This window comes from Tolypothrix tenuis PCC 7101 (assembly GCF_963874875.1).
Taxonomy (GTDB): Bacteria; Cyanobacteriota; Cyanobacteriia; order Cyanobacteriales; family Nostocaceae; genus Aulosira; species Aulosira tenue.
Genome location: NZ_CAWNJS010000001.1, coordinates 5,842,979 through 6,073,664 on the forward strand (window position 1 = coordinate 5,842,979; position 230,686 = coordinate 6,073,664).

Here is a 230,686-nt window from a genome sequence, read left to right on the forward strand (position 1 = left end):
AGCTAATATTGAAAGTTCATCAGTTGGCGAATTGAATATTCAACGCAGGTTAGATAGTGTTTCAGCATCTAGCTTAAGTTTACCTGTGGTCAAAGCTAATTCGGAAACATTACCTCAGAATACATCCTTAACCGCAAATCAAGAAATTCCCTTATTACCTCAGAACACATCCTTAAATATAAATTCGGAACTTCCTTTAGTTTCGCCAAGCTACCAACCAAGCATATCAGCAAAAATTCAAGAAATACCTTTAGTTAATAATCTATCTGCTGCTGCTGAGACATTAGCGCATCATGTTAATAATGAAACTTATATTGATAATTATATCAAACCCATTAACCAAAAATTAGAAAGTAAAAATATAGCAGGATTTGAGTCTGTAAACAAAAGCCATAACTTAGATGCAAATAAGCAGCATTTATTATTAAGACGGTTTTCAAAAAACAATTTTTCAAACATCAATGAGCAGATAGAAAATTTTAGGCAAAATCCTACTGATAACGAGAGATTATATCTACCAATTGTACAAGTTGATCGTGAGTCAGATTCACTTGATTTTGAGCCTTTAATATTAGCGAATTTACCTGCTATCACACAAAATAAAGATTTAATTAGTAGCAAGTTAAATCATCAGTCAAATTTGAGTAAGACAGGTGATGAAAAGGTAAGCTCATTCACTCATCAAGCAACTGCTATAGCTCATAATAATGCTTCAACGCCAACCACAATTGCAGCGAATTCATCAATTAATTCTCATCCTCCTCCTGTTAACTTAATTAACCAAAACTCTGTGTCGGGAGCAAATACGCCACCGCAGATTAATATTGATGCTTTAGTAGAAAAAGTAGAACGCAGAATTATGCGGAGATTAGTTATAGAAAGTGAAAGGAGAGGTAAGCAAAAATGGCGCTAGAAAAACTAAAAATTAAAGCAGAGAAAAGTAGTGAAGGAGATTTTGCTGATGAATTTGAAGTATTATTTAATCCTAACCAAGTACAAATTAGTAAAACTGGTTGGAAATTAACCACAGTCAGCGACAATAATGGAGTAAGTGGGGAAAAGGTTACTCCTGCTAATGATTTAGCAACTTTAACAATACAATTATTTTTTGATACAACTCTCACTGGTTCACCACCAGATAATGTCCAGCAATATACTAAGAAAATTTTTAACTTAACTAAACCGAGAATTGGTCAAAGTAAAAAAAGACCACCTCGATGTAAGCTGGTTTGGGGAACAATTGGCGGAAAAGATAGTGTGTTATTACCCGATGGTGTTTTAGAAAGTGTCACTAAAACTCTGACACAGTTTTTAGAAGATGGTACACCCGTACGAGCCACACTTAATTGCACATTTAGAGAGTGGACTGAACCAGAGAAACAGCAAAAAGAAGAGAATTTAATTGACGATCCAGTTCGCATTGTCAAACGCGGAGAAACGCTTAGTACTATTGCTAATGAAGAATATGGAGATTCAGCTTTATGGCGCATTATTGCTGAAGAAAATCGCTTAGATAATCCCCGTCAAATCCAGCCAGGATTAGTGCTGACAATTCCTCCTTTACGGATTGCTAGTCAAACTTAAAGGAGCAGAAATATGTCTAATTACAGTGGTGTCAAAACCCTTTCTCCTAATATTAGAGTCCTGATCCAAGGACAAAAGCTTTCTGCTGATGCTAGTGCTGATTTAATTTCCGCGAAAGTATCTGAAGATATAGATGTACCAAGTATGTTTACCTTGGAATTTAGCAGTTGGGATTTAGCTAAGTGTAAATTAACTTGGGTGGATGATGATTTGTTTGAAATTGGCAATGAAGTAGAAATTCAAATGGGTTATGACAATAACTTAAAAACAGTAATTGTCGGAGAAATTACAGGATTAGAACCAGAATTTTCTATCAACTCTCCACCCATATTAGTGGTAAGGGGACATGATATGCGTCACCGATTGTTGCGAGGTTCGCAAACCAAATCATATACCAAAATGAAGGATAGCGATATTGCTAGCCAAATTGCGAGAGCTAGAGGATTAACACCAAAAGTTAAGGATAGCGAGGTAAAGCATGAATATGTTTTGCAGCATAATCAAACTGATTGGGATTTTCTCCAAAGCCGTGCAGAACGTATTGGTTATGAAGTAGTTATTGATAATAAAACATTATATTTTCAACCTCCACAAAACGACAGTCAAAAAGTTTTAACGTTAAAATTTGAAGAAAATTTAAGTGAGTTTTTACCCCGTTTGAGCAGTATGGGACAAGTCCAAGAAGTTGAAGTTCGTGGGTGGATACCAAAAGATAAAGAAGAAGTAATGGGTAAAGCGGCTGCGGGTAAAGAGGGAAGTAAAATGGGTGGGAAAACTACTGGCCCTAAGGCTGTAGAAAGCTTTGGTAAATCTGTTTCTACAGTAGTTAGTCAACCTGTAGCCAGTAAAGCCGAAGCCGATCAAATAGCTTTAGGACAGTTTAAAGATATGGCGATCGCTTATATTACTGCTGAAGGTGCTTGTGCAGGTAATCCTACTTTAAGCATAGCTAAAGTTATTGAGGTGACTGGTGTAGGTAAGCGATTTAGTGGACTTTATTATGTTACCTCAACCGAACATAAGTATTCAGAAGGACAAGGTTATAATACTTCATTTACTGCTAGGAGAACTGCCGCATGATTGGACTAGATTTATTAATACCCGATGACCGGAATGTGCACTTTTATGGTGTAACTATTGCTGTAGTTACTAACATTAAAGACCCGGATGGAGTCGGCAGAATTAAGGTAAAATTTCCCTGGCTATCAGGTGAAGATGAAAGTGCATGGGCGAGGGTAATGACTCCAATGGCGGGAGAAGATAGGGGCTTTTATTTTTTACCGGAAGTAGATGATGAAGTTTTAGTGGCTTTTGAACATGGAGATATTGCTTATCCTTATATTTTAGGTAGTTTATGGAATGGCAAAGATAAACCACCGTTAAAAAATGATGATGGGAAAAATAATAAACGCATGATTAAATCCCGTAGCGGACATCAAATTGTTTTTGATGATACTAAAGATAAAGAACAAATTATTATTCAAGATAAAAGTGGTAAAAACAAAATTACCATTGATTGTGAAAAAAATTCCATGAGTATTCAGGTAGAGGAAGACCTAAACATTGAAGCTAAGGGAAAAATTACCATCAAAAGCACCGATAAAGATATGTCAATTGAGTGTAAAAACTTAGAAATTAAAACTCAACAAGAATGCAAAATTGAAGCTGGATCTAATTGTAGTATTCAAGCTAAATCTAAAGGTGAATTTGCTGCTAAATCTGGTATGGAAATTAATTGTGCTGCGGGGGTAAAAGTCAATAACGGAGCCTTAGAGGTGATGTAATGGATATTGATTTTTTAGGCGTAGGTTGGACTTACCCTGTGAATTTTAATCAGCAGGGAAAAATGGAGATGGCGAAGTATGAAGATTGCGTTCGTCAATCAATTTGGGCGATTCTCAGCACCGCTAGAGGGGAACGTGTGATGCGTCCTAATTTTGGCTGTCGGATTCACGATCGCGTTTTTGCACCCAACAACGCGGGAACAGTGGGTGAAATTATTAGCGATGTGCGATCGGCTTTGGTGGAATGGGAAGCCCGCATCGATGTTTTAGATATTGATGTGCTGTCTCGTCCCTCTCAACCTAATGTGCTGCATATTTCCATTAATTACCAAGTTCGTACCACTAATAATGCCTTTAATCTCGTCTATCCGTTCTATTTACAATAGGTAATCATGTCTATTCCTCCACCCAAAATTGATCGCCGCAGCTATCAAGACTTGGTTGAACAAACCCAAGCTTTAGCCGAGAAATATACACTCAAAGATTTCCATCAGCAAGATGCAGGTTTAGCCTTAATTCGCATATTCAGCCGCATGGCTAAAGTGGTAAGCGATCGCCTAAATCGTGTCCCCGATCGCAACTTGCTGGCTTTTCTGAATCTCATCGGTACTCAACAGACTCCACCCCAGCCAGCTAGAGTCCCTCTCACCTTTAGTTTAGCTGAGGGTAGCCCTGTAGATGCCCTAGTGCCGGCGCATACGCAAATCTCTGCACCACCTTTAGAAGGTGAAAAAGAAGAGGTAATTTTTGAGACTGAGGAAGATTTGCTGGTAAGTGGGACAAAGCTACAAGCGATGTTTGTCGTCGAAGACAGAGATTATTATAGCGATCGCACTCCACATAGTATTGCTGCTACCGCTAACCTCAACGAACCATTTTTAGCCTTCCGTGGTTCTCAACCAGTCGAGCATTATCTTTATCTATGTTGTGCAGAAATTTTTAGCATCCCGAAATTAACCACTGCTACTATTACCATTGATACTGATAGCCCTGAAAGTGCGATCAAACTTAAAGAATTACTACATATTTGGTCTTATTGGGATAAAAAACAATGGCAACCTTTAACTAATGTGCAAACCCAAGAAAACCAAGCACAATTAATTATTACTTTTAATCAATTACCTAAATTAATGCCTGTAGAAATTAACGGGCAAAAAGCTCAATGGCTACAAGCTACTTTAACTCCTCACAGACGGGAGAATTTACCAGAAATTATCCAAATTAATATCAGTGTTAGCCTGAATCAGACTGAAACACCTAAAATATGTTTATTTAATAATATTTCTTTAGATTTAAGTAAAGATTTTTATCCTTTTGGCATTGCACCTATACATAATGATACTTTTTTAATTCCTCTCAACGATGAATTTATTAAACCTGGTGTATCTATATTAATTAATACTAATTTAAGTCGGCAACCAAGTTACACAGAAGATTTAGAAATTACTTGGGAAATAGGTAATAATCAAAATTGGGAAACTATTGAAAAAACCACTAGTAAAAATAAATTTAGATGGAATCGTAATTCATCACCCATAAAGTTTGTCGAAAATAGTACATCAGCTACATTTTCTTTTCCCCAAACTTTACCTGAACTAAGTTTAGATAATCAATCAGAAAATCATTATTGGCTACGTGCCAGAATTACTAGCGGTCTTTATGGTAGAAAAGGCAGAGAGAGAAAATATGTTGTTTACAACGATGTTACTCTCGTTGCTCAAAATATTGCTACTGGGCAGTTAGAAATCTATGTTGACAGTGTAGATGAATTGGCAATTGATGATATTATTCGGCTGCAATCATCTGGTACGCAAACTCTGCAAGAAGAAATAAAAATTATTGGCAAAGTCGAGGCAGAGAAAAAATTAATTTTAGAGAATAAAACGCGGAATGCATATCCAGCCGGAAGTCGGGTTTTAAGCAAATTTATTATGGCGGAAAATACCCCTGATACCTTTGAACCGCCTGCCCTACAATCAGTAACTATAACTTATAAAGTTCTCTTAGAAAAACCTGCTATTTATTATGCTTACAATGATTTTATTTATTGTGAAGGCAGTCCTTTATATGTGAGATTATGGCAAACTGCTCAACCAGGGGAGAATATTGTTCATGTTGATGATGTTAGCCAATTCAAAATCGGTGAGTTTGTCAAATTTGACGATCAAAATCCAGAGAAACTGCAAATTGAGCTCATCGATAGCGATCGCAATTTGCTCATCTTCACCAAACCAGTCAATTTTGAGCATCAACGCGGAAACAAAGTCAGCCGTTGTTTTCATCCCTTAACGCCGCAACTGCATCGCCACTCTGCCCTTTATTTAGGATTTAATCAAGCCTTTCCGAATCGTCCCAATAGTCTTTATTTCCAAGTAGAACCACCAAAACAAGAAGAAGTTACTCCCAATACTTACCGGGGACAAACTGATATTAATTTGCAAAGAATAGCTTGGGAATATGCTAGTCCAAATGGTTGGCAACCTTTAGTTGTTAAAGATGAAACCCAAGCCTTTGCAGAGAAAGGGTTAATTCAATTTATCGGCCCGACAGACTTGATTGCATCACCATACTTTGGTCAAAAAAATTATTGGATTAGGGCGAGAAAACAGCCAAATGATTGGGAAAGCTTGCCCTTTGCTTTGCTTTATTTTTTTACATGGGCATTGGGATTTCAACAGTTCAGACTATACAGCTTTATGCGCTATTTTGGTGCTAAATTAGCCGCTTCTGCTGATTTTCCTGTACCGCCAAGACTGCGTTCTGTTCGGACTAATACGATTTGGGCTAGTCAAACTATTACTTTAGAACAAGAAATTTTAGGTTCTAGTAATAACGAGCCAAAACAAGTATTTACTACCACCCAGTCCCCGATTCTTTTAGGACAACAATTAGAAGTTCAAGAAGGGCGATTTCCTCCAGAAGAAGAGCGCAAAATTATTGCACAAGCATCGGGAATTATTACATCTATTGAAGATGAAACAGGTAGGTTATTAGAAGTTTGGGTACCTTGGCAAGAAGTACCAGATTTTTACAGTTCTCAAGCACAAGACCGTCACTATGTGGTCGATCGCCAAGCCGGGAAAATTTATTTTGGTGATGGACAAGCGGGGATGATTCCGCCACGGGGACGTAACAATATTCGGCTGAGTAAGTATTGTACTGGAGGCGGTATTAGAGGTAATCGTCATGCCCAAACGATTGTAGAACTCAAAACCACTATCCCCTATATTGACAGCGTCATTAACTGGGAAGCCGCTACAGGGGGAAACGAGCAGGAATCTTTAGACAAGCTCAAAGAGCGATCGCCCCAACGTCTGCGTCACCGCAACCGTGCTGTCACAGCCCAGGATTTTGAGGATTTGGTCTATGAATCATCTATAGATATCGCTAGGGTGAAAATCATCACCCCAGAAATGATGTTTCCTGATTACAACCCCTTGCTAGAAGAATTATGGCTGCAGCCTGATGGTACACCAGAGAAAGTCATTGAGGGTAATGATATCCGAGTGTTTCAGCATGAAATTCGCGGTGGTCGAGTATTAGCGATTATCGTTCCCCACGGTCAAGAACGCCAGCCGACACCTACATTAGCTTTGCTTAATCGTGTCGAGACCTATTTGCGAGCTAGGTTTGTTCCCACAATGAAACTGCTGGTATCTGGCCCTAAATGGCAGGAAATTACAGTAATTACCGAAATTGTGCCTGTTGCTGTCGAAAATGCCGATGCTGTGAGAGTCGCAGTCAGCGATCGCCTAAATAGTTTTCTCCATCCTCTGACGGGAGGCGATCGCCAACAAGGATGGAGTTTTGGACGCAAACCGCATCATTCTGACCTCTATGCTGTGATTGAAAAAGTCCCAGGGGTGAGTTATGTCCGCGCTTTAGATATTCAACCCGCCGATGCAGTCATTGATATCCAAACCCTGATTTATTCAGGTCAGCACATCGTCACTTTAAAATTACCTACGGATGCAGATTAAGCTATGCCTTTACCTTTACCTAATTTAGACGATCGCACCTATGCAGATTTGGTCGCAGACGCGATCGCTCTCATTCCCAGCGAAGCCCCAGAATGGACAGACCACAACGCCTCAGATACGGGGATTATCTTAATTGAATTGTTGGCTTGGTTAACGGAAATGGTGCTGTATCGCACTAATCAAATTCCTGATCGCAACCAAGCTGCTTTTTTAACTCTGCTCAAAGGAAAACCTTGGACATTATCAGATAGCAAATCTTTGCAAGCAGAAATTCAAACAACATTAGCACAGATACGGCAACGCTACCGAGCTGTGACGGCGAACGATTTTGAGCAACTCATATTATTTGATTGGTTGCAAACTAGAACCGCTCAAGCTTTGGGAGAGGCGGCGATTATGGCGCGGGTAAATTGTTTACCAGAACGCGATTTAGAAAACTCAGATATTAATCAAGTAGTAGAAGCACATATTAGCTTAGTGGTATTGCCAAAAATCAATAGTCCTGATAGTGAAAATATCAGAAAAACTCTCAAGAGATTTCTCAATCAAAGACGACTTTTGAGTACTCGCCTGCACATTGTGGAACCGAACTATGTGCATATTAAAGTTTCTGCCATCTTATATTTAAGAGATAGTGGGGATTTCCGGGCAGTTAAAGCCGAAGCCACTCAACGGATTGCAGGCTTTTTTAATCCTTTTCCTAGCCCAGATTATTGGCGAAATCAAGGCTATCCTTTTGGCAGAGATATTTATATTTCTGAACTATATCAATTATTAGATGATATGGCAGGCGTTGATTATGTGGAAGCAATTCAAGTGACTGATTTTGCAGAATATCGTCAGAGAGTCAATGACCAAAATCAACTCATTGCGATCGCCTTACAACCACATGAATTAGTCACAGTAGAAATTGGTCAAATTACCACTATGCAACGTTTAGGAGACAAATGGCAAAGCCACAATTAAGTAGTTATTTAGAATATCTCCCTGCTTATTTGGAAACAGATCCATTTTTAGGCAGGTTTTTACTGGCATTTGAAGGTATTCTCTCAGGTCTTCCGGAAGCAGAAACCCAATTTCATCCCCAAATTGTTGATCACAATACACCAACTTCCTGGGGTTTAGAAACGCTGATTTCGCAAATTCATACATATTTTGACCCCCAACAAACCCCAACCGAATTTTTACCTTGGCTGGCTGGTTGGGTGGCTTTGAGTTTGCGAGATGATTGGGATGAGAAAACCAAACGTCAGTTTATTAGCCAAATAGTTCCCCTATATCAAATTCGGGGAACTGTTCCTGGTATGAAAAAAATGCTGGAAATTTATTTAGAAAGTTCCGGTTTGAGCTATCCAGAACGGACAATTTCTATTTTTGAATTTGATCAAAAACCTCATTATTTTCAAGTCCAACTGGCTTTACCCAGCAACCAAGTTATTCACCCAGAAAGGTATTGGCGCGAATTCCGCATTGCTAAAGGAATTATCGACCAAGAAAAACCTGCCCATACTTATTATGCGCTCCGAATTTTAACACTCACCATGCAAATTACCCAAGCATGGGGAGGTTGTTATCCATTTATTTTATTTGACGCTCCGCCTCAACAGAAAATGCAGATTGAGGCGAGGATTCAATTAGATGATTACCCAGAAGGAGATAGCCTAGAACAGCAAATATTAATTCGTATTCAGGGCAAGAATTTGCCATTAGAACCTAATGGTAGTCAACTAGGGCCAGTTGTCAAGCAAACGGTATTTTATCACCAATTTACTGGTAACCCTGATGGCTTTTTTATTGCCCTATCAAATTTGAGCGATCGCCAACTCACTGGCAAAATTACTGTTCAACTTAATTTTAATCTGAATCACCAACAATATTCTCTGAATATATTTGATTCTCTACCCTTTAATTTAGAACCTAATTTAAGAATTTATCGCCCTTTTAATCAATTGGAGTTAATGCCAGGAAATACTCGTCTTGACTCCGATCCAGAGCAAACAGTCCGCCTGCAAGCAGAACCACCATTGAATATTTATCAACAACAAATCAAATGGATAGATGGTAATACTCGCCTTGGTTCTAAAGTCGGTCAAACCATGCGCTTAGTTCATGATGCAAGACTGCGAATTTACAAACCTAGACCGTTATTAGAGCGAATGCAGGGGAATACTCGTTTAGGTAACCAAGTCGGAGAATCACTACAAATTCCCACAGGTACAGATGATTCCCAATTGAAAATTTACCGTCACCATCAAGAATGCAAAATAGGTAATACTCGTTTGGGTACGGAAGTAGGTGCAACCATGCGGTTAATTCCAAATTCCCAATGGTTAGAGAGAATTTACCGATTTCAATTATTTGATTCCCCTGCTAAAAAGAAAATAGAAATAGAAGCAATTGTTGAACTCAGAGGTATAGCTGAACATGAAGGCGAAAAAATAGCCAGGCTATTAGTATTAAGAATTCAATCCTGTACTTCATCCTTTAGACCATTCATGCCCAATTTGGAATTTTCTGCTCAAGGAATTAGAGCTACACACCAAGTAAGCTATCAACGATTTCTCGATAATCCCCAAGGGTTTTATGTAGTTTTATCCAATATTAATGATTGTCAAGTAGCAGGAAACATTACTATCAAACTTAACTTTAATCTTAATCGACATCCTGTGTCTCAAGTAATTCTCCAAGCAGACTTTAATCTCAGCCCCAGAGCAAATGTACTAGAAATGTGTTACTTGAATAATCAGGGTGAAGTTGCAGGTAATACCATCATTGGTAGAGTCACTCCCCAAATGCTGCGAAATTCCACAATTCAAGAAGAAGCTTGGGTAGATTAATAATATTTTTCAGGTCAAATTTTATGTCTGATTTTATTTTAACTACAGGCGATATAGCTATGTTTAACCCACCATTTGGACAAGCAATTGTCACTGTAATTCCGGGTAATATAGTGGGTTCTAGTAAAGACATGATTAATAAAAAAATGGTGTGTGTTGATGGTGATGAAAAAACCGTTATTGTTCCTGGTTGTCCTTATATGACTCCATCACATCCTATCCCTGGTGTGGGTATCCTTTCGATAGATTCTCTTGCTCCCAATCAAAAAGCCCAAAGAACTAAATCGAATGGGAAACCTGTTTTACTCAAAGGAGGTACATTTAAAGCGAAATTTCAAGTTGTTGTTCCCGCACAACAACCGACACCAGGGGGGCCAGTTCCCGATGCGACTCCCCAATATTCTGGTACTGGTAGTTTTGTCACTACTAACTTTCGAGTTAAAGGCACATGAAACTAGATATTAAACATTATTAATTAATATTAGATAAATTAATTAAATTTCTTTAAATCTAATCTGCATCAATCCTTCCCAAAATCAATATTTTGTTCGCCAGTATTCACACCCACATTTCTAATTAGAAAAATCGAGGTTAATTTTATGGGTACTTTACGAAATAAGCAAACCAAAAAAGCTAAATCTGCTGTTGAAAAAACTACTGCATCTAGTAGTCAGCGCAATATCCATCCAGCAGAAGAACTACAAGATATGTTTGGTAATAGGGCGCTTAGTAACCTGATTGAGTCGCAAAATCTCCCGAATCAACCAACAGATACTTCCGCAAATTTACTTCGCCAGGAAATTTCCCCAGCTAATAATTCTGCAATCCAACGTCGTCCTTTATTTCGTGGTTTATCTCATGAGTTAGCAGGTAATGAACAGGGTAATCTAGTACAAACAAAACTAACTGTTAATCAACCAGGAGATAAATACGAGCAAGAAGCTGATCAGGTAGCGGCACAAGTAGTTAAGCAAATTAATCACCCTATTTCCCAAAATTCAAATAACTCAGATACCGAAGCTATTCACAGCCAACAATTAATGCGAAAGGCTGCACCTAACCCTACACAGAGAATAGTACAGTCTGATGTAGAAGCATCTCTTCAAAAAGCAAGTGGTAAAGGACAATCTCTTCCTGATAATTTACAACAACCCTTAGAACAAGCATTTAATGCTGACTTTAAGCAGGTTCGTATTCACACAAACAAGCAAGCCGATCAACTAAGTCAATCCCTACAAGCTAAAGCATTTACTCGCGGAAAAGATATATTCTTTCGTCAGGGAGAATATAACCCTAACAACCAGCAAGGACAGGAATTAATTGCTCACGAATTAACCCACGTGGTGCAGCAAAATAATGGATTAGTGCAGAGAAATGCAATTGTTCAGAAAAAAACTGAAACAGACAAAAGCAAAGTCATCACAGAAAGAGAGGGAACCACTAAGACTGTAGAGAGAGAAGATAAAATTACTAAAGGAATTGAAACAGAAATTAAAAAAATTAATAAAGCATCGCCAGAACAGATAGAAAAGTCTGTAAAACTGATGCAGCAAATAGGGTTTTTTGGTGAATCTACCAAGAAAACTCAATTAGAATCAGATATTTTAAATTATACTTCTGAAACTTCTATTAAGAAAAGTTTAGGAATAGAGAATGAAGCCGAATTTAAAGTTGTCATGGACATCGTGAATGGCTTTTCGGCGATAGCTGCAGTATCTAGCAGTATTGGGCTCAGTGCTGAACTTTCTACAGAGCATCAAGCAATAATTGGCAGGTTCACGGGAGATTTTAAAGCCAAGCTCAATACCTTTATGGGTATTAAAGGATCTGCAAAAGGTGAGGCTAAATTAGGAGCTTTGACTGGCTTAGAGCTATCTGGTGAAGCAGAAGCTAAAGCAGGGGTTGAAGGTACTATAGAAATAGATTTAAGTGGTGAAATAGGTAATTTAAAAGCTGATGTTAAGTTATCAGGTGAGGCTTTTGCTGGTGCAGAAGCAAAAGCTGAAGGCAATTTAAGCGTTAGTAAAAAAGGAATAAGTGCATCAGGAAAAGCTGAATTTTTTGCTGGAGCCAAGGCTTCTGCTAAAGGTAGTACCTCTCTAACATACAAAGGTAAGGTATTAGTTAAGCTCTCAGGTGAGGTAGAAGCACAAGCAGGTATCGGTGGTAAGGTAGAGGGTACATTTGAATTTAAGGATGGCAAGCTAAAATTAAGCGGTGCTGTCAGCTCAACTCTTGGTATTGGTGGTGGTGTAGATGGAGATATTGAAGTAGATGTAAAAGGAATTGGTAAGGCTATTGGTAGCAAAGTCAAAGATAAAGTTAAGCAAAAAATATTAGCACGTCTTTCAGCAAGAGGACAAAGATTTGTTAACAAAGCTTTTAAAGGCGCTGCCAAAGTACACAAAATTTATAAATCCTTGAAGAATAGCGAATCAGAATCTGAAGAATAAAGCACAAATAAATCCTACTGATTGGTTAAACAAGCATCCAATTTAGGCATTGATTGCCTTGTTTATCTATCTGTAAAAGGGTAAATTATCAGGTTAATAAAGTACAGATATTAGGGTAGGCATAAAAGCTTATCCTTGCGTACTTTAAAACTGTGATGATATCTGCAGCTTAACTTCGATAAAATTCTTTTATTCTCTAACTATCGAGCCGAAAGAGCGAAAAATTATGACTGAATTACCCTCAATGGTTACTTATATAAATCAAGAAATTGGCATATCTATTTCTGTTCCTAAAAATTGGAATGTAGAGATTGTTAATGAATTTCAATTTAGAATTTTTGGAGAAATAGAAACAGGTTTTGAAGAGTATTTTGATGAGTATCGTTGCACAATGAGTTATACATTAGCAGAACCTGATAACAATAGACCTGATTGGTTTGAAACCTTGATTAGAGAATCTCTAGAAGAGATGGCACAGGAATATAATGAATATCAACTTATTAGCGAAGAAAATTGCCAAATAGCTGACCGCCCTGCCTACGTTAGATATTACGAATGGACAGAGGAAAATACGGGATTGCGAGTATCACAGTTACAATCTTTGATCCAGGTAGATAATTCTGATTTTTATTTAATCAATGCGGCAACATTGAAAACCTTAGAAGAGAAGTATTTACCCATATTTAATACTATTCTCCACTCCACAAAAATTACAGGTCAAGTTAAATAAATTGAGATTTCATGGAGTGTGGAAGATATTACATCTTCTACACCCCATGCTTTTGCCTTTGCTATTATTAAATAATGGTCTAATGTTTTTTAAAACTTCTGACTGCACTGAAATCCTACTGTTATTAGAGAAATTGGATCGATTGTTAGAAAAAGCGATCGCCGCCGCCGAAGTTGCCTATGGTGTAGAAGCAGCAAACAATCCCTATCGTGGCGTACATATCAATGCAGAGGAGGTAGAAACTTTACTCGACCAAGAACCGGGAATACCAAGACTGAGGATTAAAGAACCTACATTTTCAGAATTCTCTGTAGATATTTTTCCAGAAAATTCTCGGTTTTTGTGGCTTCAGGAAAATTTTGGTTTATCCAATTTTGATATAGCGATTATTGCGATCGCACTCGCCCCAGAACTTGACCGTCGTTATGAACGACTCTATGCTTATCTCCAAGATGATGTACGTTGCAAACGACCTACTGTAGACTTAGCTCTCAATTTACTCTGCACATCAGCAATCGAAAAACTCACACGACGAGTTCATTTTAGTACTGATGCACCACTGATTCGTCATCGGCTGCTGCATCTGATTCCCGAATCTAATCACACAGATCCTTCTCTACTTGCCCATAATATTAAACTCGATCAGCAAGTCATTCAACTTTTATTAGGAGAAACAGGGATAGATGGCAGACTTGTTGATTTCTGCCAATTAATTACACCTCAAATCAGTTTTGATAACTTGCCTTTAAATCCAGAAATCAAGCAAAATTTACTATCTTTAGTCACAGCCAATTTGACAACATTTAAACCTTTTAATTTATATTTTAAAGGTGAGGATATCCCTGGTAAACGGCAGACTGCTGAAGCTATAGCTAAATCATTGGGACTACCTTTTTTAGTGGCAGACTTGGCAAAGATTGTCGAGGCTAAAGCCGAATTTGAATCCACAATCAAATTATTATTCCGTGAAGCTAGGTTTAAAAATGCCTTACTTTATATAGAATCTTTAGACACTTTGCAAGCTCCAGAAAATAATATTTTATATCAAGGTTTTATCAATCAGTTAATTGAATCTTCTCTATTTACTATCCTATCTGCTATCCAACCTTGGGTAAATATCACAAATCAAGTAATAGAACTAATCGCAATTCCTTTTGCAATGCCAAATTTTGCACAGCGTCGTTTTTATTGGCAGAAATACTTGCAAGCAGCAGATATTATCCTAGATAGCCAAGAGTTAGATAGTTTGAGCGATCGCTTTCGTCTCACATCTGAACAAATTGCTGATGCTGTGGTAAATGCTACCAATCAAGTTCGCTGGAAAAATCAAGCTGCAGAGGTTACTAATACTCAAGTTGACTGGCAAAAATCTATAACATTAATTGATTTATCTACCGCCGCTAGAGGATTATCAGCACATGATTTAGCCACCTTAGCGCGGCACATTCAACCTAAATATAGTTGGGACGATATTATATTACCAGCTAACCAAAAGCATCTATTGCGAGAAATCTGCAACCAAGTCAAGCACCAACATTTAGTTTGGGAAAAATGGGGTTTTGAAAGTAAATTGTCACTGGGGAAAGGGTTAAATGTCATGTTTTCTGGAACCCCTGGTACAGGCAAAACAATGGCAGCAGAAATCATTGCTCAAGAATTACAACTCGACTTGTATAAAATTGATTTATCCCAAATAGTTAGTAAATATATTGGTGAAACAGAAAAGAATTTACATCGAATTTTTACTGCTGCTACTAATGCCAATGCTATTCTTTTATTTGATGAAGCGGATTCTCTATTTGGCAAGCGCAGTGAAGTTAAAGATGCTCACGATCGCTATGCTAATTTGGAAATTAGTTACCTATTACAAAAAATGGAAGAGTATGAAGGAATTACAATTCTTACTACCAATCTCCGCATGAACATGGATGATGCTTTTGTCAGGAGACTGCGTTTTATTATTGAATTTCCTTTCCCTAATGAAAAGCAAAGGTACGAAATTTGGCAGAAAATATTTCCTAAAAGTACACCTTGTAGTTCTGAGATAGACTTAAATTTTCTGGCGCATAATTTTGAACTTACAGGGGCAAATATTCGTAATATTGCCTTAACGGCTGCCTTTTTAGCTGCCGAGGATAGCAATCAAATTGAAATGCCCCATTTGATTCAAGCAGTACGTCGTGAATATCAAAAAATGGGCAAAATCCTCAAAGATAAAGAATTTAACTGACATCAGTTTGATTAATTTCGGACTTACGGAAATCTGCGCTATGCAGGGTTTAGCACTGCTAAACCCTACAAAAGATGTGTTTTTTCCCTTAAAAATCAGACACCATGCTGTTTAAACCATGCTTGGAGTTTTTTCCAGCCTTCTTTTGCTTCCTTTTCCCGGTAGGAGGGGCGATAATCGGCATAAAAGGCGTGGGGTGCATCGGGATAAACGATGATTTCCGATTTGCTGCTGCTAGACTTGAGGCGATCGCGCATTTTTTCTACTGTATCTAATGGAATCCCTGTATCTTTACCGCCGTACAGTCCCAGTACGGGAACTGTTAGCGTTGAGGCAATATCAATGGGATACTTGGGTTGCAGTTCTGTCGCATCACCAACTAATCTGCCATACCACGCTACACCTGCTTTAACTTCAGGATTATGTGCTGCATATAACCAGACAATCCGACCACCCCAGCAGAAACCCGTAATTCCTAACCTGTTAGCATTTCCCTTTGCAGATTTGACAGCCCAAGCTACAGTAGCATCAAGGTCAGATAGTACCTGAGCATCGGGAACTTTTGCTACTATGGGGCGAATTTCATCAATATTGCTTAATTTTGAGACATCACCCTGACGGATAAATAATTCGGGTGCGATCGCTAAATATCCCAACTTGGCAAAACGACGGGTAACATCTTGAATATGCTCGTGTACGCCAAAAATTTCTTGAATCACCAGCACAATCGGAAAATTACTACCTGTTGCTGGCTGCGCCCTATAAGCTGGAATTTCACCATCTTTTACAGGTATTTTCACCGCACCCGCGACTAATCCTTTGGTATCGGTGGTAATGACTTTCGCACTCACAGGTTGTACTGCTAAAGCAAAGCCTGTAGCCAGGGTAGCAGTTGCGATAAAGTTGCGGCGTGTTATCTCTTGATTCATCTTGATGCCTTCAGCTATCCGGGTTTAAATTTATTGTGTTAGGGAGTAAGAATTAGGTATTCAGGGCTTGGTGTTTTGGAGTTCTACTTGCTGAACTTGATATAAGCCGAATTCACTTAGCAAAACTAATTATTAGTTTTACATAAATTTATAAAATTAGATATTTTAACTGCGGATCGCGTGGAGCAAGGCATAGCAGCTATACCCAATCAACATGATACAAAAAACATATCCGTGAAGCAGGGCAATAGAAGAGATTGCTTAAACTCGTCAAACGTTAGAATTGACAAGGGTCAGAGAGACGCGATTCATCGCGTCTGTACAAGAGTTAATTCTTTCCCTTACCCATTACCTAATCCCCAGTCCCTAATCCCCAATCCCCAATATGAGCAAAATACGTGCCGTTGTTGTTGATCCCAATGTATCAGGGCGTTTAGTACTGCGTGATGTCGATGCACCTACCCCAGCTGCTAATGAAGCAGTGATTCGAGTAGCAGCAATTTCTCTCAACCGAGGAGAAGTTAGACGTTCTACCACCGCGGCTGCTGGTTGGCGGCCTGGCTGGGATTTAGCTGGTGTCGTAGAAACTCCTGCAGCTGATGGTTCAGGGCCAGCTGCGGGAACCAGAGTTGTTGGTTTACTCCGTTCTGGTGCTTGGGGGGAATTGGTATCAGTACCCACCCACTCAATAGCAGAATTACCTGCTTCAGTATCTTTTGAACAAGCCGCCACATTACCAGTAGCAGGCCTAACTGCCTATCATGCTCTACTCAAAGGCGGTTCACTTTTAGGACGCTCAGTATTAATTACAGGAGCATCGGGTGGTGTAGGCTACTTTGCCATTCAATTAGCAAAACTTAGCGGCGCGCAAGTAGTTGCACATATTCGCCGTCCAGAATACGAATCTTTTGTCAAAAGCGCTGGTGCCCATGCTGTAATTATTGGGGAAAAGTTGCCACCACAGAGCGAATATGGTTCCTATCACTTAATTCTTGAGTCTGTTGGTAGCGACATTTTGGGAACATCTCTTGGTTGGTTAGCTCCAAATGGTACAGTTGTGCTATTTGGTACATCTGGAGGTACAGAAGTCACATTTAATGCCCAAAGTTTTTATGGCACAGGTGGCGCAAGTTTGTACGGTTTCATATTATTTCATGAATTACAACGGGAATCTGCTGCATTGGGATTGCAAAGACTTTTAGGTTTAGTAGAAGCTGGGCAATTGCGTCCTCATATTAATATTGAAGCCGATTGGACACAAATTGCGGAGGTAGCGCAAAAGCTACTTGATAGACAATATCTAGGTAAAGCTGTATTAAGCATTTCCAATTGAATTTGAATAGATTATCTTAATCAATACCTCTGCCAATTTACGGGGTTACAGCTAATGATTTAGCCGCGATAAAAATTTGTTGAATTTCTGGATGCTATTGGCGAATTTTGGCTTCTATCAGAATCTAATTGTATTGAAAGAATTGCAGTATGTGTAGGGTGAAATAGCACTTACTTAAGCAAACATTGCTGCCCAGATACCCGACTTTTTGAAAAAGTCAGGTATCTAAATCTCGCTAAATTGAGTGACATTCATTGGAAGTCGGCGGGAAACTCCATCCCCTTGTGGGTGGAGAGGGATAGCCGCCCGCCGACTTGGGGCATTGGGCATTGGGCATTGGGAACTCTTACCCATGCCCTAAAACTCCATCCCCTTGTGGGTGGAGTTTTTCATGTGTAGGGTGCCTTACGCTTCGTGATAACGCACCGCATTTTAGACCTTGGTGCGACGCTTGGCAACAACACACCCTTGTATATTGAAAATCAAATTTACTTTATCAATCATTGGTGAATCGTTCTCTGCTTTACCGCCCATAGATTACAACTTCTCTACAGAGGCTATTGATTTAGTAAGCTCTGCGGGTAAAAGTGTAGTAAAGCCATAGACCAATAATGGCACCAATGATGGAGACGATAATACCGCCAATACTCAATCCGGCTGAAGTCAAGGCTAACGTTCCTGTGGTTAACAAGGTGTATATGCTCCCACCAATGAGCGCACCAATGATTCCTAGGAGGATTGTGCCTAAAATGTTACCCCCTTGATGTCCGGGATAAATCATTTTTGCGATCGCACCTGCAATCAGTCCTAAAACGATCCAAGCTAGAATATTCATAATTTTTCTCCCTTAACAACATATTTCGTTAAACACGCTGAACATTTAATCATTTACTCTGCCTATTTGTGGAATCAAAGAAAAATTACTATTTCTCTGTGAGCAATCAATTAAGCGTGTTCTTTTAACTATGTATAGAATATGATTTCTTTCAAGACTATTTCCACTATCTGAAGTAAGAAAATCTATCTAAATAGCATCTACTTTAAAATTCATAGTTGTTGAGCATCGGCTTGTATTCGTTCAATCTGTTACTATTCCCTATTTCCTGTTCTCTGGAGAAAACTCCCGTTCCCAACTTGGAGAAGGTTGAAAATATTAAGTTTCTTCAAGTATTAGTCACAGATTTTGGTTCTGATTTTGCATGATATCTTTATTTAGCTACTATCAAAAGTAGCATCTATCAGGACTTACGCAACTGGTACACCAAACTTCTGGTTTAAGAGTCAACAGTCAAGGGTCAAAAATTCAGGTTTTTTGGACTTTTGACTCTTGACAGCCTAAACGAGAAAAATGTGACACTTGTGTAAGTCCTACATAAATTAAAATCACAATTGGCCAATTCAAGCAAATTAAATATCCAAGGTCAAACAACTGACTTTAGGAGGATGATTATTCATGCCAATAAATGTATATGTAAATGCAATCAGCTGCAAGCAAGTCGCTCTCTCAAAAATCCCGACTACTTTCACAAGTATGATTAATCACAATTAGCGATGATCAAAAATGGCAGATTCTAGGGATACAGACAATGGATACTCTGGGTTAACTAGTGGCGCACCTTTAGCAGTCATACTTGCAGCAGCACTCTATATCCTTTACCAGCTTTTACCAGTATTAGAACTAATAGCTATTGCGGCATTAATTGCTTTAGTTTTGCGAACAATGCTGCGGTTTTTGCAAAAGCTGGTTAAATCACAAGATGCTGCTGTTGTACTATTAATTGGATTGATTCTGGGCTTTGGGCTATTGCTTGCTACTGTAGTTATACCTAACGCTACATCTGAGGTACAAAATTTACTAATTACATTGCCAACTTATCTCAATACATTGACGGGAGATGTTGAGCAACTGCGACAAAAATTTACTTTTATTCCTGATATTTCTCTATCACTAATACAACTACGAAATTTTATCAATCAGTTACTAGGTGGAGTACCAGTTTTTTTGGGTCAAGCCTTCAACTTTACACTGGAGTTAGTAGCGACAGTGATTTTAGCGCTGTATATGGCTTACGATCCTGAATCTTTAGTAAATGGTATTTTAAAGTTAATACCCCGCCGACATCACCAAAGGTTTACAAGAGTTCTCAAAGCTTGCCGAGCAAGACTACGAGGCTGGATTTTTGGTACAGGAATTGCCATGATATTTCTCGGTGCAGGGGCTGCTCTGGGATTGTGGATTTTGGGTATTCCATCAGCGTTTGCCTTTGGTATTATTGCAGGTATCTTCGAGATTATTCCTTATTTTGGTTCTATTGTTGGTACTTTTTTACCTGCATTAGTAGCGTTGAGTATTTCACCAATTAAATTAGTATTTGTTCTCATACTATTTTTATTTTTAAATCAGATAGATGCTCATATTGTGCAACCATTAGTAATGGGACAGCAAGTTAATATACATCCTGTAATGGTAATTGTGACGTTTCTGGTTATGGGTAAGCTATTTGGTTTAATTGGGGTATTGCTTGCAGTTCCAGCAGCGGCCGTGATTGTGACGCTCATTGATGAATTCACACGTAAGGAACCACAAACAGAATTGCCCCCAGCAGGAGAATAATTTCCTAATTAAACTTGGTTCTTCAGTTGCAGTTAGTCATAGTAAATTAGCATTCATGAAAGTGCTTACCTTCACGGTGTTATGTCCGCAATTACAAAGAATATTCTGATTGCGATTTGATATTAGTTGTGATTGATTTTTGATTAATTACCGACCACAAATTAGAGAATCGAGGGTCTTTATTTAATTTTTGGATAAAGCTAACTACCAAATACAACTTCGATAATAAAGATAAAAAATGAAATTTAAATGGATTTCTTCCCTATCTCTAGGTAGAAAAAATAGTAATTCCCAAGATGGAAGTATTATCTTTGCTAAAGTTTTAATGTATGTATAGGAATCTATCTTGAGAAACATACCATCTTTAAGGAATACAGTTGGGTTGGGATTAGGAGCCGATGACAAACCAATTGCATTACCCCGTCATTATAGTTGGGAGGAATTACAAGCACTATCAAAACCGCAAGGTGCAGAAATTCAACTTATACCAATTCGTAATTAATGCTTACAAAAACCTGAGATAGTCTAGGTGTGTCGGTTTGAATATTAGAGAAGAGGTTCAGCGTTTGGTAAAAGCGATCGCGATTCATCATCACAAACTACAAACTGATTTTCCACAAGCGCTTTTCTATCTGCTTCCTGGCTTTCTCCTAGATGGAGGTCGCCTATTCTGTACCCTTGTTTGGCTGTCTCATCATTTATATGCCAGAAGGAGGAAATGTGTCTAACCGACAAGCACAATCACTAGAAGAGAAAATTACTAAGCTTGTAAAATGTGCTCAACGTCGAAATATCCGTAAGACAGTGGTTGCAGGCGCTCTCATTGCGCTCTTTGCTTTGATTATGGCTTACGATATTTATCAACAACCAAAAGATACTCTCGCAATCATTGGGAGCGGAGTGATAATCTTGGCGCTGTTGCTGGATATCACCGTCATCTGGTGGAAACTGCACATCCCCAAATCAGAACTGTCTGCGTTCCCCCCTACTCAGTTTCCAGACAAGTGGAAGCAGCGTCTGACCCATCAGGCTCGTATGCTCAGGCTCGTTTGGCTATGGTATCTTCTGCCTTTATTCTTGGGACTTTTTATCTATTTGTTGAGCGTTTACGACGCATCTTCCGGTGCTGTAATCATACCACTTTTGATTCAAGCCGTTGCCTGTATCGGAATCTGGCAGTTCAACTTCAAAGTAGCCAAACAGATTGAACGGGATCGTGACGCTTGGTTTGGCAATTTGCGTACTGTCTAACAAGATGCATAATGCTCACATTAGCACTTGGGCTAAAGGCTATCCAGAGGCGATCGCTACATCTGAAGTAGCATAGAAATTTCACAGTTATTTCATTTTTCTACGCCAGCGTAATTAAAGAAGGCTTTTAGCAATGAGTTGAGTATGCGGCTGATATTAGTTGAGGATGAAGCAGATTTAGGCGCAGCAATCAAAGAAGTTCTATCTCATGAGGCCTATGTAGTTGATTGGTTTCTTGATGGGACTCAGGCGTGGCAATATCTGGAAACTGGATGGACTGAGTACACGCTAGGGATTTTTGATTGGATGCTACCAGGAATTTCGGGGATAGAGTTGTGTAGATGGTTGCGATCGCGCCAATTAATTCTGCCTGTTTTGATGTTAACGGCAAAAGACCGCATGGAGGAAAAAATCATTGGTCTAGATAGCGGTGCTGATGACTATTTGGTGAAACCATTTGATATGGCAGAACTGCTAGCAAGATTAAGGGCATTACAACGCCGTGCTTCTTATGTAGGCACAACATTTACACCCCAAATTCAACCCCGACGCTTACAAGTAGGTTGTCTAACTCTCAATTACATCACTCATGAACTGACTCGACATTATCCAAATGGGGAAAAGCAATTATTATCTTTAACTGCCAAAGAATTCCAATTATTAGAATATTTCATGCGGCATCCTCACCAAATTATCAGTCGCGACCAAATTATTAATCAACTGTGGGAAATTGGTGCAGAACCATGTAGCAATGTAGTAGCTGCTCAAATTCGCTTATTAAGACGCAAATTAGGAGAAGAAGATAGCGAATCTTTGATAGAAACTATCTATGGTGTAGGTTATCGCCTCAACATTCATACCGAAAAACAAGCTGCACTGTAAAGTTACATAAATATGGAACATAATCCCATTTTCCGCCAGACTCGTTTACGTCTAGCAGCTTGGTACACGCTCGTGATGGGTAGTATTTTAGGCTTATCTGGACTCGGGGTTTATAGCGTAGTTGCCCATGCTTACCAGGAAACCATAGATCAGGGTTTAGAATCAGTAGCAAAGGCAATACATAAAAGTATTGAACCAGCTTGGCAACAACCTGGACATTTAGAAGAATTGGCTAAAGAAGTTTCCTTAAAATTATGTTTAACTCCCACAAATTGTTTGCCGAAAACAACTATTATTAAGCAACCAATAGCAGAGGCAGCTAATCAAGTTAATTACTATATACGCTTATTAGATAGTTCAGAAAAACTGTTTGCTATTGCAGGTATATCATTTAATAATTTACCGATGACTGCATCAGTAAAACAATGGCAAATCCTCACAGATTCTTCTGGTACTAGATACCGTCAAATCACTTTACCTTTATATACTCAAAACCAAATTTCGGGTTATCTTCAGGTGGCACGCAGCCTTACAGATTTAGACCAACATCTTACTTATTTAAGATTAACTTTAATTCTAGGATTGCCAATTTCTATGATTTTTGTTGGTTTATCAAGTTGGTGGTTAGCAGGGAGAGCAATGCAACCTGTATATCATTCCTATCAACAAATGCAGCAATTTACTGCTGATGCTGCTCATGAGTTTCGCACACCTTTAGCCGCGATGTATTCTACTATTGAAGCTGCTATTAAGTTACAGCAAGAACCAAAATCAAATAGTAGCATTTTAGATGTTCTTAAACGCCAAAACCGTCGCCTATCGCAATTGGTCGGAGATTTATTATTATTGACCAGGATAGACCAAAAACAACTTATAGGAGAATATAAATATTGCTGTTTAAATGATTTAATTAGCGACTTAATAGAGGAATTAGCATTTCTAGCTGTTGAGGCTCAGGTAAATCTTTCTCAGCAGGTGCTAGTTGCCAAAAAAATCTATGTGATGGGCAATGAAGAACAGCTTTATCGGTTAATTTCTAACTTAATTATCAATGCCATTCAAGCAACGCCTAGTGGTGGCAAAGTTACAGTTTTTTTAGAAAATAGTGAGCATTACGCCATGATCAAAATTCAAGATACAGGAATTGGCATTGCTGTTGAACATCAAGGGCGAATTTTTGATCGCTTCTATCGAGTCGATCGCAATCGCTCTCGCACCTCTGGTGGTTCGGGATTGGGTTTAGCCATAGCATTAGCGATCGCTCTTGCACACAAAGGTACTATTCATCTTCAAAGTCAACCTGGACTAGGTAGTACATTTACAGTCCGGCTTCCTCTATAACTAGCTGTCATTTGTTAAGCACCCTGCGGGAAGCCGCTGCGCTTGCACCAAAAACAATCCAAAATCCAAAATTTAAAATCTAAAGCTCGGAGAGTCAACAGTCAACGGCTTAAACGGAATAATTTATTTTTTGGAGTACCCTAATTAGTTAGAGGATGTTTGAAAAGTCTGTAGTAGTGTATCAAATATTTTTTACCCCACCCTAGCCCTCCCCTTTCAAAGGGGAGGGAACTGGATTTTCCGGTCTCCCCCCTTGACAAGGGGGGATTAAGGGGGGTAACAGTGCAATTAAAATCACAGGGAAAAACTTTTCAAACAACCTCTTAGACAGTCCCCGAATTATATCTTTGGGGATTTTTAGGCATCACGTATTTTTAGCTGAATATTCTTAAGAATTAGCTATAAAACTTTGTAGCATGAGCATAGATAAAATAATGCTCTGTAAATTTTACATCAGCCTTAAAACCAACTTGTGATAGATGTTGATGTAGTGCATCTGGTTGATAAAAAACTTTCACAATCTGAAATTCTTGCCCATCATTTAATTTACGGCTTTTGTAAATCTTGCCGTCATCATTAAGAATATGGTTATTAGCTGTAGAGGTGGGTTCAAAGCGGGAATCAATAATAAATACTTTTCCGCCAGTACGCACAGATTTATATACTTTTACTAGAAATGATTCCAATAATTCTGGTGGTATATGGGATAACCAAAAAGAGAAAAATACTAAATCATATTCAGCATTAGGTTCCCATGTAAATAAATCTATTTGCCGATATTCTATATTCTGTGCATTTAACTTGCTACGATTAATCGCAATTACTTCTTGTGAAGCATCAATTGCAGTAATTTTCTTGCCAATTGTTAAAAGTTCTTGCGTCCAAATTCCTGTTCCGCAGGCTAACTCTAAAATTTCCTCGGTTTCTCCAATTTGATGTAAAGCCTGTTTGACAATATCAATCTCTTGAAACCAACGCTGGTTGATTTCCTCACCGCGATCGTAACGACCAAGGCGATAGAACCATTCATCATATTCATTTGCTCTAGCACTATAATAGGCAATTTGTTGTTCTAAAATTTGCTTGATCATTGCTAGGCTTTGCATCTCCTGACAAATTTTACCGCAAATTACTGTATTTTGGTAAATATACAGTAGTATTATTCTGAAATAATTATATTGCTGACAAAAGTAAGCAATATTTCCCCCATTTCTCGGCTATGCCTGAGAGATAAATTTTTGTTTGGTGATATTTTTATCACCTGAATCTACGGTTATTAAATCCGTTTACTGTAGATTTGCTGTTATGGCTTAGGTGTTTACCATTAGAAGCAAAGTATTTATGTTATCCCAGCGCTTTCAATCTCGAATATTAAACATTTTTCTCCGCTTTTTCCAGAACTTTCAGCAGCGAAAAATCCGGATTTTTTCTTTACTGTTTGCGGTGGGTATTGGCTTAGTTTTATTTGTTTCCGCTTGTTCTTCCGGCACAAACCAGCAAGCAACAACAACACCTACAGAACAGGCAACATCAACACCTAATCAGAGTCCAGCAGTTAGCAGTAATACCGTTAGAATCGGATTTCAGAAAGCGGGAACTATTTTAAGTGCATTGAAAACCAGAGGCGATTTAGAAAAAGCTTTGGCGGCTTCCGGTGCTTCTGTTACCTGGAGTGAATTTCCCTCAGGCCCGCCAATGTTAGAAGCTATCAACTCCGGTAGTATAGACTTTGGCTATACAGGAGAAGCACCACCAATATTTGCCCAAGCCGCAGGTACGCCATTAGTTTATGTAGCTTACGATCCTTGGAGTACAAAGGCTGAAGCCATCCTAGTTCACAAAGATTCGCCAATTAAAACAGTGGCGGATCTCAAAGGTAAAAAAGTGGCTTTCGCTAAAGGTTCCAACACGAACTACCTAGTAGTGAAAGCCCTAGAAAAAGCAGGACTCCAATATACTGACATCCAAGCAGTTACCCTCCAACCTGCTGATGGACGTGCTGCGTTTGAAGGTAAAAACGTTGATGCTTGGGCGATTTGGGACCCTTATTTAGCTTTAGCAGAAAAAGCCACAGGCGCACGCGCCCTCACTGACGCAACCGGATTAGCGCCGAATCGTGGTTATTATTTGGCTGCTAAATCTTTTGTAGATGCTCATGCTGATACTTTGAAAATAGTTTTAGATGAAGTGAAAAAGACTAGCGACTGGGCCAAGAATAATCCTAGTGAAGTGGCTAAATTTCTCGCGCCAGCACTAGGTATTGATGCAGCTGTTTTAGAGGTAGCAGAAAAGCGGCGTGATTATGGTGTGCTGACAATTACCGATGAAGTAATTGCAAAACAGCAAGAGATTGCTGATGCATTCTACAAAATCAAACTTATACCGAAGCAAATTAATGTGAAGGACATAGTTTGGCGTAATTAGAAAATGGGTAATTGGTAATGGGTAATAGGTAATAGGTAATGGAAATTTATCTCTTTGTCCCCTACCCAATCCCCATTACCCCAATCCCCAATCCCTAATCCCCAGTCCCCAGTCCCCAATCCCCAATCCCCATTACCCCTTATCCCCAGTCCCCAATCCCCATTCTCAACTCAGGTGATTATATGGAAATAACTACACAATTGATAAAAACCGATGTACTAGTGATTGGCGGTGGTACGGCGGGGACAATGGCGGGAATTAAGGCGAAACAGGCTAATCCATCGGCTGATGTCCTGATTTTGGAGAAGGCTAATATTCGTCGAAGTGGTGCGATCGCAATGGGAATGGATGGTGTAAATACAGCCGTCATCCCTGGATACTCAACGCCAGAACAGTATGTCCGCGAAGTCACTATTGCTAATGATGGCATTCTCCATCAAAAAGCCGTCTATAAAACCGCCTTGCTAGGCTATGAAACTATTCAAGAACTAGAAAGTTGGGGCGTGAAGTTCCAAAAAGACCCCCAAGGCAATTACGATGTTAAGCAAGTGCATCGGGTAGGCAAATATGTATTGCCAATGCCCGAAGGTAAAGATTTAAAAACGATTCTGACGCGACAGGTTAAGCGACATAAAGTCAATGTTACCAATCGCGTCATGGCAACGAGGGTTTTGGTAAGAGAAGGAAGGGCGATCGGTGCGGTTGGGTTTGATGTACGTGGTGGCGATTTTGTTGTCATCCAAGCTAAAGCCGTCATTCTTTGCACTGGTGCTTGCGGAAGGTTGGGATTACCTGCATCAGGCTACCTCTACGGAACTTATGAAAATCCCACTAATGCGGGTGATGGTTACTCAATGGCTTACCACGCAGGTGCAGAACTGAGTAATATTGAATGCTTCCAAATTAATCCCTTAATTAAAGACTACAACGGCCCGGCTTGCGCTTATGTTGCTGGGCCTTTTGGTGCATATACTGCTAACGCTGAAGGACACCGCTTCATTAATTGTGATTATTGGAGCGGGCAAATGATGTTAGAAATTTGGAAAGAATTGAACTCTGGTAAAGGGCCAATTCAGTTAAAAATGACGCATTTAGATGAAGACACCATTTCTGAAATAGAGTCTATTTTATGGTCAAATGAAAGACCAAGTCGCGGAAGGTTTCATGAAGGTAGAGGCGAGAACTACCGCACCCACGGTATTGAGATGAATATCTCGGAAATTGGCTTGTGTAGCGGACATAGTGCTTCTGGTGTTTGGGTGAATGAAAAAGCTGAAACCACAGTACCAGGATTGTATGCAGCTGGAGATATGGCGAGTGTTCCTCATAATTATATGATTGGGGCTTTTGTATATGGTCGTTTGGCAGGAACTCATGCAATTGATTACATCAAAGATTTGGAGCATTTAGAACCGGATGCTAAATTTTTAGATGCAGAAAAAGCGAGGATTTATGCCCCATTAAATCAGCCTAATGGTATTCCCCATACTCAGGTTGAATATAAGCTACGGCGACTAGTAAACGATTATTTACAACCGCCAAAATCAAATTACAAAATGGAGATTGGGCTGAATAGTTTTGTTCGGTATCATGATACTTTAGCGCAAATGGGAGCGCGCGATCCCCATGAACTGATGCGCTGTATGGAAGTGCATTTTATTAGAGATTGTGCAGAGATGGCAGCAAGAGCATCAATATATCGTCGCGAAAGTCGTTGGGGACTTTATCACTATCACTTAGATTTTCCTGAGAAGAATAATCAAGAGTGGTTTTGCCATGTGAATTTGAAGAAGAATGAAGCGAGGGAAATGGTGTTATTTAAGCGTGCTGTTGAACCTTATATTGTGGATGTGGATTTAGGAAGAGAGGTTTATGATGTAGCAGTGAAATAAGTTAATGAATAATTAACTGTAGATAAACATCCATCTCAAAAAAATCGGTGTGCAAATGCCTCTTTATGATTCCATTGGCAAACAATATACAACAACTCGCATCCCTGACTATCGCATTGTCCAAAAGATAATCGACTTACTCAATTTACCACCAGGTAGCCTGATTGCTGATATTGGTGCGGGAACTGGTGGTTATTCACAAGCGCTAGCTAATCGAGGATTTTCTGTTTATGCTGTTGAACCATCATCGGTAATGCGTCAACAAGCATCAGAACATCCACAAGTGCAATGGTTTAATGGCTATGCAGAAGCTTTACCTTTAGCCGATAAATCTGTTAATGCAGTAATCAGTATTTTGACAATTCATCATTTTTCGGATTTAGAGCAAGCCTTCCGAGAAATGCACCGGATTATTCAGGATGGGCCAATTATATTGCTAACTTTTGATATTAGATTCGCTCAAAAAATTTGGTTGTATGATTATTTTCCTTGGATGTGGGAAGATGCATTAAAATTCCTCCCACTGCATGAAATTACCAGTTTAATTGAGCAGAATACTCAAAGGAAAATTGAAGTCATTCCTTTGATGTTACCTGACGATTTATCTGATTTATTTGCTGCAGCAGCTTGGAGAAGACCTGAATTGTATCTTCAACCAGAAGTGCGCGCAGGAATATCTTCTTTTGCTTTAGGTAATCCTGATTTGATTGCATCTGGGGTTACATCTCTAGCAGCAGATTTAAGTAGTGGTAAATGGGATGCAAAATATGGAGATATTCGCCAGGTAACAGAAATTGATGCTGGTTATCGTTTTTTAAAGGCAACGATTGTCAACTAAAAATATCATACTAAATTCTTCGGAAAATATTAATCGTTCTGTAGGGTGGGCATTGCTGATATGACTAAGATACTAACAATTACAGAGGTACCAGATGGCTTTAACTAATCAAAGAGTAGATGTTCCCGTGATTGTGGACGAGTCTAAATGTTTAGAAAAATGTCGGGTTTGTATTGAAGTTTGTCCGCTTGACGTACTAGCCAAAAATCCGGAGACTGGCAAAGCATATATGAAATATGACGAATGCTGGTTTTGTCTTCCTTGTGAAAGGGAATGTCCAACAAATGCTATTAAGGTGCAAATTCCTTTCTTGCTAAGGTAAGGAGATATTTTCACAATAATTGGGATATCATGCCCAATTGTTAATAGTAATGCCTACCCTTCAGTATGATTAGTGCTTCACTCAACTTCAACTATAATCAAATTACGCAATTATAGGAGTTTTATATTAAAAATGTCCTTAACTCCATCTTTAACTCCGCAAGGATTTCAGACTTTTATTACTAACTTAGGTATCAAAGACTCCACCGATGATTTTGTCTTGATTAAATCTGATGTTCCCTGTGTTGCTGATGGAGTATTTACACAAAGTCTTTTTGCGGGGACAAGTGTAACTATTAGCCGCCGCAACTTGAAAGATAATCAAGCACAGGGAATTGTTGTGATCTCTAAAAATGCCAATGTAGCTAATGGCGCTATTGGTACGACTGATGCAGAAGAAGTTATTCAAATTGTCGCCACTGAAACTGGCATTTCTCCAGATAATATTGTCATAGCTTCTACAGGCGTAATTGGTAGACGTTACCCTATAGAAAAAATTCGTGCTGGATTGTTAGGAATTGGCAACAAATTAACTACGGCTAATTTTAATTTGGCAGCACGCGGTATTATGACAACCGATACTGTACCAAAGCTAGCAGCGCGACAAGTTGGAAATGCCAAACTTGTAGGAATTGCCAAAGGCGTAGGGATGATTGAGCCGAATATGGCAACAATGCTAGCTTTCTTTTTCACAGATGCAGCGATTTCTGCTGATGTGTTGCGTTCAATTTTTCGTTCTATAGTAGATAAAACATTTAACTGTTTAAGTGTTGATACAGATACTTCTACTAGTGACACTGCCATTATTTTAGCTAATGGTTTAGCAGGTGCAGTTTCTGAGTCAGAATTTGCTATTGCACTACAAGAAATAGCCAATGAATTAGTTTTGAAAATAGCGCGAGATGGCGAAGGGGCTACTAAGGTAATTGAGGTAACTGTAGATTCAGCTTTGAATTATGTACAAGCTAAAAAAGTTGCTAAAGCAATCGTCAATTCCCCTTTGGTGAAGACTGCTGTTTATGGTGCAGATCCGAATTGGGGAAGAGTAGCAATGGCTATAGGTAAATGTGAAGATGAATTGTCAATAAATCCAGAAAATATCGTGATTCGGTTTGATAATATTCAAGTCTATCCGAATATTTTAAATGAGGATAATTTAGATGAATTGCGACAAGTGATGTCCCAAGATAAAGTAAATATTCATGTGAGCTTGAATATTGGCGAAGCTATTGCAACTGTCTGGGGTTGTGATTTGTCAGAAGGTTATGTAGAAATTAATGGTAAATACTCAACTTAATTAAGTCTTACTACTTTAGCTTGCAACTTTTTCTAAAAACCTATTGAAAGTATTCGTGTTGATTAAACCGTTTTCTAGCAATACTCGGCGTACGGCTACTAAATGCACAGACTGAACATAATCTTGCTGTTCGTAAGCTGGTAAAATTATTAATGCTCCTGAAGGTGAAGATTGATAAACTTGTTGATTCCCAGTTGTTGGTACTTTGGCAAAACCTATATTTAAAAGTAATTTTTCTAATTCATTAAATTGAATATCTCTAATCATGATGACGAATTACTCCTTTTATTTGCTTAAGAACATCATTCCGATAGTCTGCGAATTTTTTGATTGCCTCTTGATTTAGTATATTTGTTTTAGGCAAGCGAACAGTCAAACTTTCACCAACTTTCGATATGTCAAACCCCGGCAAATTTTCAAAATAGGCTTGTAAATATAACCAATAAGCTATATCCAACTGAGCATCATATACAATCAGAATACATGGCATAGGCTCAAACAACCACAATTCCAGGTCTGCTCTGGCTATCGTAAAAGCAATAGTTTTTTGGTCTGCAAGTGTCCTCAGAGAATCTCTAGCCTTTAACTGTATATATATCTGACAGTTTTCAATTTCACTATTAACATCATATGTAAATATAATTAAATCAAAACCATAGTCATATTCAACTCTTTCTACTGAATAACCGCATAAAAATACATATTTTTCAACATGATTTACACTTAAATCTGCTATGATATGTTCTTTAGGTCGTTTCTTTTTTGCCATTAATTAAATTATATTAAAACTTTGTAAATAATACAAAAAAATTAATCGTTTGAGAACACTAATAATAGAAGACATTGGTCAAAGAATTAACCAGTTTGCTCAGGATTCAAAATGTCAACAAATATAGATTCTGAATTAAATGAATGGTTGGAAATGTTGCGATCGCCTGAAGTCAGCGATCGCTTAGTTGCGGTGAAAACCCTACAACATTTGGGAGATGAGGCGGCGATTGATGCGCTAATTGTAGCGCTGCAAGATGAAAGCACCGCCGTACAAAAAATTGCTGTCACCGCACTATGGGAAATTGCCAATCCTGTGGCTGTTCCGTCTTTATTACCTTGTTTGGCTTCACCAGATGCCGAAATTCGCAGCGAGGCGCTGTCAGCTTTGGGTGAGTTGATATCTTCAGAAGATTTGCTGCTGTTGCTAGATGCGTTACAGCAGCCAGATATAAACCTACAACTGAATGTGTTAATTCTGTTGCGAAAGATACATGATGCTCAGTCACTCCCGGCGGTGCTATCCTTCTTTAACTCGGAACATCCCCAACTTAGGGAAGCGGCTGTGACTACTCTTAGCTATCTCAATCAAGTGCAGATATGTCCACCAGCTTTATCTTTAATCCGCGATCGCGATGAATATGTGCGTCGTGCGGCGGCGCTGACTTTAGGGCATTTGGCAGATGCAGAGATAGTAGATTTACTGGGTAATGCATTAAATAATGATACCGATTGGCAAGTACGCCGCAATGCTGCCAAATCTCTAGCGCTTCATGCTGATGCTAAAATTATTCCTAATGTATTAATTGCAGTGAAAGATGAACATTGGCAAGTGAGAAAATTTGCCATTCAAGTATTGCAGAAAATACCTGATATACAGTCTTTACCTGCACTTATTGAAGCGCTAACAGATGAGTATTCAGATGTGAGAAAAGACGCTGCGATCGCTCTTGGTAATTTGGGTAAAACTGAAGCCTTAAATGCCCTCAAACAAGCGCTAGATGATCCTGATCGGGAAGTTAGTATTTACGCACAAAAGGCAATTCAAAAAATTGGAGAGGGAACGAGAACATAAATTGAGAATTCATAATTAAATCGAGGTAGGGTGTGTTATACCGTTCGCTTTTAGCGTTCCCGCAGGGTAGGCTAGCACCTTGAGTTTTTGGAGGTGTGGTGCTTGTCAGAAATGCGGAATTCCTCTCCAGAATTTTTGGTAGTGTATTGTTACATTTTTAAGCTAAAGGTGTTAATAAATCAATTGTACTCGCTGGCTGATTTGGTGTTTGTGATTTTCGTAATGTGACAAATGCAAGGATAGCAACTACTGTCAAGTAAATACGTTGTAACCAGACATTGCTTAATTTAAGAGTTAAACGTCCACCAATTATGCCACCTATAAACATTGTAGTGCCAAGAATTATTCCTAAGTCGTAATCGACTATTCCTTGCTGCAAAAAAATTATAGTGGCGATTAAGGAAGAAAATATATTTATAAATTTAGTAGTTGCGATCGCTTCTACAAATGTCATGCGAAATAGCATCACATAAGCTGCAGTCAGGAGAGTGACATAACCACCACTGAAAAAACCTCCATAAATACCAAGAATAAACGTCACTACATAGCCAGCAAGTTCTGCAATGCGTGGGGGTATGAGTTGAGATGGGCTGACTCCAGCATGACGATTAATCACTGATAATATAGCTACTATTATCATGGAAATAGAAATTATCAATGGCATTGATTTAGAAGGCAAAATCAGTACCAATAATGCGCCTAAAAATGAACCAACTATAGTTAATACAGTGAGTAATGGTAAGCGTTTAGGGTTAATAACTTTCTTACCAATAAATGGTAATGTCCCGCCTATACTCATTAAAGTTAATGCAAACATATTGGTAGCGATCGCAGTTCGGGGTTCTATGCCAAATTCCAGCATTACAGGCACTGTAATCAGCGATGTGCTACCAGCAATCACGCTAACAATGCTGGCTGAAAAAAATATTCCAGCCAGCAGAATTATCTGCAAAATATCCACAATTTAATTTTTAAAAGACTGATATTTAGTATTTTATGGGTTAATTTATTAATTATTTTTCTACTTATTAATTCTTAAAAACAGCAACATTTTATACCAATATTTTTAGTAAATTTTAGATAACGTTGGTAACAAATAAGTTGGTAATAGATATGTCTATATCCCGGATTTCTTTGAGAAGTTGGGGATATAATTTTGCAAATCATACCATTTTGAAAAAAAGAATGCGACAGATGGGTAGGGGCAAGGCAATGCCTTGACCTCTAGAATATATTGATGTGTCGCAAACATTATTTGAATTGGTATCAGTTGGTAAAAAAGCTGAGAATAAAGTAGTGTTAAATGCAGAGTTTGTTGAATTTAATTTTTTCTAAAAATTTAAAACAATCTATTAATTTAAAATTCGATGGCTTGCTATTGGGCAACTATCTTTTGAATGATTTTTCGGCGTGTATCTTGGCGATTTTGACTAGCAGCTTTGACGCTGTTAATCACAGCCTCCGGCGCAGTTTGGGGAGAACCACTATTAAAGGGAGGCTGGGGATTGTATTCTATTCCTAGTTGAATTGATTGGGCTATTGCGTCACCGAATAATTCCCCTGCTATCACTAATGCAAAGTCAATTCCTGAGGTGACACCGCCGCCTGTAATGCGATCGCGATCAATGACAACTCGCTGTGGTACTACCTCAACGCCAAACAACCTCAATAAATCGAGGGATAGCCAGTGAGTAGTGGCGCGATAGCCTTGGAGTAACCCAGCCGCACCTAGCAGCAGAGAACCAGTGCAAACAGATGTTATGTAGCGGGCTGTTTGTGCTTGAGTTTTCAGGAAATCGAGAAAATTCTTATCTTCTAGTTTGGCATCAATACCTGGCCCTCCGGGGACAAACAACACATCTAAAGGTGGAGATTGAGCAAAGGAGGTGTCAGGTAAAAACGTCAAACCGCGATCGCTCTTGATGGGTTCTAGAGTTTCCGCAAGCAGATATAATCTTGTATTAGGTAATTTGGCAAAAACTTCGTATGGCCCTGTAAAATCTAACTGTGTCACATTAGGGAACAATACAATTCCTATTGAGATAGGAGGATTTATTTCAATAGCACTCATGACTTATATAAGCTTTAAAATAGATAAAATATCAGCGCTAATATCTTAATTTTTAATCATCAGAGGTGGGCATTGCCCACCCTACAAATATCACTGATTTAATTTAAGCCCAATTACGTACTACAACAATCTTAAATTGACGTTCTTCGGGCAAAATATAATCAAATGAACCATAGCGTTCTAAAGCCCAGTTTCGCAAATCCTGAATAGCATGAAGAAAGATATCATCTGGGATACTCCAAGCTGCACTTTGGATTTTATTTTCTTGATTTTCTATTAATTGACCTACAGTATTTTCAACTCGCCATTGTGCTGCAATTTCAGTTTCTAAAGTTGCACCTTGTGTTTCTAACTCTGCTAAGACCTCTTCTTCCGTCGCACCGTAACGCGGAAAAGGATGACCATAATCCTGTAAAATAGCTTTCCAACGCTCCGTAAATTCTTCTCTCAATGCATTCACTTCTAAAGCAGGACTAGCAGAGTTAGTCTGACCATGAGTATAAAGCAAAATACCACCTGGTTTCAGCACGCGACGAATTTCTGCTAGCGCTTGTTTCCAAGCAGCAATTAGATGAAAAACATGAACAACCAAAGCTACATCAAAAGAGTCACTATCAAAAGGTAAAGCTGTAGCATCTCCTTTAATTGCTGTTAGTTTATGAGATACACCCTCTAATTTTTGGTGCAGTTCAGCCAACATCTTTTCTGAGACATCTATACCAGTGTAAGAATATCCTCTTTTAGCAATTGGGACAGCAATTCTCCCAGTACCAATACCAGTTTCATAAAATTTGGTGTCTGCGGTTGGGGAAACCAAATTGAGGATAAAATCTGTGACTTGTTCAGAGATTCCGGGGGGAAATCCTCTGGTAGCATCGTAAATATTAGAAACTCGATCAAATGAAACAGTTTTAGTCATATATTCTTCCTTTGTTAGAGACGCGATTAATCGCGTCTGTACAATTTTCATTTGTCTTTGCTCAATACAAATGACTGATGAGTGTTAGAGGGAATATAGGTAATGTCATCACGGATTAAGTCCCCAAATTAAAATGCGCTTGTAGGGGAAGAAAAATGGACGGTCATCGGGTAAAATGCTGAATAATTTTTGTTGATATCTGGCTACAAATTGCTCATAAGTTTGGCTATCTAACTGCGTTTCATAGGCGGTGAGTAACGTTCCCCGATACCATTCCACTACAGCCTCTCGCGATGGTAACAAATGCCCGTAAATTTGTAACTTTACTTGTTGCTTAACAAAGCCTAATTTATAAAGTAGTTTAGCATAAGCTACTGGAGAAAGTACTTCTAAGCGTCGCACATATCCCTTTAATTCTTGATTAAATTCTTGTGCTGTCTCTACAGCTAACTGATGCACTGGCTCATCATCCATTGCAGGAATTTGTATCGCTAATTGTCCGTCTGGTTGCAATTTATCTCGTAATTTAGCAAATAATGTTTCGTGTTCTGTTAACCACTGTAAAGCAGCGTTAGAAAATATAACATCAAATTCACCGTCTCCTGGGTTATCTTCAATTCTTCCTTGCTCAAACCGTAATCCATTACCTGCAAATTGACTCGCTACAGATAACATTTTTTCAGAAGCATCTATTCCCAAAGTTTCTTTAGCTGCTAATTTTTCATGGAGATACTTGGTTAATTTTCCTGTTCCACATCCTAAATCTAAAACTCGTAAATTTTCTTGGGGATTTACCAAATCTACTAAATCGTAAAAAGGGCTACTTCTTTCTGCTTGAAATCGTTCGTATTGTTCTGGATTCCATTTATCTGGCATTTTGATACCTTATGAAAATAATTCGTAATTATATTTTTATCGTTTGTAGATAAATTGATTTCATACTGGTAAAAATGAAACATGAGCCGAAACTATCTTCCATCCTTGAGGAAATCTATACCAAGTTTGGCTTTGTCTGCCAAACATCTCTACATTATTGATAATGCGGCGAAATTCTAAAGTTACAGTTGCTGTATATTTACCAAAAGTCACAACTTTAAGATGAGAAATTTCGCGCTCAATTTTTGGGTTTGGTCGAGAGGCGCGAAAATTGCGAATCTCTTCACTACCGTAGAGATTTTCTGTTACACCAAAACGTACTACTTCTGCTGCATCCCAAAATAAACTATCCATTACCTCTAAATTGTTATTAGCCAAAGCTTCTTCGTATTTAAGGTATAAATCAGTTACTTCAGCTACAACAGCAGGGTCATTTACTGTAGTCATTGTTGTTAATAATTTACGAACTCTGAATTATTTTGTCACAAAATGACCTATGTAGAACTGGCGAAAATTTATAGCATAAAAAACACGAATGAATCATGGATTTTTTGATGTCTGTCGCCATACATCACTGCTAGCCGTGAACAAAAAAGTAGATAGTCATACTGAAGGCAATAAATATGACAAATTTACGGATTAATTGGGGTTTAAGTTTACGTGCATAATGGGCGCTTAAATATCCACCCAAAGAACCAGCCACAGCCATTAAAATCGCCTGTTGCCAAACAATTACGCCAGCAAAAATAAACGGGATAATTGCAATTCCATTAATACAACTTCCTAAAAATGCTTTAAAGGCATTGATTGTATGAATATTTTTGATACCTAAAAATGATAGGGTTGCTAACATTAAAATTCCTAAACCTGCGCCGAAGAAACCACCGTAGATAGCTATAGCTAATTGTGCCAAGGCTAGGTTAAATATCGGTATAGACTCCGGCGTTGACTTCTCACTTTGAAGCTGCAACCATCCTCTGAGAGCGTCGCCAAAGGTAAATACTAGGGTTGCTGATAGTAATAGATAGGGTATGAGCTTTGTAAACACATCTGACGATGTATATAACAAAGCTAAAGAGCCAATAATTCCACCGAGTAGGCTTATGCCACATAACAGCAAAAAAACTTGCCGCTTAATGCCTAAATCTTTACGGTAGGCTCCAGCACTGGCCACAGCACCTACCCAAAGAGCGGTATTATTTGTAGCATTCGCAATAATTGGCGGTACGCCTGTAAAAATCAGTGCGGGAAACGTGATGAAACTTCCACCACCTGCAACAGCATTCAGTCCGCCTGCAATGAAAGCGGTGCTGAATAAAAGTAAGCTATGGAGAATAGTTAAAGATGGTGGCATGATTTTGAGTCACAAATTAGGAATTATCAATTTGGGAATATCTTCTGGAGAATGAGCAATCCAATCAGCACCGTGAGTTTTCAATTCTTCCTCGCTTCCGTAGCCATAGGTAACGCCGATGGTTGCAACTTGATGCAGCTTGGCTCCGATCATGTCGTGTTTGCGATCGCCTACCATTACAACAGTAGAGGGTGCTAAATTTTCCTTCAGTAAAATATGCCCAATTAAGTCGCCTTTAACACTACGGGTTCCATCCAGTTCGCTACCGTAAATCCCATCAAATAGAGGCGATAAGCCAAAATGTTCAATAATACGGATGGTATAAATATAGGGTTTAGAAGTAGCGATAAAGGTTTTATAACCATAGGCGCGCAGAGTTTTGAGGGTTTCGGGAATTTGCGGATAAAGAATATTTTCAAATAATCCAATCGTGGAAAAGCGATCGCGGTACAGTGAAATAGCCTGTGTCAATAACTTTTCATCTGTAGTTTTCAATAACAGCGAAAAAGTCTCCTGAATTGGCGGGCCGATATACCAACCTAATTCATCAACATCTGGTGGAGTGTAACCCAGTTCCGAAAGAGCATACTGAATGCTACGAGTAATACCAGGCTTGGCATCGGTTAAAGTTCCATCTAAATCAAATAGGATGTTGGGCATAGGGCATGGGGCATTGGTAGTTGCTATTCTCGCATTATCTTCCTCATCTCCCTCATCCTCCTCATCTCCCTCATCCTCCTCATTGGCGCAGAAACTTCTCTCGGCTCAACAAAGCGATTCCCAAGGTGACGATACCAATTCCCACACATTGAATGAGGTTTAAAGTTTCGCTAATTGTTGCCCATGCAACTAAAGCTGTCATGGCTGGGCTACTAGCGCCAATAATAGAGGCGGTAGTTGCGCCAATTGAGCGAATTCCTAAATTATTGAGAGTATGACCGAGAAAACTGACTAAACCTGAAAAAATACTGCCAATCCACATAGGTGTCCAGTCAAGCTGGGCGCTGGGAAGGGGAAATAAGAGTAAGCTCAATCCAGAAAGCACTAGAGTTGAGGCAAAACTAATCCAGGTAAAGGGAACTGGATGGAATTTCTGCAAACATTTTTGGGCGAGGACGTTATAGAAGGCGTTAAAAATTCCCGCAATCAGGCTGGCGCAAATGCCGATCGCAATGGTATTACTGCTGTTGGTAGCAGAAGATTGGGGAACTGTGAGAACGCTGCCTACAAGAATAATACCCATAACTAGCCAACTAAAGGATGTGGGGCGATCGCCAAAAAATTTCCAAGACAGCAGTGCTGTAAACACCGGATAGGTAAAAAATATGGTGAGTGCAATTCCTGTGGGTATCAAGCCAATGCCAATGTACAGCGAGGTAATGTACAAAAACATGAGTACTCCACAGCCCAAAGCTTGCAGCATCACATCACGGCGTTCCCGTCTGAATAAGCTGAGGAATTCTTGAGGAGCAGATGGATATAGCTTGAATGATACAGATGCCATTAGTGGAACCACTAGCAGCATCCGCATAAACATTAGTAAGAATGAACTTTGTAAATCTGGCTTAACGTAACCACCGAGTAAAAATAAACTCAGTACGAGATGTTCTGAAAATAAAACTCGGACGGTAACGTTGTGAAATGACAAAAAAAAGGAGGATAGAAGAACTATCAGAATGCCCAACAAGGTAAAAAGTTTCCTTAGCAGCTACTCTTGTGCTTTAACACAGCCAAAGATATTAAGTCAAAACACTGACTAATTCTCGAGTAGCTGCATTTGCGGTGAACTGATTTACCGGACGGGGTAAACCAAGATGCTCACGCAGAGTTTGCCCTTCGTATTCAGTGCGGAATAAACCTCGGCGTTGCAATTCGGGGATGACAAAATCAACAAATTCATCTAAACCGCCAGGTAACCAAGGCGGCATAATATTGAAGCCATCAGCGCCATCATTTAAAAACCATTCTTCTAATTGGTCAGCAATTTGCTCTGGTGTTCCTAAAATTGTCCGGTGTCCCCTTGCGCCCGCAATCCATAAATATAGTTGGCGGATGGTTAAATTTTCTCGCTGCGCCAAGTCTTTAATTAGCTGCAAGCGGCTTTTACCGCCGTTAGTATCTGCTAAATCTGGTAACGGCCCATCTAGGGGATATGACGATAAATCATGTCCAGTTAGTCCGGAAAGTAGACCTACTCCCACAGAGGGATGAATTAAATCTTGTAGTTGTTGATATTTCTCCTTCGCTTCTTGCTCAGTGCTACCAATTATTGGAAATACACCAGGCATAATCTTGAGATTTTCGGGAGAACGTCCGTATTTTGCCAATCTTCCCTTGACGCTTGCATAGAAAGCTTGTGCTTCTTTGAGAGTTTGCTGGGCAGTAAATATTACTTCTGCGGTGCGTGCAGCCAGTTCTTGCCCAGCTTCCGAAGAACCAGCTTGCACAATTACTGGATATCCTTGGACAGGGCGGGCGACATTCAACGGGCCACGCACTGAAAAATGTTTACCTTTATGGTTGGGGATGTGTAGTTTATCAGGATGGAAATAAAGGCCTGATTCTTTATCACGAATTAAAGCATCATCTTCCCAACTATCCCACAGCTTAGTGACAACCTCTAAAAATTCTGTGGCTCTTTCATAGCGCAGTGCGTGTTGTAAATGTTCTTCCTGGCTAAAGTTCTTGGCTGCAGCTTCGGCGGCGGAGGTAACGACATTCCAGCCAGCACGCCCACCACTGAGATAATCTAGCGAGGCAAACTTACGGGCGAGGTGAAAAGGCTCTTCGTATGTAGTTGATGCTGTTGCTACTAACCCAATTTTCTTTGTCACCACAGACAAAGCCGACAATAAAGTTAGCGGTTCAAAGTGGACGCTAAATTGTCCCGAACGACTAAAAGCTTCTTTTCCCTGTCCTCTATCCCAGACAGCTAAACCATCTGCGAGGAATACCATATCAAATTTACCCCGTTCTGCTGTCTGTGCTAGCTGGGTGTAATGCTGAATATTCAGCCCTCCGTCTGCTTGGGCTTGGGGATGTCGCCAAGCTGCGACGTGATGGCCTGCGTCTGGTAAGAATGCACCTAGTCTCAGTTGTTTTTTCTGACTCATATTCTTCTCTATACAGATACACCTGCTAATTCAGCAGAGTTAGCAATATTGTTAAACTGGTTGGCTGGCCTTGGTAGTCCCAAATTCTCCCGTAGGGTTTGCCCTTCGTATTCTGTGCGGAACAAACCCCGGCGTTGTAATTCAGGAATCACCAAATCGACAAACTCTTCTAAACCACCAGGTAAATAAGGCGGCATAATATTGAAACCATCAGCCCCATCATTGACAAACCACTCTTCCAACTGGTCAGCAATTTGTTGTGGTGTACCCCAGATAGTTCTATGACCTCTTGCACCTGCGATCGCCAAGTATAATTCTTTGAGTGTCAAGTTCTCGCGATTTGCTAAATCAGATACCAGCTTCAAGCGGCTTTTACTACCGTTAGTATCATCAGGAAATTCTGGTGCTGGGCCATCTAAAGGATATCCGGATAAATCTTTGCCACCGTACACCCATCCCAGTAATCCCAATCCGACTAACGGATGGACTAATTCCTGAAGTTGGTCGTATTTTTCTTTGGCTTCTTGCTCAGTACTACCAATTACCGGGAATATCCCTGGCATAATTTTGAGATGCTCAGGGGAACGTCCATATTTAGCCAATCTGCCCTTGACGCTGGCATAAAATTCCTGTGCTTCTTTGAGAGTTTGCTGGGCGGTGAATATCACCTCTGCGGTTTGGGCGGCGAGTTCTTGACCAGCTTCCGAAGAACCAGCTTGCACTATTACCGGATATCCTTGCACTGGACGGGCTACATTCAACGGGCCGCGTACAGAGAAATGTTTACCTTTGTGGTGCGGAATGTGCAGTTTATCAGCTTCAAAGTAAACCCCTGATTCTTGATCACGGATAAAAGCATCATCTTCCCAACTGTCCCACAGTTTGGTAACTAATTCGACAAACTCTTGGGCGCGTTCGTAGCGTGTGGCGTGTTCTAAATGCTTTTCTCTGTTAAAGTTCTTCGCTTCAGCTTCCGTTCCAGAAGTAACCACATTCCAGCCAGCCCGACCATCACTAAGATAATCTAAGGAAGCAAACTTGCGGGCGATGTGAAAAGGTTCGTTGTAAGTTGTGGAGGCTGTCGCGACTAAGCCAATATTGTCCGTCACCGCAGACAAAGCCGACAGCAGCGTCAGAGGTTCAAAATGTACAAGCTTCCCGTTACGGCTCCAACCCTCTACATCAGAACTGTGATCCCGCACAGCTACGCCATCTGCAAGGAAAATCATGTCAAATTTCCCCCGTTCGGCTGTCTGTGCCAACCGCTTGTAATGCTTAAAATTCAGAGGATTAGCCTGTGCTTGGGGATGTCGCCAAGCTGCAATATGATGTCCAGTCGGATGTAAAAATGCACCCAGTCTCAGTTGTTTCTTTTTCGTATTCATTATTATCTATTGAAATGCGTTTCCCCTGATTGGGGACTGGGAACACAGAGGGGGAATTCCCATGCCCAATGCCCAATGCCCCATGCCCAATGCCCCACACTCTATGCCAGTACTGGTTCGCGGCGGTTATATACAGAAGAATCACCTTTGATGGCTTCGCTTTGTTTACCATCAATACCAACTGGGATATCGCCAACGATGGTGATTCGCTGAACGTGGCGGGGTTGATCACCGTAATCTGCGATCGCATAATGTTGAGTAGCGCGATTGTCCCAGAAGGCTACATCACCAACTTTCCAACGCCAACGCACTGTATTTTCTGGGCGAGTCACATAAGCTTGCAATAATTTGATGATTTCGTCGGATTCGTTTTGTGATAAACCCCGAAGGCGGCGCACAAAACCACCAATAAATAATCCCCTTTCACCTGATTCCGGATGGACGCGTACAACTGGGTGCAAGGTTTCGTATACAGTTGAGGTGAACACATCGCGATAGGCTCTGACTGCTTCTGGAAGATCCACTACGGCTGCTGCATAGTCGTAGGCGTTGCTATGTACTGCCCAAAGTTGATCTGCAAGGTCACGCAATGGAGTTGGTAAATCTTGGTAAGCTGTGACAGAATTTGCCCAAATCGTATCACCACCCGATGGCGGAATAACCAGCGCCCGCAATACAGAACCAAGCGGGGGACGGTCTACAAATGTCACATCTGTATGCCAGTTATTCGCACGTGCTACAGTTTTGCCATAGTTCAGGTCAAGAATTTCTGGGTTATCTGGAAGTGAGGGTACAGTTGGATGAGCTGTAGTCAATTCACCAAACCGACGAGCAAAAGCTATTTGCTGGTTAGCATCAATATTCTGTTCCCGGAAAAAGATAACTTTGTATTTAACTAGAGCTTTGCGAATATCGCTGATAATTTCATCACTGAGGTTAGTACTCAGGTCTACACCGATAATTTTTGCACCGATACGTCCGGCGATTGGTTTGATATCAAAGTATTGTGAAGTCATTGTTTTTATCTCCGATTGTTATTAGGGATTGGGGACTGGGGACTGGGGATTAGGGAGATAAGGAGGTAGGAGAGAAATTCCTATTACCAATTACCAATTACCCATTTACACCCCTGGCGTACTTCCACCATCAACAATAATCTCTGCGCCTGTAATTGAAGCAGCAAGGTCAGATAGTAAAAATAGTGTCAATGAAGCAATTTCTTCTGGTTGGGCGATTCTCTTGAGGGGAATTGCTTGTAGAGCTTCGGCTTTTGCTTGCTCAACTGTAATCCCTCGCGCTTGGGCGTTTTGTTCTGCCAAGCGTTCAGCGCGTTCGGTAGCAGTAGCACCAGGGGAAATGGCGTTAATCCGAATGTTGTACTCGGCTAATTCTTTAGAAATTCCCTTTGTGAAGTTGAGCAAGGCGGCGTTGGTTGTACCACCAGGAAGGAAGCTGGGGCGAGGTGTGCGTCCTGCACCGCCGATGATATTGACGATTCGTCCATCCCCTCGGCTCTTTTGATGGGGAACAACGGCTTTAACTAGGCGAATGTAGCCCAACAATTTTAAATTCCAAGCATCTAGAAATACATCATCGCTGAGGTCGAGGAATGACCCAGCACGGGCTGACCCAGCATTATTGACTAAGATATCAATCTGACCAAACTGTGCCAGTGTGGTGGAGACAACTTTATCGACGCTTTCCGCCTGAGTCAAATCTGCACTGATAGAGATGACTTTCGCCCCTGGTGTAGGTAGAGACTGGATTGCACTCACAGCATTCTCTAATCGTTCGGGGTTACGAGCTGCAATAACTACATTCACACCTTCACTATAAAGGGCTTTGGCGATCGCTAATCCAATACCCGCACTACCACCTGTGACAATTGCTGTTTTACCTGCTAGCTTGAGTTCTAAGCTCATGAGATGAATTCCTAGATTTGTTGGTCTGGCTATGTACTGTCTGCAACAGATAACCTAGTTATTCTCAACTCCACATAGCTGTGGCTAGGTTAATGATTTACTCAAATACGGTAAATCAGTAGACTTAATGTATTTTGTGACTGTAGAAGAAATTATCATAGACAATCTGAATAATCAAGCACCGTGTAAACATAGCCAACTAAGCATAATTTTACACATTTAGCTTTTCTAAATATTTGCGAATTTTCTGAAAAATATTTAAATTTACTATTTAAATGTGGGTATTTTTTATTAAAATCAAAAATTATTTATAAGTATTCTATGTATATTTCTGACAAAAATATACAGATTAATATCTATATTTCAATTAGTACTATTCAAAAAATAATTAATAAATTTGTGAGAAAATTATACCTAAAATATTAACTTGATTAACTATACTTACACAATATGAATAATTTAAAGTGCATTGTAATAGTAGACAAAGCAGCACCGCAATATGAAGATGTATTTGCAGCTAATCATCCCAGCAAGATAACTTGTTGAGATGTAGAAGAAGCAAAGACAAACCACTAGGAGATTAAACAAGCGATCGCTCCAGTGCTTAGTCCAATATTTACTGCTTCTATAATGGATTCAATTTAGTAATACTCCGCTAATAGTTACACTAATTCCTTGTCTTCAATCAAGTTATGAGTGATGAAAAACATCGCTCAGAATTATTTATTATTTCGCAAAAATTACGAATCCTGTTACGGTTTCAAACTCTTTAGTAGATATTTTTCCAGAAAATGATTCACTTCCTCGGCACATAACCCGACATGAACTATTTTCCCTGCTGCTTTGAGAATATCTAATCCTTTACCTTGATTACGCGGATCTGGATCGACTATCGAGACATATATTTCTTGAATGCGTGGATCTTTTGCGATCGCTAAAGCACAAGAGGGTGTGCGTCCTTGAAAAGAACAAGGTTCAAGAGTGACGTACATTTGCAAAAACGGTAAATCTTGACCTTGAATGTAGGTAAGTGCATCAGCCTCAGCGTGATGGTTTCCTGGTGAATGGGTGTATCCTAGCGCTACTATCTCGCCAGAATGGACTATGACGCAACCTACTGGTGGGTTCGGTAAGCATTTTGGTAAAGCTTTTCTGCTGTGAGCTAAAGCAGCCAACATAAATTTATCGTTCATATTGTTAAATCTCTGTATGAAAAACTAGCCAGCAAATAACTTTTTTGAATATCTGCACTACGAACGATGGTTTCTCTGCGACACGCTATGCGATCGCCTTATATATAAGGATATCCAAAAAACGCGATCGCTCTAGCACCAGCAAGAGTTTTGATGCTATCTAGATATTTTTCACATTACTAAGGTTTTATTTGCAACTGTTTCCTATTCTCTGTTCCCGTCTCATACTAGTTACGAACTAATAACAGTGAAACTTGTTTAATTTCCTGATGAGGATTGCTCACAATTGCAGCTAACAAAGTTTGAAAATGTTCACTCATACGGATAATGGTTTCGCAGTCAAATAAGTCGTTATTATACTCCCAAATGCCTTTAATTCCACTGGCTGTTTCCGTCATTAATAGACTTAAATCTAACTTAGCAGTCATTTTTTCTATTTCAAGGGGAGTTACAGTCAAACCGGGAATTTCCCAACTGAAGGAACTCGATTCTAACTTGTATAGCACTTGTACTAAGGGATTTTGATGGAAAGAACTTTCTGGTTGTAAAATTTTGATAATTTGCTCAAAGGGAACATCTTGATGAGCATAGGCGGCTAATGTTACTTGCTGTACATGAGTTAAAAGTTCACTAAATGTAGGATTTTCTCTAATATGTATCCGCAGTACTAAGAGATTGCCAAAAAAGCCAATGATAGATTCAGTATCTTGGTGGCGGTTAGCAATAGGAGTACCAATTAAAATATCTTTTTGCTCGCTGTAGCGAAATAATAAGACAGACAAAACTGTTAACAAAGTTGTAGATAGGGTAACACCTGATTGCTGACTGAGGATTTTTAATTGTCGGCTCAGTTGATGATCGATTTCAATCTTGAGACTGCTACCTTTGATTTTTTGTAAGGGTTTTCTTGGTCTATCTGTAGGTAATTCTAGTACTGGTTTTACACCGGATAATTGCCGATTCCAGTAGTTAATTTGTTGTTGTAAAATTTTGGTGCTTAGAGATTTCCACTGCCAAAGAGTATAGTCTACATATTGAAAGGGTAAATCTGGGAGGGACGAAGGCTGACCTGCAGAGAAAGCTGGATATAAAATAGCCAATTCCTGCTGGAGGATTCTGATTGACCAGCGATCGCACACAATAGTATGAGTAGTCAATAATAATACGTATTCTTCAGGAGATAATTGCAACAGTTTGACACGAATTAGGGAATCGCTAGCTAAGTTAAAAGGTATATGAGCTTCTATCTTGGCTAGTCGGTAAATTTCGTTCTCTGGTTCTGGCGAACTCTGCAAGTTGACGACGGGTAAGGTGAGAGTGGCTTTAGGATTAATTACCTGTACGCTCAAACCTTTGACCACCTGAAAGTTAGTTCGCAAGCTGGTGTGACGCTGCACAATTTCGCACAGGCTGCGCTCTAAGGCATTAATATCTAAATTGCCGACAATTCTGGTAGCAAAAGAGACATTATAAGTAGCGCTTTTGCCGATCATTTGGTCGAGTAACCACAGCCTTGCTTGAGCAAAGGAGAGGGGAAACTCGGTTTGATGTTGCGAAGTTAGGTCTATAGTCGGTACTATTTCTCCTAACTCTGTTTGACGATAATTAGTAATAAAATTTTCCAGTTCTGCTACTGTGGGTGCTGCAAATAAACACCGCAGAGGTAAGTCTAACTGATAAGCTTGTCGCAACCGATAAATTACCTGAATTGCTAATAAAGAATTTCCACCTAAAGCAAAGAAGTTATCGTTAATGCCAATCTCTTCTAAATTCAGAACTGTGGCGATGATATCTGCAATCACAGCTTCTGTAGGCGTACGTGGGGGGACAAATTTATTTTCTAATTCCACTAAATAAAGATGTGGTTCGGGTAACGCCTGACGGTTGACTTTACCCTCGCTTGTCAAAGGAATCTGCTTGAGAATTACATAGGTTGTTGGCACCATGTACTCTGGTAGTTGTTGCTGTAAAAATCTACGCAGTGCTGTAGATTTTAAATTAGAGGTTGTTGCTTTCTTGGGATGTGGCTCTGGAACAATATAAGCAACTAAATAGGGATTACCTGATTCGTTGTTGTTAATTGTGACTACTGCTTGCTGTACCTTAGGATGCTGACTCAATGCAGTTTCGATTTCTTCTAATTCAATCCGTAAACCACGAATTTTCACTTGCTGTTCAATTTTTCCCATAAACTCAATGTTCCCATCTGAAAGATAACGGGCGAGGTCGCCTGTTTTGTACAAGCGTGTTTCTGGCTGAAAGGGATTAGCGATAAAAGCCTTTGCAGTCAAATCTGGTTGCTGGAAGTAATCCTGCGCTAATCCATCGCCACCAATATAGAGTTCGCCTGGTATCCCCACAGGTAAAGGCTGTAATTCTTTATCAAGGACATAAACTTGTGTATTAGCAATAGGGCGACCGATGGGAATAGCTTTATCAATATGAGATATTTCTGTTATGTGGTAACAGCAGGTAAAGGTGGTATTTTCTGTTGGGCCATAAGCATTAATTAGCTTTAACTCTGGAGCTGCTTGCAGCAGTTTTTTTACATGGTAAACAGATAAAAAATCACCTCCTGTTAATAGTTGCTTTAACTGTTTTACATCTGCTATTTGCTCATCCACCATTGAGTCAAATAGACCTGCTGATAGCCATAAAGTTGTTACCTGATGCTCTTTAATTGCTTGTGCTAAATCTGATAATTTAGATTTTTGAGGAGGGAGAATAATTAAAGCTGCTCCATTGAGTAAACTACCCCAAATTTCTAGTGTGGCTGCATCAAAAGAGATAGGAGCTAATTGTACAAAAACATCTTCTGAACTGAAGTTGGCATAGTTATTATTTTTGACCAAACGTACTACGCCACGATGGATGATGCTGACACCTTTATATTCCTCGTCAGTAAAGGTGTACATCAAATAAGCTAAGTTTGCCGATGTAACTGGTACTGAGGGGTTATCTTGGCTATGTTCAGCAATGAGATTCCAGTCTCCATCCAAACAAATTGGATGTATTGCATTAACAGGTAGTGATTCTCGTAAGTGTGTTTGCGTTAACAATATTGATATTTGTGTTTCTGCAAAGATATACTCTATATGCTCTTGGGTGGAGGTGGAATCTAGAGGTACGTAAACGCCACCAGCTTTGAGAATTCCTAACAGTCCGATAATCATTTCTAGGGAACGTTCTACACAAATTCCCACCAATACTTCTGTCCCTACACCTAGAGATTGCAAGTAGTGGGCTAGTTGATTAGCTTTTTGATTTAATTCTCGATAGGTGAGTTTTTGTTCTGCAAATACCAACGCCACTGCATCTGGTGTCAGTTCTACTTGTTCTGTGAATAGCTGATGAATGCTCTTTTGGGGATATTCTGTAGATGTGTTGTTCCACTCTATTAATAGCTGATGGCGTTCTGCTGTTGTTAACAGAGGTAATTCCCCTACAGTTTGGTCTGGATTGCTAACAATTCCCGCGAGTAAAGTTTGGTAATGACTTTGCATTTTGGCGATCGCTTCCGCATCAAACAAGTCACTGCTATATTCCCAAACTAGATAATATTCGTGATTTACTTGCGTTAGCTTGCAGTTAATGTCAAATATACTCCCCCGTTGTGAACCTATTGGCAAAATCTCCATTTCTAATGCTGGCGTACTTTTGAGGCGATGTTTGTGCCAACTAAAACAAGCAGAAACTACAGGAAAGCGACTGCGATCGCGTTTAATTTTTAACTTTTCCACCAACAAAGAAAAAGGAACGTCTTGATGTCTCAGCGCTCCTAAGAATATCTGATTTAATTGACTGAGTAATTCCCTAAAGGTGAGTTGTGGCGCAAGATAACCTCGCAAGACGGCTATATTACTTAAATAACCGATAATTTGATGAAACTCTCTGCTGGCGGATCTACCTGTCATTGTAGTTCCTAGCAAAATTTCTTCTTGACCTGTATAACGGTAAAGCAGCACAAAAAATGCTGCTTGCATAATTATATAAAGTGGAACTTTTTGGGATTTTTGCAGTTGCTTCAGTTGTGCAATCAATTCTATATCTAGCTTGAAGATAGCCGTATTTCCCTGATAACTTTGCACTGGCGGACGAGGTTTATCAGTATGTAAATCTAAAATCGGCAATTCTCCCTCTAGTTGTGTTTGCCAATATTCCCAAAGTTTTTCTTGGCGAGTTTCTAACTTCTGGGAATGGCTACTGACATAGTCTGTATATTGGTAGCTAAGAGCAGGAACACTATTAGAAAATTTGCCTTCAGTGTTAATTTCCGCAGCGTAAAAAACTTGAAATTCTTGTAACAATAAGTCTAAAGACCACATATCACCTGCAATCTGGTGCATAACAATTAATTGCACATTTCCCTGTGATGTATTGGTAAATAGCCTTACCCGCAACACCGGGCCAGATTGCAACTGAAAAGGACAATCTGTTTGTTGATAAATTTGGGTATTTAAATCTTCTTGACTCCAACCAAAAGCATCTATTACTTCTAGATCAACCTTTTTCTGCTCGTGGATTTGTTGGACTGGTTGACCGTTGCGAATAGTATAAGTAGTGCGGAGAATAGCATAGCGATCGCTAATTTTTTGCCATGCTCTTTGCCATGCTTCTATATCTAAATCAGACTTAATCCGTACCGTCTGAAATATATTGTAAGCAACGCTTTCTGGTGCCATTTGGTAAAGGAACCACAAAGCTTGCTGACCGTGAGATAAGGCACTATATGATGTAGAGCCTTCTGACGAACGCACAAGATAGCTAAAAGATGGGTTGAGGACTGCTAGGATTTCTGCTTCTTGCGATCGCAGTTGCGCTAACAGATTAGGGCTGAGAATCTCCTTATCGCTATAGCGTAGGCTGTTGCCCTCAGTCCACAGCTTTACGTTCAGACTCCACAGCTCTGACAACAACTCATCAACTGTCTTCATTTGTAAAATTTTCCTTTGAGCAATCCATAGGGTTTAAAAAATACTCAGCTATTACGCATATAAGTTGTACATAAACTCATGAGATTTGTCACTGTTCTGTGTGTTTCTTAATGGGAATTTACACTCATAATTAATGACTCTCTTGGCGAGAGAATACTCTATATATGGGCATTAGCTGATTAATGAATCACAAATATACAAGTTTTTAATGATACAAAAATTATTATATATATCCGAAAAACTGCTTAGGCAACAATATAAAAATCAATTTCCAGAAAATCTACAGTACAAGTACTAGTATTTTGCTGCAAATGGGGATATTTTAAGTGATATTACTTAAGGTGCTTCTAGACAAACAAATTTTCTCCGTTTTGGGAGTTGTCATTAGTTACAGACAGAATAATTGTGGGTACGCTAAAAATAGGTAAAGTCAGAAAAATTTTATATTATTTTTATTTTCTGCCCAATGGATAACAACAATCAAACATTCAGCCAACCAGAGGTAATTCAACCATTGCAGGTAGAAATGCCTTACCAATCAAAAGCCGTCAGCTTATATGTTCAGCAAGCCTACAATCATTTTTACCAGGGAGATGTAGAAGGAGCGATCGCGGATTTTAATATAGCCCTTTGCATTCATCCCAACAGCGCCGAATTATATACAGCCAGAGGTAATTTTCGCAAACAGAAATTAGGCGATCGCCTGGGTGCAATTGAAGATTACACACAAGCTATATTTATTAATCCAGATAACGCTTTCTTTTATTTTTGCCGCAGTCAAACCTATCAAGAATTAGGTAATCAAGAAAAAGCAATTGAAGATTACAATATAGGGTTAACACTTGCTCCAGAAGGGACGATGTGTTGTTTAATTTAGGGCATTGGGCATGGGGCATTGGGCATTGGTAATGGGTAATTGGGTGTTTGGTGTCTGATGTTTATTCTTTCCCTTTGTCGCCTCATCTACCTTATCCCCAGTCCCCAGTCCCCAATCCCCAATCCCTATTATTTAATTTTTCGTAATCGCTGGGTGTATCAATATCAATATTGCCTAAGTTAAAAGGAATCGAGAATACTTGATTAAGGTTATTCTGAATCACTTTTTTTGCACCGGAATTACCAGGTAAATTAGCGAGTTCTGCAAAAAATTGGTGACTAAATAAAGCAGGTACACCTAATGTTTCTGCATATTCGCAAGCAATGATTGATTTTTGTGTAGTATGGTATGCATCAACCAGTTGATTAATAATTTCTGGAGAGAGAAATGGTTGATCGCAAAGTACAATCACTACTGCTGTAATTTTTTGATTCAGACTATACAAGAAATCCATCCCAGTCTTAATAGAACTACCCATACCAAAAGCCCAATCCAAATTCTCAACAATAGTAACGGGGAGTTCATGAATTTGAGGGCGAATTTGTTCTGCATTAGCCCCAAGCACTACAACTACAGGTTCACAAACTGAAGCGATCGCAATTTCTGTAATGTATTGCACCAAGCTACGTCCTTGATACAATAAAAGCTGTTTTGGTGTCCCCATCCGCGTAGATGCACCCGCAGCCAAAATCATAATTGCTATCCTTGATTTTTCTGTTTCTATTTTCTGAGTCATATATTATGCAAAATTAAGGAAATTGGCAGAGCGAGAAAATTCAAAGTATATAAATAAATATAAATTTACGGTCGTGGACTGACACGCCTAAAATGTGGCAATATAATTTTCTTGTGGGGTGGACATCTTGTCCGCCCAGGACGGGCAAGATGCCTATCCCACAAGAGTTTGAGCAATGCACTATTTTAGTCTAGACACGCCAGTAGGGTGTGTTACGCCGTAGGTTAACGCACCTTGAGCCGTTGATAGTCGATCGGTGCGTTGCGCTGCGCGACAACACACCCTACATTTACTATTTGCTGATTCATATCTTTTATAAGAGTACAATAATTACGAATTACGAATTACGAATTACGAATTAAAACGGCGTTTCAGTCTTTAAATGCAGAGTTTCTTTTAACTGTGGATGTTGAAAGTAAATTTCTCGCGCATGGAGATATAACCGACTAAAATCTGCACTTAATCCATAAAGCGGATCTCCTAAAATTGGCGTATCAAGTCCTTGAATATCAGCAGCATGAACCCTTAATTGATGGGTGCGTCCTGTTAGTGGTTTAAATTCCACACGCGTATAGTTTCCCTCTCTAGCTATTACTTGAAAATGGGTAATGCTGGGTTTACCATATTCCCAATTAACTTGTTGATAAGGGCGATGATTGGGATTTCCCCACAGGGGTAATTCAATTACACCTGCGTCAACATTCACAATTCCTGAGAGTAAGGCTTCATAAATCTTGTGAACTTGCTGCTGCTGAAATTGGATACTGAGTTGACGATAAATTTGGCGATCGCGTGCTAACAACAAAATACCAGATGTGTCTCGATCTAGGCGATGTACGGCGTTGAGTGACATTCCATCAGGTAATACATTTCGCAAGCGGCTGAGAACGCTGTCTTGGGTATCAAGATAACGTCCGGGAACTGATAGTAATCCGGGGGGTTTATTTACAGCAATTAACCATTCATCTTCGTAAATAATCGCTAGCTTTTCCCCTATTTCCGAAAATCCTGACAGCAAAAACCCCATCAAAGGTTGACAGCGTTCTACACAAGCAGGGTAAAATTTGCCAGGAATTTTTTCGCCATCAGTTGACGCAGAACCCCACCAAAATTCTGCCATTGCTAGGGGTTTAAGACGATGTATAGCTGCATATTGCAGTAACTTAGGCGCGCAACAGTCACCTGTACCGGTGGGTAATCCTGTGGGCATTAATTGTTGTAGCGATCGCGATTTTCCATAAAAATTGATTAAGGTGTAAGCTGCGTGCATCTGTGCTTGCAATTGGCGGGAAAGTTGCTGACGCTGTTGTTTTAATTCTTGTATCCGCGTATCTGCGGCTACAATTAACTGCTTTAGCGGCTGTAAAACTTCATTTTGCTGGCGTTTGAGTAATTTTCGCTCAATTCCCTGCTGACGGCTTTCTTCGTCCAGTTCTTCCAAGGCGATAGTCAGTGCTTCGCCTGTCAGCGTTTTGTAGATTAACTGACGTTTTTCCTGGCGTTGATGTTTGCGATCGCGGTGGCGATCGTTCATGGCTTGTAACTGCTGTACAAACTCGTGAGATAAACTTTCATATTGCTGTCTTTGGGGAATTTGCTGCAAAGTAATCAGTTCTTGCTTAATAGCTTCCAATTGCGCCAAAGTTCTAGCTTCATCTACAGCTACTTCTTCTCTTCCTGGTATTGGCGGAACCCAACCCTCAACTACACTGCAACTATGCAGCAGCCCAGAGAAAGCCTTAATTACTCGCTGTTCGCCAGTTGGGAGTTCAACCAGCAACACACCATACATTTTTCCTTCTAGAGAATAGCGCTCATCGCTGGCTAATTGTTGCATTAAACCCTGGGCGATCGCTTCTATTAAAGGGGTGCGAGGTAGTCTCAGCAAATTTCCACTTTGCGGACAATACCCTTCATAGTAATATTCGGCTGATGCGTTACTGGCTGCACAATTAGAATGAATAAAATCTGTAAGCGGATGTAGAAATACCATAAAAGGTATTATAAGAAATTGCACTGATCAGCTGATGCTTGTATAGATTAAATATTCTTGCTTATAGAGCAAGCAAAAGTTATTTTTTAATCTCTAGAATTCCTTGTAACTTCTTTGATTACTGCTTCAATGTCTATCACCTGTGCAACTCTTCCATAGATAGCTATGATTACTTCTGCCACACTTTGAGGTTCATCAGAAAAATCTTTAATAACTTGTGATAGGATGATTTCCAATGCTTCTATCGCCGGAAACCCTCCTGCTCCAGTACCAAGTAAAGGAAAAGCAATACTTCGATATTTCTCATCATTAGCTTTCTCTATACAAGTGTGTATTACTTGCTCAATTACTTTTTTGGAAGGCAGCCTATTATCATTATAATCTATCACTATTCCATGAAATATTTTTTGTGCTGATAATGCACCGGCTGTAGTAATTAAAACATCACCAATAGATGCTGGAACTAGTTTTTGTGCTTCTGAATAGATTTCTCCGCCACCTACAGAGCGGATTCTATAAGATACACCACCTCCCATAGTTAAATAATTATCATCTGAACTGACAATGACATCAGCTACAAGATTTGTAATATCACCTTGATAAATTTTTACTAGCCTGTTATTTACAGCTAGTTCACCTATAAATAAACCTCCAGATTCATACTGATTTATTTGTTTAAAAGTAATTCTTTTCGTAAATTCTTCTTGGCTAATACTTTGATTTCTAAAATTATGAATCAATTCCCGTAATTCTCTGATCTCATCTTCTTGATGACGTAGTTGCTTTGTATACTCATCAACAATCTTCTGTATCTTTTCATGACCTTGGCTGTAACGACTACGAGCTAGCTCAAGTTCGCTTTGAAGTGTTTGAATTAAATTCTGCTTATCTTTTATCAAATTTTCTGCTTCTTGCTCCGGCTCATAATCTGCACGTTCAATTGCAGTTTTTAGACTTTCTAAATTTTCTTTCTGAGCTTTCAAATCTTGCTGTTGAGTTTTTATAAGTTGCTCTTCAAATGCAACATAAGCTTTGGGATTTTCCTCTCTAAGTTTTTGCCTAATCTCCACAAGCTTGTTTTTAGCTAATTGACTTTCGATTTCTTTTTGTTGTCGAATAGGATCAACATTGATACCTCCATATATTATTTCTATAAAGGAATAACAAATTTGCCCAAATCTATAGTACTTTTCATTTGGTGATAAATCTTTAGTATTTTTCCAAAAAACATATAGTAGAGTTACACTAGTGAACAATACTAGCCATCCAATCACTACTCCAAATAGATATCCTTTGAAAAAATCGTACTTATCTGTCTCCAATAGAAATCTATCTATAATGGGACTAATCACACCACCTCCAATCACTACGAGAAGACCTCTATAGCGGTATGATTTGGAAAAGGTTTGATTTTCAGATGAAACTCTCCAACCATCAAGATAGAAAGACATTCCTGCAATTATGCCAATAAACAGAGAAATGGTTGATATTTCGGGAATCATGTTGATATAAAAGTAATGAATTTTATAGTATAAATAAGTAAGTTTGGTTATGAACCTACAGTGTTTAACTTAGATAAGCAACACCCTTCTGTAAGTTACTACAGAAGATGTAGAGAAAGCAGAGAGGTAAAGTTAACAAATCAATTGAGATTACTGTAAGTAATCAAAATTACCTTGAGAGATGTTATCACATTAGTGCTTAAACAACTGCCAATTGGTAACAATTTTTTCTTTTCTAAGCGCTGACAATACAATCCACTGCAACAGCTATATCGGGAAATGCTATTGGATAAATCGTCCCACTTGTTAATGTGGACTTGGAAGCGTACTCTCCATCTTGAGGATCTCGAAAGACTATAAGCTGTCTTTTTCTGAGGTTAACTACCCAGTATTCGGGAATTTCAGCTTCGGCGTAGACTTTGCTTTTAATTTCCAAATCTTTTTCTAAAGTGGAATCGGAGTATTCAATCAACCAAAAAATATTTTCTGGGTAAGGATGATGATTGAGATATTCTCGTCCTAAACGTTGCACGATCGCAATATCTGGTTCAGGTTCAGAGTTATTCGCAAGGGTAATTGGTTTAGCTGGACGAATTGTAGCGCGATCGCCCAATATCCGAGAGAGATATTCCCCAGCTTCGGTACTGAAATAAGCGTGGGGTTCGCCTTCCGGTGACATCTCTATAATCTCTCCCTTTAATAGTTCCACACGCCGATCATCTAAGATACCGGCTGCAATCATGCGATGGTATTCATTTATTGTCCACTTCGCTGTTGTGACAACCATAGCGATCGCTTTTTTATCGCGCTTATAATTTCACATCGTACACTCAAAATTTAAATTGATTGCGGTTTTTTGCCAATCAACAGAGCGAGTTCTAGCCACTTCCAGTAACAATCCACATCCGTGAAACCAATATTTCGCAGCCAATTTAGTTGAGTTTCTACGTCTAAAAGTTTATTTGATGGGTCTTCAGTTTCTACCGTAAAACCAATAGAGTGTAAAAAATGTGCGTGCAATGCTTGCGTGGGTGAGGCAATATGTTCTAAATTGCAGAAAATCCCGCCAGGTTCCAATATCTGAAAAATTTCTGTATATAGGGAAAGTTTGCGATCATGAGTGACATGGTGGATAGCAAAGCTAGAAACTACCGCATCAAAATAACCTAATTCTGGCAAGGGATAATCTAAGTTATGGGATATTACCTGTACTGTTGTATCCCCAGCAAACCGATTTTTGACCGCTTCTAACATAGTTGCAGAAAAATCAACTGCGATACTTTCAGCTTGAGGACGGTCGATTTTCAGTAATGCTAATAAGCGACCATCTCCAGTCCCTAAATCCAGAATGCGCTTCACAGTCTTAGGAACTTGTTCCAGCAAAACTGCTTCACCCTCTGTACGATGGGGTATTGCATCTGCTTGAGATAGATATCTCAAAGCATGGTCAGCAGAAGTCCACAGGTTAATTTGATTCATCACAGAACACTGCTCTTAGCGATCGCATTTTGTAATTGACAGTCAGAGCAATTCTACATCTTTTACACTCTACTCTTTGCGTCTCTGCGTCTCTGCGTGAAAAAATCATATTTCACTTTTTCACCGCACAGCTAGAAGAATTTAACCAAGAAGCCGCAGTTTTTGGTGTCTGAGAAACTAGGGTGACATCACCTTTATCATTAAATACCCATCCAGTAGCCGGCATAATTAATACAGCTTTTTGCTGTGGTGGCTTGGCGGTTCTACTATAGCTGGAATTGATTGTATGTAATGAATTTGCAGTCATACGAATATCTTCCCAGACAGTATTAGCACTAAGTAATTCGTCAGGTTTTGGGGGTAAACCACCACGTCCGACATCAGTAAATTGACCCGATGTTTTTTCATCTCCCGCACCACAATTTTGAGCAATTTGCTGGGAAGGATCGCTGGCGTTGGTGGGTAGAGAGACAATTCCTTTACTGGGGTCAATATCTGGAGAACTGATACTGATGACACCGTTTAACTGTGGGTCAGTTTGGGAAATCGCTGTAATATCGTTAGTTTGCAGATATTGTGAGTCAAGTTTTGCTGGGTCTGTGGTTCCTAACTTCTGTTCAAGTTCTTGTCGGGTGAGGGTTGCTAAACCAATCACGCCTTTAGCGTCGATTTCGATAGTACCGCCACTACCAGAGAAAGCATTTGCCGCGATATCATTATTTTCCGAGGCAGGAGAGACAATAAAGCCGTTATTAGAATTGAGTTTAATTGCGATCGCACCACCATCACCACCCGCACCTTGACGACCTGCGGTAGTTGAAATAAAACTTTGACGACGAAATAGCAATAAATCTTGCAAGTTGAGTGTAATGCTACCGCCTTGACCGCTATTTGTATCAGCCGTAATCTCTGCTTTTGTATCAAGAGTTAAGCGATCGGCTGTAATGCTAATACTACCCGCTACTCCTGAACCTTGACTATCTACAGAAATTCTCGCACTATCTTTAATTGTCACTTGCTCAGGGTCAATATTGATCGTACCGCCTTGACCAGTAGAATTAGATTCAGTATTGGCAAATAGTCCACTATATTGATTAATTGAACCAAGAATGCCTTTAGCTTCTTGCTCATTCTTGGGTTTCACAAAATCATAAATATCTTTAATGCTATCCAGTGATGCTATCAGTTCATTCAGTCTTTCTTGGTATGTAAAGTCTTGTCCAGAAATGGTAATATTATCAGTGGCATTAATTTTAATATTACCTGCTGCCCCACTTCTATAGCCATTGGTGAGAATTTGTCCACCACCTTTAATTTCGAGATTATTGACATTAACGCTAATATCTCCCCCGTTACCGCTACTTTTAGAGGGAGCGCTTAAAACTCCGCCATCGCTAATACTTAATGTACCAGTACGAATATTAATATTTCCTCCAGCACCAGCATTAGTTTCTGTACTTTCAGTATTGACAAATAATCCACTAGAAAATTTATTGAGCAGTGCATATCCTGATATATCGACAGAAGCTGCCGCCTGGTTTTGCTCATTCCAAGGATTAATATTAATGTTGCCACCTTTACCACTAGAACGCGTGTCAGCATTAATTCTTGAACCCTCAGTTAAGGAAAGAGACTGAGTTTTAATATTAATATTCCCGGCATTACCACTACCAAAAGTTTGAGCATCAATTCTGGATGTATTACTAAAAGATAATAACTGAGCAGTTATATCTAAATTACTTGCATTACCACTACCAAAAGTCTCCGCCTGAATTAGCGATTCATCATTAAAATTAAAAGATTGAGTTTTAATGTTGATATTACCACCATGTCCTGTGCCATAAGTTCTAGCATTTAAGATAGAACTATTAGTAAAAGAAATATTTTTATCAACTACAATCGAGAAATTACCACTGTTACCTGCCCCAAAAGTACTAGCATTTAAATAAGCTTTTTTTGTTAGCAATAAATTAGCAGCACTAATATTGATATCACCACCACCACCCTCTCCTTCTTGACTTGTATGAGAGTCATCTAAACTTAAATCGTTGCTACCAGTGTTAATACTACTTTCAGAAAGTGAGAGGGAACCACCTGCTGCTGTGACAGTGACACTTCCTGCTTTTCCTGTGCCTAAAGTATTAGCTAATAGAGAACTTTGATCAGACAGAGATATCGATTTAGCATCTATATAGATGCTACCACCTGCACCAGAACCATTAGTTACAGTTTCTAAATTACTGCTAGTAAACACTAAATCCCCAAGAGACTGAATCCTGATATCACCTGTATTTTTAGCAAAGATTGCTGCTTGATTATCACCATCTACTTGGTTACTAGTACTCAAAAAAGATTGGTCTATAGTTACTTTTTTTGGAATCAGTGAGCTATTTGGTACCCAACCAATATAAATATTTCCTAAATTACCATTACTAAATATGCCTCTATAGTGGCTATCTTCTTGGCTTCCAGAAGAACTTTTGAAAATAGAAATATCATCACGAGCATTAATACTCACATCTCCTGCATAACCTAAACTAAAATTGGTGGTACTTATCTTAGACTGGTTCAAAAATACTGACCCTTGTGTTGCTTCTATATTAATATTAGAGTATAAGTCAGCGTCGCCATTGTAATTACTTTCGCTAGTAATAGTACTATTATCAATAGCAACATTGTTAGCAGCAATCAGTTTAATATATCCTGCTACTCCAGACCCATAATTATTAGTGAATAGTTTAGCGGAATTCAAAGATATAGATTCACTCCCATGAATATCTATATCTCCAGATTTTCCAGAGCCGTTGTTACCAGATTGCACATTAGTTTTATCCAGAGATATTACTCCTGAATCAATGCTGAACTTCCCTGAATTTCCTGTACCACCTGTGATTACATCATTATATACTTCACTTTTACTGAAAAAAACCGAACCAATACTTTTAATTGAAATATTGCCAGCATTAGCTGTACTATCTAGGCCAGTAGTGCCACTTACTATTTTGCTATTTGTAATCAAAATATTATTAAGAGACTCAATACTTATCTCTCCAGACTGACCTTGTGAATTGCCATTATCACTATTTATTTGAGAGTTATTAATTATAATATTCTGAGGATAAAAATTAGCATATTCTGATTTACCAATATAGATAATACCAGAATCACCAACACTAGAAATATTGCTATTATTTTCAATTTTAACTTCCTGACTGGCACTAATTGCTACATCTCCTGCATAGCCATTGCCATTGTTGCTAGTATCTAAGCTAGATTGATTTAAATAGACAGATCCACCATTAGATTTAATGATGATGCTACTAAATTCTGTATCATTATCAGAATTACTAGAAGCCATTATGTTACCAAGGTAGATATTGCCTAATGCTTGAATATTTACATCTCCAGCCAATCCATTATGAGTTTCAGATATGATATTTGCTAATGTTGTATCAATATCACCATGTTTACTAATCAGGCTAATATTACCGCCATTGCCATCGACTTCCTCAAATAAATCAGAAAGTAAATCTCCATGAGTAATAATGTTGCCATTGCTAATCAGATTAATATTATTGCCACTATCCAAGCCTAAAGAAATATCAATTGTGCCATTAGTTGTAATATTACCTCGTGAATCAAGAGTAACATCACCAAAAGTATGAATTGAACCTGTGGTAATATTTCCTGGTAGATTATTAGGTGAATACTGATTAGTTAACAGAATTTGACCTTTTATCGGTTCATCTGCTTCTGTTTTATTGACATTAATAATACTCCCGATATTGATATCTGCACTCGTACTAGGTACATGAGTTTTAACTTGACCAATTAGCCCTATAATCGGCTCTGGTATCATTCCAGGAAAACCAAAAGCTGTAGTTCCAGCACGAATATCTAATGTTGGTTCAGAAGCGCCTTGAATATAGACATAATTTGTATCATCTGGTAAGGTCTCGGACAGTGGCACATCTTCTGTAATAGAGTTTTTTGGAGCAGTTGTGTCTGCACCTGTAATAAAAATACTGCCAATATTGACGGAACCTCCTGCGAAAATATGCAAAGATGCTCCTTCATAGCTATCAAAACTCACATCTCCACTAGCCCGGATAATAGGATCATGAGGACTGGAAAGCTTACCTAGACTACTATCTAGTTTCTCAATGCGAAAATTCCCCCCACTCCAATAATGAGCATCTCCTCCCACAGTATTTGCACTCCGCAGCAATAAATCACCGCCAGCAAATAAGCCACTATCAGGGTGATTCAAGGCAAAAATATCAATATTCTGATTACCTTGTACTAGTAAATTCCCACTTGCAGCCACAATTAAAGGATTAATCGCTGTATCTCGCAGTTTGACAGTATCTTGTGCTTGCAGTGTTAAATCTTTGCCTGCTTGTAGCCTACCTTGTAAGTCCAGACTACCAGCGATCAAGCTTAAATCTTGCCCTGTAGTTAAATTACCAGTGTTGCTAATACTTGCAGGGTGATTCGCGCCAAATTGCAATCCCGGACGAATGCTTACAGTCAGCAGTGGCGCGGCTTCTGGATTGATAGCGCTGAATTTCAAGCCATTTTCAAAGATAAAGCTATTGGCTGTTGTCGCCAGAAACGAACCTGCGACATCCAAGCGAGCATTCGGCCCAAAAATAATACCATTGGGATTGAGTAAAAATAGATTTGCTCTACCATCTATGCCCAAAGTACCAAATATGTTGGAGCGATCGCTACCTGTGACGCGAGTCCAAATGTTCTCAATACCTGCTGGATTGGCAAAGTATATTCTTTGACTATCGCCAACATTAAATTGCAAAAAACTCTGGAATAAATTTACACCTCTAGTCGCTCCACCTTCAATCAAGGTTGCAGGTAAACCCTGAACTTGGGTATTTGGTTTGAGGGTTGCACTTTCTGCACCTAATGTCCCATCCGGGATAATTTGAGCGCGTGCAGAATCAATCCATGCGATAAATACACCACAGATTGCTAATAAATTTAGCAACCTCAATAGCCATAATTGTTGGCGAGGAGCTGGAACCATATCAGTATTGCCCTGGGAGTTTCCCCTGATTAATACAAATCTCTGCGGAAATTTAAGTATTTTTTTGGATAAAAATTATCCAATATTTTACTCATCTCCCAAGGCAAATGGCGAGGTTATGGTTTAGGGGATGGGTAATGGGTAATGGGGGATGGGTAATAGAGATTTCTCCTTATCCCCCTCATCCCCCTTATCTCCCTTATCCCCCTCATCTCCCTCATCCCCAATCCCCAATCCCCAATCCCTCATCCCCAATCCCCAGTCCCCAATCCCCAGTCCCCTTCTCACCTTGTCCCCCCTGCTCTCTCTGCTGCACCATTACCCATTGTTCCCTGCTGAGTAGTGCAGCAAGGTGGTAATAAAGGCTGATCTGCTACTGCGTCGAGCTTCACGGATTTCAATAAATCTGACCAATATTGCTTTATTTTCGGGTCATTTGGACTCTGGCGGCGTAAATCAGCCAAAATGCTGAGGGCGTTCTCCCAAAATCCAGCTGTTGCATAGAGAACTGCGCGATCTAAAGGTGTTGGTGTCTCTTTTACCTGTGCAGCAATGTTTTCATCTTGCATAACTTGGATTTTACCTTCTAGATAAAAATCGCGATCGCGGCTATTGGGATCGCAAACCATCGAAAAGGCCCAAGTATATTCTTTGCCAGGTTTCAAAGGCGGTTGATTAGCTTTGAGGGTAATCCCCACAATTCCAGCTTGATCAAAAGCTTTGAAATTCTCCTTATATAACGGATCGAGATTCTCGTCCTCCCGCAGTACAAATTCTAGTTCTGTAACTGTTCTGGAAGCTTGAGGAATAGAGAAGAAGAATGTGGGACGCTCTTCTGTGGTGTATTGAGTGTCTCTATTGCTGGGGATTAAAGGAATCACCACTTCTCCACGCTGAAAGCAAGCTCCCCGTGATGCTGCTGAACCGACTCTATTTGGTTTTCCTGGAACGAAGCTAATCAAAGTCTTGCGACCTTGAATATATCCCGTGACATTTCTAATTGCTGTGGTAGCATATATATCTCCGGGACGTAGTTGCGCTGCTTGCTGAAAATATCCTAAAGCTCTGCGATAGTTTCTGCGCTTAGTTTCTGTGTAGCCCAACCTCATATATTGGTTGTAACTATTTGTTACTTGCGCTACTTGAAAAACTGGCTCTAATGCGAAAATTTTGCTCGTGCTGACAGCCCCAAAAGGTAAGCAGACTAAAAGAGCAAACAGATAACTTTTCCACAATTTACGTTTCATAATCTTCATTCTGTTACTACCACTCTTCTAAGGTGGGCATCCAGCCAAAGCCTTGTTTTATAGTAATTTCCTGAACAGCAATCTTAATAAATTAAAAAAAATTAGCCTCAACACGCTTGTGTATTTATATTGGCTGCGAGATAGATACTTGTCTCAGACAAGATATGGTAATTACTAGTTCCCATTTTTGATATTGAAATGTTTTGTCTAGTCAGTCATTAACTTTTGAGCATTTGTAGTTTCTCACAAATGATTTACTACTGCTATACAAGTAAACCATACAAACACAACAAAATACCTGAGGCGAGCTTTGAAAAATACTAATGTTGAATGCCCAATACGCTCATCCCCTCTCTAGACATTTATTAGTCAACACTATTTTTCAGGCAGAGCGTTCACTACTAAATTAAAAAATATTATATTCCTTTAAATCCCATGTGAGTTTCTACTTCTTGTTCTGCTGGAGTAGAACTCAACTTCCTAGATGCAAATTTGCGAGAACTATGACGTAAATTAGCAATTTGGCTCAAAAATATGCCTATTAAAATCAAGCCACCACCAATATACTGAGCCATTGTAGGGGCTTCATTTAATATCAAAAAAGCGGCAACGATACCGACAATTGGTGTAAATGAGCCGATTAAGGATGCTGTAGACACTGTAGAATCTCTTAAGCCTTTAAGCCAAAATGACTGGCCTAGCACTACAATAACGGCACCATAAACTAACATCCATTGCCACAGAAATGGTGAGAACACATCGATAAAATGCTCTTTACCATAAAGTGTTAAAGCTATGAGGAAAAAGATGACAGTTCCTAAAGCAGTGCGAAAGATACTATAAATTCCTAAGGGTATTTGCGAGAGATATTTTTTACCAATAATTGTAGAAACGGCTACAGCGATAGATCCAATTGCTGCCAATACTTCCCCTAGTCCTAAATTCAAAACCCCCATGCTCATCATGGGGACGCTGGGAGGCTGCAGGAGAATTGTCAGGCTAACGCCAACAAATGCTGCGATCGCACCGATAATTTCCCACCTATTTACCCGTTCTCGCAACAACCACACTGATAAAGCTAATGTTAATGGGGGTTCCAAGCGTCCAATCAAAATTACATTGTTAACTCCTGTAATTGCTAGAGCTTGGAAAATTAAACCAGGGGCCAGCGCTCCTGATAAAATCGCCACAACAGTAAGACTGAACCAATCTCTTTTTGATAGCTGCTGCAAAGTCGTTTTATTCCACTGTCGCCAGTAGATAGCGATCAAGACGATCAAAGCGCAAAGGTTACCGACAAATAAAACATTACACAGCGAAATAGGATTGCGATCGCCTATCAAATTATGGGCACCAATTTCTGTAAGCTTACGAGTAATTGCACTAGATGCACCAAAAATGAGGATTGCTAACCAGAGATATATTTGCCCTGGAATTCTTTGGTGCCAACGATTTCGTCTTTTTACTCTAGTCACAATAACACCACTGTATACAATCAGCCTTTGCTTAAAAATACTGTAAGCCACTTGTGAATTTAACATCCCATAACTCTCTGAAAAAATGCTGAGAATTCACTGAAATTTCTCAAGGGATAAATTCATCAAAATTATGGTTGAGTTTCAGTTCAGCTTCAGCCCTAACAGCGATAGTTTAGTTGTTCCAGACAATTCCAGGTTTAGGAGTCAAAAATGAAACTCGCTACCATGCTCACAAGTGTTGCCTTAATCGGTTGTTTTACAGTTTGGGATGCTCCCCTCAAAGCTATTAATCCCTCACTAGTTCAAGCTTCAGCCGCAGAAGCAAAGGATGCTACAGGATTAACTGCTCAACAAAAAATAGAATTCCTCGCCAAAAATAAAGGTCAGTTTGGTAGTGGTGACGCTTTGCGACGTTACTTTTTTGGCGACTTAGAGCCAATTGCTGTACAACCTGGTGGTGCAGGTATGGTAGTTAACTTATACAACAAAGCCAATAATGTCACCATCGCTTACTGTGCAACCTACGATGTGGTTGTTGCAATCAAGAAAGGCAAGATTACCAAGTTTGAAGCCAGCGAAGTTAAATAAACAGTGCTGAGTTCTGAGTAGTAAAGTTGCTTCCTGCCTCTTTATACCAATTTGAAACAAGAATGCGACAGATTGTAGAGGCATGGTACTGCCATGCCCTCCAGAATATATTGATGTGTCTCAGCAATACCAAATCCCGATTCTGCTTGGTGTCTTGAGTTTGTTCCCACCTTGAAGCCTAACGACAAAAATCTTGTTCCTTTCTATGACAGGCGTAGCTGCAATACTACAAGGGATAGCGTTTTGAACTCAAAATTGGTTAAGGGGAAAAGGTTAAAGGTTTTTTCTTTCCCTTTTCCCATTCCCCTTTTTCCCCTTAACCAACAAGTATTGGGCGTAGCTACGCCTGTCATTGCCTGATTGATAAGCTGGTTTTATGGATAGTATCTACAATTATTTGTCAAGCAGTGTTGACTATTTGTAACAAACTTGTTAAATTTATTTACATAAGTTAACAACTACGAGAAACAACTATGTACACAACTGTTAATGAAGACGGCGTTCTCAATAACTACGCAACTGAACCCCAGATGTACTACGCTGAGTACCCTGCAATTTGGGAACAGCGCAAATATGTTATACAAGGCGTGTTCGCTACATTGATTGTTACTACTCTGGTGTTGGTAGGCTTAAGTGTTAGCTAAGATTTTTTGAATTCGGTACCAGTTAGTTATTTGGACTTCTCATTTTCACCCCGGTTAGTGCCACCGGGGTTTTTTGTCGCTTAGTAATTATCTCTACATAATCAAAAACCCAGCCTCAGTGACTGGGTTCTGGTTGGGGTATATCCCCATATTTTCGGTATAAAGTTTACATATAAGTTGCTTGTCTGAGAATTACTACAGCATGAGATTTACCGATTCCAGAAAAGTTGTCACTGGGTTTTTGATGACTCAGCAATAACAATAGATAATCAAAAACCCAGCCTTGATGACTGGGTTCTTGTTGGGGTATATCCCCATATTGTCGGTATAAAGTTTACATATAAGTTGCTTGTCTGAGAATTACTACAGCATCAGATTTACTAATTCCGGAGAAGTTGCCACAAGGTTTTTTATAACTCAGCAATAACAATAGATAATCAAAAACCCAGCCTTGATGACTGGGTTTTGGTTGGGGTATATCCCCATGCTTTAGGTATAAAGTTTACATATAAGTTGCTTGTCTGAGAATTACTACAGCTTGAGATTTCCCGATTCCAGAAAAAGTAAAACCAGTTTGAAAAACAATCCAACAAAGAGAAATAGGTGTGGACACAATACCGTTCGGATAGACAGATTGAGTTTAAATTCTGTAGAGACGCGATTTATCGCGTCTCCAATCCACATATTAATCGCGTCTTTACAACCCCAAAATCATGACGAACAATTTTTAACCGAACCATTATTGGGTGTATATAGCTTTACAACCCTAAAAATTATGGATGTGTTATCAATATTTTTCTTAATTTGTATAAATTAATTAGTCTTAAATTTTAGTGAGTAATCAATCAATACTCAATCAAGAATTGTATTGATTTGATCTCTGTTACCTCTGTATGTTCATATACTGAGAGTGTTCCCCATTAGCGTGCAGAATGCACATTTGGAGGTTCCAAAATGGATCACACATACGAGGTATTGGTAGATATCAAAGAATTTGCTGATCTAGCAAACAATACCTTTCAACGCGGAACGACAAGGTACGAAATCGACGCTACTTCAAAAGCACAAGCTGACGGTATGGCATTCCAAAGGGCTAAAAGCGAGCATCCCAGAGGCACTGAATACGATATTAGGGTAACCAGGCTACTCAGGTAAAGCGAACATTAGGCTATACTTCCCAGAATCGGCATTCCTTTACCTAGAGGTTGAAGTAATTTATATAGATATCAATAGCGGTGTCGAGTGCTATCTGTTTAGCTCGACACCGCTCAATTTTGATTAGACTTGATCAAAGTGGAGAACTGGAATTTGTCACAAGGGAGCAGCCCTGAAACTCCAAATCTTAAAAATATATAATTAAATCCATATTTGTCCCATAGAGTTTACCAGCTACAGAAACTCACGCTTCATAAGGTAGAGTACACATATCAGTTGGTAATCTCTAAGGCTGAAAGCAGCCATAGAAAACTTACTCGATAAAGTTTTAAGGTTGCCGGATGGTTTTTGCAAGGAGAATCTCTTGAGAATATTTTTATTTATCCTGCTGTTGGCGATCGCTTTATTTAGATTTACATTCATTCTGCCAGCATTAGCTGCCGAAACATCCGATGGCGCGAAAATCTTTGATGCTAATTGTTCTTCTTGCCATATCGGTGGCGGTAATATCCTAATTAGCCATAAAACCTTGAAAAAAGAAGCATTATCAAGTTATCTGGAGAATTACGACCAAGACCCCATTCAAGCCATTATCCACCAGGTACAGAACGGCAAAAATGCCATGCCTCCCTTTAAAAACAAGTTAAGCACTCAAGAAATTTTAGAGGTAGCTGCTTATGTTTTCCAGAAAGCGGAAACGGGTTGGCAAAGTACTTCATCTACATCTGCTGTGACACCTTGAGATTGGTTAATGGGGAAAGGGTAGATTCAAATATTTTCCTCTTTTACAACCCAAATAAATGTGGATTCTCAAGACACTGTATCTAGCATCTTCACAATCCACATTCATTGGAAGTCGGCGGGAAACTCCATCCCCTTGTGGGTGGAGAGGGATAGCAGCCCGCCGACTTGGGGCATTGGGCATTGGGCATTGGGAACTCTTACCCATGCCCCATTACCCCTTATCCCCAGAGGGGGCCCCGAGTTCCCCATGCCCTAAAACTCCATCCCCTTGTGGGTGGAGTTTTTCATTTTTGGCTTTTGTCTCTAATCTCAGAAAGCTGGCGATAGTAATCGGTTTCTAGATTGGGGGAAAAGGTGAAAGGGTAAGGGTTAAAGGTTTTTTCCTTTTCCCATTCTCCTTTACCCCTTTACCTTTTATTTACCTTGATCAGAGGTTTCTCTTTCTTGTCTCAGTTCACGCAACTGTTGTACTAGCTTTTTGCCAGATTCCACAGTAGCAGTAGGCTGATTGTTGTTAGTAGCAGGTGCTGCTAAGGGTTGAGTCGTAGCTGCTGGTGTGGGTACTGGTGCTGCTAAGGGTTTAATATTAGTTGCAGGTGTAGGTACTGGTGCTGCTAATGGTTTAACAGTAGCGCCTGGTGCTGACTGAAGTTTATTAATTAAGGAATTAGATGATGGCTTAACATTGGTTGCAGGTGCAGGTGTCTGCTGGTTGTTGTTAACCCTTGGCAGTGTTAAGGGTTTGGTATTGGTGACTGGTATGGGCTTGAGCTGATTGCTATTAACATCTGGCAAGTTTAATGGTTTAACTGTAGTAGCTGAACCAGGTGCAGATGTGGGTTGGTTATTATTAACAGCTGGCAGGTTTAATGGTTGAACTGTAGTGCCTGTTGCTGGTGTGGGTTGACTATTATTAACTAATGGCAGATTTAAAGGTTTAACAGTAGCTGCCGATCCAGTTGCAGGCTTTTGATTATCTCCTGCAGCAGTGTTGCTATTATTTTTAAACTCTAAGCTAAAGGGGTAATGAGCAATTTGCCTATCTCCCTTGGGTGGATTGGTCTTAAAATACTCCATTGCTTCGACGCGCAAAGCAGGGGTGACTGACTGGCCTTCAAATTGAATGTCTAAGACTTTACCATCAGGGTCTACTACTAATCGCCCTAAGATAATACCTTGAACGTCAGCTTTATCTGTAGTAACTGTGTCACGAATCACAGTTTTTTCTACAGCATTTGGGTATTGTTTCTGAACTGCGGCTCTGAGACTTTCGTAGGATTTAATCTGCGCGATCGCTAGTTCTGTTCCGGGTGTAGGTGCTTGATTAGATAGATTGGGTGTAGATCCCAATTGCCCTTGGGGTATGCCTTGTTCAGATATTTGTAAATTATCACCAGCTTTTGGTGTGTTACCAATTGCAGCTATTAGCTGTTGGTTATCGCCAGATTGGGATGGATTACTGCTAGGCTGAGGATTTGCTGCCACATCAGCTATAGGAGTTGGGTTAGCATCCACAGGTAGGGGTGCTGGTGAGTTTGGCAATCCATCAGGTAGTCTACCTTCTGGTAATACTGGCAACCTGCTCACAGGTAAAGGCTTGGCTTCACCTAAGGTAATATCTCTGTTATTAAAGCGTGGAACTGAAGCGAATTTGTTATTGCCATTAAAACCAGAAGTATCAAAGCGGAAATTGCTTTGAGAATAATTGCGTAAAGGCTGCCTTTTTGGTAGCGCCGCAATTGAGTAATTACCAGCCGATGACGGGATCGGTGGCATGACAAACTGGCTAGGTGATGGTGGTGGTGGTAAAGGTGGTAAACTCGATTGGGAATCCAGATTTAGTGGCGTAACTGGAGATTGTGATAGTAAAACTGGAGATTGGGGGTTAATGGGTGTTTGCCCTGGAATTTGTGGTAACCGACTTTGATCGGCTTGGCTCAATTCCATGACTCCAACAGTCTTTGATGATGCTGTTTCTTTCGGTTTATTGGAGTCTACAGGTACTAATGGCACAATCAAGGCGATCGCACCGTGGATGCCAACAGAAGCTATTGCTGCTATTCCAGTTGGTTGGCCTAAGATTTCCGGTAGATTTTTTAACAGGGAGACGTAAGACATGGCTATTCTCGTTCACTCAGCTCAATTGCAGTTGCAGATCAATAAATTATTTTTCAGGCTCTAAATTTTTCTTCCGGCTCTATAGCAAAATATTTAAATGTGTCCCTTTTAAAATCATAGCTTTCTAACCTGGGACTAAAATAGCCAGATTGGCATTTTTTTCAGCAAAGTTTAATTTTTGTGCAATCACGTAACATTTTACTAGAAAGTGGCACTTGCTGACGCGACCATGAAAAAATCCTGATGTTGCTCGCTAAGATCTGGTAACTGTTGCAATCATTACTCATGGCTTTACCTACAGTTATTTTACCTGGCTATCTAGAAAGTGCGACTGCTTACCGCCAACTAGAACAATCTCTACAGCAGTTGGGTTTTCCTACAGTGACAGTCCCTTTACGGCGGCGAGACTGGATTGCCATGTTTGGTGGTAGATCAGTGACACCAATTCTGAAAATATTGGATCGCACGGTAAAGCAGACATTACAGCAATATCAAGCTTCTCAAGTCAATTTAATTGGTCATTCAGCAGGCGGTTGGCTATCTCGAATTTATTTAGGAGACAAGCCTTATTTGGGACGTGGTGAAGTCCAATCTTCAGTCTGGAATGCTCACCCACTCACTGCTACGCTCATTACTTTGGGTACACCTCATATTAGCCAAGAGCGTTGGACACGCTGGAATTTAGATTTTGTCAAAAATAATTACCCTGGAGCTTTTTACCAAAATGTTCGTTACGTTTGTGTAGCTGGTAAAACTATTTTTGGAGAAAGGCGGCCTGGTAGTTGGTTAGCTTACAGCAGTTATCAATTAACTTGTGGCACAGGTAACACTTGGGGAGATGGGATCACACCGATAGTAGCTGCCCATCTTGATGGTGCTGAAAATCTTGTGATTGCAGGCGTGAGGCATTCTCCGAGAAGCCCTGGTATTTGGTATGGCTCACCAGAAATCTTACAAACTTGGGCACAGTATTTGGCTTAAATATCTCTAGAGAGACAAATAAATTAATTTTTCTTAGTTAAACTGTAATAAAAATACACATTTTTTATTACATAAGAGATGTCAGCTATGCAAATCACCTTGTCCGATAGAATTTTGCGGCGACTGGCGACCATATTATCGGTCGCGATGCTTACACTGTGCGTGATGCATCTCTCAACTGGAGTTTTACTATCTTTCTATTACGAACCTACAGCAGGTGGTGCTTATCGGTCATTGAAAATGATTGATACCGTAGTGTCTTACGGTTGGTTATTCCACAAAACCCACGACCTCTCTGGTAATGCCATGATTGGAGTTGGCTTAATTCAAATGGTTGTGATGTTTTTAGGGCGACAATTCCGCAAGAGTTGGCTAACTGCCTGGATTAGCGGTATTTTGTTTACCTTAAGTGCGATCGCCCTCGATTGGACTGCCATGCTTCTAGACTGGACTCAAGAAGGATACTGGCGTTTTAGTATTGAGCTAGGCACCATCGAAGCCATTCCCTTCATTGGTGGGGAGTTGCGAGATATTCTGACTGGTGGCGGTGCAATTAGTACCATCACTGTGCAACATCTTTACGCCTTAAACAGCTATATTATTTCCCCCATCGCTCTACTGCTGGCTATAGTGCATTTAGCTGCTTTATTGTGGCAAGAGCGAGAAATCTCTGCTGATAAAACTGCTGAGGATGCTTTTCAAGCACTAGACGCTTCACTAGTAGAAAGTTGAGCTAATTTTGCCAGGGGAACCTCTTCCACCTCCGGTAACTTCTCCAATGCTAGAGGAGTAGATTGACTTGCACCAGATAAGCGTTTTAAAAGATTTGGTCTGGGGTCATGTAAAAGGTAGATAATGCGATCGCCTACTTCCCATTCTTGGTTAACGGGCATTACCTGTAAGCGTTGCTCTCGTTCTACCAACAATGGTATCAATACTCCAGTCCGAATCTTTTCTTGGATGTGATCCTGTTGACTAGCAAATTCCAATTCATTGAGTGTAGTTGTTCCCAACTTCACCTGTCCCTTATTCAAGTATTCATTCCAAGTTTTAATTGCCAAGTCAGACACAAAAGCTTGATGCACTTTACTACTGGCAGAATTACTAGCTTGCGGATCGCGGGGAAATACTGCTAACACACGCGGCGGATTAAACTCTTCAGCAGCCCGTTGTGCCAAGACAAAATTTACCTCACCATTACTTGTCATTGCTAAAAAAGTACCCATAGAAGCTAATCCTGCCTCTTCTAAAACCGCAGTATCTAGGGCACTGCTAGCAATCAACCTCAAATTTTGCGCTTCCGCTTGGGCAAAGCAATCTGGGTCTGTATCAATCATCACCACTTTTTCACCCCGTTCTTGGAAGAAGCGGGCAATTAACAGACTCAAAGGATTACAACCCACAATTACAGCACCAGTGGCTTCTTTTGAGGTAATTTGCAGCCATTTAGCAATCTGTCCGGCTGTCAGTCCTTGGCAGACAACCGTCATGATAATTGTCAAGAAAACCAGAGCTTTAATTGCATCACCACCGTTGATCCCTTTCTGTGTCAAAGAAATGGCAAATAAAGAAGCAACTGAAGCCGCCACAATTCCTCTCGGTGCTACCCAGCTTAAAAACAATTTCTGCCGCCAATTCAGGTCACTATTCCAGGTACACAAGAGAATATTAATTGGTCTGACAACAAACATCAGTACCAAAACTGTGAATAAACTACCCCAACCTAAAGCAAACACACTGGCAATAGACAAGTCAGCCGCGAGTAAGATAAACAGCACAGAAACACTGAGAATTGTCAGTTGACCTTTAAAATGTCGCAAAAACCTTTCTTCTGGTACTGATGAATTAGCAAATACAGCACCTGCCACCACCGTAGTCATGACTCCTGACTCACTGCGGATGGTTTGCGCTAAGGTAAATAGCCCCCAAAGTATTGCCAGTACCACCAAATTTTTCAGTTCAAAGGAAAGAAAATTGGCGCGTTTGAAAATCAAGCTCATCAAATAACCACCAGCCGCACCAATCGCTCCCCCAATACTCAGACGCATCAGCAACCCGGTAATGGCATGAATGGGGTCTACATCGCCATTTAAAATCGTATCCAACACCACGAAAGCCAAAATAGCCCCTACGGGGTCAATTAATACCCCTTCGCCTTCTAGAAGCGTTGCGACTTGGCGATCGACATTAATTTGTTTCAGCAGGGGATTAATCACCGTTGGGCCTGTCACCACGATAATCGAAGCGTAGAGAAAGGCAATACTCCAAGGAAACTCACCCAACCAGTGAGCTGCCATACTACCACCCAGCAGCGTGACCAGCGTTCCCAAGGTGACGAGCAATTGGAGGCTAACTGAAACTCTCCCCAACTCGCGCAAATCTAAGTTGAGTCCCCCTTCAAACAGAATTATTGCCGTTGCTAGAGCCACAATCACTTCCAACCCAGTGCCTAGCAAATGGGGATGCAACAGCCCAATACCATCAGACCCCAGAAAAATGCCCAACAACAGCAACAAAACAATGCTAGGTACCCGAAGATAGGCAGCCAGCACTTGGGCGCTAATACCTGCAAAAACCGCAGTCACCATCTGTAAGGTGATGTCAAAAGATGCTTCCATGTTGTAGATTTTGAGGGATATATATCAAAATCTTTTGTAAAGAAGAGTAAATATTACCTCTAAAGGGTACAACATCGCACCATTTTCCCCTTGAGAAATTCCATTTTTTTTTCATACTTAGTTTTTTATATTACTCCATTTCTGATTGGTTGCCAAAAAGGGACATTGGGAATGGGGGATTGGGCATTGGGAATGGGTAATGGGTAATGGGTAATGGGTAATGGGTAATGGGTAATGATATTCTCTCCTGCTCGCTCTGCCTCCTCTGCCTCCTCTGCTCCCCAGTCCCCAATCCCCAGTCCCCAATCCCCAATCCCCAGTCCCCAATCCCCAACTTAACTAAAAGAAATTTTTTTGCCAAAACTGTTGACAGCATCTGAAAAATTAGTTAATTTATAAAAGGTCTGAGTCCGAAGCGCTCACAGCGCCTAATGCGCCCCCATCGTCTAGAGGCCTAGGACACCTCCCTTTCACGGAGGTAACGGGGATTCGAATTCCCCTGGGGGTATTGAAAAGAAAATTCAACTAGAAAAAGTTGATTTTCACTCATCCGCTAAAATAAAAAACCTATCTTGTGATGATGTGAATCAAGATAGGTTTTTTATTTGTAAGTATATTTAATGGCTTAACTGTTGTACGCGTTGGTAAACAGCTAAAAGATTTAATTGCAAATCCTTGCTGAGGCGATTCTCAATGATTGTCACTGGCATTGTGAGTTTGGGCCAAACTTGAATGGTGTAACAGAGATTGGTACCCATCGCATCACCACAAGGACAAGGCTCTAAGCGCCAGCTACCAGAAAAGCCTTTAAAATCTCCTTCGATCATGCGGAAGTTGATTTCTTTGGGGAAATATTCTTCCAAGTCCAGAACGACACGCGCACAAAAATTGAAGTTGAGTAAGCGCTGTGAACCTACTTGTTCTAGGCGAATCCCTCCATCCGGGTGCTCCAATCTTCGGCTTTTCGCCAAGTTGGGAATGAAGTCAACTAAGGCTTCATAATCTGTAAGCACTGTCCAGATTTTTTCTATTGGTTGGGGTATCTGGATTTTGGCAGTGATTTGTCGTTGTCGTTCTGCGATTTTTTCAATTTGGATATCTACAGATGGTTCAACACCCGTACTCACAGCCAAATCGGGTTCTTGGTTGGTTTCGTCACTAGCGGCGTTAAAGTTAACGCCGACTGTCGTGTTAGGTTGTTCAGTCACTTTCCGAATATGTTTTGCTTTCGTCAGAAAACTGGGGCAACGTAAAGGTAAAGCAAATTTTACTCAGATCGGAATCTGCTATTTGCGTACTCTCAACACTAATTGTCCCATTTAAATGCTGCACTAGGGACTTGGCGAGAGCCAAACCCAAACCAGTCCCAGGAGTCCAGCGTCCTTTACCGCGACGGAATTTGTCGAAGATATAAGTCGCTTCTTGCTGAGAAATCCCGCGGCCGATATTAGTCACCTTAATGATAACTTGATCCACCGATTGATTAACTTGGTGAGCGGCTTCTAAATCAACAATGGTTTCAGACTCTGAATATTTACAAGCATTAGTTAATAACTCTTGTAAGATGCGGTCAAAACTTTCAATTTCAGTTTGTAGTTTTAATGACTTCTCTGGTAAATCCAGGTTAATGCTTAATCCTTTATCTGCCAGTTTGGTGGCAAAGGAGGCGGCTAAATCTTGAATACGTCTATTTAAATCAATACTTTCAAATTGCGGCGTTGCTTGTTGCGACTCTAGCTTTTGCAGTGTCAGTAAGTCATTAATGAGATTAATTTCTTTAGTACATTCCTGCTCTAAAATATCGAAATATCTATTTTGACGCTCTGGTGTAATGCTTGGCAGACGTAAATTGCGAATAGACATCAGCATATTTGTCAGCGGATAGCGTAAGCGATCGCTCATGTTGCTCAAAAATTCATCTTTGAGTTCATTGAGTTCTCGCAACTGCTCTACATATTGCCTAGTTCTTTCGTGCAATTTGGCTTGTAGTTCTAAGCTACTTTGGAGTTTGGCTGTGCGCTCATCTACCAAATTTTGCACTTGTCGCAATGTCTGTGACTGAATAATGGCGTTGCTGACTTGGGCACATACCATTTCTACCAGATTTAATTCTGCTGATTGCCAATTGCGAGCTACTGTTTGTTGTAGAACTAAAAAGCCTAAGATTTTGCCTTGGCTTTCTAATGGCATTAATAGCACTGCGGGAAACTGCTCTACAGCAAACAATGGCGCGACTGCCAAAATTTCTGTTTGTTCTGTATAGTCATCAATTACTACTGGTTTACCAAAGTCGATGAACACCCGCTGGCATAAACCACAGTCGGAAATAGCAAAAGATTGGTCTTGTAAGGTATCTAATGCACTACTAGAACCATTTTGGCTATCTCGAGTCCATTGTCTGATTACAGTAGCTTTGGCGTTAGGAATTTGCTTTTTAGACCGAGTTCTAAATAAAGGATCTGTATATTTTAATGTAATAAACAAACCCCTATCTGCTTGGAGAGATTCAGCAGTAGAAGCGATCGCCAACTGGAGCATTTGATTTAACTCCAAGTTGCTGCGACTGAGTATAGTTAATTGCTTGATTAAGTTTTGGTGTTGGTGACTCTGTTGTAAATGCTGCTGTTGAGTCGCTATTAGTTGTGCTTGGGCTACTTGTGAAAAAGCGATCGCGCAAACAGACTCTATACTCTTGAGTAACTGCTGTTCTGACTTAGTCCAATCATGTGATTGAAACTTAATCAAGCTAATTATCCCGTTGTTTTTTCCTTGAAAGCGGGTAGGAATTGCCAAAACAGCTTTAATTGGGAGTGGCAAAGACTGGCAACCAAGTTCAAGACTTTGTTGAATTGTCGAAATATCCTCAATATTTAATGGTTCGGCTGCACATTGAACTACATTGAGTTCCATGAGCAATTGTTCCATCGAAAATACTTCGTTTGATTGCGGCAAACCTAAATATTCCTCATGGCACCAATTACTACTAGTTACTTCACTGGATGCCTCGCTCATCACTGTAATCAAGCAACAGTCTACCTGAAAAGCTACTCCAAGCAACTTGGACAATTCTTGCAGCATTAAAACCGTCGCTGGTGTGGTAGCGACAATTTGATTAATTTGTTCTGACAACTGGTAGGTTGTTTCTTGCGGATGCTGCATCAGCTTGACTGGGTATGATTGTAGTCGATCTACGTCATCTGGGCACTGTGGCGGCGATGATAAACGCTTTTTCATTCCTGGCACGCTCTTGGATAACGACCCCATGTTTTGCACCCAACCTCTTGGCTTAATTCTTCACCCTTAGTTTTTTAGTGCACCCTGACGAATTGCAAATCTTTTGTAAAGACTTTCTCTCACCTGTTATAGCCCTTTTCTATTTCAGATGACCAAGTTTTTGGTATATTAAACGAATTTTTACACAAGTAATGAAAGTACCTAGGATATACTAAAATCCCTTTGCTAGAGAAGCTCTAACGACTTGGGGTTAAGTTGATTTACTAACTTTGAGATAGGATATCCTGTCTGTAACTATACATAAACCGTAATTTCTCTGGAATTGAGGCAAAAAGTCAACCTTGTACTCAGTGGTATTACTGAGTACAATTAGGGGAAAAAATTATATTTTTTTCTCAAACTCATGACTCAGCGAGCTAACCAATTGATTCAGTCTAGCTCTAAGTATAATTACGATTTAGGAAAAGCCTGAGCAATAATTTTGATAGCTTCTGCATAACAGCAGTGTGCTGTATCTACGTATTGTTGCTTAACTCCTATGGTCGATAATCCTATATTTAATATGCTGATGATTTGTATCTGTCAAGTGATGTGAAACCCCCTGTGACTCAAGTGTTGCTTATCTTGAATTGCACTCAGAGCGTACATATATGAATGTCGATGAAACTATTGTAGAATCAGCCTTTTGGCTTTGCTGTTCCTGAATTTATCACCATTAGCAGTGGCTGTGTCTGCTGGCGAAATCAATATAAGTTCAACAGGGAAAGCTGTATCAATATAGATGAATTTTTCTATGAAAATTGATAACTATATAATTAATTTAAAATAATTATTTATAGAATGATAGCGCTTGTATCATTTTAGATTCCGCTTCACAATGAATGCAGCCTAGTTGCCCGGATGAGTAACTAGGCTGCATTCCGGTAATAAAAAGCTATCCGGCCAAACTCTCGATACTCAGAGGTACCATATCGCCATTTCTGGTGAATCCTAAAAGCATCGGTTGTTGTGGCTGAATTATTTGACCTGTTAGTACACAACGTTCTTCTTGTTGAGCTGTGGCTGCTATGCTCGCTCGAATATCAGTCTTTGAAAATCGCGGTTTCCACTCACCTGATTTTTGCTGCACATAATTCCAGAGGATATCGCGAATGAGAGCTTGATATCCTTGATTGCCAGCAATATCTTTCAGTTTATCTTTAAGTTCCCGTTCTAAACGGATGCTGGTAACTTCCATATCGGTGGTTGGGGTGCGAGCGATTGTATGCATGACTTTTTCTCCTTCAAGGTATAGACAGGATAGTAATACAAGTGTAGTATGTTTAAAGGAATGTTCAATAGGTGAAATTTTTCTGTGAAATCCATTTTCCCCATCTCTACTTCTTTAGGTGCTACCAACTGCCGAGCCAGTCTGGAATCAGCATCTTTGGGAGTGGAGTATCTTTTTATGGGTAATGGTGGCCAACATCAGCAAATCACAGAGAGTATTTATGATTTTAGAAATATCAGCATTGATGTGCTGAATACAAAACCACAAATAGGCGTAAGAAGCGGGAGGTACAGGTAGAGCAATACTGTACCGATAAAGACCAGAAGATTTAGAGGTCAATTTCCCACCCCCGCTTCAGCTAAAGAAGAAGCGGGGGTTTTTTAATAAGGAGTCAAGCTGTGACAAGCGTGATGCTAGTGTTAGAGCCATCAAGAGTGGTGTTTTCTCCAAATTACTTGCCACAATTTTGGATGAAGAGTGTTAATTTACAAAACCGCCCATCAGGTGCATTGTTGCGGCGAGGCTATCATAGTTGCCAAGATGACGTTAGGAACAAACTTTTCACATTAGAACCTGTAATTTGGCGATCGCACGGCGGTCATCACAAATGGAATAACCTAGTCATAGCTTGTAAAAAATTTCACCCTTATAAAGGGAATCGCACCCCGAGGATGCATCTGCGTAATCAACCGAAGCCACCAGTCTATGCGGCGATTTCTATTGCCCAAGAGTTCTGGATAAATATGCCAGCCAACCTGGAATAGCAGGAGAGCAGAAGGAATGTTGAAATTAACTTACACTGAAAGGAGTTTTTACTTAGAGTGCCTCAGCTTATCGCTGGAGGAGTGGGTAGCACAGCGAGTAGTATTGGCAATGCGAGTTGGTCAATCTCTCCATGTTGAACCCAGCACTGCTTCCTTTTTGCTACCTGCGGATTTACCAGGTTTAGAAATGCTGGAGGCGGCGATCAAACGCCATGACACCGAAATTATGGCTTTATCTCGCTGTGATGCGGAATATATGGAAGTAACATTGCGGGGTTCTTGGTTGTCAGATGGTACACAAGAAGCCGTAGGTGTATTTGTCACTACCATGAGCGATCGCACTGAGTTCTTCCTGCATAAAATTTGGCAAGAAGCCCAAGCTTGTGCGTCGGCGTTGAGTGAGTAGGGATGAGAGGACAAGGGGAAAGGGGTAAGGGGTAAAAGGGGAAGGGGAACCAATGCCCAATGCCCAATGCCCAATGCCCCATGCCCATTACTTTTGCATTTCTAAGAGTTCGGGAACTGTGACAAATCGGTAGCCTTGCTTTTTGAGTCCGTTGATGATTTCGGGCAAGGCTTCTACAGTTCTTTTGCGATCGCCTCCGCCGTCGTGCATCAATACTATAGATCCTGGTTTGGCATCTCTTAAGACGTTTTTGATGAATACTTCATATTTAGCACGCGGATCGGTATCGGCGGAAGTTTGCGACCACATGACTACTGCGGATTTTTGGCTTTTGGCGTAAGCTGCTAGTCCGTTGTTTAACACGCCTCCGGGGGGACGGAACAGACTAGTTTTTACTCCTGTGGTTTTGTAGATGAGTTCATTTGTGCGCTCAATTTCACTTTTGGCTGTGGCTGCATCCATGCGGCGATACCAATGATGCCAAGTATGATTACCAATGGCGTGTCCTTGGGCTACTACTTGTTTCGCAATTTCAGGATTTGCTTGTAAAGCTTGTCCTACCCAAAAGAATGTGGCTTTGACATTATTTTGCTTGAGAATATCCAGCATTTGTAATGTAGTTTTGGGCCAAGGGCCATCATCAATGCTCAAGGCGATAACTTTCTCGTTATTGTGAGGTTGAACATGATACACAGTTTGTCCCTGAAATTTTTCTGGAACGCTAAAAGAGAGGTTTTCTACTTTAGCTGGTGACTGCGATTGTGGTTTATCTTGGCTGGTTGTCTTTTGTTGCGGAACTTGTACAGCGTGAAGTTGACTTGTTAACTGCTTGGTGTTGGATTGTGGAGAAATACTTGCTGGGGTGAAACTGCAAGCTGTTAGTGAAAAAGCGATTGTTACTCCACTAATGATCTTTTGTCGCTGGTATTGATTGTGTGTCACATCAGGGTGCCAAAAACTCACACCATCATAAGCGGCAAGTTTTACTTTTTAATGAAGTTGATGAGCTAATAGTTTGTAGAGACTGTTCATCATTGTTAGCTAATTTGTCAAGCAGCTAGCTGTATGGATTCCAGAACTATGAGGAGTAGTGACTGGTGAATGTGCTGTTAACAATATCTCTCCTTCAGGAGTAATTACAAGTCCCTGAGCTTCTATAATCTCATTGGAGGTCTCCAATGGTAAATTTCCAGAATTGGCGGTTACCAAAGAGCGATCGCTGTTAGTCGGAATTGGAATTGTTTGGATATCTTCTAAAATTGTGTCACTTTCCAATGCTATTTCTGGATTTTGGGGTAAACCGCCTCTTCCAGTCACAATGAAGCGGTTAGATTGATTCTGTCCACAACCTTGAGTAATTAGTGATGAAACATCTTTTGGTTGAACAGGTAATGCCACAATTCCTTTGCTAGGATCGACTGCCAGAGTTTTAATTTCTACACCACCATTTAGTCCAAATATAGAACTAGCTGTAATATCGCTTTTAGAAGTCGGCTGCGGACGTAATTCGAGACCAAATATACCTTGAGTTGTAATTTGAATGTTTCCACCTTGACCTTGAAATGCATTGGCGATAATGTCGCTGTTTTCTGACCCAACAATCACTGATGCATTAATTAATAAGTTACCACCATTACCTTTGCCCCCAGCAGTGGCTGTGATCAGGCTGTTGTGACGCATTAACAAATCATCTTGTAGGTTTAATCTGATATTTCCTCCATTTGCAGAGATGGTTGATGCGCTGATCATGCCTTGCTGATCTAGAAAAATAGAGTTGGCATTAATTTGTAAATCTCCTGCATTACCCGGGCCATCAGTTTTGACATTTACCTGTGCCCCATTCGTAACACTTAATAATGGAGTATTAATTGTCAAAGCACTCGCATCTCCCGTGGGAATGAGTGGTACTCCATAAATGGCTCGAAAAACTGGGTCAGTCATCTCAGATCCAGAAGCTATCCGACTAGATGAGATCGATCCAGCTGCCCGACCATTGACTTTGATGAAATCTAAAGCATTAACCGTCACCTTCCCTGATGAACCCTGATTCATGGTGGCAGATCCTAAAGTGCCGCCATCTCGAATCACTAATTTGGATGTTGTAACTACGACATCAGCAGCATTACCACTACTAAAGGTAGTCGAACTAATTGTGCTAGGTGTGAACGTTATCGGGTTATTACCAGCAATTTCAATTGAGTCTTTAACATTGATCTGTATCCTTGCAGCCTGTCCAGAACTTACAGTCAGAGAACTAAGAACACCCCCATTGCGAATTCTTAAGTTTGCCGAGGAAACGTTAATATCGCCTGCATTAGCAGAGTCACGTGTCAGCGTTAAAATTGAGGAAGGAATAGAAGGATTGCTAGAGACAAAACCATTGATGTCAATCAATTTAGCATTGATTATGATATTGCCACTGGGTGCTGGAGTGAAAGCCCCAGTTTCAATTACTGCGCCATCTTGCAGGGTAAGTTGATTGGCCCAAACTACAATATCGCCTATGCGCCCTAATCCCAGATTTTCCAGTTTGATTATACTGCCCAGCTTTTTGTCAGAGGTATTGCCTGTCAAATTTAAAGACTCTGTAGCATAGATGGTAATTCCTTGTGATTGTGTCCCCAGGTTTTGGATCGCCACATTAGATCCGTCACTCAAGTTGATATTTTGCCCCTGTAGTTGAATTGAGCCATTAGTACCACTAGCATTTAGCAGGGATTGTTGTGCTAGATGGATATTATTAAATTGCTGCACTTTTGAATAGTTTCCCTCCCATCCAGTCAGTGTGGGATTGATACTAACTTCCCCCTCTCGAACACTTCCTAATTCTAGATGTCCACCACCATCAACTTCCACAATGCCACCAGAAAAATTTACTTTGTTGCCAATCAATGCCAAGGTATTGTTGGCTTGAATTTGTAACCCAGTATCATTGTTGATGAGTTGCGGATATCCAAAAATTTCACTTTTACTTGTAATTTGATGACCTGCTCCTTCAACAGTAATTAACCCCGAATTATGTCCCATTTGCAAGCCTATTGGTAAACTTACTGTCAACAAGGGCGAAGCAGTAGAATTAGTAGCACTAAATTCTACACCATCAGCAAACTTAATACTATTTGCTGTGGTTCCTACAAAAGACCCGCCAATATTCAATGAGGCATTTTCCCGAAATACAATTCCGGCAGGGTTCATCAAGAACAAACTTACAGGATGATTACTGTTGAGAGTTTGAATTAACCCATTAATATCGGAAATATTTCCACCTGTAACTCGACTAAATATAGTTTTAATATTTGGCGTATTAATTAAATCAAAAGTTGCTGAACCATGCTGAGGAATTGAAAAGTTACTGAAACTGTGAAATAAATTATTACCTTTTTCAATACCATTTAAGATAGTGAAATCATTGCCATTTTGCTGAACTAATGTGTTATGAGTAGCATCATCTGTTACCTGGGCGATTGCCACTCTGATCGTGCCTGGAGTAAATAACACACTTGTTAATATCAATAGAAAAGGTACTACTTTCATCACCGATCACTTGCTTTACCGGACTGAAGTTATTGTTCCCATTCTATGATTCAATATCTCTATCTTGAGAAACTAATCATCAATCAATTATCCTCTTCCTGTTGCAGCAGAGAAAGCAGCGTAATAAGTATTAAAATTTGATAATTTAATTTCTGCAATTCCTGCAGCTAATATCATTTAATTTTAAAATTATATAGATACTCAAGCATAAACTGTAGAGGAAGTGATTAGTAGCAGTAATTTCATTATTTTGTATAAAATAAATATTCATCGCATTATTATTTCTGATATTTGTTGGCTGTTAACTGTTAACAGCCAACACCATTAAATGTGGAGTTATCTTTCCACTTCATCCACTTCTTTGGGAACTCCAGCCGTTAACACCTCATGTCCGGTGCTGGTAACTAACACATCATCTTCAATGCGAATTCCAATCCCCACCCAACGCGGATCGGTTGGGGGTTGGTCTTCTGCGAGTTTGGTATCTGGCACAATATATAATCCTGGTTCTACTGTGAGAACTTGTCCAGGTTGTAAAATCTGCGGGTTTTCACCATGCTGATATACACCGACATCATGCACATCCAAGCCTAACCAATGGCTAGTACGGTGCATATAGTATGGTTTATATTTTTCTTCTTCAATTAATTTGTCAACTTCACCTTTCAAGATTCCTACTTCTACTAAGCCTTCTGTGAGGACGCGCACTGCTGTATCGTGGACTAAGTTGAAGGGGTTACCTGGTTGTACTTGGGCGATCGCTTTTTTTTGTGCTTCTAAAACAATTTCATATAATATCTTTTGTTCTGGGGTAAATTTCCCACCTACCGGAAATGTCCTGGTAATATCAGAGTTGTAATAGCCATAGGCGCAACCTGCATCAATTAGTAGTAATTCCCCATCCTGCATTTGACGATCATTCTCAATGTAGTGCAACACGCAAGCGTTAACACCAGAGGCGACAATAGAAGGATAAGCAGGCCCCATTGCACCCCGTAAGCGGAAAATATGTTCAATTTCAGCCTGGATTTCATACTCATAACGTCCAGGTGTAGTAACTTTCAGTGCATGAGTATGTGCTTCAGTGGCGATCGCAGCTGCTTGGCGCATCAAGTCTAATTCGGCTGCGCTTTTATGCAATCTCATAGCGCTGAGAATTGCGCCTGTATCTTCAATCGCAATTGGCCCGGTACCGCGTTTGGGGTAGGTGCGGAGTAAACTTTGATAATGTTTGAGAACTGTATCATTAAAAGTGCGATCGCGTCCTAAATGATAGTAAATGCGATCGGCTTTTTCTAAATATTGGGGTAATTTCTCATCCAGTTCGTGGATGGGGTAAGCTTCATCAGCGCCATACAACTCTTTAGCTGCATCAATTCCACAGAGATAACCAGTCCAAACTTCCTTTTCCCGATCCTTTGGTTGGACAAACAATACAAACTTATGTTCTGGGTGATTAGGTGCTAACACAGCTACCGCTTGCGGTTCGTTAAAACCAGTCAGATAGAAGAAATCACTGTCTTGGCGATAAGTGTATTCAACATCGTTGTGCATCACAGCCATTGGCGCACTCCGAAAAATGGCAGTTCCATTGCCAAGTTTTGACATCAATTGCTGACGACGCTTTTGATATTCTGCTTGCATAGCTACTTTATATCTCCAATTATCTTGATATCTTAACCTTTACACACTACAGATTGCATATATTACATCTGTGATAGTTGTGACTAATTTTTGGGAATTTAGTCAATATTTTTTGATTTTGCTAGCAGCTATGCTTTTCTCAAATCAAAAAGTTATCATTCGCTAATATTAAAAAATACAAAGCATTAATTATATATCAGTTTAGTAAAAAAGATATTTTGATTATTTACTTATACTGTTCAAGCCGAACATCAATAAAGTCTACTGTATCCAGCATTAGCAACTTATCTGTTTGCTAATTCATATAGTTTTTTGTAGTTCATTGTCCTCAAATACAAAACTGCAATCTCTGTCATTGCTGGCTTGAAACACCTTATGAATATTGTGTTTCAGTTTTAAATACAAAGCATTACACGAACAAGAATATTTATTTAATTGTTTATCATGAACTTTAAAAATAAATCAAATTTATTATTTAAGACAAATTAATGTTATTGAATATTGATATTTAAAGTTAACTTGGTTAAAAAATATTTAATGCTATTCAAATGTTATTTAAGAACAGAATTTTATTAACCAAAGAAGTTAAAACTTTAATCACAACCAGTCATAAGAACCCACCATGCCTGATAAATCTTTGGATACCAGTTTGCAATCAGCAAATTACCAAACATTAAATATATCATCACCTTTTGATGAAAAATCTACTGCTATTAATAGCCAAAGTAGCGCTTCTTCTGTATCATCACAATCCTTATTTGGTTCTGCTAACCCCAACCCTAATCCTTATATAACAAGTCCGGCGCTCGTACCTGACTTCAACGGCGATGGTAAAACAGATAAAATCTGGGTTGATTCTCAAACCGGCGAAACTCAAGTTTGGTTGATGGATGGGACAAACGTTGCAGCTAAGGGTTCTTTAGGCCAAATTGATTTAGCTTCAACAGTTTACAAAATTGGTGATTTTAACGGCGATGGTAAGACTGACTTCTTGTTACGTAATCAGGTAACAGGCCAGAACAGCTTGGTGCTAATGGATGGAGTAAACGTTGCTGGTTTGATTGGTCTAGATACTCTAGATTCATCTTGGACACCACTGATTGGCGATTTTGATGGCGATCGCAAGACTGACATCTTCTGGCGTAATAATCAAACAGGTCAAAACGCTATTTGGTTGGTAGATGGTAGCAACCCCAGCCAAGTCATTAAAAGCGGAACCTTACTAGACAGTCTCGACCCTACTTGGACTCCTACTATGGTCGATTTCGATGGTAATGGTAAAACTGACATCTTCTGGCGTAGTGCTACTGGTGAAAACAGCGCTTGGTTCATCGATGGTACCCAAGCTAGTAAGACTTCTCTACAAGCACAAGATCCTAGTTGGACTTTCACCCTTGGCGATTTCAACGGTGATTTCCGTTCTGACATCCTCTGGCGGAATACTACAACCGGCGAAAACAAAATTTGGACTACAGATTCTGTATTAAATAACGTCTTCTTCACCGAAGGTTCTTTGACAACTCTAGATGCAAACTGGACATCTAGCATTGCTGATTTCAACGGTGATGGTAAGACTGATATCTTCTGGCGCAATAATGCTACAGGTGAAAACACCACCTGGTTGATGGATGGTACCACAATTGTGACTGAAACCTTCCTCGCACCCAGTTCTACAACCGCCCAAGCAACATTTGGCGATTTCAACAACGATGGTAGAACTGATATCTACTTCCGCGATTATGCTACAGGTGCGGACGAAATTTGGACAACCAATGCAGATGGTACAACAGTTACCAGAACTCCAATTGCAGAGACCGAAAAACTCGCTCCAATCCAAGTAGACGAAAATGGTCAGCCTATACTAGGCGCAGATGGTAACCCACTGAAAAAATGGGTTACTTTCTAGAAAATATTCAGTTTCTCGGTTGTCGCACAAAGATTAGCAATGCCGTAGATAGTGCAATCTCAGCAATTACAGAAAATTAAGTGGAGTAGAGTTTAGCTATATTGCTTTCTCTACTCCTACTAAAGGCTTTGAAGTGAAAGTTTCATTCTGAATGGGAACACAGCACGAAGATCGAGGGAATTCTACCGTTATACCAATTCGTAATACCCTACGGGAAGCGCAAAGCGCTACGTAATTCGTAATTAATCAAGCCAGATATAGTCTGAATTCAGAGTTTGAATGTATCGCACAATTGTAGAGAATTGGTATTAATAAATATTTATTGGTAGGATGCGTTAGCGTTAGCGTTAGCGTAACGCATCGGCAATATAACAAGAAGGTGCGTTACACTTCGTTAACGCACCCTACCTGATTTCAAGATTTACAGAATCATCAATTAAAACTTGTAACTCAAGGTTTGAATAACGCTAGTTTCTGTTAAATTACCAGGGCTAATTGTAATAGAATCGCTGTTGCTACGGCGTACAGTTGTACCTTGCATCAAGTTCAGAAATTCATCTAGCCCAGCAATTTCGCACTTAGCAGCATCAGCCGCTTGTGTCCGATAATGGGTAGGAATTACTAGCTTGGGATTTAAAATTTGAATGGCTTGCTTGGCTTCTTGAGCATTATAAGCCTTGGCACTACCACCCACAGGCACAAATGCCACATCGGGTCGCCCCATGAGAATTTTTTGCTCGGCGCTAATGGGAGCAGCTGCCCCACCTAAGTGTAAGATATTAATTCCGCCTTGCTTCCAAGCCCAAGCAGTATTCACACCAAATTGCTTACCACCTTTGCGATCGTGATCTGTGGCAATACCTTGGAATTTAATGCCTTGGAACTCGTAAACTCCTGGTTCATAGATCAGCTTGGGTTTACCTGGGAGTCCGTCTACTGCACCTTCATCCAGCAATTGACTGCTAATCATTACTAAATCAGCTGCAACTTTGGGTGGACGATACCCAGCTGTACAACCAACAGACCGAAAGGGATTGACGAGAATTTTTACACCGCCACCCGTTAATAGAAAGCACGTATGACCCAACCACTGAACTGATAAACCGCTAGATTGCGCGCCAGCTGGAAATTCAGAACTCAAGGTAGTCAGAAAAGCTGTTGCCAAACCCGCCCCAGCATAGCCCATCAACTGTCGTCGTTTCATCTAACACCCCCAGGAGACTCCCGCCACAGCGTCAGCTTCTCTACGAGACGCTCCGCGAAGGCGGTGAGGATGCCAGTCGCCCGCGGAGGGAAACCCTCCCGCAGCGCTGGCGCAGGAATGGGGAGTCCGCTTGAGATTCACAATGAAGTCGAGTTGTTGCGGAGCAGCAACAGACGACGGGGTGAGCGACGAGTGAGTAAATAAACTTTGGTACATAGGGGGTTTTATGTATTTCACAGATTTAATGGTAAAATGTGAAGCATGGAAAAAGCCTACCGCTACCGTTTTTACCCAACCACCGAGCAAGAACAGATATTGCGCCGGACAATTGGGTGTGTGCGGTTGGTATTCAACAAAGCTTTGGCGGCAAGAACCGAAGCTTGGTATGAGAGTCAACAGAAGGTTGATTACGTTCAGTCTTCTGCTATGTTGACGCAGTGGAAAAAGCTTGATGACCTCAAGTTTTTGAATGAGGTTAGCTGTGTGCCACTGCAACAAGGCTTGAGACATCTGCAAACTGCTTTCACTAATTTCTTTGCAGGTAGGGCTAAATATCCCAACTTTAAAAAGAAACGTAGCGGTGGTAGTGCAGAGTTTACCAAGTCTGCTTTCCGGTGGAAGGATGGACAAGTCTATTTGGCTAAGTGTTCTGAACCATTGCCTATTAAATGGTCTAGACAACTGCCAAAGGGGTGTGAACCTAGTACTATCACAGTTAGGCTTGAACCTTCTGGGCGCTGGTTTGTCAGTTTGCGGATTAATGATCCGACTGACGAAACTTTGCAACCAGTTGATAGTGCTGTAGGGTTGGATGTTGGGGTGAGCAGTCTTGTTACTTTGAGTACGGGTGAGAAGATTGCTAACCCCAAGGCGTTTGACAAGCACTATCAAAAGCTCCAGGTAGCCCAAAAGTCTTTGAGTCGCAAACAGAAAGCTTCTCGTAATCGAGACAAAGCAAGACTCAAAGTTGCCCGCCTTCAAGCCAAAATCTCTGACTCCAGAAAAGACCATCTGCACAAACTGACAACTCGACTGATTCGTGAAAACCAAACGATAGTGGTGGAGGATTTGGCAGTTAAGAATATGGTCAAGAATCACAAACTTGCCCGTGCCATTAGTGATGCTGCATGGGGAGAATTGGTGAGTCAACTGGAATACAAAGCCAAATGGTATGGTCGAACAGTAGTAAAAATTGACCGATGGTTTCCTAGTTCTAAACGCTGTGGCAACTGCGGACATATTGTTGATAAACTGCCGTTGAATGTTAGGGAGTGGGACTGTCCCAATTGTGGAACACACCACGACCGAGACATCAACGCCAGTCGAAATATTTTGGCGGTGGGACACACCGTTAAGGGAGCGCGTTGCGGGGGTTCCCCCCGTTGTAGCGACTCCCGTACAGTCTGTGGAGCGAACATAAGACCTGATGGGCATAAGTCTAAAGGGCAGTTGCAAAAAAACCGTAAGGGAAGGAAACAGAAACCCGAATCGTGAGGTTTGGGAATCCCCCGCTACACCCGTTCGCGGAGCGTTCCGCAGGAAAGGGTTAGCGGTGGGAGGATGTCAATAATTACTCTCTCGACTGTAATTGTTCCAGAAAGTTTCGCAGCAATTGCTTGCCTGACGATGTCAAAACACTCTCTGGGTGAAACTGGACTCCTTGAATATGAGGATAGTTCCGGTGTCGGACTCCCATGATAGTACCATCCTCAACCCAAGCGGTGATTTCCAAGACATCGGGGCAAGTTTCGCGATCGATTACCAGACTGTGATATCTAGTCGCAGTGAGAGGATTTTCTAATCCCCGGAAAACACCCACCCCGGTGTGAGACACCTGAGAAGTTTTGCCATGCATCAACTCTGGAGCCGAAACGATTTTACCACCGAATACTTGACCAATGCTTTGATGGCCTAAACATACGCCCAAAATGGGCAAATTAGCACCTAACTCTTCAATTAACTTTAAGCTGATACCCGCATCTTCCGGACGACCAGGGCCAGGAGAAATTACTACAAGCGCTGGATTTAAAGCCCGAATCTCATCTACAGATATTTTGTCGTTACGAAACACTTTAATATCTGTAGCTACGGGGAACTCTGCTGCTAGTTCTCCTAAATATTGAACTATATTATAAGTAAAACTATCGTAATTATCGATGACTATAATCACAGCTTATGACTCCTGGTTAGATTATTTATATGACTTTGTTTAATTGTCGCCAGATTAAATTGCTGCAAACGTCATCAATTATGGAATGAAAAGGTAACACCTATAAAGAGGACATAATTAAAGTTGCCAAACGTGGCAGCAACAGCATCCCAGCTACTAAAACAGCCACTAAAGCCGAAACTAGTACCGCACCAGCCGCACAGTCTTTGGCGATTTTCGCCAATTCATGATAAGTCTGCTTAACTGTTAAATCCACCAAGGACTCAATAGCAGTATTTAATAATTCCAGAGCTAAAACTAAACCGCTAGTTATACCAATTACAGCTATTTCTACAGCAGATAGATGTAAAACGAGGCTTAAGGCGATCGCGATCGCACACACACCTACATGAATCCGAAAATTACGTTGAGTCTGAAAACTATAGCTGATTCCAGCCCAAGCATATTTAAAACTAATAAATAAATTAGTAGCTACTAGCCAAGATTGCCGCCGTTCTGGAGCCGCAAGTGTTGGTAGGCGGTTAGAATTTGGGGGAACCGAAAGTTTTTGGGACATAGGCTGAAGCATCCTCACATCAAGTCAGTAAAGTTGGATCTGGGCCGATTTTAATGGCGTAATTTGATTTTCGCCAATTTTATATAGAAGTTTTTGGGAACTGAGATAAATAATAGTAGTTACTCAATGTCAATCGCAATACCTACTTTTCTCAGCAATATTACCTGCTGTTTTAACATTCTGACTAAACTCTCTTCATCAGGATGATCCCAGCCTAATAAATGCAGTAAGCCGTGAGCGACTAACCAAGCTAATTCAGTCTGCAAACTATGCTCCTGCTGTTGAGCTTGGCGCTTGGCTGTGTCAACGGATACTACAATATCACCTAAATATAGAGGCATAGAGGCAAACATTTCCGCATTTTGGGGAATGTCTACCTCTAAAGCCGCAAAAGATAAAACATCTGTTGGTTTGTATTGTTGACGATACTGGGCATTTAGGGTCTGAATTTCCGCATCATCCGTCAATCGCAGACTGATTTCGTAACCTGGTGCAGGCGGTAGATCGGATTGCAGTATTTCTAACCAACAAGCAAACCAGTGTTCCCATGTTTCATCAGCTATCCATTCATCAGCCCCAAAATTGGCAATTTTTTCTGGGGATGATTCGTAAAAATAATCTTGTACATCTAGTTCAACTTGCACTAGCTACAAATTCTCCAACTAACTCAGGGTTTTGGTTGATTTTCAGCGAGTCAAGTAAGCAAGACCTACAAAGACAGCTAATAGCCCTATAGTAGTCAGGAAAAAATGTTTGAGAGAAGTACCGCCTTTCCGCACCATGTTTCGCATGGCGAGTTTAACGTAGCTAGGTTGAGTTTCCTTTGAAGGAGAGTTGCTCATGATGATTTAATCACAAACTCTTTTATATATAAATGTAACAGTTTACCGGAAGTAAATATGGGATTTATTATTGGGCATGGGGAATGGGGAATGGGTAATGGGTAATGGGGAATGGGTAATTGGTAATAGGAATAATTTGTTCTTTTTCCCCCTGCTCCCTGCTCCCTGCCCCCTGCCTTTTCCCAATCCCCAGTCCCCAGTCCCCAATCCCTAATCCCCAATCCCTAATACCCAGTCCCTAACACCGACCGATAGCGACCAAGGGCAATCAAGGGGAAGTATTGTTGATAGAGGTGGTATTTGAGGTAAAAATGGCAGGGGAAGCCTGTTCCTGTGAAATAGGACTCGTACCATGTACCATCTGGTTTTTGGGTGGTTAACAGGTAGTTAATCCCTTGCTCAATGGCGTTATGAGCAAATTTACCAGTGGCTTCACCTGCGGCGATGAGTCCAATTAAAGCCCAGGCTGTTTGGGATGCTGTACTGCTTCCTTGTCCTTTGAGGCTGGGGTCGTTATAGGTACGGCAAGTTTCACCCCAACCACCATCAGGGTTTTGACAGCCTACTAACCAAGCTGCGCCTCGTTCGATGCTTTGTTGCTGAGTTTTTGGTGCAACTAAAGCTAGGGCTGAGAGAACGCCACTTGTACCATATATGTAATTTACTCCCCAACGACCAAACCAACAGCCTTCTTGTTCCTGTTCGCGTAGAAGATAGGCGATCGCTCTTTCAAAGTTGTGCTGATTTATTGATAAGTTACAAGCACCGAGCATTTCTAATACCCTAGCTGTGACATCAGCAGTGTTAGGGTCAATCATGGCTTTTAAGTCGCCATAGGGTATGGAGTTGAGCCAATCTTGATCGTTGTCGATATCAAAAGCTGCCCAACCGCCTGGCTTACACTGCATAGAAGCAATCCAATTTAAAGCGCGGGCGATCGCAGCTTGTTTTAATTTCTCGTTGGGTAGTTTCGCTTGATGTAGCGCCATGACTACAACAGCAGAATCATCGACATCTGGGTAAAAGCGATTGTCAAATTCAAACGCCCAAGCCCCTGGTTTACCTTGACGGTTTTTAATAGTCCAATCACCGTAGTCAAGAATTTGCTTATCTATTAACCATTCTCCCGCTTTGACAATTGCGGCATCATTGGGGGCGTAACCAGAATCTATTAAAGCTCGAATTGCCCAGGCTGTATCCCAAACCGGGGAAACACAAGGCTGAACGCAGTAACTATCTGCGGTTTCAATGGCAAAGTTATCAACTGCTTTCAGTCCCCGTTCCACAATAGGGTCGGCTGGGTGGTAATCTAAACAGCGCAAGGCTAACAGTGAGTTCAGCATGGCGGGAATAATTCCACCCCAATCACCTGTAGCTTCTTGGCGTTCTAAAACCCATTTTTCCGCAGCTTTGATGCCTTCTTTGCGAAAAGGAACCAAATTCAAGCTTTCTGCGAATTTAAATCCTTGATCCAGGGTGATGAATATATCAGTCCAATCCCCAGTTCTAGGTAATTCCCACTGCACGCGATCGCGTCCTTCTACATAGAGTTCATCGACGCTGATTGCTGGGTCAATTTGAAAAATCGGTTTGCGATCGCAGACAATCAACAACGGTACAGTACTGGATCTCGCCCAACTTGACATTTCGTAGATATTGACCGGGAAGCTATTGGGTAAAAGCATAATCCAGGGCGGTAGGGAAGGAATACCGCGCCAGTCGTAACAGCCAATTAGGGCTAGGTGTAGTTTAGTAAAGATGCGAGTTTTACTGATGCCACCCCGTTGGAGAATAAAAGCTTTCGCCTTGAGCATGGCGGGGTCGGTAGCTGGTACACCCAGGAGTTTCAAAGCCATGTAGGCTTCCACCGTCGTACTCAGTTCTCCGCCATCCCCAAAATAAAGTTCCCAACCCCCATGTTCTCGTTGTTGAGAACGAAGGTAATTTTCCACCTTGTGCAAGGGTCTGGTGCTATCTGTTCCCCAAATTTTATGCAGCAGAACAGCTTCAGCAGTAATCGTCACATTCGATTCTAACTCTGCCCACCAATACCCTGCCGGATTTTGAATTGACAGCAGATATTGTTGGCTTTTAGCGATCGCCTCTGCAACTTGATTGGTCGTTGCTCTCTCTTGAGTTTGCATCAAATACTCTTGAACCTCTACACCAAAACAATTCAAAATTCAAAATTCAAAATTAAAGACTTAGTCTTGCAATCCGGTGAAAAATATTCTCCCACAATCCCAAGACATACAGCATGGGGCATGGGGCATTGGGCATTGGGCATTGGGTAATGGGTAATTGGTATTTGTCATTAATTATTTCTCCCCTGCTCCCTGCCCCCTTGCTTTTTCAAGTCTCCCTCTGCTCCCTACTCCCTGCCCCCTTGCTTTTTCAAGTCTCCCTCTGCCCCCCTGCTTCTTCCATTACGGGTTTTCGCCACATACTTCATGTACCTGAAATATGCTGTAGTATTCTGTCTGAGACATTGAGGAGGGGCAAAAGGTCATGGCGGCATTTGTATTATTGTTAACAGGTTTATCTTTATTGATTTGGATAGGATTACTGATCTTTCGCGGGCAGTTTTGGCGTTGCGACCAGCAATTAGAAGCAAAAGAAATCCCTTTGCCATCTTTACCGAGAATTTGTGCAGTTATACCTGCCCGTAACGAAGCAGATTTACTACCTATCACTTTGCGATCGCTGCTACTTCAAGACTACCCAGGTGATTTTAACGTTTTTTTAGTAGACGATCGCAGCACAGATGGCACAGCCGACTTTGCCCAAGGGGTTGCTTACGCCTTAAATAAAGCCGATAAATTTCATATTATTTCTGGCAAATCCCTGGCTCCCGGTTGGAGTGGTAAACTTTGGGCAGTCGAACAAGGGATTCAAATTGCGACTGAGTTTGCACCAGACTATTTTTTACTCACAGATGCAGATATTGAGCATGATTCGGGTAGTCTCCGCCGATTAGTGGCGAAAGCTGAACAGGAAGATTTAGATTTAGTTTCGGTGATGGTGCGGCTCAGATGTGAAAGCTTTTGGGAACAAATTCTCATTCCGGCTTTTGTGTTTTTCTTTCAAAAACTTTATCCTTTTCGCTGGGTGAATAACCCCAAAAATTCCACAGCTGCGGCGGCTGGGGGGTCGATTTTGATTCGCAAAACAGCGTTAGATAAGATTGGCGGAATCGCTACAATTCGCCAAGCTTTAATTGACGATTGCGCTTTAGCAAAAGCTGTTAAGGGAAATAAGGAATGGAGACAAGGACGGATTTGGTTAGGATTGAGTGCTTTAACTGAGAGTTTGCGTCCCTATCCTGATTTGGATACAGTGTGGCAGATGGTGGCGCGTACTGCTTACACGCAACTAAATTATTCGCCGCTGCTGTTAGCTGGAACAGTAGTAGCTATGACCTTAATTTATTTAATTCCACCTTTAGCAACCATCTTAGGAGCAGTAACGCTAAATTGGGCGATCGCACTTCTTGGTTTATCAGCCTGGTTCTTGATGAGTTTTGCTTACTACCCAACCATCCGCTTTTATAAATGTCCAGCTTGGTTAGCCTGTTGTTTACCTGCGATCGCATTTCTCTATACTCTGATGACTATAGATTCCGCCATCCGTCACTGGCAAGGGCGCGGCGGTGCTTGGAAAGGACGCGTTTACCCTAGTTGAGCAGAAGAGGCAAGGGGAAAAGGAGCAGGGAGCAGGGAGCAGGGGGAGCAAGCCTTTTCCCCCAACGTGAGGCGGAGCGGAACATGGGTACAAGCCCCGTCCTTCCAGGACGCATGGTTGGGGCGGAGTAAAAACTCTGTCTCAATTTCTCCTAATTGTCATTTAAATTGCACTATTTTTGTGGTTATAGAAACTGTAAACCCTCTCCCTTACCCCCTGCTCCCTGCCCCCCTGCAGTCTCAATGTGCTTTCTTATATGCTTAACAGCTTAGAGACCTCTGCCCGATTGCAATTTGGTTACAAGCCGCCGAATTTATTCGTGGAAGATACCAAGCTAAGTCATGTATAAATGTCAAGTAAAAATTTCCGGACTGCTACACATTCAATTTGTAGCTAGATGTGTCAAGCAAAAACAATTTGATTGACAAGAGAACTTAATAATTACTAAGTAAGCGCATAAATTTAAATCACCAAACGTATCAATTAATAGGCATAAAAGCCTAAACCAGTACATCTAAATTATCAGGATAAATATTATGACATCCTTTACACAAATTTTGCTAAATCGTGACCTACTCTACCCAATTCGCCAATGGTTAGAAGGCGTAGAAATTCATAACCGTGAACTAGCTCATTTCTTGTGCAAAGCCATTCCTAGCCAATGTCCTTTTGAGAGAGATATTAAACTATTTGGTCGCAAACTATTTCACATCCCACCAATGTGTAAGTTAAATCCACTTTATGAGCAAGTCGTGACATTACGGTTTAAAGCTTTGTGTTACCTTGCTGATGAATGTAAAGAAGATGTAGCTGCTTACTGCTAAATATTGATGTTCTGGTAATCAAGCAGTCATAGCTAACCGCAGATTTACGGTTGTTACGTAATCAGAACTATACTAAGCTGACGTAGTACTGATTAGATGGCTAACTATTTAGTAGTTAATACCTATTAAAATTTCTCCAATCTGTATCTCTGCTAACTATATCCTGCTGAAATTATTAATATCCTCTATGAGGCACATCTTACTGGTCGAAGATGAAGTCAAACTAGCTCGATTTATCGAATTAGAACTAAATTATGAAGGCTATCAAGTGAGTATTGCTTACGATGGCTTAACTGCAATTACCGCATTACAAAAGTTGCATCTAGATTTAGTAATTTTAGACTTAATTTTACCAGGTGTATCGGGGTGGGAAATTTGCCGTCGGTTGCGAAGTACTGATGAGCAAGTACCGATAATTGTATTAACTCCTCAAGATGAAGCAAGCGATCGCATAGAAGTTTTAGATGCTGGCGCAAATGATTATGTAGTTAAGCCATTTAGCCGCGAAGAATTATTATTTAAAGTTAATACACAACTGTGCAAAATCAAGAAGCCAGAAGTCACAGAAATCTTAAAATTTGAAGACATCAGTTTAAATCGCCGCACGCGGGAAGTTTATCGCGGTCAACGTTTGCTGGATTTAACCGATCCAGAATTTAATTTACTAGAATATTTACTCATCCATCCCCGACAGATTATTACACGCGATCGCATTATTGAAGATGTTTGGGGCAAATATTTTAGTGGTGATGCCAATATCATTGAACTTTATATTCGCTATTTACGCCTGAAGCTAGAAGCCAATAACGAAAAGCGGGTTCTACAAACTGTGCATGGTATCGGCTACGTATTACATGATTAAAATCCAACGAACCCTGAAACCCTAAACCCCCAGAAAATAAAGGAGTTTAGGGTTTCTCGTTTTCTCACCTAAAACTCATGCAATTCTGAGTCACTTGTATTACGATGCAGAAAGTTGACTCTACAGAACAGCCTACAATATTGAGTTCGCAATGACCTATTTAGAAACAGCGGCGCAATTCTACCGCGAAGTTGCAGAAACACCACAAGTTGGACTTTGTTGTGTGCAAAGTACACCCCTGCAACTACCAGGACTGAAAATTCCTCTGCCAATGCAGGAAATGAACTATGGTTGTGGTACTACTGTTCATCCTACGGAACTCGCTAATCAACCTACCGTACTGTATGTTGGCGTTGGTGGTGGCTTAGAAGCTTTACAATTCGCTTATTTTTCTCGTCGTGCGGGTGCAGTAATTGCGGTTGAACCCGTTGCAGCTATGCGCGAAGCCGCTACACGCAACTTAGAAACTGCGGCTCAAGAAAATCCTTGGTTTGATACCAGCTTTGTAGAAATCCGTGAAGGTGATGCCTTTAACTTACCAGTTGCCGATGCTTCTGTAGATGTAGTAGCACAAAACTGTCTGTTTAATATATTTGAACCAGAAGATTTAACCCGGGCGTTAAAAGAAGCTTTTCGGGTTTTAAAACCAGGCGGACGCTTGCAAATGAGCGATCCCATTGCTACTTCTCCCATACCTGCACATTTGCAACAAGATGAACGACTACGCGCCATGTGCTTATCCGGCGCACTCACCTATGAAGAGTATACTCAACTAATTATTAATGCTGGCTTTGGTCAAGTAGAAATTCGCGCCCGTCGTCCTTATCGCCTCTTAGATTCGCTAACTTATAACTTAGAAGAAAATTTACTCTTAGAAAGTCTCGATTCTGTATCTTTTAAAGTTGCCATTCCCGAAGATGGAGCCTGTATTTTTACAGGAAAAACCGCAATTTATGCTGGTGCAGAACCCTTCTTTGATGACTCCGCCGGACATTTATTACAACGTGGTATTCCCGCAGCCGTGTGTGATAAAACTGCTGCCAAACTAGCAGCGTTAAAGCCAACAGAAATTATTGTGACTGACTCTACTTGGCACTATGACGGCGGTGGTTGCTGTTAAGGTTTGAATATAGATACAGCAGATTGTAAGTTGAGGTACAGATAATTGTAAGGGCATGGCATTGGTGTCAACTTAACGTGAAACCCGCTTAGTTGCCAGGTTTTGCCCTCACCCCCAGCCCCTCTCCCTCAGGGAGAGGGGAGCAAGAGATTCAATTCCCCTTCTCCCTGAGGGAGAAGGGGTTAGGGGATGAGGGCGCGAGGTATTTGTACAACGCCCGCCCTATATAGCTTTTAGCTTAATTTGACACATATAGGCAGTGCCATGCCCCTACCTGCGTACACAATAAAAATCTTGTGGGGTGGGCATCTTGCCCGCCCTAATTATCAGTTTTTAGGAAAACTAAACAATGCAAACTCAAACAATAAATTCAGTAGATGTCAAATTAACACCATTTAAACAAAAACTCAGTCAACCTTTAACAAAAAAGACTATATCAGTCTTACAAATCAATCTCGGTAAACGATGCAACCTCGCCTGTACACACTGTCACGTTGAAGCTGGGCCAAAACGCACAGAAGAACTATCAAAAGAAATCTGTGAACAGCTAATTGAGTTAATTGATAAATTCCCTGAAATTAAAATTGTCGATTTAACTGGCGGCGCACCAGAAATGAATTATGGTTTTAAGCCATTGGTGGAAGCTGCAAGACAAGCAGGAAAACAGGTAATTGTTCGTTCTAACTTAACTATTTATTTTGTAGATGGGTTTGGTGATTTACCAGAATACTTTGCTAAACATCAAGTGAGAGTAGTTGCTTCTCTGCCATGTTACCTTGCAGATAATGTTGATAAAATGCGCGGTAGTGGTGTTTTTGATAGCTCAATTAAAGCTTTGCAGTTGCTTAATGAAGTCGGCTATGGCAAAAACCAAGATTTAATTTTGGATTTAGTCTATAATCCGCAGTTACCTACAGGCGAGAAATTTTCTTTAGCACCGGAACAAACAAAGCTAGAAAAAGATTACAAGATTTTTTTACAAGAAAATTTTGATATTCTCTTTAACAACCTCTTCACTATTACCAATCTGCCAGTTGGTAGAACTAAAATGCATTTAGAGCGTAAAAAACTTTATAGCAGCTATCTACAATTTCTAGAATCAAATTTTAATGCCACTACAGTTGAACATTTAATGTGTCGTGATGAATTATCAATTGATTACCTTGGCAACGTTTACGATTGCGACTTTAATCAAATGATGAATTTACCAGCAAAAACTCCTCATGGTGAAGCCTTAACAATAGGTAAATTGCTAGAGGCTGGTAGTTTAGATTTAATAAATGAAATCCAAACAGCCGCCTATTGCTATGGCTGTACCGCTGGGTGTGGTTCGAGTTGCGGCGGTGCTTTAGTTTAAAATTGAGTGCGATCGCATCCAAATGTCATCAAATGACAATTTTGTGAAAAAAACCCTTTCCCCTGGATCGCTAAGGCTGAAATCGGTTTATGATGGCATTAGTTAAGTCTCCTCACACCACACCAAAAAGCCGTGGACTTTGATAAGTCTCCACGGTTTTTATTTGTACGTGACATATTATTTGTCGTCGGTGACAGATTAGCGATCGCAGTAGACATAGCCATAATATCATTTGCGTAGGCGTAGCCAGACGCAAGCATCGCTCTGTTACAGTCGCGATTTGTAATTGCAATAGCTCTACTTTAAATGTAATTTACTACATTAACAATGTATCGCCCTGCATTAACAATGTATCGCCCTGCATTAACAATGTATCGCCTTACATTAACAATGTATCGCCCTGCATTAACAATGTATCGCCCTACATTAACAATGTACCGCCTTACATTAACAATGTTGACCCCTATAGAAAAATGATGTATGTAAGGTTAAGAGCAGCGCAAGAAGATATAGAAACTTAAAGGTTATTTATAAAGTAAAAATGAAATTACTGTAGGGTGTGTTAGGCGCATATTTTCGATATGATTTGCCACGAAATAACTATCCTCGCGCCTAACGCACCACCCACGCGGCGGTGCGTTACGGCTAAATTTCATTGTTTCTTTGTCCCAAATCCTTTCATAGCCGTAACACACCCTACTTAAGATTTACTTTATAAATGGTCTCTTACGGACAATTTTTACGAGAAATACTACGAGCAACAGCAGAAAGCAACGGCGATGCAGAAGTAATTTACCCATTGCTGGCAGCAAATACAGATAAACTCAATGATATTTTTGCTAAATTATTGCGCCATTGGGCAACAAATACCCTAGTAAAAGCGGAAGCAGATACAGCAACATCCATCGCACGAGTGATTGGTAATTTTAGTAATCTTATTCAGCAGTTCCCCTTGGGTAACAAAGCCAACAACATCGAAATTGCGATCGCTGGCTACGAAATAATTGCCCTAACTGTTTACACTCGCAGTAACTTTCCCCAAAAGTGGGCAGCAACACACAATAATCTGGGGGGTGCTTATAGTCAGAGAATATTGGGTAATAAAGCAAAGAACTTAGAACGAGCGGTCACTGCTTATTCTGCCACACTGGAAGTTTACACGCGCAGTGCCTTTCCGCAAGAGTGGGCAATGACACAAAATAATCTGGCGATTGCTTACAGCAACAGAATATTAGGAGAACGAGCCAAGAATATTGAATTGGCGGTAGCTGCTTTATGTGTGGCGCTAGAAGTTTATACCCACACTGCCTTTCCTCAAGAATGGGCAATGACACAATATCATTTAGGCAATGTTTATCTTGAAAAAATATTAGGCGATAGAACTGATAATTTAGAGCGAGCGATTATTGCTTTCACTGCGGCGCTGGAAGTTTATACTCACACTGCTTTTCCCCAACAATGGGCAATGACGCAAAATAATCTGGGGATTGTTTACTTTTCCAGAATGCTAGGTAATAAAGCAGAGAATATAGAGCAGGCAATCGCAGCTTATAGTGCTGCATTAAAAGTATATACCCGTAGCGCCTTTCCCAACAAATGGGCAATGACGCAAAATAATCTGGGAAATGCTTACCTTTATAGAATATTAGGTGAAAGAACAGAGAATGTAGAACAGGCAATCGCTGCTTTTTCTGCGGCACTGTCAGTTTACACCAGCAGTGTCTTTCCTTATGATTGGGCAAAAGCGCAAAATAATCTGGGGAATGCTTACAAAGAAAGAATACTAAACAATAAAGCAGAAAATATAGAAAGGGCGATCGCAGCTTATACTGCCGCACTAGAAGTTTGTACTTACAGCGACTTTCCTCATGATTGGGTAACGATGCAAAACAATCTGGGAAATGCTTACCGTAACAGAATATTAGGAGAGAGAGCCGAGAATATTGAATTGGCGATCGCGGCTTATTCTACTGCTCTAGAAGTTATAACCCGCAGCGCCTTTCCCCAAAACAATCCAGAAACCCCTCCAGAAACTTTATTCAATCTCGGTAGCTTATACCAAGAAAACAAACAATTTGACTCAGCTTACAATACTTTTGTTGTGGCAATAGAAACAGTGGAAGCTTTGCGGGGTGAAATTATTTCTGGTGAAGAATCCAAGCGTAAACAAGCAGAAGAATGGAATCAACTTTATAGAAGAATGGTAGAAGTTTGCTGCCAATTAAATAAGACTACCGAAGCAATAGAATATGCTGAACGCAGTAAAACCCGCAATTTAGTTGAGCAAATCCTGGAACGTGACGCTAAAACCATCTTCTCCGCAGATGTTGTGACTCAGCTAGAAACTTACAGAGATGAAATAGCCGTAGGACAATATCAAATCCAAAATGCTAAAGCTGAGAATCCCCAAGACTTAGCAAAACATCTCCAAGAATTACGACGACAGCGTAACGAATTACAAAACCGCTATTTACCCGTTGCTTATGGGTTTGATTTTAATTCATTCCAAGCTACGTTGAATGAGAATACAGTCGTCATTGAGTGGTATATTCTGAGTGATAAAATCCTGGCGTTTATTGTCACCAAAACAGGAGAAGTAACAGTTTGGCAATCTCAACCAGAAGATAGAGAAGCTTTGTATATTTGGAAAAATCAATATTTAGAAAATTACTCTAATCAAAAAGACCAATGGCGTAATAGCTTAGAGTCGGAACTAAAGCAATTAGCCGCAATTCTGCACATTGATGAAATAATTGCCATCATAAATCAGCTATCAAAGCACTGCAATCAACTTATTTTAATTCCCCATCAATTCCTACATTTATTTCCTCTTCATGCACTCCCAGTAAATCAAAACTCTGAAAATTCGTCTTGTCTTCTAGATTTATTTGCTGGTGGTGTCAGCTATGCACCCAGTTGTCAACTACTGCAACAGGTACAACAGCGCAAACGTCCTAATTTTCAATCTCTATTTGCAATTCAAAACCCCACAGAAGATCTGAATTACACAGATTTAGAAGTACAAGTTATTCAACGCTACTTTAATACTTCTAACATCCTGAAAAAAACAGCAGCAACACTGACAGCAATTAATAATTCTGACTTAAATACTTATCACTGCGCCCACTTTAGCTGTCACGGATATTTTAACTTCATAAATCCCAGTCAATCAGCCCTAATTTTGGCAAATGCACCCGTAGCTGAAACAGTTCCACAAACAAATACAGAACGTTATCTGAATTTACGGGCAGGGGAAACCCACGATTTAGACAAATGTCTTACTCTAGATAAAATCTTCAGTCTCAAATTAGAAAAATGTCGCCTCGTCACCCTTTCCGCTTGCGAAACTGGATTGATTGATTTTCAAAATACCAGTGACGAATATATTGGTTTACCTAGCGGTTTTCTGTTAGCTGGGAGTAAAGCTGTAGTTAGTAGTTTGTGGACTGTTAGCGATTTATCTACAGCATTTTTGATGATAAAATTTTATGAAACCCTGCAAACAATAAATAGTGTTTCCTTAGCACTCAATCAAGCACAGCAGTGGTTACGCAATTTAACCACAGAAGAATTTGAAGCACTGTTAGTTAAATATCATCCACAAATTGAAGAAATTTTTGCTCAACTACCCCAAGGAAAGCGTCGATTTGCAAGGGCGATATTAGACAATACCCGCAAGCGTAAACCTAACCCTTTTGCAGCCCCATTTTACTGGGCAGGATTTACAGCTACAGGGCTTTAAGGTTCAGGTTTAGCAGTTTCACAAAACTGCTTCTTCCCAATTTTGGCAACATAAATTACCACTGAAGTTGCTAAAGCTACGGGAATATTACCACTGGTTGCGAGGCTGGCGATCGCAGTTGTCAATACTCCTGTCATCAACTCGTCAAATTCTTCCTGACAAATGATATTGCTGAGTTTTTCGGCTAATTTCTCTAAAAAATTTGAATCTCCTCTCAAACTAACTTCTGCATCGGTTGTCTCCACAGCAATTAACTGTGTAGCTGCTTCCAGATTTCCCTCGCACTCTTCTATAGCATCTAAAGCGGCTAAAGCCTCTGGGCTATCTGCCAACTGAGTGCGAAACTGACTAATTTCCTCTGGTGTAAGGGTAAGCATTTATATAGTTTTAACCAGTAAATACACGAATAACTAGATAATTATACATTTCATGCTTAATTTAGAGATATGGAAATTGCGCTAACACAACATCAACAGTAGAAACAATATTGCTTGTATTGCTTCTAGCTCGTTTTGGCTCAGACTCGGTTTAAAATGAAACCTTTCCCACCTTGCTACCACTGCACCAAATCCTTTTGAATGACAAAAAAACGGAGGTGGTAAACAACCACCTCCTTGGCAAATTACAGCTTGGATAATTAGAAATGCTCTGCGAACAGGCTAACTGTTGCTCACAAATATCGTCAAGACTACTCCCAAAATAATTACCCCGCCACCTAGTATAAATGACCAGAAACGATGGTAACTATTAACAACCGTGCCATTCTCACTTTGAAGCTGAATTAAATCCATCCAAGGCGCAACGCCGCGACGGAACCAACCCACAGCCTCAACTTGTTCGCCTAGTAAGCTTTGAACTCGCTTCATCCCAAACAAGAAATTACCAATAGGGCCGAAGCGTGAGGCGTAGTGCAGATATAACATTCCACTACGGTCTTGAATTTTTAAATCAGAACCAAATTTATAACCTGCGTCACCACGCCCAATCAGTTGTCCTTCTAGTTTTGCAGGTTGTCCGCGCAAAGGACTGGCGTAGGGGTCTGACATGAGAGTCAGAATATCGGTATCTGCTGCTTGTTTGTAGTCGGGGAACATCACCAAGGCTTTGATCAAAATTCCTACGCCTAAGCCGATGAGTGGTGCGCCAAATATCAAACCAGAATGGGAAGAACTAGACAACACTATCACGCCTAAAACTAAGCCAGCTAAAAAGCCGATAGTTTCCGCACCATACAGCACCACATCTAAGAAGAAATTACCGTAAAGCCTACTTCTATTAAGACTCTTACCTTCCCCAATAACTCGCCCCATATCAAACTCAGTGGGTAAACCCAACTGTTCTGCATAGGTACTCAGGGCGCGGACTCGTTTACCAGTTAGCGGGTGAGTAGAATTTAACTCCATCCACCAACCCCAGGGGTTAAACATATCCCACAAAAAGACGCGACCAATTTTTTGTGGATCAGAAGCAATGCGGTAGGCGGTTCCTGTGGAAGCGGCGGCTTTGGGGTCATAAATACCCAAGGCGCGGGTTCCTTCAATCAAACGACTTGGTTCTTTTGTCCTTTGACCTTCTTCTAGTATCCCGTAAGCAATTTTGACCAAAGCACGAGATAATCCATTGGGGTTACCCGTGGTTTCCGCTGCAAAGTGGTCAGCAAAGTATTCTCTGGTACGGGAGAGATAGAGTAGCAAGTAAGTACCAACAATATAGAAAATATAGGCAACAAGGGCAGCAGTCTGCATCGCGTCTTTGATTTTACTATCGCCGCCGCCACGACCAAACCTACTGGCTGTGCTGTAAATTAAGTAGCAAATTTGCACTAAGGTAGAAGCTACTGTCATCACTGCAAAGTCCCAGTGAACAATATGCCCTAATTCATGGGCGTAAACAGTAGCAACTTCATCATCATCTAAATATGTGAACAGCCCCTGACTGACGACTAACCGGGCGCTGTTAGGCAATGAGCCATAAGTAAAAGCCGTAGGGTTTTGGTCGTTGATAATACCCAGTCGTGGAGTTTTGAGGTTCTTCTGTTGACAGACTTGCTGAATCACTCTCGCTGTTTCTGGACTGAGACTTTCTACTTCCGCCAACTCTACCCAGCGAGTTTGGTAAAGCCAACTTTGGGTTAAGTCCATCAAATAAGGCGACAGGAAAAAAGCAGCCAGATTAAAAACTAAAGTGATGGTAATAGCGATCGCTAATCCTTGTACTGGATTATCGCTACCTAAAATAAATACTAAGCTCAAGCCTAAAGCTAACACCATCCCAAACAACAAGGTGATGGTGACACCAGAAGCTAAAGCTAGACTTCCACCCACACCACCCATTGCTAATTTCACACCAGCCGCCGCCGCACGTCCGGCTGGTGGTGCAGTTCTGGGTTGTGTAACTGGTGCTTGCGGGAGAGTTTGACGCGCTTGTTCAGCCCAACTCCGCACCTGAGGATTATCACTCATCATTAGCCGTTGACACAGGATTGATGCTTTTTCAATCTGTCCTGTGCCTTGATAGGCTTTCATCAGCCACATCTGTGCTGAAAGATAATCTGAAGAATTTTGGTCTACAGCATTCCGGCTGACTTGTTCTAAGATTTCAACAGCTTCGGAATAACGTCCTTGGTTAAAGGCATCTAATCCTGATTGCAATGACATAGTATCTCCTTAGTAAAGGAGTAGTAATTGATCGATCAATACTCATATATTCAGGATTCGTCATTGCCATTTCGTAAAACTTAAAAAGGGGACTGTACCAATTCAAAATTCAAAATTCAAAATTCAAAATTAAGAAACTTCTACAGAATATAGGTTTTGGGTGTTGAATCTGTTGAGTTGTGAGTGTTGCTGGTTGTGGGTTGGTGATGTGATGCGATCGCCTAATGTGCAGGACAAGTAATAATGCATCCTTGGGGCCATATCGATAGCAAGTCTTCTCTTACCCAACCACTCGCATTATTTGGGAACTTGACACGATACCAACGATATTCACCTGCATTTTGGTAGGAATCTTCAACTGTCACCAAATCACCTGACAGGGCAGTGTGCAGCACTTTGCTGTTTAAGCTATGAGAGGAACGCACGTTAATTTTATATCCACGCTCCCCAACTATAGTTGCATAACGCTTCTTGCTTGCCTGAAACTTAACTAAATCTCCTCGTATCCAACCGTTTGCTGTTCCTTCCACTGTTGGCTGCACATAGTACCAATAATCGCCATCATCGCCATAGGTAATGTTTAAAACCTCTACATTACTGCCCAATGGTAAGACTTCCTCTACAGAAGCTGTTAAAGATGCACTAGTTCGCAAATTGCTGTCAGTCGTCAAGGTTGCCGGACGAGCCATTGCAGGCAATACTGTATTCATTAATGCGCCAACAGTTAAAAATCCCACCGTTAGCTTTTTGATTAAACTCATAAATTCCCCACAAGATATTCAATAACCAAAGAATAAAATCGAACCCGCAAGCCAAGTTCACTAAATATAAATACAGAGAAAATCAGAACTTTTCCGAAAAAGCGAGTCTTCTGGTTAATCAAAAATCTTGTTTGTAGAATAATGAGTTTCTCCCTTTGATAGGGAAAAAGGGAAAAGGTTAAGGGGAAAAGGGAAACAATTTTTCAACCCTTCCCCATTCCCCATTCCCCATTCCCCAACCCTATCCAGGCCGCTGCTCAGTCAACACCTGATAAGCATAATTAAAATCATCAGTAGTGATTCTGATATCAGCAGGTGCTGTCTGCCCTTGGGAACGGAAACGGCGAATTGCTTCCACAGCCGCTTGATTACACAGCAATGTCAAATCTGCACCATTCCAGCCTTTGGTCATCTCTGCCCAATATTCCAAATCCACATCTTGCAGAGGTCGGCCTTGGCTATGAACTTTCAAAATTGACAGGCGACTGCTGAGATCTGGTAGATCTACTTTCATTTGTAAATCTAAGCGTCCAGCACGTAATAAAGCTGGATCTAGCGCATCAGGTCTATTGGTGGCACCAATTACTAAGATGGTAGTTCCTACTTGTAAACCATCTAATTCAGTGAGTAATTGACCAACTACGCGATCGCTTACTCCAGAATCACCATTGTAACTGCCTCTAGCTGGGGCTAAGGTATCAATTTCATCAATAAATACTACGCAGGGATCGGCTTGTCTGGCTTTGGCAAATAGTTCCCTTACTGCTTGTTCGCTGGCTCCCACCCAACGGCTGAGTAATTCTGGGCCGTTGACACCAATAAAGTTGGCTCTGGCTTGGGAAGCTACAGCTTTGGCTAATAAGGTTTTACCAGTTCCCGGAGGCCCCCACAGTAATATGCCTTTGGGTGCTAGGGCTTTGGTTTGCAGATACAGTTCTGGGTACAGTAACGCCCCTTCCACAGATTCGCGCAGGGTTTGTTTAATTGATTCCAAACCACCGATATCTTCCCAAGCTATATGAGGAACTTCAACTTCTACACTTCGCAGTACCGCAGGTTTGATTTCCTTCAGGGCTTGTAAAAAGTCTGACTGGTTAACAGTCATATTTTCTGGAACTTTTTCCTCAATCGAAGGAACGTGACGACGTAATGCAGTGTAAGCAGCTTTTTGACAAACAGCTTTCAAATCAGCCCCCACAAATCCTACTGCTCTTTCAGCAATGAAATCCAGGTCAACTGTCCCATCTAAAGGCATTGCGCGGGTGAGAATTTGTAAAATCTCTTTACGCCCGTTGCAGTCGGGAATACGAAACTGAACTTCCCGGTCAAATCTTCCAGGGCGGCGCAAAGCCGGGTCAAGATGGTCGGGGCGATTTGTCGCCGCTAGGACAATTACACCTTGGCTTTGAGAGAAACCATCCATCAAACTCAATAGTTGCGCTACCAGGCGTTTTTCTACTTCCCCTTCTACAGCGCTGCGGTCTGGAGCCAAACTATCAATTTCATCAATAAAGATAATACAGGGAGCATTTTTAGCAGCTTTCTCAAAAATTCCCCGCAGTCTTTGCTCGGCTTCACCGTAATATTTACTGATGACTTCTGGCCCAACGAGGGCGATATAGTTAACGCCGAGTTCTTCAGCTAAAGCGCGGGCGGTGAGAGTTTTACCTGTCCCTGGCGGCCCAACTAATAATACGCCACGTGTAGGTTCTAGACCCAGCTTTGCTAATAGATCGGGACGTTTTAAGGGGATGGCAATCAGTTCCTTCAGTTCTTTGAGAACTTCACTCAATCCACCCACATCTTTGAGGCTATAACCCGAAGGTGCATCAGGTGGAATCACAGATTCAGAATTTCCCCCATTACCGCCACTGCCATTACCACCACCACCACCGGAATTAGCCGATGGTTGAGTGCGGAAGCGACTAGTACCAACATCATTCGCCATATTATTAGGACGTGGCACATTCCCATAACGAGGAATACTACTCATCGGACGGGAATTAATTTGCACATCTGTTTTAATCTCGCCCTTTTCTACTTTTTCTTCTAGAGTTTTTACTAACTCTAAGAATTGTTCAAATCCCTTAAATAACTCACTCATAAAATACCTCAGATAGTTGACTTAAAAAATCCCAATTTTTTCTGGCATTTAGCTGTTATTGGCAATTAATTCTTCAAATTCAAATAACAGATGTGCTGCACATTGAACTCTCACCACCGGCTCTACAGAACGTGGTAAATTCGGTAAGCGGATAATTGTCTGTTCGGGAAACAAACTGCTATCAATTTCCGCTTGTGAACTGTAGCGATTTTGCACCACATAAGGTTGATTAACTCCCATCTTTTTCAAAGATTCTGTTAATCTAATATGTTCAGCAATAATTGCCGCTTCTGCCTGAATTACACCAATAAATTGCGTATCTCGGGGATTTTTTAACTTCTTTTGTGCCTGTACAACTTGTTGCCGTAAACCCCGTAACCGCCCAATTACATCTACATGACCCAAAACATTTTGATATTTCATCCACAGCTTAAATATCCAGGTTAACCAATCTCCTAAAGCCGATGGCATTTCCAAAAAGCGCAGGAGATGGCCTGTAGGTGCTGTATCTAAAATAATTAAATCTGCTTGGTTACTATCTAATAGATCCATCACAGTGACCAGAGATAATATCTCATCAATACCAGGTAAAGCTTGAGACATAATTTGCCGCCAAGCTTCTGGTAAGTAAGCAACATTCACTGTGGAATCTGTTTGCGAGCCTTCCCCACTAATCATATCTGCTAATTCCCACAGATAATCTGAACGGAATTTGTCGATTACTTTAGTTTCATCAACTTCCTGTCCGCTCAAATTCGCAGTTAGCATTACAGGCTCATGTCCCAAAGTTTGCCCAAAAGCATCTCCTAAAGAATGAGCCGGATCTATGGAAATTACTCGAATTTTTTTATGGGGATAATGCTGGGCGCAAGCCCAACCTATAGCGGCTGCTACTGTGGTTTTACCTACACCTCCTTTACCACCCACAATAATTAATTGACATCCTTGAGCTAAAAAATCACCAAAACTAGGCAAGATTTTATTTGGCCATTGAATTATTGGTGGTGGTGCAATCTCAACATGATCAATTGTTTGAATTTGGGCAGCTAAACTATCTAACAACTTGCTACCTAAGGGAGGCGCTTGTTGTTGAGGTACGATGAATACAGGTTTTTCAGGTGCTATCTGTAAGTATTTGTTGAGTAAATTTTGCTGTTCAGCATAACGGTCTGTTTCTAGTTCATTATCTGTCAAACAGCGATTGACAAATAATCCGGCATAGGGAACTTCTAAATCTTTTAAACTAGCTAAAAAGCGCTCAGTTTCTAACAAACACATCGGTTCTGAAACTGCTACTACTAAACAGCCAGTAAATTTCTCATCTTGCAGTAAGCGTCTGCCTTCTGCTAATTGAAATTTCATGTCAATCAAGAAGCGATCAACATCATCTTCTGTGTAATTACCCGTGAAACTTTTGGTAATCACTCGATGTTTTTCTTGGAATAATTCAAAAGAATTTAAAATAACATCTAAAAAATCTTTTAATCGTAATAAATTTAATGTATGCCCAGAAGGAGCCATATCGAGAACTACCCGATCCACCTGCTTTTCTGAAAGCAGACGTTGAATTTCTAGCAAACCCATAAGTTCGTTTAAACCCGGCCAATTTAAATCCCAAACTGGTGCTAGGTCTTCGCCATCTGCTAAACTGCCTCGTTCAACTAGTAATTCTAAAAAACGGCTATACTTTGCTTTAAATTCTAACAGCAGCTTTTGGGCATCTAATGCTTGCACGCTCAAATTAGGCAAATCGGCTAAGGGTAAAGCTGTGTCGTTCACTTCTGCAAGTAAGACATCGCCTAAAGAATGTGCTGGATCTGTAGAAAGTAACAAAATTCTTTCTTGAGGAAATTTCTTAGCCCAATAACGTGCAAAACTGCAAGAGATGGTGGTTTTACCAACCCCACCTTTGCCGCTAAACATGACTAAATTAAGTAAGTCGTAGTGGTTCATCATAAACCTAGAAATTTATAGCAAAGCTGGTAAATAATAGTCAAACAAAGTGATAAGGAGGTAATCCTTCTCCTAAGCAGAAATCCCAACGGGGGCAAGCTTCTTGCCAAGTTAAAAACTGCTCTAAAAATAAAAGTTTGTCTTGATGGTTAACTAAAAAGTAAACCCGAATTTCTTCGCCTTTATCTTGAACAATCACGGCAGATTGATAAATGTCGGTGATGAGATTAACCAGACTGGATTTTTCTTCAGCCTGGGCAATCATGTAAGCTTTTTGATTTTCAAAATGCTGTTTTTTGGCTAAGAAATAATCTCTACCTCCACCTACAGGGGATTTTACAGGTTCTTGAAAAATCCGAGGTAGGAGTTTTAAATTATATTCAGTTTTTCCTTGAATATAATCTAATTTCTCACGATACTCTGCACCGTGAGATTCTATATGCTTGAGTAATGTGGCTGGAGAAGCAAAAGAAGTACCAAAACGCAAAGGTAAAATTGTGGTTTGTTGAAATAGTTCACGAATAATGCGATCGTGAGCTAAAACCATTTTGATAACTTGTTCATCATTATTTTGCACTGATTCTAAAGATATTCCTGGCTCGACAACGGCAGAAATCCCAGAACCATGAATTAAGAATAACTGACTAGTATTGCCCTCTGGTAAATTTAAGGGAATATCAGGAGTATTAAAAAAAGCATAAGTGTAGAGATTTAATGATTCCATTCTGGCAACCAAATCAAAATGAGTGAGAATTGTGTTTGTTTTTAGTGCATCCATACTGACACAAAGTTTAAAAAATATTAAATATATTTTTATCCTTTACAATCCGATTTTCTTGGTTATAATACAATCAATTGTTCAGGAAAATTAAATGAAAAATCTTCGTAATCGCGGCACAATTAGACCTAAAGTAACTACTATGCCTCGTAGTAAATCGGAAGCTTCTAGCCAGTTAGAACTCTATAAACTTGTAACAGAACAGCAAAGAATTAAGCAGGAGTTACATTTTATAGAACAGCGGACAGTTATTTTAAAACAGCGTTTGAATTCCCTAAAAGACCAGATAGCCGACACCGAACAAAATATTAATAAATTACGCCAATCCGACCATAGACATCCTAATTTACCTAAGCGTCCTAATATCTTTTTTGAAGCTAACAATTACCAAGCTTTTGAAATTGAATATTAAGTTTCAAATTTTTCAGTAATTAGCTACTATTAGAACAAGTAACATTAAATTATTAACCCGCAAATGCGGGTTTTTAATTTAATTATCTATAAAATTAATTGGCTGATAATGTTAGGGCGATAAGACTAGATTTTCATTATCTTCATATTTTTTAGCGCCTCGAAATGCCTCTGCAAGTACTTTATCTTCCTCAACTTCAGCTATGAAGTAAGTTGGCTCTAATTCATCCTCTTCATCTTCTGCAGATTCAGCTTCTAAACGAGCTTTTTCTTCTTCCAAAGCTTGGATTTTCAGCAGTAGTTCTTCTTCTTGCTCCTCAAAGTCCTCTTCAGAAATTTCGCCAATATCAAAAGAAAGTTGCAGACTGAGTAATTGTTTATGCAAATTCTCTTGCGCGTCAAATTCTGTATCAGTACGCTCTTGAATTTGTTCTCCAATCCACATCAACCCACTAATTGGCCCCATAACTGGAAATAGTAAAATCTTGCCAAGCATAATCATCACCTCCGATTAGGAAATCTGAGCAAATGTATAAGGTGCAGTAAAATTGTTGTAGCGAATACGTAAGCGATCGCCAAATTTTTTGTCTATAGCTTCTACACGTTGGCTAAATAAAGCTTCCTGATCCCAAGGAATGAGAAAAGCAGCGTTGTAGATCATTTCTTCCATCATCGGTTCGCTTTCTACAACTTCTTCTGCCAAGGGTTTGAGTTCATCAAAGAAAGTTTTAATTACAGCTTCTTTGCGTTGCTGTAAATTACTTTCAATCAACTGCCCAATTTCAATCACTTCCTCCATACTCAAATTTTTGCCTTCCATCTGGTCGCGCTTTTGCTTCAAGTCGGGATTAGACTGCATCATTGCTTGTAATTCCGCCTTGGTATCCCACAAAATTTTGACGCTGACTTCTCGTTTACCCGCCAATTTTTGAAACAGATCTCGCAGCTGTCGCTCACATGGTTGGATTAGTTGTGAAATCACTGTTTCCCAATTTTTCACAACTAATCCAAACCGCAGAGGTAACAATGTCCGAAAGCCTTCCTGCATTGCTTGTTCTAAAACTTTTTCATGGCTGATTAAATTCCGCCGCGAAGCTAAATATTTTTCTTGTTTAGCATCTGAGTATAAAAAGGTAAAACCTTCAACTACTTGGCTATAAACAGGTTGGGAATCCAATCCTTTCAGGCTATCTGTTGAGGGAATCGGATCGGAAAAAATACCGTACAAATAAAGACCAGCATCCATAACAAAATTACTTTGTATTTAAAGGTTTTGAGGTTAAAACTAACCGCAATTTAGCGTGAATTAAATTGAGTTGAGCAACGCCTAAATCTAGTTCTCCATCCACCACAACTCCGGTGTTCAATAGACGGTCTAAAAGTTCTAATACAGATGGAGTATTTCCGGTTTCACCGGGATAATAAGATCCAGCAGCAGGTAAAAGACTACCAAGTTCTCCTAAATGGATATTTAAGTCTGCTGGATCAATCTCAAAAATCTGACATAAATTTAAAACTTGTTCCTCTAACTTTTGCAAACTTTCTGCAGCTCGCTCTAAGTCAGATTCACTAAGGCACTCCTCTTCCATACGTCGGATTACTTGAGCTTCCATCAGCTGACGGATTAGTTCCACTACAGTTAAGAGTAAAGGAACTAAGCCAGCTTGGTTATTAGCTTTGGAATTGGTAGCTAGCAAATCGTTGGAATTTTCAGATGGAGTGCAAACCATTGCCATGATGCCACCTTTTGTTAATTGTTTTGTAGCGCTTGAATTGTTGGGATGTAAGTCTACTTAGCCTAGTCATTAGGCTGATTCATTGGCAATGGCACGTTTTCTTCATCGCTTTGGCCATTATCTTCAGCATTGACTGGAAATAGTTCTGGATTGTTGATCTTAGCAGCAGTTAGCGAACGTAACTGTGCTTCTAAACTTTCCAATCGCTGCTGAAGTTGTTGGTTTTCCTCAACTAAACGTTGAGATTTGCTACTGAGGTAAGGGTCATTTTCCCACCAATTAATGCCCAACTCTTTAGCTTTATCAACGGAGGAAATTAATAAGCGGATACGGATATGCAGAAGTTCTGTAGAGGCGATAGATACAGAAATATCACCAGCAATCACAATTCCCTTATCTAAAACTCGCTCGAGAATATCTGCCAAGGTAGAACCTTGAGTAGATGTAGTAATAGCTCGGCTGGAGTTAGATTGAGAACGTGTTGGCAGGATGGGTGTAGTAGTCACGATGAATTAAACTCTTGAATGAAATTAACCACAGTCTTGATTGAGTACTAAGCTTTATTTGAGGAAAACATTAGTTGGGTTGGTCGCTTAACAAGCTTTCATCTAGTGTCACTGGTTCTGCGATCGCATCTGTTTGTGGTTCGGCTTCACCAACTATTTCGGACTCAGCCACATCATAGGGATCGCTATCATCAACTGGCTCTACTGGTTTTACTTGTACGTGGTTCAGCAATTCCAGAAACAGCGTTGTAGCATCACTTGCAGATAAATTGGTGCGATTGAACAAAACATCTGCACAAATTTCGCGGAAATCTGTATTTTCAGGTGTGACCAAAATATCGTGTTCTGCACATACTTTTGCAACCATCAAACAAGACCGCAAGCCAGAAGTTTTTTCAGCACCAGTTGCTGAACGAAATGCTTTGACTAAGCGCGCAATTAACTGAGCATACTCGTGATGAATACCTGTTTTATGAGTTAAGATTTCAATCTGAGTTTGCTCATCTGGTTCCGGCATATTAATAGTTACCAACCGATCCATCAAAGCATCTTGAGTAGAGTGAACCCCGCAGTATTCTTCTGGATTGGAGGTAAAAATAGCCCGGAATTTGGGGTGAACGTGTAAATATTCGGGCTGATTGCTGCTAGGTGGAAGGGTGAGGATTTTTTCTTCTAAAGCAGACAGTAAAACGTTATTTACTTCTGGACGTGAACGGTTAAACTCGTCGTAGACTAAGGTTAAACCTTCCCGACAAGCTAAAGTTAAGCGAGAATCAACCCAATTTTGTTTGAGTTCGTCTTCAACTTTCAGAACGTTGTGAATATAATTGTCTAATAATTTTTTATGTGTATAGCCAGATTCGCTGCCGATTAAATCAGAACTTTTAAATTCGTCATCTCCGAAAATCAACATGATTGGTCTATCTAGACAATTAGCTAAATGCATAGCTAAGGTCGTTTTACCTGTACCAGCTGGCCCGCGTAAATGAATAGCAAATCCTGATGTGAGATAACGCAACGCTCGAATTGCTACTTTTTCAATAGCTGGTGTGACTACAAACTGACCAGGACGGACACGAAGAACAGCTCTTTTTTTATGATTTTCGGTATTAGTCATAAGTTAATGATGGTGGGAAGAGAACTTTACAAAAAAAACACAACATTCGATGCGTAAATGACATCAATGTGGTAAGATAGGAGCAGAAACTATAAATAAAGCTCTATCGATTGTTGTTACCATCAATATTCGTTAGAGTTATTTATTGTTCACTGATTGAAACGAGATACAGGTTGTTAGTTTTTTTTACTAAAGCCTTGTAATCAGTGCCGATATATGTTATTTAAGTTTCGTGCTAAAACTCATTGTTGAATTTGACTACCCCCTGGTCTTACCAGTTTTTACCTGGAAGATTAGGGGGTTTTACTATTTAGCCCCATTCTTCAACAGATAAAATCTATTAGTTGGGAGCATTAATGCAAGACTAAAATGTACCAAAAATGCTAGCAAACAAATCCTGACGGAATTGATGTAGCTGTTGCTTTTGTTCTTGAGCTTGCGCCTTTCTTTCTTTAGCTGTGTCGGCTAAAAATTCGTTGGTTGTTTGCTCAAGGTTTTGATGGAATTCGCGCAGTTGTCGAGCTTGCTCTTGAGCTTGCGCCATTCTTTCTTTAGCTGTTTCTGACAAAAACTCTTGGGTGTTTTCTGCCATTTCCTTATGGAATTGGAACAGATCTTCAGCTTGCTGTCTGGCTTTAGCCATTCTTTCTTTAGCTGTATCTGTTAAAAACTCTTCAGTGTCTTTCTCCAGATCCTTATGGAACTGATCCAGATTTTCAGCTTGTTCTTTAGCTTGCGCTTGTCTTTGCGCTGTAGTCACGGACAAGAATTCTTGAGTATCTTTAAATAGTTGAGTTACTTCCTCTGCTATTCCTCGATGCTCTTGCCGGATTCTGATCATTAAAGGAGTCATGATTCTCTCCGCAATCATACTAAAATCACTGTGAATCAACCACATTTTCTGGATGGTTTATCTCCAGCAAATGTGGCTCAAGCAATATCTGCCTTTTTCCTGTTATCCTGAGATAAATCTTGTTGTAAGAATCTTTTGGATAATTAGATAAAAGCAGTATAAATATCAGAATTGCTGAGTTAGCAATTCTGATATTATGGACTCTGCTTAATGATTAAGCAGGTACTGCGGCAGATTGAGTTAGACCAACTGCTTCTGCATACTTCAAGTATGTTTCAACGGAAGCGATAACGATCCGAGCTTCAATAGCAAGTAGTTCAATACCAACTAAGGAAACACGTACCCAAGCATCTACAACGATACCTTTGTCTAAAATACGGTCGATAACTTCTGCCAAGCTAGAGGAGGAATTAGTCTTTTCAACTGCCATATGATTGCACCTTAACCTATTGTTGTTTGTTGAGATTATTTGGACGACTTGTTAACATGAGAATTAGTCAGCGCTAATTCTCATATTTTCTATTTACTTAATAATTAAGCAGGTACTGCTGCTGACTGAGTTAGACCAACAGCTTCTGCATATTTCAAATATGTTTCAACAGAAGCGATAACGATCCGAGCTTCAATAGCAAGTAATTCAATACCAACTAGAGATACACGTACCCAAGCATCTACAACGATACCTTTGTCTAAGATACGATCAATAACTTCTGCCAAGCTTGAAGAGGAATTAGTTTTTTCGACTGCCATAAATTTGAACCTTAACTCATTGTTGTTGTTTTTCGGATTGATTTCTCAATCACTAAAACAATACTATTAACACTCGATTGAAATGTAAATAGAATCACACCCAAAATACTGTAAACAAATATAACAACGTTCAGGAAGATACAACATAAATACTTACAGATGTTTAAGTTGTATACTGTCAAAACGTTGATGATATTTGATTTGTATGTCTTAAATTCCATATTGTTTGTTTTGTATTAGTTAGTCTTGTTACAAAATTCAGAATCAAAATACAGGGTTAAAAAAGCATCCTTTTTTTAAGGCACTATTACGTAGTAATTTCAGTAAAACTACGGATACAAAATGGTCACTTACATGAAATAGGATGATTGCAACAAATATCGTTGTCTAGAAACCATGTATAAGGAAGCCAATACAGATCCAGTCCGACAAGAAGCTTTAGCTGGCTTAATTGCTCATTTAGTGCAACAAGGACATCAACCTCAATACGCTCAATTGATGGCGACTTCAATTATTTTTCAAACAGATCTAGATTTAAGAAATGCTCAAATTGCTAGCCTTTTGACTTGGCTGCAACAAGAACATAATGATATCTATTCTGCTGCTGTTGACGTAGTTGAAACAACTCGCGAGCAATTTGAACAGCGTGTTCAACATGGTTGAAGTTATCAATTTTAGATTTTGCGGAAAGTTCTGAGTGGAGGAAATTTCCGCTTAGAACTTTCCAAGAGAGGATTTTGGATTTTTAACTTGAGATTGACATTCAAACTAAAAATAGTGAGAAAATTGGTTAAATTATTCAACCAAAATCTAAAAATTGGCTATATTAACCAATTTATGTATTGAACCAAAATTGAGTAAACTTCCCAGAGAGCTTTTCTAATTGGAGATGAAAATAATAATTTTATAGTCATTTTCCATTGTGTGAAACATATATCATTTGTGGGGGTACAACATTGTTGTACCCCCATAATTTTTGGCTGAATTAAATTTACAATCTTTCTTCTCTAGCGCTAGTCCCTAGACATGAAAATTGCTAATCCTAATTCAATAATGTTGTCTAAAAACATGAACTAAGGTTGGTAGGATAGGAAAAAGACAAAGATTGTGGCCTTACTGGAAAGTTATTATTTGCTATGACTATTGTTGATATTGCTTCTCCTTTGATAGAAATCGCTCAAAAAACCCGTTCCTCTGCTAGTAAGTTGGCTGTTCTCTCCACTGAGGCGAAAAATCAAGCTATTGAAGCGATCGCCCAAGCTTTAGAATCAGCAAGAGACGATATTTTGCAAGCAAATATCGCTGATTGTGAAGCCGCCACTGCTGATGGGATTGCCAAACCACTTTATAAACGCTTGCAGTTGGATGAACATAAATTGAGAGATGCGATCGCGGGAGTCAGAGATGTTGGTAAACTAGCCGATCCAGTCGGGAAAGTCCAAATTCATCGCGAAATCGACACAGGCTTAATTCTCAAGCGCATTACTTGTCCTTTAGGCGTTTTGGGCATTATTTTTGAAGCACGTCCCGAAGCCGCAATTCAAATTGTCTCTTTAGCAATCAAGTCAGGTAATGGCGTAATTCTCAAAGGTGGTAAAGAAGCAATTCGTTCTTGCGAGGCGATAGTTAAAGCAATTAAGCAAGGCTTATCTCACACTGCTGTGAACCCCGATGTCGTGCAGTTGTTAACAACTAGAGAACAAACTATTGAACTGTTGCAGTTAGATAAATATGTGGATTTAATTATTCCCAGAGGTTCTAATTCCTTTGTGCGGTTTGTGCAGGATAATACTCGCATTCCAGTACTTGGCCATGCAGATGGCATTTGTCATCTATATATAGATAAAGGCGCTGATATTGCCAAAGCCGTTACCATTGCTGTTGATGCTAAAACCCAATATCCCGCAGCTTGTAACGCTATTGAAACCTTGCTAGTTCATGCCAGCATCGCCGCAGATTATTTACCACAGCTAGCTGCAGCCATGCAAGCCAATCACGTGGAATTAAGAGGTGATGAACGCACCGCCAAAATTTTGCATCATCTCACCGCAGCTACAGCACAAGACTGGGAAACAGAATACAGCGATTTGATTTTGGCAATTAAAATTGTAGATTCCATAGAAGATGCGATCGCCCATATTAATGAATATGGTTCTCGCCATACGGAAGCGATCGTCACCGAAGATTTAGCAGCAGCAGAAACTTTCTTAGGATTAGTAAACGCAGCCGGAGTGTATCATAACTGTTCCACGCGCTTTGCTGATGGTTTCCGCTACGGCTTTGGTGCCGAAGTAGGTATTAGTACTCAACAAATGCCGCCACGAGGCCCTGTTGGCTTAGAAGGGTTAGTAACCTACAAATATCAAATGATAGGCGACGGTCATATTGTAGCGAGCTACACTGGCGCAAACGCCAAGTCATTTACCCATCGGGATTTAATTTAAAGTCAAGGGTCAAAAGTCAAGGGTCAAGGGTCAAAGGTCAAAGGTCAAGGGTCAAAGGTCAAAGGTCAAAGGTCAAAGGGAATAGGACTATTGTTATTATTTTTTTACCCATTACCCCTTCCCCATTACCCATTACCCATTACCCATTACCCAATCCCCAATCCCCATTCCCCATTCACTTCTTATGCAACGTATCTTCTGCACCAGTGTAACCAGTTGCTACCCAAAGAATAGCTCTAGCGCCATCACGGAGAGATTTTTCTAGTGGTTCAGGTGATGTTTTGGAAGGAACTGGTATTGTTTTAAACTCAATACCGCGACTACCTAAAACAATCTCACCAATGACGCTAGCCCGACGCATATGGAAATCGGACGTAATCAAATAAACGCTCTTGATTCCGTGTGCTTGCAAATCATCAACCAGCGTAGTAAAATTAGTAACTGTATCTACTGCTTCGTAATCCAAGTGTAAGCGTTCAGGATCTATTCCTGCCTTGGAAAACACCTTTTGTGTAGATCTAGGTGGACTGCCACCACTGATCCAAATAGGTAAATTTGGATGCCTCTTAGCAAAATCTGCTGTAAACTTTTCTCGCTCTAGATTCTTCGTTGAACCGCCTAACACCAAGACTGCTTGCGGTTCCACCATTTGGCTTTTGACTTCTTTATATCCCAACCACATTAACAGCGGGAGGGTAAACGCCATAAACCGAAAAGATTTACCTGTAAACAATAGCTTATTCAAGGCTCTAATACTTCGTTTACTGATTCCAAGTTTTCTTTGAATAAAAGAAAAACAATAATTATCTAAGTTAGTAGAGTTACAAAAAAATCTTGCCAAATAAAAATTTGGGGATTTTTCCCTGAAAACTCATGGAATGCAAGTTAGATGAATGTGATTTAACCTCTTGACTGTAAAAGTAGAAGCTAAAAACCCTGATTTCTACCTTACTCCTCTCTCGGCTCCTAGTCTAGAGAGACTAAGGGAGAAAGTTTACTGAACTTATTTCTTTATAAAGGGGTTTTAACACTTTCATTTTTAATTGTCGATGTATTAATCCTACCCAATATCGGCAGTTTTTCTATTAACTTCCGATACTTTTATACATTTTAATTTTGCGCCAGTACATAAAATTTACTGGCTGTGTATAGCCCAAACTAGTGTCCATTTTAACGTAGAAATTCGCACTAATAACTAGTGATTTATGTTGCTAGTCATGATAGGCGAATAAGTTCGTAGTCAAGACTGTAGCCTGGATTTTCAAGCATTAGACTGCTCAAAATTGCGGTTATTCATTCGTTCTAGGGAAACCCTTAAGACTGCGCTAACTCACTACGAACTTATCAAAATTTTGGCAATAGACCACTATATGATGTCAGGTCTAATTTTAGACTTGCTTTGGTGCCAAGTTTATTTATCTTTCAATCTTAAATCGATGACAGTGGCATTAAAGTTGTAGTTGAAACCTTCTAATTCAAAGGGCATTCCAATTTTCACTTTGCTGTTACCTAGAACAGGGCCATTTTGAGTGATTTGTGCTTTACCTTCTAAAGTCAACAGCATATCTGTACTAAAATTGTTGCTTTTTGGATCTGGTAACTCTTTAATAGAACCATCAGGTTGAGGAACATTGATTGTTCTTGGTAGTGGTTGCATAGATTTAATTGCAATCTCACCATGAGGTTGATTGCGGATAATCACGTTAGTCTTACCACCTGCTTTCAGCCCTTTGTCATATAACTGCTGAGGGTTACGAACATTTAAGCCACGAACTACCAGATCCACTTCTATAGGTACTGTTTTAGCACCAACTTGGGCTACAGAACCGGAAGTACCGGGAAAGACGAATATGCCAAAGATAACTAGCACAATAACTAGTAAAGCACCTAAATCTAGGAGATTAATTTTGCCGAACAAGCGGCCTTTGGTATCTAAAATAGCCATAACAAGTTTTCCAGATGTGAGCGGAGTAATTGAGTTGAGTAGCAGGCTTGACTAGAGTAATGGCAATCTTCCCTACTTGGTAAGCAAGCGGCTAGGGGCTATAGTCATGCGACAGTGTATCATGACTTCTGAAATTACGGGACTAGGCAATCAAGTTCCGGAATTATTGTTGTTTTGATCTGTGGCTGAAACAACCTGTACTCAGGTGGTATGGGGGAAGGAAAATGTAGGAGGCTAGGCAATACTTTTGGGTTAAGCGTTTTGAACTCAAAATAGGTTTTGGGGAAAAGGTTAAGGGTTAAGGGTTAAAGGTTTTTTCTTTCCCTTGAACCATTCCTCTTTTTCCCCTTAACCTAATAGTATTGGGAAGCTAGGAATCATTCTCTATGTTTCTAGGAGACCATCAAAATCGATGGGAGTGATATGGGCCAGTGCAATTTTGTCTTTAAGTTGAAAATGCAACATCGAAAGCCCTAAATGCGTCCCATATTTTGTGTTCTTCCATGATTATCCAAAACACCGGATTATGTTTGCTTGGAAAGCCTTTTTGACAAATTATCGTTTGTGGCGGCGGCGCTGGTTTTATCCGTTAATTTCTGTGGTAGTCGCCCTGAGTGTGTGTCTGACTACACCCCTTCCCGGAAGGGCATTTGATTTATTACCGCTTCTATTTCAGGGAGTCCAGATATTTCAGCTATCTAATATATCCGATCGCCAAGAAGTTGATCTGGGTAAGCAGATAAATCAGGAATTGCAGGGTGAAGTTAAGCTTTACCGGAATGCAGCCATTACTCGCTACGTGGAACAAGTTGGTCAGCGTTTGGTTGCGAATAGCGATCGCCCCAACTTGCCCTATACCTTCCAAGTAGTTGAAGATAAAGCTATCAATGCTTTCGCCACTGCAGGCGGCTATGTTTACGTCCACACTGGGTTACTGCAAGCCGCAGACAATGAAGCGGAATTAGCCAGTGTCCTCGCCCATGAAATGGGTCACATTGGTGGTAAACATTTAGTCAAGCAGATGAGACAACAGGCGCTGGCTAGTGGTGTCGCCTCAGCAGCAGGTTTAGATCGCAATACGGCGGTAGGACTTGGTGTCCAACTAGCACTTAATCTTCCCCGCAGTCGTCAAGATGAGTTTGATGCCGATAAACGAGGGTTAAGAACCTTGACCCGTAGCGGTTATGCTCAGTCTGGGATGGTTTCTTTTATGCAAAAGCTGCTAGGAAAGGGTTCTACACCCACATTCTTGAGTACTCACCCAGCAACAAGCGATCGCATTAATGCTCTCAAAAAAGCTATTAATGCTCAACCTAGCGATGGGCGTTATGGATTAGATAATGCTGCTTATAAAGCTAATATTCGCGCATTATCGTAAGTATGTGGGCGAAATTCAAGATAACTGGCTGAGGGTGTCATTCTTACAAAGTTCTGTTCGTCGGAGACGTTGGCGTTCGCGAAGCGTCTCCCTTTGGGAGAAGCCATCGGAGGAAACCCCCGCCCAGACTTTGCGCTTTGTCCTTAGTCATTTGTCATTGGTAATCAGAATCCTGTGCAGACTCACTCGCCATTGTTAAATCCAGCTATTACCCATATCCCTTTAAGCTCGCTGCTTGTTGTGGCGAGCGCCTTTAATTTCTGCCGGATCAATCGTCACGGTTGCTTCTGCTAAAGGTAGGCTACGGACACGCTTTCTAAACACATTAACTTGGTAAACCAAATTATTGGTGACATCTAAAGCTGTCAACCAACCACTGCGAGGATGATAAGCGCCTGTATCTATGTCCAGCCAACCTCGCCCTTGCGCCAGTTGACCAGGATTAACCCCAGGTAGGGTAAAGGTGATGGTGTGACCAATAATAATTAACTTATCAGGGAAGTAGGGTTTTTCAATGCCGTGAAATTCTTCTCTGATCCAACAAAATTGTTCAGCAGTTTGTTTGGCTAAAGGAATTACAGGATCGAGACCAGCATGGGTTAGCCAAACATCGCCTAAATCCAGATATGTAGGTAAAGCTTTGAACCAATCGATATGCTCTTGGGGAATTGTCGCCTCTTGGTAACTGGCGATGGTTGCTTGTCCTCCACTGTATAACCATGCTTGCATTGCTTGTGTGGAAGTAGCTCCACCATTGTTCAGCACGTTTAATAACATTTGCTCATGATTTCCTAGCAGACAAGGATAGTTATTTTGCTTGACAAAATTAACTACTTGTGAACTTTGAGGGCCGCGATCGATTAAGTCTCCCAGAAAATATAGTTGATCGTTGGATGATGGAGCAATTGCTGTTAACAAAGTCATTAATCCTTCGTAATGACCATGTACATCCCCAATTACAATTCGACGCTGATTAGTTTGGCTCATTTGCTTTTAATTTAAATAATATTAGCTAATACTTCTACTACAGTTTCCGATGGAAAAATTTTACAGAAAAAATTAAAAAAGCTGAGAAAATTTATTTGATTATATCTTAAGTTTTTTGTAGAAAAATAGCTTTCATGAAGGGGATTGGGTAATTGGTAATTGGTAATTGGTAATTGGGAAAAAACCAAACACCTAATGCCAAAAACCCCATATATTTGAATATAGACAATTAATGCTGCCTACATATAACTAATCCAATCGCTCCAGCTACCAGCATAGAGTTTGCCTTGAGAAATACCTGCTATTTCTAAAGAAAGTAGATTTACACAAGCAGTCACACCAGAACCACAATAAACTAAAATCTCTTTGGCTGTTTCTAGCTTTTCCCAACGGCGAAGTTGTTCACTTGGGGGAAGCAGATAACCTGATGAATCGGTAACTTCTTGCCAAGGATAGTTCACAGCGCCAGGAATATGACCAGCAATTTTATCAATTGGCTCTCGTTCACCGCGATAGCGATCGCCCTCTCGGGAATCTACTAATACAACATCTGGTAAGTCTTTTTTCTGTTTGACGCTTTCAATATCTACTACTTTATCTATTTTTACTTGGGGAATAAAAGTAGCAGGTTGAGGTTGAGGAATAATATTTGTGACAGGATAATCAGCTGTTTGCCATGCAGCAAAGCCGCCATCTAATACGGCTACTCGTTCATGTCCTAAATAACGTAATAGCCACCATAATCGAGATGCAAAGGCAAAGCGAGAATCATCATAGGCAACTACTAAACTTTTTTGGTAATTTACGCCTATTTCTGATAATTTATTGGCTAAATCAACAGGATTAGGTAAAGGATGTCTTCCCCCATGTTCTCCGACTGGACTAGATAGATCCTGATTTAAATCTAGATAGTGCGACCCCTGGATATGGCTAACTTGGTACTGCTGTTGCCCTAGTTGTGGATCTGCTAAAGAAAAGCGACAATCTACAATCACAACTTGCGGATCGTCAAGATGTTCAAACAACCATGCTGGTGAAACAACTAATTGGTCATTGGTCATTAGTCATTATTAAATTAATTAGCAAATATTTATTATCAGTTTTCTAGAGAAAATGCCAGACTTTGAGCAATTTGTCCCACAACTAACTGCGGATGGTTCCTTTACTTTTACCTCCCAAGAATTTGGCGAAGACTTTCACAGTCATTACGGAGCAAAGCAAGAGAGTTTTCTCAAGTTTGCTGTACCTACCCAACTAGCTGCACGCGCCCAAAAACCAGCCTTGCGACTATTAGACATTTGTTATGGTCTAGGATACAACACAGCAGCAGCTTTGCAGACTATTTGGGCAGTAAATTCCGATTGTCATGTGGAAGTTATGGCTTTAGAGTTGAATCCCTCTGTACCGCAAGCTGCGATCGCTCATCGCCTATTCGATAACTGGGACTACAAGTATAACGAAATCTTGACGGAGCTAGCCTATAAGTATCAGGTGCGACAAGATAACTTACAGGCTGAACTGTTAATTGATGATGCTAGAAACTCGATGAAATTCATTCAGCAATCAGGGTTTCAGGCTGATGCGATTTTTCTCGATCCGTTTTCACCGCCACAGTGTCCTCAGTTATGGACTGTAGAGTTTATCCAACAAATATCATCTTGTTTAGATGCTGAGGGAATTGTTGCTACTTATTCCTGTGCTGCGGCTGTCCGCGCCGCATTTTTGAGTGCTGGCTTAAAAATAGGTTCGACTCCACCAGTCGGTAGGCGATCGCCTGGTACAGTAGCAGTTCATTCTGAAAGTGTAAATGCAAAAGATAATTGCATACTTCCCCCTCTCTCTCAAGAAGAACAAGAACATTTGCTGACTCGTGCGGCGATTCCTTACCGCGATCCACAATTCCATGATGCTGCTGATGTCATTATTTTGCGGCGACAACAAGAGCAACAAACTTGCACCCTAGAACCTACCTCTCATTGGAGAAAAAGGTGGCTGCTCAAAAATGCAGGTGCAGAATCAGTGCCTAGAGCCTAGAGAAAAGAATTTTTTTATGCCCTTGTTGTTGTCTTGATCGCATGACCATCTAGCTTGATTTTAGGTAATCAGGATCATTAATTTTTGTGTTCCAAATCACTAAAGATGCATCTGTATCTAGTAGATAATGCTTTACATACAGCAGGCAGAAATACTTAATAATACTATATAAAATTTAAAATTTTCACTTCAAAAGTAAGCTGCTCAAGAAATATTTAGAAAAGCCAAACTTTTCTGCTCTGCTATCTTAGCCAATCTTCAGGAAAACAGCTGATTTAATATTCCTGTAAAATCCTCATCATCTCAAGCAAGAATAGCGAGCAATTTGAACATTATTTAAGTGTGTTAGGAAAATAAATCAAAAAATATATTATAAATGATGCAGCCATCTTTTGAAGATTTGAGTCTGCTGAATGTAATCAATCAAAAGCTAAAGTTACATTTTTGCTGGCTGAAACCTTAAATTTTATGTAACAAACTGGAGTAACTTTGTGATGCAATGGGAACTCAAGCATACAAACCCTATAGACAAGCTTGGTAGTGGGTCTAACCCCCTCAACAAATTGACTAATGTCAGTGCAAAAGATTCATTAAAACTACAAAATGTAGAGGGTAATTCCATGAGTTTATCTCCAGGAGAGTTGATGCTGGAAAAAGCTGCTTCATTACCTTCTTTGATGGCACAGCCAAATTTTCATTCAGATGATTCATTAGACTCGAAAACACTACAAAACCAAGGTTCGCCAGGAAATAACCCTGTTTTAGATCTGCCAAAAATTTTAGTAGTTGATGACCATGCAGCAAGTCGCATGACCGCCGTAGCTCTGTTGGCAATGGAAGGGTACGAAGTAATAGAAGCTGACAGTGGCGCAATGGCAGTGGATCTAGTCAAAGAAAAGCAACCAGATCTGATTTTACTGGATGTAATGATGCCTGGAATGGATGGGTTTGAAGTATGCCAAATCCTTAAACAAAATGAGCATACCAGACTGATTCCAGTGATTTTTATTACGGCTTTAAATGATAGGCGATCGCGGATTCGGGGTATTGAAGTTGGTGCAGATGATTTTCTCACTAAACCTTTTGACCGTCTAGAACTCATAGCGCGTGTCAAGTCTTTAGTACGACAAAAGCATCTCAACGAAGACCTAGATCATGCCGAACAAGTACTATTTTCTGTAGCTATGGCTATTGAAAGCCGCGATCCGAATACTGGCGATCACTGCGAACGGTTACAAAAACTAGGACAAGCTTTTGGTGAATATCTGAATCTCACACGTAACCAAATTAAAGATTTGATGTGGGGTGGCTACCTCCACGATATTGGCAAGGTAGGCATACCTGATGCGGTACTACTGAAAAAAGGTAAACTCACCGCCGAAGAGTGGGAAATTATGAGACAACACGTTGTGATTGGCGAAAAAATCTGCCAACCATTACGCAGTATGCGGGGTGTGATTCCAATTATTCGCCATCACCACGAACGCTGGGATGGTTCAGGCTATCCAGATGGACTCAAAGGCGAAGAAATTCCCTACCTGGCACAGGTATTTCAAATTATCGATATTTATGATGCACTGACGAGTGAACGACCTTATAAAAGAAGTTTTACTTCTGAGGAAGCGCTGACAGTGATGCTAGAGGAAACTGATTTGGGTTGGCGCAATCCTCAACTAATGCAACAGTTTGCAGAGTTTATCAAGACACAAACTAAATAGTAATTAGGTTGGTGCAATTGGCTGTAACTGTCCAGGTATGTCATTGGTAAGGGTTGAAGCCCATTTACGTTTCGTAACATAGTTTGGTTGATTTCCACCGGCTTACCTGAGTAGTGGGAATTCCAAATTCCAGATTACGCCTCATGGGAATGAGAAATGCCTCACGAGCGCGAAAATCAAATTCCTAAAACACAAACAATTCTTTGAGGGTAGGCGCTGCAAATTCTTTCGCTCAAACTTAAATGATGACGAGTGCCCACCCTACTATTGATAATCCCTCATTTGAATATTTTCTTTGTTCCCCCTGCTCCCTAGCTTGAGAGTGCTGAGTCATGATCTGCAGAGACGCGATTAATCGCGTCTGTACAAGAGTTCTGAGTCTAAATCCGATTCCATTCACGCCAGGTTTTGCCACAATCAAGCAAGAAAATCTGTCTTTCCTATGCCCTCAAGGGATGAACTATCAACAAAAAAAATCTAAAATCAGCATGGTCAATTTATGGTTGTACACAGACAAGAGGCTTTTTTAGTCAAGGTATTGTGAATTACTCACAAGATTTGACATTTCAGTCTGTGATGATTAGCTGGTATTATTTGAAGCCTAAATCTTAAAAGGCCAAGCGCAATAGCGCAATTCATTTATAGCTGATAGCTAAATTATGGTAGTTGTAGCAATTCTAGCGGCGGGACGCGGCACAAGGATGAAATCACAGCTGCCCAAGGTTTTACATTCTTTGGGTGGGCGATCGCTAATTGAGAGAGTGCTGGAAAGTGTAGAACCACTTTCACCTTCAAGGCGGTTAGTGATTGTGGGATATCAGGCTGAGGAAGTGAAAGCAGCCATGCAGTCTGTGCCTAATTTGGAGTTTGTCGAACAGACTGTACAACAGGGAACAGGTCATGCTATCCAGCAATTACTTCCCCATCTGGAGGGTTACAGTGGGGATTTACTGGTATTAAACGGTGATGTGCCATTGTTAAGTTCTCAAACTCTGCAAAATCTGTGGCAAACTCACCAAGAACATCAAAACGCCGCCACTATCCTCGCAGCATATTTGCCCGATCCGCGAGGTTACGGGCGGGTGTTTTGTGATAGTGAAAATATTCTGCAACATATCATTGAAGACAAAGATTGCACTACTGCCCAAAAACATAATCGGCGAGTTAATGCTGGGGTTTATTGCTTCCGCTGGCAAAATTTAGCTCAGGTATTACCTCACTTAGAAGCAAATAATAATCAAAAAGAATACTATCTCACTGATGCTGTAAGTCAAGTTGGAAAAGTGATGACGGTAGATGTGGAAGACTATCAAGAAATTCTCGGCATCAACGATCGCTTACAACTCGCTAAGGCTTATGAGATTTTACAAAAGCGAATTAAGGAAAAATGGATGTTAGCGGGCGTAACCCTCATCGACCCTAACAGTATTACCATTGATGACACTGTAGAATTAGAGCCGGATGTAATTATTGAACCGCAAACGCACCTGCGCGGTAATACAGTCATTAAAGCCGGAAGCCACATCGGCCCAGGAAGTTTAATTGAAAATAGCCAGATCAGTGAAAATGTCACGGTGCTATATTCTGTAATCAAGGGTAGCACTGTGCAAGCTGGCACCCAACTAGGCCCCTACACTCATTTACGCGGTCAAGTGCAAATTGGTGCTGGCTGTCGGATAGGGAATTTTGTGGAATTAAAAAATACAGAATTAGGCGATCGCACTAATGTGGCGCATCTCTCTTATTTAGGCGATACGACAGCAGGTACAAAGGTTAATATCGGTGCGGGTACCATTACCGCCAATTACGATGGCGTGAAAAAGCACCGTACCAAAATTGGCGATCGCACTAAAACTGGTTCCAATAGCGTCTTAGTTGCACCAGTTACCTTAGGCAATGATGTCTATGTCGCCGCCGGTTCCACTGTCACAGAAGATGTCCCTGATGATTCTTTAGTGATTGCCCGTGCGCGCCAGGTAGTTAAACCTGGTTGGCGCAACAAGAGTGCTGAGAGTTAGCTATAAAAAATGTAGAGACTTGATTGGGGAAAAGGTAAAAGGGTAAGGGTTAAAGGTTTTTTCTTGCCCCTTTTCCCTTTCTCCTTTTGCCCTTAACCGACAGTATTGGCATGGTTTCTACATTCCCTTCGCTGCGTTGAGCTTTAAAATTCAATTGACTTCGCCAATTAAAGTAAACGCCGCCCAGTTGACAGGGTCAGGGTGGGTCTTCATAGTGGTCAGCATCGCTTGCCTTAAGGCAGCAGCTTTATCAGAATTTTTACTGCTATGTTGATAAAACTCAGTCATTAACGATGCTGTTGGTGTATCTGGTACTTGCCACAGAGAAACTACAATGCTGGGTACACCTGCGCTGATAAAAGACCGAGATAAACCAATTACTCCATCCCCTGTAATCTTTCCTCGGCCAGTATCACAGGCACTGAGAACTACGAGTTCAGCTTGTAGTTTCAAATCCAAAATTTCTTCCGCAGTTAATAAACCATCATCTTTACCTGCGGGTGCAAGGGCTATAGCACTTCCCAAACCACGTAAATCATCAAATAAGCCATGTGTGGCTAAATGAATGATGCGTGATTGGGTCATTTTTTGGGCGATCGCTGTTTCTGTTGCTTGACTACCTATGATCGCTTTGGTTTTGAGTAGAGGTGCGATCGCTTTTGCTTCCTTTTCTGCACCATCTAAAGCTGGTAGTTGTTGCGCTTTTCCGCCTGGTACAAGGGATACAAAAGGCATCGTAGGATTACCTACTACTAAATTTGGCAGAGAAGCTGATTTACCTTGATGTGATAGTTTTTGCTGGCGAGTTAAATCTAAAAGTTGAATCGATGGCGCAGTGAGAATTGTGTGCTTTTCTACTAAATATTTGTTTTGTGCGTCTTGCAATGCAGGGAACGGAACCAAGAACAGGGAACCTTGAGGGATGAAAATAATGCGATCGCTGGGGCTGCTGGGTAATTGGTTGGCGATCGGTTTAATTAACAAATCATGCAGTTGTTGTAAGCGTTTGGGTTGATTTGCACCATCAGCTGCGGCGGCGATAATTCCACCTGCGCGACTTCTCACCCCTATAGATAGTCGAGAGATATCAACTAATTGGGCTAGGGTTTTATTCTCTTTTTGCAATAACGGTTTGATGTCTTGGCGATGAAATGCAACTTCACCTGTAGGTTTAACTACCCAAATATAAATTTCTGATTCTTTGATTTTTTGTTTATCTTCTTGATTAACAATTGAATATTGCACCAAAGTGGCATTTTGTAATTTGGCTATTTGTTTAATCTGCTCAATATTGGGCGGAGTAATGCTTGATTGTTGTGTTTGATTTGGAGATAAACGCCTTGCGAGTAATTCTACAAAAGCACGAGAACGACCGCGTTCAGAAATTTCTAGTGCCTCATTAATTTTATTTTGAGCAATTAAAACTTCTTGTAGTAGGCGATAGGTGCGAAATTGTTTTTCAAAGATAGAAACTTTATTAGCATCATTCAACCCGGCGCGAAGAGATTCCCAAATTTTTATAGCTTCCAAGAGATTTTTCTCAGCTTCTGGAAGATTGTTTGATTTAATCCAAGCATAGGCTAAATTATTTAGTGCATTACCTACTGCTTCCTTATTTTCATTTTGTGCCTTAGCCAAACTCTGCTGATGCAATTCAACTGCTTTAGCAGTATTACCTAGAGATAGATAAGTATTTCCTAAACCAGCTAAAGATTCACTGGGTGTGAAATCTAGAGTCTCTTTGTAATATTGAATAGCTTTGGAGTAGTCATCCAAAACATAATAAATATTTGCCAAATTTACTTTATCTTTTGCTATGCCATAGACATTTTGCAGATTATCATCGATGGCTAATGCTTGCGAATAATCCTTAATAGCTTCGTTATATTTACCTTGTAAATTGTAAATTTCACCTCGCCCTCGGAGAATTTCAGCTTTGAGTTGAGTATCCTGTTGCTGGATAATTTTTAATGCTTCCGCATAATAATTAAGTGCTTGGTCATAATCAGCTAAGGAATTATAAATACCGCCGAGATTTGAGAGATTTCTAGCTTGGATTTCTGGGTAATTGTGTTTTTGGGAAATGGTTGATGCTTCGGTGTAAGAATTAATAGCGTTAGTGTAATCGCTGAGACAATAATAAGCATTTCCCAGTTGTTCGAGGATGACAGCTTGGTTTTTGTTATCAGAGATTTCTTGATAGATTTTTAGGGCTTTTTGCCAAGGTTCAAATGCTTGGGCACAATTGGGAGCATAATATTGTAAATCGCGCAGTCTATCTGCTTGGACTCTGGGCGAAAACACAGGAGCAGGTAATTCTAAGATAGCTAATTGTTTGCTAGAGGTATCCCATACACGGACAGTTCCGTCATTGGATGCGGTGACAATCAACTTACCATCTCGACTTAAATGTGCAGTGTTGACCTTGTCCTGATGTCCTTTAATTTCCGCTATTAACTTACCAGAATTATTTAATATACGGACATTTCTGTTATCATTATTGTTCTGAGATTCAGCAACAATTAATTCTTCATCAGCATGAAAAATTTCTAAATTTTCATTGGTTTGGTTGATTAATTTTCCAGCAGTATCCCAAATATAGGATGTATTGTTATTTGTGCTGGCAATTATTCTTTTTCCATCTGAGCTAAAATTCGCATTAGTTAGCGAACCTTCATGTCCCTGAAGTATAGCTACTTGTTTGCCTAAAGTATTCCAAATACGTGCTGTACCATCATCAGATGTGGTGACAATTAATTTACTATCTGGGCTAAAAGCCGCACTTCTCACCCAAAACTCATGTCCTTGTAGTTCTGCTCGGAATTTACCTGATACATCCCATAAACGAGGAGTATTATTTTCCATAACAGCAACAACAATCTGTCCATCTGGGCTAAAACTTGCACTATTGACTCGAACTTGATTTCCTTGTTGCAGTACGGCGGTTAATTTTCCCGATAAGTCCCAAACACGAGCGGTTGTATCTTGTGATAGGGTGAGAATTTTTTTACCATCGGGAGTAAAGCTGGCGTTGTTGTTCAATCCGCCTTTGAGTTCAGCAACTAGTTTGCCAGAGGAGTTCCATACACGCACAGTATTACCATTATATGGAACGAGAATTAGCTTACCATCTGGACTAAAACTGGCACTTTTGACAAAAGCTTTACCATTACTATTAACATAACCCTTACCATCAACACTTGTGAGGTCTACTAGCTTTTTACCTGATAAATCCCATAGATGCACTGTGTCATCATGAGATACAGTCAATATTTTCTGCCCATCGGGACTGAAACTGGCACTATCTCCCGCCCCCCAAACCTCTTGAAGCTGTTTAAATTCTTTTCGTAACTTGCCATCTAGATTCCATAAAATAGCTGTTTTCGTGGTTCCATTAACAGAGTCATAGTTGCCATCAGCAGCTATGGTGATGATTTGCTTACCATTTGGACTAAAACTAGCACTGGTTACTTTACCTTGATGTCCTTTTAATAATACTAACTGCTTCCCAAAAATGTTCCATAAACGAGCAGTTTTATCCTTAGATGTTGTGACTATTTGTTGTCCATCTGGACTGAAACTTGCGCTTGTAACTATATCCTCATGCCCTTTTAATTCTGCTATTAACTTGCCGTTTATATCCCACACACGGAGGATACCATCACTAGAATTGGTGACAATTAGCTTACCATCAGCGCTAAATTTTGCCTCTCCGCCTTTTAGTTCTGCTACTAACTTACCAGATGTATCCGATATACGAGCGAAACCATTCCAAGAACTGGTGATAATTCGCTTTCCATCAGCACTAAATTTTGCTTTGTCACCACCCTCAAATTCAGCTAACAAATTGCCATAAATATCCCATACACGAACTATTCTGTTAGCAGTAGTAACTATCTTCTGTCCATCAGGACTAAAATTCGCTTCATCCGTTACACCTTTTAATTCTGCTAACAGCTTACCTGAGATATCCCACACATGGGCAATGCCATAACCAGAGTAGACAATCACATACTTTGCATCAGGACTAAAGCTAATATAAGCCTCTGTAATGCCGATTGTAGATTTAGGTTCAACATAATCGCTAAAAGGTGTTTCAGGTAATTTTTGTTGTGCTTGCTGTTTATCAGTGAGATACCATATACGAGCAGTATAGTCTTCAGATGCAGTTATTACCTGTTGTCCATCAGGACTAAAATTAGTACTTGTAATATTACTCTGATTTTCTCCTTTGAGTTCTGCTAATAATGCTCCAGACAAATCCCACACACGAATAATGTTGTTAGTCTCGGTAAGAATGCTTTTTCCATTAGGGCTAAAGCTGGCAAAACTTGCAGTAAGGGGCATTTCCATCAGTAGATTGCCAGATAAATCCCATAAACTAACTTTGTCAGCAACAGTCAGAATACTTTTTCCATCTAGACTAAACACAGCACTATTAACATAGCGCTGATTTAATTGAATTTTTAGTAACAGTTTTCCGGAAGTATTCCACACAGAAACCTCAGGATCTCCAGAAGCGACGACAATTTTTTGTCCATCTGGACTAAAATCGGTAATAACATTAGATCCTGGACTTTTAGGGCCTTTCAGTTCAGCGAGGAGATTGCCTGCTAAATCCCACAACCAAGCGGTTTTATCCGAATCTGATACCGTAATAATTTGCTTGCCATCGGGACTGAAGCTAGGAAAACGCTGAGTTAAATTCCTATTCAAACTACCTTTAATTTTTGCGATCAACTTGCCGGAAATATCCCAAATAAAAGAGCTACCATATTGCCCATTAGCAATAATTAATCTGCCATCTGGGCTAAAGCTAGCTCGCTGAATAAAGTTTTCATAATCGACAATTTCAGTTATTAGCTTGCCCGATATATCCCATACATGAATAGAACCGGCAGACGAGGTCAGAATTAGCTTGCCATCTGGACTGAAGCTAGCAGATGTGACACTGTCATTATTCTCTTTGAGCACAAGTAATAATTTCTGTGTTGAGATATCCCAAAGACGCGCTGTACCATCCTCGCCTGCTGTTAAGACTAGCTTTCCATCTGGGCTGAAATTTGCTTCCCAAAGTTTCGCCTGATGTCCTTGCAACTGAGTCAAAATTTTACTTTGGGTATCCCAAATTCTTGCTGTACCGTCATTTGATGATGTAACAATAAACTTACCATCCGCGCTAAATCTGGCACTATTAACTCCGCCAGTATGCTGTTGTAACTTCCCTAATAACTTTCCTGATGAATCCCACAACAAGCTAGTAAAATCAACCGATGCGGTAACTATCTTCTGCCCATCGGGACTAAAGCTGGCGCTGTATACACTATCACTATGCCTTTTTAACTCAGCCAATACTTTACCCGATAAATCCCACACTCGCGCCGTTTTATCATCAGATGCAGTAACTATTTGCTTACCATCCGGGCTGAAATTCGCACTCCATACCGTATCCGTATGCCCTTGCAACTGCGCCAACATCTTACCCGACAAATCCCAAACACGCGCCGTTTTATCAGCCGCAGCAGTTACAATTCTCTGCCCATCCGGACTAAAATTGGCACTGTAAATACTCCCTTCATGCTCTTTAAATTCCGCCAACTGCTTTCCTGAGATATCCCAAATCCGCACAGTTTTATCAGCACCCGCAGTTACAACCCGCTTCCCATCAGGGCTAAAACTGGCGCTATTAACATTACCTTGATGTCCTTTAAGTTCAGCTAACTGTTGCCCGGAATTATTCCACACACGAGCAGTACCATCAAAAGATGCGGTGACAATTAACTGTGCATCAGAACTAAAATTGGCACTCCGCACACTTCCCTGATGCCCTTGTAATACCAGCAATTCCTTACCCGAAAAATCCCATATCCGGGCGGTTGCGTCACTACCTGCGGTGACTATGCGCTTACCATCAGGGCTAAAACTGGCACTGTTAACACTACCCTCATGTCCTTTAAATTGCCTTTCTTCCGCAAAGTAATCAACAAAGTTCCCTGATAGAACAGAATTTGTTTTCTGATTCGGCGTTTGGGCTAACACCCGGTTTGCAGGGAACAATATTGATAAATTTTGCCCAAAATTTGGTGAAATTACTACCAGGAAAGTAATAAAAGCAATTAAAAGGGTTCGGCAATAACGCATAAATTCTGTTTTGGGTAGGTCAAATTATCACTAGCAGAGCTTCACAAGTTATATATCTCCCACACCCCAGGGGTTATGCAATTTTTGTGCCGAATCTTAATTACTCCGGACTAACGATACAGCCAACATTGGTAGCTATGGGAAGTTCTAAGGTATCGCCAATTCTGTGACCGTCATGGTATGCAGCAAGTAAGACTTGGCTGGTTTTACCCCAAGCGATCGCACCTGTTGCATCAAGTGCGATCGCACCCAAATCCCGCTGATTATTATGTGCTTCTGCAAATGAGCGTTGCATTGCTTCTTTGAGCGACATACCGTCAGTTACACGTACTACAATCTTGGCAGCTAGACATTCATCAATAATGTCTTCCCCAATTCCAGTACAACTGACACCTGCTTTTGTAGTAGCATAATTACCCGCAGGCATCGCAGAATCACTGACTCTACCAATCCGCTCAAATCCCTTACCACCTGTAGATGTGCCAGCAGCTATTTTGCCATAGGTATCTAAAGCAACAACGCCTATCGTACCGCGTCCGGCATTGCTGGTTTCCACCAGTTCGGGTTCTGCTACCACCCCAGCCATTGTACTTTTGAAATTATCCTGACGCTCCTGTATCCATTCCTGCAAGCGCAAATCCGTTAAAGCGTTATAGCTAGGAATCTGCAACTCCCGAGCCAGTTCTGCGGAACCGTAATCTGAAAGTACTCTATCGGGGGAGGTTTGGAGAAATTGTGCCAACTGAATTGGGTTCTTCACCCGTGAAATATTAATAACACCACTAAAGCGTCCTGATGTCCCATCCATCAGAGAAGCACTCATGCGGATTTGACCATCAGATTGCAGCACCGAACCAGTACCAGCATTAAAGCGGGGGTTATCTTCCAATAATTGGCATCCTTGCACTACTGCTTCAGAAGCACTGGCTCCAGAAATTAGGAGAGAATAGACTTCCTCCACCACTGTATACAGCGCTTGGCGCACCGCCTCCACTCCACCTTTTCCGTGTAGTGAACTTCCAGCCCCTCCATGAATAATTAATTTTGGCTGCACCTGTAACTTCATATATTATTTGCGCTATTTGCGTCTGGGTGGTTTTAGTTTGAGTCAGTTTGATTTTTGACGTTAGAACGTCGACGACGGCAACGTTCTGAACAGTATTTCACTTCGTCCCAGCAATCTTGCCATTTCTTACGCCAGGTAAAGGGACGTTCGCATACCGGACAGATTTTTGTAGGCAAGTCAGATTTAGAACTTGTACGCCCCATATTAATACTGTGCAGATGAGAGAGAAAAATTGCGATCGCGATGGAAAATTATTATAACTAAATTGTTACAACGGGGGGATACTTTTTGCGAACAAATGTGGGGTTAATCCCCCTATCGGGTTATTTATAGTCATCCAACGGGGAGATTGCAGACGATTGGCAGATTTTGCGGCTCTTAATCAGTCGTTAATGTCTCTCTAGAGTAAGATTTTGGCTACATGAGCAACTATACAGACAAAGTAAAATCTCAGTGCGTGTAGGGATTTGCGATTAGCAAAAAGGCTATAATTTTGTGGGTCTAACCCCTCATAAATACAGTAAAAATTTTTTGTAATTATAAAAACTTCTCTGTCAAGGATAATTACCGAGATAAAAAAACAGCTATAGTGCTGACAGAGTAAATTACCAATTCACGAAAAACCTAATACATCTACGCAATTGCTACTTTCGAGACTACAATTGCTGCTTTTGATACTACAATTGCTGCTTTCGAGACTACAATTGCTGCTTTTGATACTACAATTGCTGCTTTTAATACTACAATTGCTACTTTTGATACTACAATTGCTGCTTTTGATACTACAATTGCTGCTTTTGATACTACAATTGCTGCTTTTGATACTACAATTGCTACTTTTGATACTACAATTGCTGCTTTTGATACTACAATTGCTGCTTTCGAGACTACAATTGCTATTTCAGCGACTTGAATTCATAATTGCGTGTCATGAATGGTTGCTATAGGTGGGCGAGATTTCCCCACCTCTAAAAATTTCCAACGCCCCATTTTAAAGTTAGCCCCTCACAGGCGATCGCATAGGCCATTCAGATCCCCGACTTCTTCAAGAAGTCGGGGATCTAGGGAAAGCTCGCACCCAATATGAAAATTCTTCTTCCTAAACCCCTAGCTATTAGGTAAACGCCAATTTAGTGTGACTCGTACTTCTCCACTGGGAAAAGCTGATATTTCCCATGCACCATCTAGAAGTTCGCAGATGACTGCATCCATGATCTTAATCCCATAGCCACCTTTTGTGATTCCAGAGGTAGATTCTGCGATCGCACCATCATTGGCGATCGCTAAACTACATCTAACACCCTCTTGCTTTAAACTAATACACACTTGGGTAGCATTACCGCGAGGCGCTTGGGCGTGTTGTATCACATTATGCAATGCTTCACGGAAAAAGCGGTAAATTTCCTCTCGTTGTTCAATCCAAACACTGCTTAATTCTGGTTCTTCAAGAGGCTGAAGTTCTGTAATTACTTTCACAGTTAACTTTCCCGAATTCACTAACTCTTGTAGTGTGATTTTAATTCCTAAATCTAACCCTTGTTGCAGTCGGGGAGTTACTTCCATTGTCTGAGCTAATCGCCGAATATTAGTTAATTTATCCCTAATTTCTTGCCCTAAAGCTGCCAATTTGTCTAAAATTACATCTACATCTAAATCAGGTGACAATTCAATTTTGTCCATCACCAGCTTTAACTCTTGCAAAGGCCCATCATGAATATCAGAAGCAATACGATTGAGGATTTTGCGGGTGCGAGAAAGAATCGCTTCTTGTTCAGCCGCCTTTAATTGTGTAATTTGATAGTTTTGCAGAGTAATAACTTCTTTTTGCTGTCCAAAAATCAAATAGATAAAAACAGATATTCCTGTTGTTGTCCATACCAACAAAGGCTGAATAATTGATAATATCCATTTATATTTCCAGAGAATTAAACATCCTCCCAAATAACCGATGAATATTCCTAAAACTATTCTTAATAAACGCCAATCTTTATACCTGTAAACAATATCATTGATTACAAGTGCCCCGAAAATAACGATGATCAACTCGAGCCATTGCGGCGGAATTTGTAAAAATGAATCTGTCATCAAACTGGCCATAAGGTTGGCCTGAATTTCTACGCCGGCTATGCTGTCGCCGAAAGGCGACAGCATAGGCATTGTATGTATGTTGTTTCCTTCTGCAAAACCAATGAAAACAACCTTATGGCGTACTTTTTGAGAGAGTTGGACAGGAGAAGCAACCAAACATTTTTGTTCTTTACTTGGCTGACAAATAGATGTCAATTCCAGAGAAGGAAAAGTTCCCGCCTTACCCCAAAAATTAATCTCTACCTGAGTTGAAATTTTAGCAATTCGTGAGGAAAGATACAAAAGTTTCTCTTGCTGTTCAAACTTTTCCAAAGCGAGAAGCGCAGCAGATTTAAAAGTTTGAATTTGATTGATTTCTTCTGAGAGAAAGAACTGACCAACTAAATGAGTGCGGCGAGCAGTGCTACTTAAATTTCTAGGCAATTCTGCTTCTGGTTCGTATTCAAAAAAACCCTGAATAGTCTCAGGATTAATTAAAGGACGAAGTTGCTCACTATCAAAAGGTAGAAGATGATTGTAGATTAAAATTCTGTTTTTTTTAGAATTGTCAATAGAATTGGTGCGCGTCACTAAAACAATTTGATCGCCATGATTTTGCACCAAATTTTTTAGAGGTCTATTTATTGGCTCAGTAATAGTGATTGGGTACTCAAACCCTGGTGCTTCTCGCCAGTCATTGCGGAGGTTCAACACGACAACAGATGCACCAGCTTCTAACAGATTTTTGGCTAAATCTGCATAGAACACTCGCCCTATAGATAGCTGTTGATTTGCTAAATCCTTGCTTTGAATTTTTACCAAAATAATTTCTTGAGGCGGAGATTTTGGGTGATGCAATCTCAGCAAAGTATCCTGAAGCTGTAACTCCAATTTCTGAACTAAAGGAATTTGCGAAAAAATGAAATTGTAAAATATACCGCAACCAATTCCTAAGCTGAGAAATTTAATTTGCCGACTTTTAGTCCACATTTGGTTACAGTTTGGGAAAAAGACGATACCGAATAATCCGATAGGGATTATTTTGAGACAAGCTGACTCCTAACTCATTCCCTGTTTGGACAAATTCCCAAGTTCCAGCATTCATCGTTACAGTTCCATTAAGATCAGTAGATTTATTTAGCTGGAATGGGGGTTCATTTTTTGAGGGGCCAGAGAGGAATTGCAGATTGTAATCTATTATACTCAAGCTTAACTCAACTGTTCCTCCTTCACCAGCACCACTGACAATTTTGCCTGTTCCTGACCAAATTTGTTGAGCAAAGGCGGGTGAACTGAGTCCCCATAGTAAAGAGGCTGTGGTGAGGATGATATGCAGTCTTTGTATAGGGAATTTCATCATTGGAGCGTGAATAAAGATGATCTCACACTTACCAGAATTAGGTTTTTAGATGGGTTCGTAAGTTGGCAATTTAATTTGCGGGAGTTCGCACATTTTTCTGTGGTGATACTCATAGATTTTTTGGTTGGGGAAAAATATTATCGATAAAAGCATTATTGGAAAAATAACCCTATGAAATTGTTAAAAACTCTTTTCTCTGTTGGAGTCATCCCAGTTATAGCTATTAGCTTTTTGAGTAAACTATATGGAGTACCATCAGCTACTGCACAGACTCAACAAATTGCTCAAAGCGAGTCTATTATTTTTGACCCTTATGTTTTTGATGCAAAATATTACATGAGTCTATATCAAGACCTAAGAGAAGAGTTTGGTCGAAATAATTTAAGTGCAGCAACCACTCATTGGAAAAAATATGGACTGCAAGAATCTAGGCAAGGTCATCCTGCTTTTAATGCCAAATATTATCTGGAGAAATATCCTGACTTAGCAGCAAACTTTGGTACTGTTAATAGAGCCGCTTATATTCGTGGAATTAACCACTGGTTAACATATGGAATCCGCGAGTGTAGACAAGGTTCTGCAAACTTTGATCCTAGCTACTACTTAGCAAATAATCCAGACGTAGCCCGTGTTTATGGGAAGTCTAACTGTAAAGGAGCTATAGATCACTGGATTAAATATGGCATAAAAGAGGGAAGACGAGGTACGCCCTAATTTTAGTGTTTTTTCTTCGCACTTTCGATAACAGGATGATTTTGGGCGATCGCACTTCCTAGTATATTCAGATCCCCGACTTCTTTAAGAAGTCGGGGATCTAGTCTCCCACGACAGCACTATGATTTCATGCGATCGCACTTTTGATAACAGGATGATTTTAGGCGATCGCACTTCCTAGTATATTCAGATCCCCGACTTCTTAGAGAAGTCGGGGATCTAGTCTTCCAGGCTAGTCATTCCCAATTTGCATGGGAATCCGTCTTTTCGGCATAAGCTTTGAATATGAGATGCTGTCTTTTAGTATTCCCTATGAAGAGTCAGGATTTCAGATCCCTCAGATCCCCGACTTCTTCAAGAAGTCGGGGATCTATCCCAGGCTAATCATCCAGCAGCAATATTTTCAAACCAACGCTATCAGGTAGGTTATGATTTGTAGTCTAATTTCAGCCATGTTTACGCAATCATCACCCAATATATGGAAGCCAAGCCACTGCTGTTTCTCGTTGTAGAAGATCATCCAGAGGTAGCCCAAAATAACTGTGATTTTTTGAAAAAATTTGACCCCTCTGCTATTTGTGACATCGCTAATACTCCCCAAGAAGCGCTAGAACGCCTACAGCTAAAAACACCAGATTTAATTGTGCTCGATTTACAATTTGGGACAAGTTATGGTTCCCAGTCGGCTAAATCTTCTTTAGAATTATTAGAGTTAATTATTGATGCTTATTCTTCTTTGAATATTCTCATCTATAGCAGTGAACCCAGTTGGCTGATGAAACTTGTCAAATCTATTAATATTCACTGCGGTGGGTTTGTGGTAGTGAATAAAATAGAACGGCGCAAATGTTTTTTGCAAGGGGTTGAAAGTGCGCTGAATGGAGAATTGAAACTTCCTAGAGAGTTACGTCAAGAATTAAACTTGAATGAGAAAGAGTTGGAAGTTCTTAAACTTCTATGTCAAGAATATTTAACAGATCAAGCGATCGCCGATCGTCTTTACATATCACTCAGGGCTGTACAAAATCATATCCAACACCTGAAAGTGAAATTGGGTATTGATGAAGTTGAGCAAAAAGACATCAATTCCCGCATTGCTTTATGTATGATAGCAGTTCAGAAAAAATTATTATTGTTTTGATTTCTCATTCCCCAATCCCCAATCAATGAACTACTAAAGGTAACAATAACCGGCTGACTACTCGGTGATCGGGTAATTGATAAATGTGCAATTCTCCTTGTAGTTGCTGCATAACATTTTGGCAGATGAGTAGATGCAAACCAGGTGGTCGATCCAAAGTGGAGATAGCCAACAAATCCTTAGGGATATCTTGATTGAGTTCTGCTAATAGTTGCGCGTCAATCTCGCCATTATCTGTAATCGAAATATCTAAGGTGCGTTGATCTACACGGCGACACCAAATATCAATTCTGCCGCCAGATGCACTACGGTTACAGGCTGCAACCAACAATTCATGCAGCACCATTTCGATTTTGACAATATCACCAGCGATCGCCATTGTGGATAAATTTACGGAATTTTGAGTACTGTTAAAATCTCCAGTACTTTTAGTTGCATCCTGATTTGTCTCTGATTGTCCCAAACCATGTACGCCTATCCAGAGCTTGTGTTGTTGGCGTAAGTGATCTACTCTTTCCATTGCACGCTTTAACAAACTAGCTATGGGCATGGTTTCCCATTTAATCTGCAATTGCCATTGCTCTAGTTTTAGCAGTTCCGTAATTGAGGCTGTTGTCTGCTCAAACTGCCTAAATATTGGCTTAGAGCGAATTTGCGTCATTTCCTGAGCCGGAATACCCAAATCATGTAGTTGTGAACTTAACAGGGTAGCAGCTCTTTGAATTTCCTCTAAACGACTATGCTTATACCAATTGAGTTGGTTTAAGTCTTGGTTTTTAGAGTCTAAAAGTTGGCTGATGCGTTTTTGCCGATGGAACCAAGCTAATTGATCAACAAGAGTTTCAGCTGCACTCAAGCTTTGCTGTGACCAATAACGCTCATGATGGTCTGCTAATAACACTACACTGGTAGGTTGATAAGCATCTGTAGTCCGTAAAACCATCACTAAAATTTGTCCAATATCAGGCCCGTTTAACCATCTTCTCGTTTGTGCAGGTAAATCATCTATGGTGACGCTGAGGTGAGGTGCTTGCGCCAAAGCCCACTGAATCACAGCTTCACTTTGCAGGAAGACAGGTGCATCAACAACAATCTCAAATCCTTCATTAATTACCCCAGGAATAATTTCTACCCGCTCCTTGCCAGCAGACCAAGATAGCATAATTGCTAGCGGACAACCGAGAACAGATGCGATATGTTGTAGGGCTGTACGTTCTAAATTATTTGCTTCTACCTCGGAGATTTGACTTTGGGTTTGTGCCAAAATCAGCAAGGATTGCTGAAAGCTTTGTAAAATTGTTTTTTGCTGCTCGTTATTACCTTGTAGCTGCCACTGACGGATAATTACACCTATTTGTTGGCTAATACTCCACAGTAGTTGTTTTTCTAGAGTTGTCCAAGTGCGATGGCTTTCATGAGCAGTCACCACAATTGCTGTGGGTGAACTACCTTGAGCGCAGTTGCAAATTAATAGAGAATGTATGTCATTCTCGCTTAAAAAGGGTCGCCAATTAAAAAAGCGCAAATCTTCATCTAGATTCTCAATTTCTACTGCTTCCGTTGCCCGTTGTAATAGTTGTCTATCTAAGTCTTTGAGGGCTTGCAGGGTAAATTTTAAAGGTCGGCGATTTTGCTGTTGGCTTTGATGAACAATTTGATAATGATTTTGATCGGGGTCGTAGCGCAACAATAAAAAGCGGCTAGTAGCGAGCCTATCTAAAACTCTTTGAGCGCAAATGCGTAAAGTCTCGTGAAGGTCATGTTCGCTATAAATAGCTTGAGCAATTTGGCTAGTTAACTGAGCATCCTCTTGAATTTGTTTGATGGTGGTTTCCATGCTTTCAGTAGGAGCTAATAGAGAAATTAACCCAGCTGCACCTTGAACAAAATTTTTGTCTGCATCTGTCCAAATCCGAGCTTGATTACCTTCTACTGCTAGAAAACCGAGTAAATCCTTGTAGCAAATAATGGGAGCTGCCAAAAGCGATCGCACTCGCAGGCGTTGCAGTAACTTGCCAGTAAAATGCGTATTTAGGGAACTCCGGGATTCACCAATCCAGACAATTTGGTTGACCGATAAAGCATAATAAAATTCGCTCAAGTCTTGGATGGGAATTTTGACTGCTGGTTGTTGGGGAGAAAAATTGCGACTGCTAGGAGAAACCTGATTGCTCATCCGACACCAAAAATAGCGTCCTTCTCTCTCAAACCAGTAAATACTTGTACGAGAAGGGGAAACGAATTCTTGGGTGGCTTCTACTACTGCTTCTAGCCTTTGTTCTAAGTTACCGAGCAGGCGTAAACTTTCCAGCAATTGCAACAATGGCTTTTCAGCGTGTTTGGTTTGCTGCTGCTGCAAATCCATCTCATATTGATAAAGTACTGCCCCTAGCTCTGCTAAAACAATTAATAGTCTGGCTTTGGCTTCTCCAGATAATAAGTAACCCCATTTTTTAGAACCTAGCAATACCACACCCATACAGTGGTCTCGATAGCGCAGAGGTAAAATCACTGTGCCTTGAATGTGGAATTTTTTAGCTATTTCTTGCAATGTTTCCGAGCGATTTTCCCCTTGTAAATCCGCTATACCCAAGGGACGCTGTTCAATGACTACTTGCTCTAATAAATCTCCTGGGGTGAGAGCTAGCTTTTGATATAAAAAATTACCATCTCTAGTAGGTAGAATACCGCCTTTACCAAACAATCTATGATTCAGGCGATCGTAAAGCGCAATCCATACTACTTCGTAGGCAAAATGCTCTTTAATATAAGAAAGAGTAATTTCAATCAGATTCTCAAGATTATTTTCTTCCCGGAGTTGTTGCAGGACTCGCCCCAAGGAAAAAATCTGTTTTTCAGCAGCTGTAGGTTTTTCTGGCGGCCCCATCTGATTATTAGTCAACATTGCTTTAATATATAAAATGCCCAGAAAAGCACCCTGAAACTCAGTTGCGTTTAAAAATAGCAGCTAAAAATAGATAGGAGAATGCGGAAAGTTATTTTCTGTTGAAATCTCAAATCCTATTTTTCCTCGCAACCCTCAATTGAATGGATATTTATCAACTAGCAATTCGTCCACTCTTGTTTAATCTGCTGAAGACAGATCCAGAGTGGCTACATGAACAGGCTGTTCACACTCTCGACTGGCTTTCTCAAACCAACGATCGCCAACCTGCTAAATTAGTAAATAATGTTCTGACGCAGTCATTGTGCTTACAAGATCCACGTTTAGAACAAACTCTATTTGGTCTCCACTTTCCCAACCCTCTGGGTTTAGCAGCAGGGTTTGATAAGAATGGCATAGCTGCCAATATTTGGTCAAGTTTTGGCTTTGGTTTTGCTGAATTGGGAACTGTAACATTTGTTCCCCAACCTGGAAATCCTCGTCCCCGCTTGTTTCGCTTACCATCAGACAAAGCTGTTCTTAACAGGATGGGCTTTAATAATAATGGTGCAGCAGCAATGGCAGCCAGGCTAACACAAGGGAAACAAGAACTTAACTTACCTATCCCCATAGGTATTAATTTAGGCAAGTCCAAGGTAACACCCCTAGAAGCATCTGCCAACGATTACCTGAATAGTTTTCGTTTGCTCAAAGACTTGGGAGACTATTTTGTAGTCAACGTATCTTCTCCAAATACCCCTGGTTTGCGATCGCTCCAAGATGCAACCATGCTCGGCGCTATCCTAGATTTATTACAACAAGAGAATAAATCACAAAAGCCGCTATTTGTCAAGATAGCGCCGGATTTAGAATGGGAAGCGATCGCCGATATTATTGCCTTAGCCAATACCTACCAATTAGCGGGGTTAATTGCCACTAACACCACTATCCGCCGAGATATCCTGAAAACTCAAATCATTGAAAAAACTGGCAACCCTGTAACTGAAGAAGCAGGTGGAATTAGTGGCGCACCATTATGCGATCGCTCCACTGAAGTTATTCGTTTTATTTGGCAGCAAACCCAAGGAAAATTGCCCATTATTGGCGTTGGTGGCATCTTTACCCCTGAAGATGCTTGGGAAAAAATTACTGCTGGTGCCAGCCTGATTCAAGTTTACACAGGCTGGATTTATGAAGGGCCATTAATGGTACGCCGCATTCTTCAAGGATTACTTTCCAAATTAGAACAAAGCGGATTAACTTCCATCAATGCAGCTATAGGTTTAGAAGCAAAAGTGAAAAATTAACAACAGTTATTTTTGAATCAGTTCTCAAAGTTTGAGTTGGGATTAAGACCTCAACTCAAACTTAATATTGGGAGAAATGAGGGTATTTGACTAACAAATGCAAAAATCCTCAATATTCACTGTTGACTGATTGTTGATGATTTTGTCTTGGCAAAAGCCTGGCAAAATTAGCAGAGAGTTTGTAGCTTTAAGCCTTATCTTCCAAGGGGAAAAACTCTTTAGTTTTTCGGGAAAATGACCAGGCAATACCATCAGGATCGCGGCTGCGGCTCCATTCTGGAAAATCAGGATCATTTCTCCGTTTATATACGGTACTGGAATAAACATTCAAACGTTTAGCTAGTTCTGATTGAATCAGAGAACCAAACACTAATTGTTTTTCCAATGGTATTGTTGGCTCTTCATGGGTTGCTGGTGGCAATAATTCATCCTGTGTCTCTTCCTCCTGCTGCTCCTGCGCTGGTGGTGGTTCCAGTAACATTTGAGCAGTTTGGACAACTGGTTGTGGAGGGAGTTCTTTTACAGGCGGTTCACTACTTTCGAGTATGCTTCCCAAGATGGTGGCATTAATAAAGTAATAAACCGGACTTTCATCTTCAGAATTCAGAATACTGGCACCAAATTCGTTGGCTTTAGTATCAAGGTAGCGTTTGGCTTGGGAGCCAGAAAAATTACCCTTGATTGCCAAGTCCATTGGTGTGACTTTACCCTGAGTTTCCAGAACCAGGCGATTGAAAATAGGATTAACTTGCTGACACCATTTTTGCCATTGAATGCGCTGCCAAGTATTGAAAGCAAAAATCACTAGCATGAAAGCCAGCAAAATTTTCCAGGTAGAAACCAGGAAAATAATCAGAAACGAAATCGGCAAAAGCAGAACGAGAAAAGCCTTCCCGCCGCCTTCTAATGTGTTTTCACTCATGCTCATGGCCGCCAAGTGAATTGTTAGGAAAGAAATAACTATTATCTTGGCAAAAATTGTGACATTTTTTTGTATCTTTTGGCAAATTTGTTGGAAAAATATAACATCAATGATTCTTATACACTGTACATAGCCTCAATATTTGGCAAAATATTGAGCTTAAATCGCTCTGATTGCAAAGCTTTTGCCAGGAAAATCTATTTTTGCCACAGTCTTAACACTGGCAAAAACAACAGCTTTCGAGTATTAAATAATACTTATAAAAAATAAGCACTCAATATCAAAATAAACTCTTGACACTTTGTATTACGCATACTACATTAAGAATACAAGGCGATGTTCCAAAAGGAGTAAGCTTTCAACGGTAGCGGATAGCTCAAATACCAGAGCGCCCACCTTGCCCGCAAGGGCCGACATATCGAGGGTTACCGCAAATAACAGAAAACATCCTTGATTGCAATTCTGGAGGTGCAGGTGAAAATCCTGCTCTGCTACACCAAATAAATTTGAGATTTAATCAAAAATCTTGATTGAAAATCCAAAATCCGTCTTGAAAAGTTTGCTACGGAGGGAAACCCTCCTTACAACTTTTGTCTTCGACACGCTACGCGAACGCAAAATCTAAAATCTAAAATTCTTCATGTGGCGGGTGGCTCAGTGGTAGAGCGCTAAACATCCTTTTTCACCCCTTGCCTGCAAAGGCCGACGAATGAGGGTTATCGATTTGGGTTCGAGAGGTCGCAGGTTCAATTCCTGCCCCGCCACCCAAAATCTCATACTAATTTGAAAAAATAATTCAACAGATATTCGTAGGGGTGGGGTCTATCCGCCTTGACGACAATCCATATAGTTTTAAATTTTCATGTGGTGGGTAGCCAAGTGGTAAGGCGCTTAACACCCTTGTTCATCTCTTGCCTGCAAAGGCCGAAGAATTGAGGGTTATCGTTTGCAAAACGAGCATCGCGGGTTCGAGTCCCGCCCCACTACACCAAATTACAGTTATGTGGCAGATGGCGAAATTGGTAAACGCACTTGAAAAAAACCTTAATTTATCACCTTGCCCGAAAGGGCCGAAGAGTTGAGGGTTATCGTAATCTAGCAACCGCAAGGTTTTGCAGCTTCAAGTCCTGCTCCGCCACACCTAAACTTAATTTTGAATTTTGAATTGTGACGTGGGTGTGTAGCTCAACTGGATAGAGCAATGAACGGGTTAATCACCCATAGTCCTTGGTTCACAAACTTGCCTGAAAAGGCCGACGAGTCGAGGGTTATCGTCAATTCATCGGTTGTAGGTTCAAATCCTACCTCACCCGCCAAAATCTAATTTTGAATTTTGCGTTCGCGTAGCGTGTCGAAGACAAAAGTTGCGTGCGGGGGTTCCCCCCGTTGAGCAAACTTTTCAAGACGAATTTTGAATTGTTATGTGGCAGGTAGCTCAGTGGTAGAGCGCCTAAAACATCCTTGTTCACTCCTTGCCTGCAAAGGCCGAAGAATGAGGGTTATCGCCTTCCAAGCGGGATGTCGCAGGTTCAAATCCTGCCCTGCCACCTTTTATTTTTGCCCGTAAGGGCCGGGAGTTAAAGCTATGAATTATAATTTCTTTACTAAAAAGAAAACAAATACGCCACAAACTCAGCCTATCCCCGGACGGGAAGCAGAGATGGTTAAGGGGCGTTCCGGCGGGTATATGTTTGAGGCTGGTATTTGGAAAATGCTGCGCCGTTGCCTATTGATTGGGACAGCAAAAAGCACTTACTATGCTGGCAAACAGGAACTAACAGAAGATTTTGTAAATGTTGTTAAACAAGCTGTAGCAGAAAATCCTGGGCGGGTTGCAGAAGAAATTCTCTATGCTAGCGATGGCCGCGCCATCAATAACAGTGCGCCTATCTTGGCTTTAGTGCTGCTGTCAATGGGTGAAACACCAGAAGCGAAAAAGGCATTTGCTGAAATCTTTGGGCAAGTTGTCCGTACTGGTAGCCACTTCTATGAATGGCTGAACTACACTAAATCTCTGCGGGGATTTGGTAAGGTAGTGCGCGAAGCTGGTAAAACTTGGCTATCGCGTGAAGATGTCAAAGGTTTGGCTTATCAACTGTTGAAATATCAACAGCGTCAAGGCTTCTCTCACCGAGATGCATTGCGGTTGTTCCATGTTAAACCACCTACAGAAACTCACCGAGAACTATTTGAGTGGGTAGTCAAAGGTTGGGAAGATTTGCCAGCAGATATACCCTCAGAAGCCTTAGCGCAGATTTGGTGGTATGAGTGGTTAAAACGTAACCCCAGCGAAACCCACACTGCGATCGCCCAAGGTCGTCTTACCCACGAAATGGCTTCACCTGTTGGTAAAATGGATCAACAAGCTTGGCAATTACTTTTCCAAGAAATGCCCATCGGTGCAATGCTGCGTAACCTTGGTTCTTTGACAGAACTGGGCGTGTTGCGAGCTGATGAGAGTGGCAATATTCTGAGAGTAGAAGCAGTTCTCAACAATCAAGAACATCTGCGTAAAGGTCGCATACATCCGATTGATGTTTTGAAAGCCCTCAAAACCTATCAATCTGGTGGTAGATTAGGGCGCAGCCAGAAAACTTGGGAACCAGTTCCGCGAATTGTAGACATCTTAGAAAAGGCGCTTGAACTATCTTTTGATGTGGTACAACCCACAGGCAAAGTTTTCATGCACGCAGTGGATGTTTCTGGTTCGATGTCTTGGGGTGTGGTAGATTCAGTGGGTTTAAGCTGCTGTGAAATCGCTACTACAATGGCGCTAGTAACAGCAAAAGCTGAGAAAAACTATATGATTCGTGGTTTTGCAACTGAATTTAGAGAACTAGGTATCACTGCCAAAGATACTTTCAGTTCTGCACTTCGCAAAGCTAGCAATCAAAACTTTGGTGGTACAGATGCTTCTGTGGCTTACGACTGGATGATTCAGAACAAGTTCAAAGCAGATGTAGTTTGCTTTTGGACTGACAATGAATCATGGGCTGGTCATAAACATCCCAGTCAAGCATTAGCACAGTATCGCCAGAAGGTGAACCCTAATGCTAAGGCAGTGTATGTCACCCTTGCACCTTACAACATTACCTTAGTAGATCCTCAAGATCCTCTTTCTTGGGATTTAGCAGGGTTCGACCCCGGGACACCTCGCATCATCCAGATGCTAGCTACAGGCGAACTTTAAAAAGACTGAAGGGTGAAATCCAAAAATTTTCATCCTTTATTGATTACCTTAAATGCAGTGGTATAAAAGAGCGTAGTTTACTATCGTAGGCATCGCTCTTTTTTTATGCATCCTCCCAGAAATAACCCTCTTGTCTTGCCTATGATGGCTAGCAAATAAATATTTTCGCTAGTTAAAGAAGCGTAATGTTGTGGTAGCTTGTTGATAGATTCTCCCGATACAGTTATGACATAACTATATCGGGAGAGTTCCTCCGTAATTGATTAGGGCAACTAAGGAGGTACAACCGATCATGACAAAAAATAGAGAGGAACCGCATCCTCAAGAAGACACAAAAAATTTTCCGTCTTTAGATAACTTGCGAGTTTTATTAGTAGATGATAATGAAGATAGCCTGTTTCTCACTACGTTTATTTTAGAAAATCAAGGATTGCAAGTCACAACAGCAACATCAGTTACACAAGCTCTAGAGACAATTAAAGACTTGAAATTTGATATCTTAATTTCTGACATTGCCATGCCAGAAATTGATGGTTATTCGTTAATTCGTAAAATTAGAAATAGCACGCTTACCGAACAAAGAGAACTGCCAGCTATAGCGCTAACTGCCCTCAGTTCCGACGAAAGTCGCAGTATGGCTCTAGCATCGGGATTTCAAAGCTATGTTAATAAACCTGTAGAACCTACTATATTAATAACCGAAATAAGACGTTTAATTAGTAATAATCAAACTACTAAATAAATTTAATTTACATAAAATACACTGTATTAATTCTGAGATAAAGACAGCTTTCCCAAAATTTTTAATGCGTTACGACTAACTTTTGAATAGAGACGCGATTAATCGCGTCTCTACAAATTTTGACTTTCGCCTTGCAGTACTACTCCTTATTCTCCATAAGTTTAATAATCCCTGCAACTAATTCTTCTGGGTTAATGGGTTTAGATAAATGCATTTGAAATCCTGCTTGGAGTGCTTGCTGTTTATCTTGACTACTAGCGAAAGCAGTAAGTGCGATCGCAGGAATTTTTCCTCCTGCTTCTGCTTTCCTAGCCCTGATCTGACGTAATAGGTTATAACCATCCATCTCCGGCATTCCAATATCGCTAATTAACACATCTGGTTTGGTTTGTTCGAGAACTTGCAAAGCAGCTAATGCGGAAGATACTGAAATTACTTCAGCCCCATCTTGTTGTAATACAAAAGCTAAAAAATCTCGTGAATCTGCATCATCATCTACAAGCAGAATTTGTACTCCAGATAGAGACAAAGAGTTACTAATTAATGACGAAGAGTTATTTTGTTCATTCAATAAAGCTAGGTTTCTGTCTTGGATTAGCGGTAAGCAAACAGTGAATGTTGCCCCTAAATTGTTACCAAGACTAGCTGCTGTGACTGTACCACCATGCATCTCGACTATATTACGAACAATAGCTAGCCCTAAACCTAATCCACCAAATTTTCTAGTAGAACTGCTATCAGCTTGGCGGAAGTAATCAAAGGCATAAGGTAAAAACTCTGCATTAATTCCTTTACCTGTATCACTAACTATGATTTGAGCATAGCCATCTACTTTGTTTAATTGCACTTCTACCTTTCCCCCTGAGGGAGTAAATTTGACAGCGTTGGAAAGCAGATTCCAAACAACTTGTTGTAAACGCGTAGAATCGCCCAAAACAGACCCTACATTCGGTGCAAAAATGGTATTGACTTGAATCGATTTAGTTTGTGCAGCTAAAGTTATAGTATCTAATGCAGATAAGATAATAGATTCTAAATGAAGGCTCTGAGTTTGTAGTGTGAGTTTACCCTGCAAAATGCTCGAAACATCCAATAAGTCTTCAATTAATTGCGTCTGTAACTTGGCATTACGTTCGATTGTTGCCAAGGCTGGAGATATTTTTTCTGGTGCTAATTTGCCACTTTGTAATAACCTAGACCAACCAAGAATGGTATTTATAGGAGTCCGTAATTCATGAGAAAGTATAGCTAGAAATTCATCTTTAATTCGATTAGCTGTTTCTGCTTTTGCTCTTGCTGCTTGTTCCAATTCCAGCAACTGGGCACGTTCTTGTTGTATTTGTTTTTGTTCTTGAATGTCTGTACAAGTACCAAACCACTTCACTACAACACCTTGTTCATCTTTGAGGGGTAAACCTCTAGCTAGTTGCCAGCGATAAGTAGCATCAGCTGCTCGTTTAAAGCGGTATTCATTTTCATATAAGATGCCACTGCTGACAGCATTTATCCACACGTAATATGCATTTTGTACGTCATCTGGATGTAATGCAGCCACCCAACCAGAACCTAAAGACTCTTCAAAAGTTAGCCCCGTATATTCAGACCATTTTTGATTAAAATAATCACATTCACCTTGAGCATTAGTTGTCCAAACAAGTTGAGGAATGGCCTCAGCTAAGTAACGGTAACGCTCTTCACTTTGCCGTAAAATTTCTAAAATACGCTGGCGTTCAGCAATTTCTAGCTGTAATTGCTCGTTAGTTTTGGTAATTTCATTAGTGCGAACAGCAACTAATTGCTCTAAATCATTTTGATATGTTCTTAATTGGGCTTCAATATTTAAGCGCTCTGCTATTTGTATTTGTAGTTGTTGATTTGCTTTTTCTAATTGAGATGGGCTAGGAAGTGCTAATGCTTGGGGAACTAAAGGTACAAGTTGTAAAGCTGTAAATAAAGATATTGTGGCAGTTACAGCTTTAATCAATCCTGATAGCCAATAAGTTGGATGCCAAAGCGTCCAAATTTCCATCAGGTGAGTAGTGCCACAAGCGACGATAAATCCACTAAATAAAAGAAAAATCCAATGAAAAGGCAAATCTTCTCTTTTGCGGACGAAGTAGAAAAGTGTAGCAGGTATAGAGTAATAAGCTAGGGCTATGAGTGCGTCAGAAATTATATGTAGCAAAACTAAATCAGTTTGCCAGAGATAGCAGTGCCCATGTGGGATAAATGGGCCTGAACTAAAAAAATTGTTCCAATATTCTGACATACACCTCGGATAATGAATTATGAAATATGAATTAAAACTGAAAATACTAAATTCTAGAATAAAAAATACGTGAAACTATAATTACCTTCTGTTTATGTTGATTTATATTACTATCTTCAATTAACAATTTTATTGCTATCGATTCTGTATCCTTGATAGATACTTGTAGCATTGCATTATTTAGTGATTTTATTATTTTTAGCAAACTGAGCGTAAAAAATCATAAGCAGTAAAAATTTATTAAGGTATTTTATGAAGGAATATGATTTAATTCTTAAACTTATTTAAGTGGGTAGATACAGGTAACCGGGAAAAAGGCATAAATGTTTACCTATTAGTGGAAATAGGCTTGAAACTCTTACGAGTAACGAATGACAAAGCGCAAAGTCTCTTGCGAGGTTTTCTGTGCTCAGAACTTTGTAAGAATAACACTCCTCAGCAGCTATCTTTAATTGCACCGCTCCACTTAATATTTCATTTGTACATTCTTATTCCCTGTTCTCTATGTGACGATTAATTTCCCAACTACTGCACTGATTGCTATAGCTGTACAACTATCAAATAAGAGTTTGATAGTTTAATTGTCTAAGCAGCTCATCATAGCTGTTGATTCTGAAAGTATCAGAAAAAGACACCCCACCAGATAAAAAGATGGTAGGGCGATTCAGTCAAAAAAGTTAATATTTGTAAATTTATATATATATATCTAAGCCGCAATATTTGTGCTCAAAATTATATCTGAAGTTACCAATAAAATTGGGGTTTTGATGTTTTCTGCCTAAACCTGTAGGTAAATGCATCTCACTTATGACAAGAATATTTACAATTTTACTACAAAATATAAAGTTTAAAGTCTAATGACAAACTATAGTTTGTGGTTGCGATCGCTATCCAAGAAATACTTTACAGAAATTAACATTAATTAGATGATTGACAATCATCATACTTGATATAGGGATCGTTATTAAACAGCCAAGAATTATTGTATAATATCAAAATTTTTCTTAATCACAAAGTCAATCATCTGCCGAATTGAGTCTTCTTACTAGAAAGAAACATAACTGCGGGAAGATGTGAAGAGAAAGAATTTTTCAGTACTCTACATATTAGTAAATATCTCGATTTAAATGCGTCCACCAAACTTATTGGCTTGTGAGTGAACGTAGAGTATTACTGCGTGGGGATCGAAATAATTAACAACCTGAAAAGTTTTCAAAGAAATGGCTTTACAAGGCTCTACTATTAATCAGGGGAAAACAGTTTCCTATGTAATTTTGATTGCCAGTGCCGCAGCGCTGGGTGGTTTTTTGTTTGGTTATGACACTGCTGTCATTAACGGTGCTGTTTCAGCTTTGTCAAAGGCCTATAATGCTAACAGCGTTATGACAGGCTTTGCAGTATCTTGTGCATTGCTAGGATCTGCTTTAGGGGCTTTTGTAGCAGGGCCGATCGCAGACCGCTATGGTCGCTTAAAAACGATGCTGGTGGCATCAGTTTTCTTTACCTTAAGTGCGATCGGTTCAGGTATTGCATTTGGAATTTGGGACTTTATTTTTTGGCGCGCTTTGGGTGGTGTGGCGGTTGGGATGGCGAGTGTGATTGCACCCGCTTACATTGCGGAAGTTGCACCAGCCCATTTGCGCGGCAGACTTGGTTCACTGCAACAGCTAGCAATTGTAGTAGGGATTTTTGTAGCCCTAGTTTGTGACTACTTGATAGCTTTAGGTGCAGGTGGATCGGCAGAAGGAATATTTTGGTTTGGCGTTCCCGCTTGGCGTTGGATGTTTTGGACAGAAGCCCCACCAGCAATTATTTACGGATTCGCGGCATTAGTGATTCCAGAGTCACCACGATACTTAGCAGCACAGGGACGATATGCAGAAGCGACCAATGTTTTAACAAAAGTTCTGGGTGGGAATGTTGAAGCAAAAATTGAAGAGATTCGCCAAACAGTTTTACGAGAACGTCGCCCCAAATTCTCTGATTTGCTAAGTCGTAGTGGTGGATTACTGCCTATTGTGTGGATTGGGATGGGATTGTCTATCCTGCAACAGTTTGTAGGCATCAATGTTATTTTCTACTACAGCAGTGTTTTGTGGCAGGCAGTCGGATTTTCTGAAAGAGATTCCCTACTAATTACAGTCATTACGGGAATCGTCAATATTGTCACAACTCTAATTGCGATCGCCTATGTTGACAAATTTGGTCGCAAACCGTTACTCATGCTAGGTTCAATTGGCATGACTGTAACATTAGGTACTTTGACTGTAGTTTTTGCCAACGCAGCGATTGATCCAGCTACAGGTAACCCCACACTTCCGGGGACAGCAGGAATCTTTGCCCTGTTAGCAGCTAATCTATATGTTGTCTTCTTTGGTTTTTCCTGGGGGCCCATTGTTTGGGTGCTGTTAGGCGAAATATTTAATAATAAAATTCGTGCTGCTGCCCTATCTATAGCTGCTGCGGTGCAGTGGATTGCGAACTTTTTAGTTTCTACGACATTTCCACCTTTACTGAAATACTTTGGTTTAGGTTCTGCCTACGGATTGTATACAATTGCATCGGCAATTTCGATATTTTTCGTTGCCTTTTTCATCAGAGAAACAAAGGGCAAAGAATTAGAGGAAATGTAAGGTATTTCCAATAAATAAATTATTCCATCTTGTGGGGCGGGCATCTTGCCCGCCATATAAACTGGGCGGACAACGGAACCGTATTACCTTATACCTCCCAAGGTGTGGTTGGAGCATCTGGATCGTCAATTGCAGCTGTAATATCTTCAATTGGGTTGTGTTGGGGAATAAAATTTCGATTGGCAACCCCTATCAACTGTTCTACAGCTTTTAGGGCTGCTGATGCAGATTGATAACGCTGCTTGTAATCTTCCAGCACCATTTTACTGAGAATCTCCGCTAAGGCTGGGTTGACAACAGCTTGTTCGCGCCATTGCAACTCTCCGTCCGCATCTCTTGCTAGTTCGTGGGGGGCGATACCAGTCAAAGCCCTAATGCCAATCATCCCAACTGCATAGATGTCACTACTGTATTGGGGACGGCCAAAACATTGCTCGTTGGGTGCATAACCCTTAGTCCCAATCCCAATGGTAAATGGAGTTTGTTCATGATTTTCGGTTTGGATTGTAGAGACTTCTTTGACTGCACCAAAGTCAATCAGTACCAATTTCCAATCTGAATGTCGGCGAATAATGTTACTAGGTTTAATATCACGGTGAATCACACCGTTTTGATGTACAAATGCCAATGTTTGCAATAAATCGCGTAAAAGTTCGATAACTGTGGTTTCTAACAGCGATTGACCTGCTGGTAATTCCCTACTTAAGGGATGACCAATGATAAATTCTTGCACTAAATAAAATTCTTCATTTTGTTCAAAATAAGCTAATAGCTGAGGAATTTGGTGATGTTTTCCCAGTTTTTCTAAGGTTTGGGCCTCGGAATTAAATAAACGTCTGGCAAGTTGCAATCCTGTAGCTTTGGTGTTGGCTGGTTTTAGCTGTTTAACTACACATTGTGGGTGACCTGGACGTTGTAAATCTTCGGCAATGTAGGTTTCGCTAAATCCCCCAGAACCGAGAACTTTGACAATTCTGTAGCGTCCACCGAGGATTTTGCCGGCTACAGCTAAATCTCGTTGTTGTAATAAATCTTGCAAGTCTTGTTGTTGACTGATGATTTCTTGCACCACCGGGGAAGTTTTATATTTTTGAAAGATATCTACTAATTGCCGCTTTTTAATGCTTTCCCTGACGATTTCGGTTCCTAGATAGGATAAGCCAATCCAGGCGATCGCTACCATTGGTACGGTGGTGGGATAAATTAACTGGTAATGTACAAATAACACGTAGCTGATGCCTCCCCAAAGAGTGGCAAAGCCAATGCTAACAATTAATCTACTGATACCTCGTTTGCGTCTAGCACAGATAATGCCAACACCACCAACTAAACCGAGTACAAATACACCTTGCAGGGGTGGACTACTAATTCCTTGAGCGATCGCTTTATCTTCGATTAAAGTGGCGATCGCGTTGGCATGAATTTCTACCCCTGACATGCGTTCGGGATACAGCCAGTTATTACCTGCCACTACTGGATGATAATCGTTACCTAACTGTGCGGTGGCTCCAATCACCACAATTTTATTTTTGAAAACCTTGCCTTGTTGCAAATAGTTTTTCCAGTTTTGCGGGTCGAGTACATACCAAAAGGGAATGGCTTCAAATGTACCTGCTGGCCCCCAAAAATGAATGCGATCGCCTTTTGGTCGCGAATATTTAATTCTGGCTGCCCTCAGTGCCGCTTCGTCAAAGGAAGGCACTTTATCTATTAAGTTATCTTGTGCTAATGATTTGTTAAATTCACTAGCTAAACGATGAATTTTGCCATCAACTTCTAGGGGAAAATTGACGGTGCCTGTAGATACAGCACCAATACGAAACATTGGTTGCGGTAGTGTCAGCTTATTAAAAGTACCTTGATGTGACTCAGAAGTTTCATATACCGAGGCTAAAGTCACCTTACTGCCATATTTTTGCAAGACTGCTTGCAGTTGGCGATCGTCTGCAGCGCCATAAGCACTTTCCGTATCAAAAATTACATCTACTGCGACAGATTTCGCACCTGCTTGCATCAATTTCCTGATGACATCAGCATAAGCAGCACGTTTAAATGGAAAAGATTTCAGTGGTTCCAGGTAAGCATACTGTTGTGGATCTGTTTTATAGTACTGTTCAGGGAATGATATAGACTGATTGTCTATGGCCAAAATCACGATGTTTTCTGGAGCTGCGATCGGCCCGCGCAGTTGAAAAAACGTAGAAAGTGCCTGACTTTCCATCAACTGCACAATGCCCAAACCAGAACTACTCAGCAGTGCTGCCCCTATTGCTGAAACACCAGTCAGCAGATGACCAAACCAAGACATTAGTTGGGTATGGTAGGTTAATGCAGTCGAAGTTGCTTTAGTTGGTTTCCCTAACTGGCTATTGGCAGCAGAGACATATTTTTTAGTTACGGTAGACGTAGGTTCTTCTGCCATATCGTGTTATTGATTGATTAAGGTACAACACTTTATATTTATTCAGACCCTATTTGAGCGAACTACATTAAATTAAGAGTTAAATGAAAAACTTATACATTTGTAAACTATCCTTTCTACTTCAGCGAATTTTTATTGGTGTGTCTTTACAGGGTCTGGCGATTAAAACACTGCCCAAATTATTCTCTAATAGCAGAGCAATCTGCGATTTTGCCACAGAACTAAGCTAAAGACACTCCCTTTGTGGATTTGGTTTCGTTTACGATCTACCAAACCCAACAAGTATGCCGTCGGTAGAAGGTTTACCAGAATTTTCCTTTGGGCAACTTCTGTTAATGCTGCAACGCTGATATTGTACAAAAATTGTGTCCTGTTATTGATGGCAAAATCAAGAGATGGGCATTAGCCTATATTCTACCTGAGAACCAATACCATACCTCTTTAGGAGTAAACTTGACTGTTATACAGTTAGGAATGCTGTTACACAGTCTATTTTATTGGTAGATTTTGATCGCAGGCTAACTCTTACACTGTCTGGGATGAAAAGGTTCAGCATCCTGCATCTGCTCTATTGTTGTTCCGATTTTTATGATTTAAAAGGGGTTAAGATAAAAGATATACATGAAGATATACTTTATAGATATTAGCAAATAGATCATTTGATAATTGCTATAATCTATTGTTCAATCTAAAATTCTTTTCTATTATTAGGTGTATTTTTCTATGGGTTCTCCAATGAATCGTCTGTCTATTTTTGTAGACGGAAACAATATGTTCTATGCTCAACAAAAAAATGGCTGGTTTTTTGACCCACGCAGAGTTTTAGAATATTTTAAACACGAGCAATCAGAAACAACATTAATCAATGCATTCTGGTACACTGGCTTAAAAGACCCTCAAGATCAAAGAGGTTTTCGCGATGCTCTCATTAGTTTAGGATATACAGTAAGAACTAAAATTCTCAAAGAATATTATGATGACTCATCTGGTCGCTATTCACAAAAAGCTAATTTAGATATTGAAATTGTTGTAGATATGTTTAATACAGTAGACCAGTATGACAGAGTCGTATTATTTAGTGGTGATGGGGATTTTGAGAGAGCAATTGAATTATTACGTTCAAAAAACACACATATTACAGTCGTATCTACAGAAGGAATGATCGCCAGAGAATTACGTAATGCTACTGATAGATATATAGATTTGAATGATATTAGAGATAGAATAGAAAAAACTGAAGCTTAATTATGTTAATAATTATTTACAAATCTAAACAGTAAAAAACTTAAGATACAAGGTAGTTATAGCAAAAAGTCAACACTAAACACAAAAAACAGAAAAATGACAACCCAACCAGAGCGAATCATTATTTTTGATACCACATTGCGAGATGGCGAACAATGTCCAGGAGCAACCCTGAATATAGACGAAAAGCTAGTGATAGCCAAGCAACTAGCGCGTCTGGGTGTGGATGTAATTGAGGCAGGATTTGCCTTTGCCAGTCCTGGAGATTTTGAAGCAGTTAACAAAATTGCCCAGGTTGTCGGCACAGAAAATGGCCCTGTGATTTGTAGTTTGGCTAGAGCTAAACATGATGATATTAAAGCAGCAGCCCAAGCGATTAAACCAGCAGCAAAAGGCAGAATTCACACATTTATTGCTACATCTGATATTCATCTGCAATATAAACTGAAAAAAACCAAATCAGAAGTTTTGGCGATCGCAGAGGAAATGGTTGCCTACGCCAAAACCTTCACTGATGATGTAGAATTTTCCCCAGAAGATGCGGGACGCTCGGATCCTGAATTTCTCTACCAAGTATTAGAGAGAGCGATCAGCGCTGGAGCTACAACAGTTAATATTCCCGATACTGTAGGATATACAACCCCCAGTGAATTTGGGGCAATTATTAAGGGGATTAAAGACAATGTCCCCAATATCGACAAAGCAATTATTTCCGTTCACGGACATAATGATTTAGGCTTGGCAGTTGCTAACTTCTTAGAAGCTGTGAAAAATGGTGCGAGACAATTAGAATGCACCATTAACGGTATTGGTGAACGCGCAGGTAATGCCGCTTTAGAAGAATTAGTTATGGCATTGCACGTGCGTCGGCAATATTTTAATCCCTTCTTAGGTAGACCAGTAAACTCAGAAGAATCATTAACTAATATCGACACTCGTCAAATTTATAAATCCTCACGGTTAGTGTCCAATTTGACGGGGATGTTAGTACAACCAAATAAAGCCATAGTCGGGGCAAATGCCTTTGCCCACGAATCTGGAATCCACCAAGATGGTGTATTAAAAAACAAACTCACTTATGAAATTATGGATGCCCAATTGATTGGCTTAACAGACAATCAAATAGTTTTGGGCAAACATTCTGGCAGAAATGCTTTTCGGACTCGCTTGAAAGAATTAGGTTTTGAACTGTCAGAAACCGAATTAAATAAAGCATTCGTCAAATTTAAAGAAGTCGCTGACAAAAAGAAAGAAATTTCTGATTGGGATTTGGAAGCGATTGTTAATGATGAAATTCAACAAGCACCAGATTTATTCCGTGTGGAGTTAGTGCAAGTTTCCTGCGGTAGTAATGCCCAACCTACAGCTACAGTGACTCTGCGAACTCCTGAAGGTCAAGAATTAACTGATGCGGCCATTGGTACAGGGCCTGTAGATGCTGTTTATAAGGCAATTAACCGCGTAGTTAACGTACCCAACCAATTGATTGAATTCTCTGTACAGTCAGTCACAGCTGGAATCGATGCAATTGGGGAAGTAACTATTCGCTTACGCCACGAATCGCGAGTATTTTCCGGCCATGCAGCGAACACAGATATCATCGTTGCATCGGCGCAAGCTTACGTTAATGCACTGAATAGATTGTATGCATCGTTGCAATCGAAAGAGAAAGAACTGAATCCTACGCCGTAGAGGATGGGGCATGGGGCATGGGGCATTGGGAATTACTGATTCTCCTTCTCCTGTCCCTCATCCCCCTCTGCTTCCCTGATCAACAAGTCGCTGAGATGGCGACAACTGAATCATTCGCAATCCCAGTTGCTAAAGGAATTTGCATGACAAATTCTGTACCTTTACCCAGAGTAGAAAAACATTGCAAACTACCATTGTGGGTGTCGGTAATAATTTGATAACTGATAGCCAACCCTAATCCTGTACCTTTTCCTTCTGGCTTCGTGGTGAAGAAAGCATCAAATAATTGTAGTCGCACGGCTTCTGTCATTCCAGCCCCGTTATCGGCAATTTTGATAATTGCATAGCCATCTTCAGCACTAGTAGTAATTTTAATCATATTGGGATGCTGGAGAATTTCTGCAAAGGTCTGACCATGATTAGACTCTTCTAAAGCATCAATGGCGTTGGCTAGCAAATTCATAAAAACTTGGTTTAATTGCCCGATATAGCACTCAATCTGCGGTAGGCTTCCATACTGCTTTATAACTTGAATTTCTGGACGGTTGGAGTTAGCTTGCAGACGATAGTGCAAAATCATCAGGGTAGCCTCAATTCCCTCATGAATATCAACTGTCTTTTTCGCAGTTCCATCTACCCGTGAGAAATTTCGCAACGATTGCATGATTTCTTTGATGCGTTCGGTACCAAGTTTCATAGAAGAAATCATTTTTGGCAAATCTGCAAGCAAGTATTCTAAATCTATAGCCGCAATTTCCTTTGCGATGTCATCTCCTGGATGGGGAAATTTTTGGTTGTAAAGGTTTAATAAGTGAATTAAGTCTTGAATGTACTGGTGAGCATGAGATAAATTACCACAAATAAAGTTGACTGGATTGTTAACTTCATGGGCAATCCCAGCTACTAGTTGACCTAAAGAAGAAATTTTTTCAGTATGAAATAATTTAGCTTGAGTGTGTTGCAATTCTTGTAAAGCCTGTTCTAGTTTCTGTGCTTGTTCGCATTGTAAACGCTGTTCTATCTGCTGGCGTTCCGCAATTTCACGTTCAAGATTGGCTAAGGCTACTGTTCTTTCGATGGCGGTTGTCTCTAAGGAAATTAGCAGTGCTAATCCTAAAATTGCAAAAGTTAAAATGCCAATAGTTGTGGAAAGTACAGAAGAGTCGAGATTCATTACTGATCGCATCTCTGCCACTTCTTCGGCATGAAAGCTAGTAGCTGCCATGCCCGTGTAATGTACAATGGGGATAGCTGCACCCATAACGATCGCACTGACAATCTTCTGCTGACGATTAGCGCTAGTACTGCGATCCGGTAAATGAAATGCCAACCACAAAGCTACCAAAGAAACGATCAAGGCGATCGCAATTGAAACTCCCACTAACATATAGTTGTAGTGGATATGAGCTGGCATTTGCATTGCAGCCATGCCAGTGTAATGCATGGTGATAATCCCCAGTCCCATCAACAGACTACCCGCTAGCAAGTTGAAGATGCCCATTACTTCTTGACTAACAAAAAATAGGGCACATCCTGATGCCAAAATTGCTGCCAGTATTGATAAGAGAATCTTCAGGATATCGTATTTTACCGGAATCGGTAGGCAAAAAGCCAGCATTCCCACAAAGTGCATTGACCAAATCCCTGTTCCCATTGCGATCGCACCACCAAGTAACCAGCCAATGCGCGCATACCCAGAAGCGGTGCGGACTTGTCCAGCTAGATCCAAAGCAGTGTAAGCAGCAAGCATCGCGATCGCCACTGAAAGAACTAATAAACGAATGTCATAAGTACCAGCGATCGGTGTATTCATAAAGTTGATTTCTTATTCTCAGCAATCAAAAATAGCAATAATATTTGTTTCCCAGTTTATGAATAAAAAATAATGAAATTATGAGGATTAATCAAAAATATTTATGAAAAAAAATGCCAGTTCGTTAGGCATAGTAACTGTGCCTATTTAAAAATTTGTAATTACGTTATGGATCGGGATTTAAATCCTACCCATAACGACACGACATATAGAGGAATATGACTCTAAACTCGGTTTAATTACGAATTAGTAATTAGGTTTAAACTCTATTTAATTAGATTGAAAATTTAATTATTCCCAAACTTTATAGTTCCCATTTAGCAATTGGGAATAACAAATAACTTCTATTGGCAACTGTGATCTTCATCACTGACTTAATTTTGATGCTGATAAGCATTAGGATTAGAACGCATCATTAATTTCTCTGGTGTTGTGGATTTTTTAAAGCCGTAACGCCGATAAAGTCCGTGGGCATCTTTTGTACCTAACAACCACTTTTGCACATCCTGGAGTTCAGGATAACTCAAAATAAACTGCACAAACCAAGTGCCTAAACCTTGACCACGATAAGGCTCTAAAATAAACACATCCTTTAAAAATGCAGAAGTAGCGTAATCAGTAATTACCCTAGCAAAACCCACTTGTCGCTGCCCTTCATAAAGCCCAAAGCATAAAGAATTGGCAATTGATTTTTCTAAGATTCCTAAAGGAATATTTTCTGCCCAATAAGAATTTCGCAAAAAATCATGAATCATTTTGATATCTAGCTTAGATTTATCTGTGCTGATATAGAATCTATGTTTTAAATCTTCGTTCATTTCTTTAGCCAAATTACTCGTATTGATGAAACTACTGAACCTGATGCTAAATGACAGCAGCTATATTCAAAAGGGCTGCTGATTGAATTTGTAAAACAGGGATATATCTATTATTCATTATGAATCAAATAGGAACCACATCTTGGAACACAGTCCTTAATACTTTTAAAAAAATTTGGGGCTATGACAATTTTCGTCCACCACAGGGTGAAATTGTTAGTAGTTTACTGGCACAAAAAGACTCGTTAATTATCATGCCTACAGGTGGAGGTAAGTCGATTTGTTTTCAACTTCCGGCGCTGCTGCAAACAGGATTGACTTTGGTAATATCACCTTTAGTAGCGTTGATGGAAAACCAAGTACAAGAACTGCGCCAGCTAAACTTAAGTGCAGCACTGCTACATAGCGAATTACCTTCATCCCAACGCCGCTTAACTCTGCAAGCATTGGCACAAAACAAACTCAGATTATTGTATTTATCGCCAGAAACTTTATTAAGTGCCCCAGTTTGGGAAAAATTGTGTCAACCACAATTGCAGATTAACGGCTTAATTTTGGATGAAGCCCATTGTTTAGTGCAGTGGGGTGAAACCTTTCGACCAGCTTATCGCAGATTAGGGGCAGTGCGATCGGCATTGCTGAAATCAAAACCACCTGGAAGCAAAATTAGCGTTGCAGCTTTTACGGCGACGGCTGACCCTTTAGCGCAAAAAATTATTGCCTCAGTTTTACAATTACAACAACCAGATATTTACCGCCTCAATCCCTACCGCCCAAATCTGCATCTCAACGTCTGCATCGCCTGGACTCCCAAAGGTAGGAAGCAAAAATTAGTCAAATTTATTCAAAATAGACCACAACAAGCAGGATTAGTCTATGTCCGCACCCGCAGAGATAGTGAGAACTTAGCAGCTTGGTTAGCAGAGATGGGTTACGCCACAGCCAGTTATCACGCCGGACTGAGTGCCACAGAACGCCGGGCTGTAGAAGCCGACTGGTTAGGTGGTAAAATTCCATTTGTGGTTTGCACCTGTGCATTTGGCATGGGGATTAACAAGCCAGATGTGCGCTGGGTCATTCACTTTCACGCACCGCTACTACTTTCCGAATATGTACAAGAAATTGGGCGCGCTGGGAGAGATGGGAAACCAGCAGAAGCACTGACATTGGTAAGTGAACCGACAGGCTGGTTAGATCCAGAAGATAAACAAAGACAGCAGTTTTTTGAACAGCAGATGCGATCGCAACAACAAACAGCCCAGCAACTTGCAAAAAAACTGCCGAAACAAGGGGACGTAAATACAGTAGCGCGACAATTCCCCGATGGTGCAATGGCTTTGTCTTTACTCCACAGCAGTGGACAGTTAAACTGGCTTGACCCTTTCCATTACGTCATTAAGCCAGGGGTGAACAAGCAATCAGCAAACCAAATCCAAGCAGCCAAGGAAATGAATCAGTATTTGCATACTAAACAGTGTCGCTGGCAGTTTTTGTTAACCGCCTTTGGTTTTGCCAAAGAAGCTGCTAATTGGCGTTGTGGACATTGCGATCGTTGTTCCCCATAATTCTAATTCGTCATTATTCCAACTCAATAGACTTCATCATGAGTGCCTACATCAATTAGCAATATTTCCTCTTCACCAGACTCCGGATTTTCCACAAAGTTAAAAACAATGCGACAATCATACTCCACTGAACAAGCCCAAGCTCCAGACAACTTGCCTTTAAGCTTATGGGTCTGCAATAGTGGATCAAATGGATCAACTACTAAGAGTGCCAACCGTTCTTGAATTCGCTCTTGTAATTCTGGTTGTCGTCGCACCAATCGCTTAAATGCTCGTTTAAACGATGATGTCAGAACCAGAGTTTTCATTTGCTTAACTCATCCATAATTTGAGTCAGGTTGCCACGAAAAACCTTGCCAGTTTCGTATTCTAACTGAGCTTGAGCAATATTAACCGCAATTTCAGAACGTCGTTTTTCTGCCAGCCGATGGCGGATCAGATCAATGAGTGTTGCTTGTTCATCTGCTGACAATTCTTCGATGCTTTCAAGAATGTCATCAAATCTCGATACTTGGGTCATTAGTATTACCTTTATTGGTCTCCTTTATGTGGCTCAGTATTAAATAAAACGCTTGTATGGTAAATATTTTCACCTGTACAAGCGGTCTAATTACATCATTTAAAATTGTCTTAAAAAGCGCAAATCGCTGGCATATAAGCGGCGAATATCATCGATTTGGTGTAAAACCATTGCAAACCGTTCGACACCGAAACCAGCCGCAAACCCAGTATAAATTTCTGGGTCATAACCTACGGATTTCATCACATTTGGATCGACCATACCGCAGCCCATCACTTCCAGCCAGCGACCATTCCATTGCAAATCCACTTCGGCTGAGGGTTCTGTAAAGGGGAAATAGCTAGCGCGGAAGCGAATTGGCAAATCGCCAAACATTGCTTGTAAAAATACCTTAATTACACCCTTGAGGTCTGTAAATGTCAGTCCCTCATCAATGGCTAGCAACTCGATTTGATGGAAAACTGCTGAGTGGGTAGCATCTACGTTATCGCGGCGATAAACTCTCCCTGGGGCCACAACCCGAATGGGTGGTTCCTCAGATTCCATATAACGAATTTGTACTGAAGAGGTATGAGTACGCAAAAGATTGCCATCTGGTAGGTAGAAGGTATCCTGCATATCACGGGCGGGATGGTCAGGCGGAGTATTCAGCGCCTCAAAATTGTAATAATCTGTTTCCATCTCTGGCCCTTGAGCCACCGTGTAGCCCATGCCAACAAAAATATCCAGGGCGCGGTCGATGATACCATTTAGAGGATGAATGCGACCTTGGGGACTGTAAATTCCCGGCATTGTGACATCCAGAGTTTCAGCCTCTAACTGGGCTTGAATTTGAGCAGCTTCTAGGGCAGTGCGCTGCTTGTCTAAACTATTTTGCAGAGATTCTTTCACTGTATTGGCGATCGCCCCAATTTTGGGACGTTCCTCTGCACTCATCTGCCCCATACTTCGCAACAGTGCCCCAAGTTCCCCCTTCTTACCCAGATAACCTACTCTGAGTTCTTCTAGGCGTTCTAAGGTATCAGCGGCTGCGATCGCTTTTTCTCCTTCCTGCCGTAGTGCTAAAAGTTGAGCCTCTAAATTGCTAGTCATTAGTTATTAGTCATTAGTCATTTGTCATTGGTCATTAGTTCCAGAAGTTGGTACAAATCACCAATCAGCTTAGTAATATGACCTTAACAGGCCAAAGGTAAGGGTTAAAGGAAGGTTGAAGGCTAAAGTATAAAGTCTGAAATTATCCTACCCATTCCCAGAGGAGGTAGGAATATCAAAAATTTGATTTTTCACCGCACTTGCGGGTAAGGCAGATGCCTAGCAGCCATTACTTCATCCTTCACACTTCTTTAGTCCAAACCTCTGTTTACCAGTTTAAGGGACTTCCAGAAATTAAATTATTCATTTTTCACAGCGAAGACCATAATTGTGTTCTTCCTCCTCTGCTCCCTAAAGCGATTGATTTTTTTAGTTGAAAGTCCCTCAAGGGGATTCGGTGTGTGAGGATGTTTTTTTTTGCCTGCTATTTGTGACGCTCGACATTGACAAATGTCAGATAACAAATAACTAATGACTAATGACCAACGACTAATGACCAATAACGATGAAATTACTCATTAGCAATGATGACGGAATTTCTGCCTTGGGTATTCGTACCCTGGCCAACTGCTTGGCAGAGGCAGGTCATGAAGTGACTGTAGTATGCCCCGACAGAGAGCGATCGGCAACTGGGCATGGATTAACTTTACACCAACCAATTCGCGCGGAAATTGTGGAGTCAATTTTTCATCCCACAGTTAAGGCTTGGGCTTGTGATGGCACTCCTTCTGATTGCGTCAAATTAGCACTTTGGGCTTTGTTAGACACACCCCCAGATTTGGTACTCTCTGGCATTAATCAAGGGGCAAATTTAGGCACAGAAATTCTCTACTCTGGAACTGTCTCTGCGGCAATGGAAGGTGTAATTGAAGGGATTCCTAGCATTGCTTTCAGCCTTGCTAGCCATACCTCCAAGGAATTTCAAACTGCGGCTCACTTTGCCCAGCAGCTAGTAGCACAAATAGCAGCCAAACCCCTACCAGAGTTAATGTTGCTCAATGTTAACGTTCCCCCAGTCAAATGGGAAGAAATTGCGGGAGTCACAATCACGCGTCAGGGAGTGCGACGCTACGTTGATGTGTTTGACAAGCGAATCGATCCGCGTGGTAAAACCTACTACTGGTTAACAGGTGAAGTTCTGGAAGAAGTAGAACCACCAGAAGGCTTAAATTTGCCGCAACACATCCCTATAGATGTACATGTTATCCGTAAAAACCACATTAGCATTACCCCATTACAATACAATCTTACTTACGCAACCGGATTACAGCAATTATCAGAATGGGAATTCAAATTTACGTAAAAACTTTGTCATTGAAGGCAAATTTTGTAACTTTCGGCAATGAGATAAAACATGATCGACAAATTTAAGCTATAAAGTAGAAACGCTGTTGATCTCACTGCTACATGTAAGCCCAAAGTACTTTAAGCTTTGGCTTTGTCATCTCTCACTCTGGTTGAAAAAACCTGCCGGAAAAAGGGTATGCTGTTTTACCAAGAAATTCTCCTCTGCCAAAATGGTAAGACTGCATAAACTTAACAAACATAAGTAACAATTTGTTTTATCGATCGCACGCTCAGTCCAGAAAGCAACACCCATGTCTAGGCTAGAAAACCAATTTACCGTGCAATTTTGGGGCGTTCGCGGCAGCATCCCCAGTCCAGGGCCACATACCGTGCGTTATGGCGGTAATACCCCTTGCGTAGAAATGCAAGTGGGCGGTAAACGCTTAATTTTCGATGGTGGAACCGGACTTCACGTTTTGGGGCAATCTTTGTTGCGCCAAATGCCGTTAGAAGGTCATCTATTTTTTACCCATTCCCACTGGGATCATATGCAAGGATTTCCGTTCTTTGCACCAGGTTTTATCAAGGGAAACCATTTTAAGATTTATGGCGCAATTGCTCCCGATGGTTCCACTATCGAACAGCGCCTGAATGACCAAATGCTCCATCCAAATTTTCCTGTGCCTCTGCAAATTATGCAGGCAAATCTAAATTTTTGTGACATTACTGCGGGGCAACCAATACACATTAATGACATTACTGTAGAAACAGCACCATTAAATCACCCTGGTGAAGCCGTGGGATATCGAGTTAACTGGCGTGATGGCGCTGCTGCTTATATTACTGATACTGAACATTTTCCTGACAGGCTGGACGAAAACGTCCTCTGGCTAGCGCGTAATGCGGATATCTTAATATACGATTGTACCTATACAGATGAAGAATACCATTCCCCAACATCGCCGAGAATTGGCTGGGGACATTCCACTTGGCAAGAAGCGGTGAAAATAGCCAAAGCTGCTCATGTCAAAACCCTAGCAATTTTCCACCATGACCCCGCACACAACGATGAATTTCTAGATCATGTCGGAAATCAAGCAGGTGAGGAATTTGCAGGCGCAGTGATGGCACGAGAAGGCATGGTACTTCATGTTCCTGTTTCTGCGACCATATCAGAATCTTGCCCTGTAGGGAATTTATCTGCTTAAAGTTTGTAGTCGAAGCGATCGCAAAATCTGCGATTTTCCCCTTTGACAAATCATAAAGACAGATGGATGCACAAATTCCCAATCCAAAATCCAAAATGGTATTAGATTGGTGAAGAGAAGCTCTCAGCAGGAGAGGTGACTCTTGCGGTAAACTGCAAAAACTGGAGAACACGCTTTGCGAGCTAACCAGGGAAGCACAAATGCCCATAGACTAGCTGCCTCAAGGGACGAGCAGGTACAATACTTGCTAAAACCCAAAAGTTTAGCTAAAGCCTCTTTAACTGTGGTGTAGGGTTCTCTGGACTCAGCAAAGATAAATCAAGCTGAGAGAAAGCACACAACACCCTCATTAGCTGCTGCCTGTAGGGTATGCTTTGGCTAATAGCCAACGGGGTGGTATTAAAGCCGTGGCTGCTCCCACAAGATGTTAAAGTCAGAGCGAAAACGCTCCAGATAAAAACTCTGTGGAGTCGCGGGATGTGCGTCAAGGGTACCCTCCCAGTCAGTTAAGTTACCTATAGGGGAACTTGTAGCTGATAGCTCAATAAACCTAAAATCCCAGAATCCACGTGCTAAATTTGTCTCAAAATGGGTGTTCCGTGTGGGTTGGTTCTTCGAGTGAAGAACTGCTAACACCAACTGCTGTTGCGCTTGGCAAATTTGATGGTATGCACCTTGGTCATCAAAGAGTCATCCAGCCAGTTTTGCAGCAAGCAAAAAGAGCAGTTACAGGGACTGCGTGCGATCAAAAGTTTGTGCAAAATGAGGGAAATTTACCAGAACGCTCACTTCATGATTTCACAAATCCTGCATCCCAACCAGGAAACCCCACAGCTACAACAAATGAGCATATATACTCTACTGTTGTGACATTTCATCCCCATCCACAGGAATTTTTCTCAGGTCAACCCCGTGCTTTGTTAACCCCACTTGATGAAAAAGTAGAACAATTGCGATCGCTGGGAATAGAACAGCTGGTACTATTGCCCTTTGATAAAGAATTATCGTCTCTGTCTCCAGAAGAGTTTGTAGAAAAAATTCTCGTACAAAAACTGCGATGCCAGCAACTTAGCGTGGGACAAGATTTTTGTTTTGGTAAACAGCGCGCTGGCACAGCTGAGGATTTAAAATTACTCGCCGCCAAATATAATATTCCTGTCACAATAGTTACCTTAGAAACCTATGTAGGTAGCGACCAATTGACAGCAGAAAGTAACTGTCCTAGTCATCCTCCTACCCAAGCACCACCAATTAGTACTTCATTAATTCGCCAGACCCTAGAAAATGGCGATGTCAAAAGCGCGAATTTCCTGTTGGGAAGACCATACACACTTTTTGGTGTGGTAATTCAAGGTCAAAAACTGGGCAGAACGATTGGTTTTCCCACTGCTAACTTGCAATTACCAAAAGACAAGTTTTTACCTCGCCTAGGTGTTTATGCTGTCCGCGTGTTGATAATTGATGAGACAGCAGATACTCAAACACCAACGATATTAGGCGTAATGAATATAGGTAATCGCCCTACAGTTGATGGTACTAATATATCTGTGGAAGTCCATTTATTTGATTGGTCTGGAGATTTGTACGGCAAAAAGCTGGCTGTACAGCTAGTAGAATTTTTGCGACCCGAACAAAAATTTGACTCTCTAGAAGCCTTAAAAACACAAATTCAGCTCGATTGTCATGTCGCGAAAGAAGTTTTGCTCTCGGAATGTTGAGTTGTGATTGTTGGGTGGGAATACTAGGGACTAGGAATTTTAGATTTTAGATTTTGGATTTTAGATTTAAACTCAATCCAAAATCGCAAATCAAAAATCCAAAATTGAATTGCCCAATCCCCAGTACCCAATCCCCAATCCCGTGGTGCATGAGAGAAAAACTTGAGGCTTTAACACATAATCTGTCTCGTACTATCGTTGGTAAAACTGAAGCCATACGTTTGGTAGTAGTCGCCATCCTTGGCGGTGGTCATGCTTTATTAGAAGATGTTCCTGGTGTTGGTAAGACCCTGCTAGCTAAATCATTAGCGCGATCGCTTGACGGTAAGTTTCAAAGGCTACAATGTACCCCCGATTTATTACCTACTGATATTACTGGTACAAACATTTGGAACCCAAAAAGCGGTGAATTTACCTTTCTACCTGGGCCTATATTTGCCAACATCTTGCTGGCTGACGAAATCAACCGTGCTACACCCCGAACTCAGTCAGCTTTGTTAGAAGTGATGGAAGAACATCAGGTAACAGTTGATGGTGTTTCTCGTGCTGTTCCTACACCTTTCTTTGTAATTGCTACTCAGAACCCGGTTGAATACCAAGGGACTTTTCCGCTACCTGAAGCGCAGATGGATAGATTCATGCTGTCTTTGAGTTTAGGCTATCCCTCAGAGACAGAAGAACTCCAAATGTTGCAAAACCTGACGGATGGTATCAAGGTAGCTGATTTACAACCTTGCATTACCTTAGAAGAAATAGCTCAATTACGGCAACTCTGTTCTCAGGTAAGAGTGGAAACGCCTTTACAGCAATACATTCTAGACTTAGTGCGGGCGACAAGACAGGATGAAGAAATTTCTCTCGGTGTCAGCCCTCGCGGTACAGTCGCTTTACAAAAAGCTACCCAAGCCCTCGCTTTTATTTTAGGACGTGATTACGCCATTCCCGATGACGTAAAATTTCTCGTTCCTCACGTTCTTTGCCATCGCCTCATCCCCCGGGGAGGACGCAGCGCCAGAACTGTTGTTGAGCGATTATTGCGCTCTGTTAATATTCCTTGATGAGGGAGATGAGGGAGATGAGGAGCAAGGGAAGAAATTCCAATTACCAACTACCCATTCCCCTTTCCCCCTTCCCCTTTCCCCTAAAGAACCTTACCCAAAGGTTGAGCCATTCCAACCCCACATAGCACCTTTAGCATCAGCAAATTCTATATAAATCCGATTTTTGGCTACGCCTAAAGCTTGGTTAATTTGCTGGCAAAAATCCTGACTCATAGTCTCAGTTTGATCAGGTTTCATAGTACCGATACTTTTAATTTCAATGTAACAAACTGGGTCTGTTGTACCAGCAAAAGTCATAGGCACATCCGGCTCAAAAGCTGTCATTACATAAGATTCCGGTTTACCTAAATGCTTGGCTAACTTAGCAGATAGACTTTTCAGCAAGCTTTCAATTTCAGTTCTTTCAGGCGCAGCAACAGAAGTTTGTACTTTAATTAATGGCATAGTCAAAAATTTCAGATTGAAAATTAGTTAAAGGTCAAAGAGACGGAGAGACGCGATGAATCGCGTCTGTACAAGAGGCAAAAAAGAAAGTTGGTAATTTCCAGATTAATTTTACCGAAGCGTAGGGAAGGGAGATAGGGGAGATAAGGGGGATGAGGAGGATGAGGGAGAATTCCCATTACCAATTACCGATTACCCAATGCCCTATGCCCTATGCCCAATAGCTATTAATGCGACGAGCGAAATAGATGATTATGTTCAGGATGATATAAACGCGATCGCGCTGTTGCTTGTAAGAGTGCTGGACTAATTACATAAAGTGTGGTACGTATCAACTGTTCTTTCTGGGTACAGTCAGCCATATCAGTGAGGGGAACAACCCGAATTTTTTCATCTGGCCAGCCGATGCGAAAGCATATCGCTACTGGGGTGTCTGCTGGGTAGTGTTCTAATAATTTGGCTTGGGCTGTTTCTATATGGCGCGCACTCAAATATAAGCACAGACTAGCTTGGTGTGCTGCTAGGGTTGCTAGTTCTTGGGTGGCGGGGACTTCTGTACGGCCGCTGATGCGCGTCAAAATAATCGTCTGTACTAAATTAGGAACAGTTAATTCTACTTGCAGTTTGGCGGCTGCAGCTTGAAAGGCGCTGACACCTGGGATGACTTCAAAGGGAATTTCTGCTGCTTTTAACAGCTGCATTTGCTCTTGGGTAGCGCTGTAGAGACTAGGATCGCCAGAATGAAGACGAACGACAGATTTTTGCGATCGCACTCTTTCTATCATTAGCGGCACAATCTCTTCTAAAGTCTTATTGGCAGTCCGAATAATTTCTGCTTCTGGGCGACAAAGATGCAATATTTGCTCAGGTACTAAAGAGTCGGCAAATAATATTACATCTGCTACAGCCAGCAGCTTTTGTGCTTTAACCGTTAATAAATCTGGGTCTCCCGGCCCTGCACCCACAATGTAAACCTTTGGTTCTATAGCGGATAACAATTTTTTGTCACATATTTCTTCTGTATATTCACTCATTGCAGCACAAAAGAGAATTTCTAAAAAAAAATTTTGATAATTTTTCCGTGTCTTTCCGGATAACCTCTAATTCCCTAGTAGAGAGTAATGGTAGATGCACCCTGGTTAAGCCCTGGAGAACTTCTCTAGGGCATTTTTTATTTTTTGGGTAATTGGTAATTGGTAATTGGTAATTGGTAATTGGTAATTGGAATTTATCTCCCTGTCTTCTCATCCCCCAATCCCCAGTCCCCAATCCCCAACCCCTCACCTCTCTATCGCCCCATTACCCCTGGGGGTGGAAATGACATCTGGTAAAGGGCGTTTAGCTATGTAAAGCCAAGCTAATCCAGCTAATCCCACAATAATTCCGATTAAGCTCACGACTTGAGCCATTCTGAGGGGCCCTAGCATTAAGCTATCAGTACGAAAACCTTCTATCCATAAGCGTCCCAAGCTGTAGGATGCTAAGTAAGTGAGGAATAGCGTACCTATTTTGAGGCGTGGTTTACCTTGCAAACTCCGGAAAAAGAGGGTGAGCAACAGGGCAAATACCATTAAATCCCAGAGAGATTCGTAGAGAAAAGTAGGATGAAAGTACTCAAAATTAACTAACTCTGGCGGGCGGCGATCGGGTGGAATATATAATTTCCAAGGTAAATTGGTAGGATCGCCAAAAGCTTCTGAGTTGAAGAAATTACCCCAACGTCCGATCGCTTGCCCTAAAATCAGCGAAGGTGCTACCAAATCTGCTAATTGCCAAAAAGAAACTTGCTTGAGTTTGGCAAAGATAAGCGCAGCGACTAGTCCACCTAAAATTGCTCCATGAATGGCAATTCCACCCTGCCAAATGGCAATTATGCGGTCTGGGTGCTGGGCATATTCTGGCCATTGAAATAAAACGTAATATAATCGGGCGGCGGGAATTGCGCCAATTACCAGCCAAATTGACAAATCGCTAAGTAAGTCTGGGTTAACGTTACGGCGCTTGGCCAAATACTGAGAAAGGCTGACTCCGATTAAAACTGCGGTGGCAATTAATAAGCCATACCAACGGATTGTGATTGGCCCTATTCTCCACAGAATCGGGCCAGGAGAAGTAAATTGGAATGCCAAAGGCAAAGTGGAAATATCCAGCGCCATGCAAAAGTACCTAAATAACTTAATTATTAATTAGCATTAGCAGCTCCCAATCATAGGACAAGAACCTTAAGGCTAGGAGTATATAAACAATTAGAGCAGGTTTTGTTTTTTGGGGATTGATTGGGGATTGGGTACTAGGGATTAGGGACTAGGGATTGGGAGGAGAAGAGAAATAAATGGCTCTTGACTCTTGACTTTTGTACAGACGCGATTAATCGCGTCTCTGCAACTTTTGTTTTAACTTCTTGATGTCTGTTGCTGCCCCAAGACTCGTATGATCAGAATATCAGGAACATAATAACAGCCAGATTTTTACCGAAAAACATGGGCAGTATTTGGGAAATTGATTTTTACTCCCGTCCGATTTTGGACGACAATCAGAAAAAAGTTTGGGAAGTATTAGTTTGCGAAAGTCCCTTAGATGTCCGCGCCAAAACAGATTCTCTGTTTCGTTATGCTAAATACTGTCCCAGTACGCAGGTAAATTCGGGTTGGTTGCGGACGGCGTTGCAAGAGGCTATTGCCGAAGCTGGAGAAGCACCAATTAAAATCCGCTTTTTCCGCCGCCAAATGAATAATATGATTACGAAAGCCTGCGAGGATCTAAGTATTCCAGCTCAATCTAGCCGTCGGACTTTGATGCTGAACCAATGGCTAAAACAGCGAGTTGAGGAGGTGTATCCTCATGAACCAGGTTATCAAGGGGGTACTAATCCCTCGGTGCGTCTGGAAAGTCCTTTACCCCAAAGGTTACCTGATGCATTGGAAGGGAAAAAATGGGTATTTGTGTCTTTAGAAGCTGCTGATTTAATGGATATGCCAGAATGGGAGATTGGTTTTGGTGAAGCCTTTCCTTTAGAATTAGCGCGAGTATCACCCCAAACCCGTATTCCTGGGATTTTGATTTTTTCACCCAGGGCATTGCCGATCGCAGGCTGGATGTCTGGTTTAGATTTAGCTTATCTAAGATTTGACACGAGTGTCGGCACAAGATTACTGTTAGAAACTGGTGTGACAGAAAGCTGGATTTTGGCAAATATCAAAAGTCCTCAAACATTGGCAGAAGCCAAAGGGTTTGAAGAAGCCAAGCAACAAGCCAATGGAGTGCATTTTATCGGTGTGCAGTCAGATCCTCAAGCAGAATCGTTTGCCGGATTTTGGCTGTTACAAGAAGTCAATCTGCCGTAGATTCATGGCATAGTCATGAGGGAATCGGTATGAGGATCAAGGAAAAAGCCATAAAACTTTTGCCGAATGATTATTCATTACCGAGCTAATCATCAATGAATCATCCACAAGGGCAACGGCTGATACATGTTGATGATTTGGGATAATGATCTGCGCGGCAGTAACTTCTCCCATCAGGAGAAGTGGAGACGTTAGACATAAGTCTGGCGGCCGAATGCACTGCTTTATGTACTCGCGGTTCAAAATCCACAATCCATAATTTACCAAGGGTCATGGGTTCTGAAAATTTGTCACAAGATACGCTAGCAGAACATCTGCTGGAACTAGCAATTAAGTCTGGAGCAGAAGCCGCTGAAGTGTATCAGTCGCGATCGCTTTCTCGACCAGTGTTTTTTGAGGCTAATCGCCTAAAGCAACTCGAAACTAGCCAGTCTGAAGGTACGGCGTTGCGGCTATGGCGCAATGGCCGTCCGGGGCTGACTGTGGCTTACGGTACTGTGGAACCGCAAGCGATGGTAGAACGCTCTCTAGCGTTGAGTAAACTCAATCAACCGGAACCAATAGAATTGGGGCGCAACTTTAAGCCATCTTACCCAGACTTAGGGAAAAGTGTGCCTATAGAGCATTTGGTTAACTGGGGTAAAGAAGCGATCGCTTTAGTTCGAGATGAATATCCTGATGTACTTTGCCACAGTGATTGGGAATGTGATGTGGAAAATACTAGACTTATCAATACTGAAGGTCTAGATTGCTACTACACAGACACAACTCTTAGCTGCTATATGTCGGCTGAATGGGTCAGAGGCGACGATTTTTTAAGCGTTTCTGACGGACAAACCCAAAGAGATGAACTCGACCCGGAAAAACTCGCTGAACAAATTTTACAAAGGCTAATTTGGGCGAGAGAAAACGTCTCACCCCCTAGCGGTCGCGTACCAGTTTTATTTACATCCAAAGCGGCTGATATGCTTTGGGGTACAGTGCAAGCAGCATTAAACGGCAAACGCGTACTAGAAAAAGCTTCTCCTTGGGCCGACCGTTTAGGCAAACCAGTCCTTGCACCCAGCCTCACCCTCTATCAAGAACCACAAGCAGGGCCTTATAGTTGTCCTTTTGATGATGAAGGCAGCCCTACCAATACAATTGTTTTTATTCAAAATGGAATCCTACAGCATTTTTATAGCGATCGCACTACCGCACGACAATTAGGTATGAGTAGTACGGGTAATGGTTTTCGCCCTAGTTTGGGTAGCTATCCTACCCCTGGATTATTTAATTTTTTAGTTCAACCCAGTTCTCTATCCCTACAAGATTTGATTCAACAAATAGATGATGGTTTGATTGTCGATCAAATGCTGGGTGGAGGTGGCGGTATTTCCGGCGACTTTTCCATCAATATTGAATTGGGCTACCGCGTACAAAATGGGGAAGTCATCGGGCGTGTTAAAGATACAATGGTCGCCGGCAACATTTACGCAGCTTTGAAACAATTAGTAACCCTCGGTGGTGATGCTGATTGGAACGGCTCATGTTATACACCCTCTCTCATAGTTGACGGACTATCAACTACAGGTAGGAATAATTAGGGACTTCCAACTAAAAAAATATACTATCGCTTTTTTAGCAAGGGGGCAGGGAGCAGGGAGCAGGGGGGATAAAGACAATATTTTCTCTCAGAAATTGGATAATTTAGTTTTTGGGAGTCCCTTAAAAATTCCCCAAAATATTTTTGAGTATTTGTAGGATGTGTTACGCGGAAAGGCATAACGCATCTCTATCTGAATAACTATGGTATGTTATATCAAATTTTGTTAATTGTTGACTCTCTAAGACATTTAGTTTTTCCCATTACCAATTACCCATTACCCATTACCAGCCTACGCGACAGTACCAGTATTTAAGCAAACATAAAATTTATTTTTTATTATTCTCTTGAGCAGATTTCTTACCTGCTGAAATAAACTGTACCAAAAGATATCCACTCAGATCCAATAACTGATCTAATAAACAGCCAATCACACCAATATAGATGATTGACTGAATAATGTAATTAGCATTGCCAGCTTTATAAGCATCCCAAGCCAGCGAGCCTAAACCTTTAGTGCCTACTAACATTTCTATGGCAATTACTGTAAACCATGCAACCCAAATGCTAACTTTTAAAGCATGAAATGTATGAAAAATAGCAGCCCGAAAGTGATTATACTGCCTGTAAAAATGTCGCATTCCAATTGCAGTATTCACAATCATTGACCAAAGGCTAGCCGAAAAAATCACTATTGCAGTAGCGGCTTCGCTTTCTTGAAAGATAATGAGCGCAATAGGTAGTAAAGCTATAGGGGGGATACTATGGGGTATCTGAAATATCCGTCTGCATATCTGATAGATGGTGCCATTGATACCAATTAAGTAGCCTATGAAACCACCTAAGATAGCGGCTGGAATGTAACCTACAAATAATCTCTGTAAGCTAGATAAAACATCTAAAAATATATTGTGTTCCATGCCTCAGTGCTCATTTGCCAAGTTTAGGGAATACTGCGGCAATTGCAAAAAAATATTGAATAGACGGAAATGGGAAGGTGTGATAGTCTGATTAAATTTATTTTAACAAAAATTGCAATCAAGTTTAATAAATTAAATACAATTTGAAGGATTTAGATTTGAGGAATAAATACACAAATTAAAAGTGTCTACTATAGCGAAAATATATTCATCAATAGTGCAGTAACATACTCTACATAATTTAATTATTACTATAAAATTTAATGTTTACTTTATAAATAACCTCAAAGGATATCGCCAAAAGGAATTTGGTTAATATACAAGCTAGAGTACAAATTCTTGTGCCCCTGTAGAAACTTGAGCTTTAGAATACTTAGTGCGATCGCCTCTACCATATATTATTCCATTAGGTAGAAGCTAAATTATCTTCTAATCACTTAAAGTACCACTATTGAGGCACTAATACCTTTTTTTGGTCACCATAAAGTTCTTGGTGCAGGATTTTTAGTGGACTCAAAACCTAAAAAAATAAGTGTTTAAATAACTCACTATTAAGCATATTCATAGTCAAATGTATAAGCAAAATTGCACTTTAAGCAACATCCAAAGTAATGGTAATCTGGTCAGTAAAAAGTCATGCCTGAGTAAAGCAACGCTTTTAACGCTGCTTGCAACTGGGATTACAGCTTGTGCTACCGAACCAAAGCAACCTGATGTTGTTGTCGTTCCGACACCACAAGCAACGGTTACCGTCACCGCCACACCACAAGTAACAACTACCGTGGTTGTTACCCCTACGCCACAACCAACAACTATTGTTCAAACTCAACCAATAACAGATGTATTAGTAATTACCAACGCCAATAAACAGACACTTGTAAATAGACCTGTGCAGTTTACAAATGTGAATGTTCAAAGTGTAGTAGGCGATCGCACCTTCTGGGTTGGTTCCAGCAATGCTCAACGAGTATTTGTGGTTTTGGCTCCCAATCTAGATGCGGGAAGTGCTGAAAATAAAGTTGTTGTGAAAGCAGGCCAAACCTTAGATTTAGCAGGTGTACTCAAACTAGTGCCCAGTGTCAAACAAGCACAGCAGCAGTGGAAAGGTTTAACGGCTACTGAAGCTCAAGGACTAAAAAACCAGGTAATTTACCTAGAAGCAAGTCAAATTAGGTTTAAGCCCAGCACTCAATAATTAGATATATCAAAACTGCAAGGAATATTTTTAGGGGGTGCAAGACTTTGCGCCTCCTAACACCAATTCTCAAAAATTCTGATACATATACCAATCCTATTTGATTGATGAAAAAGATTGCGAGAAAATACGCATAACTTACAAGTGTAAGAGTGGACAATTAAAAATCAGCATCTACAAACTGTCCCCAATCCTGACTACGATGACTCTCTATATGAAAGTAGATGATAAGGCTTGACATATATAATGAGTGTATATACACTTAATTAAAATGGAAAAGAAAATAGTTCAAGTCAATTTAGCTCAACTCAACCAAGTTAGTGTTTTGTGTACTTGCTTCAACTTGCGTAAAGCTTCACGAGTGGTGACACAATTCTTTGATCAAGAATTGAAGCCTAGTGGCTTATTGGCGACGCAGTTTACGATTTTAGTGGCGATTTCGCTTTTGAATTCTGGAAGCATAAATGGATTGGCTCAGAGCCTGGCAATGGATCGTACTACGTTGACACGCAACCTGAAGCCTCTGGAACGAGAGGGATTAATCCAAATTGAACCAGGGCAAGATCAGCGAACACGAGTAGTCAGCTTGACGGATGCAGGACAGGCAAGTTTAGCCAAAGCCTTACCCCTATGGGAGCAAGCGCAAGCTTGCGTTGTGGAAAAACTGGGTCAGGAGCGTTGGTCTACTTTGCTTTCGCATTTAAACGTAACAACAACTTTAGTCAGCCAATTTTAATTTTTTATCAAAAAGGTGTATATACACTTATTTGCTCTAGGGACTACTTTTTTGCTGTGGACATGATGTTTTGAAGGATAATTGTATGTCTAAATTTGATGAACACCCAACAGTCAAACACTGGCGTAAACAGGAAGCATCTGAAGCAAAAGTTATACCATCCACCCAAATTGATGCCCAATGGCTACGCCATCTCTGTCTAGAAGCTGGGGCTGATGATGTTGGTTTTGTTGAGATTGACCGTCCTGAGATTGCTGATCAACGTCAAGACATTCTGGCCGCCTTTCCACCTACCAAAACTTTAATCAGTTTTGTGTGCCGTATGAATCGAGAAAACGTCCGGAGTCCAGCTAGGTCAGTTGCTAATCTCGAATTTCATAGTACTGGCGATGAGGTTAATCATATTGCGCGTCAAATTGTGGCGGAGCTTGAACGGCATGGGATTCGGGGCTTTAATCCAGCAATGGGGTTTCCGATGGAAATGAATAAATTCCCTGGAAAGGTCTGGAGTGTGTCCCACAAACCAGTAGCCGTGGCAGCAGGTTTAGGACAAATGGGGATTCATCGCCTTGTGATCCACCCAAAATTTGGCAACTTCATTTTACTAGGAACGATTTTGATTGATGTCAAAGTGACAACATATCACCAATCCATTGACTATAACCCTTGCTTAGAGTGTAAACTCTGTGTTTCTGCCTGCCCCGTTGGTGCAATTAGTGCTGATGGACATTTTAACTTTTCTGCTTGCTATACCCACAACTATCGGGAGTTTATGGGAGGTTTCACAGATTGGGTAGAAACTATAGTTGAAAGTAAAGATAGGCATGAATATGGCCAACAAGTCAATGCTGCCGAATCTGCTTCTGTGTGGCAGAGCTTATCTTATGGAGCCAATTACAAAGCGGCATATTGTATGGCGGTTTGTCCTGCGGGTGAGGATGTAATTGCTCCCTTTTTGACACGGCGCAAAGAATTTATTCAAGAAGTCGTTAAACCTTTGCAGGCGAAGGAAGAAACTATTTATGTAGTACCAAACTCAGATGCTGAAGCCTATGTTACCCGTAGATTTCCTCATAAGCAGGTCAAACAGGTCAGGAATAGTCTAATACCAACATCAATTCGCGGATTCTTGGGCGGTATGCCTTCAACATTTCAACGCGAACACTCCAAAGGACTAAATGCGATTTACCATTTTACGTTTATAGGTGCAGAGTCATGCAAAGCAACGGTTATCATCCGTCATCAGACTCTTGAAATTCAAGATGGACATTTAGGAACTGCAAATTTAGCAATCACTGCTGACAGCAAAACCTGGTTAAAGTTTTTAGCAAAAGAACAAAATCTTGTTTGGGCAATTGTGCGACGGCAGATCCGCTTTCAAGGTCAGCTGCGTTTATTACTCGCTTTTGGTAAGTGCTTTCCACAATAGGCGAAGAGTTATCCCCACCCCATCTCATAGAGCCTTAACTGAGTTTTTAAATTGAGAGTATTTTGGTCAGTAATACGACTATTCAGACACTGACGATTCAAAACACTAAACTCAATTTCTGCCATATTCAACCCTTCGGGTTCGCCTGATTTCACCACTCTTGAGATGTACGGAGTTTTTTCAAAAATAAAATAGGAGTCCTATATAAATTTTTGGTAGCAGGGTAGTTTTATACGAAAAAAGAAAAATACATAAGTCTTGATTTCTCGTTTTGTAGCATGGCTTTTTCCCTCTCTCCAAACCTCTCTCCCTGTGGGAGAGAGGCTTTGAAACCCAGTTTTAGTTTTTTCTCTGCTTGTATGAAACCACCCTGCTATATAAATTTTTGGTAGGGTTTAGCACTGCTAAACTGCTAAATCCTTACAAGGCTTGGATGATGAGTTACGCTATCGCTAACGCATCATCCAAATATGAATTTGGGGACTTCCATAAGCAGAAAATAAATTATCTAATTTATTCAGATCATATTTTTATTTCTTCCCTGTCCCCTTGCCTAAACGAAAGTGGGATATTTTTTAGCTGTAATACCAATTCGCCAAAAAAAGACAACAGATTCAAAACCTAAAATTTAGATTCTGTCGAACTTTCTTAATGTTGAATTTTGAATTTGTATTAGTGGCTTATTTCCCCATCTGACGTTTCAATTTTTCCAACTCATCTTGAGTTTCCCAGCGGCGAAACTTTTCTTCTAAGTCATCAAAACTACTGGAATAACTAGTAGTTGAATTTGACCAACCATTGGTTTCTAAGCGCTGTTGGGATTGTGCTTTGGCGCGTATTGTCTGTGCTTCAGTTGCCTTGGCTTGTACTTCTTGCCTTCGCACTTGTATTTTTTGTAGTAGTTCTTTTGATTGGTTAATGCGTTCTTTTAACCCTTGCATATGTCCCCAACGCTGGTTACCTTCACGCAATAAAGCGGCTTCTCTCTCTTGCGCTGCCGCCGCTAAATCTTCTCTACCAGCAGATTTCGCCTTTTGCACACGGATATGCCAACGCTGGATTTCTTGAGCTGTAGCTAAAATTTCCTCTTGCGATCGCTTCTCTTGTAATTGTAAATCTGCAACTAGCTTTAAAGTATCTTCCTCTTGCTCGCGCAGCTGTTCTAGCAGCGCTTCTAATTCCAAATGAGGATTATTACGCAAGAATTCTTCTAAACGGTTTTCGAGAAACCGACTTAAATCATCAAATAAGCCCACGGCCAACACTCCAGAGTCAGGTGTGTGACTTTATTGTAGTAATTATTCACGTATAGGGAAAGGAAATGAGTGCTGAGTAGGAGAGACGCGATTAATCGCGTCTGTACAAGAGTGTTGAGTGGTAAATCGCTCAATATTTTGTAACCCTCAGTCTCCTGGTATCTAGGCAATATTGGTGAGCGATCGCAGGTGTTTTCAGGCTATAAAAAGAATAATGAAGACCAAAAAGAACCGAAACACTCTGCGGCAATCACTGGCAGTTTTCCGTTATAGCGGACGAGCTATTGGCTTGGTTTGGACTACTAGCCGTGCTTTGACCATTATTCTTGCTACTTTAACTTTAGTCGCTGGTCTTTTACCAGCTGCGATCGCTTACATTGGTAAGTTAATTGTGGATGCGGTGGTATTATCTGCCCAAGCTGGTGCAGATGGTGATATTTCTCGTCCTTTAATGTATGTAGGATTAGAAGCGATCGCAGTCATTCTATTAGCAGGTAGTCAACGGGGTTTGACTATTTGTCAATCGCTGTTGCGGGCGCTACTGGGTCAGCGAGTAAATTTACTGATTTTAGAAAAGTCGCTCACTCTCGATTTAAAGTATTTTGAAGACTCGGAATTTTATGACAAACTACTGAATGCGCGGCGAGAAGCTTCAGTTCGTCCGCTTTCTTTAGTTAACCGCACCTTTGGGTTGGTACAAAATGCCCTTTCGCTGGTAACTTACGGTATCTTGCTAGTGAAGTTTTCTGTATGGGCAGTAATAGTGCTAATCTTAGCAGCTATGCCTGCATTTATTGGCGAAACAAAATTTGCTGGTGAAGCCTTTCGCCTATTTAGTTGGCGTGCGCCAGAAACCCGCCAACAGCATTATTTAGAAAATCTTTTGGCGAGAGAAGATTTTGTTACCGAAGTTAAACTTTATCAATTAGGAGAAATGCTCCTCGGGCGTTACCGCCAGCTATTTAATAACCTCTATGGTGAAGACCGTGATTTAACTTTGCGGCGAGGATGGTGGGGTTATCTTTTGAGTTTGGTAAGTACTACAGCCTTCTATTTAGCATATGGTTGGATTGTTATTGAAACAGTATTAGGTAAAATTTCCTTGGGAGATATGACGATGTATCTCACAGTATTTCGCCAAGGACAATCAACTTTTTCTGCTGCTTTAACTTCCATTGGTGGAATGTACGAAGATAATCTTTATCTTTCCAACCTTTATGATTTTTTAGAAGAGCAAACACCACAACCTTGGGGTACAGCTAGCAAAGGTATAAATCCCAAAGATGGAATCAGATTTGAGAATGTATCTTTTACTTATCCAGGGAATTTAAAACCTGCATTGCAGAATATTTCTCTACATTTAAAACCTGGAGAGAAATTAGCAATCGTCGGTGAAAATGGTTCTGGTAAAACTACTTTAATTAAATTACTCACCCGACTTTACACCCCAGATTCTGGCAGAATCACCCTTGATGGTTTAGATTTGCAGGAATGGGATGTAGAAGTATTGCGTCGTCGAATTGGTGTGATTTTCCAGAACTTTGTCCGCTACCAATTTACTGTGGGAGAAAATATTGGTGTTGGTGATGTGGAGTATTTAGAAGATACAAATCGCTGGCAAAAAGCTGCTCAAAAAGGCATGGCACAACCTTTTATCAATCAATTACCTAACAGTTTTCAAACTCAACTTGGGCGTTGGTTTAAGGGAGGGCAAGAATTATCTGGGGGACAGTGGCAAAAAATTGCTCTCTCCCGTGCTTTTATGCGAAGTCGCGCTGATATTTTGGTATTAGACGAACCCACATCAGCGATGGATGCTCAAGCTGAATATGAGATTTTCAATCATTTTCGCACTGTCACCAAAAATCAAATGGTATTTTTAATTTCTCATAGGTTTTCCACAGTTCGCATGGCAGATAATATTATGGTTATCGAAAGTGGAAAAGTTGTAGAACAAGGAACTCACGAAGAATTATTAGCCACTGGCGGACAGTATGCGAAGCTGTTTTTATTGCAAGCAGCCGGGTATCAGTAGGAGAAGAGGCAAGGGGGCAGGGAGTAGGGAGCAGAGGCAAGGGGGCAGGGAGCAGGGAGCAGGGGAGAAATAATTAATGGCAAACACCAATTACCAATTACCCAATGCCCAATGCCCCATGCCCTATGCCCTATGCCCTATTTTCTTGGAATCTTATTAAACGGCGCATCCATCACAGCATATTTGTCCCAATCTGGCGCATCAAAGTGCCACCATTCTGTTGCTAAACCTGTAAATCCTCGCTTTCGCATTGCATCTTCTAGTATTTGACGATTTTTGCGAGATTGAACGCTGCCGCCACTATAATCTCTATGGGAAGCTGGTGTAAAAGCATCAAAAGCGCTAGGCATTTCTAATTCTTTGCTATTGCTATCAATTAATGTCAAATCTACTGCTGCACCGCGATTATGTCGAGAACCTTTAGCAGGATTACCTACATATCTTTCATCAGGTAGGATTTTCCACATTTCTTTTTGTACGGAAAGTGGTCGATAGCAATCATAAACTTTTAAACTTAATTTATTTTTAGCTAAATCTTGTTGTACTAATGAGAGTTGTTTCGCTGCTCCATAGCGTAATACACATCTAGCTTCAGGATATAATTTCTTTTTCAAAAAGTTATTGGGTGTGGCATAACGAATATCCAGCGCAATATTTTTATTAATTGATTGAATATCAACTAGCCTTGCATCTGCTGCTGTGATGGCAGTTTGCTCATTTAAATCTGTTTCTGGAGTTGGCGAGGCGCTAGGCGAGATTACTTGATTTGGTTGATTTGGGGAGTTGGCAATGGCATTGTTGTTAACTACTTTAGTTTCATTGCAAGCAATTGCTAGAAATAATATACATATTATCAAACTGATAAATTTCCACCAGCGATTAATCATGAGTTTAAAGATTGAGGAATTATATGAAATAGAATTATTGTGTCAGTTAATCTACAGTAGATGACAAATTTTGGTTTACAGATGCTTCCTAAAGCCCAACAATGTTGTGCCCTTAGTTGCATAATTCATACCCCAGAAAACTGCTGTGTTAGCATTGGTTAAATGATTCTGTCAATGCAAAATCAAGTTTAAATCATCTCCTATCTGCTGAAGCTGCTTGACAATAAAAAGTAAACTATAGGCAAGAAGACTTTTTTGACAAGATATTGTAACCAAGGCACTTGGCTATATCATTCTAGAAGCAGAGCTTAAAAACTGCCTTTATCGTAGATTATTACTGTAAAATCGCCAAGAAAACAGAAGCTCGTTACAATCAAGGTTAGGCGTTAAACATTCCAACATGAGATTGATATCCGAACCACCAATTCCCGTAAAAATTCAAAAAATGCAGGAACGGGTGCGTTGGCTTCATCCCCAAATTGTGCAGCGAGGAATCGACCAAACCAGTATGGTTGTGGACGATAACCACAATGAGAATCCGGAATTTTCTTTTATGGTTATCGGTGATAGCGGGACAAAATCCCATTTCGGATACCATCCCCAACGACAAGTAGCCGAACTCATGCTTGCTCATAAGGATGATTGCCGTTTTGTGCTACACACTGGTGATGTCATTTATGTGGTGGGTTCCCATGAATATTACCCAGCAAATTTTATCGAACCTTACCGTGAATTTTTGGTAGGTGGAGAAAATCCCGAGAAAATTGCCTATGATCGCATGGTGTTTAATCTGCCATTTTTACCAGTACTAGGCAATCACGATTACTATGATGTGCCTTTGATGTATCGTCTGCTGACAGGTAGCACATTACGGCTACGGCGGATGCTACGTTACAAAGATTTTGAAATTGGTTGGCATGGTTCTAATCAAGGTGATGCATTCTCACGAGCTTTTCTTGATTATCTCGCAGCAGTCTCATCTCCCGAAGAATTAACGCAGCACTTAGACAGTCACTATACTGCTAAAACCGACAATGGGCGATGTTTGCGTTATCAACCAGGCGTTTTTACCCGCATACCCAACCGCTATTACACTTATAGATATGGCGGTATAGATTTTTTTGCGCTCGATTCCAATACCTTTAACGAACCATCGCCTTTACCTACCACCCAAGAAGGAGAACTTTATCGCCGGGAATTACAGAAGCGTCGCCAGCAAATCGATCAAGAAGAAGTGCAGATTTTGGAAATGAGCGATCGCCTCAATGCAGATAACCCGGAGGATGCGGAACAACTCGATGACCTTAGTGCCAAATTAGACCAAATCAACGAAGTCAAAATTGACATTGAAAAGCAACTTGCATCTCACAGCGCACCCAAGATTGACTTTGAACAACTAGACTGGTTGCGTAGTCGGCTGATTGAATCTTGGAATAACCCCGAGGTGCGCGGACGGATCGTTTATCTCCACCATCCCCCATATGTAACAGAAGCTACTAAGTGGCATCAAGCCCAAACCTTAGCAGTACGTCATCGCTTGCGTTGGGTATTTGAACAAGTAGCGGAAAGTCTGGGTTCTTTAGTTAAAGAGCGTCCGCTAGTAGATTTAATCCTCAGTGGTCACGCTCACTGTCTAGAATATCTCCGCACCGTTGACACTGGTTACGCTGACTCCCATATCAACTACATTATCTCTGGTGGTAGCGGTCGTCGTCCCCGCCGCCAGCGCGCAGAGGGAACAGAACTAGAAGAGACATTTACCGATAGTTCTGGTAGTTCAACCCGCAAAGTTGCTGATTCGTTATTATATGTAGGACGCACTGGTTACAGTTCGCAAAAGCGCTTACCTTATTCATGTGTGCGGATTGATGTTCATAATGGCACTCCACTTAAATTTACCGTTAAACCATTAGTAGTAGAGCGTGTTGGTCAATATTGGTTTAATAGTCAATTTGACCCGTTTGTAATTTAACAGGTGGGCAAAGGGAAAAGGTTAAAGGGGAAAGGGAAAATACAAACCTTTCCTCCTTTTGCCGACTTCTGCAACCAGTCTGTTGAATAATTTTGACCTTTGACAGTGAACTGTCAACGACTTGAAGGGAATAATTTATTTTTTGCAGTTACCCAAAGTTGTGACCTTAAGAATAATTTATCTGTTGCAAACTTTATTTGAATTAGTATTAGCCTGCTTAATAAGATTTAAGCTAGCACTATAAAAATTCATACCTCAGTTAGATGACAAGAAAATCAATAATTGTATTAGTTAAAAATCTGAAAAGTTTGAGTGTTTGGCGTTAATTTCATCAATAAAAGGGAACTATATACAATGACCATCTTCTCAAAAATATTTAGACCCTGAAATAGGGGGCTAGGAATTGGCAACTATTAACAATTTTGCAGTTGTTCATTCTCGAGAAGTTTGGGAGTAAACATTTTTGTTATCAAAATTCCCAAAATCAGAGCCATGACACTTAATTCAACTTCCACGGAAAATGAAATTCTATTGTCAAGTACTGAACTACAAGAACAACTAGAGCAACAGAAAGCTTTAGCCAATGTCATTGTGCGAATTCGGGAGTCACTTGACTTAGAAACGATTTTTCAAACTACTGTGACAGCAGTGCTGCAATTACTGAGTGCAGACCGTGTAGCAGTATTCCAGTTTAATCATCAAATAGAGTGGGAAGGTGAATTTGTTTGTGAAGCGATCGCACCTGGCTGGGACTCGGTAATCGGAACTAAGGTGCATAGCAGTTGTTTTGGAGAACAATTTGCTACTCAGTATCAACAAGGACAGGTGCAAGCCGTTACTGATATTTATGATGCTGGACTCAATCATTGCTATGTAGAAATTTTTAGTCAATTTCAGGTACGCGCGAACTTAGTTGTGCCGTTATTACAGGAGCAAGAAGTGTGGGGCTTGCTTTGTATTCATCAGTGCAATGAGCCTCGTCACTGGAAAGAATCGGACATTGAATTTATCTGCCAAATTGCGAATCATTTAACTGTTGCAATTCAGCAAGCAAAACACTTGCATGAAGCACAATTACAAGCCACAAAATTAGCGCAAGCAGCCCAACGCGATCAGGTAATTGCTCAGATTGTCGATAAAATTCGTTCCCCGTTAGATATCGAAAGCATCTTTGCAATGACAACACTAGAAATTCGCCAACTCCTGCAAGCTGACAGAGTGGCAATCTTTCGCTTCAATGCCGATTGGAGTGGTAAATTTGTGGCGGAATCATTTGCGGAAGGCTGGATACCTTTAGTGGGTGTAGAAACTGCGATCGCAGATACTTATTTACAGCAAAATCAAGGCGGACGCTACATTAACAACGAAACATTTACCATTAATGATATTTATCAAGCCGGATTATCCGACTGTCACGTTGCGCTATTAGAACAATTTCAAGCAAAAGCTTTTGCCACTGCGCCCATTCTCCAAGGAGATAAACTATGGGGAATCATTGGTGCTTATCAAAATTCCTCACCGAGAAAGTGGCAATCTTATGAAGTGGAATCACTAACCAAAATCAGTACACAAATTGGGTTAGCCTTACGACATCATCAGTTATTTGCCCAAGCTCAATACCAAGCAGAGCAACAAAAAACATTAACCAGCGTCATTACCCGTATTCGCGAATCTTTGGATTTAGATGTCATCTTCCAGACTACAGTTACACAAGTGCGGCAAATGCTGCAAGCAGATAGAGTAGCAGTCTTTTGTTTTGATTCGCAAAAAGATTCCCAGGGAGAATTTATTTCTGAGGATGTTGCCGCGAATTGGGAATCAATAATTGCTGCCAAAACCCCAGAAATTTCTTTTGGCGAACAGTTTACGGCTTATTATCAACAAGGAAAAGTCAAAGCGATCGCGGATATTTTTACAGAGGGATTAAGTGAATCTCATCTAGCAATTCTTAGCAAATTTCAGGTGCGCGCTCAACTGGTAGTTCCTTTGCTCAAACGAGGCACTTTATGGGGCTTACTGTGTGTGCATCAATGTCGTAATCCGCGCAATTGGCAAGCTTCAGAAATTGAATTTGTCAGCCAAATTGGAGAAAATCTAGGAGTCGCTTTACAACATAACGAACTTTTATTAGAAGCAAGATACCAAACAGAACAGCAAAAAACATTAACTGGTGTAATTGCCAGAATTCGTGAATCTTTAGATTTAGAAAAAATCTTTCAAACTTCTGTTAGCGAAGTGAGACAACTGCTAAAAGCTAGCCGAGTTGGTGTTTTCCGCTTCGATCCTTTATCAGATTGGGCAGGAGAATTTATCTACGAAGATGTAGCTCCCGATTTCATTTCCGCAATTAAAGAAAAAGTTTACGATCATTGTTTTAGCGAACAATTTGCTTCCCTTTACGCCCAAGGTCGAGTGAATACAGTTGCAGATATTTATCAAGAAAAATTTAAAGACTGCTATATCAAAATCTTAGCAAGATTCCAAGTGCGTGCCAATATGGTTGCGCCTCTATTAAAGCAAGGTGAACTCTGGGGATTACTTTGTATTCATCAATGTGACGCACCTCGTAATTGGCAAACTTCAGAAATTGAATTTGTCAGTCAAATAGCCGAACAATTAGGAGTGGCTTTAAAACAAGATTCTTATTTAAAGCAGTTTCAAATGCAAGCAGTTCAGTTAGCAGAAGCAAAAGAACGAGAAAAAGCTATGGAACGGCAAAAACTGCTGGCTGCAACTATTGATAAAATTCGGCAATCTCTCGATATTCAAACTATTTTTAAAACTACTACTCAAGCAGTTCTCGAGCTACTAGAAGTTGAGCGGATTGCTATCTACCGCTTTAACTCAGATTGGAGCGGTAAATTTGTAGCCGATTCTTTCAAGGATGGTTGGAAACCAATGACACAAGCCCAACCAATGATCATCGAAAACTTTGCCAGTACTGATGATGATAATGAACTTCCTCGTAACGAAACTTTTGTGCCGATTCGTCAAGGAGAAAAATTATGGGGATTATTAGTTGCTTATCAAAATTCCCAACCCCGTTATTGGAAAGATGAAGAAATTAATTTACTGGCGCAAGTAGGCGTGCAATTAGGGATTGCACTTCAGCAAGGAGAATTACTAGAGCAAACCAAACGTCAAACCTTAGAATTAACTCAAGCTCTACAAGAATTAAAACAAACTCAATCGCGTTTAATTCAAGGGGAAAAAATGGCTGGGTTAGGGCAACTAATTGCTGGAGTTGCTCATGAAATCAACAATCCTGTAACTTTTATTTCTGGCAACCTTGTACATTTAAATGAATATACTGACGAACTATTGAAAGTTGTCAATCTTTATTGGCAACATGATTCATTATTTCCAGAGATTCAGAAACAAATTAATCGCAAAGAATTAGAATTTATCATCAAAGATTTACCCAAAACTATCGATTCCATGAAGATAGGCACCGATAGAATCGACCAGATTGTGCTATCACTGCGAAACTTCTCGCGTACAGATGAAGGTGAATTGAAGGCAGTCGATATTCATGAAGGCTTAGATAGTACTTTGCTTATCTTAGGACATCGCTTTAAAAATCATAAAGAGCGCCCACCAATTTCCATTGTCAAAGAATATGGCATTTTACCTTTCGTGGAATGCTATCCCGCGCAAATCAATCAAGTGCTGATGAATCTCTTGAGTAATAGCGTTGATGCTTTAGAAGAAAAATTTAAAAACATCAATAAGAGGTATTTACATTCATCAATACAAACCCCAAATACTCCTTTAAATATTTGGATTAGTACGCAAACTTTAAATAATCATATTGTCATTAAAATAGCTGATAATGGCTTAGGCATACCCGAAGAAGTGAGAACTCGCATTTTTGAACCATTCTTTACTACAAAAGAAGTAGGGAAAGGTACAGGCTTAGGGTTATCTATCAGTTATCAAATAGTAGTTGAAAAACATCACGGTCAGCTTAGATGTTCTTCCCAACCTGGACAAGGTACAGAGTTTGTGATTGAAATTCCCATTAAACAATGACCGAATTTTAGATTTTATACCATTTTGAAAAAAGAACGCAACAGATGGGTAGGTAATACCATTTCACGAAATGCCTGATACAAATGATTAATCTCTAATTCTTTCCCCCTGCCCCCTGCTCCCTGCCCCCTTGCTGCCTATTTGTATCAATCTTAAAGTGAACCGGTATAAGGGCACGGCATCCACAATCTTTTGGCATATCAAATATCTTATTGGTGCCGTGCCCCTACAAAGAATTTATCTGTCGCAAACATTATTTGAATTGGTATTAGATTTTAAATTTTGGATTCAATCCAAAATCCAAAATTGATTGACATCAGGATTAATCGATTTAGAGCCTTAGTATCTTTGTGTGGCAATACAATTTATTGTGAAAAGCAAAGATACTAAGAAAACTCTATGTACTTATAGGTAATACCTAACAGTAGAGATAACGCGACTTTTTTTAGCTCTTAAAGCGGTTTTTAAGAACAAGGTTGTTTGGTTATGCAAAATGCTATCCCACCAGTTGCGAGTTACAAAAGCGGGAATAACAATTGTCGTGAAAACATCGGGATGGCGTTCTTCAAACTGAGACACAAAATCGACAATGGGAGTAATTACAGAACGGTAAGGGGAGTCGATAATTTCTAAAGGAATATCGGACTCTAATTGTCGCCATTTTTCTTGCAGTTTCTCGCGGTCTGTAGAACCGTTAATATCTACATGGACTGCGACAATTTCATCAGCAATGGTGCGTGCATAATCTAAGGCTTCTACTGTCCCGCGATTTAGATGTCCTACCACAACTACAGCTGGGTGAGTAACTACTTCTGGTTTTGGGCGAGGAATATAACTGCGAGGAGCGATTCCTTGAATACTCAGGCGTTCGGCTACGTATTGATAGTGACGGTGAATGCTAGAAAATAGCGCTACCACTACAGGAATCGCCACTACAACTAACCAAGCTCCTAAAAGAAACTTTGTAGAAACAATAACTATTAGCACCACCAATGTTGCGATCGCACCTAACCCATTCATGAAAGCGCTAGCACGCCAATTCGGTTCCCGCGATTGGAACCAATGACGCACCATCCCAGCTTGCGACAGGGTAAAGGAAGTAAATACACCCACCGCATATAGGGGAATAACGGCGTTAACTTGTCCTTTAAAGATAATTACCAAAACTGCCGCACACAAGCTGAGGAGAATAATCCCGTTAGAGTAGACTAAGCGATCGCCCAATAAAGCTAATTGTCGGGGTAAGAAGCCATCTCGTGCCAAAAAGTAACAAAGTCTAGGGAAATCTGCATAACTGGTATTTGCAGCTAATAGTAAAACTAGCAAGGTAACAATTTGCACAAAATAATAAAATGCATTATTCCCCAAAATCTCTCTACCTAAAAGAGATACTACTGTTTGTCCCTCTTCTGGTACCACATGGTACACATTTGATAAATATGTGATACCAATAAACATTAAGCCGAGAATACCACCCAAATAAAGCAAAGTAATGCGGGCGTTTTTCCACTCTGGTTCCTTAAATGCTAAAACACCATCAGAAATTGCTTCTACCCCTGTGAGTGCTGTACATCCAGCCGAAAATGCTCGCAAAATAAAAAACAAGCTCAGTCCTTCTTGCACAGGAATGGGAGGATATTCTGCGATCGCCTGTCCAGTAACTTGCTTGAACAAGCCGATTGCAATCAGCACAAAAATACTCACAATAAACCCATAGGTAGGAATCATAAATATTCTGCCTGATTCTTTCACTCCTCGGAGATTTGCCAGCATCAACAAGAAAATGAAAATTAAGCACAAACTGACAGTGAAAGGCCTAAGCGCTGGAACAGCTGATGTGAGCGCGGCTGTACCCGCAGATATACTGACGGTGACTGTCAATATATAGTCAATCATCAGTGAACCCCCTGCTACTAGACCAGGATAAAGACCCAAGTTTTCTCTAGCAACAATATAAGAACCACCGCCTTGAGGATAAGCGCGAATAGTTTGCCGATAAGATAGTACAACTATGCACAGCAGGAGAATAATTGCGATCGCAATCGGTAGCGATAAACCAAGTGCGCCGCTTCCCGCTGCGACTAAAACTAACAGGATTTCTTCTGTTGCATAAGCCACAGAGGAGAGCGCATCCGAAGAAAGAACCGCTAAAGCAGCCGCATTACTCAATCGCTCTTCACTATGAGCGCTGGTTGGTAATGATTTACCGAGTAGAAATTGTTTTATCTGTGGGTAGAGGGACATACTGAGTCCACCTGAAAAAGGTTAGTACTCCTGCTCAATTGAATTGGTAGTGTAACTTCATGTAGAAGTTGGATCAACAGGAAGCAGGAAGAATCAAAGGAATGAAATTTCCCTTTCTCCTTAACCTTTACCTTATCCCCACTGTTTACAAAAGTATCTTTTGCAAGAGGACTACTAAAAACTGAGCTAGGAATATAGCAATTTTGGCAGATTGCTCAGGTATTAGGCGATAGGGAATTAGGGATTGGGTAATGGGTAATGGGTAATTGGTAATGGGAAATACATAAGTGCTTAAACAGAATTATTTACACACATGATTTTTGTTCCCTATTCCATTTGCCAAGGAATGCATTTAATGTTGTACGACTAGATGATCTAATACTGTTTAACTTCGCTATTAGTCGATAAATCTGCTGAGGTTTCGTGTGAGTCAGTAAAACGAAGCCTATTGAGTTACTCATATTTGTAGGTTTAAGCAGATGTAGTTAATACATCAATAGGAATAGTAATTTAATTTATACTATATTTCTCCTTGTAAACACTTGCCCATAGCTAAGGTAGATTAGACATAATCTGTTACTAGGTGAGAGTCATAAGGCTAAAAATCTCATTCAGCCTATATCTAGCTGTAGTAAAAATACTACTGAGTGACAAACCACAAGGTAGAATGTCAAGGAATGTATATGTATCTTTTGAGAGTTTAGTCAATATCCTGAAATATTTATTAATATAGAATATAGATTTCACCGTTAAGAGTGAAAAATCTCTGAACGTGATTTTGTATCAATTACTCAATTCTTCACCAATGGAGTAGAAGACAATGAACGACCAGAAACCATCCGACTCTAAAGATGTTCTGGGATATCTCAAGAATGGAATTTGGCTGTTTGGCCTTTCATCTTGGTTATTTGGGATTACAGATCGCAGCATTGCTTCATTTGCAGATGGTTATTTATCTGCATTGGATTTAACGCAACTATTTACAGCAGCTACGTTCTTTGTAGCATGGCTATTTTTAAAGCCAGTTCCTAGGGGTTCATAAAATTCTCGATTTTGCATTCAAATCATTGTTTACTGCACTAGTCGTCAGCATTTTAGTGCTGGGAGTTTTAGAAGTATGTAGAAATTGCAAAGGTCGATTATGTGAGAGAGAACACTTTTCATTACCATAGAGCATCCACCCAAAATGGCAGCTTGCTATTTTACGCAAAGTTACACTTAGTTATTTATATTCACAGCAGTTAGGGTAATTCTGCAATTGCAGAATTACCTTAATTTTTAGTGATAAATTCGGTTTTTTCTGTAAATATTTTGATGAAGTAGCAGAAACTTTTGTTAGGATACATCGGTCTGCTGATTCACAATATCCAAATATCCCTCCATGAATCCTGCTGCTCAAGGTATTCCCGGATTACCTGATTTAACACATCCTCATGAGTTGGTGCAATTTGGCACCCAAGCACTTAAAGGTTCACTGTTATTTGTATTTTTAGTTATAGCTTTAGGAATTGCGATCGCACTAGTTAGTGTTTCTTTGCGGCGAAGTTCTCTAGAACAATCGGTTTTCTTTGGCGAATGGTCAATTCGCTACTCTCAACTATTAAAGGGTCTACAGCATTTAGCTTTAATCTTAGTGTTAGTAGTTGTCGGCTTTTTTCTATGTACAACCTTAAGTAATCGCTACCATCATTGGGAACAAGCGAGGGTAGCTCAAGTAGCTGAAAGCGTGGCTGGTGATAAGCTAGAGCAAACTGCGCCTCAAGTACGTTACGTTGCTGAAGAACCATACACCTACACAACTCAAGTTAAAGACAAAGTAGTTAAAGTAAATGATACGCAAAAAATAAATCGTTATTTAGCACTAGCTGGATCGCAAATTCAGGTAACGCTAAAGCAAAGCGTAGATGTTAACGGACGCAGCGTTATTTATTTGGTAGATTACACTGCTGAATACAAAGTTATTAATAAGCTTTCCAAGATTAATAGTTTCTTTTTTGAAGCACCACCCCCTGATGGTTATTCGCTACTAGATGCTTACAAAGTAGAACGAGATAGTAATCGGTTAACACCAACTAATCCTGGTGATTATGCTTTTCCTTTTCGTTTAGAACCAGGCGCAGAAACTACCTTTAAAGTTAGCTATAAAGCCCAAGGAGGGCCGCGTTGGGTTTATAACGCCACCGGACAGTTGCTTTCTAAATTTCGCCTCACCACAATTGCCAATTTTAGCCCAGTTGAGTTTGCTAGTGGTGTGATACCAAGCAATACCAAAGTTGAGGGAGATAGCACCCAATTTACTTGGGCATTTGATGAGAATGTTTCCGTTAAAAATCCTTTTGGCGTGTTTACTAACACTGCACCAGTTCGCAATACTGGCATTATTCCCCGGTTATTATTGTTAGCACCAGCCATATTTTTGTGGTGGATATTATTACTATATTTATCGCTACCCATGCATCTCAAAAATGTGGCGATCGCAGGCGGAATTTTCTTCGCTTGTCTATTGACTTTAACCTATTTAGGCAGGTTAATTAATCCCCCATTAGTTTGGACAATGATTTCCCTTATCTTCTTAAGTTTAATGTGGGGATTAGGGTCAAATCGTCGTGCTGCTTTAGCCGCTATTATTTGCACTCTAGCGGGTGCAGTTATACCCGTATTTGGATTGTTAGTACCATTTAGCGGACTTATCCTCAGCCTAGCTGCTTTACTTTCTGCAGTTTGGCTAGCAGTACAGCATTGGTATGGCTGGCAAACTTTACCACAAGAACGATAAAACTCTGCCTAGATCCCCGACTTTTTCAAAAAGTCGGGGATCTAAATATCCTAAAGTAAGCCGCATAACTTAAAATCAACTGAATCTAAGCTTCTAATTATTAAAAAATAATATGCTAGCAAGAATCCGCCGTCTACTGAATCATTTTTTTAGTAAATCCAGAACAATCAACAACGAACCTCTTAATAAAGTCAGTTTGATAGTAATTATTGTGATTGATATTTTTATATTAATCAATGTATTTACAGGACTGGATGATATTAGCAGGTGGCATCTTAGCCCTTCTCAGACTTATCCCTGTTATTCAGAATGGCAAAATTACCGGACACAAACTAGTAAAGATAAAGATTATGAAATTCTCAAACTAGCATTACCATATAACAACAATCAGCCTAGTTTTCAGCAAAGCTATCAACAAGCGGAAACTGGACATTTGGGTAAAGTTTCTACAACTTGCTTACAGTATGCTGACACCAAAGATAAAGTGCAAAATGCTGAAAATCAGCAAAATATTAAAAGCATAGACCAGAAACAAGCTAATATCAGTAGGCTCGAACAAAGCAATCGGACAATTCGCGCTCAATATGATTCAACACTTTTAGAAAAAATTGCCGGACAGCCACGTGAACAATCAATTAATCAAGTTGCTGCGGAAAAAGCTAAACAAACTTTAGAGCAGAATAACGGTCAAATTTCTACTCTCAAAAATGAAATTTCTACTTTAAAAGATGGGCTGCTATCCAAACAAGAAAGTACAAATTTTCTAACTTTTCTGAAAGAAGAGAATAAATTTAGTGAAGTAGAGAAAGGCTACAAGCAAGCATCATTTTGGTATCCTAGTATTCAACTTGGCTTCCAATCCTTATTTCTCATACCGCTGATTCTGATTGCTTTCTCTGTACACAACTTTGCTCAAAATCGCAGATATGGATTAGTTGCGCTGATTAGCTGGCATTTACTAGTCATCTTTTTTATACCACTAATCCTGAAAATCTTTGAATTTCTGCAAGTCGGTGTACTATTCCAATTCCTTTTTGATATTATTAGCGCTATCTTTGGCGGTTTACTGTTCCTCATTAGTTACGTTTATATCTTGCTAATTCCCCTGATTGGTTTTGGAATTATCAAGTTCTTTCAACAAGTTGTTTTTAATGCAAAATTACAAGCAGCTAATAGAGTCCAAAAATCACGCTGCGTTAAGTGTGCTAAAAAAATTCGCCATCAAGATAGCCACTGTCCGCATTGTGGTTATTATCAATATGTTGAATGTCAAAACTGCCACAATTTAACTTACAAGCATTTACCCTATTGTAAACATTGTGGATATTTTCAAGATTCTACTAATTAAATCCTATTGCCCCAGCCATCTCAGCCTTGAGGATATTGAAATACAGCCTCCGGGAAGATGAATCCGATTAAATTTCAGCATACAGTAGTATGGGATGTCTGTTTAAGCACCAGGATATAAAGAGGCTTGGCACAATGCCGAGCCTTTCCCTTATGGCAGATGCATAGGCAAGCCTGTCGCAGACATTGCAAGATTAAAACTGACTTGATGCATCAGCGGTTAGCTGAGAGAAAAGCTTTTCCCAGTCAATCACAGGAGGCCTTTGTCCCTGATTTGCCAACTCAAACACCTTTCCTTCAGTCGTTGGGTAAAAAATGCTTTCGACACAAGCTTTAGCCACATCAATTCGGCTAGCATCACCCGCCAGCTTATCACCTTGGCCTAAAATTACACCCAATTTACCTTGTGTTTTTGCTTGCAAAAGAGTGTTGAGGTCGTATGAGGTGTAGGGGCCATCAATTAAGCGTCCGGGACGAATGATGGTGTAAGGTAACCCAGAATTAATGATGGCTTCTTCACCTTTTTGTTTGGCATCTAGTATGCCAAAAGCATTGAGGACATTAAAAGGAAACTGATTTTTACGCAAAATACCGCAAGAAGAGGTAAAAACAAATCGCTGGAGATTACGTGGTGTGGCTGCTACTAAGTTGCTTACACCAATTGCATCAACTTTTAGCGGACTATTGTTTGCCCTAGCTTCTAGATGTTTGCGGTCAGTAAGCAGCTGCGCCCATTCCAGCAAATTAGGTTCAGGGTCAAAATCCCATCTCCCAGAAGGAAAGGCAGTAGTACCGCTACTACAAATGATATGGGTAACATTCTGCACCGCATCTGGTAGCGTCGCTGCATCGCGGATATCGCCCACAGCAATTTCCACTTGATTATTAAACATCTTTTGGGCTTTTGCTGCATTGCGTGTCAGCACACGAACTGATAAGCCTTTCTCTAATAGTTCACCTACTACTAGTTGCCCTACTCCACCTGTAGCACCAGCAACTAGCACTAAATTTTTAACAGCAGAAGTCATAATCGTCCCTAAATATAGCCTATTGCTAATCTAATCAAAAATGCGATCGCCAAGCGTCTCCCCTTGGGAGAATCGCAGCCATCACTCTGAGGGTAAGCCTGTATAAGCGTCTGGAGAAATAAGGGGAAAGGGGAAGGGGGAATGGAGTGTTGCACTAATTTTGCAATCTTTTCCAGATACATGGGTAATATTTAATAATGCTTTAATTCCTACTAATTCAGGCTCTTTAACAGAGATAGACCATTTAATTATTGGTGATCAGGGTATCTTTTTAGTAGAAGTAAAAACTTGGAAAGGTTCATTTACAGCTTACAAAGATAAATGGAAACGACGGGAAGGTAATAACTGGGTAGAGGTATCTAATAGCCCGACTTCTCAAAGTATGTACCATCAAAAAATGTTTCAGCAATGGATTACTGCTTTAATTCCTAACCTTCCTGATGCATTTGTTTTTGCTCCCGTAGTTTTCCCAATTGCTAAATGGATCGGAATAAATAATTGTTCAGTTCCTGTATTCCAAGGTATTCCCGCACTGTTACAGATGATCGTTAGTTGTCCGAACTGTTTAACAGCAACGCAAGTACAAGCAATTGCTCAAGCAGTTGCAGAATTAAAACTTGTGGAAAATACTAAACCAATCCCACAACCGATTCCCAAGCCTAAACTTGTGAAACGCCAAAATCCTACAAGTTGAATTGTAAACGGGAGTGCGATCGCTCTAATTTCAACCCAAAACCCACCTTTTAGCTTCTGCATCAGAAGATGGTTGTGTATGTCTTTCCCATAGAGGAAAGCGGCTAACTCAAGTTCTTGATGGTGCAGCTAACGGATTCTCTTGTCTATCTTGGCATCCACAAGGACATTTATTAGCAGCTGGCGGTAACAATGGTGAATTAATTATCTGGTCAAAAGGTCAGCGTGGCCAAGGATTTGGAAAAAAGAAGTAAAAGTCATTTATCTCTCTTGTCCTCCCAGTCCCCAGTCCCCAATCCCCAGTCCCCAGTCCCCAATCCCCAATCCCCAATCCCCAGTCCCTAATCCCCAATCCCCAGTCCCCATTCCCCATTCCCCAGTCCCCGAAATTGTTTATACTGTCCATTAAAACAGCCTAAAAACCTGAAATTTTTACTCATCAGGAATTTCAAAGCTATGGCAGTGAATACAAAAACCTCACAAGCAGCTAAAACAGCTTTGCGTCAGGCGCTTGCGGCTTCAGGGGGAAATACGAAGGATAAAGAAGTAATAGCAGCGATTGAAAATCTTCAATCGTTGAATCCAATAACAGCACCAGCTCGTAGTGATACCCTACTGGATAGTAATTGGTTGTTGATTAGTGCGCCCAATTTTCCAGGGGGAGAACAGCTTGCAGATGGAAGCTTTTGTTACACCCTTGGTCGTCTTGCTTTTAATATGTTTCAACCCACTGGATTAAAAGTTACTCTCCAGAGAGTTTCACAGCCTGTATTTTTGTTGGGTAATGGAGAACAGCACAGCCACGATATTGTTGTGGAGTTTACAACTATTGATGAATCTGTTCCTAAATTAAGTGGGATTGTTCGCAATCAAGGCGTTTGCCAAGTTGTTAGCGATACAACACTGCAAGTAGAATTTACTGGAGGAATATTACAGCCACAAGATAACCAGAACCTAGAAGAATGGAAAGCTGTATTTGGTAATCAACAACCTTCTGCGAGAAGAAGTTTTAAAGACATTTTGATGTCTGGTTTTTTGAACCTCATGTTTGGTTTAGTTCCTCCCCAAGGAATGGATGCTGATACCGGAGAAATTTCTTTTACTATGCGTCGTTCTCCGAAAGGGCGTTTAGAAATTCTCTATGTTGATGAGGAACTGAGAATTACTCGAGGGGAACGTGAAGCTATTTTAGTCAGTGAAAGACAGTGAAAAAGGGCTTGGTCAAATTTATTTAGCCGTAATATGAGATATATCTATTAATTCACCTTCCTTTGCAGGAGGTGTTGACTTCCATAATGTATTTGCAGCATCAATACTACTTAAATCACATTTAAGATTTAAGCAGAGAATGTAGTCAAAATTATCTGCGGTTGCTTTTAAAGCAGATGGTTTAACCGACGTAAACTTTACTTGAGGATTGAATAAAAAATAGTGGTATACCCAAGTGTTAGGGTCTGTAACCATAGCAATTTTAGATCCAGGATGCACAAGATGGGAAAATTGCGTTAATCTTGAGTCGCCAAAGTACTGTTCTGCATAGTAAAGTCGATTATTACCAAAATTTGTTTTAGCCCAAATACTTTCATTTTTCACATAATGATTTATGTCATCAAAAGACTTGAATTCCAGAGGGAGTAAAGGTTTCGTATTATTAAAAATACAGGTAACTAATAATATTAATATTGAAGTATATCTCAGGAAAATAATACATATTTTTTTGTGAAAAAATGTATTCAAAAAATAAGTAACACAGAGGCTGGAGGAAGCAAAGAAAAGCGAGAAAAAACGATTATTCCACGGCATCCAGACAATCTGATAACAGATGATCAAGAAGCATCCCAGCAAAGTCAAACTCGCTGCTTTTAAACCCTGATTACCTTTGATAGCCGTCCAAATTACAGCAGGGGTTACTATCAAGAATCCCCAAGGGCCAAACCAAGATAAATCTTCGTCTAAATGCCATTCTATATTAAACGAGATTGATTGAACAATCCCATTAAATGAAATTGGTTGAATTATGCCAGCATTGCCAAAAAAAGGATTGAATAATATTTCATATATTTTATATAATTCATGACTTATCCTCAGATTTAAGAGACGTTGAGACCAAAAATCAGTTAGTTGTGATAAGTCTAGACTTTGAAAAAAATATCGTACTAAGTTTGCTAAACAACCTTTAATTCCATCTGATTGTTGATAAAACATCACAAAATCGACTGGGCCAGCCCAATTACCCCAGATAAAATAATTATGGATAAACAGCCAGATTTGTGACAAAATAATTGCTGGTACTAATAATATAGGAAGATAAATAAAGTTTTTAAAGATTAATTGTATGAATGTTAGTAATTCATATTTTTTGATGAAAAGAATACCAAATAAAAGAGTAAAGGGAATTAAGAACGCCGCAAATGTCGTCTTTATAGAAATCCCAAACAGTAAACTAAGAGTGAGAAAATACAAATCTCGTAACTTGAGATTATCTAAGATACGGTGGATAGTTAAAAAACCAAAAATCGCTACTGCTACTGTAAATATGTCATTTTTTGTTGATGTTGCTTGTAAAACAAACTCTGGTAAGCTAACAATTACTAGGGTTGTAGTTAAGGCAATGTTAGTAGATGTATATCTGCGTGATAAAGCATAAGTACCTAATGCAACTGCAATATAAGCAAGAAAACTAAATATAGCAATACCATAATCAGTATAAAATCTTAAAAAAGCATGGTGTAGGATATCTGCACCTACTGGAAACATTGCTTGTCTAACTATCTCAACATTCCCTAGCAATAAAGTTTTTTCTTGTTGAAATACAAGAACTCTAGCCAAGTTATAAGTCATGCTATCGAAGTTTGCGGGAGGTAGTAAGGTAGCTTGTAAAGCTAAGTAAAGCCATGCAACAAATAGCAATCCTAAAATGATTTTTTCTTGAATCAAGAATGGTTTGATATTTTTAACTAGAGTAAATAAAGCTTGCCGCTTTTTGACAGCAGTAAAAATAATCCATGTTATTATTAGCCCTTCAATAGCAAATGAAAAATTAGGTCTACCAATTAAAAATGCAGCTTGAAAAATGCAAGAAATAATGATAAATCCTATCACTATTCCAGAGGCAACAATTTCTGAAAATCTCAGTTTGGGGCTATAGATTAGGAGAATTCCTCCTAAACAAAATAGGAGAATTTCAACTACTGTGATGATAGATATCATTCACATAATACCTGGGAATAAATGTTGATAAAAGGAGAATAACACCAATATCAGCCTTATCGAAGCTGTTTTCGTTAAAATTGACGTGACCAATCCTTGGGCCAACGTTCGACTACGACTTTTGTTTGGGTGAAAAATTCGACGGCGTGATTGCTTTGACCATGTAAATCGCCAAAAAAGCTTTCTTTCCAACCGCTAAAGGGGAAAAAGGCCATTGGTGCAGCCACACCAATATTAATGCCAATATTACCAACCTCGGCTTCGTAGCGAAACTTACGGGCGGCTGCACCACTGCTGGTAAATAAACAAGCCATATTCCCATATTGACCGCTATTGACAAAGGCGATCGCATCATCAATAGTATTGACATGAATTAAGCTCAATACTGGGCCAAAAATCTCGGTACGGGCGATTTCTCCTGCAGGGTTGACGTTTTGCAGAATTGTCGGGCGAATAAAGTTACCTTGTTCGTAACCAGAAATCTGTGGCTTGCGTCCATCAACTAAGAGATTTGCACCTTCTTCTACTCCCTGTTGAATTAATTGTTCTACGCGGGTTTTACTGCGAAGATCAATTACAGGCCCCATCTCTACACCTTGGTCTAAACCGTTACCGACTACACGCTTTTTGGCAGTTTCGGCTATAGCTTCTGTAAATGAGTCACGCGCATCTGCAACTGTGACAGCAATGGAAGCAGCTAAACAACGTTGTCCCGCACAGCCAAAAGCACTATCCGCAGCAATGCGTGTAGTCATTTCGATGTCTGCGTCTGGTAAAACAATCAAGGGATTTTTCGCCCCACCTTGACATTGCACCCGTTTCCCATTGGCGGCGGCGCGACTATATATATATTTAGCAACTGGTGTGGAACCAACAAAACTAATTGCCCGAATTTGGGGATGATCTAAAATAGCATCGACAGTATCCTTGGCACCGTTGACGAGATTGAGTACACCTTTGGGTAAACCCGTTTTTTCTACCAATCCAAAGATTTTTTGCATTGTTAGCGGTACTTTTTCCGAAGGCTTAACAATGTAAGTATTGCCAGTTGCGATCGCATAAGGTAAAAACCAAAAGGGAATCATCCCCGGAAAATTGAACGGACAAATCACCGCCGCCACTCCCAAGGGTTGACGAATCATCATCTCATCAATTCCTCTGGCAATATCTTCTAAATTCGTTCCCTGCATCATCATCGGAATCCCACAGGCGACTTCGACATTTTCTATTGCCCGTCGCATTTCCCCTTGGGATTCTGCCAAAGTCTTACCGCATTCTACGGTAATTGTGCGCGCCAAATCCTCAAAATTTTCTTCCAGCAGATTTTTGAGTTTAAATAAATACTGCACTCTTTCCGGTGCGGGTGTGCGTCGCCATGTAATAAAAGCTGCGGCGGCGGCGGCAACTGCTTGATTGACTTCAGATGCAGGTGATACAGGCACTAAAGCTATTATTTCTGCAGTTGCTGGGTTGATGACATCTAAATAATCTGTAGTCTTAGATGCACACCATTGTCCGTTGATGTAGTTAGGTAAGGTGGGGGTTGTAGTCACGTCGCTGCGCTCCGAATTCAAAATTCAAAATTCAAAATTCAAAATTAAAGAACTCCTCAGGATTGGAGATTGGGATAAATTACTTCTGACTTTTGACACTTGACACTTGACTCTTAAATCAGAAGATAGGTGTACCAGTTGCGTAAGTCCTGCATTATTTGATTTGGTATAAGTTAATAATTTCATAAATCATTAATGATGAATATACTATGGCAATAATCTGGCAAAAATTACACCTAACTGAATACAGATAATTCCTAATATGGCACTACCTGCCCAATAGCCAGTTGCAATTAATAAATTACCACTACGGATTAAGCCGATAGTATCTAAGCCATAAGTAGAAAAAGTTGTATATGCCCCTAAAAATCCGGTGGCTACCATTAACTTGATTTCTGGAGAAATAATTTCCACTTTCTCTAGAGTTAAGGTGGCGAAAAAGCCCATAGCTAAACAACCACTCAAATTAATAAAAAAAGTGCCATAGGGAAAACTGATGCCAAAGCGATTAGCAAACCATAATGTTAGATAATATCGGCTTAAAGCACCTGCGATCGCGCCTAAACTAATAGCGATGGGATTACGTAAATTAGGGTCTTGTAACATATTACAAAACTCAGCATTGAAATTGGTAAATATAGTTATTTATACACCAAAAGAAAGAATTAACTTCATACCATTAGTAGAAGTATTGAGTTGGGTAATTTTTTAAGTTATAGCAAAAGCAGAAGAAAGAATTAAGCGTAAAAGCATGACAACTACTACAAATTACCAATCTCTGATTGATATTTGCATTCAAAATTGTCTTGATTGTGTACGCGATTGCGAAAACTGTGCTGATGCTTGTTTACATAGCGAGATGGTACAGATGATGGCTGAATGTATCAGGCTGTGCCAAGACTGCGCTGATATTTGTACAGTCTGCACTCGCTTGATGGCACGCAATTCGCCTTTGTATCCTCATCTGTGTAATTTATGTGCGGAAGCTTGCGATCGCTGTGGTAGAGAATGTGATAAACATCACCATGACCATTGCCGACGCTGTGCTGCATCTTGTCACCGTTGTGCTGATTCTTGCCGTCAATTAGCTAGTGCGAGTAAAATTTGAAAATTTCCTAATGAGGTTCTCAGCCTTCAAATTAAGGGCTAAGGGACTGACAAATAAAAAAATATCCCAGTATTTATTGTGGGGTAGACATCTTGTCCGCCCAGTTGATGTGGCGGGCATCTTGTCCGCCCCACAAGATGGAATAATTTATTTCTTAGACATCCCTAAAGTCCTGACTAAGTATTTATTGAGTATGACAATACTTAATTCTTAATAAAGAAGTAATTTATAATACAGTTCATTTTTCCCAAGAATTCTATAAAGCGAAGTTAATAGTATTTTTGCAACTTGAGTGGGAAAACCGTACTGAATTGGAGCGTAATTTCTACCTGTTAAATAACTGTTGAGGTGGTTAGAATCATAGTACGGCTTGAGTAATGCTGTTGTTTAAAAAATCAATTACAGCATTAGTAGGAGAGCAAAAATATGGGAAATCAATTCAAAACTTTAGTATTGCTAGCTACTCTTAGTGGCTTATTAATTGCAATTAGTTACTGGATAATTGGCGGCAGTACTGGGTTAATTATAGGTATTGGTTTAGCAGCAGTCACAAACCTATTTTCCTGGTATCAATCAGATAAAATTGCGTTGGCTGTATATCGCGCCCAACCTGTAAGTGAAGCAGAAGCACCGAAGCTTTATCGCATGGTGCAAAAGTTATCTCAGCGGGCAAATATCCCCATGCCAGGAGTTTATATTGTCCCTAGCCAAACTGCTAATGCTTTCGCTACAGGACGCGATCCAGAACACGCGGCTGTTGCTGTTACAGAAGGAATTTTGCAGATATTACCAGAGGATGAACTCGAAGGCGTAATTGCCCACGAACTCACCCACATTATTAATCGTGACACCCTAACACAAGCTGTTGCAGCCACCATCGCTGGTGCAATTTCATTCTTGGCGCAAATGGTAAGTTATAGCTTATGGTTTGGCGGTGGTTCACGTGACGATGATAGAGGTGGAAATCCTTTAGGTGTTTTATTAACAGTATTACTTGCACCTTTAGCTGCCACAATTATTCAGTTAGGTATCTCCCGTACCAGAGAATTTTCTGCTGATGCTGGGGCTGGGAAACTAACAGGTAATCCTCGTGCTTTAGCTAGGGCATTGCAACGTTTAGAAGCTACAGCTAGACAGTTACCTTTGGATGCTAATCCAGCTTTTGAACCATTATTAATTATCAATCCAATTTCTGGAAAGTTTCTTGGTAACTTGTTCTCTAGTCATCCATCTACTGAGGATCGTGTTGAGCAATTGCTGAAATTAGAGCAACAATTGACAACTACAACTTATTAAGTTGAAGTCAAAAGTCACAGAGACGCGACTAATCGCGTCTGTACTCAAAAGTCAAATTATTAGCGGCTAATTAGTACAGGGTGCAATTCTTAATTGGATAAGAAAATTTGCAATTTAAGGATGTTTTAGCTATGACTGACAATAACTTTGAATCAACAGTAGTAGTAGAAATTAGTCCTCAAACTCACGAATTAGTAGAAACTGAAATGGCTGGCGAAACTGATGAAGTCAAGCGCGAAACTAAAGCGTTAATTGAAGCACTCAAAAGACGCGCCCAAACTGAAGCCGAATCAGCAGGTACTCTTACCCGCGAAACCTATTTAAATGCTGTACGCCAAGCGCGGGAAGCTTTAGAAGGGGAAAAACTCATAGAACGCGATCGCATTGAACGTTCTTGGGCGGTAATGCAGGATGAAGCTGAAAAAAATTGGCACCTGCTAATTAAAGAGATTACAGGATTTGGCGATCGCGTGCAAAGTGCCGCTAAAGCTGCTTGGGAAGCTTTCAACGCCCCTCGCCCTCAAAGTTAATTAGATAACTCTGAGGAGAATTACTACCTCAAATTGAAGAAAAGCAGATTCACTAATAGCAATTAAAATAGAATAAATGGGTAAGGGCACAACATTGTTGTGCCCTTACAAATAGTTTATATAGCAATACAGTTCAGTTAAGCTCATTAGGGATCAATACTTGTCGGTTAAGGGGAAAAGGGGAAGGGGAAAAGGGGCAAGAAAAAACCTTTAACCCTTACCCTTTTACCATTTCCCCAAACCAAATTAAGAGTTGAAAATCTTTAACCGAGCAGTATTGCATTAGGGATTGATTTGTCACTTATTAAAGAAACCAGAAGAATTGGGGGATTCTCCCCCAAACCCCCGATTGGGTGACGGTTGCGTCCCCCAAACCCCCTCCAAAATGATTGTTCTGTTTTTTTGTTGAGTAACTAGTTTTTTGGTTTTGTTATCAATTAATTTTCTTAACTGAACTGTTGTGAATGACTCAGCGTGCCCAGTAGGTAGCGTGCCACATCCAGACAAATGCAAAGGCGCAAATTAAGGCACCTAAATTCCATTTGACAGAATTTCTGATCAGATCATCATACGTATTATTCTTGGCTACTTTAGCTTGATTAGTGATTTTTGTTTCTAATTGTCCCATTTGTAAAAGTAATTCATTCTTCAATTTTTGGGTTTCCTGTAACTCAGGTGTATTCTTTGGGGAATTTAAAGATTTAAAAACTTTATTCATATCTTCAGTAGTTTTCGCTTGATTTAATAGTGACTTTGCTTGTCGGATTTGAAGAATTTGTTGCGAAGACTGATTGTTAATTTGGATAAGGTTTTGATTATTAAGTCGCAATGTATTATGAATACCTAAAGGTAATAATAATATAAATCCAATCCCAGCTAATAAAGCAGCCCAGGATAATATTTTTAATAGATAAATTTCTCTTTTATCACGATAAATTCTTTCTCCGAAAAATACCAATATTAAAGCTATTAAAGGTAAAGGTGCGTGTTCTACTAGCGCTCCCAGCATTTGAAATTCCCAGACAGCATTGGTAAAATGCCAAGGTAAAAAAATATTAACAACATCTATTGCTGCCAATAATAATAAAATATATCCGACAACACGTAAATTAAAAATAGAATTCCAGTATTCATCTTCAAATTGATTCATAAGTAATAATTCCTGTTTATTTAAAAGATTAAGGTTTAGGAAAGTGATAACTCCACCATGAATAAGAATTCAACCAAGCTTTTTCTAAACGCTGATAAGCGCTGTGAGAGTTAAAGCCATTAATTGGTGTAGATAAATGCGCCCATAAACAACGCCTATCGAAAAAGCTTTCTTTACCTAATAACCAAGAGAAAAAACGATGAAAACTCAGATTATACAGATGGCGATTTCTCATAAATTCCTCTGAATTCACTGTACTTTCACCTTGGGGATTAATACAGCTACTTAAATATGCTTTATTTTTATAAGTAAATAAACCATAATAGCCTATTCCAGGTTGATGACTTACAGTCTGAAATAGCTTGCTTATAGGTAATTTTATATCTGTATTCTTGTAGATCATTCCTTCAACATTTCCTAAGGTTCCCACAACATAACGCATCTCTATATCTATAGGAATGCTGTCATAGTAATATCGATACCGTCTCCCAGAAATTACAGCATCATATTGCTTTGGTTGCTGTACAACTATATCAGTCAAAGCTTGGCTTTTCCAGATTGTATTTTTGTCCAAGACTACAGTTTCTGGGAACACAAACGGTTGAATTTTCTGGATAGTTGTATTTGGTGCAAAAATTAGTTTAGCTATAGTCAAGAAAACACTCACAGAAGTTACAACTAGCAATCCTAGTCGTGGTTCGATTTGGAATTTGATTTTTGGCTTTGATTTAGTTAATCCTGTCATGCTGATTTATATTGTTGTAATATCCAATAACATACATACACAAAAGCCAAAATTGAAAATGTAGAAAATATCTGACTTCCTGCACCTTCATGCCAATATTCAAATCCTTGATGATTTGAAGCAGCTACCAAAAGTGTCATCAATACTAACCGAAATATATTAATTACAAATCCTAAAAATATAGCCACAATTGGCAACATAATTTTGTGAAATATTTTTATAGGGAACACTAATATAAATAGCAATGATAGTTGCAGCAATATTAAAATTGCATTTAAACCCGAACAAGCAGGATATATTTCAATACCACCTGTGGGGAGAATGACATTGACACCTTGTCGAGAAACTGTAAATCCTAAGTACCACAGCACAAAGGTAGAAAATTTTGCAGCTAAGATGCTGACATTAAAATTACTGTTAATGAAACCCAATATTAAACTTTCAGATAATAGCAGCAGTAAAATTGTAAATTCTTGAATATATTGCTTTAATCCCCGGATACCGGAAGCTATTAAAGCTAAACCCAAAAATGATATTAAAGCTGATATTTTTACAAAAATTGAATCAAACCAAAGCAAACTGAGGCTTTTGACTAGAAGAACAAAAATTAATAATAATCCTAAAAAAGTAGATATAATATCACTTTCTAAACTTAGATGATCTCGCTTTTTCCAGATTAAATATAATATCGATGCCCAAAATAAACACCGAATAGTTACAGCATCTAAACTAGCGATAAATTTCCCAGCTAAATCTAATTGAATAATAATTAAACCAACAGCGATCGCACACAACCAAAAATTAGGTTTTTGTAACTTCTCAATAATATTAAAGCCAGATATCTTCATGACTTTTTATTTTTCAACCAATTATGAAGCGCACCCCCAGCAATTACTGCTAAAATACCTGGAGTTGCTGAAAAATTGTAAGGAACTCCAGCAGTGTTATTGTCAAGACTGATAGATTGCAAGTCAATATCTGCGCGTGCTGAAGTGGTATCATCTCCTAAAAATATAAAGTTAGAAGTTCGATAAACATCACTACCAAATCCACTAGCTGTAGTGTAATCGCGTAGCACACCACTTAAAAGAGTTGTAGTGTTATTAGTTAGCGTATAGTTGCTACCCACAATGTTCAAAGTATAAGTATTTAGGCTAGATAGCAAACTGGAAACATTAGTTACTTGTTCACCAATAGAGTTAAAAGAAGAACTAGCCTGAGAAAAAATATCACTATTCCTAAAACCTATTTCTATTCCTTGCTTGTCACTACTGATAGCGATAACGCTAAAGCCAGCACGATAAGCGCCATTAGTTCCATCATTAACTTGGGAGTTAATTTTGACTGTAAAAGTGAGACTATAACCAGCATTCCTATCTAGTGAGGGAAATAATGAATTGACTAGAGTAGTAGGAGTGATTACAGAAGGAGAAGCTGAGGTGGTTAAATTATAGTTACTATAACCACCATATATACCATTATTGTTACTCGCACTAGTATTCAAATTGGTGACACCGTTGCTGAAACTCTGTGTACCACCATTTGGAGAACCAAAAGTTAGCGCAGGTGCATTGTTGAGTTCTGGTGAATTATATAAATTAGGTGTAACACCTGATGTTTCATTATAAAGAGTGATGACTCCCGCTATGCTGCGGTTAGCTGTCAGCAGTATGATAAATCCTACGCTGAGAGCAATTATTTTGTTTCTCATTTAATTTATATATTTCATATTAGTAATTACAGTTATTTTCAAACACCTTAAATATTGATGATTTTCATAAAATAGCAGTTTTGCACGTTAAGCCTGTTGCCTAACTCAATGCAAATCACCGTAATTATTGCCTGAAACCTCAGAATTATTAGCATCTCCTGGATTTAATGTGTAATTTATCACGCAACATTATATCCGAGGATTCCAGAAAAGCTTGGGTAGAACAAGGTAAAGAATGTAAATTTTATCTCAATACTGTTACTTAGTATTACTATAAATTGAGATAAAAATTAGCATAGGGAAGACTAGACACACAGCAATACTGCTTGGTTAAGGATTTTAAACTCTTAATGTGGTTTGGGGAAAAGGTGAAAGGGTAAGGGTTAAAGGTTTTTTCTTACCCCTTTTACCTTTAACCGACAAGTATTGAGACACAAAGGTATTAGTGTGCGATCGCATCAAGGCGAAGGTAAAATTTGTATTAGCGTGGTTTAATGCACTTAAGGCGATCGCAACCTAAATGTTGAGTCATCATTGCAGATAGTTGTTGAGAAGCCAAACCATCGATATTTAATTCTCGCTTAATTTGCTCATAGCTTTCTCCCTGCACTATCCTATTTGCCATTTGCTGAAACTGTGTCCAAGTTAAATCACTTTCTACAAATGCTTTAGCGAGAGTAATTACCAACTCTTCATAATCATTATCTTCAAGTTTTGTCATCATCCGGTGTTCAATGTGTAGCGAATCATCAAAACAGTAATACCAAGACTTTGGTTGCTGCTGGAGAACCGTTGTGAAAAAATCTTGCTGCTTATCACGACTAACAGCGCGATCGCCTTCGCTACAAACCATTAATATAGGAGCAGCAACAGAATTTTCAGCCCGTTTTAACAACGTTTCTCCTAAGTCTAGAAATATGCGTAATGCGGGAAGCCGAAAACCTTTATAGCCAAAATTACCAGATGCGTCTTTGTTGAACCATTCAAAGTAAATCGGCAAAATTTTAATTAACCAATCGAATATTAACTGATGACTACCTAAATAAGGTGTGAACAATAAAGCGCGATCAATCAACTGCGGATACTCTAAAGCTAACCAAGCTGCTAAAGTTCCACCTGTTGATAATCCACCTACTACGACTTCTTTACCTAAAGTTTTGGCAATTTCTAACCAATCCAGCACAAATTGTTGATAAGTCTGAATGTTTGTAGGAAGTGGTGGCGGATTTTTGCGGTTCCATGCACCTGAGAGTCCATGACCAGGTTGTAAAGGAACTAAAACGTTGTATCCTTGATGGAAAAACGCTTTACCAATTGGCTCAAATTGGTAAGGCCCGGCTGTAAACCCATGCAAGAATAGACATACTTTGTCAGTGGAGTGAGGATGAACAAAGAATTTAGAACGACAAGCTTCGTTTTTGAGTCCAATTATAGACTCTGATTGATAAATTTCCTCAAGGATATCTGCTGTCTTCTGAATATTAATTGTCACGCCGCTTTGCTCCAAATTCAAAATTAATAATTTCCTTAAATAAATTCAAGTGACTCAATATTGTTGAGTCATTTTTTCACTAATCTTATTTTTGAATGTATTGTTGTAGAATTTACCTCAACAATATAAGCAGCCACATCCAACTAACGTAGTAATTTATAGCGACTATGTTTAAAATTAAGCGATCGCAAAAGGGCTAATCAATAGACCTCTTGCACAAATGTAAAATTTGCCCTCATCCCCCAACCCCTGCTCCCAATTTTGGGAGAAGTGAAGTAAATTTCAAAGTCCCTCTCCCAAGCGTGGGAGAGGGATTTAGGGTGAGGGCTTTGGATTCATGCAAGAGATGTATACTGTATAAAATATAAAATTAGAGAAAATTTGCGTATTTTAACGGAACTAAGCAAGCAAAATGGCGAAATATGCATTGCTGATTGGAGCTAGTGAGTATGAGTCTCAAAAAATAAATAACTTATCTGGTGTAGTTAAAGATATTGAAGCAATGCAGCGTGTTTTGCAGCATTCAGAAATAGGCGGATTTGATGAAGTCAAATTTTTGTCTAATCCTGATTCCGATACCATGCGCTCAGAAATTGAGCAGTTGTTTATGGAAAAATGCCAGAAAGATGACGTAGTACTGCTTTATTTTTCTGGACATGGTTATAGACATGAAGACGGAAGTTTATTTTTTGTCAGCCGCAACACTCAAGTTAATCCTCAAGGTTTCCCCAGAATTGGTACAGCCGTAGATGCTAAATTCATCCATCAAAATTACATGAGTCGCAGCAAGTCTAAGCGACAAGTTTTAATTCTTGACTGCTGCTTTAGTGGTGCTTTTGCAGAGGGGATGAGTGCCAAAGATATTGCTAATCTTAATATTAAAAATGAAATTGGTGAGCAATTAGGTGGTGAAGGTAGAGCTGTGCTAACTTCATCAACAGCTACACAAAAATCTTTTGAAGATTCCGGCGGCGGAGTTTACACCCGCTATTTGGTTGAGGGAATTGAAAAAGGAGCCGCTGATAGTGACAATGATGGTGTGATTACCGTAGCTGAACTGCATGAATATGCCAAGCGCAAGGTGCAGGAAGCAAAACCAGCGATGAAGCCAGAAATCTTTGCAGTTAAAGAAGGTTATACAATTCGCCTAGCTAAAGCGCCAGTAGGTGATCCGCATTTAGAGTATCGTAAAGAAGTTGAGCAACGTATCAGAAATGGTCGCGTTTCGGTTCCAGGGCGTAGGGTTTTGATTCGTAGACAAACGGAGTTAGGGTTACAGCAGGAAATAGCAGCAGCGATAGAAGCAGAAGTTCTCAAACCATTCCATGAGTTGCAGGAAAGTTTGCAGGAATACGAACAAACCCTGACTGAAGCATTAGAAGAAGAACCAAATCTCAGTGATGGAACTCTTGATGATTTGCAGCGATTACAGCAAATTCTCAAACTTCGAGATGAGGATATTGCAGGTATACATCATCGCTTGATTCCCCAAGAAGAAAACAATGATTCTAGTTCTACAAATAAAAGGGTAGACTATACCAGAATAGACGATGACCTCAGTTCAGAGAGAGGCTTAGACTATACCAGACTACAGGAGTTACTAGCATACGAGAACTGGAAACAAGCTGATGAAGAAACATATCTATTAATGATTCAGGCTCTAGATTTGGAAAATGGTAACGACTTTTCTGTTGAACAATTAAAGATATTCCCTTGTAAAGACCTCCTCACGATTGACCGCTTATGGGTAAAATATAGCAATGGACGCTTTGGCTTCAGCGTTCAAAAGGAAATTTACTTGAGCCTTGGCGGTAAGCTAGACGAAAACGGACAGTATGACGAGTATGACGAAAAAGCCATTAATAAATTTGGCGCTCGCGTAAGATGGAAAGAAGTGGAAAAAAATGAGTGGAAATTATGGAAACAACTTTTTTTCACTAATAGTACCTCTCCGCCAAAAGGACACCTCCCAGCACGGGTATACACGCCAAATAATGAATTTCCTATGCAACTAATATATTCTAAGTATGAGAATACGGGATACGAACATCGTTTCTTGGGTAGCTTCTGTACTCTCTCTTCTCTGGCATCGAGACTTGTAAACTGTAACAGTGTTATGCCGTAGGCTAACGCACCTTGAATTGTTGATGGTGCGTCGGTGCGTTGCGCTGCGCGACAACACACCCTACATTTAAATTTTTTAACAATTTAGTCATCAAGGTTACAACATTAAGAACAAAACCTTGACCATTAAGAACAAAACCTTGACCATTAAGAACAAAACCTCGACCATTAAGAACAAAACCTTGACCATTAAGAACAAAACCTCGACCATTAAGAACAAAACCTTGACCATTAAGAACAAAACCTTGACTCTTAAGAACAAAACCTTGACTCTTAAGAACAAAACCTTGACCATTAAGAACAAAACCTTGACCATTAAGAATTAAAATTCAAGCGATCGCTCTTAATTCTCCAAAATAATGTGCAACCCGCATTTCTCACAAGCAGGGGCGGGTTCACAGATATGATCCAATGATGCATAACTATCTCGCTTAAACCGCCGCTACGACATCTGGAAACACAGAAAGCTTAAGTTAAGAGTATTCGTAGATTGGGTTCCTAATACCATTTTCAGAAAAGAATGCGACAAATGGGTAGGGGCACGGCACCAGTAAGATATTTGATATGCCAAAAGATTGCGGATGCCGTGCCCTTACAAAGAATTTATCTGTTGCAAACATTATTTGACTTGGTATAATCTACGCAATATTGCTTAGTGATTAAATACAGAGAAATCACGGACATAAATAAAAATTTTTGTTAAAAAATTGCTATTTTTGCTGAACCAGAATCTAACTCAATTGAGGCAAACTAGCTATAGAAAACTCTTAAAGGAGTAAATTTATGACTCTAAAGAAACGTACATCCCGAATTCTAGAAAAAGCTGAGTTTAGAGTTGCCGGATTGAAAGCGATTGATCCAAACATATCATTTGATGATAGTTACAACTTACAAAATCTGACTCAACTAATACAGCAGTTTCATAATATGCTTGATGAATATAATGCTGCTATTGCTGTCATTGACTCTTCTAGAAGCAAGCTTGACAATATGGAAAAAACCTTAAACAACATTTCCGATAAAATGCTGGTTGGGGTTGGTTTTAAATATGGCAAAGACAGCAATGAATATGCACTTGCAGGTGGCGTTAAACTAAGCGAACGTGTTCGCAAAAGCAGATTAACCCGCTTGAAAAATAGTGCAGAGAAAACAGCAGATGATAATGTAGTAACTGCCTAGCACCGCTGTGCAGAAGTCAGACTTCCAATTAAAACAATACTCACTGGGGTAGGGGCACGGCACCGATCATTGGTGTTAACTTAACGTGAAACCCGCTTAGTTGCAAGGTTTTGCCCTCACCCCCAGCCCCTCTCCCACCAGGAGAGGGGAGTAAGAGATTCAATTCCCCTTCTCCCTGAGGGAGAAGGGGTTAGGGGATGAGGGCGCGAGATATTTGTACAACGCCCGATAATCAAATCAGATTTTTATAATTTATCACCGTACTTTGATAGAGTAATTTTAACCAGCTAGAATTACTAGATAATCCAGAGCATCACAACTATGAAAGTTATTCATGGCACCTGGATACCAAATGCGGCATCTGACTTTATTCAGCCAGGGTCTTTTTATTTGTGGATAGAAACCCCGATAGTCAAAAAAAGTCGTGCTAATCAGCAAAATATTCATCCTGGACATCTAGCAAAAGCTGAATTAATTGCTTTTTTAACGCAAGCTTTAGGGTTGAAAGAACCACCTAATCAATTAATTCAACGCATATCGCCTAAATATTTTGCTCTACCTACTGTTGATAATCAACCATTACCCTCACCAGAATTAATCAAGTATCTGGAAGTGGAAATTCCTGAAGAATATGAGAATTTTCAATATTGGCAGGTGGATTGTTATGAAACGGTCATATCTGCTAAGACAGAAAAAGTAAATAATATTATCAAACTGCTCAAGGATATTCATTTTTTAGCGCTACACAATGCCGATGAAGTGCAACTCGGTTCGGATTTGTTGTTTTGGTATCACTACACCCAAGCTTTTAAGCAAGTAATTCTTAAAGACCAATATATTCCAGCGCTGAAATATCGAGAGTTAGAAGCAGCAAAAACTAAGAAGAAAGGCAAATCTTCAACTGCAAAACCATTTGAAATTTACGCCACCTGGGAAATAATATCTGTTGCTTACGAAGAAAATATTAAAAAGTATATTGATTATATGCCGCTGATTTGTGTGGCAGGTGCGGCAACATCTGGCGATAGTATTGAGTTTTTTGATCAAGAAACATTATTACGTCATTTTTCTGAATATATTCTAACAAATATAGTTACCCATACAGCCTCTACAGCCGCTTTTGATAAACAAATTGCAGATTCGCTAGTTGAATATTCTTTTTACCCCCATCGACATAACCCCTTAAAAACAAATCAAGCTTTTGCAGAATATCAGCAATGGTTAGCATGGAAAACTAAAATTAACCGGACTCAAGCTGATGCTGCTTTTCATCTTTGCTTCCAGTTGCATTCTCCTACTGCTGAAGCAATAGATAATTGGCAAATGCAATTTTTAGTAGCCAGTAAACAAGACCCTTCCCTAAAGCTGGATTTGTCCGATTACTGGACTATGAATAAAACAACTAAAACGGGGGTACATAAACAATATGGGAAAGATTTTGAAACGCATTTGCTGCTGAATTTAGGTTATGCAGCGAGGATGTATCCTAAATTATGGCAGGGATTGGAAACCGATCAACCAAGGGGAATGCAACTCACTTTAGAAGAAGCATTTGCTTTCCTCCAAGAAAGTGCTTGGGTGTTAGAAGATGCTGGTTTTAAAGTAATTGTACCTGCTTGGTATACTCCCGCAGGTCGCCGTCGTGCCAAAATTCGCCTCAAAGCTTCCGGTAAAAAATTAGCACCAACAAAAGGTGAAACCAAAAGCTATTTTGGTTTAAATTCTCTAGTACAGTATGAATATGAATTGGCAATTGGTGAGCAAGTTGTCACACCCCAAGAATGGGAACAATTAATTAATGCTAAGGCTCCTTTGGTGCATTTTCGCGGTCAATGGATGGAATTAGACCGAGATAAAATGCAACAGTTGCTAGAATTTTGGCAATCTCATGGTGATGAACAGCCAGAGATGAATTTGCTGGAATTTCTGCAACGTAGCGCGGAAGCTGGGGACGAGTGGGAAATTGAACATGATGAAGTTTTAGCGGACATGATGGCGAAGCTGCAAGATAAAAGTCAGCTAGAACCAATTTCTGAACAATTAAATTTGCAAGGGAATTTGCGCGAGTACCAAAAGCGTGGTGTTTCTTGGTTGCAATATTTAGAAAGATTGGGATTAAATGGCTGTCTTGCAGACGATATGGGTTTAGGTAAATCCGTGCAGGTAATAGCTAGGCTGGTACAGGAGAAGGAAGGACAAGGGAGTGATTTACCGCCTACATTATTAATCGCGCCTACTTCCGTTGTCGGGAATTGGCAAAAAGAAATTGCCAAATTTGCGCCACATTTAAAAAGTATGGTGCATCATGGAGGCGATCGCACGCAAAATTCCGCAGACTTCAAAGCCGCTTGTCTTCAGCATGATGTCGTCATTACTTCCTTTACCTTGGCTCGCAAAGATGAGAAGCTATTCAACAGTGTGGAATGGCAACGTCTGGTTTTAGATGAAGCGCAAAATATCAAAAATCCCAAAGCAGCGCAAACTAAAGCAATTCTCAAACTCTCCGCCAAACATCGACTAGCTTTGACAGGAACTCCGGTAGAAAACCGCTTACTAGATTTATGGTCGATTTTTAATTTTCTCAATCCTGGTTACTTGGGTAAAGAAGCACAATTTCGTAAATCTTTTGAGATTCCCATTCAGAAAGATAATGATCGCGTCAAATCAGTTACCTTAAAAAAACTGGTGGAACCTTTAATTTTACGTCGGGTGAAAACTGATCAATCGATCATCAACGATTTACCCGATAAAGTTGAACAAATCCTCTACACCAACTTAACTAAAGAACAAGCCTCACTTTACGAAGTGGTGGTGAAAGATGTTGAAGAACAATTGCAAAAGGCTGAAGGAATCCAACGCAAAGGATTAATTCTTTCGACTTTAATGAAATTGAAACAGATTTGCAATCATCCAGCCCAATTCTTACAGGATAACAGCGAATTTTCCCCAGAGCGATCGCACAAACTCAGCCGATTATCAGAAATGGTAGAAGAAGCGATTTCTGAAGGCGAAAGTTTACTGATATTTAGCCAATTTACGGAAGCTTGCGAAAACATTGAAAAGCATCTCAAACACAACTTACACTGCAATACTTACTATTTACATGGTGGGACAAACCGCAAACGTCGGGAACAGATGATTAGCGAATTTCAAGAACCCGATACAGAACCATCTGTGTTTATTCTTTCCCTAAAAGCCGGCGGTGTGGGGATTACACTCACTAAAGCAAATCATGTATTCCATTTTGATAGATGGTGGAATCCAGCAGTTGAGAACCAAGCAACAGATAGAGCTTTTAGGATTGGTCAAAAAAAGAATGTTTTTGTGCATAAATTTGTCGCCATTGGCACTCTTGAAGAAAAAATTAACCAAATGATTGAAGATAAGAAAAAACTCTCGGCTGCTGTTGTTGGGAGTGATGAATCTTGGCTCACAGAACTGGATAACGAAGCATTTAAACAACTCATCGCCTTAAATAAAAGCGCAATTTTGGAGTAAATCTCATGTCTAAATTTAGCAGAACTTGGTGGGGCGATCGCTTTATTCAAGCATTAGAACAATTCACCGATGAAGGAAGGCTACAACGCGGACGTTCCTATGCACGTGGTGGTAAAGTTTTAAATTTTGAAGTAGAGAAAAATAAAATTAACGCTCACGTTCAAGGTTCAATTAATCCCTACTTTGGAGTTTATACGGTTCCACTTTATAATATTTCCATTGAAATTACACCAATTGCCAAAAATCGCTGGAGTGAAGCGATTCAAAAGCTTTCTGCAAAAGCAAGTATAGTTTCGCGGTTACTAATTAACGAAGTCCCAGAAAATATAGAAGATACTTTTGCTGACTTGGGATTACATTTATTACCCCACAGCAGCAAAGATTTTAAAACCAAATGTTCTTGTCCAGATTACGCCAATCCTTGCAAGCATATCGCGGGAGTTTATTATTTAGTTGCTTCACAGTTAGATGAAAACCCATTTCTCTTATTTGAACTACGGGGATTATCCAAAACAGAACTACAAGCAAAACTGGCTGAGTCAAATTTAGGTAAAGCGCTATCGGAAGAATTGAATACTAAGGAAATTCCTTTAGAATTATCAACTTCGCTATATACAAAATTAGAAAAGCAAACTATTACACAACAGCCAAGCGTGAGGGAATTTTGGTTAGGAACGAAGCGATTACCCCAAACAATTGAAGTAGGTAGTCAACGCGGGGTATCAGCAATTTTAGTAAAGAAGCAGGGAGATTTTCCAGCTTTTTGGCGCAAGGATAATTCTTTTATTGAAACGATGGAGGAGTTATATCAAAGGGTGAAGACGAAAAATCAAAATATTATCTAAAAATCAAAACTTAACTTTCTAAATTGTAATACCAATTCAAATAATGTTTGCGACAGATAAATTGTTTGTAAGGGCACGGCATCTTCAATCTTTTGTCATATCAAATATCTTACTGGTGCCGTGCCCCTACCCATCTGTCGTTGAGGCAGAGGTTTTTGATAGATGCGACCATGAATATATTCACTAGCTGGCTTAGTTTCTGGGAGTTTGAGAAATTCGCTCAAAGTCAAGACTGGTGATGTTGTCATATGCCAACTGTTTTAGATTACTGTTATTTTATCGAGTTGCGATCGCCTTTGTTATGTCATGAAAGGTATGTGTGAGAATGAAATCAAATTATATTCACAATCTATCCCCAATAGGGATGTTAATATTATTGTAAATCCGATTGAATGAATAATATGACAGAACTTAACTTTGACGAAGAGAGAATTAAGCAACTATTTAAAAGCGCTCTCATTGAAGTAATTCAAGAACAGAAAGAAGTATTTTCTGATTTGTTAGCAGAAATTATTGAAGATATCGCTCTTGAAAAAGCTATTAAAGAAGGTGAGGATACAGAATCAGTCAGCCGAGATGCAATTTTTAAGATTTTGGGAAATAAAGGATGATTGTTGAGTTCCGCAAAAGCTTTGAAAAGGATTTGAGCAAAATTAAAGACGAAACCATATTGCAACGAATACAAAAAGTAATCGAAGAAGTAGAAAATGCTGAAAATATTGGAGAATTAAGTAATATTAAAAAACTCAAAACTGATGGTGATTATTATCGGATTAGAGTTGGAGATTACAGAATAGGATTAAAAATTTCTGATAATATATTTGTTTTTATACGAGCGTTACCAAGAAAAGATATTTACAGGTATTTTCCTTAATTATTAGAAGTTTTTGTACAAGTTAAATAAAAAAAGCGATCGCACTTTTAGGGTGCGATCGCTTTTTTATTTCAATCTGAAATCCTTACACCAAAAGCGTCTGCAGCAAAGGTCTATCTTCCGATATCTTCCCTGTCCGCAACCATTCATTTAATTCTTCTGGTGCGACAGCTTGCTGGAGACGTTCCCGCAAAGATGCACCTTCTAAAATTTCTTGTTGCAACAGTTCTTGTGCAGTATCTTCTAGCAATGTGCGGTTATGTTGCAGAATACTTAAAGCTATGTGGTGAGCATTATCTAAGGTTTGCTTGACTTCGCGGTCAATTTCTTCTGCGACTTGGGGACTAATAGAACGGCGAGGATTTCCATAGCCTTCGATAAATTGCTGTTGAATCTTCTCAAATGCTACAGGGCCTAGTTTATCGCTCATGCCATAAATGGTAATCGCCCGTTCTGCCATATCAGTAGCTTTTTGGATATCGTCAGACGCACCAGTAGAAACCTTACCAAAGACAACTTCTTCAGCCGAACGTCCACCTAATAAAGTTGCAATCCGTCCGCGAATTTCGTCTTCTACCATCAAAAAGCGGTCTTCTTCTGGCATTTGGATTGTATAACCCAAAGCACCGACACCACGAGGTACAACGGAGATTTTTTCAACTCTACCAGCGCCAGGCATTAAAGCACCAACGATCGCATGACCAACTTCGTGATAAGCTACGGTCTTTTTCTCGGTTTCATTCAACACGCGAGAGCGTTTTTCTAAACCAGCCACTAAGCGCTCAATCGCTTCGTTGAAATCTGCCATGATTACAGCTTGGCGATTTTGACGGGCTGCTAATAGTGCGGCTTCGTTCACCAAGTTGGCTAAATCTGCCCCAGCAAACCCTGGTGTGCGGATAGCGATGGTAGCTAAGTTAACATCATCAGCTAATTTAACGTTTCTCGCATGAACTTTCAGAATCGCTTCCCGACCAATTTTATCAGGGCGATCAACTACAATTTGGCGGTCAAAGCGTCCGGGACGACGTAATGCAGGGTCGAGGACTTCAGGACGGTTAGTCGCGGCGATAATAATTACGCCTGTATTAGCATCAAAACCATCCATTTCGGTAAGTAATTGGTTGAGAGTTTGTTCGCGTTCATCATTACCACCCACAAAGCCACCATTACCAGCACGAGATTTACCCAGTGCGTCTAACTCATCGATAAAGACGATACAGGGAGCTTGTTTTTTCGCTTGATCGAATAAATCGCGGACACGTGCAGCACCGACACCAACGAATAATTCGATGAATTCAGAACCAGAAATACTGAAGAAAGGAACCCCAGCTTCACCCGCGATCGCTCTTGCTAATAATGTCTTACCTGTTCCTGGAGGGCCTACCAACAATGCACCTTTAGGAATTTTCGCTCCCAAGCGGGTGTATTTGTCAGCATTCTTCAAGAAATCAACAATTTCTTCTAATTCCACTTTGGCTTCATCGACACCAGCCACATCAGTAAATTTCACACCTGTGCTGCCATCAGATGAAATCCGCGCCTTGCTTTTGCCTACCGTCAGCGCTGCGGGGCCGCCTCCTTGACGATTCATTAAAAAGCCCCAAATACCAAAGAAAATTAACGGTGGAGCTACCCAGCTAATTAAAGTATTTAGCCAACCATTTTGGTCTGGTGTAGGTGCAGCAAACTCAACATTATGCTCACGGAGAATCTTTGGTAAATCGAGATCCAAAGCTACGGGTGTAGTAGTTAATACTTGTTCTGTTGGGTTGCCATCGGGGGTTTGAGCTTTGAGGACATACTCAATGCGATCGCTACCTACCATCGCCCGTTCAACTTTACCAGCTTCTACCTGAACCACAAAGTCACTATAAGGAACCTGTGGCAATCTCGGGCCAAAGAAACTAGGAACAATAAAGTTAAGCAGCAATAATACAGTTAGTAATATCAAGAAGCTGCCACCAAACTGCCGCCATCTCGAAGGTTTCAATTGATTTTTATTATTATTTTCTACAGGCATTTTGATGTACCCTCAATTTAATGTTTTTGGGATTGGGGATTGGGGATTGGGTAATGGGGACTGGGGACTGGGGACTGGGGAACTCGGGGCCCCCTCTGGGGATGGGGTAATGGGGACTGGGTGATTGGGGACAAGGGGACAAGGGGGACAAGGGAGAAATAAATAACAAATCCCAATTACCAATTACCAATTACCAATGCCCAATGCCCAATGCCCCATGCCCAATGCCCCATGACGTAACGTGAATTGCAAAGTTTTGTATCTCTTAGGTTTATTCTAGAAACTAGATGGCGTAGACCAAATTCGTGTATACCCCACAGAAAAATGCGTATTGCCGAACTTCTATGGAAAATAAGCTAGGATTGCTGCTCAAGGTATTTATACTCTCGATTGTGCTGTCTTTCTTCATTAAATATGCAGCGCCAGGTTTGAGAATTCCAGGAACAGATGTAGTGGCCCTGATTATGGTCTTATCACCAGCGACGATAATGGCGATCGCATTATTATGGCGATTCCAACGGATGAAGTCTCAAGTGTGAAGGCTGAAATTACCTCACCCAAAAATGTGCAGGTATGTAACGATTTTTTTCATCCTTTATCCTTGAAACTTAATCCTTCTTGATAGCTGTTCATCGTCTAGGCGGAAGTTGCTAAAATCAGCTAACCTAGCTGCATTAATTGTAGGAATAGGGCATTGGGCATGGGGCATTGGGCATTGGGCATTGGGTAATGGGTGTTTGGTGTTTGTTTTTTCTCCCCTGCTCCCTGCTCCCTGCCCCCTTGCTTTTCCGAGTCCCCAATCCCTAGTCCCCATAAAAAATGCAGCTTGCCAACAGCTGGGAGTCAGCCTGTGAACCTAGGTCAATGGATAGGCTTAATCGCCATAGTTCTTTCGTTATACATCTTGTGGCAAATTAAAGAAGTTTTATTGCTGATGTTTGCCGCAGTTGTATTAGCTTCTACCTTAAATCGTCTAGCGAGATGGTTTCAACGTTGGGGAATCAAACGTGGTTTGTCTGTACTTATTGCAGTAGGTATATTTTTTGCTTTAATAGTCGGCTTTTTCTGGTTGATTGTACCGCCTTTTACAGCGCAGTTTCACGAACTGACTTATCGAGTTCCCCAAGGTTTAGAACGCTTAAATAGTTGGGTGAATGCGATGAAAACTCAAGTTCCCGCTCAACTAGTACCTTATATTCCAGATTTAGACAGTCTGATCCAACAAGCACAGCCTTTTATTAATAAGTTAGTAGGAAACTCTTTCGCTTTTGTCTCTGGTTCATTAGAAGCTCTTCTCAAAATTTTACTTGTGCTGGTTTTAACAGGGATGTTATTAGCCAACCCCCTGGCTTACCGCCGAGTATTTGTGCGTCTTTTCCCCTCATTTTATCGGCGGCGGGTAGATGGCATTTTGAATCAGTGCGAAACTTCCTTAGAAGGATGGGTAATCGGTGCGCTCATTGCTATGGGTGTAGTGGGATTGATGAGCGTTATCGGCTTGTCGGCTTTAAGTGTAAAGGCGGCTTTGGCTTTAGGCGTTTTAGCAGGCTTTTTAAACCTAATTCCCAACCTTGGCCCCACAATGAGTGTAGTTCCGGCAATGGCGATCGCACTTTTAGATGCACCTTGGAAAGCTGTTGCTGTATTGATTCTCTACTTCTTCATTCAACAAGCTGAAAGTAATTTCATTACACCAGTTGTCATGGCTCATCAAGTTTCCTTACTACCAGCCGTGACTTTAATTTCTCAGTTATTTTTTGTGACCTTCTTTGGTTTTTTAGGACTATTTTTAGCTCTACCTCTCACTGTGGTGGCGAAAATTTGGTTACAAGAAGTTTTGATTAAAGATGTTTTGGATGAATGGGGAAATAGCCATCAAAAAGAAGCTGAGTTAGTCATTGTTTCTAACTCGCCAGGGGTAGATGATCCTTGGGAGGCAGATAGCCCAGATAATGTAGAACGGACGACTGATGATGCTTGGCAAGAAAAAGATTAATCTTGCTGGGCATAGGGCATTGGGCATGGGGCATGGGGCATGGCAAAGAAAGATTTTCATGCCCTATTTGTATAATTAATCGGGAATGTCCCAATACTGCTCGGTTAAGGATTTTAAACTCTTAATTTGGTTTGGGAAAAGGTTAAAGGGTAAGGGTTAAAGGTTTTTTCTTGCCGCTTTTCCCCTTCCCCCTTTCCCCTTAACCGACAAGTATTGGGGAATGTCCAGCCTAAAAAGTATACTCAAGGGGGAAAACCACGCAGCTTTTTGCAAAATCTAAAATCTAAAATTGGTTTGCTAAATTATGATGCGTCGCTACATTATTTTTGGTCTTGGTGCTGTGGCACTATGGTTAATACTCAAACCTTTATGGATGCAATCCCATCCACAACCGCAAGCACCACAAGCAGCAGCACCTACACAGCAACCTCAACCTTCTGTAACTAATAAAAAACAAACTTCAACTTTACCAGTTGCAACTAATATTTCTGCTACTTCTCAAGCAAAAATTTGGTCTGTGCTTCAGCAGGAAAGAGGTTATGTAGTGATTATGCGTCATGCCTTAGCCCCAGGAATTGGCGATCCTGTTGAATTTCGCTTGAATGATTGTTCTACACAACGTAACCTATCAGCAGCAGGTAGACAGCAAGCAATAAGAACTGGCAAGGCTTTTAGAACCAATAATATTCAAGTTTCTAGAGTACTATCAAGTCAGTGGTGTCGCTGTTTAGAAACAGCCAAATTGATGAATTTGGGTAAGGTTGAGCCTTTCGCAGCACTCAATTCCTTTTTTAATAATTACAAAACTCAACCACAGCAAACTGCACAACTACGTCAGTTTATTGTCAATAATCGTAACCGCGCTGGTGTAGTTGTGATGGTGACACATGAAGTCAACATTACAGCACTGATCGGTGATAGTTACCCTAAATCTGGTGAATCAGTTGTAGTGCGAGCTAATAAAAATAACAAAATCGAGCTAGTTGGACAAATTAAAGCGTTATAGGAAAATACAGTTCAGTTAAGAAAATTAATTGATAACAAAACCAAAAAACTAGTTACTCAACAAAAAACCGAAGAATAATTTTGGAGGGGGTTTGGGGGACGCAACCGTCACCCAATCGGGGGTTTGGGGGAGAATCCCCCAATTCTTCTGGCTTCTTTAATAAGTGACAAATCAATCCCTAATGAGCTTAACTGAACTATATTGCGTTATAGGATTCAACATTGGGAAAAGGGTAAAGGTTAAAGGTTTTTCTTGCTATTTTTCCCTTAGCCAACAACTGTTGATATAAGATTTCTCCAGCCAAACTGATTTAATCAATTAGGTGGCAGCTTCAAGCCCCATAATCAATATGCTAATTTGCTACATTTAATATGCGAACAATTGCGGAAATTAACGAAAAAATCACTAGTCAACGTGCAGTGGTGTTGACAGTTGAAGAACTGAAAGCCAGAGTTGCAGAAATTGGTGTAGCAAAAGCCGCCAAAGAAGTTGATGTAGTTACCACTGGCACATTTGAGCCAATGGAATCAAGTGGTGCCATTATTAATCTGGGACACACTGACCCGCCAATCAAAATTCGCCGTTGTTGGCTAGATGGTGTACCAGCTTACTCTGGATTTGGTGCGGTAGATTTATACATTGGAGCCAGTTGTCCAGCCGATGCGATCGACGGGGAAGAAATTAAAGAACGTGGCGGTGGTCATGTAATTGAAGATTTAATTGCAGGTAAAGCCGTACAATTACGAGCGCAAGGACAAGTGACCGATTGTTACCCGCGAGCCACATTTGAAACGACGATCATGCGGGAAACGATAAATCAGTTTTATTTATTTAATCCGCGAAATCTCTACCAAAATTTTATTGTGGGAGTTAATGGAGGCGATCGCCCACTTTTTACTTATTTGGGGCCGTTACAGCCACGTTTAGGCAATGCAGTTTACTCTAACCCGGGGGCAATTTCGCCTTTACTTAACGACCCGAATTTAGAAGTTGTTGGCATTGGCACGAGAATTTTTTTAGGTGGCGGTATTGGCTATGTGGCTTGGGAAGGTACTCAACACTTCCCCTTACAAAAACGCTTGGCTAATGATACGCCCATAGGGCCATCTGCGACTTTAGCTTTAATTGGTGATGCCAAGCACATGGATGCGCGTTGGGTGAGGGGATGCTACTTCAAAAGCTATGGCCCTTCATTAATGTTAGGCGTTGGGGTGCCAATTCCCGTGTTATCGGAAAAAGTAGTGGAACATTGCGCCGTGCTAGATAAAGACTTAGTCGCGCCAATTGTAGACTTTTCCATTCCCCGGCGCGTTCGTCCTACATTTGGTTTAGTGAGTTACGCGCAACTCAAGTCTGGGCGCGTCACCATTGAAGGCAAAACTGTGCGTGTAGCACCATTGGCAAGTTTATATTTATCTAGGCAAGTTGCCCTAGAGTTGAAAAATTGGATCGAAGCTGGCACATTTACCCTCACCGAACCAGTATCCCCAGTGCCCATGGAACGGTCTTTCATCCCTCAAGACCGTTGGACAGAGTTTTGAGGCTGGGGATTGGGGAACTTGGGGCCCCCTCTGGGGATAAGGGGTAATGGGGACTGGGGAAGATGAGGGGGATGAGGGAGACAAGGGGAGAACAGCAATTACCAATTACCAATTACCAATTACCAATTACCCAATGCCCCATGCCCCATGCCCCATTCCCCATTCCTATTCCTGAGTCGGTTTTGGCCGTTTAATCGGCTTAGGTGCAGGGGTTTTTGGTACTGGTTTGGATACAGCAGCGGAGTCACCACCGCCTATTTTCTTGACTGGGCGTGGAGTATCGCTACTACCGCGTCTGGGTGTGAATGGTCTTCTGCTACCGCCACCACCGCCACCACCACCACGAGGGCCACCTCTGAATGATGGTCTGCGTTTTTTGGGTAAATCAGCGATCGCTTCAGCATTTTCTATCAGCAGTAAGTCAGCTTCCCGCTTCACTTGAAAGTCCCAGAACTTTCCTACTGCTTTAGTCGTCAGCACACCCGTCAATTTCAATTTAAAATATTTGGGTTTATCGATAGGTTTACGCGGAGCCTGCTTAATTTTGACCACTAAGCTTTTAGCATCAAATGACTGGTAGACGACTTCACCGCGAACGGAAAAACCACCATCTGGAATTTCTGATGAGGGTTTTGGGGTGCTAGTAGTTTCTTCGGCAATTTTGGACGCAGTATCATCAGCAGATTCTGATGATGATTCAGAATCTGGCTCATCTTCATCTGTCAGTTGTTTAGCCAGTTTTTCTGGCTCCCAAACGCCGACAATCTGAAGGTGCAATGCGTCATTTTCTTGTCTGGTGCGCGGATAAACTACCCAAAGATGTTCTTGTTCTAAATCTAAGTGATTCTTAACTAAGCTCATAATCCGTCCTAGGAGAACGGCGTTGAGTTCTACCCCATCTGCAGTTAGCAGAGAACCCTGGGTAAATTGTTCATCACTAGCAAGATAGCGACCGCGAACTAACCCAATGGCGCGGTACTGCAGTGGTTCACTGGGTGGTGGAATCGGTTGTTGGCGATTCGCGAAGTTGCTATTAGCAGCAGTTTCGCTGGGTTCAACGGTCGAGTTGTCAACTTTAGAGGACTGAGCTGCTACTGTAGGAACACTAGCGGCTGCCTCTGGAATAGGGCCCTGGTTAGAGGCAGAAGAGTTGGAAGATTCAGGCGACGGCATCAGGTCGGAATTCATAAAAACTCCTTGCGGCGGAGACACATCCCATTGTGGGATTTTACGAAGGCAGCTGAAAAGAGCGTTTGTGCGGCAGATGAAAGTATATTTACTTTCAACCCAGCCACGCCAGAGCGCCCTATACAATTCTAAAGACGCAAATTTATTTGTACACTAAATGTGTAATTTAGCGTCTTTGCACTAGTTTCGGAAGCATATCATAGCTACAATGCTGACGGCTCCTCCTAAAGTCATCACTTACTTTAGCAAGCGTTGATCGTTATTTGTTATAAAATTCACAGGCAATTAACGGTATTCCGCAAAGTTTTGGAAATTTTTAACTTTGCGTTTTCTGTAAATGATAATGTCATTAATGTTCAAAAGAAGGAAGTCTTGTGTCTCAAACGCGCAGCTGGTTAGTTAAGGTCGTGCTGGCTCTGGCAGTTCTTGCTTTTGTGGGAATTTCAATGGTTCCACTGTTTGCTGCATTTAATCAACAAAATGATAAGCAAACCCCAGCCCAGAACAATGCCAGCGCTGGGAACAATGTGGCTTCAACTGACCAAAAATCAAAACTCCAAGATGAAGCTCGGGGTTATCAGCTGGTTTTACAACGGGAACCAGAAAATCAAACTGCTCTCAAAGGCTTGCTCCAAGCAAGGTTACAACTTTTAACTCTCAAAGAAGGAGACATTCAAGGTGTAATTGAACCTTTAGAAAAGTTAGCCAAGCTGAATCCAGAACAAACTGAATACGCTGTTCTTTTGGCTCAAGCCAAGCAGCAAATTGGCGATAAAGAAGGCGCAGCTCAAGCTTATCGCAGTGTTTTAAGTACAAAACCAGGCGATTTGAAAGCTTTGCAAGGGATGGTGTCTCTGCTATTAAGTCAACAACGTCCTGAAGCTGCTATTGGGTTATTGCAAGATACTTTATCCGCCGCACCCCAAGCTAATAAAATTCAGCCGGGAAGTGTAGATACGGTTGCAGTACAGGTGCTTTTAGGCACTGTCCATGCCTCTCAAAAACGTTATACCCAAGCTATCTCCGCATACGACCAAGCAATTCAAAAAGATACCAAGGATTTTCGTCCGGTTTTGGCTAAGGCAATGTTACTGAAGCAACAAGGCAAAGTTGCTGAAGCTAAACCTTTATTTAATACGGCTTCGGCTTTAGCACCTGCTCAATACAAAGACGAAATTAATAAAGCAGCAGAAGTTGCTCCAGTTCCAGCACCAACTGCATCGTCTACAGCCGCACCAACAAGTAAACCGTAAGGGTTAAGGGTCAAGGGTCAAAAGTCAAAAGTTGCAGAGACGCGATTAATCGCGTCTGTACTCAAAAGGAGCCAGTGCGCCCTTGCGATTCCCCGAATTGTACCGATGAAAGCGTTCCCACGAGGTAGCAACTGGCGTTCAAAAGCAAAATTTTTATCCTGTCGTCCTTTTCCCTTTCCTATTACCTATTACCCATTACCCATTACCCATTACCCATTACCCATTACCCCTTATCCCCATTCCCCTTTCAAGTAATAATACTTAAATTATATGAAATAAAAAATTTTCCAGCCTTGATGTGAGTAGATGTACGGTTTTGGGATTAATAAACGAGTACACCGTTGTTCACAGAACAGGCTTCAAAAGGAAAAAATTTATGTATCAGCAACTTTTTTGTAAAGTTGTGGATAATTTACCTAAGATAAGGGCTACTATCTGGCTTTCAGGATTAGCGATCGCACTATTCGGTACAGCCTGTACTGCAACTCGTGAAAGTTCGTCTGCAATTCAACCCCTGACGGTTCCATCACCTCACAGCCAGCGAACTGAAAACGAACAAGCAGCCATCACAATGGCGGTGATTCCTTGGCAAGTTTCCTCTGAGCAAGAACAGAAACTGCAACCTTTGGCTGACTATTTAGGCAAAACCCTGAAGCGGCCTTTTCACTTTGAAATTACCAAGAACTACGAAACAGCGGTTGAGTTATTAATTCAAGGGAAAGTAGATTTAGCCTACCTGGGGCCAAGTAGCTATATTGCGGCCC

Annotated in this window: 183 protein-coding genes, 5 tRNA genes and 2 pseudogenes (1 of these 190 only partly in view); 96 read left to right on the forward strand and 94 right to left on the reverse strand. The window is 40.4% G+C overall.

The window, feature by feature from the left end; translation table 11 throughout:
* From AACU25_RS23045 to AACU25_RS23100, 12 genes are all read left to right on the forward strand, one after another.
* The coding region (locus AACU25_RS23045) for a hypothetical protein (protein WP_339382060.1) at nucleotides 1–913 on the forward strand (913 nt) is incomplete at its 5' end.
* Entirely contained in the window at nucleotides 904–1,584 is a 681-nt protein-coding gene (locus tag AACU25_RS23050; RefSeq protein WP_096579641.1) for a CIS tube protein, read from the forward strand. The genes AACU25_RS23045 and AACU25_RS23050, both read left to right, overlap by 10 nt.
* Nucleotides 1,585–1,596: 12 nt before the next feature.
* Entirely contained in the window at nucleotides 1,597–2,664 is a 1,068-nt protein-coding gene (locus tag AACU25_RS23055) for a phage late control D family protein (RefSeq protein ID WP_096579643.1), read from the forward strand.
* Nucleotides 2,661–3,368 carry a phage baseplate assembly protein V gene (locus tag AACU25_RS23060; protein WP_096579645.1) on the forward strand — a complete coding sequence of 236 codons (708 nt, stop codon included), beginning with the start codon at nucleotides 2,661–2,663 and terminating at the stop codon, nucleotides 3,366–3,368. The genes AACU25_RS23055 and AACU25_RS23060 overlap by 4 nt, the downstream gene beginning before the upstream one ends.
* Nucleotides 3,368–3,754: a GPW/gp25 family protein gene (locus AACU25_RS23065; RefSeq protein WP_096579647.1), complete on the forward strand. Its 387-nt coding sequence runs from the start codon at nucleotides 3,368–3,370 to the stop codon at nucleotides 3,752–3,754. Before AACU25_RS23060 ends, AACU25_RS23065 begins: the two co-directional genes overlap by 1 nt.
* Before the next feature lie 6 nt (nucleotides 3,755–3,760).
* A complete protein-coding gene (locus AACU25_RS23070) occupies nucleotides 3,761–7,348 on the forward strand; it encodes a putative baseplate assembly protein (protein ID WP_096579649.1) in 3,588 nt (1,195 codons plus the stop codon).
* Nucleotides 7,349–7,351: 3 nt separating this feature from the next.
* The gene (locus AACU25_RS23075) at nucleotides 7,352–8,314 is read left to right on the forward strand and encodes a baseplate J/gp47 family protein (protein ID WP_096579651.1); all 963 of its coding nucleotides are present in this window, start codon (nucleotides 7,352–7,354) and stop codon (nucleotides 8,312–8,314) included.
* On the forward strand, nucleotides 8,296–10,185 hold the full coding sequence (locus tag AACU25_RS23080) for a phage tail protein (protein ID WP_096579653.1): 1,890 nt from the start codon (nucleotides 8,296–8,298) through the stop codon (nucleotides 10,183–10,185). Before AACU25_RS23075 ends, AACU25_RS23080 begins: the two co-directional genes overlap by 19 nt.
* Nucleotides 10,186–10,208: 23 nt before the next feature.
* The gene (locus AACU25_RS23085) at nucleotides 10,209–10,637 is read left to right on the forward strand and encodes a hypothetical protein (protein ID WP_045873050.1); all 429 of its coding nucleotides are present in this window, start codon (nucleotides 10,209–10,211) and stop codon (nucleotides 10,635–10,637) included.
* Nucleotides 10,638–10,784: 147 nt separating this feature from the next.
* Nucleotides 10,785–12,638, forward strand: coding sequence for an eCIS core domain-containing protein (locus tag AACU25_RS23090; RefSeq protein ID WP_096579655.1), 1,854 nt, complete (start codon nucleotides 10,785–10,787; stop codon nucleotides 12,636–12,638).
* A 226-nt stretch (nucleotides 12,639–12,864) separates the two neighbouring features.
* Nucleotides 12,865–13,368 (forward strand): DcrB-related protein, encoded by a 504-nt coding sequence (locus AACU25_RS23095; RefSeq protein ID WP_096579657.1) that lies wholly within the window; start codon nucleotides 12,865–12,867, stop codon nucleotides 13,366–13,368.
* A 133-nt stretch (nucleotides 13,369–13,501) separates the two neighbouring features.
* Nucleotides 13,502–15,598 carry an AAA family ATPase gene (locus tag AACU25_RS23100; RefSeq protein WP_321206693.1) on the forward strand — a complete coding sequence of 699 codons (2,097 nt, stop codon included), beginning with the start codon at nucleotides 13,502–13,504 and terminating at the stop codon, nucleotides 15,596–15,598.
* A gap of 95 nt (nucleotides 15,599–15,693) precedes the next feature.
* Here AACU25_RS23100 and AACU25_RS23105 read toward each other — a convergent pair whose 3' ends face one another.
* Entirely contained in the window at nucleotides 15,694–16,527 is an 834-nt protein-coding gene (locus AACU25_RS23105; protein WP_096579659.1) for a dienelactone hydrolase family protein, read from the reverse strand.
* Nucleotides 16,528–16,912: 385 nt separating this feature from the next.
* On the opposite strand from AACU25_RS23105, the gene AACU25_RS23110 reads away from it, so the two are divergent.
* A complete protein-coding gene (locus AACU25_RS23110) occupies nucleotides 16,913–17,860 on the forward strand; it encodes a zinc-binding dehydrogenase (RefSeq protein WP_096579661.1) in 948 nt (315 codons plus the stop codon).
* A gap of 565 nt (nucleotides 17,861–18,425) precedes the next feature.
* On the opposite strand, the gene AACU25_RS23115 is transcribed toward AACU25_RS23110, so the two are convergent.
* Entirely contained in the window at nucleotides 18,426–18,695 is a 270-nt protein-coding gene (locus AACU25_RS23115) for a GlsB/YeaQ/YmgE family stress response membrane protein (protein ID WP_045872818.1), read from the reverse strand.
* Between the two features lie 726 nt (nucleotides 18,696–19,421).
* On the opposite strand from AACU25_RS23115, the gene AACU25_RS23120 reads away from it, so the two are divergent.
* Both AACU25_RS23120 and AACU25_RS23125 read left to right on the forward strand, forming a co-directional pair.
* Nucleotides 19,422–20,474, forward strand: a complete 1,053-nt coding sequence (locus tag AACU25_RS23120) for an AI-2E family transporter (protein WP_096579663.1) — start codon at nucleotides 19,422–19,424, stop codon at nucleotides 20,472–20,474.
* Between the two features lie 346 nt (nucleotides 20,475–20,820).
* Nucleotides 20,821–20,976 carry a hypothetical protein gene (locus tag AACU25_RS23125; protein ID WP_190445770.1) on the forward strand — a complete coding sequence of 52 codons (156 nt, stop codon included), beginning with the start codon at nucleotides 20,821–20,823 and terminating at the stop codon, nucleotides 20,974–20,976.
* A gap of 44 nt (nucleotides 20,977–21,020) precedes the next feature.
* Here AACU25_RS23125 and AACU25_RS23130 read toward each other — a convergent pair whose 3' ends face one another.
* Nucleotides 21,021–21,209 carry a hypothetical protein gene (locus AACU25_RS23130; RefSeq protein ID WP_190445764.1) on the reverse strand — a complete coding sequence of 63 codons (189 nt, stop codon included), beginning with the start codon at nucleotides 21,207–21,209 and terminating at the stop codon, nucleotides 21,021–21,023.
* On the opposite strand from AACU25_RS23130, the gene AACU25_RS23135 reads away from it, so the two are divergent.
* From AACU25_RS23135 to rppB, 3 genes are all read left to right on the forward strand, one after another.
* Nucleotides 21,195–21,725, forward strand: coding sequence for a hypothetical protein (locus tag AACU25_RS23135; RefSeq protein ID WP_096583966.1), 531 nt, complete (start codon nucleotides 21,195–21,197; stop codon nucleotides 21,723–21,725). The two genes, AACU25_RS23130 and AACU25_RS23135, sit on opposite strands and share 15 nt — an antisense overlap.
* A 144-nt stretch (nucleotides 21,726–21,869) precedes the next feature.
* Nucleotides 21,870–22,607 (forward strand): two-component system response regulator RppA, encoded by a 738-nt coding sequence (gene rppA, locus AACU25_RS23140; RefSeq protein ID WP_096579665.1) that lies wholly within the window; start codon nucleotides 21,870–21,872, stop codon nucleotides 22,605–22,607.
* A gap of 12 nt (nucleotides 22,608–22,619) precedes the next feature.
* Nucleotides 22,620–23,948 carry a two-component system sensor histidine kinase RppB gene (gene rppB / locus AACU25_RS23145; protein WP_096579667.1) on the forward strand — a complete coding sequence of 443 codons (1,329 nt, stop codon included), beginning with the start codon at nucleotides 22,620–22,622 and terminating at the stop codon, nucleotides 23,946–23,948.
* Between the two features lie 395 nt (nucleotides 23,949–24,343).
* Here the strand turns inward: rppB and AACU25_RS23150 are convergent, their stop codons facing one another.
* Entirely contained in the window at nucleotides 24,344–25,039 is a 696-nt protein-coding gene (locus tag AACU25_RS23150; protein WP_096579669.1) for a class I SAM-dependent methyltransferase, read from the reverse strand.
* A 250-nt stretch (nucleotides 25,040–25,289) separates the two neighbouring features.
* Between AACU25_RS23150 and AACU25_RS23155 the strand changes: the two genes are divergently transcribed.
* The 5 genes from AACU25_RS23155 (at nucleotide 25,290) to argJ (ending at nucleotide 30,720) form a co-directional block, all read left to right on the forward strand.
* Complete coding sequence (locus AACU25_RS23155) at nucleotides 25,290–26,372, forward strand: sulfonate ABC transporter substrate-binding protein (protein WP_096579671.1); 1,083 nt, start codon at nucleotides 25,290–25,292, stop codon at nucleotides 26,370–26,372.
* Between the two features lie 182 nt (nucleotides 26,373–26,554).
* Nucleotides 26,555–28,264: a fumarate reductase/succinate dehydrogenase flavoprotein subunit gene (locus AACU25_RS23160; RefSeq protein ID WP_096579673.1), complete on the forward strand. Its 1,710-nt coding sequence runs from the start codon at nucleotides 26,555–26,557 to the stop codon at nucleotides 28,262–28,264.
* Nucleotides 28,265–28,319: 55 nt separating this feature from the next.
* Nucleotides 28,320–29,102: a class I SAM-dependent methyltransferase gene (locus AACU25_RS23165; protein ID WP_096579675.1), complete on the forward strand. Its 783-nt coding sequence runs from the start codon at nucleotides 28,320–28,322 to the stop codon at nucleotides 29,100–29,102.
* A 94-nt stretch (nucleotides 29,103–29,196) separates the two neighbouring features.
* The gene (locus AACU25_RS23170; protein WP_096579676.1) at nucleotides 29,197–29,424 is read left to right on the forward strand and encodes a 4Fe-4S dicluster domain-containing protein; all 228 of its coding nucleotides are present in this window, start codon (nucleotides 29,197–29,199) and stop codon (nucleotides 29,422–29,424) included.
* A 132-nt stretch (nucleotides 29,425–29,556) separates the two neighbouring features.
* Nucleotides 29,557–30,720, forward strand: a complete 1,164-nt coding sequence (argJ, locus tag AACU25_RS23175; RefSeq protein WP_096579678.1) for a bifunctional glutamate N-acetyltransferase/amino-acid acetyltransferase ArgJ — start codon at nucleotides 29,557–29,559, stop codon at nucleotides 30,718–30,720.
* A gap of 15 nt (nucleotides 30,721–30,735) precedes the next feature.
* Here the strand turns inward: argJ and AACU25_RS23180 are convergent, their stop codons facing one another.
* Together AACU25_RS23180 and AACU25_RS23185 are read right to left on the reverse strand one after the other, a co-directional pair.
* Nucleotides 30,736–30,987 (reverse strand): hypothetical protein, encoded by a 252-nt coding sequence (locus AACU25_RS23180; RefSeq protein ID WP_096579680.1) that lies wholly within the window; start codon nucleotides 30,985–30,987, stop codon nucleotides 30,736–30,738.
* The gene (locus tag AACU25_RS23185; protein WP_096579682.1) at nucleotides 30,980–31,489 is read right to left on the reverse strand and encodes a DUF4365 domain-containing protein; all 510 of its coding nucleotides are present in this window, start codon (nucleotides 31,487–31,489) and stop codon (nucleotides 30,980–30,982) included. The genes AACU25_RS23180 and AACU25_RS23185 overlap by 8 nt, the downstream gene beginning before the upstream one ends.
* 111 nt (nucleotides 31,490–31,600) lie before the next feature.
* Here AACU25_RS23185 and AACU25_RS23190 point away from each other — a divergent pair, with 111 nt between their 5' ends.
* Nucleotides 31,601–32,563, forward strand: a complete 963-nt coding sequence (locus tag AACU25_RS23190) for a HEAT repeat domain-containing protein (protein ID WP_096579684.1) — start codon at nucleotides 31,601–31,603, stop codon at nucleotides 32,561–32,563.
* A gap of 157 nt (nucleotides 32,564–32,720) precedes the next feature.
* Here the strand turns inward: AACU25_RS23190 and AACU25_RS23195 are convergent, their stop codons facing one another.
* From AACU25_RS23195 to AACU25_RS23260, 14 genes are all read right to left on the reverse strand, one after another.
* Nucleotides 32,721–33,524 carry a sulfite exporter TauE/SafE family protein gene (locus tag AACU25_RS23195; RefSeq protein WP_096579686.1) on the reverse strand — a complete coding sequence of 268 codons (804 nt, stop codon included), beginning with the start codon at nucleotides 33,522–33,524 and terminating at the stop codon, nucleotides 32,721–32,723.
* A gap of 414 nt (nucleotides 33,525–33,938) precedes the next feature.
* Nucleotides 33,939–34,634 (reverse strand): DJ-1/PfpI family protein, encoded by a 696-nt coding sequence (locus tag AACU25_RS23200; RefSeq protein ID WP_096579688.1) that lies wholly within the window; start codon nucleotides 34,632–34,634, stop codon nucleotides 33,939–33,941.
* 103 nt (nucleotides 34,635–34,737) lie between these two features.
* Nucleotides 34,738–35,553 (reverse strand): methyltransferase domain-containing protein, encoded by an 816-nt coding sequence (locus tag AACU25_RS23205; protein ID WP_096579690.1) that lies wholly within the window; start codon nucleotides 35,551–35,553, stop codon nucleotides 34,738–34,740.
* A gap of 108 nt (nucleotides 35,554–35,661) precedes the next feature.
* Complete coding sequence (locus AACU25_RS23210; protein WP_096579692.1) at nucleotides 35,662–36,429, reverse strand: methyltransferase domain-containing protein; 768 nt, start codon at nucleotides 36,427–36,429, stop codon at nucleotides 35,662–35,664.
* A gap of 60 nt (nucleotides 36,430–36,489) precedes the next feature.
* Nucleotides 36,490–36,876, reverse strand: coding sequence for an oxalurate catabolism protein HpxZ (gene hpxZ / locus AACU25_RS23215; RefSeq protein WP_096579694.1), 387 nt, complete (start codon nucleotides 36,874–36,876; stop codon nucleotides 36,490–36,492).
* Between the two features lie 130 nt (nucleotides 36,877–37,006).
* Nucleotides 37,007–37,783 carry a sulfite exporter TauE/SafE family protein gene (locus AACU25_RS23220; RefSeq protein ID WP_096579695.1) on the reverse strand — a complete coding sequence of 259 codons (777 nt, stop codon included), beginning with the start codon at nucleotides 37,781–37,783 and terminating at the stop codon, nucleotides 37,007–37,009.
* A 9-nt stretch (nucleotides 37,784–37,792) separates the two neighbouring features.
* Nucleotides 37,793–38,443, reverse strand: a complete 651-nt coding sequence (locus tag AACU25_RS23225) for an HAD family hydrolase (RefSeq protein WP_096579697.1) — start codon at nucleotides 38,441–38,443, stop codon at nucleotides 37,793–37,795.
* 79 nt (nucleotides 38,444–38,522) lie between these two features.
* On the reverse strand, nucleotides 38,523–39,431 hold the full coding sequence (locus tag AACU25_RS23230; protein ID WP_479688185.1) for a DMT family transporter: 909 nt from the start codon (nucleotides 39,429–39,431) through the stop codon (nucleotides 38,523–38,525).
* Between the two features lie 91 nt (nucleotides 39,432–39,522).
* Nucleotides 39,523–40,896: an LLM class flavin-dependent oxidoreductase gene (locus AACU25_RS23235; RefSeq protein WP_096579701.1), complete on the reverse strand. Its 1,374-nt coding sequence runs from the start codon at nucleotides 40,894–40,896 to the stop codon at nucleotides 39,523–39,525.
* An 8-nt stretch (nucleotides 40,897–40,904) separates the two neighbouring features.
* Nucleotides 40,905–42,281 carry an LLM class flavin-dependent oxidoreductase gene (locus AACU25_RS23240; protein ID WP_096579703.1) on the reverse strand — a complete coding sequence of 459 codons (1,377 nt, stop codon included), beginning with the start codon at nucleotides 42,279–42,281 and terminating at the stop codon, nucleotides 40,905–40,907.
* 101 nt (nucleotides 42,282–42,382) lie between these two features.
* The gene (locus AACU25_RS23245) at nucleotides 42,383–43,297 is read right to left on the reverse strand and encodes a TauD/TfdA dioxygenase family protein (protein WP_096579705.1); all 915 of its coding nucleotides are present in this window, start codon (nucleotides 43,295–43,297) and stop codon (nucleotides 42,383–42,385) included.
* A 105-nt stretch (nucleotides 43,298–43,402) separates the two neighbouring features.
* On the reverse strand, nucleotides 43,403–44,203 hold the full coding sequence (locus AACU25_RS23250; RefSeq protein ID WP_096579707.1) for an SDR family oxidoreductase: 801 nt from the start codon (nucleotides 44,201–44,203) through the stop codon (nucleotides 43,403–43,405).
* 752 nt (nucleotides 44,204–44,955) lie between these two features.
* A complete protein-coding gene (locus tag AACU25_RS23255) occupies nucleotides 44,956–45,396 on the reverse strand; it encodes a bifunctional diaminohydroxyphosphoribosylaminopyrimidine deaminase/5-amino-6-(5-phosphoribosylamino)uracil reductase RibD (protein ID WP_096579709.1) in 441 nt (146 codons plus the stop codon).
* Nucleotides 45,397–45,623: 227 nt separating this feature from the next.
* Nucleotides 45,624–50,330, reverse strand: a complete 4,707-nt coding sequence (locus AACU25_RS23260; RefSeq protein WP_096579711.1) for a non-ribosomal peptide synthetase — start codon at nucleotides 50,328–50,330, stop codon at nucleotides 45,624–45,626.
* A gap of 466 nt (nucleotides 50,331–50,796) precedes the next feature.
* Here AACU25_RS23260 and AACU25_RS23265 point away from each other — a divergent pair, with 466 nt between their 5' ends.
* Nucleotides 50,797–51,207 carry a tetratricopeptide repeat protein gene (locus tag AACU25_RS23265; protein WP_096579713.1) on the forward strand — a complete coding sequence of 137 codons (411 nt, stop codon included), beginning with the start codon at nucleotides 50,797–50,799 and terminating at the stop codon, nucleotides 51,205–51,207.
* 91 nt (nucleotides 51,208–51,298) lie between these two features.
* On the opposite strand, the gene AACU25_RS23270 is transcribed toward AACU25_RS23265, so the two are convergent.
* From AACU25_RS23270 to AACU25_RS23305, 8 genes are all read right to left on the reverse strand, one after another.
* The gene (locus AACU25_RS23270) at nucleotides 51,299–51,943 is read right to left on the reverse strand and encodes an NTP transferase domain-containing protein (protein ID WP_096579715.1); all 645 of its coding nucleotides are present in this window, start codon (nucleotides 51,941–51,943) and stop codon (nucleotides 51,299–51,301) included.
* A 358-nt stretch (nucleotides 51,944–52,301) separates the two neighbouring features.
* Nucleotides 52,302–53,936, reverse strand: a complete 1,635-nt coding sequence (locus AACU25_RS23275) for an RluA family pseudouridine synthase (RefSeq protein ID WP_096579717.1) — start codon at nucleotides 53,934–53,936, stop codon at nucleotides 52,302–52,304.
* A gap of 86 nt (nucleotides 53,937–54,022) precedes the next feature.
* Nucleotides 54,023–55,438, reverse strand: coding sequence for a macro domain-containing protein (locus tag AACU25_RS23280; protein WP_096579719.1), 1,416 nt, complete (start codon nucleotides 55,436–55,438; stop codon nucleotides 54,023–54,025).
* A gap of 235 nt (nucleotides 55,439–55,673) precedes the next feature.
* Nucleotides 55,674–56,225, reverse strand: a complete 552-nt coding sequence (locus AACU25_RS23285; protein WP_096579721.1) for a Uma2 family endonuclease — start codon at nucleotides 56,223–56,225, stop codon at nucleotides 55,674–55,676.
* 50 nt (nucleotides 56,226–56,275) lie between these two features.
* Nucleotides 56,276–56,917 carry a class I SAM-dependent methyltransferase gene (locus tag AACU25_RS23290; RefSeq protein ID WP_096579723.1) on the reverse strand — a complete coding sequence of 214 codons (642 nt, stop codon included), beginning with the start codon at nucleotides 56,915–56,917 and terminating at the stop codon, nucleotides 56,276–56,278.
* 112 nt (nucleotides 56,918–57,029) lie between these two features.
* A complete protein-coding gene (locus tag AACU25_RS23295; RefSeq protein ID WP_096579725.1) occupies nucleotides 57,030–61,961 on the reverse strand; it encodes a two-partner secretion domain-containing protein in 4,932 nt (1,643 codons plus the stop codon).
* Between the two features lie 284 nt (nucleotides 61,962–62,245).
* Nucleotides 62,246–63,208 carry a DUF928 domain-containing protein gene (locus tag AACU25_RS23300; RefSeq protein WP_321206692.1) on the reverse strand — a complete coding sequence of 321 codons (963 nt, stop codon included), beginning with the start codon at nucleotides 63,206–63,208 and terminating at the stop codon, nucleotides 62,246–62,248.
* 416 nt (nucleotides 63,209–63,624) lie between these two features.
* Nucleotides 63,625–64,683 (reverse strand): EamA family transporter, encoded by a 1,059-nt coding sequence (locus tag AACU25_RS23305; RefSeq protein WP_096583968.1) that lies wholly within the window; start codon nucleotides 64,681–64,683, stop codon nucleotides 63,625–63,627.
* A gap of 213 nt (nucleotides 64,684–64,896) precedes the next feature.
* Here AACU25_RS23305 and AACU25_RS23310 point away from each other — a divergent pair, with 213 nt between their 5' ends.
* The 4 genes from AACU25_RS23310 to petJ all read left to right on the forward strand — a co-directional run bounded on the left by AACU25_RS23310 (nucleotide 64,897) and on the right by petJ (nucleotide 67,815).
* Nucleotides 64,897–65,274: a hypothetical protein gene (locus AACU25_RS23310; protein WP_096579729.1), complete on the forward strand. Its 378-nt coding sequence runs from the start codon at nucleotides 64,897–64,899 to the stop codon at nucleotides 65,272–65,274.
* A gap of 473 nt (nucleotides 65,275–65,747) precedes the next feature.
* A complete protein-coding gene (gene psb34, locus AACU25_RS23315) occupies nucleotides 65,748–65,918 on the forward strand; it encodes a photosystem II assembly protein Psb34 (protein ID WP_190445763.1) in 171 nt (56 codons plus the stop codon).
* Between the two features lie 954 nt (nucleotides 65,919–66,872).
* Nucleotides 66,873–67,073: a hypothetical protein gene (locus AACU25_RS23320; protein ID WP_096579731.1), complete on the forward strand. Its 201-nt coding sequence runs from the start codon at nucleotides 66,873–66,875 to the stop codon at nucleotides 67,071–67,073.
* Nucleotides 67,074–67,437: 364 nt separating this feature from the next.
* Nucleotides 67,438–67,815: a cytochrome c6 PetJ gene (gene petJ / locus AACU25_RS23325; RefSeq protein WP_096579733.1), complete on the forward strand. Its 378-nt coding sequence runs from the start codon at nucleotides 67,438–67,440 to the stop codon at nucleotides 67,813–67,815.
* Nucleotides 67,816–68,231: 416 nt separating this feature from the next.
* Here the strand turns inward: petJ and AACU25_RS23330 are convergent, their stop codons facing one another.
* Nucleotides 68,232–69,935, reverse strand: a complete 1,704-nt coding sequence (locus AACU25_RS23330) for a hypothetical protein (RefSeq protein WP_096579735.1) — start codon at nucleotides 69,933–69,935, stop codon at nucleotides 68,232–68,234.
* Nucleotides 69,936–70,220: 285 nt separating this feature from the next.
* On the opposite strand from AACU25_RS23330, the gene AACU25_RS23335 reads away from it, so the two are divergent.
* Together AACU25_RS23335 and AACU25_RS23340 are read left to right on the forward strand one after the other, a co-directional pair.
* A complete protein-coding gene (locus tag AACU25_RS23335) occupies nucleotides 70,221–70,916 on the forward strand; it encodes an esterase/lipase family protein (RefSeq protein ID WP_096579737.1) in 696 nt (231 codons plus the stop codon).
* An 87-nt stretch (nucleotides 70,917–71,003) separates the two neighbouring features.
* Complete coding sequence (locus tag AACU25_RS23340; RefSeq protein WP_096579739.1) at nucleotides 71,004–71,648, forward strand: cytochrome b N-terminal domain-containing protein; 645 nt, start codon at nucleotides 71,004–71,006, stop codon at nucleotides 71,646–71,648.
* Here AACU25_RS23340 and AACU25_RS23345 read toward each other — a convergent pair.
* Nucleotides 71,615–73,534 carry a cation:proton antiporter gene (locus AACU25_RS23345; RefSeq protein ID WP_096579742.1) on the reverse strand — a complete coding sequence of 640 codons (1,920 nt, stop codon included), beginning with the start codon at nucleotides 73,532–73,534 and terminating at the stop codon, nucleotides 71,615–71,617. The genes AACU25_RS23340 and AACU25_RS23345 overlap by 34 nt on opposite strands.
* Nucleotides 73,535–73,969: 435 nt before the next feature.
* Between AACU25_RS23345 and AACU25_RS23350 the strand changes: the two genes are divergently transcribed.
* Nucleotides 73,970–74,042: transfer RNA gene (locus tag AACU25_RS23350), tRNA-Glu, on the forward strand.
* Between the two features lie 109 nt (nucleotides 74,043–74,151).
* On the opposite strand, the gene AACU25_RS23355 is transcribed toward AACU25_RS23350, so the two are convergent.
* The 3 genes from AACU25_RS23355 to AACU25_RS23365 all read right to left on the reverse strand — a co-directional run bounded on the left by AACU25_RS23355 (nucleotide 74,152) and on the right by AACU25_RS23365 (nucleotide 78,038).
* A complete protein-coding gene (locus tag AACU25_RS23355) occupies nucleotides 74,152–74,742 on the reverse strand; it encodes an SRPBCC family protein (RefSeq protein WP_096579747.1) in 591 nt (196 codons plus the stop codon).
* Complete coding sequence (locus tag AACU25_RS23360; RefSeq protein ID WP_096579748.1) at nucleotides 74,735–76,768, reverse strand: GAF domain-containing protein; 2,034 nt, start codon at nucleotides 76,766–76,768, stop codon at nucleotides 74,735–74,737. The genes AACU25_RS23355 and AACU25_RS23360 overlap by 8 nt, the downstream gene beginning before the upstream one ends.
* A 934-nt stretch (nucleotides 76,769–77,702) precedes the next feature.
* On the reverse strand, nucleotides 77,703–78,038 hold the full coding sequence (locus AACU25_RS23365) for a ribbon-helix-helix domain-containing protein (protein ID WP_045871220.1): 336 nt from the start codon (nucleotides 78,036–78,038) through the stop codon (nucleotides 77,703–77,705).
* Nucleotides 78,039–78,122: 84 nt separating this feature from the next.
* Here AACU25_RS23365 and AACU25_RS23370 point away from each other — a divergent pair, with 84 nt between their 5' ends.
* From AACU25_RS23370 to AACU25_RS23380, 3 genes are all read left to right on the forward strand, one after another.
* The gene (locus AACU25_RS23370) at nucleotides 78,123–78,335 is read left to right on the forward strand and encodes a hypothetical protein (RefSeq protein ID WP_096579750.1); all 213 of its coding nucleotides are present in this window, start codon (nucleotides 78,123–78,125) and stop codon (nucleotides 78,333–78,335) included.
* 101 nt (nucleotides 78,336–78,436) lie between these two features.
* Nucleotides 78,437–78,802, forward strand: a complete 366-nt coding sequence (locus AACU25_RS23375; protein WP_339382062.1) for an HNH endonuclease — start codon at nucleotides 78,437–78,439, stop codon at nucleotides 78,800–78,802.
* A 16-nt stretch (nucleotides 78,803–78,818) separates the two neighbouring features.
* The gene (locus tag AACU25_RS23380; protein WP_045871222.1) at nucleotides 78,819–79,208 is read left to right on the forward strand and encodes an alr0857 family protein; all 390 of its coding nucleotides are present in this window, start codon (nucleotides 78,819–78,821) and stop codon (nucleotides 79,206–79,208) included.
* An 87-nt stretch (nucleotides 79,209–79,295) separates the two neighbouring features.
* On the opposite strand, the gene AACU25_RS23385 is transcribed toward AACU25_RS23380, so the two are convergent.
* The 3 genes from AACU25_RS23385 to AACU25_RS23395 form a co-directional block, all read right to left on the reverse strand.
* Nucleotides 79,296–80,150: a polysaccharide deacetylase family protein gene (locus tag AACU25_RS23385; protein ID WP_339382063.1), complete on the reverse strand. Its 855-nt coding sequence runs from the start codon at nucleotides 80,148–80,150 to the stop codon at nucleotides 79,296–79,298.
* 99 nt (nucleotides 80,151–80,249) lie between these two features.
* Nucleotides 80,250–82,679, reverse strand: coding sequence for a two-partner secretion domain-containing protein (locus AACU25_RS23390; protein ID WP_321206690.1), 2,430 nt, complete (start codon nucleotides 82,677–82,679; stop codon nucleotides 80,250–80,252).
* A 399-nt stretch (nucleotides 82,680–83,078) separates the two neighbouring features.
* On the reverse strand, nucleotides 83,079–84,386 hold the full coding sequence (locus AACU25_RS23395) for an aminopeptidase P N-terminal domain-containing protein (RefSeq protein WP_096579759.1): 1,308 nt from the start codon (nucleotides 84,384–84,386) through the stop codon (nucleotides 83,079–83,081).
* A gap of 622 nt (nucleotides 84,387–85,008) precedes the next feature.
* On the opposite strand from AACU25_RS23395, the gene AACU25_RS23400 reads away from it, so the two are divergent.
* Complete coding sequence (locus tag AACU25_RS23400; RefSeq protein WP_096579761.1) at nucleotides 85,009–86,292, forward strand: FG-GAP repeat domain-containing protein; 1,284 nt, start codon at nucleotides 85,009–85,011, stop codon at nucleotides 86,290–86,292.
* Nucleotides 86,293–86,728: 436 nt separating this feature from the next.
* Here AACU25_RS23400 and AACU25_RS23405 read toward each other — a convergent pair whose 3' ends face one another.
* Entirely contained in the window at nucleotides 86,729–87,496 is a 768-nt protein-coding gene (locus tag AACU25_RS23405) for an MBL fold metallo-hydrolase (RefSeq protein ID WP_096579763.1), read from the reverse strand.
* Between the two features lie 261 nt (nucleotides 87,497–87,757).
* Between AACU25_RS23405 and AACU25_RS23410 the strand changes: the two genes are divergently transcribed.
* Nucleotides 87,758–88,990, forward strand: coding sequence for an RNA-guided endonuclease InsQ/TnpB family protein (locus tag AACU25_RS23410; protein WP_096579764.1), 1,233 nt, complete (start codon nucleotides 87,758–87,760; stop codon nucleotides 88,988–88,990).
* Between the two features lie 76 nt (nucleotides 88,991–89,066).
* Here the strand turns inward: AACU25_RS23410 and AACU25_RS23415 are convergent, their stop codons facing one another.
* The 5 genes from AACU25_RS23415 to shc form a co-directional block, all read right to left on the reverse strand.
* Nucleotides 89,067–89,666: an anthranilate synthase component II gene (locus tag AACU25_RS23415; protein WP_096579766.1), complete on the reverse strand. Its 600-nt coding sequence runs from the start codon at nucleotides 89,664–89,666 to the stop codon at nucleotides 89,067–89,069.
* Between the two features lie 100 nt (nucleotides 89,667–89,766).
* Nucleotides 89,767–90,222 (reverse strand): diacylglycerol kinase family protein, encoded by a 456-nt coding sequence (locus tag AACU25_RS23420; RefSeq protein ID WP_096579768.1) that lies wholly within the window; start codon nucleotides 90,220–90,222, stop codon nucleotides 89,767–89,769.
* A 119-nt stretch (nucleotides 90,223–90,341) separates the two neighbouring features.
* A complete protein-coding gene (ybeY, locus tag AACU25_RS23425; RefSeq protein WP_096579770.1) occupies nucleotides 90,342–90,866 on the reverse strand; it encodes an rRNA maturation RNase YbeY in 525 nt (174 codons plus the stop codon).
* Between the two features lie 42 nt (nucleotides 90,867–90,908).
* Nucleotides 90,909–91,064, reverse strand: coding sequence for a DUF3285 domain-containing protein (locus tag AACU25_RS23430; RefSeq protein WP_071989418.1), 156 nt, complete (start codon nucleotides 91,062–91,064; stop codon nucleotides 90,909–90,911).
* A 224-nt stretch (nucleotides 91,065–91,288) separates the two neighbouring features.
* Complete coding sequence (gene shc / locus AACU25_RS23435) at nucleotides 91,289–93,208, reverse strand: squalene--hopene cyclase (RefSeq protein ID WP_096579772.1); 1,920 nt, start codon at nucleotides 93,206–93,208, stop codon at nucleotides 91,289–91,291.
* A 364-nt stretch (nucleotides 93,209–93,572) separates the two neighbouring features.
* Here shc and AACU25_RS23440 point away from each other — a divergent pair, with 364 nt between their 5' ends.
* The 5 genes from AACU25_RS23440 (at nucleotide 93,573) to arsS (ending at nucleotide 98,908) form a co-directional block, all read left to right on the forward strand.
* A complete protein-coding gene (locus AACU25_RS23440) occupies nucleotides 93,573–94,745 on the forward strand; it encodes a glycosyltransferase (RefSeq protein ID WP_096579775.1) in 1,173 nt (390 codons plus the stop codon).
* Nucleotides 94,746–95,281: 536 nt separating this feature from the next.
* Nucleotides 95,282–95,569 carry a Mo-dependent nitrogenase C-terminal domain-containing protein gene (locus AACU25_RS23445; protein WP_096579777.1) on the forward strand — a complete coding sequence of 96 codons (288 nt, stop codon included), beginning with the start codon at nucleotides 95,282–95,284 and terminating at the stop codon, nucleotides 95,567–95,569.
* A gap of 187 nt (nucleotides 95,570–95,756) precedes the next feature.
* On the forward strand, nucleotides 95,757–96,431 hold the full coding sequence (locus AACU25_RS23450; RefSeq protein WP_096579779.1) for a response regulator transcription factor: 675 nt from the start codon (nucleotides 95,757–95,759) through the stop codon (nucleotides 96,429–96,431).
* Nucleotides 96,432–96,582: 151 nt separating this feature from the next.
* Nucleotides 96,583–97,551 (forward strand): arsenosugar biosynthesis arsenite methyltransferase ArsM, encoded by a 969-nt coding sequence (gene arsM, locus AACU25_RS23455; RefSeq protein WP_096579780.1) that lies wholly within the window; start codon nucleotides 96,583–96,585, stop codon nucleotides 97,549–97,551.
* 349 nt (nucleotides 97,552–97,900) lie between these two features.
* Nucleotides 97,901–98,908, forward strand: coding sequence for an arsenosugar biosynthesis radical SAM (seleno)protein ArsS (arsS, locus tag AACU25_RS23460; RefSeq protein WP_096579782.1), 1,008 nt, complete (start codon nucleotides 97,901–97,903; stop codon nucleotides 98,906–98,908).
* Nucleotides 98,909–99,006: 98 nt separating this feature from the next.
* Here the strand turns inward: arsS and AACU25_RS23465 are convergent, their stop codons facing one another.
* On the reverse strand, nucleotides 99,007–99,132 hold the full coding sequence (locus AACU25_RS23465) for a hypothetical protein (protein WP_321206674.1): 126 nt from the start codon (nucleotides 99,130–99,132) through the stop codon (nucleotides 99,007–99,009).
* A 494-nt stretch (nucleotides 99,133–99,626) separates the two neighbouring features.
* Here AACU25_RS23465 and AACU25_RS23470 point away from each other — a divergent pair, with 494 nt between their 5' ends.
* Nucleotides 99,627–102,650 (forward strand): CHAT domain-containing protein, encoded by a 3,024-nt coding sequence (locus tag AACU25_RS23470; RefSeq protein ID WP_096579784.1) that lies wholly within the window; start codon nucleotides 99,627–99,629, stop codon nucleotides 102,648–102,650.
* On the opposite strand, the gene AACU25_RS23475 is transcribed toward AACU25_RS23470, so the two are convergent.
* The 6 genes from AACU25_RS23475 to AACU25_RS23500 all read right to left on the reverse strand — a co-directional run bounded on the left by AACU25_RS23475 (nucleotide 102,647) and on the right by AACU25_RS23500 (nucleotide 110,903).
* On the reverse strand, nucleotides 102,647–103,027 hold the full coding sequence (locus AACU25_RS23475; RefSeq protein WP_096579786.1) for a hypothetical protein: 381 nt from the start codon (nucleotides 103,025–103,027) through the stop codon (nucleotides 102,647–102,649). The two genes, AACU25_RS23470 and AACU25_RS23475, sit on opposite strands and share 4 nt — an antisense overlap.
* A 282-nt stretch (nucleotides 103,028–103,309) precedes the next feature.
* A complete protein-coding gene (locus tag AACU25_RS23480; protein WP_096579787.1) occupies nucleotides 103,310–105,307 on the reverse strand; it encodes a zinc metalloprotease HtpX in 1,998 nt (665 codons plus the stop codon).
* Nucleotides 105,308–105,528: 221 nt separating this feature from the next.
* Nucleotides 105,529–106,068: an SH3 domain-containing protein gene (locus AACU25_RS23485; RefSeq protein WP_096579789.1), complete on the reverse strand. Its 540-nt coding sequence runs from the start codon at nucleotides 106,066–106,068 to the stop codon at nucleotides 105,529–105,531.
* Between the two features lie 241 nt (nucleotides 106,069–106,309).
* The gene (locus AACU25_RS23490; protein WP_096579791.1) at nucleotides 106,310–108,172 is read right to left on the reverse strand and encodes an AAA family ATPase; all 1,863 of its coding nucleotides are present in this window, start codon (nucleotides 108,170–108,172) and stop codon (nucleotides 106,310–106,312) included.
* Nucleotides 108,173–108,220: 48 nt separating this feature from the next.
* A complete protein-coding gene (locus tag AACU25_RS23495) occupies nucleotides 108,221–110,128 on the reverse strand; it encodes a TRC40/GET3/ArsA family transport-energizing ATPase (protein WP_096579793.1) in 1,908 nt (635 codons plus the stop codon).
* Nucleotides 110,129–110,165: 37 nt separating this feature from the next.
* Nucleotides 110,166–110,903 (reverse strand): GvpL/GvpF family gas vesicle protein, encoded by a 738-nt coding sequence (locus AACU25_RS23500; RefSeq protein WP_321206673.1) that lies wholly within the window; start codon nucleotides 110,901–110,903, stop codon nucleotides 110,166–110,168.
* 94 nt (nucleotides 110,904–110,997) lie between these two features.
* Here AACU25_RS23500 and AACU25_RS23505 point away from each other — a divergent pair, with 94 nt between their 5' ends.
* Nucleotides 110,998–111,315 (forward strand): hypothetical protein, encoded by a 318-nt coding sequence (locus AACU25_RS23505; protein ID WP_045871245.1) that lies wholly within the window; start codon nucleotides 110,998–111,000, stop codon nucleotides 111,313–111,315.
* A gap of 111 nt (nucleotides 111,316–111,426) precedes the next feature.
* Here the strand turns inward: AACU25_RS23505 and AACU25_RS23510 are convergent, their stop codons facing one another.
* The 8 genes from AACU25_RS23510 to gvpA (AACU25_RS23545) all read right to left on the reverse strand — a co-directional run bounded on the left by AACU25_RS23510 (nucleotide 111,427) and on the right by gvpA (AACU25_RS23545) (nucleotide 116,276).
* Nucleotides 111,427–111,810, reverse strand: coding sequence for a gas vesicle protein GvpG (locus AACU25_RS23510; RefSeq protein ID WP_096579794.1), 384 nt, complete (start codon nucleotides 111,808–111,810; stop codon nucleotides 111,427–111,429).
* 15 nt (nucleotides 111,811–111,825) lie between these two features.
* Nucleotides 111,826–112,560 carry a gas vesicle protein GvpF gene (gene gvpF / locus AACU25_RS23515; protein ID WP_096579796.1) on the reverse strand — a complete coding sequence of 245 codons (735 nt, stop codon included), beginning with the start codon at nucleotides 112,558–112,560 and terminating at the stop codon, nucleotides 111,826–111,828.
* 7 nt (nucleotides 112,561–112,567) lie between these two features.
* Nucleotides 112,568–113,044, reverse strand: a complete 477-nt coding sequence (locus tag AACU25_RS23520) for a gas vesicle protein K (RefSeq protein ID WP_096583972.1) — start codon at nucleotides 113,042–113,044, stop codon at nucleotides 112,568–112,570.
* A 68-nt stretch (nucleotides 113,045–113,112) separates the two neighbouring features.
* Nucleotides 113,113–113,556: a gas vesicle protein gene (locus AACU25_RS23525; protein WP_096579798.1), complete on the reverse strand. Its 444-nt coding sequence runs from the start codon at nucleotides 113,554–113,556 to the stop codon at nucleotides 113,113–113,115.
* A 70-nt stretch (nucleotides 113,557–113,626) separates the two neighbouring features.
* A complete protein-coding gene (gene gvpN, locus AACU25_RS23530) occupies nucleotides 113,627–114,673 on the reverse strand; it encodes a gas vesicle protein GvpN (RefSeq protein WP_096579799.1) in 1,047 nt (348 codons plus the stop codon).
* Between the two features lie 364 nt (nucleotides 114,674–115,037).
* Nucleotides 115,038–115,526, reverse strand: coding sequence for a gas vesicle protein GvpC (gene gvpC, locus AACU25_RS23535; protein WP_096579801.1), 489 nt, complete (start codon nucleotides 115,524–115,526; stop codon nucleotides 115,038–115,040).
* A gap of 214 nt (nucleotides 115,527–115,740) precedes the next feature.
* A complete protein-coding gene (gene gvpA, locus AACU25_RS23540) occupies nucleotides 115,741–115,956 on the reverse strand; it encodes a gas vesicle structural protein GvpA (protein WP_045871251.1) in 216 nt (71 codons plus the stop codon).
* A gap of 104 nt (nucleotides 115,957–116,060) precedes the next feature.
* Nucleotides 116,061–116,276: a gas vesicle structural protein GvpA gene (gvpA, locus tag AACU25_RS23545; RefSeq protein ID WP_045871251.1), complete on the reverse strand. Its 216-nt coding sequence runs from the start codon at nucleotides 116,274–116,276 to the stop codon at nucleotides 116,061–116,063.
* A 396-nt stretch (nucleotides 116,277–116,672) separates the two neighbouring features.
* On the opposite strand from gvpA (AACU25_RS23545), the gene AACU25_RS23550 reads away from it, so the two are divergent.
* Both AACU25_RS23550 and AACU25_RS23555 read left to right on the forward strand, forming a co-directional pair.
* Nucleotides 116,673–116,939: a hypothetical protein gene (locus AACU25_RS23550; protein WP_096579803.1), complete on the forward strand. Its 267-nt coding sequence runs from the start codon at nucleotides 116,673–116,675 to the stop codon at nucleotides 116,937–116,939.
* A 473-nt stretch (nucleotides 116,940–117,412) separates the two neighbouring features.
* Nucleotides 117,413–118,720: a glutamate-5-semialdehyde dehydrogenase gene (locus AACU25_RS23555; RefSeq protein WP_096579805.1), complete on the forward strand. Its 1,308-nt coding sequence runs from the start codon at nucleotides 117,413–117,415 to the stop codon at nucleotides 118,718–118,720.
* Nucleotides 118,721–118,895: 175 nt separating this feature from the next.
* On the opposite strand, the gene AACU25_RS23560 is transcribed toward AACU25_RS23555, so the two are convergent.
* The gene (locus tag AACU25_RS23560; RefSeq protein WP_096583974.1) at nucleotides 118,896–119,426 is read right to left on the reverse strand and encodes a YdcF family protein; all 531 of its coding nucleotides are present in this window, start codon (nucleotides 119,424–119,426) and stop codon (nucleotides 118,896–118,898) included.
* Nucleotides 119,427–120,131: 705 nt separating this feature from the next.
* Nucleotides 120,132–120,665, reverse strand: a complete 534-nt coding sequence (locus tag AACU25_RS23565; RefSeq protein WP_045871254.1) for a DUF4330 domain-containing protein — start codon at nucleotides 120,663–120,665, stop codon at nucleotides 120,132–120,134.
* A gap of 526 nt (nucleotides 120,666–121,191) precedes the next feature.
* On the opposite strand from AACU25_RS23565, the gene AACU25_RS23570 reads away from it, so the two are divergent.
* Nucleotides 121,192–122,043 carry a M48 family metallopeptidase gene (locus AACU25_RS23570; protein ID WP_096579807.1) on the forward strand — a complete coding sequence of 284 codons (852 nt, stop codon included), beginning with the start codon at nucleotides 121,192–121,194 and terminating at the stop codon, nucleotides 122,041–122,043.
* A gap of 222 nt (nucleotides 122,044–122,265) precedes the next feature.
* On the opposite strand, the gene AACU25_RS23575 is transcribed toward AACU25_RS23570, so the two are convergent.
* Nucleotides 122,266–123,030 carry a metallophosphoesterase family protein gene (locus AACU25_RS23575; RefSeq protein WP_096579809.1) on the reverse strand — a complete coding sequence of 255 codons (765 nt, stop codon included), beginning with the start codon at nucleotides 123,028–123,030 and terminating at the stop codon, nucleotides 122,266–122,268.
* 239 nt (nucleotides 123,031–123,269) lie between these two features.
* The gene (locus AACU25_RS23580) at nucleotides 123,270–124,091 is read right to left on the reverse strand and encodes a sulfurtransferase (protein WP_096579811.1); all 822 of its coding nucleotides are present in this window, start codon (nucleotides 124,089–124,091) and stop codon (nucleotides 123,270–123,272) included.
* 52 nt (nucleotides 124,092–124,143) lie between these two features.
* Between AACU25_RS23580 and AACU25_RS23585 the strand changes: the two genes are divergently transcribed.
* From AACU25_RS23585 to glmU, 3 genes are all read left to right on the forward strand, one after another.
* Nucleotides 124,144–125,064, forward strand: coding sequence for a tRNA (5-methylaminomethyl-2-thiouridine)(34)-methyltransferase MnmD (locus tag AACU25_RS23585; RefSeq protein ID WP_096579813.1), 921 nt, complete (start codon nucleotides 124,144–124,146; stop codon nucleotides 125,062–125,064).
* Between the two features lie 491 nt (nucleotides 125,065–125,555).
* On the forward strand, nucleotides 125,556–126,782 hold the full coding sequence (locus AACU25_RS23590; protein ID WP_422641111.1) for an HD domain-containing phosphohydrolase: 1,227 nt from the start codon (nucleotides 125,556–125,558) through the stop codon (nucleotides 126,780–126,782).
* 659 nt (nucleotides 126,783–127,441) lie between these two features.
* A complete protein-coding gene (gene glmU, locus AACU25_RS23595; protein WP_096579817.1) occupies nucleotides 127,442–128,800 on the forward strand; it encodes a bifunctional UDP-N-acetylglucosamine diphosphorylase/glucosamine-1-phosphate N-acetyltransferase GlmU in 1,359 nt (452 codons plus the stop codon).
* Nucleotides 128,801–128,950: 150 nt separating this feature from the next.
* Here glmU and AACU25_RS23600 read toward each other — a convergent pair whose 3' ends face one another.
* The 5 genes from AACU25_RS23600 to AACU25_RS23620 form a co-directional block, all read right to left on the reverse strand.
* Nucleotides 128,951–134,941 carry a CHAT domain-containing protein gene (locus AACU25_RS23600; protein ID WP_096579819.1) on the reverse strand — a complete coding sequence of 1,997 codons (5,991 nt, stop codon included), beginning with the start codon at nucleotides 134,939–134,941 and terminating at the stop codon, nucleotides 128,951–128,953.
* Between the two features lie 100 nt (nucleotides 134,942–135,041).
* Nucleotides 135,042–136,007, reverse strand: a complete 966-nt coding sequence (locus AACU25_RS23605; RefSeq protein WP_096579821.1) for an isoaspartyl peptidase/L-asparaginase — start codon at nucleotides 136,005–136,007, stop codon at nucleotides 135,042–135,044.
* A gap of 32 nt (nucleotides 136,008–136,039) precedes the next feature.
* The gene (locus AACU25_RS23610; protein ID WP_096579823.1) at nucleotides 136,040–136,210 is read right to left on the reverse strand and encodes a DUF2256 domain-containing protein; all 171 of its coding nucleotides are present in this window, start codon (nucleotides 136,208–136,210) and stop codon (nucleotides 136,040–136,042) included.
* A 904-nt stretch (nucleotides 136,211–137,114) separates the two neighbouring features.
* Nucleotides 137,115–139,064, reverse strand: a complete 1,950-nt coding sequence (locus AACU25_RS23615; protein WP_096579827.1) for a sensor histidine kinase — start codon at nucleotides 139,062–139,064, stop codon at nucleotides 137,115–137,117.
* Nucleotides 139,065–139,068: 4 nt separating this feature from the next.
* Nucleotides 139,069–139,434, reverse strand: coding sequence for a hypothetical protein (locus AACU25_RS23620; protein WP_190445730.1), 366 nt, complete (start codon nucleotides 139,432–139,434; stop codon nucleotides 139,069–139,071).
* A gap of 171 nt (nucleotides 139,435–139,605) precedes the next feature.
* On the opposite strand from AACU25_RS23620, the gene AACU25_RS23625 reads away from it, so the two are divergent.
* A complete protein-coding gene (locus AACU25_RS23625) occupies nucleotides 139,606–140,148 on the forward strand; it encodes a hypothetical protein (protein WP_096579831.1) in 543 nt (180 codons plus the stop codon).
* 478 nt (nucleotides 140,149–140,626) lie between these two features.
* Nucleotides 140,627–141,289: a response regulator transcription factor gene (locus AACU25_RS23630; RefSeq protein ID WP_096579833.1), complete on the forward strand. Its 663-nt coding sequence runs from the start codon at nucleotides 140,627–140,629 to the stop codon at nucleotides 141,287–141,289.
* Nucleotides 141,290–141,311: 22 nt separating this feature from the next.
* Here the strand turns inward: AACU25_RS23630 and AACU25_RS23635 are convergent, their stop codons facing one another.
* A complete protein-coding gene (locus AACU25_RS23635) occupies nucleotides 141,312–144,194 on the reverse strand; it encodes a sensor histidine kinase (protein ID WP_321206672.1) in 2,883 nt (960 codons plus the stop codon).
* A gap of 143 nt (nucleotides 144,195–144,337) precedes the next feature.
* Between AACU25_RS23635 and AACU25_RS23640 the strand changes: the two genes are divergently transcribed.
* Nucleotides 144,338–145,480: a quinone-dependent dihydroorotate dehydrogenase gene (locus tag AACU25_RS23640; protein WP_096579837.1), complete on the forward strand. Its 1,143-nt coding sequence runs from the start codon at nucleotides 144,338–144,340 to the stop codon at nucleotides 145,478–145,480.
* 187 nt (nucleotides 145,481–145,667) lie between these two features.
* On the opposite strand, the gene AACU25_RS23645 is transcribed toward AACU25_RS23640, so the two are convergent.
* Nucleotides 145,668–146,402, reverse strand: a complete 735-nt coding sequence (locus AACU25_RS23645) for a hypothetical protein (RefSeq protein WP_096579839.1) — start codon at nucleotides 146,400–146,402, stop codon at nucleotides 145,668–145,670.
* 643 nt (nucleotides 146,403–147,045) lie between these two features.
* Between AACU25_RS23645 and AACU25_RS23650 the strand changes: the two genes are divergently transcribed.
* From AACU25_RS23650 to AACU25_RS23675, 6 genes are all read left to right on the forward strand, one after another.
* Nucleotides 147,046–147,170, forward strand: a tRNA-OTHER gene (locus AACU25_RS23650).
* 97 nt (nucleotides 147,171–147,267) lie between these two features.
* Nucleotides 147,268–147,389: transfer RNA gene (locus tag AACU25_RS23655), tRNA-Cys, on the forward strand.
* Between the two features lie 187 nt (nucleotides 147,390–147,576).
* A tRNA-OTHER gene (locus tag AACU25_RS23660) sits at nucleotides 147,577–147,718 on the forward strand.
* Nucleotides 147,719–147,826: 108 nt separating this feature from the next.
* Nucleotides 147,827–147,950: transfer RNA gene (locus tag AACU25_RS23665), tRNA-OTHER, on the forward strand.
* A 37-nt stretch (nucleotides 147,951–147,987) separates the two neighbouring features.
* A complete protein-coding gene (locus AACU25_RS23670) occupies nucleotides 147,988–149,592 on the forward strand; it encodes a TROVE domain-containing protein (protein ID WP_096579841.1) in 1,605 nt (534 codons plus the stop codon).
* 292 nt (nucleotides 149,593–149,884) lie between these two features.
* The gene (locus tag AACU25_RS23675) at nucleotides 149,885–150,334 is read left to right on the forward strand and encodes a response regulator (protein WP_096579843.1); all 450 of its coding nucleotides are present in this window, start codon (nucleotides 149,885–149,887) and stop codon (nucleotides 150,332–150,334) included.
* A 139-nt stretch (nucleotides 150,335–150,473) separates the two neighbouring features.
* Here AACU25_RS23675 and AACU25_RS23680 read toward each other — a convergent pair whose 3' ends face one another.
* On the reverse strand, nucleotides 150,474–152,603 hold the full coding sequence (locus AACU25_RS23680) for a hybrid sensor histidine kinase/response regulator (protein ID WP_096579845.1): 2,130 nt from the start codon (nucleotides 152,601–152,603) through the stop codon (nucleotides 150,474–150,476).
* A gap of 1,220 nt (nucleotides 152,604–153,823) precedes the next feature.
* On the opposite strand from AACU25_RS23680, the gene AACU25_RS23685 reads away from it, so the two are divergent.
* Nucleotides 153,824–155,236: a sugar porter family MFS transporter gene (locus tag AACU25_RS23685; RefSeq protein WP_096579847.1), complete on the forward strand. Its 1,413-nt coding sequence runs from the start codon at nucleotides 153,824–153,826 to the stop codon at nucleotides 155,234–155,236.
* A gap of 88 nt (nucleotides 155,237–155,324) precedes the next feature.
* On the opposite strand, the gene AACU25_RS23690 is transcribed toward AACU25_RS23685, so the two are convergent.
* A complete protein-coding gene (locus AACU25_RS23690) occupies nucleotides 155,325–157,658 on the reverse strand; it encodes a serine/threonine-protein kinase (RefSeq protein ID WP_096579849.1) in 2,334 nt (777 codons plus the stop codon).
* A 723-nt stretch (nucleotides 157,659–158,381) separates the two neighbouring features.
* Here AACU25_RS23690 and AACU25_RS23695 point away from each other — a divergent pair.
* The gene (locus tag AACU25_RS23695) at nucleotides 158,382–158,903 is read left to right on the forward strand and encodes a LabA-like NYN domain-containing protein (RefSeq protein ID WP_045871271.1); all 522 of its coding nucleotides are present in this window, start codon (nucleotides 158,382–158,384) and stop codon (nucleotides 158,901–158,903) included.
* Nucleotides 158,904–158,999: 96 nt separating this feature from the next.
* Nucleotides 159,000–160,595, forward strand: coding sequence for a 2-isopropylmalate synthase (locus AACU25_RS23700; protein WP_096579851.1), 1,596 nt, complete (start codon nucleotides 159,000–159,002; stop codon nucleotides 160,593–160,595).
* A 79-nt stretch (nucleotides 160,596–160,674) separates the two neighbouring features.
* Here AACU25_RS23700 and AACU25_RS23705 read toward each other — a convergent pair whose 3' ends face one another.
* Entirely contained in the window at nucleotides 160,675–162,408 is a 1,734-nt protein-coding gene (locus tag AACU25_RS23705; RefSeq protein ID WP_096579853.1) for an MHYT domain-containing protein, read from the reverse strand.
* Nucleotides 162,409–162,782: 374 nt separating this feature from the next.
* The gene (locus AACU25_RS23710) at nucleotides 162,783–163,226 is read right to left on the reverse strand and encodes a GNAT family N-acetyltransferase (protein ID WP_096579855.1); all 444 of its coding nucleotides are present in this window, start codon (nucleotides 163,224–163,226) and stop codon (nucleotides 162,783–162,785) included.
* Nucleotides 163,227–163,345: 119 nt separating this feature from the next.
* Between AACU25_RS23710 and AACU25_RS23715 the strand changes: the two genes are divergently transcribed.
* Entirely contained in the window at nucleotides 163,346–164,791 is a 1,446-nt protein-coding gene (locus AACU25_RS23715; RefSeq protein WP_096579856.1) for a RecQ family ATP-dependent DNA helicase, read from the forward strand.
* 23 nt (nucleotides 164,792–164,814) lie between these two features.
* Here AACU25_RS23715 and AACU25_RS23720 read toward each other — a convergent pair whose 3' ends face one another.
* The 3 genes from AACU25_RS23720 to pheS all read right to left on the reverse strand — a co-directional run bounded on the left by AACU25_RS23720 (nucleotide 164,815) and on the right by pheS (nucleotide 166,403).
* Nucleotides 164,815–165,099, reverse strand: a complete 285-nt coding sequence (locus tag AACU25_RS23720; RefSeq protein ID WP_096579858.1) for a type II toxin-antitoxin system RelE/ParE family toxin — start codon at nucleotides 165,097–165,099, stop codon at nucleotides 164,815–164,817.
* Nucleotides 165,096–165,311 carry a hypothetical protein gene (locus AACU25_RS23725; protein WP_096579860.1) on the reverse strand — a complete coding sequence of 72 codons (216 nt, stop codon included), beginning with the start codon at nucleotides 165,309–165,311 and terminating at the stop codon, nucleotides 165,096–165,098. Before AACU25_RS23725 ends, AACU25_RS23720 begins: the two co-directional genes overlap by 4 nt.
* 99 nt (nucleotides 165,312–165,410) lie before the next feature.
* Nucleotides 165,411–166,403 (reverse strand): phenylalanine--tRNA ligase subunit alpha, encoded by a 993-nt coding sequence (gene pheS / locus AACU25_RS23730; RefSeq protein WP_096579862.1) that lies wholly within the window; start codon nucleotides 166,401–166,403, stop codon nucleotides 165,411–165,413.
* Between the two features lie 505 nt (nucleotides 166,404–166,908).
* On the opposite strand from pheS, the gene surE reads away from it, so the two are divergent.
* The 4 genes from surE (at nucleotide 166,909) to AACU25_RS23750 (ending at nucleotide 171,674) form a co-directional block, all read left to right on the forward strand.
* Nucleotides 166,909–167,706: a 5'/3'-nucleotidase SurE gene (surE, locus tag AACU25_RS23735; protein WP_096579864.1), complete on the forward strand. Its 798-nt coding sequence runs from the start codon at nucleotides 166,909–166,911 to the stop codon at nucleotides 167,704–167,706.
* Nucleotides 167,707–168,001: 295 nt separating this feature from the next.
* Nucleotides 168,002–168,898, forward strand: a complete 897-nt coding sequence (locus tag AACU25_RS23740) for an MBL fold metallo-hydrolase (RefSeq protein ID WP_096579866.1) — start codon at nucleotides 168,002–168,004, stop codon at nucleotides 168,896–168,898.
* Nucleotides 168,899–169,467: 569 nt separating this feature from the next.
* Nucleotides 169,468–170,616, forward strand: a complete 1,149-nt coding sequence (locus tag AACU25_RS23745; RefSeq protein WP_096579868.1) for a bifunctional riboflavin kinase/FAD synthetase — start codon at nucleotides 169,468–169,470, stop codon at nucleotides 170,614–170,616.
* Nucleotides 170,617–170,765: 149 nt separating this feature from the next.
* Complete coding sequence (locus tag AACU25_RS23750) at nucleotides 170,766–171,674, forward strand: AAA family ATPase (protein WP_096579870.1); 909 nt, start codon at nucleotides 170,766–170,768, stop codon at nucleotides 171,672–171,674.
* A 93-nt stretch (nucleotides 171,675–171,767) separates the two neighbouring features.
* Here the strand turns inward: AACU25_RS23750 and AACU25_RS23755 are convergent, their stop codons facing one another.
* From AACU25_RS23755 to lgt, 3 genes are all read right to left on the reverse strand, one after another.
* Entirely contained in the window at nucleotides 171,768–172,121 is a 354-nt protein-coding gene (locus AACU25_RS23755) for a phenylpyruvate tautomerase MIF-related protein (protein ID WP_096579872.1), read from the reverse strand.
* Nucleotides 172,122–172,348: 227 nt separating this feature from the next.
* Nucleotides 172,349–173,155: a precorrin-4 C(11)-methyltransferase gene (gene cobM / locus AACU25_RS23760; RefSeq protein ID WP_096579874.1), complete on the reverse strand. Its 807-nt coding sequence runs from the start codon at nucleotides 173,153–173,155 to the stop codon at nucleotides 172,349–172,351.
* 246 nt (nucleotides 173,156–173,401) lie between these two features.
* A complete protein-coding gene (gene lgt, locus AACU25_RS23765) occupies nucleotides 173,402–174,277 on the reverse strand; it encodes a prolipoprotein diacylglyceryl transferase (RefSeq protein ID WP_096579876.1) in 876 nt (291 codons plus the stop codon).
* A gap of 324 nt (nucleotides 174,278–174,601) precedes the next feature.
* Between lgt and AACU25_RS23770 the strand changes: the two genes are divergently transcribed.
* A complete protein-coding gene (locus AACU25_RS23770; RefSeq protein ID WP_096579878.1) occupies nucleotides 174,602–175,465 on the forward strand; it encodes a Tab2/Atab2 family RNA-binding protein in 864 nt (287 codons plus the stop codon).
* A 272-nt stretch (nucleotides 175,466–175,737) separates the two neighbouring features.
* The gene (locus AACU25_RS23775; RefSeq protein WP_096579880.1) at nucleotides 175,738–177,051 is read left to right on the forward strand and encodes a TldD/PmbA family protein; all 1,314 of its coding nucleotides are present in this window, start codon (nucleotides 175,738–175,740) and stop codon (nucleotides 177,049–177,051) included.
* Between the two features lie 328 nt (nucleotides 177,052–177,379).
* Here AACU25_RS23775 and AACU25_RS23780 read toward each other — a convergent pair whose 3' ends face one another.
* Nucleotides 177,380–177,970 (reverse strand): ABC transporter permease, encoded by a 591-nt coding sequence (locus AACU25_RS23780; RefSeq protein ID WP_096579882.1) that lies wholly within the window; start codon nucleotides 177,968–177,970, stop codon nucleotides 177,380–177,382.
* Between the two features lie 571 nt (nucleotides 177,971–178,541).
* On the opposite strand from AACU25_RS23780, the gene AACU25_RS23785 reads away from it, so the two are divergent.
* The 3 genes from AACU25_RS23785 to AACU25_RS23795 all read left to right on the forward strand — a co-directional run bounded on the left by AACU25_RS23785 (nucleotide 178,542) and on the right by AACU25_RS23795 (nucleotide 181,330).
* Nucleotides 178,542–179,165: a hypothetical protein gene (locus AACU25_RS23785; protein WP_096579884.1), complete on the forward strand. Its 624-nt coding sequence runs from the start codon at nucleotides 178,542–178,544 to the stop codon at nucleotides 179,163–179,165.
* Between the two features lie 271 nt (nucleotides 179,166–179,436).
* Nucleotides 179,437–179,901 (forward strand): MarR family winged helix-turn-helix transcriptional regulator, encoded by a 465-nt coding sequence (locus AACU25_RS23790; protein ID WP_096579886.1) that lies wholly within the window; start codon nucleotides 179,437–179,439, stop codon nucleotides 179,899–179,901.
* Between the two features lie 85 nt (nucleotides 179,902–179,986).
* Nucleotides 179,987–181,330, forward strand: coding sequence for an epoxyqueuosine reductase (locus AACU25_RS23795; RefSeq protein ID WP_096579888.1), 1,344 nt, complete (start codon nucleotides 179,987–179,989; stop codon nucleotides 181,328–181,330).
* Nucleotides 181,331–182,010: 680 nt separating this feature from the next.
* Here AACU25_RS23795 and AACU25_RS23800 read toward each other — a convergent pair.
* On the reverse strand, nucleotides 182,011–182,586 hold the full coding sequence (locus AACU25_RS23800) for a TIGR04376 family protein (RefSeq protein WP_096579890.1): 576 nt from the start codon (nucleotides 182,584–182,586) through the stop codon (nucleotides 182,011–182,013).
* Nucleotides 182,587–182,800: 214 nt separating this feature from the next.
* On the opposite strand from AACU25_RS23800, the gene AACU25_RS23805 reads away from it, so the two are divergent.
* Nucleotides 182,801–184,621 carry an ABC transporter ATP-binding protein gene (locus AACU25_RS23805; protein WP_096579892.1) on the forward strand — a complete coding sequence of 607 codons (1,821 nt, stop codon included), beginning with the start codon at nucleotides 182,801–182,803 and terminating at the stop codon, nucleotides 184,619–184,621.
* 137 nt (nucleotides 184,622–184,758) lie between these two features.
* Here the strand turns inward: AACU25_RS23805 and AACU25_RS23810 are convergent, their stop codons facing one another.
* Nucleotides 184,759–185,508 carry a M15 family metallopeptidase gene (locus tag AACU25_RS23810; RefSeq protein WP_096579894.1) on the reverse strand — a complete coding sequence of 250 codons (750 nt, stop codon included), beginning with the start codon at nucleotides 185,506–185,508 and terminating at the stop codon, nucleotides 184,759–184,761.
* A 400-nt stretch (nucleotides 185,509–185,908) separates the two neighbouring features.
* On the opposite strand from AACU25_RS23810, the gene AACU25_RS23815 reads away from it, so the two are divergent.
* Nucleotides 185,909–187,480 (forward strand): metallophosphoesterase family protein, encoded by a 1,572-nt coding sequence (locus AACU25_RS23815; RefSeq protein ID WP_096579896.1) that lies wholly within the window; start codon nucleotides 185,909–185,911, stop codon nucleotides 187,478–187,480.
* A 492-nt stretch (nucleotides 187,481–187,972) separates the two neighbouring features.
* Complete coding sequence (locus tag AACU25_RS23820; RefSeq protein WP_096579898.1) at nucleotides 187,973–191,512, forward strand: GAF domain-containing protein; 3,540 nt, start codon at nucleotides 187,973–187,975, stop codon at nucleotides 191,510–191,512.
* Nucleotides 191,513–191,917: 405 nt separating this feature from the next.
* Here AACU25_RS23820 and AACU25_RS23825 read toward each other — a convergent pair whose 3' ends face one another.
* A complete protein-coding gene (locus AACU25_RS23825) occupies nucleotides 191,918–193,756 on the reverse strand; it encodes an APC family permease (protein WP_096579900.1) in 1,839 nt (612 codons plus the stop codon).
* 820 nt (nucleotides 193,757–194,576) lie between these two features.
* Here AACU25_RS23825 and AACU25_RS23830 point away from each other — a divergent pair.
* From AACU25_RS23830 to AACU25_RS23840, 3 genes are all read left to right on the forward strand, one after another.
* Complete coding sequence (locus AACU25_RS23830; protein ID WP_045871301.1) at nucleotides 194,577–194,798, forward strand: hypothetical protein; 222 nt, start codon at nucleotides 194,577–194,579, stop codon at nucleotides 194,796–194,798.
* A gap of 339 nt (nucleotides 194,799–195,137) precedes the next feature.
* Nucleotides 195,138–196,532: a hypothetical protein gene (locus AACU25_RS23835; protein WP_096579902.1), complete on the forward strand. Its 1,395-nt coding sequence runs from the start codon at nucleotides 195,138–195,140 to the stop codon at nucleotides 196,530–196,532.
* Between the two features lie 112 nt (nucleotides 196,533–196,644).
* Entirely contained in the window at nucleotides 196,645–197,880 is a 1,236-nt protein-coding gene (locus AACU25_RS23840; RefSeq protein WP_096579904.1) for a hypothetical protein, read from the forward strand.
* A 193-nt stretch (nucleotides 197,881–198,073) separates the two neighbouring features.
* On the opposite strand, the gene AACU25_RS23845 is transcribed toward AACU25_RS23840, so the two are convergent.
* Entirely contained in the window at nucleotides 198,074–198,907 is an 834-nt protein-coding gene (locus AACU25_RS23845) for an SDR family oxidoreductase (protein ID WP_096579906.1), read from the reverse strand.
* Nucleotides 198,908–199,025: 118 nt separating this feature from the next.
* Between AACU25_RS23845 and AACU25_RS23850 the strand changes: the two genes are divergently transcribed.
* The 3 genes and pseudogenes from AACU25_RS23850 to AACU25_RS23860 all read left to right on the forward strand — a co-directional run bounded on the left by AACU25_RS23850 (nucleotide 199,026) and on the right by AACU25_RS23860 (nucleotide 200,809).
* Complete coding sequence (locus AACU25_RS23850; RefSeq protein WP_096579908.1) at nucleotides 199,026–199,601, forward strand: NERD domain-containing protein; 576 nt, start codon at nucleotides 199,026–199,028, stop codon at nucleotides 199,599–199,601.
* Nucleotides 199,602–199,644: 43 nt separating this feature from the next.
* Nucleotides 199,645–199,854 (forward strand): annotated as a pseudogene (locus AACU25_RS23855) (WD40 domain-containing protein); the annotation flags it as partial.
* A 202-nt stretch (nucleotides 199,855–200,056) separates the two neighbouring features.
* On the forward strand, nucleotides 200,057–200,809 hold the full coding sequence (locus AACU25_RS23860; protein ID WP_096579910.1) for a PAP/fibrillin family protein: 753 nt from the start codon (nucleotides 200,057–200,059) through the stop codon (nucleotides 200,807–200,809).
* 18 nt (nucleotides 200,810–200,827) lie between these two features.
* Here AACU25_RS23860 and AACU25_RS23865 read toward each other — a convergent pair whose 3' ends face one another.
* The 3 genes from AACU25_RS23865 to crcB all read right to left on the reverse strand — a co-directional run bounded on the left by AACU25_RS23865 (nucleotide 200,828) and on the right by crcB (nucleotide 204,969).
* The gene (locus AACU25_RS23865) at nucleotides 200,828–202,810 is read right to left on the reverse strand and encodes a glycosyltransferase family 39 protein (RefSeq protein ID WP_096579912.1); all 1,983 of its coding nucleotides are present in this window, start codon (nucleotides 202,808–202,810) and stop codon (nucleotides 200,828–200,830) included.
* 74 nt (nucleotides 202,811–202,884) lie between these two features.
* The gene (locus AACU25_RS23870; protein ID WP_096579913.1) at nucleotides 202,885–204,363 is read right to left on the reverse strand and encodes a CoA-acylating methylmalonate-semialdehyde dehydrogenase; all 1,479 of its coding nucleotides are present in this window, start codon (nucleotides 204,361–204,363) and stop codon (nucleotides 202,885–202,887) included.
* A 207-nt stretch (nucleotides 204,364–204,570) separates the two neighbouring features.
* Complete coding sequence (gene crcB / locus AACU25_RS23875) at nucleotides 204,571–204,969, reverse strand: fluoride efflux transporter CrcB (protein WP_096579915.1); 399 nt, start codon at nucleotides 204,967–204,969, stop codon at nucleotides 204,571–204,573.
* A gap of 145 nt (nucleotides 204,970–205,114) precedes the next feature.
* On the opposite strand from crcB, the gene AACU25_RS23880 reads away from it, so the two are divergent.
* From AACU25_RS23880 to AACU25_RS23890, 3 genes are all read left to right on the forward strand, one after another.
* Entirely contained in the window at nucleotides 205,115–205,471 is a 357-nt protein-coding gene (locus AACU25_RS23880; RefSeq protein ID WP_096579917.1) for a four-helix bundle copper-binding protein, read from the forward strand.
* 426 nt (nucleotides 205,472–205,897) lie between these two features.
* On the forward strand, nucleotides 205,898–206,767 hold the full coding sequence (locus AACU25_RS23885) for a zinc metalloprotease HtpX (RefSeq protein ID WP_096579918.1): 870 nt from the start codon (nucleotides 205,898–205,900) through the stop codon (nucleotides 206,765–206,767).
* Between the two features lie 131 nt (nucleotides 206,768–206,898).
* Nucleotides 206,899–207,297 (forward strand): hypothetical protein, encoded by a 399-nt coding sequence (locus tag AACU25_RS23890; RefSeq protein ID WP_096579921.1) that lies wholly within the window; start codon nucleotides 206,899–206,901, stop codon nucleotides 207,295–207,297.
* 469 nt (nucleotides 207,298–207,766) lie between these two features.
* On the opposite strand, the gene hpsJ-A is transcribed toward AACU25_RS23890, so the two are convergent.
* The 5 genes from hpsJ-A to AACU25_RS23915 form a co-directional block, all read right to left on the reverse strand.
* Nucleotides 207,767–208,447 carry an HpsJ-like protein, cyanoexosortase A-associated gene (gene hpsJ-A / locus AACU25_RS23895; RefSeq protein WP_096579923.1) on the reverse strand — a complete coding sequence of 227 codons (681 nt, stop codon included), beginning with the start codon at nucleotides 208,445–208,447 and terminating at the stop codon, nucleotides 207,767–207,769.
* Between the two features lie 28 nt (nucleotides 208,448–208,475).
* Nucleotides 208,476–209,192, reverse strand: coding sequence for a cyanoexosortase A system-associated protein (locus AACU25_RS23900; protein ID WP_096579925.1), 717 nt, complete (start codon nucleotides 209,190–209,192; stop codon nucleotides 208,476–208,478).
* A complete protein-coding gene (gene crtA, locus AACU25_RS23905; protein ID WP_096579927.1) occupies nucleotides 209,189–210,040 on the reverse strand; it encodes a cyanoexosortase A in 852 nt (283 codons plus the stop codon). The genes AACU25_RS23900 and crtA overlap by 4 nt, the downstream gene beginning before the upstream one ends.
* A complete protein-coding gene (locus AACU25_RS23910) occupies nucleotides 210,037–210,903 on the reverse strand; it encodes a PFE-CTERM domain-containing protein (protein ID WP_096579929.1) in 867 nt (288 codons plus the stop codon). Before AACU25_RS23910 ends, crtA begins: the two co-directional genes overlap by 4 nt.
* 481 nt (nucleotides 210,904–211,384) lie before the next feature.
* Nucleotides 211,385–212,395: an alpha/beta hydrolase gene (locus AACU25_RS23915; RefSeq protein ID WP_096579931.1), complete on the reverse strand. Its 1,011-nt coding sequence runs from the start codon at nucleotides 212,393–212,395 to the stop codon at nucleotides 211,385–211,387.
* Between the two features lie 412 nt (nucleotides 212,396–212,807).
* Between AACU25_RS23915 and AACU25_RS23920 the strand changes: the two genes are divergently transcribed.
* The 4 genes from AACU25_RS23920 to AACU25_RS23935 all read left to right on the forward strand — a co-directional run bounded on the left by AACU25_RS23920 (nucleotide 212,808) and on the right by AACU25_RS23935 (nucleotide 220,041).
* Nucleotides 212,808–214,520, forward strand: coding sequence for a caspase, EACC1-associated type (locus AACU25_RS23920; RefSeq protein WP_321206671.1), 1,713 nt, complete (start codon nucleotides 212,808–212,810; stop codon nucleotides 214,518–214,520).
* Nucleotides 214,521–215,302: 782 nt separating this feature from the next.
* Complete coding sequence (locus AACU25_RS23925) at nucleotides 215,303–215,698, forward strand: hypothetical protein (protein WP_096579935.1); 396 nt, start codon at nucleotides 215,303–215,305, stop codon at nucleotides 215,696–215,698.
* Between the two features lie 321 nt (nucleotides 215,699–216,019).
* On the forward strand, nucleotides 216,020–219,196 hold the full coding sequence (locus AACU25_RS23930) for a DEAD/DEAH box helicase (protein ID WP_096579937.1): 3,177 nt from the start codon (nucleotides 216,020–216,022) through the stop codon (nucleotides 219,194–219,196).
* A gap of 5 nt (nucleotides 219,197–219,201) precedes the next feature.
* Complete coding sequence (locus tag AACU25_RS23935; protein ID WP_096579939.1) at nucleotides 219,202–220,041, forward strand: SWIM zinc finger family protein; 840 nt, start codon at nucleotides 219,202–219,204, stop codon at nucleotides 220,039–220,041.
* A gap of 140 nt (nucleotides 220,042–220,181) precedes the next feature.
* Here AACU25_RS23935 and AACU25_RS23940 read toward each other — a convergent pair.
* Nucleotides 220,182–220,289: pseudogene (locus AACU25_RS23940) on the reverse strand (Uma2 family endonuclease); the annotation flags it as partial.
* Nucleotides 220,290–220,442: 153 nt separating this feature from the next.
* On the opposite strand from AACU25_RS23940, the gene AACU25_RS23945 reads away from it, so the two are divergent.
* Together AACU25_RS23945 and AACU25_RS23950 are read left to right on the forward strand one after the other, a co-directional pair.
* Nucleotides 220,443–220,652 carry a hypothetical protein gene (locus AACU25_RS23945; RefSeq protein WP_096579941.1) on the forward strand — a complete coding sequence of 70 codons (210 nt, stop codon included), beginning with the start codon at nucleotides 220,443–220,445 and terminating at the stop codon, nucleotides 220,650–220,652.
* Nucleotides 220,649–220,915, forward strand: a complete 267-nt coding sequence (locus tag AACU25_RS23950) for a type II toxin-antitoxin system RelE family toxin (protein WP_096579943.1) — start codon at nucleotides 220,649–220,651, stop codon at nucleotides 220,913–220,915. The genes AACU25_RS23945 and AACU25_RS23950 overlap by 4 nt, the downstream gene beginning before the upstream one ends.
* Before the next feature lie 85 nt (nucleotides 220,916–221,000).
* On the opposite strand, the gene ftsH is transcribed toward AACU25_RS23950, so the two are convergent.
* Nucleotides 221,001–222,938 carry an ATP-dependent zinc metalloprotease FtsH gene (gene ftsH, locus AACU25_RS23955; protein ID WP_096579945.1) on the reverse strand — a complete coding sequence of 646 codons (1,938 nt, stop codon included), beginning with the start codon at nucleotides 222,936–222,938 and terminating at the stop codon, nucleotides 221,001–221,003.
* Nucleotides 222,939–223,282: 344 nt separating this feature from the next.
* Here ftsH and AACU25_RS23960 point away from each other — a divergent pair, with 344 nt between their 5' ends.
* From AACU25_RS23960 to AACU25_RS23975, 4 genes are all read left to right on the forward strand, one after another.
* Entirely contained in the window at nucleotides 223,283–223,477 is a 195-nt protein-coding gene (locus AACU25_RS23960) for a hypothetical protein (RefSeq protein WP_096579947.1), read from the forward strand.
* Nucleotides 223,478–223,788: 311 nt separating this feature from the next.
* Complete coding sequence (locus AACU25_RS23965; RefSeq protein ID WP_096579950.1) at nucleotides 223,789–224,934, forward strand: AI-2E family transporter; 1,146 nt, start codon at nucleotides 223,789–223,791, stop codon at nucleotides 224,932–224,934.
* A gap of 304 nt (nucleotides 224,935–225,238) precedes the next feature.
* Nucleotides 225,239–225,940, forward strand: a complete 702-nt coding sequence (locus AACU25_RS23970; protein ID WP_199347529.1) for a histidine phosphatase family protein — start codon at nucleotides 225,239–225,241, stop codon at nucleotides 225,938–225,940.
* A gap of 371 nt (nucleotides 225,941–226,311) precedes the next feature.
* Nucleotides 226,312–227,481, forward strand: coding sequence for a homocysteine biosynthesis protein (locus AACU25_RS23975; RefSeq protein ID WP_096579952.1), 1,170 nt, complete (start codon nucleotides 226,312–226,314; stop codon nucleotides 227,479–227,481).
* A gap of 165 nt (nucleotides 227,482–227,646) precedes the next feature.
* On the opposite strand, the gene AACU25_RS23980 is transcribed toward AACU25_RS23975, so the two are convergent.
* Complete coding sequence (locus tag AACU25_RS23980; RefSeq protein ID WP_096579953.1) at nucleotides 227,647–228,669, reverse strand: hypothetical protein; 1,023 nt, start codon at nucleotides 228,667–228,669, stop codon at nucleotides 227,647–227,649.
* Nucleotides 228,670–229,043: 374 nt separating this feature from the next.
* Between AACU25_RS23980 and AACU25_RS23985 the strand changes: the two genes are divergently transcribed.
* Complete coding sequence (locus tag AACU25_RS23985; protein WP_096579955.1) at nucleotides 229,044–229,922, forward strand: tetratricopeptide repeat protein; 879 nt, start codon at nucleotides 229,044–229,046, stop codon at nucleotides 229,920–229,922.
* A gap of 376 nt (nucleotides 229,923–230,298) precedes the next feature.
* A protein-coding gene (phnD, locus tag AACU25_RS23990) for a phosphate/phosphite/phosphonate ABC transporter substrate-binding protein (protein ID WP_096579957.1) crosses the window boundary here: on the forward strand, nucleotides 230,299–230,686 show its 5' end (the start). 575 nt of this gene lie beyond the right edge of the window; the window shows 388 of its 963 coding nt (coding positions 1–388); its start codon is at nucleotides 230,299–230,301; its stop codon lies off the right edge, out of view.

Bases quoted from the DNA above. Each gene is read 5' to 3' on its own strand.
- AACU25_RS23050 (WP_096579641.1), top strand. From the start codon at position 904: ATGGCGCTAGAAAAACTAAAAATTAAAGCAGAGAAAAGTAGTGAAGGA.
- AACU25_RS23055 (WP_096579643.1), top strand. From the start codon at position 1,597: ATGTCTAATTACAGTGGTGTCAAAACCCTTTCTCCTAATATTAGAGTC.
- AACU25_RS23060 (WP_096579645.1), top strand. From the start codon at position 2,661: ATGATTGGACTAGATTTATTAATACCCGATGACCGGAATGTGCACTTT.
- AACU25_RS23065 (WP_096579647.1), top strand. From the start codon at position 3,368: ATGGATATTGATTTTTTAGGCGTAGGTTGGACTTACCCTGTGAATTTT.
- AACU25_RS23070 (WP_096579649.1), top strand. From the start codon at position 3,761: ATGTCTATTCCTCCACCCAAAATTGATCGCCGCAGCTATCAAGACTTG.
- AACU25_RS23075 (WP_096579651.1), top strand. From the start codon at position 7,352: ATGCCTTTACCTTTACCTAATTTAGACGATCGCACCTATGCAGATTTG.
- AACU25_RS23080 (WP_096579653.1), top strand. From the start codon at position 8,296: ATGGCAAAGCCACAATTAAGTAGTTATTTAGAATATCTCCCTGCTTAT.
- AACU25_RS23085 (WP_045873050.1), top strand. From the start codon at position 10,209: ATGTCTGATTTTATTTTAACTACAGGCGATATAGCTATGTTTAACCCA.
- AACU25_RS23090 (WP_096579655.1), top strand. From the start codon at position 10,785: ATGGGTACTTTACGAAATAAGCAAACCAAAAAAGCTAAATCTGCTGTT.
- AACU25_RS23095 (WP_096579657.1), top strand. From the start codon at position 12,865: ATGACTGAATTACCCTCAATGGTTACTTATATAAATCAAGAAATTGGC.
- AACU25_RS23105 (WP_096579659.1), bottom strand. From the start codon at position 16,527: ATGAATCAAGAGATAACACGCCGCAACTTTATCGCAACTGCTACCCTG.
- AACU25_RS23110 (WP_096579661.1), top strand. From the start codon at position 16,913: ATGAGCAAAATACGTGCCGTTGTTGTTGATCCCAATGTATCAGGGCGT.
- AACU25_RS23115 (WP_045872818.1), bottom strand. From the start codon at position 18,695: ATGAATATTCTAGCTTGGATCGTTTTAGGACTGATTGCAGGTGCGATC.
- AACU25_RS23120 (WP_096579663.1), top strand. From the start codon at position 19,422: ATGGCAGATTCTAGGGATACAGACAATGGATACTCTGGGTTAACTAGT.
- rppA (WP_096579665.1), top strand. From the start codon at position 21,870: ATGCGGCTGATATTAGTTGAGGATGAAGCAGATTTAGGCGCAGCAATC.
- rppB (WP_096579667.1), top strand. From the start codon at position 22,620: ATGGAACATAATCCCATTTTCCGCCAGACTCGTTTACGTCTAGCAGCT.
- AACU25_RS23150 (WP_096579669.1), bottom strand. From the start codon at position 25,039: ATGATCAAGCAAATTTTAGAACAACAAATTGCCTATTATAGTGCTAGA.
- AACU25_RS23155 (WP_096579671.1), top strand. From the start codon at position 25,290: ATGTTATCCCAGCGCTTTCAATCTCGAATATTAAACATTTTTCTCCGC.
- AACU25_RS23160 (WP_096579673.1), top strand. From the start codon at position 26,555: ATGGAAATAACTACACAATTGATAAAAACCGATGTACTAGTGATTGGC.
- AACU25_RS23165 (WP_096579675.1), top strand. From the start codon at position 28,320: ATGCCTCTTTATGATTCCATTGGCAAACAATATACAACAACTCGCATC.
- AACU25_RS23170 (WP_096579676.1), top strand. From the start codon at position 29,197: ATGGCTTTAACTAATCAAAGAGTAGATGTTCCCGTGATTGTGGACGAG.
- argJ (WP_096579678.1), top strand. From the start codon at position 29,557: ATGTCCTTAACTCCATCTTTAACTCCGCAAGGATTTCAGACTTTTATT.
- AACU25_RS23180 (WP_096579680.1), bottom strand. From the start codon at position 30,987: ATGATTAGAGATATTCAATTTAATGAATTAGAAAAATTACTTTTAAAT.
- AACU25_RS23185 (WP_096579682.1), bottom strand. From the start codon at position 31,489: ATGGCAAAAAAGAAACGACCTAAAGAACATATCATAGCAGATTTAAGT.
- AACU25_RS23190 (WP_096579684.1), top strand. From the start codon at position 31,601: ATGTCAACAAATATAGATTCTGAATTAAATGAATGGTTGGAAATGTTG.
- AACU25_RS23200 (WP_096579688.1), bottom strand. From the start codon at position 34,634: ATGAGTGCTATTGAAATAAATCCTCCTATCTCAATAGGAATTGTATTG.
- AACU25_RS23205 (WP_096579690.1), bottom strand. From the start codon at position 35,553: ATGACTAAAACTGTTTCATTTGATCGAGTTTCTAATATTTACGATGCT.
- AACU25_RS23210 (WP_096579692.1), bottom strand. From the start codon at position 36,429: ATGCCAGATAAATGGAATCCAGAACAATACGAACGATTTCAAGCAGAA.
- hpxZ (WP_096579694.1), bottom strand. From the start codon at position 36,876: ATGACTACAGTAAATGACCCTGCTGTTGTAGCTGAAGTAACTGATTTA.
- AACU25_RS23220 (WP_096579695.1), bottom strand. From the start codon at position 37,783: ATGCCACCATCTTTAACTATTCTCCATAGCTTACTTTTATTCAGCACC.
- AACU25_RS23225 (WP_096579697.1), bottom strand. From the start codon at position 38,443: ATGCCCAACATCCTATTTGATTTAGATGGAACTTTAACCGATGCCAAG.
- AACU25_RS23235 (WP_096579701.1), bottom strand. From the start codon at position 40,896: ATGAGTCAGAAAAAACAACTGAGACTAGGTGCATTCTTACCAGACGCA.
- AACU25_RS23240 (WP_096579703.1), bottom strand. From the start codon at position 42,281: ATGAATACGAAAAAGAAACAACTGAGACTGGGTGCATTTTTACATCCG.
- AACU25_RS23245 (WP_096579705.1), bottom strand. From the start codon at position 43,297: ATGACTTCACAATACTTTGATATCAAACCAATCGCCGGACGTATCGGT.
- AACU25_RS23250 (WP_096579707.1), bottom strand. From the start codon at position 44,203: ATGAGCTTAGAACTCAAGCTAGCAGGTAAAACAGCAATTGTCACAGGT.
- AACU25_RS23255 (WP_096579709.1), bottom strand. From the start codon at position 45,396: ATGAACGATAAATTTATGTTGGCTGCTTTAGCTCACAGCAGAAAAGCT.
- AACU25_RS23260 (WP_096579711.1), bottom strand. From the start codon at position 50,330: ATGAAGACAGTTGATGAGTTGTTGTCAGAGCTGTGGAGTCTGAACGTA.
- AACU25_RS23265 (WP_096579713.1), top strand. From the start codon at position 50,797: ATGGATAACAACAATCAAACATTCAGCCAACCAGAGGTAATTCAACCA.
- AACU25_RS23270 (WP_096579715.1), bottom strand. From the start codon at position 51,943: ATGACTCAGAAAATAGAAACAGAAAAATCAAGGATAGCAATTATGATT.
- AACU25_RS23275 (WP_096579717.1), bottom strand. From the start codon at position 53,936: ATGGTATTTCTACATCCGCTTACAGATTTTATTCATTCTAATTGTGCA.
- AACU25_RS23280 (WP_096579719.1), bottom strand. From the start codon at position 55,438: ATGATTCCCGAAATATCAACCATTTCTCTGTTTATTGGCATAATTGCA.
- AACU25_RS23285 (WP_096579721.1), bottom strand. From the start codon at position 56,225: ATGGTTGTCACAACAGCGAAGTGGACAATAAATGAATACCATCGCATG.
- AACU25_RS23290 (WP_096579723.1), bottom strand. From the start codon at position 56,917: ATGAATCAAATTAACCTGTGGACTTCTGCTGACCATGCTTTGAGATAT.
- AACU25_RS23295 (WP_096579725.1), bottom strand. From the start codon at position 61,961: ATGGTTCCAGCTCCTCGCCAACAATTATGGCTATTGAGGTTGCTAAAT.
- AACU25_RS23300 (WP_321206692.1), bottom strand. From the start codon at position 63,208: ATGAAACGTAAATTGTGGAAAAGTTATCTGTTTGCTCTTTTAGTCTGC.
- AACU25_RS23310 (WP_096579729.1), top strand. From the start codon at position 64,897: ATGAAACTCGCTACCATGCTCACAAGTGTTGCCTTAATCGGTTGTTTT.
- psb34 (WP_190445763.1), top strand. From the start codon at position 65,748: ATGTACACAACTGTTAATGAAGACGGCGTTCTCAATAACTACGCAACT.
- AACU25_RS23320 (WP_096579731.1), top strand. From the start codon at position 66,873: ATGGATCACACATACGAGGTATTGGTAGATATCAAAGAATTTGCTGAT.
- AACU25_RS23330 (WP_096579735.1), bottom strand. From the start codon at position 69,935: ATGTCTTACGTCTCCCTGTTAAAAAATCTACCGGAAATCTTAGGCCAA.
- AACU25_RS23335 (WP_096579737.1), top strand. From the start codon at position 70,221: ATGGCTTTACCTACAGTTATTTTACCTGGCTATCTAGAAAGTGCGACT.
- AACU25_RS23340 (WP_096579739.1), top strand. From the start codon at position 71,004: ATGCAAATCACCTTGTCCGATAGAATTTTGCGGCGACTGGCGACCATA.
- AACU25_RS23345 (WP_096579742.1), bottom strand. From the start codon at position 73,534: ATGGAAGCATCTTTTGACATCACCTTACAGATGGTGACTGCGGTTTTT.
- AACU25_RS23360 (WP_096579748.1), bottom strand. From the start codon at position 76,768: ATGAAAAAGCGTTTATCATCGCCGCCACAGTGCCCAGATGACGTAGAT.
- AACU25_RS23365 (WP_045871220.1), bottom strand. From the start codon at position 78,038: ATGCATACAATCGCTCGCACCCCAACCACCGATATGGAAGTTACCAGC.
- AACU25_RS23380 (WP_045871222.1), top strand. From the start codon at position 78,819: ATGTTGAAATTAACTTACACTGAAAGGAGTTTTTACTTAGAGTGCCTC.
- AACU25_RS23395 (WP_096579759.1), bottom strand. From the start codon at position 84,386: ATGCAAGCAGAATATCAAAAGCGTCGTCAGCAATTGATGTCAAAACTT.
- AACU25_RS23400 (WP_096579761.1), top strand. From the start codon at position 85,009: ATGCCTGATAAATCTTTGGATACCAGTTTGCAATCAGCAAATTACCAA.
- AACU25_RS23405 (WP_096579763.1), bottom strand. From the start codon at position 87,496: ATGAAACGACGACAGTTGATGGGCTATGCTGGGGCGGGTTTGGCAACA.
- AACU25_RS23410 (WP_096579764.1), top strand. From the start codon at position 87,758: ATGGAAAAAGCCTACCGCTACCGTTTTTACCCAACCACCGAGCAAGAA.
- AACU25_RS23420 (WP_096579768.1), bottom strand. From the start codon at position 90,222: ATGTCCCAAAAACTTTCGGTTCCCCCAAATTCTAACCGCCTACCAACA.
- AACU25_RS23430 (WP_071989418.1), bottom strand. From the start codon at position 91,064: ATGAGCAACTCTCCTTCAAAGGAAACTCAACCTAGCTACGTTAAACTC.
- shc (WP_096579772.1), bottom strand. From the start codon at position 93,208: ATGCAAACTCAAGAGAGAGCAACGACCAATCAAGTTGCAGAGGCGATC.
- AACU25_RS23440 (WP_096579775.1), top strand. From the start codon at position 93,573: ATGGCGGCATTTGTATTATTGTTAACAGGTTTATCTTTATTGATTTGG.
- AACU25_RS23445 (WP_096579777.1), top strand. From the start codon at position 95,282: ATGACATCCTTTACACAAATTTTGCTAAATCGTGACCTACTCTACCCA.
- AACU25_RS23450 (WP_096579779.1), top strand. From the start codon at position 95,757: ATGAGGCACATCTTACTGGTCGAAGATGAAGTCAAACTAGCTCGATTT.
- arsM (WP_096579780.1), top strand. From the start codon at position 96,583: ATGACCTATTTAGAAACAGCGGCGCAATTCTACCGCGAAGTTGCAGAA.
- arsS (WP_096579782.1), top strand. From the start codon at position 97,901: ATGCAAACTCAAACAATAAATTCAGTAGATGTCAAATTAACACCATTT.
- AACU25_RS23465 (WP_321206674.1), bottom strand. From the start codon at position 99,132: ATGGCTATGTCTACTGCGATCGCTAATCTGTCACCGACGACAAATAAT.
- AACU25_RS23470 (WP_096579784.1), top strand. From the start codon at position 99,627: ATGGTCTCTTACGGACAATTTTTACGAGAAATACTACGAGCAACAGCA.
- AACU25_RS23475 (WP_096579786.1), bottom strand. From the start codon at position 103,027: ATGCTTACCCTTACACCAGAGGAAATTAGTCAGTTTCGCACTCAGTTG.
- AACU25_RS23480 (WP_096579787.1), bottom strand. From the start codon at position 105,307: ATGTCATTGCAATCAGGATTAGATGCCTTTAACCAAGGACGTTATTCC.
- AACU25_RS23485 (WP_096579789.1), bottom strand. From the start codon at position 106,068: ATGAGTTTAATCAAAAAGCTAACGGTGGGATTTTTAACTGTTGGCGCA.
- AACU25_RS23490 (WP_096579791.1), bottom strand. From the start codon at position 108,172: ATGAGTGAGTTATTTAAGGGATTTGAACAATTCTTAGAGTTAGTAAAA.
- AACU25_RS23495 (WP_096579793.1), bottom strand. From the start codon at position 110,128: ATGATGAACCACTACGACTTACTTAATTTAGTCATGTTTAGCGGCAAA.
- AACU25_RS23500 (WP_321206673.1), bottom strand. From the start codon at position 110,903: ATGGATGCACTAAAAACAAACACAATTCTCACTCATTTTGATTTGGTT.
- AACU25_RS23505 (WP_045871245.1), top strand. From the start codon at position 110,998: ATGAAAAATCTTCGTAATCGCGGCACAATTAGACCTAAAGTAACTACT.
- AACU25_RS23510 (WP_096579794.1), bottom strand. From the start codon at position 111,810: ATGCTTGGCAAGATTTTACTATTTCCAGTTATGGGGCCAATTAGTGGG.
- gvpF (WP_096579796.1), bottom strand. From the start codon at position 112,560: ATGGATGCTGGTCTTTATTTGTACGGTATTTTTTCCGATCCGATTCCC.
- AACU25_RS23520 (WP_096583972.1), bottom strand. From the start codon at position 113,044: ATGGTTTGCACTCCATCTGAAAATTCCAACGATTTGCTAGCTACCAAT.
- gvpN (WP_096579799.1), bottom strand. From the start codon at position 114,673: ATGACTAATACCGAAAATCATAAAAAAAGAGCTGTTCTTCGTGTCCGT.
- gvpC (WP_096579801.1), bottom strand. From the start codon at position 115,526: ATGACTCCTTTAATGATCAGAATCCGGCAAGAGCATCGAGGAATAGCA.
- gvpA (WP_045871251.1), bottom strand. From the start codon at position 115,956: ATGGCAGTTGAAAAGACTAATTCCTCCTCTAGCTTGGCAGAAGTTATC.
- gvpA (WP_045871251.1), bottom strand. From the start codon at position 116,276: ATGGCAGTCGAAAAAACTAATTCCTCTTCAAGCTTGGCAGAAGTTATT.
- AACU25_RS23550 (WP_096579803.1), top strand. From the start codon at position 116,673: ATGTATAAGGAAGCCAATACAGATCCAGTCCGACAAGAAGCTTTAGCT.
- AACU25_RS23555 (WP_096579805.1), top strand. From the start codon at position 117,413: ATGACTATTGTTGATATTGCTTCTCCTTTGATAGAAATCGCTCAAAAA.
- AACU25_RS23560 (WP_096583974.1), bottom strand. From the start codon at position 119,426: ATGGCGTTTACCCTCCCGCTGTTAATGTGGTTGGGATATAAAGAAGTC.
- AACU25_RS23565 (WP_045871254.1), bottom strand. From the start codon at position 120,665: ATGGCTATTTTAGATACCAAAGGCCGCTTGTTCGGCAAAATTAATCTC.
- AACU25_RS23570 (WP_096579807.1), top strand. From the start codon at position 121,192: ATGTTTGCTTGGAAAGCCTTTTTGACAAATTATCGTTTGTGGCGGCGG.
- AACU25_RS23575 (WP_096579809.1), bottom strand. From the start codon at position 123,030: ATGAGCCAAACTAATCAGCGTCGAATTGTAATTGGGGATGTACATGGT.
- AACU25_RS23580 (WP_096579811.1), bottom strand. From the start codon at position 124,091: ATGACCAATGACCAATTAGTTGTTTCACCAGCATGGTTGTTTGAACAT.
- AACU25_RS23585 (WP_096579813.1), top strand. From the start codon at position 124,144: ATGCCAGACTTTGAGCAATTTGTCCCACAACTAACTGCGGATGGTTCC.
- glmU (WP_096579817.1), top strand. From the start codon at position 127,442: ATGGTAGTTGTAGCAATTCTAGCGGCGGGACGCGGCACAAGGATGAAA.
- AACU25_RS23600 (WP_096579819.1), bottom strand. From the start codon at position 134,941: ATGCGTTATTGCCGAACCCTTTTAATTGCTTTTATTACTTTCCTGGTA.
- AACU25_RS23605 (WP_096579821.1), bottom strand. From the start codon at position 136,007: ATGAAGTTACAGGTGCAGCCAAAATTAATTATTCATGGAGGGGCTGGA.
- AACU25_RS23610 (WP_096579823.1), bottom strand. From the start codon at position 136,210: ATGGGGCGTACAAGTTCTAAATCTGACTTGCCTACAAAAATCTGTCCG.
- AACU25_RS23615 (WP_096579827.1), bottom strand. From the start codon at position 139,064: ATGTGGACTAAAAGTCGGCAAATTAAATTTCTCAGCTTAGGAATTGGT.
- AACU25_RS23620 (WP_190445730.1), bottom strand. From the start codon at position 139,434: ATGATGAAATTCCCTATACAAAGACTGCATATCATCCTCACCACAGCC.
- AACU25_RS23625 (WP_096579831.1), top strand. From the start codon at position 139,606: ATGAAATTGTTAAAAACTCTTTTCTCTGTTGGAGTCATCCCAGTTATA.
- AACU25_RS23630 (WP_096579833.1), top strand. From the start codon at position 140,627: ATGGAAGCCAAGCCACTGCTGTTTCTCGTTGTAGAAGATCATCCAGAG.
- AACU25_RS23635 (WP_321206672.1), bottom strand. From the start codon at position 144,194: ATGTTGACTAATAATCAGATGGGGCCGCCAGAAAAACCTACAGCTGCT.
- AACU25_RS23640 (WP_096579837.1), top strand. From the start codon at position 144,338: ATGGATATTTATCAACTAGCAATTCGTCCACTCTTGTTTAATCTGCTG.
- AACU25_RS23645 (WP_096579839.1), bottom strand. From the start codon at position 146,402: ATGAGTGAAAACACATTAGAAGGCGGCGGGAAGGCTTTTCTCGTTCTG.
- AACU25_RS23670 (WP_096579841.1), top strand. From the start codon at position 147,988: ATGAATTATAATTTCTTTACTAAAAAGAAAACAAATACGCCACAAACT.
- AACU25_RS23675 (WP_096579843.1), top strand. From the start codon at position 149,885: ATGACAAAAAATAGAGAGGAACCGCATCCTCAAGAAGACACAAAAAAT.
- AACU25_RS23680 (WP_096579845.1), bottom strand. From the start codon at position 152,603: ATGTCAGAATATTGGAACAATTTTTTTAGTTCAGGCCCATTTATCCCA.
- AACU25_RS23685 (WP_096579847.1), top strand. From the start codon at position 153,824: ATGGCTTTACAAGGCTCTACTATTAATCAGGGGAAAACAGTTTCCTAT.
- AACU25_RS23690 (WP_096579849.1), bottom strand. From the start codon at position 157,658: ATGGCAGAAGAACCTACGTCTACCGTAACTAAAAAATATGTCTCTGCT.
- AACU25_RS23695 (WP_045871271.1), top strand. From the start codon at position 158,382: ATGGGTTCTCCAATGAATCGTCTGTCTATTTTTGTAGACGGAAACAAT.
- AACU25_RS23700 (WP_096579851.1), top strand. From the start codon at position 159,000: ATGACAACCCAACCAGAGCGAATCATTATTTTTGATACCACATTGCGA.
- AACU25_RS23705 (WP_096579853.1), bottom strand. From the start codon at position 162,408: ATGAATACACCGATCGCTGGTACTTATGACATTCGTTTATTAGTTCTT.
- AACU25_RS23710 (WP_096579855.1), bottom strand. From the start codon at position 163,226: ATGAACGAAGATTTAAAACATAGATTCTATATCAGCACAGATAAATCT.
- AACU25_RS23715 (WP_096579856.1), top strand. From the start codon at position 163,346: ATGAATCAAATAGGAACCACATCTTGGAACACAGTCCTTAATACTTTT.
- AACU25_RS23720 (WP_096579858.1), bottom strand. From the start codon at position 165,099: ATGAAAACTCTGGTTCTGACATCATCGTTTAAACGAGCATTTAAGCGA.
- AACU25_RS23725 (WP_096579860.1), bottom strand. From the start codon at position 165,311: ATGACCCAAGTATCGAGATTTGATGACATTCTTGAAAGCATCGAAGAA.
- pheS (WP_096579862.1), bottom strand. From the start codon at position 166,403: ATGACTAGCAATTTAGAGGCTCAACTTTTAGCACTACGGCAGGAAGGA.
- surE (WP_096579864.1), top strand. From the start codon at position 166,909: ATGAAATTACTCATTAGCAATGATGACGGAATTTCTGCCTTGGGTATT.
- AACU25_RS23740 (WP_096579866.1), top strand. From the start codon at position 168,002: ATGTCTAGGCTAGAAAACCAATTTACCGTGCAATTTTGGGGCGTTCGC.
- AACU25_RS23750 (WP_096579870.1), top strand. From the start codon at position 170,766: ATGAGAGAAAAACTTGAGGCTTTAACACATAATCTGTCTCGTACTATC.
- AACU25_RS23755 (WP_096579872.1), bottom strand. From the start codon at position 172,121: ATGCCATTAATTAAAGTACAAACTTCTGTTGCTGCGCCTGAAAGAACT.
- cobM (WP_096579874.1), bottom strand. From the start codon at position 173,155: ATGAGTGAATATACAGAAGAAATATGTGACAAAAAATTGTTATCCGCT.
- lgt (WP_096579876.1), bottom strand. From the start codon at position 174,277: ATGGCGCTGGATATTTCCACTTTGCCTTTGGCATTCCAATTTACTTCT.
- AACU25_RS23770 (WP_096579878.1), top strand. From the start codon at position 174,602: ATGGGCAGTATTTGGGAAATTGATTTTTACTCCCGTCCGATTTTGGAC.
- AACU25_RS23775 (WP_096579880.1), top strand. From the start codon at position 175,738: ATGGGTTCTGAAAATTTGTCACAAGATACGCTAGCAGAACATCTGCTG.
- AACU25_RS23780 (WP_096579882.1), bottom strand. From the start codon at position 177,970: ATGGAACACAATATATTTTTAGATGTTTTATCTAGCTTACAGAGATTA.
- AACU25_RS23785 (WP_096579884.1), top strand. From the start codon at position 178,542: ATGTATAAGCAAAATTGCACTTTAAGCAACATCCAAAGTAATGGTAAT.
- AACU25_RS23790 (WP_096579886.1), top strand. From the start codon at position 179,437: ATGGAAAAGAAAATAGTTCAAGTCAATTTAGCTCAACTCAACCAAGTT.
- AACU25_RS23795 (WP_096579888.1), top strand. From the start codon at position 179,987: ATGTCTAAATTTGATGAACACCCAACAGTCAAACACTGGCGTAAACAG.
- AACU25_RS23805 (WP_096579892.1), top strand. From the start codon at position 182,801: ATGAAGACCAAAAAGAACCGAAACACTCTGCGGCAATCACTGGCAGTT.
- AACU25_RS23810 (WP_096579894.1), bottom strand. From the start codon at position 185,508: ATGATTAATCGCTGGTGGAAATTTATCAGTTTGATAATATGTATATTA.
- AACU25_RS23815 (WP_096579896.1), top strand. From the start codon at position 185,909: ATGAGATTGATATCCGAACCACCAATTCCCGTAAAAATTCAAAAAATG.
- AACU25_RS23820 (WP_096579898.1), top strand. From the start codon at position 187,973: ATGACACTTAATTCAACTTCCACGGAAAATGAAATTCTATTGTCAAGT.
- AACU25_RS23825 (WP_096579900.1), bottom strand. From the start codon at position 193,756: ATGTCCCTCTACCCACAGATAAAACAATTTCTACTCGGTAAATCATTA.
- AACU25_RS23830 (WP_045871301.1), top strand. From the start codon at position 194,577: ATGAACGACCAGAAACCATCCGACTCTAAAGATGTTCTGGGATATCTC.
- AACU25_RS23835 (WP_096579902.1), top strand. From the start codon at position 195,138: ATGAATCCTGCTGCTCAAGGTATTCCCGGATTACCTGATTTAACACAT.
- AACU25_RS23840 (WP_096579904.1), top strand. From the start codon at position 196,645: ATGCTAGCAAGAATCCGCCGTCTACTGAATCATTTTTTTAGTAAATCC.
- AACU25_RS23845 (WP_096579906.1), bottom strand. From the start codon at position 198,907: ATGACTTCTGCTGTTAAAAATTTAGTGCTAGTTGCTGGTGCTACAGGT.
- AACU25_RS23860 (WP_096579910.1), top strand. From the start codon at position 200,057: ATGGCAGTGAATACAAAAACCTCACAAGCAGCTAAAACAGCTTTGCGT.
- AACU25_RS23865 (WP_096579912.1), bottom strand. From the start codon at position 202,810: ATGATATCTATCATCACAGTAGTTGAAATTCTCCTATTTTGTTTAGGA.
- crcB (WP_096579915.1), bottom strand. From the start codon at position 204,969: ATGTTACAAGACCCTAATTTACGTAATCCCATCGCTATTAGTTTAGGC.
- AACU25_RS23880 (WP_096579917.1), top strand. From the start codon at position 205,115: ATGACAACTACTACAAATTACCAATCTCTGATTGATATTTGCATTCAA.
- AACU25_RS23885 (WP_096579918.1), top strand. From the start codon at position 205,898: ATGGGAAATCAATTCAAAACTTTAGTATTGCTAGCTACTCTTAGTGGC.
- AACU25_RS23890 (WP_096579921.1), top strand. From the start codon at position 206,899: ATGACTGACAATAACTTTGAATCAACAGTAGTAGTAGAAATTAGTCCT.
- hpsJ-A (WP_096579923.1), bottom strand. From the start codon at position 208,447: ATGAATCAATTTGAAGATGAATACTGGAATTCTATTTTTAATTTACGT.
- AACU25_RS23900 (WP_096579925.1), bottom strand. From the start codon at position 209,192: ATGACAGGATTAACTAAATCAAAGCCAAAAATCAAATTCCAAATCGAA.
- crtA (WP_096579927.1), bottom strand. From the start codon at position 210,040: ATGAAGATATCTGGCTTTAATATTATTGAGAAGTTACAAAAACCTAAT.
- AACU25_RS23910 (WP_096579929.1), bottom strand. From the start codon at position 210,903: ATGAGAAACAAAATAATTGCTCTCAGCGTAGGATTTATCATACTGCTG.
- AACU25_RS23920 (WP_321206671.1), top strand. From the start codon at position 212,808: ATGGCGAAATATGCATTGCTGATTGGAGCTAGTGAGTATGAGTCTCAA.
- AACU25_RS23925 (WP_096579935.1), top strand. From the start codon at position 215,303: ATGACTCTAAAGAAACGTACATCCCGAATTCTAGAAAAAGCTGAGTTT.
- AACU25_RS23930 (WP_096579937.1), top strand. From the start codon at position 216,020: ATGAAAGTTATTCATGGCACCTGGATACCAAATGCGGCATCTGACTTT.
- AACU25_RS23935 (WP_096579939.1), top strand. From the start codon at position 219,202: ATGTCTAAATTTAGCAGAACTTGGTGGGGCGATCGCTTTATTCAAGCA.
- AACU25_RS23945 (WP_096579941.1), top strand. From the start codon at position 220,443: ATGACAGAACTTAACTTTGACGAAGAGAGAATTAAGCAACTATTTAAA.
- AACU25_RS23950 (WP_096579943.1), top strand. From the start codon at position 220,649: ATGATTGTTGAGTTCCGCAAAAGCTTTGAAAAGGATTTGAGCAAAATT.
- ftsH (WP_096579945.1), bottom strand. From the start codon at position 222,938: ATGCCTGTAGAAAATAATAATAAAAATCAATTGAAACCTTCGAGATGG.
- AACU25_RS23960 (WP_096579947.1), top strand. From the start codon at position 223,283: ATGGAAAATAAGCTAGGATTGCTGCTCAAGGTATTTATACTCTCGATT.
- AACU25_RS23970 (WP_199347529.1), top strand. From the start codon at position 225,239: ATGATGCGTCGCTACATTATTTTTGGTCTTGGTGCTGTGGCACTATGG.
- AACU25_RS23975 (WP_096579952.1), top strand. From the start codon at position 226,312: ATGCGAACAATTGCGGAAATTAACGAAAAAATCACTAGTCAACGTGCA.
- AACU25_RS23980 (WP_096579953.1), bottom strand. From the start codon at position 228,669: ATGAATTCCGACCTGATGCCGTCGCCTGAATCTTCCAACTCTTCTGCC.